Here is a 184215-nt window from a genome sequence, read left to right as displayed (position 1 = left end):
CGGAGCGCCGGGCGCGGATCGAGGCAGTCGGAAACCAGCTCGTAGCTGCTGGCGGGTCGATCTACCGCCGCGTCGACGACGACGAAGGGTTCTGGCTGATCATGCAGGACCCGGAAGGCAACGAGTTCTGCGTCAACTGATCGACCCGCTGCACCCCTTCACACCGGGCCCACAAGCGGCGTGGACCACAGCCTGGCCGCATTGGGACGCCCCACCCGATCGACGTGGCCGAGGTCGCCGGGACACCTCGCCGGCGACCCAGCTCTGAGCCCAGGCGTCGAGGCACCCAGACTCCCGCCGGTCACCGAGCCGACGCCATCCAGGCCGACACCCGCCACCGTCCACCCCGACCCACAGCCGCACAGCGTCGGGTGGGTCACAGTGATGTGTGGGTTGCATTGGTGTGTGGCGCACAGTATCGTGTGATGCATGCTCGACGATGAACTGCTTTCGACGCACCTCCAGGAGCTGCGTCGCGGCACCGTGGTGCTTGCCTGCCTGCTCATCCTGCGCAAGCCCAACTACGGCTACGCCCTGCTCGACCTGCTCGAGCGGAGCGGCTTCGCCGTCGACGCCAACACGCTGTATCCGCTGCTGCGCCGGCTGGAGAAGCAGGGCCTGCTCACCAGCGACTGGAACACCGACGAGTCCCGGCCGCGCAAGTTCTACCGCACCAGTGACCTGGGCGGGGAGCTCGCGGACACGTTGAGCCACGACTGGGACGAGCTGCACGCCGCGTTCCGCACCCTGAAGGGCGAGTCATGACGACCACCACGACCACGACGCTGACCGACCGCTACATCGACGCGATCCTCCGCCGCGTGCCGAGCCGGCAGCGGCCCGACATCGAGCGCGAGCTGCGTACCTCGATCGCCGACGCCATGGACGACCGGCTCGAAGCCGGCGCCGAGCCGGCGGAGGCAGAGGTGGCGGTGCTCACCGACCTGGGCGACCCGGCCCGGCTGGCCGCCGGCTACGCGGACCGCCCGCTCCACCTGATCGGCCCCGCGCACTTCCTCGACTACACCCGCCTGCTGGGCGTGCTGCTCATTACCGTGGTGCCCACGGTGGCGGCGGTGGTGGGGCTGCTGCGGGCGGTCGACGGTGACAGCGCCTCCGCGATCGCCGGTGACGCGGTCGGCTCGGCGCTCACCGCCGGCTTCCACGTCGCCTTCTGGACCACGCTCGTCTTCGCGGCCTTCGAGCGCGTCCCCGCACTCAAGCCGCTGCCGATTCCGAAGTGGACACCGGCGGCGCTGCCCGAGCCGGTCAGCCGCCGCTCGCGATACGCGGAGATGATCGCCGGCACGGTGGCGATGGTGTTGTTCACCTCGCTGATCCTGATCTCGCCGGCGCTCCGGATCAAGACGGACGCCGCCGGCGAACCGATCGGGGCGCTCGACCCCTGGCTGTGGGACACCGGTCTGATCTACGTCTTCGTGGGCCTGCTCGTCATCGCCCTGGGCTTCAACTTCGCCACGTACTACTACGCGCGGCCCAGCGTGCCGATCGCGGTCGGCCGGGCGGTCGCCGACATCGCCACCGGGCTGACGCTCATCTGGTTCGCGGCGAACGACCACATCCTCAACCCCGCCTTCGTCGAGGCGGCCGGCTGGTCGTCCGACGTGGCCAAGTGGACCAACGGGGCCATCGTCGCCACCTGCGTCGCCTCGCTGCTCAGCACCGTCATCACCGCCGTCCGCGAATACCGCCAGCGTTGAGGGAGAAGAGAGACATGAAGGCCATCGTCTACGACCGGTACGGCCCGCCCGAGGTGCTGCGCTACGCGGACGTGGAGCGGCCGAGCCCGAAAGCCGGTGAGGTGCTCGTCCGGGTACGCACCGCCTCGCTCAACTTCGGCGACCGGGCCGCCATGCGCGGCGAGCCCCACGCGATCCGGCTGGTCATGGGCCTGCGCCGGCCCCGGGCAAACGTCCTGGGCCGGGCGGTCGCCGGCACCGTCGAGGCGGTCGGGCCCGGTGTGACCGGCTTCAAGCCCGGCGAAGACGTCTTCGGCGAGGTCAACCAGCGGGGCTTCGCGGAGTACACGGTGGCGAAGGAGAAGCACCTCGCGGCCAAGCCGGTCGAGGTGTCGTTCGCGCAGGCGGCCACGCTGCCGGTCGCGGCCAACACCGCGCTTCAGGGCATCCGCCTCGGCGGGGTGGGTGCGGGCACGCGGCTGCTGGTCAACGGCGCGTCCGGCGGGGTCGGCACGTTCGCGGTGCAGATCGCCAAGGCGCTCGGCGCGCACGTCACCGCCACGTGCGGCGCCCGCAACGCCGAGCTCGTGCGCTCGATCGGCGCGGACGCCGTGGTCGACTACACCACCAGGCTCAGCGATCTCTTCGACGTCGTGTTCGACCTGCGGGGCGACAAGCCGCTGGCCGCGATGCGCCAGGTGCTCGCGCCCAAGGGCATGTACATCTCGTCCTTCGGCGGCGGCGGAAACCTCCTCGGCCCGATGCCGCGCCTGATCGGCATGATGGTGAAGGCGCCGTTCGTGTCGCAGCGGCTGCGCCCGCTCGTCGCCACGCCCAAGGGCGACGAGCTGGCCGAGCTCGGCGCGATGGTCGCCGCCGGCACGCTCAGCCCGGTCATCGAAGAGGAACGCCCGCTGAGCGAGGCCGCCGCCGCCATCCGCCACATCGAGCAGCATCACGCGATCGGCAAGTTCGTCCTCAGCGTCGGTAAATAGTGATCGAGTGCCCCACTGAGTCGATCGGCTCGCTCGTGCGGATCAGCTCCGCGAGCGGGCCGGTGGCCTTGGCGATCGAGCTGTCCGACACGACGAGCAGCCCGCGCACCTCCCCCGCCGGCACGGCCAGCGGATCGGACGCCGTTATGCCGTACCACGACGGCACGCCGCTTCCTTTGTAGACAAGCCAGATCCGCTCCCCCGCGTAGCGGGCGCGGAGCCGGTCGGCCAGCCGCCCCAGGTCCTGCCCCCAGTCCACATTGGAGTCGTGCAGGTGCTCGTGGGTTCGGGCCGGGCCGCCGAAGGCCTCGTTCGAGTACGGCAGGTAGTACGGGAACGCGCGCAGCGAGCTGACCGCCACGAAGAGCACCAGCAGCCCGGCGCCGACCCGGGCCCACCGCCACCGCACGACCAGCACGGCGGCCGCGGCGACGGCGAGGAAGACCGGCACCACCAGCGCGTACCGGGTGCCGAAGCTGCGCGTGCCGGTCATCGCGACGGCGAGCAGCACGCCGGTCGGCACCAGCAGGTACGGGGCGGCCGGTCGCAGCCGAGGCACCGCGAGCAGCGTCACGGAGCCGGCGAACCACAGCGCCATCGCGCCGAGCGGAGACTTCACGAGCAGCGCGGCGGGCAGGTAGTACCAGCGGCCGCCGGTGAACACCTCACCGAAGAGGTAGCCGCTCCACCGCCCGTCCTCGAACCCGAACTGGATGCGCATCCCGTCCCGGTACGCCTCCGGGAGCGGCAGCAGGCCGGCGACGAGCCCGCGCAGGCCGCCGCTGGCCGGCACGTCGGGCGGCGGCACCCAGCCCAGCCGCGGGTCGACGGCCAGGTAGCTCACCCACACCACGGCCACCGCGATCACCGCCGCGCCGGCCGCCGCCCCGACACCCCACGCCGCGGCACGCCAGCTCCGCCCGCCCGCGGACCACACCGACAGGACCACAAGCAAAAGCAGCACGGGTACGAGGGGAAGAGCACTCATCTTGGTCGCCAGTCCCGCCCCGAGAGCGAGAGCGGCGAGTGGCACGTAGAGCCAGGGGCGCTGCCGCGCCCGCCAGACAAGCCACACCGAGGTCAGCAGGAACCCGACCGTGGGCATGTCCAGCGTCGCCAGCGAACCGTGCGCGATGACGTCCGGCGAGAAGGCATACAGGGCGAGCGCGACGAGCCCGCCCAGCGGCCCGGCGACGTCGCGGGCGAAGGCCAGCACCACAAGCCCGAAGAGCAGCGTCAGCACGATCACCGGCAGGCGGGCGAGCAACATCAGCCGCCACGCGTCGTAACCGGACTCGTACAGCAGGTGGCGACCGAGGGCGGTCTGGTCGCCCTGGAAGCCGGGATCGATCTCGGCTCCGGAAAACGCCAGCCCAGCGCCGATCAGCAGCTTGCCGAGCGGCGGGTGCTCCGGGTTGTACCGGAGGCTGTGCTCCTGGACCTGCCAGACGGCCGTCGCGACGTAGACCGGCTCGTCGATCGTCGGGGTCTGCTGGACGGCCGCGGTCACCATCGCGACCGCCATCTGCCCGAGGATCAGGGCCACCACCAGCGGATACAGCCATCGCCGTATCCGCACCGGCACCGTCAGCCGACTCCCGTCGGGTCCGGCTGCCGGCGTGGGCGGTGCCGTCGCCGTCGTCATCGTCACACTCTAGATACGGCCGGGCTGGCAGCATGTGTTCAACGAAACGGGGAGGCAACAGTGAGGCTGGAGGCGCTGGCGGAGGAGTTCTGGGCGTGGCGGCTGTCCGCCCAGCCGGACTCGTCCGACGACATCACCCGGGTGGAGCGGCCGGCGGGCTGGGTCGCCGACTGGTCCGCGGCGGCCATCGCCGAGCGCCGGGAGGCCGCCCGGGAGTTCGCCGACCGGCACGCGGCGATCGACCTCGCCGGGGCACCCCTCGCCGAGCAGGTCGACGGCCGCCTCCTCGGCTCGGCGATCGCGCGGGCGCACTGGGAGCTCGAGCTGCTCCGCGGCTGGGAGCGCAACCCGTGCTTCTACCTCGACCAGGCGCTCGTGCCGGTCTTCAACCTGCTGCTGGTGCCGCCACCGGTCGACACGGCCACGCTCGCCGCCATGCTGCGGCGGGTGCCCGTCCTGCTCGGCCAGGCCCGCGACAACCTCGGCGAGCGCGCGGCAGCCCCGCTCGCCGCGTACGCGCTGCGCCTGCTCGCGGACGCCCCGGACGGGCTGCGCGCGGCGATGGACGCGCTGCCCGGCGGGCCGGACCTAGTCGAGGCGACCGGCGAGGCGGCCGAGGCGCTCGGCGGGTTTCGCGAGTGGCTCACCGGCGAGCTGCCCGGGTTCACCGGCCCGGCGGCGGTGGGTCCGGAGGCGTTCGCGTACTTCCTGCACCGGGTGGCCCTGCTGCCCTACCCGGCGGCGCGGCTGCGCGAGATGGGCCGGCAGGAGTGGGACCGCGCGGTGGCGCTGGAGGCGATCCTGCGCCGCCGCCACCGCGGCGCGCCGGTTGCCGCCGTGGCCGCCGACCCGGCCGCGCTGGTCGAGCGGCAGCGCGACGGCGAGGCGGAGGTGCGCCGCTTCTACGCGGAGCGCGGCCTGCTCAGCCAGCCGGAGGAGCTGCGCCACTACCGGTTCGCGCCGATCCCCGACTACCTCGCCCGGCTGGAGTGGCTGGGCGTGGCGCACTACGCCGGCTCGGCGAGCCGGTGGAACGACGACGCGGTGCGGTACGTCCCGCCGCCCCGCGACGACCTGCCGTACTTCGCACTCGCGGCGGCCCGCGATCCGCGCACGGCCATCGCGCACGAGGGCGTGCACGCGCAGCAGCTCGCGCTCTCCTGGACGCATCCCGCCCCGGCCCGCCGCCGCTATTACGACTCGACGCCCAACGAGGGCATCGCCTTCTACAACGAGGAGCTGATGCTCCACTCAGGACTCTTCGACGGCGCGCCGGCCAGCGCCGAGTTCGTGGCCAACGCGATGCGGCTGCGGGCGCTGCGGGTCGAGGTGGACGTCGCGCTGGCGCTGGGCGAGCTGACCCTCGACGAGGTCGCCGACCGCCTGGCCGCGCTGGTGCCGATGGACCGCCAGACCGCGTGGGAGGAGGCGGCCTTCTTCACCGGCAACCCGGGCCAGGCGCTCAGCTACCAGATCGGCAAGCTTCAGATCCACGACCTGCTCGCCGTGGCCCAGCGCCGGGACGGCGACGCGTTCGACCTCATGGCCTTCCACGACCGGCTGTGGCGTGAGGGAAACGTGCCGCTCGCGCTCCAGCGGTGGGAGCTGCTCGGCGACCGCGCGCACCTCGACGAAGCCGATGCCCTGGCGGACGGAACCGATCGGGGGTCCGGCGCGACCAGCTAGCGTGACGACGTCGGCAGTGGAGCCCGAGACGGGCCGAAACGCGTTGGACGACTTCGACGCGGCTTACCAGACGCACTACGACGGCATGATCCGTCTGGCGTACGTGATCACCGACAGCATGGCGGCCGCCGAAGACATCGTGCAGGAGGCGTTCGTCGAGCTGTACCGGCGCTGGCCGGAGGTCCGTGACCCGCGGGGCTGGCTGCACACCGTGGTGGTCAACCGGTCGCGGTCGTGGTGGCGGCGGCTGATCGTGGCCCGCCGGCACGTGGCACGCGGCTCCCCCGTGGAGTCGACACCGTCGGCGGAGGACGGCACCGCCGTACGCCAGGCGCTGCTCGCGCTCAACCGCCGCCAGCGGGCCGCCGTCTTCCTCCGCTTCTACCTGGACCTGCCCGAGCAGGCGATCGCCGACGCGCTCGGCTGCCGCCCTGGCACGGTCAAGTCCCTCCTCCACCGCGCGCTCGCGACCCTGAGGGAGCACCTCGATGACGACTGAGCCACTGCGCGACCGGAACGAGCGGGTGCGGGCCGCCGTCCGGAGCCACATCGCCACCCTGCCGGTACCCCCGCCAAACCTGGCCCGGATCGTGGCGCGAGCGGAAGGCGGCGGGCGACCCCGGCGGCGCTCGGGTTGGGTCGTCCAGGCCGTCGCGGCCGCGGTGGCCGTGGTGGTCTGCGGCACGGTGACCGCGGCGGTGACGCTGGCCAGGCCGGAGACCCGCCACGGCGTCGCGCCGCTGTACTCGTTCTCGCCCGACAAGGTCCCCGACTTCGCGAAGCTGCCGGGGCCGGAGGCGGTCTGGCCGGGCGCGGTCCGCCAGCTGCCCGAGAGGCTGCCCGACGGGTCGGACTACACCGTCGCGGACACGACGGAGGGCGACGACGTGCTGGTCGTCCCGCTGGGCCGGGCGGCCGGACCGCTGCTCTTCAACCCGGACAGCGGCGCCATCCGCGGCGTGGCGACCGCCTCCGTGACGGACGGCCTCAACCAGCCTCGGGTCACCTCGGCCCGGGTGGCCGGCGACCGGGTGGTCTGGTTTCTGGAGGGGCGGCGAAACGGCCGGATCGCGCGGGAGGCGTGGCTGGCGCCGGTGGCCGGCGGCGAGGCGACGAAGCTCGCCAACCTCCCGGCCGTCAGCGGGACCGCGGTGCTGGCCGGCGACGCGATGATCTGGGAGGAGTACGGGCCGGGCCAGGGCAAGGACGACGTGAAGATCCGCCGGCTGCCGCTGGACGGCGGGCCGGTCGCCGACGTGCCGGGATCGCGCGGGTACTGGCTCTCCACCATCCCGGGTTGGATCACCACGCAGTACCCGGGCACGCCGTTCGGGGAGCCGGAACGCACCGGCGAGCTGATCGACGTCGCCACCGGAAAGCGGTACCGGTGGAAGGCGAACGAGGAGATGGTGGCGACCGTCGCATGTGGATCCACCTGGTGCGCCGGCGGGACCGTCGGCGAAGAGGCCGCGATCCAGAACCTCGACGGCAGCGGCTTCGTCGCGCTGAAGTCGCGCGGCGGTTTCGAGCCCGGGTACGAAGGGCGGCTCGCGATCGGCCCGATCGGCGAGCGGTGGGTGGTCTGGGACCGGGTCACCGGCCGGGCCGCGGTGATCGAGCGGAAGCGCTTTGACGACCCGTTCGCCCGGCAGTCGGAGCTCCTGATGGAGGGCATGCGGTCGCGCTCGACGGTGCAGGTCTGGCAGGCCCCCGACGGCACGTACAAGATGCTGGACCTGAAACGGCTGTGGTGACGGAGAACGGCCCCGCCCGGGGACCTCGGGCGGGGCCGTCTCGGCGGCGGGTCAGCGGCGGGCGGCCGGGTTGGCCACCTCCAGCTCGTTGATCTGCTCGCCGGTGAGCACGTCGAAGGCGCGCAGGACCGTGCGGTCCGGGTACACGGCCACGGTCAGCACGCCCGGCGACTCGGGCCGGTCGGTGGCGGAGTCCTCGTCCCACGGGTCGTCCGGGCTGGGCGCGAACTCCATCGCCAGCGCGCCGGTGTTGACCGCGGTGTAGCCGTCCGGGTGCCCGCCCTGCGTGACCACCTGGGCGGCCCAGTCCCGCCGGTACGGCGACCAGTGGGTATGGCCGCTCAGGAAGATCACGTTCGGGTACTTCCCGACGATCGCCTCGATCTCGAAGTCGCGCGGGCCGTTCTCGTAGAAGTTGCCGTACGTGCCCGAGACCGTCCACTCGAACGGGTAGTGGCGCATCACCAGCACCTGCTTGCCCTTGGCCGACCAGTACGCGAGCCGCTGGGCGAGGAACGCCATCTGCGCGTCGCTGACGTCCTGCTTCTCGTCCTCCGCTACGCCGCCCTCCTCGCCGATCACGACGAGTGGCACGCCGCCGACGACCTTCTCGTAGTACGGCTTGTCGATCTTCGCGCCCCACTGGTTGGCCCAGGTCAGGAAGTTGTCGACCTGCTGCTCCTTGGTCAACACCCGGCTGCGCACGTCGTGGTTGCCGATCGCCGGGTACACCGGGGGCAGCTTGTGGCCGGCGAACGCGGCGCTCACGTCCGCGTACTCCTGGACCTGCTGCTCCTGGGTCTGCTCGCGCGGCCCGCTGATGATGTCGCCGACGACGATCAGCCCCTTCGCGGCCGGCGCCTCGCGGCGCAGCAGGTCGAGCGCGCCGCCGGTGTACGGCAGCCCCTCCACCTGGATGTCGCTGAGCACCTGGAACGTGACCGGCTTGGCGTGGCGGGCCAGCGCCGGCAGCGGCGTGCGGACCACCACGTCGTCCACCGCCCAGAACATCTGCGGGCGGTTGTTGCTGTACCCGAAGCGGATCACCGCGCTGCGTGCCCGGCTCGGCACCTCGACCCGGATCACCTCCTGGCCGGAGATGACGTCGCCGCCGCCGTTCGCGCTGATCCGGGCCGCCGAGTAGCGCAGGATCTCCTTCTCCGCGCCGCCGTCGAAGGCCACCGTCACCCGACCGACGGCCTTGTGCGCCTGCCGCCAGTGCGAGGAGAAGACGAGCTCGACCGCGCGCTTGCCGCTGACCGGGACACCGGGGCTGGTCAGCGTGCTGTTGACCGGGTGGTCGCCGTCGACCGCGGCGCCCTTGGCCACGGCGACGCCGTTGTCGGCGACCGCGAGCACGCCCCGGGAACGGGAGAACTGCTGGCGCCCGTCGAGGAAGCAGCGCTGGTCCAGCGGCCGGTCCTGCTCCGGGTCGCAGCCCACGCCGGCCGGCGCGGCGGCGGCGAACCAGTCGTCCCGTTGCGCGAACGTCCAGCCGCGCCATCCGGCGGGCGTGCCGTCGGTCTGCACCGACCAGGCGCCGCGGGCGCCGTCGAAGTCGCCGCGCCAGAGCGTCTGCCGCACCGGCTGGCCGTGCCCGTTGCCGCCCGCTTCCGCGGCCGTGGGCAGGAGAACGAGCGCCGCGGCGGCCGCGGCGAGCAAATGTCTCGGGTGTGCCATGGACACACCCTGGCCAAGTTGATCAAATATCCGGTGAACGCCACGCTCTGGCCGGATGAGGGCACGATGGTGGGGTGGAACTAGAGGATTTTCTCGCCGCGGCCGAAGAGCTGCTCACCGTACCGTCAACCGCCGACCGGCCGGAGGAGCTCAAGCGGGCGGTCGAGTTCGTCGTCGACTTCGTCGGGCTCGGATTCGAAGTGGAGTGGTTCGAGTCGAGCGGCGTACCCTCGGCGCTGCTCCACCACGGACCAGCGCGGCGCGACTTCCGGGTGGTGCTCAACGCGCACCTCGACGTCGTCCCGGCCACGCCCACCCAGTTCACGCCGCGGCGCGAGGGCGACCGGCTGTACGCGCGCGGCGCGCAGGACATGAAGATCACCGCGCTGGCGCAGGCACTCGCGTTCCGGGAGACCGCCGCCACCCTGCCGTACCCGCTGGCGCTCCAGCTCGTCTCGGACGAGGAGGTGGGCGGGCGCGACGGCACCGGACATCAGCTGGAGCAGGGCGTCACCGGCGAGTTCGTGGTGATCGGCGAGCACAGCCGGCTCGACATCGTGGCCGACTCCAAGGGCCTGGCCCACGCCCGCCTGCACGCGACCGGCCACAGTGGTCACGGCGCGTACCCGTGGCTCGGCGACAACGCCCTGCTCAAGCTCGTACGTACGGTCACCCGCCTGACCGAGCGCTATCCGGTGCCGGCGGCGGAGGCGTGGCAGACGACGATCAACGTGGCCCGGATCGAGACGCCCAACCGGGCGTTCAACCAGATCCCCGCCGAGGCCGAGGCGTGGCTGGACATCCGCTTCCCCACGGAGGACACCGACCTGGCCGGCGCGGACGCCGGCGCGATCACCGCGCACCTCGCCGCCTTCTGCGAGCCGGGCGTGACCGTGGCGGTCGACCACGTGGACGCGCCGCACCACGCCGACCACGACCGGCCCGAGATCGCCCACCTGCGGGACGCCGCGCGCGAGCAGGGCTACGGCGGCGCGTTCCTCTACAAGCACGGCGCGGGCGACGGCCGGTTCTACTCCGCACGCGGCATCCCGGCGGTGGCGTTCGGCGTGGGCGGGCACGGCCAGCACGGCCCGGACGAGTACGCGGAGATCTCCACGATCGCGCCCTACCACGCGGCGCTCGTGTCGTTCCTGCGCCGCCTCGCGACCTAGAGGGGTTTCGGGGTCAGGGCCGCCGCCCGCCGTGGCGTTTCTTCGAGGCGTATTTGCCCACGTCCGCGTCAGCGCGGACCGTATGCTCCCGCGGGCACCGCTCCCGGCCGGCGGCTCGCAGCGCTCGCCGAAACCCCCGGCCCTCCACTGCCAGGCCCGCGAGACAAGCCCCGAAGGGCGGGCTTTCGCGGCCCCTGCGCCATCCCGACGCAGCGTCACCAACCCACCAGGGGCGAGACTTCGAGATCGCTCACACCGCCGCAGCGGTCACTCGCGGCGACGAAACCCCCGTCGCTTTCCCGGATCGGCGGATCCGAGAACAGACATTGTGGACAAACATCGACCACCGCCAGGCGCGAGCTCGATCCACCCCCCGCCGGTTGCGCACCGGGGTGCGCGACCAACGGCGGACGGGTGAGGCCGCGGGAGCAACGGTCTGGACCACGACGCACGTCGCGGTAGCTCAAAATCTCTGTCTAAATAGGGCGGTCGAACCCCGACTCCGATAGGTCTCTAGATCATTAGCTCGATGCCCAACGGTGTGTCAGGGCAGGTCGGCGGCGCGCAGTGTGAGGGAGCGGCCCTCGGGGCGGGTCAGGGTGAGCGTGTCGCCGTCGACCACGGCGGTCAGCTCGCCGTCGTCGAGGACCCACTGCATCCGCATCTCCAGCCACTCCGGGTAGTTGGAGCAGCCGCGCTTGGTCGTGCCCATCTCGGTGAGCGCGACCGTGCCGTCGCCGACGGCGGCGTAGCCGCTGATCCAGTTGCAGCCGGTGAAGCCGGTGATCTCGCCGCCGGTCATCTCCACGTACGCCTCAGGCGTGGCGGGGATGGGCGTGGTGCCGGCGCTGTCGGTGACCGACTCGATGACCCAGTGGGTGTCTTCGACGGGCGGGGCGGTGGCTCCGCTCATCGCCAGCACCATGCCCACAGTGATGCTCGTCAATATAGCCATGTCCCCCATGATGACAGACCGCTGTCCGTTCGAGGGGATGCCCATTCGTCGTGTTGGTATGACCTCCTCCAACGCTATGCGGGCCCGCTGGGCGATCACCGCGGTCTTCGGCGGCAACGGCCTGCTCATCGCGAGCCTCGTGGCGCGCACGCCGCAGCTCAAGCTCGACCTCGACCTCTCCCCCGCCCAGCTCGGGCTGACCAGCGCCGCGTTCGGCGTCGCGGCCGTGGTCGCCATGCAGGGCGCCGGCGCCCTCGCCGCCCGGGTCGGCAGCGGCTGGGTGGTACGGCTGGCGGTCCTCGTGCTGCCGGTCGCGCTGATCGGCATCGGCGGCGCGCCGAGCCTGGTCTCGCTGATGCTCCTGCTGCTCGGGTTCGGGGCGGTACACGGCCTGCTCGACGTGACCATGAACGCGCACGCCGTCGCCGTCGAACGCGTGCTCGGCCGCCCGATCATGAATGGCTGCCACGCCGCGTGGAGCATCGGCGCCGTCGTGGGCTCGCTGGTCGGGTCGGCGGCGGCCCACGCGGGCACGTCACGGTCACTGCACTACGCGGTACTCGCGGCGGCCCTGCTGCCGGCCGCGCTCGCGTGCGGCCGCCTGCTGCTGCCCGGGTACGCGGACCGGCGCGGCGTCCGGGCCCGCCGGTCGAGCCCGCGGGATGGCTGGAGCCGGCGGATCGTCGTGTTCGGCGCGATGGGTGCCACCGTGCTCACCGTCGAGGCGGCGGTCGCCAACTGGAGCGGCGTCTACCTGCACGAAAACCTCGGCGCGCCGCTCGGCGCCGCGTCGCTGGGCTACCTGGCGTTCACCGCGTGCCAGACCGCCGGCCGCCTCGTCGGGGACCGGCTCCAGGCCGGCCGTGACGCGGCAAAGCTCGTGGTGGCCGGCACGCTCGTCGCGGTGGCGGGACTCGCCGCGGTGGTGCTGAGCCCGTCGCCGGCGGTCGCCGTGGTGGGGTTCGCGGTGGTCGGCGTGGGGCTGGCGACCCCGCTGCCGGTGCTCTTCGGCGTGGTCGGCCACCATGGCGCGGCCGGCGCGGGGGCGGCCGTGGCCGTCGCCCGGTTCAGCACGATGACCTACACGGGGATCCTTGTCGCGCCCGCCGTGATCGGCTGGGTGGCCGAGCTGATCGGTCTCACGTGGACACTCGCCGGCCTGATCCCGTTGCTGGCACTCGTCGCGCGCGCAGCCGCCCCGGCGATCCACCGGGCGCCGCGGCTCACAGCCACTGGATGAGCTCCACCGCGTTGCCGTCCGGGTCGCGGACGAGGGCCGCCCGGACGCCGACGACGTCGAGGTCGGTCGGCGGGAAGAACGCCGGCACCCCGCCGGCGGCCAGCGCCGCGACGGCGGCGTCCACGTCGTCGACCTCCAGCGCGAAGTGGCGGTATCCGGTGATCTGGTACTCCTGCCCCGGATCGGCGGCGACCGCGTGGTGGCCGGCCTTCTCGCCGTCGCCGATGATCTCCATGTAGAACGAGCCCTTGCGCAGGTAGCACATCCGGGCGCCGGGCAGCATGTCCGGCGCGCTCCACTCCTGCGCCACGCTGAAGCCGAAGTGCCGGCAGTACCAGCTCACTGTCTCGTCGTAGCTCTTCGCGATGATCGCCAGGTGGTGGAAGCGGTAGTCCTGCGCCATCCGAACATCTCAGCACAGCACTGCAACATTCCTGCACATCGATTCGCTTGACGTATGGGAAAGGGCTTTCCTAGCGTTGTCCCATGACCCGGAAAGCGCTCCTCGCCGCGGCGGTGGTCGCCGCGCTCGTGTTCGCCGGCGTGCACGCGGCACACGCCGCCACCCTCTTCAGCGCCGACTTCACCGGCGGCGCGAGCGGCTGGACCCGCTCCGGCGGGAGCTGGTCGGTCGTCACCGACGGCTCGGCCGTCTACCGCCAGTCGGGCACCGGCAGCGACGCCCGCGCGCTCGCCGGATCCAGCTCGTGGAGCGACTACACGGTCGAGGCGCGGGTCAAGCCGACCGGCTTCAACGGCACCGCCCGCCACGCCGGGATCATCGCCCGCGCGCAGAGCACAAGCGGTTACTACTACCTCGCGCTCACCAACGCGGGCGAGGTGCGCCTCGGCCGCCGCGGCTCCGGCGGTCACACCACGCTGGCCGCGGCGCCCGCGACGGCCGCGCTCGACACGTGGCACCGGCTGCGTCTCGAAGCGACCGGCACGACGCTGCGCGGATTCCTCAATGGACAGCTGGTCGCGACCGCCACCGACAGCGCGTACGCGTCCGGCTCGGTCGGCCTGGCCACCTACTACGCCAGCGCCTCGTTCGACGACGTGCTGGTGACCGACGCGGCCGGCCCGACACCGACGACGCCCACGCCCGGTGTCACCACCTCGCCACCGCCGCAGCCGCTGCCCGGCCAGCCGGACGGCCACGCCACCGGGACCACCGGCGGCGCGGGCGGCCCCACCGTCACCGTCACCACGGCGGCCGAGCTGGCACAGTACGCGGGCGCCAACACCCCGTACGTCATCCGGGTCGCCGGGCGCATCGCGGTCGACGACATGGTCACGGTGGTCGCCAACAAGAGCATCATCGGCGTCGGCTCCACCGCCGAGATCACCGGCGGCGGTCTCCAGCTGGGCACGACCACGCGCCCCGGTGACAACGTCATCATCCGCAACATCACCTTCCGCGACGCCTCGGACGACTCGATCAGCGTCCACAATGGATCGCACCACGTCTGGATCGACCACAACGACTTCTACCCCGGTTTCGACGGGTCGGTCGACGTCAAACGCCGGTCGACGAACGTGACCGTGTCCTGGAACAGGTTCCACGCCACCGACAAGAGCATGCTGCTCGGGCACTCCGACACGTTCCCCGACGACATCGGCTATCTGAAGGTCACGTACCACCACAACTACTTCGACGGCTCAAACCAGCGACACCCGCGCGTGCGCTTCGGCGAACCGGTCCACGTGTACAACAACTACTACCGCGGCATCGGCCTCTACGGCGTCGCCTCCACGGAAAACGCCGGCGTACTCGTCGAGGCCAACTACTTCGAGGACGTCGCCTTCCCGTGCCACTCGGTCAGCGGCTACGCCGACTCCGCCCCCGGCCGCCTGGCCGAACGCGGCAACGTCTTCGTCCGCTCCGGCCCCTGCGAGAGCGGCGGCGCAGTGGCCGACCCGCGCGCCTACTACGCGTACACGCCGGACAGTGCCAGCGCCGTCCCCGCACTGGTAACCGCCGGCGCGGGGGCGGGCCGCATCTCCTGACGCCGAGAGGGCTCGCCGAGATCCCGACCTCGCCCGTCGTGGTAGCTCGAGGATTTCGCCATGGACGCCGGACGGGGTGCTGGCACAATCGTCGGGTGGGTGAGCGGGACACGGTGTTGGCCGAGTTGGCGCGGGTGGTGCTCGCGGTGGGACGGCCGCACCCGGTGCGGGTGGCGATCGACGGGTGCTCGGCGGCGGGGAAGACGACGATGGCCGACGAGTTGGCGGGGGTGTTGCGGGCGCGCACCGAGCGTGCGGTCATCCGCGCGGGCATCGACTACTTCAAGCGGGCCGTCGCGCTGCGCACCACGTACCCGAAAGGGTCGCCGGAGGGCTACTACCTGGAGTATTGGGATCACGCCGCGATCCGCGACCAGCTGCTTGTCCCGCTGGGGCCGGGTGGCAGCCGGCGATACCGCACCGCAGTGATGGACCTGCCCGCGCTCAACGCCGTCGACGCGCCGGTCGAGGTCGCGCCGGACGACGCCGTGCTGGTGGCCGACGGCGCGTTTCTCCAGCGGCCGGAGCTCGACGCGCTGTGGGATCTGCGGATCTACGTCGACGTGAGCTTCGACGAGGTGCTGCGCCGGGGCATCGCCCGCGACCAGCAGTGGATGGATTCGGCGGAGCAGGCGGAGCACCGCTACCGCACGATGTACATCCCCGGTGAGCGGCGCTACGTCGACGAGGTGCGGCCGCGCGAGCGCGCCGACGTCGTGGTGGGCAACGAGGATCCCGCCGCACCGAGCCTTGTCGTGCGGGTCTGACGGGCCTCGGGCTCGGGCAGCCAGGCGCCGTCGGGTGGGCGTAGCCAGCCAAGCGCGGCCGACAGCCGGTCGACGGCGTCGTGCAACGCGCGCAGGCCGGGATGGTCCAGGTCCGCGCGCCAGACCATCGCCCACGGGTACACCACCGCCGGGCGCACCAGTGGGCGGAGCGCCGCGCCGTCGACGGGCGGCTGGGTGCTCAGGGTCAGGATCGGCGCGTCGCGCAGGTGGAGGTGGTGGGCGAGCTCGTCAGCGCCGTGTACCGGCGGGTGCGCCAGCGCCGGGTCCATCCCCAGCGGACCGAGCAGCTGGCGCATCGCGTCGTCCCAGTCGTGGGTGACGTGGTCGCCGGCGCGGAAGCACACGCCGCTGCCCTCCAGGTCGGCCAGCGGGATCTCGGCGCGGGCCGAGAACGGGTGTCCCGCCGGCAGCAGCACCATGACGGGTTCCAGGCGGACGGGGCGGTGGCGTAGGCCGGCGGAGCGCGCGCCGGGTGCCGTCCAGCGACCGAAGGCCACGTCGATCCGCCCGGCGCGGCCGCTCAGCGTGGCGACCGCGCCGTCGAGCCCCTGGCGTTCGCGGGCGAAGAACTCGACCTCCCGGACCCGGCCGCGGGCCTCGGCCAACACGAGCGACGGCGTCAGGCCGGGGCCGACGACGTCGACCAGCAGCTGTTCGGCCTCGCCGCGCAGGGCGTGCAGGGCCTTGTCGTGGAGGGCGAGCAGCCGCCGCGCGTACCCGAGCAGCTCCTCGCCCGCCGGTGTGAGCGTGACCTGGCGCGTGGTCCGGGTGAAGAGCGGGCGGCCGACCCGGTCTTCCAGGCGCTGGATCTCGCGGCTCAGCGCCTGCTGCGCCACGAAGAGCCGCTGCGCCGCGCGGCTGAAGTGGAGCTCCTCCGCCACCACGACGAACGAGCGCAGCATGCGGATCTCCAGGTCACGGCTCACCGCTTCTTTGTAGCCGATTCATCCCCCAAGCTTCACGACCAGCTCGCCGCCCTGTGCTCCACCGGTACCTCCTCGGACTCGCCGACCGGGCCGGGCTCGCACCCCGCGCCGAACGGCCGGCCGCCCAGCGCCTCCCGCCCGTGCGGCGTGAGCCAGCCGGACAGGTCGGGGCCCACGGGCACGATGCCGGTCGGGTTGATGTCGCGGTGGACCTCGTAGTAGTGCCGCTTGATGTGGTCGAAGTCGACGGTGTCCCCGAAGCCGGGCGTCTGGAAGAGGTCGCGCGCGTACGCCCAGAGCACCGGCAGCTCGGTCAGCTTGTGCCGGTTGCACTTGAAGTGCCCGTGGTACACGGCGTCGAAGCGGACCAGCGTCGTGAAGAGCCGCACGTCCGCCTCGGTGATCGTGTCGCCGACGAGGTAGCGCTGGTCGGCCAGGCGGTCGGAGAGCCAGTCGAGCCGGGCGAAGAGGCGCCGGTACGCCTCCTCGTACGCCTCCTGGTCGCCGGCGAAGCCGCACTGGTACACGCCGTCGTTGACGTCGCTGAAGACCACCCGGTTGACCTGGTCGATTTCGGCGCGCAACTCTTCCGGGTACAGGTCGGGCGCGCCCGGCCGGTGGTACGCCCGCCACTCCGACGACATGTCCAGGGTGATCTGCGCGTAGTCGTTGGTCACCACCTGCCCGGTGCGCACGTCCACGATGGCCGGCACGGTGATCCCGCGTTCGTAGCCGGGAAAGCGCGCGAAGTACGCCTCTTGGAGCCGCTCGATGCCCAGCACCGGGTCGCGGCCGCCCGGGTCGAGGTCGAACGTCCAGCTCCGCGCGTCGTGGGTCGGCCCGGCGATGGCCATCGACAGCACCGACTCGAGGCCGAGCAGCCGGCGGACGATCACGGCCCGGCCGGCCCAGGGGCAGGCGCGGCTGACCACGAGGCGGTAGCGGCCGGGCTCCACCGGGTACCCGTCGCTCCCGTCCGCGGTGATGCGGGTGGCGATGTAGCGCTGGTCGCGGGTGAACTCACCCGTCGTGCTGACATAGGTCATACGTCAATCGTTCCCGACGCGGAGAAGAAGGTCACCCCGCGGGCGAGAGGCCGGCCGAACGGAGCGCGCGGTGGCAGGCCCGGCGGTCCACGTCCGTGTACGCCTGGAACAGCACCGTCTCGATCCGCGTGGCGGCGGTGGTGCGGAGGTAGTTGGCCGCGGTGTGGATGAGGGTGTCGGCGGTCGCGACGACGTCCGCGCCGCCGTTGCCGGTGCCCAGCAGGGGGATGAGGATCGTGACCCGCTCGCCGTCGGGCATCTCGAGGGTCTCCGCGGCCAGCAGCGCGTTGTCGACGCAGCGGGCGAGGTCTCGCGCCGGCCGGTAGCCGCGCCCCGGCTCGCCCTGCACGGTCGCCACGTGCACGATGTGGCGCACGCCGTTGCGCCCGAACAGCTCGCCGGCGCCGGTGACGATCGCCGTGCCGGGCGCCACCGGACGGCGTCCGGCGACCTTGGCCTCCAGCTCGTCGGCGATGATGTCGTCGACCACCCGCGCGCCGCTGTCGTGCCGGGCACCCTCGTAGCGGATCACGGCCGAGATCGAGAACTCTTCGAACCGGGCCATCCGCATCTCGGTGTTCTCGGAGTTGACCCACACGTTCGCGGACCGGATCTGCCGGAGCGACCCGGTGATCACGCCGATGGCCCGGGGTGGCCCCGCGCCGGGCACCGGGTAGAGGCTGATCTCCTGGACGGTGAGCGGCCGGGCGGTTACGGGCGGCTCTGGCTCCGGCGGCGGGGTCGCCCGCTCCGAGCGGCGCCACAGCTCGGCCAGGAAATGGTGGTCGCCGGCCCAGTCCCACCCCGACGTCACCGGAGACAGTGCGCGCTTCTGCTGTGCCGCGAACGCCTTGCACCGCTGCACGAAGGCCTGGACGAAGTCGAAGGTGGGCGGTGCGTTGATCTCGCCGGCGAGCGTGGCGTAGATCTGGGTCCGCCGCAGCGGCACGTCCTGGTCCCAGTGCAGCACGTCGACGGTGGGCCCACCGGCCTCCTTGTGCAACCGTTGGAGCGCGGCGCAGAACTCCGCCAGCGCCTCCGCCGGGTCGACAGGCGGCCGCGCGGGCCTCACGCCGTGCCCCGTCCGGCGGCGGACGCCGGACATCCGACCCCGGCCTGGGCGGACGCCCCGCACCGTCCGGTGCGGTCCGGTCTTCCTTGCGCGGCGCCGATCCCGCGTCGAATCATGACCTCGATCGTCGGCCCGTCCCTCACGTCAACCCCCTCGCATTGATCACCTTCTCCCCCCTGCGTCGCGTGGCAGCTTAGCCACGCCCTTCGGGGATCGGGTCACCCGTCCGTTGGAGGGATTCCATGAGCATCACGACCGCTCCGGCCCCGGTCACGCCGCCCCCGGCGCCGCAACCGGAACGCACCGTCGACGAGACCCTCTGCGCCGCCGTCTATCTCCAGCGTGGACTGGCCGAGTACGTGCTGGGAATGGTCCATCATGGACAGCCAGCGGCCTGGGCACCGTCGACCAGCCTCGATGTGCGGGCGCTGGTGCGGCACTCCACTGTCGTATTCCGGACCCGCCGCCTCCGCGACATCCTGCTGTGCCTGCTGGTCGCGGTCGCCGTCGCGGTGCCGGCGGTGCAGGCCGGCGGGTTCCTCGGCCCGGTGGCGGGGCTCGTCGTGGCCGCCGCGCTGGCGCTCTTCTGGGGCTACCGGGCGTACACGCAGGGGCGTGAGCGGCCGGAGACCCGCATCCCGAACGTCCGCTGGGTCATCGGGCTGCTCGTCCTCGCCGCGGCTGGGGTGCTCGTGCTCGTCCGGGAGCCGCGCCTCTGGATCACCGTGGGCACGGTGCTCGGCGCGATCGTCGCGGCCTGGTCAATGGCTGTCGGCGAGCTGCTGTGGGCGCAACACCGGGCCCGCGCGATCCTCACCCACGCCGGGCCGCCCGGCGACCTCGCGCCGCCGCTCGACGACGCCGTCGAGGAACGCATCGCGCGGCTCAAGACGGCGAACGTCGTCCCGTACAACGCGGCGCGCGCGAAGTTTCCGTTCGTGGGCAACGGCTTCCGGGTCCGGCCGTGGAGCGTCGACGTCGACGTCCTGCGCGGCGCCACCGGCGACGACGGCAAGGAGAAGGTGCCGGAGCCGGTCGACATCGTGGAGATGCACGAGTTTCTCAGCGCGCGGTTCGGCGGCGAGATCCCGTCCGCCGCGAACGGCGCCCGCCGGGTCGGCACGGGGCACCGCCTCTACGTGGACGGCACTCGGATTCCGTGGGGCTCCGATCTGCTCGCCGGTGACCCGCCGCTGCCTCGCGAGCGGATGGAGTGGCCCGAGCTCGCCGAGCGGCTCCAGCATCCCGAGCACACCGACTTCCAGCGGGTCTACTTCTGGGTCGAGGAGGTCGGTCGGCACGGCGAGATCGCGGTCGCGCTGTTCGTCCGGCCACACCTGAACGGCGCGCACCTGTCCGTCGAGATGGTCCCGCACGTCGTGCCGCCACTCAAGAAGGACATCGAGGAGGTGGTGGCCGGCCTGCCCACGCACTCCCTCGACCGCCTGACCCTCGCCGTGCGGGCCGGCACCCGGCTCGCCCCGGAGCTCGCCGTCCGCGGCCCGATCGAGTGCGCCCGCGAGGTCTGGCGGGTCATCCGGCTGCGCCACTGGCGGCGGCTGTGGCGGCGGGCCGCCCGCCGGCGCCGCCCCTACGACTTCGGGGCGGTCAACTCGCTCCGCGAAGGCGTCTCGGTGACGAGCCCGAAACGGCTGAGCCACTTCGTGACGTCCGACCTGGCCCGGATCAACACCTACCTGCAAAGCCGCGTGCTGGGCTGCGTCAAGGAGTACCTGGACGGCCTCGGCGTCGACACCGAACCGCTGGACGACTCCATGAAGAAGACCGTCAACAACATCCAGAACTGGAACATCGGCGACGTGCGCGGCGACATGGTCGGCTTCGGCAACGGCCACACGTTCGGACCCAGCCCCAAGGACGACTCCGGAAAGGACGACGAGTGAGCACCTCCCAGACGTGGCAGTTCGGCGACGTGTACGCGGAGAACGTCGGCATCGGAAACCACCACACCTTCGGCGGCGGGTCGCCGGCGGAGGCCCGGAAGGGGCCGCGGCCGGAGTTCGGGATCGTGACCGCGCTGCCCGAGGAGTTCGCGGCGACGCGGGCCTTGCTCGACGACGCCGCGGCGCCGCGGGGTGTCCGCGACGACCGCGCCGACTACGTGCTCGGCACGCTTCCCAGCCGGGACCCGAAGCGGCCGCACCGGGTCGTGCTGACGATGCTCGGCGAGACCGGCAACAACGCCGCGGCCGAGTCGTGCGCCAACCTCGCCCGCAGCTTCGGCTCGGTCAGCACCGTCGTCATGTCCGGCATCGCGTGCGGGGTGCCCCAGCGGGTGAGCCTGGGCGACATCGTCGTGTCGACCTGGGGGCTCGTCGAGTACGACCACGTCGAGGAGACAGTGGACGGACCCGTCCCCAGGCGCCCGTTCCCCCGCCCGTCCTCGCTTCTCACCCACCGCGCCAAATACCTCCAGGCCAACGAGATCGGCGGCGAACGCCCCTGGGAACACTGGCTCGACGTGGCGGAGCGGCGGATCCCGGCGTACGCCCGCCCGACCCAGGGCCAGCCGGCCGTCCGCTACGGCTACATCGGCAGCGCCAACCGCTCCCTGCGCGACGCCCGGGTCCGCGACCGGATCGCCGAGGCACACGACCTGCTCGCCATCGAGATGGAGGGCTCGGGCATCGGCAGCGCCGGCTTCGCCAACGGCCTGGAGTGGTTCGTGGTGCGGGGCATCAGCGACTACGGCGAACACGGCACGGACGGCCGCTGGCGTGGCTACGCGTCGATCGCCGCGGCGGCGTACGTGCGGGCGCTGCTCGCCGAATGCCCGCCGGTCGACCCGCGCGGCGGACACACCCGGGACGCGCACCGCCGCGAGGGCCCGCGCTGAGCCACCTGGACGGCATAGGGTGGGACGCGGCCGGACACCGCGACGAAAGAGATGCCCACGATGGATGCGACCGAATACGACCTCATCGTCCTGGGCGCCGGCGCGGTCGGGGAAAACGTCGCCGACCGCGCCGTCCAGGGTGGCCTGACCGCCGTGCTCGTGGAGCACGAGCTCGTCGGCGGCGAGTGCTCGTATTGGGCGTGCATGCCGTCTAAGGCGCTGCTTCGCCCGGCGCAGGCGCTGCGCGCGGCCCGCCAGGTCAGGGGCGCCAAGGAGGCGGTCACCGGCAGCCTCGACGTGGCCGCCGCGCTCGCCCGGCGCGACGAGACCGTCCACGACTGGAAGGACGACGGCCAGGTCAGCTGGGTGGATGGCGCGGGCATCGCGCTCGTCCGCGGCCACGGCCGCCTCACCGGCCCCAAAGAGGTCACGGTCACCTCCGCGGACGGGAGCGAGGTGGTGCTGCGGGCGCGGCACGCGGTGACCATCTCCACCGGCTCCGACGCACTCGTCCCGGACATCGACGGGCTTCGCGACGCCGACCCGTGGACCAGCCGCGACGCGACGAGCGCGAAGGTTACACCGGAGAGCCTCGCCATCATCGGCGGCGGCGTGGTCGCGACCGAGATGGCCACGGCGTACGCGAGCTTCGGCACCGAGGTCACGCTGATCTCGCGCGGCGGGCTGCTGTCCGGCATGGAGCCGTTCGCCGGCGAGATGGTCGCCGAGGCGCTCCGCGACCAGGGCGTCAAGGTGCTGCTGCACACCCAGACCACCCGCGTCCACCGCACCGAGGAGGGCGTCACCGTGCACACCGGCGACGGCGCGGCGGTGACCGCGCAGGAGGTGCTCGTCGCGACCGGCCGCACGCCGCGTACCCGAGACATCGGCCTCGACGCGATCGGCCTGACGCCGGGCGACTGGCTGGAGACCGACGACACGATGCGGGTCAAGGGTTTCGACTGGCTGTACGCGACCGGCGACGTCACCCGCCGCGCGCTCCTCACCCACCAGGGCAAGTACCAGGCGCGGGCGGCGGGCGACGTGATCGCCGCGCGGGCCAAGGGCAAGCCGGTGCAGGACGCCCCCTGGGGCACCCACGTGGCGACCGCCGACCACGAGGCGGTGCCGCAGGTGACGTTCACCGATCCGGAGGTCGCGTCGGTCGGCCTCACGCTCAAGGCGGCCACCGACAAGGGATACCGCGTGCGGTCGGTCGACTACGAGATCGGCTGGGTCGCGGGCGCGAGCGTGTACGCGGACGGCTACAAGGGCACCGCCCGCATGGTCGTCGACGAAGACCGCAAGGTGGTGCTCGGCGTCACGTTCGTCGGCCCGGACGTGAGCGAGCTGCTCCAGGCCGCGACCATCGCGGTGGTCGCCCAGGTGCCGCTCGACCGCCTCTGGCACGCGGTGCCGGCGTACCCGACGATCAACGAGGTCTGGCTGCGGCTGCTGGAGACGTACGGCCGCCCCTAGCCTCCGCCCCAGGAAGCCAAGTTCCTTTCATTTTGAGCTACCGCGATGTTCGTCGTGGTCCGTGCCGTTGCTCCCGCGGCCTCACCCGTCCGCTGTAGGTTGCGGTTACCCCTCTCAAGCCTCCGGGCCATCAGGATGGGGGCGATCTAGGAGACCTTTCGGAGTCGGGGTGGCTCGCCCTTCGTGAGATGGCTGGAGGCATATTTGCCCACGTCCGCGTCACCTGTAGGCCGTTTGCTCCCGCGGGCAACGCTCCCGGCCGGCGGCTCGTAGACCGAGCCGAACCCCCCGGCCGTCCGCTGCCGGCTCCGCGCTGCAAGCCTGCGGGCAAGACCATGATCGGCAACGGCTTCCGCCGGGCCCGCCAGATCTTGGTACGGATTGGCCCCTCTGGGGGACGCATGCGTACCAAGATCTGGCCGTTCGTGACCGGCGGCGGCGGGAGCAGCGGTCTGGACCACGGCGGACGTCGTGGTAGCCCGAATCTCCTTATCGCACCAACGCTTTCGAGATCACGGCGACGGATCGCGATTCCGTTTGCGTGAAGGATCTGGGTCGCCATGACGACCCGGATCCTTCACGATCCTGGCTCAGCCCGGACGGGCTGGTCCGGCGGACCTGGCAGCGGAGGTCAGGGATCTCGGCGAGCACCGCGTGACCAGCGGCGGACGGGTGAGGCCGCGGGAGCAGCGGTCCGGACCACGACGGACGTCGCGGTAGCTCACATCTTCTGTCTCTTGCGGCGGGGCGTTCAGCTCTCGGCGATGGCGCCGCGCGGGAGTACGGCGTGCGCGCCGACCACCTGGTTGACGATCTGCGTGACGCGCAGGTCGACCACGACGCTGGCGAGCGCGATCGCGTCCCGGCGGGAGACGTCGTGTAGCCGCTCCAGGAGGGCGAACATGCCTTCCAGCGCCGCGTACGCCGCGTCGTCGAGCGTGTCGCCGAGGCCGAGTGTGAGCCAGTCGCCGGCCGGGGTGCGCGCGGCCGGCGCGGTCAGCTCCCAGTCGTCGCGCAGCCCGAACGTCAGCGCGACGCGCTCCATCGGGCACTCGATGGCGGTGCCGCTGACCTCGCCGTCACCCTGTGCGGCGTGCCCGTCGCCGGCGGAGAAGAGCCCGCCCGCCACCGGTATCGGCAGGTAGAGCGTGCTGCCCGCGACCAGCTCCTTGCAGTCGAGGTTGCCGCCGTGGGAGCGGGGCGGCGTGGTGGAGTGCTCACCCGGCTCGGCCGGTGGCATGCCCATCACGCCGAGGAAGGGGCGCAGCGCCACCGTGTGGCCGTACTGGTTGCGGCCGGTCATCGCCGCCGGGTCGAGCTCCCAGGACTGGAGCGTCCGCCCCTCGACCTCGCCGTAGCGCTCGTTGAAGACGCTCGGCCAGCCGCCCGCCACAGTCGTGCCCCAGTCCCCCGGCACCATCTCGTCCACGCGTACCTCGAGCACCATGCCCGGCTCGGCACCACGCACCGCGATCGGGCCGACCAGCGCGTGGCCGTAGCCCTGACGGTGGTGCTCGCTGCGCGGCCGGTCGTCCAGGCTGCCGCCGGTGTACGGGCCGGCGAACCAGAACGCGTCGAGGGTCGAGAAGCGCACCGAGTCACCCGGATCGACGGTGAGGACGGGTGCGTAGTCGCGGGAGAAGTAGCCGTGGAGGGTCGAGCCGCCGGTTTCGATGGTGTGCGATGTCCCCATGGCCCGCACTATCACGTACCCGTGCCCGAGTCGCCAAGTCATATGCAGTGGTTGACCGCGCTCGCTCGTCTGAGAGGGGGCAGGAGCGACGGAGGGTCGGAGCGGGATGCGGGAGTCGGAGCGGGAACAGTTCAGGCAGTTCGTCGCCGCGAGCGGTGGCCGGCTGATCCGGGTGGCGACGGCGCTGACCGGTGACCACCACGCGGCGGAGGACCTCCTACAGGGCGCGCTCGTCCGCACCGCCGCACGCTGGGGAAAGATCGAGGGTGATCCCGAGGCCTACGTGCGGCGCGCGATGTACCACGCGCAGGTCACCGTGTGGCGGCGGCGCCAGCGCCTGCGCGAGACGCCGACCGACCACGTGCCCGAGCGGCCCGACCACCGCGACGAGATCGGGGCGACCGACCGCCGGCTGGCGCTGCGACACGCGCTGATGCGGCTGGGCCCACGCCAGCGGGCCGTGCTCGTCGCCCGCTACTTCGAGGACCTGTCCGAGGAGCAGACCGCCGCCCTGCTGGGTTGCTCGCCGGGGACCGTGCGGAGCCAGCTGCACCGGGCCCTCGCCCGCCTCCGGCAGATCGCCCCCGAGCTGAACGAGACCGAGCTGAACGAGGAGAGCATCCGATGAACGCACTGCCCGAACTCGTCCGGGAGAGCCTGACCGACATCGCCGACACCGCGGTGGTACCCGAGGGGATCGCCGAACGGGCGCTGGCCGCGGGTGGCGCGCGGCGCCGGCGGCGCACGGTGCTCGTGGCGGCCGCCGCCGTGGTCGCGGCCGCGGCGGTGGCCACGCCCTATGCCGTCCTCCGCACCGACCAGGCGGCGCCGCCCGGTGTGCCCGGCGCCCGCAACGCGGTGTTCGCCATGCACCGCGGCGGCATACCGACCCAGGCGGGCGACCCGATGACGGTCGACAAGAACTGGCAGGTGCTCGACCCGGCGACCGGCGACTACCGGGCGGTGGAGGCCACCCACGTGTCGGCGCCCACCACCGACATGCGGTACGCGGCCGTGCTCAGGCGGGTCCCCGACCCGGGACCGACCAAGCTCGGCCGGTACGACACGGCCACCGGCGAGATCCGCTGGTACGACGGCCCCAAGCCGGCCCACGGAGCCCCGCAGATCTCGCCCGACGGACGCCACGCCGCCTACTGGTCCATGCGGGAGGACGGCACGGACCTCGTGGTCGTCGACCTTGCCTCCGGACAGACCACCGTGATCGCGGACGCCGGGCCTCCACCGATAAAGGCCGCCCTGCCCACCACGCCGCCGCCCAGCCCGCCCGACCCGGCGCACCTCGCCACATACACGCTGGGCGCGGGGTCCGCCTGGCTGCTGGACAACGACCGGGTCACGGTCGCTGACACGATCTACGACCTCGCCGGACGCGAAATCGGCACGTTGCCGGTGCCGGAGGGCACCCACGCGATCGCGGTACGACCCGGCGGCGACGGGCTGGTGGTCCAAGCGAACGACCAGGCCAACGTCTTCGCCCTGACCGACCGCCGCGGCGCCGTCGTCCGCCGGGTCACCACGCCACGCTGCCCGGCCGCCCAGTCGACCTGCGGGAATCGGTGGCCCCAGGTCGTCGGCTGGCGCGGCACGGACGAGCTCCTCCTCTGGTCCGGGATGGGGCCGTCGCGACAGCCGCGGACGACCGTCGAGTCCGTCGACCTGCGCACCGGCGAGCTGCGCACGGTGCACGCGCTGACCGGCACGCCCTCGGTCGACAACCTGGTCACGATGCAGGCCACCCGCCTCCCGCGCGAGGTGCGGGAGCGGATCGCCTTCTGAGTGGCGGATCGCGCCGGGTCGCCCTACGCGGCCCGGCGCTCCGGCGCGAGCGTGGCCAGCACGCCGGCCACGTCGAGGACGCGGGCGACGGGGCCGCGTGGGTTTTCCAGCTGGTATGTCAGGCCGGCCGTCGCCGCCTGGCGGAAGCCGCCGACCAGGGCACCGATGCCGGTCGAGTCGAGAAACGTGACCCGATCGAGGTCGACGACCACGCCGTGGAGCCGCCGGGACGCCGCGCTGGCGAGCGCCTCACCCTGGGCCCGCAGGAGCACGTCGACGCTGGACAGGTCGATCTCGCCGGCCAGCGCGAGCCGTAGGCGGCCGAGGTCGACACTGACGGTGGTCGTCAAGCGAGTCATGACAGGACCTCCAACCCCGAGCCTCCCACACGTGACGCGGCCAGGCATCCCCCCGCGGGGCTAGGATCTGCGTGACTGTAGCCCCGCTGGCTACCTCTCGGGACATGGGTGACGATGCGATGGAAGCGGCGCGACTGGCGCAGGTCGGGCTCGGCGACCACGCGTGCCTGACGTTCACCGACGCCGAAGAGCGGCTCGATCTGCTGGCGGCGTTCGTCCGCCAGGGGCTGCGGGCCGGGCAGCGGGTGCTGTGCTGGACCGACCAGCTGCCGCCGGCGGCGCTCGCCGCCGAGTTCAACGCCCGACAGGTGCGCGGCAGCGCGGCGACCCGCCGGGGGCAGCTCACCATCGCCTCCGTGGAGGCGGCGCTGCTGGGCGGGAGTGTGTCCGCCAGCGCGATGGTCGCGGCGGTCGCCGCCGAGGTCGACGCGGCGTCCCGGCAGGGTTACACCGGGCTACGGCTGACCGCCGACATGTCCTGGGCGGCGCGGCCGGCCGGTGCCGAGCGGCTGCACGGCTTCGAGACGCAGATGGCCGACCTCTTCAGCGACGGTCGGCTCTCGGTGATCTGCCAGTACGACCGGGAGCGGTTCGACGCGGTCACACTCGCCTTCGCCGCGACCGCGCACACCAAGACGGTGGCCGCGCGGGTCTACCACGACGGCCCGCTGCTGCGGATCTGCCGGCAGTACAGCCCGGCCGGCGTGCGGGTGGCCGGCGAGATCGACTACCGCCAGCAGCAGGTGCTGGAGCAGGCGCTGGCCGAGTCCCGCCGGCTCGACCGGCACATGACCGTCAACCTCACCGCGTTGTCGTACATCGACGCCGCCTGCGCGGCCGCGATCGTGCAGGCGGCGGCCCGGCTGCCGGGCTCGCGCCGGATGACCGTGATGTGTCAAGGGTTGCCCGCGACGGTGCTGGATCTTGTCGGCGGGCGTGACACGCCTCAGCTTCGGGTAAGACCGGGCGATGACCAGCGCTGACCCGCCCGCTCGGGACCGGGCGGGTCCGGCGCCGACGATGGTTCCCGAGGCGGTCGCCGTGGACCACCAGTTCGACGCGGACGGGTTGTACGCGTTGCGCGCCGCGCTGGCCGCCCACGCCGACGACCTGGGCGCCGCGCCGGAGCAGGTCGAACGGCTGCTGATCATCGGCGGCGAGCTGGCCACCAACGCGATCCGGCACGGCGGCGGCTCGGGCCGGCTGCGGCTGTGGCTGGACGGCCACCTGCTGCGCTGCCAGATCACCGACCACGGCCCGGGCATCGCGGACCTCACCGCCGGCACCCGCCAGCCCGAGCCGACCGCGCTCGGCGGGCGTGGCCTCTGGATCGTGCGGCACCTCTGCGAAGACCTGGTCATCGAGACCGGCCCGAAGGGCACGACGATCACCGCCGCCGTCGCCGCCTTCAGCCCTGACGGCAGGCACTCCGGGTAAGCGTGTCGAGCACCGCGTCGACGCCGGGTGACGCCTCGATGTCGGCCCGCACCGCCCGCGCGGCCACGGCGAACCGCGGCTCGTCGAGCAGCCGCCGCACCGCCTCGCGTACCGCTTCCGGAGCCACCGTCCCCGGCATGAGCGTGATCGCGGCGCCGGCCGCCTCCGCCACGGCCGCGTTGAGAAACTGGTCGGCGGCCTGCGGGATGATCAGCTGGGGCAGGCCGTGCGCGAACGCGCCGAGCACCGTGCCGGCCCCGCCGTGCGAGATCACCACGCGGCAGCGCGGCAGCAGCAGCGCCTGCGGCACGTAGCGCTCGACCACCACCGAGGGCGGCTGCGGCCCGAACCGGTCCGGGTCGCCGTCGTGACCGACGGTGACGACCACGTCGAGGGGCAGGCCGCGCAGCCCCGCCAGGCACGCCTCGAAGACGCCGGGCGCGGTGTGGAAGATCGTCCCGAGGGTCAGGTACGCGACGTCCGCGGTGGGCAGGGCCGCGACGGCGTCCGGCAGCCGGTCGGTGGGGAGGACCTCGCCGGGGTACGTCCGAAGCGGCACCGGGTCGGTGAAGGCCAGCCCGCCTTCGGGCCGCAGCGCGGGCGGCCAGATGTCGAGGTAGGGATCGGCGAAGACGGTGTCGGCGAGGTCTGGCGCGTGCCATCGGGCGTAGACCTCCGCCATCGCGGAGCCGAGCGCGTCCCGCATCGACGCGGGCGGCGGCACACCGAGCCCGTGCGTCACGTGGGCGGCGCCGGTGCGGTGCGCGGCGATCGGCGCGGCGAACTCGATCATCTCGTGGATCACCAGGTCGGGCCGCCACTCCTCGGCGCGCGGCACGAGGTCGACCGCGCGCTTGACGGCCGAGGCGCCGAAGAGCACCCCGATGTCGAGCGTGAGGTGCCGGTCGGGCGGCACCGTTTCGAGGTCGGGCAGTGCGGCGTTGCGCTCGTCCCAGGACTCGGCGAACGTCGGCCCCACCGCCCACGTCTGGTATCCGCGCCCGGCCAGGTGGGCGGCAAGCTCCGGCCCGGTGGCTATCGCGACGTCGTGACCGGCGCGCGTGGCGGCTCGGGCGAGCGGAAGCATGGGGTACAGGTGCCCGTATCCGGGGCAGCCGCTGAACAGGATCCTCATGCCATCTCCCCCACGCTCCGGCCGACCCACCCCCAGTTTCGTCCGCTCGGGCCGTGTGCGAATGAGCCGCTCGGACGGCCCGTTCCGTGTCACTTTCGGTTGACTTGGACTTTATCGAATAGAGGATAAGGTAGCCCAATGACGCTGCCGCCGGTGAGCCGCCGCCGCTACGACGCCTCCGGCCGCCGGGCACAGGCCCGAGTCAACCGCGAGCGGATCCTGCGCGTGGCGACCCGTCTCTTCCGCGCGCACGGATACACCGCCACCTCGATCGCGCAGGTCGCGGCCGAGGCGGGCGTGTCGACACCGACCGTGTTCGCCGCCTTCAAGTCGAAGGTCAACCTGCTGAAGGAGGCGGTCGACGCCGCCATCGGCGGCGACACGGAGGAGGGCGACCGGCGGGTGCACGAGGCGCCGACCGCCGCCGAGGCGCTCCGGCGCTACGCGGACGCGGTCGCGGACGTCGCGCACCGGGCATACCCGATCTACGCCGTCGCGGTGGCCGCGGCCGACGCCGACCCGCAGATCGCCGCGCTCGTCGCCGACCTGGACCGCCACCGGCTCACCGGCGCCGGCTACATCGCCACGACCGTGGCCGCCAAGCGGGGCGACGCCGACTTGTCCCGGGTCGGTTACCTGCGCGACACGATCTGGGCGCTCAACTCGCCGCTGCTCTACGGCCTCCTCGTGCACCAGCGCGGCTGGCCGGTCGAGGCCTACCGGGACTGGGTCGCCACCGCGCTCACCGCGCTCGCGGCACCGGTGCCGTCAGCCCGTCACTGACGCGTCGTCGCTCTCCACAGGCCGCCCGTCCGGGGTGATCGGAAACGGCCGTCCCGGGCAGGTATGGGCCCGCGCCCCAGGGGTACCCGACCCGGAAGGCCATCGACACGGAGGACGAACCGTGACAGACACCTTGGACCGCGTGGTGGGTGACTGGCCGGCGGAGGCCAGCGCGGCCGCGCGGCGCACCGCGGCGCGGTACGGGCCACCCGACGAGGCGATGCCCAGCCGCCTGGTGTGGAACCATCCACTGCCCTGGAAACGGCTGGTCGTCAACCGGGACCCGGTCGAGCACCGGTTTCCCCAGCCGCATCAGGATCGGATCGAGGGCTGGGTCGACCTCGAGGTGCCCCGGGAGAGCACCGCCGACCTGACCGCGTTCAACGGCAGCATCCGGGTCGAGCGGACCCGCGGCGAGCTGGCGGCCACCTGCGACGTCGAAGCGATCAACTTCCTCGCCGTCAACCTCGCGCACGACCTGGTCGAGGGCCGGATCGACGTGGCGGAGGCGCGGCGCGAGTACACCGAAATGGTGGCCGGCCACCTGATGGGCCGCGCCCAGCCGTACACGAGCGGTTTCGCCTTCGCCGCGGTGACCGCCGGCGCGGGCACCGCGGACGAGGACGAGCCGGTCGCGCCGGTGCCGGCGCGCGGAGGCGGGAGCCGGGCATGAAGCAACAGCTGACCGAGGGCTGGCCCACCAGCGCGCAGGCCGCGGCCGACGCGACGGCGGACAAGTACGGCCCGCCGGACGAGGCGAGCCCCAGCACGCTCATCTGGCACGACCGGGCGCCGTGGAAGCGGGTCGTGGTGTCGCGGGCGATGGTCCCGCACCAGTTCCCGCACCAGCACCTGGACGTGGTGCGGCACGTCGTGGACCACCCCGTGCCGCTGGACCGGGTCGGCGACCTGGCCCGCTTCAGCGGCAGCGTGGTGTACCACTGAGCGTCGCCGCCGACGGCGACTACGGCGACAAACTCGACCCCGACGCGGTCGACGTCCACGGGTACGGCTACCGCTGGATCCGCCTCGACCGCTGGCCCTGACGGGACGCTTGCGATCCGTGAGCGACCAGCGCCGGACGGGTGAGGCCGCGGCGACGCTGACACCGAAACTCTCTAGTAGGAGCCGGTCTCCTCGGAGTGGGCCCAGGCGCCGCAGGGGTCGTCGTAGCGGCCCTTGATGTAGCCCAGGCCCCACTTGATCTGGGTGGCGGGGTTGGTCTGCCAGTCGGCGCCGGCGGACTTCATCTTGGTGCCCGGGTACGCCTGCGGGATGCCGTAGGCGCCGGACGAGGGGTTGCGGGCCTTGTGGTTCCAGCCACTCTCCTTGGTCCACAGCTTGTCCAGGCAGGGCATCTGGTCGAGCCCGAAGCCGCTGCTCAGCAGCAGCGCGCAGCCGGTCTTGCGGTTGCCGCTGTAGGCGTTGCACGAGGCCGGGATCGGCCCGGTGAAGGGTGGCGGCGCCGCGTTTCGCTCCTTCTCCTCGCGCTTCTTGCGGTTGGCGGCGTCGGTGGCCTTGCGGGCCCGATCGGCCTCCGTACGCGCGGCGGCCGCGGCCTTCTCGGCGGCGATCCGCTGGGCCTCGCGCTGTTGCGCGGTCGCGGCCGTGTACTCGCGGTGACGCTCCTTGAGGAACTCGATCTCCTCCTGCCCGGCGTCGGCGGCCAGTTGGGCGCTGATCCCCCGCTCCTGGGCGTCGCGGCCTTGACCGAGGTGGTAGCCACCGCCGGCACCCACCAGGAGCAGCGCGACCGCGAGTGCCCGGATGCCGAACCGGCTCCACAGCCGACTCATCAAGCGGTCCCTTCGTCGGGGGGCGGAGGTGGCGCCAGCGATGGAGCATAGCGGACTGCCGGAGAGGGTGATTGCCAAGCGACGGTGCTCGATCGATACTGCAATCGGTTCAGAGCCGGACATGGTCGTGGGCAGGGCAACCCTTCGACCGCTTACTGCCGATGCGTCATGTCCCCGGAGCGTCTGACCGATGAGACACCACACCATTCGCCGCGCGGCGTCCGCCGCGGCTCTCCTCCTCGCCGGCGGCGTGCTCGCCGGCATCAGCCAGCCGGCCGCGCAGGCCGCCGACATCCCGACCACCGTCACCGTCAACGCGCGGGCCGGCCTCGCCACGATGCCCGACACCGGACTGGGTATCAACGACGCCATCTGGGACCCGCAGCTCGGCACCAACGCCGTAGCCGACCTGCTCAAGTCCGCCGGCGTGACGATGCGCCGCTACCCGGGCGGCTCGTACGCGGACATCTACCACTGGGCCGACCACACCGCGCCCGGCGGCTACGTCGCGCCGAACACGGACTTCGACACGTTCATGGCCGGCGTGCGGCGCACCGGCGCCACTCCGATGATCATCGCGAACTACGGCACCGGCACCGCCGCCGAGGCCGCCGGCTGGGTGCGCCAGGCCAACGTCGTCAAGGGGTACGGCGTGAAGTACTGGACGGTCGGCAACGAGAACTACGGCAACGGCCACTATGGCGCGGCCTGGGAGGCGGACAACCACGCCGACAAGAGCCCACGGCAGTACGCCACCGAGGTGGTTGCCTACGCCGACGCGATGAAGGCGGTCGACCCGACCATCAAGGTGGGCGCGGTGCTCACGATCCCGGCCGGGTGGCCGGACGCGGTCGTGGCCGAGGGCGACGCGGGCAGCTGGAACCAGGTGGTCCTCTCCATCGCCGGCTCGAAGATCGACTTTGTCGACGTGCACTGGTATCCGGGCGGGAGCAACGCGGCCGAGGCCATGGGCAAGACGGAGCACCTCACCGACGCGCTCTACATCCTGCGGCAGCAGATCGCCAAGTACGCCGGGCCGAACGCCGGTCGGATCGGCATCAGCCTCACCGAGTTGAACGTCGGCGTCGGCCAGAACACCCAGCCGGGCGCCATCTTCCTCGCCGACACGTACGCCTCGCTGCTCGCGAACGGCGTATTCACCGTGCAGTGGTGGAACGTCCACAATGGCATCGGCACGGTGTCCACAGTGGCCGGGCAGACCGACTACGGCGACTTCGGCATGTTCTCCAGCGGCGGCTGCACCTCCGACGGCACCACCTGCCAGCCGGCGCTCAACACGCCGTTCGCGCCCTACTACGGGCTTTCGCTGATGAACAAGCTCGCCCGCCCCGGCGACCAGTTCGTCCGGGCCGCCACCGGCGACCCGCTCGTCACCGCGCACGCCGTGCGGCGGTCCAATGGGGACGTCAACGTGCTGCTGCTCAACCGCGACCCGGACAACGCGCGCGACGTCACGATCGACTACGCCGGCTTCGCTCCGGCCGCCGGCGCGGTGACCGTCCACACGTACACGAACGGTGCCTCCTCCATCGCCACCGCCCAGGCCGGCACGGCGACCAGCCAGACGCTCCCGCCGTACTCGCTGACCGTCGTGCAGGCGCGCAACTCGCGGACCGTGGCCGGCCTGCCCGGCACGCCCGACCAGCCGAGTGCGAGCGCCGTCACCGACCGCACCGCGACGGTCAGCTGGCCGGCCGCCCGCGCCGGCGCGCACCCGATCGCCAAGTACGAGGTGTACCGCCAGAACGGCGCGGTCAGCGAGCAGCTCGGCGAGACGCCCGGCACCTCATTGACCGTGCACAACCTGCGACCCGGCAGCCGGTACACGGTGAACGTGCTGGCCCGCGACACGGCCGGCAACGTCTCCTGGGCCTCGCCCCCGCTCACCTTCACCACCGGCACGCCGGCGCCGAGCGCGTGCACGGTCAAGTGGACGTACACGGCGGACTGGTCCAGCGGCTTCGTGGCCACATTGGACATCACGAACACCGGCACCCGCGCGTTCTCCAGCTGGACGCTCACCTACGACTGGCCGACCGCGTGGCAGCAGATGAACGGCGGCTGGAACGCCAGCTGGACCGCCACCGGCCGCACCGTCAAGGTGACCAACACGGCCGGCAGCGGGCTCGACGTAGGTGCCACGGTGAGCATCGGCTTCGTCGGCGGCTACAGCGGGCCGAACGTGACGCCCGCGGTCTTCGACCTCAACGGGTCTGTGTGTACGACGCTATGAGGGTCACCGGCCCTGCCCGCGCGGCCAGCGCGGGCGGGGCCGGCCCTAGCTAGGCCGCCACCGTACGGACCGCGACGCCGCGCGGGGGCAGCACCTCACCGCCCAGCAGCGGCTCCCCCGGCAGGCCGGCCAGCTCGACCGGCTCGTCGGTGCGGTTGACCAGAAACCAGTGCGGGCCCCGGACCGCCAGCTCCACCCGGCCGCGCAGCGGTTCGGGCAGCTCGCTGTGTACGCCCGCCGCGTCCGCGAGCTGGCCCAGCATCGGGCTAAGCCCGGCCGGGCCGAGCCGGGTCGAGACGTAGCTCGCCGAACCCGTGCCCACCGCGCGGCGGGTGACCGCGGGACGGCCGGCGTACTCGCCGGTCTTGTATGTCGCGAGCACCTCCACCGCCGGGTCGGTGACGTCGATCCGGTCGGTCCAGAGGGTGCCGGTCGCGCCGGTGTCGAGCACCACGCTGTCTCCGTCGAGCAGCGGGCCGAACTCTTCGATCCGGATGCCCAGCAGGTCGCGCAGCGCGCCCGGGTAGCCGCCCAGCCACACGTGGTCGTTCTCGTCGACGATCCCGGAGAAGTACGTCGTGACGAGGTGACCGCCACCGGCGACGTAATCTCCCAGCCGCGAAGCGAGCGCCGCCGGCACCACGTGCAGGATCGGTGCGACCACGAGGTCGTAGCCGTCGAGCGGGGCGGCGACCGGCCGCACGTCGACCCGGATGCCGAGGGACAGGAACGCCGAGTACCAGTCGAGCGCCTCCTGCCGGTAGCGCAGCCGCGACGTCGGGTGCGAGTCGAGCTCGCTGGCCCACCACGACTCCCAGTCGAAGAGGATCGCCGCCCGCGCCGGTCGCCGCGGCACGCCGGCGACCGGGGCGAGCCCGGTCAGCGTCCGCCCCAACTCGGACGCTGACCGGAAGACCTCGCTCTCCTCACCGGCGTGCGGCACCATCGCCGAGTGGTACTTCTCCGCGCCGGCCGCGGACTGCCGCCACTGGAAGAAGCAGACCGCGTCGGCGCCGTGTGCCACGTGCGTCAGGGAGTCGCGGGCCAGCTCGCCGTCGCGCTTGGCGAGGTTAACCGGCTGCCAGTTGACCGCGCTGGTCGAGTGTTCCATCAGGTACCAGGGGTGCCCGCCGGCGAGGTTGCCGGTGAGGTTGGCGGAGAACGACAGCTCGTCCTGACCCTGCGGCCCGGGCAGCAGGTAGTGGTCGTTCGACACGAAGTCCACTTCGGACACCCAGGTGGCGAAGTTCATCCCGGCGGTGTCGCCCATCACCATGAAGTTGCTGGTGAGCGGCACGTCCGGCGTGGCCGCGCGGAGGATCTCAGCCTCGGCGCGCAGGTAGTCGCGCAGCGCGTCGGAGGAGAACCGCTTGAAGTCGAGCTGCTGCGTCGGGTTCGGGTACGAGGCGGCCTGCCGGGGCGGTAACACCTGGTCGAATTCGCTGTACCGCTGCGCCCAGAACGCGGTGCCCCACGCGGCGTTGAGCCCGTCGACCGTCTCGTACCGGGCGCGCAGCCAGTCACGGAACGCGCGCGCGGCGTCGTCCGAGTAGTCGTACACGTTGTGGCAGCCGAGCTCGTTGTTGACGTGCCAGGCGGCGAGCGCCGGGTGGTCCGCGTACCGCTCGGCCATCGCCCGCACCAGGCGCAGCGCGTGCTCGCGGAAGACCGGCGAGGTCGGTCGCCAGTGCTGCCGCCCGCCCGGCCAGAGCGTGGCGCCGGTGCGGTCGACGGGCAGAATCTCCGGGTGCTTGGTGCTCAGCCACGGCGGCGGCGAGGCGGTGGCCGTCGCCAGGTCGACCGCGATCCCGTTGCGGTGCAACAGGTCCATCACGTCGTCGAGCCAGGCGAAGTCGTACTCTCCCTCGGTGGGCTCGATCCGGGCCCAGGAGAAGATGGCCAGCGAGACGATGTTGACCCCCGCGGCCCGCATCGCCCGCACGTCGTCGTCCCACACGTGCCGCGGCCACTGCTCGGGGTTGTAGTCCGCCCCGTACGCGAGCCGCGGTGGACCACCGCCGGGCCAACGCAACCAACGGCCCGGCGCCTCGTGAGCGCCGGGCCGCGATGGTTCACTTGACACTGAATCCCTGTTCCGTTCCGTACTTGGCGCTTGCCTGCTGCCAGCTGTTCAGTCCATCTTGGAGCGTCGTGGAGGACACATACGCCTTGCCCACGGTGTCGTTGAAGATGCTGTTGGCGTAGACCTGGAAGGGCAGGTACGACCAGCCGCTGACCACGTCCTGCGCCGACTCGGCGAAGATCTCGTTGGCCTTCTGGCCGCCGAAGTAGGGGAACTCGGTGGCGAGGAACTTCTCCGACTTGAGGTCCGCCGACGTCGCCGGGAAGGCGCCGCCGTCCAGCCGGATCTGCACGCCCTCGTCCACGTTGGCGTACTTCATGAAGCCGTACGCCAGCTCCTTGTTGCCGCCCTTGACCGGCATGGCGAGCGAGCTGCCGCCGTTTTCCGCGCTGGCGTTGCCACCGGCCTGCCACTGCGGCATCGGCGCGACCCGCCACTTGCCGGACGCCTTCGGCACACCGGTGACGAAGTTGGCCGGCATCCAGGCGCCGGTGGCGAGCGTCGCGATGGTGCCGTCGCCCAGCCCCTGGTACCACTGGTCGCTCCACCCGTTGATCGGCGCGAGCAGCTTCTCACTGATCAGCTGCTGCCAGGTGGAGACGAACTCCTTCGAACCGGCGTCGGAGAAGTCGATGGTGACGTTGGTGCCGTCCACCTTGAACGGCTTGCCACCGGCCTGCCAGATGAGGCTGGTGGTGAAGCCGGCGTCGCCCATGTCGCTGGTGATGTACGCCTTCGGGTCGGCCTTGTGCAGCTTGCGCGCCGCGTCGAGGTACTCGGCCCACGTGGTCGGCACCTTGATGCTGTGCTTGTCGAAGACCTCTTTGTTGTAGAAGAGGGCCATCGGGCCGGAGTCCATCGGGATCCCGTACGTGCCACCGGCCGTGTTGACCGACGCCCACGGCCCTGGGGTGAACGTGCTGTTGAGGCTCTCCGCGCCGTACTTCTTCAGGTCGTCGACGGACTTGGCTAGCGCGAACTGCGGCAGCGCGTAGTACTCGATCTGCGCCACGTCCGGCACGCCCTTGCCGGCCGCGATCGCGTTCTGGAGCGCGGTGTACTGGTCGTTGCCGGTGCCGGCGTTGACCAGGTTGACCTTCACGTTCGGGTACTTGGCCTGGAACTTGGTGACGACCTCCTTGAGGGTCGGCTCCCAGGCCCAGACGGTGAGGTTGCCGCCCTTCTCCAGGGCGGCCTGGATGGTGGCGTCGGAGACGGTGGAGCCACCGCTCCCGGCGCCGTCGCCCGAGTCGTCGTCACCGGAGCCGCACGCCGCGAGGGCGAGGAGCGCCGCCGTGGCGAGAGCGGCCATCCGTAAGGGTGTTCTTCTCATGTGGGGTCCCTTCAGGAGTGTCATTGCTTGACGCTGCCGGCGGCCAGGCCCGACTGCCAGTAGCGCTGGAGCAGCAGGAACGCGGCCAGGAGCGGGAGGATCGTGAGCAGCGATCCGGTGATGATGAGGTTGAAGACGGGCTCGCCGCCGGCGGTCTGTGCCTGCTGGTTCCACGAGTTGAGGCCGACCGTGAGCGGATACCAGTCCGGGTTCTTCAGCATGATCAGTGGCAGGAAGTAGTTGTTCCACGTGGCGACCATGCTGAAGAGCAGTACCGTGACGATGCCGGGAGCGAGCAGCGGCAGGCAGATCCGGAAGAACGTGCCGAACTCGCTCGCCCCGTCGACGCGGGCCGCCTCGATCAGCTCGTCGGGGATCGCCTCCGCCGCGAACGTCCACATCAGATAGAGGCCGAACGGCGTGACGAGCGACGGGATGATGACCGCCCACGGCGTGTTGGTCAGCCCCATCTTGCTGAACATGAGGAACGTCGGCACGGCCAGCGCGGTGCCCGGCACGGCCACCGCACCGATGACGACCGCGAAGACCGCCCGCTTGCCCGGGAAGTCGAACTTGGCCAGCCCGTAGCCGCCGAGCACCGCCAGGAACGTCGCCCCGCCGGCGCCGACCAGCACGTAGAGCAGAGTGTTGCCGAGCCAGCGCAGGAAGATGCCGTTGTCGTAGGTGAACGTGTCGGCGATGTTGCTGAACAGCGCGAAGTCGCCGTGGAACCACAGGCCGAACGAGTCGAGGAGGTTGGCCTGCGTCTTGGTCGAGTTGACGAGCAGCCAGACGAGCGGGATCAGGCTGTACACCAGGATGATACCGGTCAGCACGGTGAGGGTGACGCTGCGACGGGGGCCGCGCCGCGCTTTGGCTCGCACCGGCGTCAGCGCCGAGCGGGACCGGGCAAGCGGAGGCCGCACTGAGACGGACATTTTCAACGGGACCTTCCGCGAATGGATAGGAGCCGCGGCCGACCACGACGGCGCTCGACCCGAATTCCGGTTTGGCCTTCCCTCCGCATGCCGCGCAGCTGCACGACGTACGCGATCACCATCGTGATCACGGCCATCACGATCGCCACGGCGGCCGAGTAGTTGTACTGCTGGCCGGAGAAGGACAGCGAGTACGCGTAGAGGTTGGGTGTGAAGTAGGTGGTGATCGCGTTGGGCGCGATGTTTTGCAGGATGGCCGGCTCGTTGAAGAGCTGGAAGCTGCCGATCACCGAGAAGATCGTGGCGATCACCAGCGCGCCGCGGATGGCCGGCAGCTTGATCGCCCGGATGATGCGCAACTGGCTGGCCCCGTCGATCTCGGCCGCCTCGTAGAGCGAGGCCGGCACGACCCGCAGGGCCGAATAGAAGATCAACATGTTGTACCCGACGAACTCCCAGGTCACGATGTTGCCGATCGAGGCGAGCACCAGATCCGGGGAGAGCGGGTCGGGCAGCGTGACGCCGAACGCGTCGTTGATGTTGCCGATGAGGCCGAAGTTCGTGCCGTACATGAAGCCCCACATCAGCGTGGCCACGACGGCCGGCACCGCGTACGGCATGAAGATCGTGATCCGGAAGAAGCTCTTCCCGTACAGCCGGCCGCTGTCGATGGCGAGCGCGACCAGCAGGGCGAGAAACAGCATGATCGGCACTTGGACGGCGAGGAAGAGCGCCACCCGGCCGAGCGCGGACCAGAACTGAGAATCCTGGAGCGCCTGCGTGTAGTTGTCGATCCCGACGAAGGAGTTGCCCCCGATGAGGCGGTTGCGGAAGAGGCTGAGGTAGATCGCGTACCCGATCGGGGCGAGGAAGACGAGCGCGAAGACCGCCAGGAACGGGCCGATGAAACCCCAGCCCACCAGCGATCTCCGCCGCGCGACCCCGCGCCCGGTAGCGACCCTCGCCACTGCCATGTGAACCCCATATGTCAGGCCTGGATGTTTACGCAAACACCCAGCTCACAGTCTTAGCCCGCTAATGATGTTTACGCAAACATTACGCGGTGATAGTGTCACCGCCGTCAAGCGATCGTCAACCCCGACTCTCGGAAGGCTCCGCCGGTGACGGAACAGAAGCCGCCACCGCGCCAGCGACCCAGGCGCGGTGTGTCGATGGCGGACGTCGCGCGGCTGGCCGGCGTCTCCGCACAGACCGTTTCGCGGGTCTCCACCGGCCACCCCGGCGTGGTCGGCTCGACCCGCGAGCAGGTGCTCGCCGCGATGAAGCAGCTCGGCTACCGGCCCAACAGCGCGGCCCGGGCACTCAAGCGGGGCGAGTTCCGCACCATCGGGGTCATCCTCTTCACGCTGGCCACCACCGGCAACAGCCGCACGGTCGAGGCGATCGCCAACCACGCCGCCGACGAGGGGTACGCGATCACGCTGATCCCGGTCGCCTCCCCCACCCAGGACGGACTGCTCGGCGCTTTCACCCGGCTCGGCGAGCTCGCCGTCGACGGCGTCATCGTGATCATGGAGGTGCACCTCCTCGACGCCGCGACGGTCATCCTGCCGCCCGGCGCCCAGGTCGTGGTGGTCGACTCCGACGCCGGCGACCGCTACACGGTGGTCGACACCGACCAGGCCGACGGGGCCCGGCAGGCCGTGCGCCACCTGCTCGACCTCGGCCACCACACGGTCTGGCACCTGACCGGGCCGGCCGGGTCGTTCGCCAGCCAACGCCGGGCGGACGCGTGGCGCGCGATCCTCACCGAGGCGGGCCGGCCCATCCCCGAGGTGCGGCACGGCGACTGGTCCGCCGAGTCCGGCTACCGCGCCGGCATGGAGCTGGCCGCCGAGCCGGAGTGCACCGCGGTCTTCGCCGCCAACGACCAGATGGCACTCGGCCTGCTCCGCGCCTTCCACGAGAAGGGCCGCCGCGTCCCCGACGACGTCAGCGTGGTCGGCTTCGACGACATCCCGGACGCGAGCTCGTTCATCCCGCCGCTGACCACCGTGCACCAGGACTTCGCGGCGGTGGGCCGGCTGTGCGTGCAGGCGGTGCTCCGGCAGATCCGCCACGAGATCACCGAGCCGGGCACGGCGCTCGTGCCCACGCGACTGGTGGTCCGGGCGAGCACCTCGCCACCACCCCGCGCCTGACACCCGCCCCCTCCGGATCCTGTTAGGACGGAGATTCGAGCTACCGCGATGTCCGTCGTGGTCCATGCCGTTGCTCCCGCGGCCTCGCCCGTCCGCCGCTGGTCACGCCCACCCCTCCGGGAGTGAGGGCTTGTCCACAATGTCCGCACCGAATCGACGGCGAGGTCAAACAGCGGGGCTTCGCCGCCATCGGCAACAGCCGCGAGGCACGCTCGCCGCCGACCCGCGCGCTCTCCGGCGGGAGCGGCGGTCCGCGGCTGACACGGACCCGGGCAAGCTCCAACTCGAGGCCGAAAGATCTCTAGAGAGCTTCGGAGTCAGGGTCGCCGCGGTCTCGGAAGCTCGATGCCGTCGTTGTCCTTGCCGCCGCGGGCGCGGCCATCGGAGTCCTGCCGCGCACGGTTCGTTTGTCCACAATGTCCCTTGCCGGGGCGACGAGCACCGGACCGGACAGAGGCAATGTCACCACGAGTAACCGCCCCAGCGGGTGTGGACCGCGCCCGATGCCAGATCTTGGAGGGTTAGGGCGCTATTTCAACCCCAACTCTCCAAGATCTCAAAGCCCGGCTCCCGACGCTCGTGACGCTGCGTCAGGATGTCGTAGGTAAGGGCTTGTCCCGCGGAGCTGGCAGTGGACGGCCGGGGATTTCGGCTCGCCCCGCGAGCCGCCGGCCGGGAACGGTGCCCGCGGGAGCAAGCGGTCCGCAGCTGACGCGGAGGCGGGCAACTATCTCTGTACGGTGTACAATATTGAGCATGAAGATCACCTCCTCGGCCGTCTCGCTCAATGTCGACGACGTCAGCGCGTCCAGTAGCTTCCTGGTCGAGCACTTCGGGTTTCGGGAGGCGATGGCCGCGGACGGGTTCGCCTCACTCACCCGTGACGACGCGGGGATGAACGTCGTCTTCCTGCGCCGCGGCCTCGAGACCCTCCCCGCCGACCAGCGGGACGACCACGCGCGCGGGCTGATCCTCGCGTTCGTGGTCGACGACCTGGAGGGTGAGCTGGCCCGACTCCAGGCCGAGGGCGTCACGATCACCATGCCGCTCACCGCCGAAGAGTGGGGCGAGCGGGCCTTCCAGGTGCGCGACCCCAACGGGGTGATCGTGCAGCTCGTCGACTGGAATGGGCCGGTCTGATCGATCACACCCGGCGGCGGGCATCCCGCGCCGCCGCCGGGTGGTTGCACCGGGTATGAAGATCGGAATTATCGGCTCCGGCAACGTCGGCGGCTCGCTCACCCGCCGCCTCCAGTCCCTCGGCCACGAGGTCACGGTCGGCAACTCGCGCGGTCCCGAGACGATCGCCCCACTCGCCGCGGAGACCGGCGCCACCGCCGGCACCGCGCGGGAGGCGGCCGAGTCCGGCGACCTCGTGGTGATCGCGACCCCGGTGCGCGCGGTCCCGGACCTGCCCGCCGAAGCCCTGCGCGGCAAGGTCGTCATCGACGCCGACAACTACTACCCGCAGCGCGACGGCCCTATCGGCCCGCTCGACGACCGGTCGGCGACGTCCAGCCGGTGGACCGCCGAGCATCTGCCCGGCGCGACGGTGGTCAAGGCCTTCAACACGATCCAGGCCGGACACCTGCTGACGGACGGCCGTCCCGCCGGCGACCCGGCCCGCATCGCGCTCCCGGTCGCCGCCGACGACGTGGACGCCAAGCGCAGGGTGATGGGGCTTGTCGAGGAGCTCGGCTTCGACCCGATCGACGCGGGCGGTCTCGACGACAGCTGGCGGCAGCAGCCGGGCACACCCGTGTACACCACCGACCTCGACGCGGCCGGCGTGCGCGACGGCCTCGCGGCTGCCCGCCGGTAGGCCGCCGGCGTGACCGGCTTGCTTGTATCCTCCTCGCGTGATCCGCACGTCCCGCCTGCTCGCGGTCGCCGCGTTGACAGTTGCGCTCTGCGCCTGCTCGGGCGGCGACCCCGAGTCTGAGTTGACCCGGTCGACGGCCGGCCCGCCGGCGACGACCGAGCCACCCTCTCGCCTCACCCTGTTGCAGCGACCGGCCGGCGAGGCGCCGAAGATCCGGATCCTCGACGTCGAACCCGCCGGCGCGTGGTCCTGCGACAACTGCGCCGGCGACGGGCAGACCAGCAACGGCCGGCTCTCCACCGCGCAAAACGACGAGCTCCGTCGCTTGCTGGACGGTGCGGCGTTTCGCGAGGAGGCCGAGCAGGCACGGCGTTACCGCCTCACGTGCACCGACGCCCTCGTCTACACCTTGCGGCTTGGGATGAGCGCCATCACGACGGCCGATTGTCCGGGCGAGCAGCGCCCGCCGGTGACCGGCGCCATCCTCCGCCTCCTGGCCGACGCGACACCGGTCGAGGTCGCGCCCTAGAAATGGGTCGGCGTTCCCGAGCGCGGCGGTGCTACCGTACCGCTGCTTGAGAGGAGTGATCGTGCCCAGGCTCAACCAGATAATCGCGGTCGAAAAGGGCGTCAAGAGCAAGTCGTTCGCCGATCTGACCGAGGCTCACCACGCCGTGCAGAAGACCGCGCCGCTGGCGGGCATCTCGCGCACCTACCAGCCGAAGGACGAAGAGGGCGAGCAGCTGCCGGCCGAGTCGACCCGCGTGCAGATCAAGACGGAAGAAATCCTTCGCCAGGTCGCGACCACGCTCACCCGCCTCTTCGACGTTACGGCCACAAAGGACTGGACCAACTGCGTCGCCCGGGCCGATGTCGTGGTCGACGGCCAGACCATCGCCACCGGCGTCCCGGTGTCGTACCTGCTGTTCCTGGAGAAGCAGCTCGTCGACCTGCACACGTTCGTCAAGAAGCTGCCGGTCCTCGACGCGGCCGAGACGTGGGTGCGCGACGACTCGACCGACAGCTGGCGCACCGAGCCGGTGCGCACCATCCGCACCAAGAAGGTGCCGCGCAACCACGTCAAGGCCGAGGCCACCGACAAGCACCCGGCCCAGGTCGAGGTCTACTACGAAGACGTGGCCGTCGGATACTGGACGACCGTCAAGTTCTCCGGAGCGCTGCCGGCCAAGCGGGTCAACGAGATCCTCGAACGCGTCGCGGCGCTACAGACCGCGGTCAAGTTCGCCCGTGAAGAGGCCAACAACGCGGAGGCCGTCGACCAGCGGGTCGGTGCGGCGGTATTCGGCTACCTCTTCGGGTAGCCGTCATGGATGCCCCTGTGGGAGCGCAGGGGTGCGCCGAAGGGCGTGAAGCTGAAGGTGAAGCCGAAGCTGACGACGTGGTCCAGTGCAGGTTCGATCCCTGTCCCCGGCACTCGCGCCGGGGTAGCCCAATTGGCAGAGGCAGCCACGGTAAATCTCAGACTCTCGCTCCAGCCTCAGCATTCGCCACCGAACGCCAGGTCGAACGGACGCCCGCGGTGACCGTCGGATGCTGGTTCAACTCCAGCTCGCCCCTCCAACGTGGGGCGATAGTTTAAAGGCAAAACCCGATGTCGTAACGGATGACGAGCGTCCTTTAAACGTGCTGGCGCGCGCAAGTCGGTGGCACACTGAGGCCCGGGGATTGGATATATCCCCGGGCCTCGCCACGCGAGCCGCCCGTCGAGTCAGCCGACGAGCTTGATCAGAGCGAGCGTGGGCCGGAGCACCGCGTCGCGGGCCGCCGGGTCTGCCCCGAGGTCGCGGTAGGCCACGGCCGCCACCCCCAGCAGGTGGGCGACCGCCGCCCACTCCTCGCCCGCGACGCCGTGCCGCTCGGCGCGCCGCAGTCGCCGCTCCAGGTCGGCGGCGGTGCGGGCCGGGATGCGACCGGCGGCGGCGTACTCCCCCACCAGCTCCCGGACGTCCGTGTACCAGGCGGGATCGCGGGTGACGTCACGCGGCACGTAGCCGGCCCGCACCGCGGCGCGGGTGGCGGCGACCGACTTGTCCACATAGGAGCGCAGGTTCGGGTACAGGATGGCGAGCTGGGCGTCGGTCAGCGGCAGCGAGCTGCCGTCGAGGAAGCAGAAGCCGGGGCCGGTGTTGACGCCGCTGTTGACCCGCAGTGCCGCCTCGTGCTGCGCCAGCCGGATGCCGCCGAGGGCGAGGCCCAGGCCGTCCCGCGCGATACCCGCCGCGGTCGTCTGGATCTTCGGGGCGGTCGGCGGCTGCTCGCCGTACGCGACCCAGTCGACCGTGTGGTCGTACACCGCGCCCTGCACCATGTGCTGCGGCACCCGCGACAGCGACGGGAGCGTGCAGTTCTGCGGCTCACCGGGGTAGCCGCCGGGGTACGTGCCGATGTCCCGCTTGCGCAGCGGCCCGTAGTCGGTGATGAGCTTCCAGTCGCCGTGCGACGCGCCGGCCACCTCCCAGGCCCGCAACACCGGCGAGTCGGCCTGCGCCCGGGCCGCCGCGGAGAGGATGCCGGTGGCGACGTCGCCCTCCGAGTTGATGCGAAAGACCGGCGCCGCGAGGTCGGTGCGGAGCACCCCACCGCCGCCGTGCAGGACGACCGCGTCGACGACGTTCGCCAGCGGCTGGATCCCGTTGTAGTAGTTGGCCAGGCGGCCGGCCGACTGCGAGTGCCCGGTCGCGATGACGTAGCTCGGCTTCGGCAGCGAGCCGAGCGGGTCGACGCCGGCCGGCCGGCGCACCGCCTTCACGGCCTGGCTGAAGACGTCGTAGGACAGGGTGTCGTCCAGGATCGTGCCCCCGGCGGTGAGGTCGAGCGAGCCGTAGCGGGCCGGGCTCCACGCCTTCAGGCCGGTGGCCGAGTGCAGCCCGGCGCGCTGGGCCGAGATGCCCACCCAGGCGTACCCCTCCTGGATGAGATGCTCGTGCGTCTGGAACCAGTCGACCTCCTGGTCCCACTGGTTGCTCACGTTGTACCACTCCGCGATCACCACGCCGTTGAACTTCTTCGCCGAGGCCGGCCGCCGCACGACGATGCGCGTGCTGTACGCGTGCCCCGTGCTGGTCACGGCCGCGGTGGACGTGCCACTGGTGGCGTACCGGGTCGCGGTGCCGGAAATGAGGTACTCGCGCTCGACGTAGCCCGCCGCGGCCAGGTCGACGTCGGTGGCGAGGAAGGGGTAGCCGTGGGCGGGATCGCCGACGGGCGAGGTGTTGGCGACCGGCCCGCTGACCGCCGGGTCGGCGACGCTCGCACCGGTCGCGGTGGAGGGGCGGGGCCGGTGCGGGCCGGCACTCGCGGGTGTGGCGAGGCCAATGGGGACGGTCAGGGCGCCGGTCACGGCGAGCGCGACCAGACGTCGGCGGTACGTAGGCAGGACAGACACGACTCACCTCAGGTGAAGGTCATGTCCCAGCGCCGCCGACACCGGGCCGGTGTACACAGTGGCAGGCGCGCGGACGGGTGCCACCTCGTGTCACGCCTGCGGCCCGAGGCTACCAACGACGGCGCCGCCCTGGCTAGATCAGATCTCCGCCCGGCCGGCGCCGTGTCTAGAGACCTTTTGGAGTCGGGGTTCGCGAGCCTGGCCACAACCGGCCGTCCACTGCCAGCTCCGCGGGACAAGCCCCTACCTACAACATCCTGACGCAGCGTCACCAGCTGCGGGGTCGGGCTTTGAGATCTAGAACGGTAGGGTTGAAATAGCGCCCTAACTCTCCAAGATCTCGCACCGGACACCGTTCACGCCACCGCGGCGGTTACTCGCGGTGACGGCGCATCTGTCCGGTCTGTTGCCCGCCGCTTCGGCACGGGGCATTGGGGACAAACGAACCACGCGCGGGGTGAGCGTGACCAGCGGCGGACGGGTGAGGCCGCGGGAGCAGCGGTCTGGACCACGACGGACATCGCGGTAGCTCAAATCTGCCTTTGAATCGAGCCCGAGACCGCGGCGACCCTAACTCCGAAGGTCTCTAGATCGCGGCGGCCTTGGCGACCTTCCACTCACCGTCGACCGGCACCATCGTGAGCACGACCCTGTTCTGGTCCACCTTCTCGCCGGCCGTGTTCACGTTGCGCCGGTACTGGTTGAGGTAGAGCAGCAGCTCGACCTCGTCGCCGCCGGCCTCCACCACGCCGGTCGAGGAGACCTCGGCCACCACGACCGCCTGCTCCTTGACCGCGGTGTCCTTGAGTGCCGCCGTCGTCTGCGCGTACTCGTCGGCGAAGCCGCCGGTGACGAAAAGCCTCCCGTTGGCGACGCTCGCGTCGAAGGTGCGGTAGTCGTACGAGAAGATCGCCTTCGCGGCCGGCGCGGCGGCGGCGAGTGACTGCTTGACGGCGGTCTCCCGCTGGTTCGCGCGGTGGTGGCTCCACCAGGTGGCCCCGGCCGCACCCGCGGCGAGCGCGGCCGCGACTGCGAGCGCGGGCACGAGCTTGAGTCTCATGTGGACCCTCCTCATCCGACGAACTGGAGTCGGGAGACAAGCCAGGCATCGCCGTCACGGGTCACGTCCACCTGGATCCGGTAGTGCGACGGCCGTCCCTCGGGCGCCTTGACGTTCTTCACGGTCGCGTCGACCGCGACGAGCACCACCGCGGAGCGGCGGTCGCCGGAGACCAGCCCGGCGCGGAGCACGGTGCCGGTCGACTCCACCTTGTTTTCCACGATGGCGGAGCGCACCTGGGCCTGGCCGCGCACGAACTCGTCCTTGAACTCGCCCGTCGCGCCGGCCACGATCCGCTGGAGGTCACGGTCCACACTGGACGCGCTGACCGAGACGAAGTTGACGGCCGTCTGGCGGGCGGCGGCGAGGGCGGCCTCGTGCGCCTGGTCCAGCGCGCGGTCGCCGTACCAGCGGTAGCCTCCGAGGATGGCGGCGGCCAGGGTGGCCGCCAACACCACGCAGGCCACTATTGGCGCGCGATGGGAGCCGCGGCCGCGCACGGCGGAGCTGGACCCGGATTCCGATTTGGATCTCCATGGTGGACGCCGGCGGACGACGGGATTTTCCAGGACCGGCTCCTCGTCCAGGCGGCCGAGCAGCTCTACCGGATCCTCCTCCACGCGGGGGATCCGGCGCACGACCGCCCGGCGGCGGGTCGCGGTGCCGCCGGTACCCTTCACCAGCTTGAGCGTGCGCTCTTCGCGCGTGGGCATGGGATGCCTCCCTGACGAGAAGTGGCTACGGAGCCAGGCCAGCAAGGAGCAACTGCTTCCAGGACTGGTCACCGGCGAGCGCGCCCTGGCCGCCGGTCGCGCCGAAGCGCAGCGGGCTGCCGTCCGGCGCGGTGACCAGCCCCGTGCCGGGGTCGTAACCCGCGACGGGATCGGGACCGCCGGGCCGGGGCGCGTTACCGGTGCTGCGCACGCCCGAGCCCCGCGCCCGATCGGCGGCGGTGCATTTCGCGGACGTGCCGTACTTGCAGGACGGCGGGTCGTCGATGTTGACGACCAGCCCGAGGTGTGCGGTGCCGTCGCCCGGCGTCACGGTGAAGCCGCCGCTCACCGCCAGCGGGTACACGACGAGGATCTGCTCGATGCCGGGCAGCCGGCGCGCGGCGACGCCGCCCGTCGACACGAGGTTGCCGAGCAGCGTGCCGATCGTCGGCTCGAGGTCGCGCAGCAGGGTGACGAGCTCGGCCGCGGCCGGCGGTGTGACGGTGAGCAGCCGGCGCAGGTCAGCGTCGGATTCGCGGAGCGTGGCCGACAGCTTGGCGAGCCCGTCGGCCCACTCGCGGATGGCGCCGGCCGACTCCGCCTGCGTGGTGAGCACCGTGCGGCCGTCACGGATGAGGGCGACGGTCTCCGGCAGGCTCGCCGCCGCGTCGGTCAGCAGCGCGTCGCTGGCGTCGAGGATCGTGCGCAGCGCGGTCTCGTTGCCCTCGAACGCGGTGCCGAGCTCGTCGATGACCACCGCGAGGTCGTCCGGGTCGACCGAGTGGACGAGCGCGTCGAGGTTGGCCAGCAGCGTCTCGGCGGCGATCGGGGTGCCGGTGCGGTCCCGCGGGATGACCGAGCCGTCAGTCAGGTACGGGCCGGTGTCCCGCTCCGGGCGCAGGTCGAGGTACTGCTCGCCGACCGCCGAGCGCTGCGTCACGACGGCGCGGAGCGCGTCCGGCACCCGCACGTCGCGCCCGAGCCGCAGGTCGACTCGCACGCCGTCGCCGTGCAGCCGCACCGCCGTCACCCGGCCGGCGGGCGAGCCGCGGTAGGTGACCGGTGCGTTCGGGAAGATGCCGCCGGCCTCCGCGAAGTCGGCGTGCACGATGTAGCCGCGGCCGAGCAGCCGGTCGCCGAGGCCCACGTACCGCACGGCGACGTAGGCGATGCCGACCACGCTCACGACGAGGAACGCGAGCACCTGGAGCTTCGTACTCGTCTTGATCATGGCTAGCCTCCCCCGCCGAGCAGGTCGCCGACCCCGCCGACGATGCCCTCGACGGCGCCGGTGACCGGGGAGAGCAGGCACTGCACGGTGAGGATCGTGCCGGCGGCGAGCTTGGTGCCGGCCGGAAAGACCGTCCCTTGTGGCAGCAGCCCGTTCTTCGGCACGACGAGGGCGCCGAGCGGCACCGGCGAGCCGGGCGCGAGCAGCGTGCACCCCTCGGGCAGCTCGCACTCCTTCGGCGGCACCCATCCCGGTGGGATGATCCCGTCGAGCGGGAGGCAGAGCGGCGGCAGCTGGCCCGGCAATGTCGGCGTCGTCTTCGAGCCCGGCTTCGGGCGCGCCTTGGACGAGCCGCCGCCCGACGGGGCGGACGGACTCCGCGCGCTCGACGAGGCGGGCGTGGGCGCGGCCACGACCAGGTTGGACAGGATCGTCGCGGCGTCCAGGTCGGCGGTGATGGAGAGGTTGACGAAGTCACCGACGATCGCGCCGGTGACGTTCGGCGGAAACGGGTAGGAGAGCATGAAGTCCAGCGACTTCGGCAGCGCGTCGCCGGCCTCGGCGAGCTTGTCGAGGATCGGCTGGAGCGCGCGCAGGCTGGCGACCGTGTCGTCCTTGCTGGCCTTGACGACCCGCGCGCCGACCGTGCCGAGCTCGCCCAGCGCGTTGAGCGCGGCGGTGAGCTGCTCGCGCTGCTGGGCGAGCACGGTGATGCCCGGACCGAGCGCGTCGAGCGCGTCGCCGATGACCGCCTTCTGCTTGTCGAGGCGGCCGGTCAGCCGGTCCAGTGCCTCGATGGCGCGCACCAGGTCGGCCTTCTGCTTGTCGAGGCCGCCGACGAACGCGTCGAGCTGCCGGAGCGCGGCCTTCGCCTCGGCCTCACGGCCGTCGAGCGCGGTGCCCAGCTCCTGGTTGATGGTCTTGAGCTGGGCCAGGCCGCCGCCGTTGAGCAGCAGGCCGAGCGCGGCGAGCACCTCCTCCACCTCGGCGCCGCGCTTGGTGCGCACCAAGGGGATCGTGGCGCCGTCGGCAAGCGTGCCCCGGGCCGCCTCGGTGGTGGGCGCGGAGACGGCGACGAACTTCTCCCCCAGCAGGCTTGTCTGGCGGACGGCGGCCGTGGCGTTCGCGGGCAGCTTCACGTCGCGGTCGATGCGCAGCCGCACCTTGGCGGTCCAGCCGTCGAGCGAGATGTCCTCGACGCTGCCGACGGTCACGTCGTCGACCTTCACCGCGGCCTGCTTGACGAGATCGAGCACGTCGGCGAACTCCGCAGTGACGCGGTAGCTCGGCCCGGACGGCGCGCCGCCGGGCAGCGGCACGTCGGCGAGGCTGGGCAGGCCGCACCCGCCGGCCAGCATGGCCAGCGCGAGCACTCCGGGCGTCAGGATCCTCATCGCAGTATCCCGCCGAGTGTGCGGTCCACAGTGGATGGCGGTTCCGCCGGTGCCGGCTGCGGCTGGGGCGCGGCGGGCTTGGCCGCGGGTGGCAGCTTGAGGAGCTTGCGGAGCTGGTCGGTCATGGGCAGCTTCTTCGCCTGGAGGGTCTGCGCGAGCTTGAAGCACTTGTCCGACACCTTCGCGGCGGGCAGCAGGTCGACCATCAGCGAGCAGACGAAGCTCGCGGGGTCGTACGGGCCGAGTACGTTGTCGCGGGTGTCCAGGGTGCCGGACCGCGGGTTGTACGCGAGGTTGAGATTGGACAGTGCGAGCGGCGCCACGTCGAGGATCTCGATGAGCGACCGCTGCTGCCGCACGAGGATGCCGGTCACGTCGGCGAGCGCGTCCACGTTGGACTTCAGCGCTTCCCGATTTTGGTTGACGAACGTGGTGACGTCGGCCAGCGCGGTCGCCAGGTTGCGCAGCGCCGCGGCCAGCTCGTCGCGCTCACCGGCCAGCTGCTGCGCGACGCCGGCCAGCTGCGCGTTGAACGAGCGCACCTGCTGGTCGCTGCGGGCCAGCGCGGTGGTGAACTGCTGGAGGTTGCCGACCGTGCCGAAGAGGTCCTGCCGCCCGTCGGAGAGCGTTTCGAGCGCGCGGGAGAGGCCGTCGAGCGTCTCGCCGAGTGCGGCGCCGTTGCCCTCCAGGTTGGCGCGGCCTACGGCGAGCAGGTCGCTCAGCGCGCCGTCCTTGTTGGCGCCCCGCGGCCCGAGCGCCCGGTTGAACTCGTCGAGCGCCTGGTAGATCTCGTCGATCTCCATCGGCGCGGCGGTGCGCTCGACCGGCAGCTCGGCGCCGTCGGCCAGCGCCTGCCCGCCGTTGTACGCGGGGGTGAGCTGCACGTACCGGTCGCTGACCACGCTGGGCGGGACGATGACCGCCTGCGCGCCCGCCGGCACCCGCCACTCGCGGTCGTAGCGCATCTCCACGCGCACCGTGCGCCCCTCGGGCCGCACCGCGACCACGTGTCCGATGCGGACACCGAGGACGCGCACGTCCGAGCCGGGGTTGACGCCGACCACGCGGGCGAAGTGGGCCACGAGGCTCCGCTCCGGCTCGTCCTGGACGACCGCGCAGGCCGCGACGGCGACCACTGTGGACACCGCGAGCGCGCCGACCGCACGCCACCGCATCAGCCACCCCCGACCGTCGGCTGGTAGGGCTGGAGCAGGCCGCGGACGTACGAGTCGAACCAGCGGCCGTTGCCGACCACGTTCGCGAAGGCGTTGACGAACGGCGCCATCCCCTCGATGGTCTTGGTGAGGTCGTCGCGGTTGCGCTGGAGGATGCCCACGACGCCGCGCAGCTGGTCGAGCGCCGGCTTCAGCCGCTCCCGGTTGTCGGCGACCAGGCCGGAAAGCTCCTTGGCCAGCTGGTTGGTGCCGACCAGCAGCTCGTGGATGGCGTCCCGGCGGCGGCTGACCTCGCGCAGCAGCGCGTCTCCGTCCGCGACGAGCTTGCGAAACTCCTCGTCCCGCTCGGCGAGTACGGCCGTGACGGTGCGCGCTCGGGCGAGCAGCGCGCGCAGCTCGGCGTCGCGGCTGGCGATGGTCCGCGAGAGCCGGGAAAGCCCGGAGAGCGAGGTCTCCACACTGGACGGCGTGTCCGCGAAGGTGCGGGCGAGCGTGGTGAACGCCTCGCCGAGCTGGGCGGAGTCGATCTCGTCGACGGTCTCGGCGAGCCCGGTGACCGCCTGGATCACGTCGAACGGCGACGCCGTGCGGTCGAGCGGGATCTCCGCGTCTTCGGGCAGCAGCCCTTGGCCGGAGGGTGCGAGCGCGAGGTACTTCTGGCCGAGCACGGTCTTGATGCGGATCGTCGCGCCGGTCCGCTCACCCAGGCGCACGCTTCCGTCGTCGAGGCGGAAGCGCACCCGCACGTACGGGCCGGCCGGGCCGCGCGCCAGACCGACGTCGGTCACCTTGCCCACGCGCACGCCGGCCACGCGTACCTCGTTGCCCGGTGCCAGCCCGCTCGCGTCCCGGAACGCCGCCCGGTAGGCGGGGTCGCCGATCGACGTGATGCCGTCAAGCTGGAACGCGGCCGCCACGAGCAGTGCGAGCACGGCGAGGCTAACCGCGCCGGTGATGCGGGGATGCCGCTTCATCGGGCACCTCCCGACGTGTCGCAGCGGGCCGCGGGCGAGTTCAGGGCGGCCGGCGTGACCGAGCCCGCGCCCGGCAGCGTGACCCGGCCGTCGAAGTCGCAGAGGAAGAAGTTGAACCACGAGCCGTACGACGCGACCCGGGTGAGCGACTCGTACCTGCCCGGCAACGAGCCGAGCGTGCGGTCGATGACGTCCTCGTTGCGGTTGAGCGTGCCGGCGACCTGCTCCAGCGCGGCGACGTCGCCCTTGATGGCCGGGCGGGCGTCGGTCAGCAGGTCGGCTGTCGCGCCGGTCAGCTCGCCGAGGTTGGCGACCGCCTGCCCGATCGCCTCGCGGTCGCCGGACAGCCCACTCACGAAGCTCTGGAGCTGGGTGATGGTGGTGTCGAGGCTCTCGTCGCGATCGGCCAGTGTGGACAGTACCCCGTTGAGGTTGGTGACCACCCGGCCGATCACCTCGTCGCGGTCGGCGAGCGTGTTGGTCAGCGAGGCGGTGCGCCGCAGCAGGCTGGTCACCGTCGGCCCCTCGCCCTGTAGCACCTGGATGATCTCGTACGCCAGCTTGTTGACGTCTTCCGGTGTGAGCGCGGTGAAGAGCGGCCGGAAGCCGTTGAACAGCGTGGTGAGGTCGAGCGCGGGCGTGGTCCGGGCCAGCGGGATCAGGCCACCGGCGGGCAGCGGTCGCCCGTCGCCGGGGCCCTCGGCGAGCGCGATGTACCGCTGGCCGACGAGGTTTCGGTAGCGGATCTTCGCCCGGACGCCGTCGGCGAGGGGGATGTCCTCGTCGACGGTGAACTCCACCTCGGCCACCGTGTTGTCCGCGACCCGGATGCCCTCCACCTGGCCCACCCGGACGCCGGCGATGCGCACGTCGTCGCCCTCCAGGAGCCCGGTGACGTCGGTGAACCGGGCCTTGTACGCGGTGCCGCCACCGGAGAGCGAGCCGAGCGTCTGCGCCAGCATCGCGGTCAGCAGCATCGTCACCGCGGCGAACGCGACAAGCTTGACCAGCGGAGCCCGCCAACTCATGGCCGTCCTCGCTTCGCTGCGGGCGGCCACGAGCCTCTCAGCACACTCTGCCTGATGATTCGCTCGCTTCGCTCGCTCATGGTGCGTTCACCACCGCTCCGCGCAGCAGCGGGCCCCACAGGAGCACCGCGATGTCGGGCACCTCGACCGGCAGGAGGCCGGTGACCGCGCTGACGATCGGCTTGATGAGGTCGCGCTCCTCGGCGGTGCCGGCCGAGCCCATCTCCGGCGCGTCCGGCGGGCGGGTGCCGGCGGCCGCCTGGGTCGTCGAGGGCAGGCCGATCGGCAGCTTGGGCGACGTGCGGTCGCCGCCGTAGTCGTACCCGTCGTTGATCGGGTGCTCAGGCGCCGGCACGCGCGGGTTGGGCAGGCCGTAGCACTGTGGACCGTTGCCCGCGCCGTACACGGGCTCGTCGCGGCCCCGCTCGTACTTGCCGCCGTCCTTGGTGATCTCCAGTGTGATGTGGAACTTCCCGCCTTCGAACGTCTCCTCCACGCGCGGCTGGAGCGCCACGAGGCCGCGCATCAGGCACGGGTACTCCGGCGCGTAGGTGGCCAGCAGCTCCAGCACCGGCCGGCTCACGTCGCCGAGCCGGATCAGCTGGTCGTCGTGGCGGTCGAGGAAGAGCCGGGTGGTGTCGGCGGCCGCGGTGGCGCTGGCGAGAAAGGCGGCCAGCTCCGCCTTCTGGTCGACCACCGTGTTCGCGGTGACCGTGACGTCGCGCAGGATCGAGAGCAGGTCGGGCAGCGCCGCGTCGTACGCGTCGACCACTGTGGACAGCTTGCGCACGTCGTCGGCGATGACCGGCATCTCCTTGTTGAGCTCGCCGAGGTAGTCACCGGTGCGCACGAGGGTCTGGCCGAGCCGCTCGCCCCGCCCGTCGAGCGCGGCGGCGAGCGCGCCGAGCACCGCGGCGAGCCGGTCGGGGCGGATCGACTGGAGCAGCGGCAGCGCCTCGTCGAGCACCCGCTCCAGCTCGACGCCGTTCCGGCTGCGGTCCTGGGTGATGACGGCGCCGTCCCGGATCGGCGGGCCGGTGCCGCCGAGCAGCGCGACGTAGCGCTCGCCGAAGAGCGTCTTCGGGAGGAGCCGCGCGGTCACGTCGGCCGGCACCTGCCGGGCCAGCGCCGGGTCGAGCGCGAGGCGCAGCCGCGCTCCCCGGCCGTCGCTGTCGACGGAACGCACGTCGCCGACGACCACGCCGCGCAGCTTGACGTCGGCGCCGGGGCTGAGCTGCATGCCGGCCCGCTCGGCGTCGAGCGTCACCCAGGTGACCGGGGTGAACACCTTGCGGTACTGGAGTACCGAAGCGGTGAGCGCCGCCACGAGGAGCAGCACGAACGCGATGCCGAGAATACGATGTCTCATCCCGCTATCCGAACCGTCGTCGTGGCGCCCCAGATGGCGAGCGAGAGGAAGAAGTCCACGATGTTGACCGCGACGATGGAGAGCCGCACCGCCCGGCCGACCGCCACGCCCACGCCGGCCGGCCCGCCGGTGGCCGTGTAGCCGTAGTAGCAGTGCACCAGCACGATGATGACCGCGAAGACGAGCACCTTGAAGAACGACCACAGCACGTCGACCGGCGGCAGGAACAGGTCGAAGTAGTAGTCGTAGGTGCCCGCCGACTGTCCGAAGTAGAAGACCGCGATCGTGCGGGTGGCGAGGTAGCTGGAGAGCAGGCCGATCACGTACAGCGGGACGACGGCGACGAACGCGGCGATCATCCGGGTGGTGACGAGGAACGGCAGCGACGGCACGGCCATCACCTCCAGCGCGTCCACCTCCTCGGAGATGCGCATCGCGCCGAGCTGCGCGGTGAATCCACACCCGACCGTCGCGGAGAGCGCGAGCGCGGCCACCAGCGGGGCGATCTCGCGGGTGTTGAAGTACGCCGACACGAAGCCGGTGAACGCGCTGCTGCCGATCTGGTTGAGCGCCTGGTAGCCCTGGAGCCCCACCTCGGTACCCGTGAAGAAGGTCAGGAAGCAGATGACGCCGACGGTGCCGCCGGCGACGGCGACGGCGCCCTTGCCGAAGCTCACCTCGGCCAGCAGGCGCACGACCTCACGCTTGTAGCGGCGGACGGTGCGCGGCGTCCAGGCGAAGGCCCGGAGGTAGAAGGCGAGCTGCGCGCCGAGCGTGTCCAGCACGTCACGCCCCCTTCTGCGGGACGACCTGGAAGTAGATCGCCGTGATCACGAAGTTGAGCGCGAAGAGCAGCATGAACGTGATCACCACGCTCTGGTTGACCGCCTCGCCCACGCCCTTGGGACCGCCTTTGGCCGTCATCCCCTTGTACGAGGCGACGAGCGCCGCCACCGCGCCGAAGACGAGCGCCTTGATCTCCCCGACGACCAGGTCGGGTAGCTGGCCGAGGGCCTGGAAGCTGGCCAGGTACGCGCCCGGCGTGCCGCCCTGGAGCACGATGTTGAAGAAGTAGCCGCCGCCCACGCCGACGACGTTGACGAGGCCGTTGAGCAGCACCGCGACGAGCATCGAGGCGAGCACGCGGGGCACGACGAGGCGCTGGATCGGGTCGATGCCGAGCACCCGCATCGCGTCAAGCTCTTCGCGGATCTTCCGCGCGCCCAGGTCGGCGCAGATCGCGGAGCCGCCCGCGCCGGCGATGATGAGCGCGGTCACGATCGGGCCGGCCTCCCGCACCACGGCCAGCACCGAGGCGGCACCGGTGAACGACTGGGCGCCCAGCTGGCGTACCAGAGAGCCGAGCTGGAGCGCGATGACCGCGCCGAACGGGATGGAGACCAGCGCGGCCGGCAGGATGGAGACCGAGCTGATGAACCAGGCCTGCTGGACGAACTCGCGCACCTGGAACGGCCGGCGCGGCAGCCCGCGCAGGGTGTCGAGGCTGAACGCGACGAAGTTGCCGGTAGCGGTGATCATCGGACACCTGCCGCTTGGAACGACCCGGCCGGCGGCTCCACACCGTTCGCGATGCACCAGGCTCCCGGCGGGTGCTCGGCCGCGCGCGGCAGGCCGTTGGAGGGGCGCAGCTGAAACGGGATCGGCGGAAGCGGCGGAAGCTCCACACCGGCCTCCGCCTCGGCCCGCAGCTCGTCGGCGTCCTTCTCCTCGGCCATCCCGATCGGGCCGACCCGCTGCGCGTTGAGGAACTGCCGCACGACCGGCTCGGTGCTGGAGAGCAGCATCTCCCGCGGCCCGAACATCGCCAGATGCCCGTGGTAGATCAGGCCGATGTTGTCCGGCACCGTACGCGCGGTGTTGATGTCGTGCGTGACGATCAGGAACGTCGCCTCGGTCTGCTGGTTGAGGTCGATGATGAGCTGGTTGAGGTAGGCCGTGCGGACCGGGTCGAGGCCGGAGTCCGGCTCGTCGAAGAGCACGATCTCCGGGTCGAGCACGAGGGCCCGGGCCAGGCCGGCGCGCTTGCGCATGCCGCCGGAGATCTCGCCGGGCAGCTTCTCCTCGGCGCCGACGAGCCCGACCATCTCGAGCTTCTCCCGCACCACGTCCCTGATCTGCGACTCGGTGCGGCGGGTGTGCTCGCGCAGCGGGAAGGCCACGTTGTCGTAGATGTTCATCGAGCCGAAGAGCGCGCCGTCCTGGAAGAGCACGCCGAAGAGGCGGCGCACCTCGTAGAGCTTGCGCTCGGAGAGCCGGGTCAGGTCGTGTTCCGCGATCCAGATGGACCCGCGATCCGGCCGCAGCAGGCCGACGAGCGTCTTCAGGAAGACCGATTTGCCGGTGCCGGACGGGCCGAGGAGCACCGAGATCTCGCCCGCGGGCAGGGTCAGGCTCACGTCCGACCAGACCGGCTGGCGGCCGAACGACTTGGTCAGCCCCTCGACCCGCACCTCGACTCCCACGTCTGTTGCATCGCGGCGGCGCCGGCGGGCGTAACAACCAATTTCTTCCGGTGGCCATTCGGGCTGCTCACCGGTACGGTGCTGGAGTTAACCCCCGGGTAACGAAGGTGCTCTCCCCACGTCATGACGGCAACGATCGATCCGGAGCTCGTCGCTCGCGCCGCCAAGCGCGACTCCGCGGCGACGTCCGCCCTGCTCGCGGCGCTGCGCCCCGGCCTGGTCCGGTACTGCCGGGCGCGGCTGGGCCGCATCGGCGGCGCGTACACGACGGCCGACGACGTCGCGCAGGAGGTCTGCCTCGGCGTGCTGCGCGCGCTCCCGCGTTACCGGGAGGAGGGCCGGCCGTTCTCCGCTTTCGTGTACGCCATCGCCGCCAACAAGGTCGCCGACGCCCAGCGCGCCGCGATCCGCGACTCGTCCGCTATGTCCACCTCCGCGGAGGTGCTCGACCGCCCGGACGCCGCGCCCGGCCCCGAGCAGCAGGCCGTCTCCACCGACCTCGCCCGGCGCCTCTCCGCGCTGCTCGACCGCCTCCCGCAGGCACAGCGCGAGATCATCCTGCTACGCGTCGCGGTCGGGCTCCCCGCCGAGGAGGTCGGCGAGGTCATGGGCATGTCGGCGGCGGCGGTCCGGGTCGCGCAGTCCCGCGGGCTGGCCCGGCTGCGTACGCTGGCCGGGAGTGCGCTCGACGAGGTGAGTGCGGCATGACCGACCGAGGCAAGGCCGAGCAGCCGGTATCGGTGGCGCAGATCGCCGCCGACGACCGGCTGCTGGACGCGCTCGGCCGCGGCGAGCCGGTCGACGACGACCTGGCCACCGACCCCGCGGCGGCGATGCTGGCCGCCTGGCGCGCCGACCTCGACGCCGACGAGGTCTTCCTGGACGAGCCGGTGTCCGCTCCCCCGCTGCCCGCCGGCGACCCGCGGCGCAAGCGCCGGCTGGTCCAGGCGATCCTGGGCGCCGCGGCGGCCGCGGTGTTCGCGGTCGGGCTCGCGATCACCGCGCATCAGGCCCAGCCGGGCAGCGTGCTGTGGCCGGTGTCCAAAGTGGTCTATCCGCAGCGCGCCGAGGTCAAGGCCGCGGAGAAGGCGATCGCGGACGCCCGCGAGGCGCTGGCCGAGGGCCGTCCGGCGGACGCGCGGTCACTGCTGGCCACGGCCGCCGAGCACATCGCCCGCATCGACGACCGCGACACGGCCGCGCGCTTGCGGGCGGAGGTGGACGCCCTCCTCAGCACGCTGAACGCCGCCACCGCGCCCCCGCCGGCGGCCACCACCCCGGCACCCGGCACGTCCACGCCGCCACCCTCACCGCGCACCAGCCCGCCGGGCTCGTCCGGGGGCACAAAGCCCGCACCCCCGCCGGAGGGCGGCGATCCCGCCCCGGAGCCGTCGACGTCGTCGGGCGGGCTGCTCCCGGACCTGCCCCTGCCGACCCCGCTGCTCCCGCTCCCGCCGCTGCCACTCCCGACACTGCCCCCGATCCTCCCCGGCGGCGACTGACCCGGGCGTCAGCGGTGGCCGAGCATCGGCGCGACCGCCCACCGACGCGCCGCGACGGCGCCCGCGGCCAACGCGCTGGCGACGATCGTGGCCTCGATCATGAGCACCGGCGTGGCGGTGTTGTAGTCGACCAGCGACGCGAACCCCATCGTCACCGGCACCACCAGCGCGCCGGCCACCGGCACCGCCACCGCGGTGGCGGTTACCGTGCGCTCGCGCACCGGGTCGCCGCGCATCCCCCGATCGATGGCGATGAGGACACCGGCCACGAACACCACCGCGCAGAGGCTGTAGCGGGTGACCAGATCGAGCTCCAGCGGCACCAACCACCACCGCCAGGCGAGAAACCAGGCCACGACCACGCCCGGTGCCGCGCCGACGAGCCCGGCGAGGAGCAGTCGGCGGTACTCGAACGACACAAGGCGGACGCCCGCGCTGGTGGCCAGGTCGCGCGCGAACGTGGTCAGCTCGTCGGGATCGATCAGCCGGTCGGGAGGCACGCCGTCGGCGGCGGACGCGACCAGCTCCATCCGGAGGTCGTCGCGGAGCGCGGCCCGGTCTTCCGCCAGCACCCGCATCCGGCGCCACTCCCGGTCGGCGCGGCCGAGGACGCGCTCGATCGCCGCCTCGTCCCGGTCACCTCTTGGCTGCTCCATGACCCCTCCCGGCCAGCGTGGCGTCGACCATCCCCGCGAAGTCGGACCACTGGCGGGCCCAGCTGTCGAGGGCCGCCCGGCCACTGTCGGTCAGCTCGTACACCTTTCGCGGTGGGCCGGTGGGGCTCGTCCGCACCTCGTCGGCGACCAGGCCGAGCCGGCGCATGCGGGTCAGCAACGGGTAGACCGTGCCGTAACCGACGCCCTCGACGCCGGCCTCCTCCAGCCGGCGGACCACCTCGTAGCCGTGCGCCGGCGCCTTGGCCAGCAGGGCGAGCAGGCACATGTCGAGCACGCCGCGGAGCAGCTGGGTGCGCCGCTCGGCCGACTCCTCGGCACCGTTCGCAGCTACCATGCCACGCATAATACCGGCGGTACTAGGCGCCGCCTAGTAGGAACTCGAAGTGGGCGGCTAGCGCTTGGGCCACTGCCAGGCGGGCTGGTCGAAGCGCCCCTGCCCGGCCACACGGGTCTCACCCAGGTCCTTGACCAGCTCGATCCGCACCAGGTCCGGCTCGTCGTGGGTCAGCGCGTCGATCAGCGGGCGGCTGTGGCTGACCACCACCACCTGGGTACGCGCCGCGCCGCCCGCGATCAGCGCGGCCAGGGGCCGGATCAGCTCGGGGTGCAGGCTCGTCTCCGGCTCGTTGAGCACCAGCAGCGCGGGCGGGCGCGGGGTCAGCAGGGCGGCCGTCCACAGTAGATAGCGCAGGGTGCCGTCGGAGAGCTCGGCGGCGCCGAGCCCGCGCAGCAGGCCGGGCTGGCGCAGCCGCACCTCGAAGCGCCCGCCCTCCACCTCGATCTCCAGCCGGCTGCCGGGAAACGCCGCGTCGATCGCGGCGTCCAGCGCCTTGCCCTCCCCGATCTCCCGGATCGTCTGGAGCGCGGCGGCCAGGTCGCCGCCGTCGTGGCCGAGCACCGGCGTCCGCGTACCTACCCGCGCCTCGCGCGCGGGCGCGCCGGCGTCGGTGCGCAGCTGGTCGTAGAAGCGCCACGACCGCACCCGCTCGCGGAGGGTCAGCAGCTCGGGCGCGCGCTGCGGGTCGGTGTACTCGCTGAGCATGCTGTCGAACGGCCCGACCGCGTCCGGAAACGCCGACCAGGCGCGGCCCTCGCGGATCCGCAGCGCGGTGCCGGCCCGGTCGACGAGCTGCGTCGCCGACCGCAGGATCGGCCCGGCCCAGACCACCTCCCGCTTGACCTGGGGGTCCAGCCGGAAGGCGGACTCACGCGCCTCGTTGGGCAGGCCGAAGTCGATCGCGTATCCGAGGTCCTCGCCGCCGAAGCCCAACTTGAGGCTGATCGGGCCGCGTCGCACGGTGCCCTCCACGGGGTACTCGCCGGCCCGCACCGCCTTGCCGATCGTCGCCGGGCCGGCCCACAGCGTGGAGGGAAGCCCGCCCTCGCGGGCCAGCGCGGCCACGGCGCCGTTGCGGGCGGAGTCGGCGAGCAGCCGCAGCGCCCGGTACAAGCTGGACTTGCCGGTGCCGTTGGCCCCGGTCACCACGGTGAGCTGGCCGAGCTCCACGACCAGGTCGCGCAGCGAGCGGTAGTTTTCCACGGCCAGGGTGCCGATCACCCCGGCCACGCTACCGAACGGCGGGCGGGCCCACGTACCGCCAGGTGACCCCGTCCTCGGAGAGCCAGGCGCCCTTCGAGAAGGGGTGGCCGCTCTGCGCGTACCCGCCGGGGACCTGGACCGCCGCGCCACCGGGACCGGCGGGCAGCGCCCGGACCGTCGTACCGCCGTCCACGCTCTCCAGGAGCAGCGCCGGCTGGCCGCCCTCGGGCCCGGCCTGGATCAGCAGGCGGCCGCCCGCGCCCATCGCCGCCGTGATCGACCGCCCGCCCACGTCGTACCGCGCGGGCATCGCCGTCCACGTCCGTCCGCCGTCCACCGTGCGGTGGATCCGCAGCGTGCCGCCGACCCGGCCGACCGCGTACACGGTGCGGCCGTCTTCGGTGGCGACCGCGACCGAGCCGAACCCGCTCTCGGAGGAGACCAGCGGCTCCGTGAACGCGTGCCGCTCCCACCCGCGCCCACCGTCGCGGCTCCACTCCACGACGCTCCCGACACCGGTCAGGTGACCGTCGGCCGCCGTGTCGGTGCCCGTGTACCCGCTGACCCACAGGCCCGCGGACGGCGGCAGGCCGCCCGCCACCCGCGGCTGGGAGAGCCCTCGCTGCGGTACCGACACCACGTCGCCGGTCGCCGGGTCGGCCGCGACGATGCGCTCGATGAAGGGAAGCTCGTCCAGTACCACCCAGCCGTCCGGTATCGCGGCCACCTCGCGCGGCTCGATCTCGCGCCAGGTCACGCCGCCGTCGGCGCTCGCGTGCCAGGTCTGCGCCGGCGGGAAGCCCGCGGCCTTGTCCGCCTGCGACCTCGCCACCAGCGTGTGCGGCCCCACCGCCCGCAGGTCGATCAGCGCGCCTCCCCCCGCGACGGGCAGCGAGGTGCTCCGCCACGTCGCACCGCCGTCCGCGGTGGCGGCCACGAAGTTGGGGCAGTTGACGCCGCGGCACTCGTTCCAGCGGATGTACATGTGGTCGAGGTCGCCCACGACCATCGCGCCGTACCGGAGCCCGCCGGCGGCCGGATCCGGCGTGAACGGCGTGGAGGGGCCGAACGGCGGCGTCGTGGCGACCCCGCCCCCCGGCCCGGGTGCGGGCGCCCCGTCGCCGGCCAGACCGACCGCGGCGCCACCCACCCCCACGGCCGTGACGACGAGGGCCGCGCCGGCCACCCGCACCCGCCGCTGGCGTCGCGCGTGCCGCCGGACCACGTCGGCGAAGTGCGGCTTGAACGCGGTCTCGGCGGCCCGCCCCAGCCCGTCGAAGTCGATGTCAGGCATGGTCGTTCTCCAATCGGTCCACTCAGGAGGGTGCTTGGCGGCTGGGCGCCGGCTCGTCGTCGAGGTGACCGGCGAGCGCCCGCCGCCCGCGCACGAGGCGGGTCTTCACCGCCTCGACCGAACACGCCAGCGCACGGGCGACCTCGGCCACCGGCAGATCGGCGATATGGTGCAGCACGACCGTCGCACGCACGTCGCGCGGCAGCCGCTGGAGCGCGGTCACCAGCGCCACGTGGTCGGGCGACAGCCCGTCGACCTGCCCCGGCGGCCGCTCCACCCGCCCGCTGCGCACCAGCCGGTCGAAGAGCACCCGCCGCCGGTGGCGGGAGCGGGCGAGGTTCATCGCCACGGTCCGCAGCCACGCCTCAGGGTTGTCCACCTGCCGCAACGCCCGCGGCCGCGCCAGCGCCCGGACGAACGCCTCCTGCACCAGGTCCTGCGCCTCGGCGAAGTCACCGGTCAGCGCGAACATCTGCGCCACCAACCGCCCGGCCGAGACCGCGTACACCTCCCGGACGTGCTCCCGATCGTCCACCCTCACCCCCGTCACGGCTGCGTCATTGGTACGACTCCCGAGCCACCCGCCAGGTGACACGCGGCTTCTTCCTGGGGGCGTCCTCGGCCTTTCGCGGCCCCTCCTCGGTCGTTCGTCGACCTTCCCCGGACAGATTTGCCCCGGTCCGCGTCACCTGCGGACCGCATGCTCCCGCGGGCACCGCTCCGGCCGGCGGCTCGCTAGCGCTCCCCGAGACCCCCGGCCTCCGCTGCCGGGCCCGCGCCGCAAGCCCACCACGCGCGGCGCCCGCGCCTGGCTTGAAGCGCCCGGGCGACCAGGACCGGCGATGATGCGGGCATCGGGCCGCGCGACCGCACCCGCCGCCTTGCGGCCTGCCCGGCCCCTTTTGGGTGAGTGTGGCCGGTGGGGGCGCCCGGTTATCGCGGAACTGACAGAAAGCAGGCGGACTACGTGGTCGAGCCGACGTGGCGCCTTCAGTCGCGGCACCAATCGTAAAGTCGGCCAGCCGGTGAATTGGTGGTAGCCGGCGCGAGAAGCACTGCGGCCCGGTCCTGAGACAAAGGGCGGCTTTGCCTGCTGTGGGCGATGGTGGGCGAAGCAGCGATCTCACCGGCATGGGTTTGTCCGGTGTGGACGCCGGCCCTCGAGACGGCTCGGCGTGGTCGCGGCTGTCGCCGTGCCCGGGGTGGGCGGGCTGGCCAGGGTGGGCGGCCTGTTGGCTGGTCGAGGTGTTTGCGCTCGGCGTCGCGTGTCTCTGCTGCTCGGGCGGGGTGGATGTCGGGGCTGCGGGCGACTGTCGAGTCGGGTCCGGTGGTCGGGTTTCGGACGGGCTCACCGCCCGTGCGGCAAAAGCGCTGTCGCGTAGGTGGCGCCGGCGGTGGCCGTGGCGCTGGATCAGACCCCAGGCGCGATGGCGCTCATGCTCGCGACGGAACTCGTCACGCTCGGGAGAATAGTTACGCGACGCGGTCCGATCCCGCATCTCGGCGAGCGCGGTCGAGGTGAACAACTGCAACTGCCGCATGGTCAATTGTCTCGCAGTGGTCGGGAAATTGCTGCCCCCAAACCGATGGTCGATCATGCCGGAAACCTTTTGCGCGACCGATCGGTGCGGCTGCCGATATGCCTAGAGTTTGGATATGCACGATAGCGGTGTTTCGCGAAAGGTCAAATGATGAATTGTCGAATCGCTCGGCGACGATCCGCCGATTACGGCCAGCGGCCACCGCGCTTCGGACCAGCCGAAAGAGCTCCACCCCAGGTGGTGGACATCGCCGCGGTCCGATCGGCGTCCCACACCGCCTGAGACATCCCACCCCCACGAGCCATCTAGCATGATCCCGAAGGGAAAAGGGGAATTCAGCGACGAAGCCACCTTGACTCCACAAGGCTCAAATGTCATGACGGGCTTGTAGTGCGGTGCGGTGCCAGCACGGCTTCCAGGTGCTCGCGCATCCAGTTGGCGAGGGTGTTTTCGCGGTGGATCGCCCAGCCGATCATCGAGCCGTGGTAGGTGGTCTCCACCAGCTTCGCGAGTTTCGCCACGTCGGTGCCGGGGCGCAGCTCGCCGGCGGCAAGAGCCGCGTCCAGGTCGCGCGCGACGCGGGCGCGGACGGTGCGCGCGCCGCGGAGGGTCTCGGCGTGAAAGGCGGGATCGGAGAGGTCGAGTTGGAGCATCGCGACCGAGTTGGTCATCTGCTCGGGCGTGGTGACCGGCTCGACGGCGTGCACCAGCCCGTCGACGATGCGCGTGAGCGGCGAGGTGGCCGTCGAGCGGTCCAGGGCGTCGACCCAGAGGTCAATCCCTCGTTTGTCGGCCGCGAGCAGGAGCTCGCGTTTGGTCCCGAAGCGCTGGACGAGCGTGGCGGCCGACAGGCCGACCTCCGCGGCGGCCGCGGCGAACGTCACGCGTGCCGGGCCGACGCGGTGGGCCAGGGCGAGGACGGCGTCCAGGACCGCCTCGTCGCTGATCGTGCGTGGACGCGGCATCAGGCGGACGCCGGCATCCCGCTGGTCAGCATCTCCTGGCGGGCTTCGAGGTCGACGGCGCCCCAGTCCGGTCGGGCGCCGTCGATGTCGACCAGGTCGTAGGCGCGCATGAGGTCCCACGAGCCGAGGCACTGACCGGCGAACCTGTCCCGGTCGGGGTCGGAGGCGAGCGCGGCAATCCCGCGACCGAGCAGGTGTGGCGTCTCGGAGTGGCTGAAGTAGGGCACCCGCTCGGCCGCCTCGCGCCAGGTCTGCTCCGTGACGCCGAAGTGGTCGAGCATCGCCTCCGACCGCAGGTATCCGGGTGTAACAGCCAAGGCCGTGACGCCGTGCGGCCGCAGCTCGTGCGCGAGCGCATGCCCCATGCGGGCGACGGCGGTCTTCACGAGGTCGTAAGCCATGTTTCCCCGGTAGGGCACGTCATACTTGCCGTCACCGACCTCGACGACAAGGCCACCCGCGCCCTCGAGCATGAGCGGGATCGCGAAGTGGCTCGTGATCAGGTGTGTCTCGACGCCGTTGCGCAGGACGTCGAGTGTCGCGTCGAGCGGATGCTGCCACAACGGCTTGTCCTGCACGAACGGGTCGCCGCCCCAGACGTCGTCGACGAGAATGTCGAGCCGGCCGTGGTCGCCGCGGATCCGCTCCACGAGCGCGCGGACGTCGTCCGCGTCGGTGTGGTCGCAGCGCACGGCGATCCCTTCACCGCCCGCCGCGGTGACGAGCTCGGCCGTGTCTTCGATCGTCTCCGGGCGGTTCATCGGTGAGCGCCCGGCCCGCGTGGAGCGCCCACTGCCGTAGACGGTGGCGCCGAGCGCGCCGAGCTCGATCGCGATCGCGCGGCCGCAGCCGCGGGTGGCGCCGGTGACCAGGGCTACCCGGCCAGCGAGAGAGTTAGGCATTCCACGACTATAAACGAACGTACGTTTACTAACAACCTAGGGCCGCATCACGCCCCCCGGCGATCCGCCCTGTGCCAGTGCCAGGTAGCCGTCCTCGAGCGTCGGCTCGAGGGGTTCGGCACCGGGCGCGGGTGGTGCCGCGGCGACCACCCGGTACCGCAACCCGCCCTCGGCCGGCAGCGCGGACACGACAGTCCCGGCGGTCGGCGCAGGCCCGGCCGTGACGACCGACCACACTCGACGGTCGGCGCGGCGGGTGAGGTCGTCGACCGTGCCGCGGAAGACCAGGCGCCCCTTCGCCAGCACTGCCAGCTCCCGGGAGGTCTGCGCGATGTCGTCGACGATGTGGGTGCTGAGCAGCACCGTGCGCTCGCCCGCGAGCTGGGACAGCAGCGTGCGAAACCTGATCCGCTCCTCCGGGTCGAGCCCGGCGGTCGGCTCGTCGACGATCAGCAGGCGCGGGTCGGCGAGCAGGGCCTGGGCGATGCCGACGCGGCGGCGCATCCCGCCCGAGTAGCCGCGCAGCCGGCGGTCGGCGTCGGCGGTGAGCGCCACCACCTCGAGCAGCTCACCCACGCGGCGCCGGCGGGTGGTGCGGTCGTCGATGCCCTTGAGCAGGCCCACGTAGTCGAGGAACTCGCGGGCGCTCAGGTCGGGGTAGACGCCGAGGTCCTGCGGCAGGTAGCCGAGCACCCGCTGCACCGACTGCCGGCCGGCGCGCGTCGTCACGTCGTACCCGCCGATCCGCACCTCTCCCGACGTGGGCCGCAACAGGCCGGCGAGGATCCGCATCAGCGTGGTCTTGCCGGCGCCGTTGGCGCCGAGTAGGCCGAACATGCCGGTCGGCACGAGCAGGTCCAGGCCGTCGAGGGCCGGCCCTTTGCCCTTGTACGTCTTCGTGAGGCCGGAAATCTCGATCCGCAAGGGACTCTCTCCTTATCGAGTGGTGCGGGCGCGCAGCGCGGGCGCGGCGGTGAGGACGAGGGTGGCGAGCGCGAGCAGCACGCCGATGGACAGCCAGGCGGTGGCGGCGGTGGCCTCGGGGCGCAGGAAGTTGAACATGGCGCCCGGCACCGGCCCGGCTATCTTCAGCCCGTCTTCCGGACTGGGGTAGCCGAACAGCGCCTGCGTCGGATAGCTGCCGATCGGCGTTATCACGGTCGACGAGAGCGTCGGGATCACGCCAGGGCTGACCGCGTTGCCCCAGAACCAGTACCCGACGAACAGCACACGGAACAGCGGCGCGGGAACGAGCAGCGGCACCACGAGCGCGAACGCGCCGACGAACAGCACCGCCGGCAGGATGACCAGCGCGAAGAGGCCGGCCGCCCAGGCGAGCGCGGCGGGCCGGCCGGACGTGGCGGCGTAGAGCGCCGCGAATCCAAAGTAGACGATCGCGGGCGGGATGGCCGCCGCCGCGCAGGCGCCGAGGTGCTTGCCGGCCAGCCGTCCCCCGGCGGAGGCGGGCGTGGCGTCGAGGATCGACGCGACACCGAGCCGGTCGTCGCGCACCAGGCGGTCGGCGAGGAAGCAGCCGTAGATGACCGGCAGGATCACGTTGACGAGCACGGCGGCGGAGGCCACCGTCTCCTTCACGTCCGGGTCGTGCAGCAGGTCGCCGAGGGTGCGGGCGCTGAGCAGGCCGATCAGTGCCACGACGACGCCGTTCGCGATCCACATCGACCGCTTGCGCACCTGCATCAGAAACTCGTACCGGAACGCCGCGGTCATTCCGCCTCCCCGCGCAGCAGCCGCTCGGAACGCCCGAGCAGCACCCAGCCGAGCACGCCGAGGGCGAGCGCGGTCGTGACGAGCGTGACGCGGTTGGCGGTCCAGTCCTCCGGCACCGCGCCGCGGGTGGTCGCGAAGAGGTACACCAGCCGGAACCAGTAGTGCTCCTGCAACCCGGCGAAGACCTGGTCGACGATCCAGACGGTGGCGACGAGACCGCCGGCCGCGGCCGGGCTGCGGAAGGCCGCGCCGCCCAGGAACCCCAGCCCGGCCAGCCACAGGGTGGGTGCGAGCCAGATGAGCTGGCCGCTGAGCACCCCGCGACTCTCCGGCCACCAGCCGGTCGCGAGGAGGCCGGCCACCAGGAGTACCGCGAGCAGGGCCGCCCAGCCGAAGGTGACCGCGAGCCGGCGCAGCAGCGTCGAGCGGTACGCGGTCGGCACGGTCAGCTGGAGCTCGACGGCCGGGTCGCGGCCGACCAGCGAGGCGGCGCCGACACCGGCGGCCAGCGGCAGGGCCATCTCCAGGGCGGCCACGAGGTTGCGGTCGGTGTCCGCGCCGCCGTCGAGCAGCGCGATGAGCACGAGGGCGGCGGTGGCAACGGGCGGGGTCAACAGCGCGGTCCAGCCCGCGCGCCGCACCTCGTACCGCCAGAGGTCGATTGGTCTCACACCGGGTGGGTAGCGCGGTGGCGCCGGATCGGTTCACCGCGGCCGGCGAGAAACACGGCGAGCGCGGTGAGCGCGGCGGCGGTCAGCACGGTGCCGGCGTTCGTCGCCCACACGAGGCGTACCGCGTCGAGCCCCCAGTCGGCGTCGTCGAGGAAGCCGCCGGCCAGCACCCGCAGCGACCACAGCACGACCGCCACGCCGGCCGCGACGTCGGCGCCGAGCCACACGGCCAGCACGAGACTCAGCGCGGACAGCAGCGCCATCGGCCCGAGCCACGCGTCGACGAGCGCGAACACGCCACCCGGATCGCCGCCCAGCACGGCGAGCACCCCCGAGGCGGCGAGCGCGAGCACCAGGTCGTACCCGAAGACCAGCGCGATCCGGCTGAGCAGGATGAGCGCGGGGGCGGTGGGCGTGGCGGCGACAACCTCGAACGCCGGATCGCGGCGCGGCCCGTACAGACCGGCGATGCCGAGCGCGGCCACGACCGGCGCGACGAGGGCGAACACCTGCCCGGTCAGGCCCGGCGGGGACGCCGCGGCCAGCGCCACGCCGAGCGCCATCACCAGCGCGGAGGCGATCGGGACCGCCGGCCGCACCAGCCGCGCCTCGGCCCGCAGCAAAGCGAGGGAAAACCAGGCCGGTCGCCGGGTGGCCGGCGGCGGCCCATCCAGGGCGCTGCGCAGCAACACGCGGTGGACAAGCTCCGGGCCGGGCGGGTCCTCCCCGGTCCCCGCCAGGGCACGCCAGGCCGCCACGTCCGCGCGGCAGGTGGCGCACTCGGCGAGGTGGGCCTCGTGTGCCGCGCGTTCCGCCGGAGGTAGCGCGCCGGTGACGTACTCGAGGTTCATTTCGGCACCTCCTGGGTGGCGAGCGTGCGGGCCAGCGCGGCCCGGGCGTGGTGCAGCCGGCTCTTGACCGTGCCGACCGGCACGCCGAGGACGGCGGCCGCCTCGGCCAGCGGCAGGCCGGCGACGAAGACCAGCGCGACGACGTCCCGCTGGTGGTCCGGCAGGTCGCCGACCGCGCCCGCGAGCGGGCTGCCGCCGGCGGCCGCGATCGCCAGATCCTCCGGCCCGGGCGCCGGATCCGGCCGGTCGACCGCCTCGAACGGCGCCGGCGGCGGCTGGCCGCGCAGGCGGTAGTACGCCTGCCGGCGGGCGATGCCGAAGAGCCAGGTCGAGACGGCCGACGCACCCGCGTACCCGCCCGCCGCGCGCCATACCGCCAGCATCGTGTCCTGAAGGATCTCCTCCGCGACCATCCGGTCACCGGCCAGGCGCAGCAGGTAGCCGAAGAGGCGGCCGGCATACGCCTGGTACAGCCGCGCCAGAGCGCCGCCGTCACCCCGCGCCACCAGCGCCAGCAGCGCCGCGTCGTCGTCCATCACTGGTTGGTAGCACCCGGCGGGCGGAAAGGTTCACGCGTTCAAAGCGACCTCTCAGCTATCCGGTGAAGCCGGACTGAAGCAGCGCCGTGCTTGGATGCCGACCATGACGAAGCCTGCCAGGCTGACCGGCCGCTGGCCGACGGCGCTGGCGATCGTCACGGTGGCGTTCGCGATCGGTCTGATGGCGATGGTCGACAACGAGGCCGAGCTATTTGGCCCGAGCGTCGCGCTGATGGCCGGCATCTACATGCTGGCGTACGCGATCGGCCGCCCGTGGACCGGCTGGCTGGCGTTTCCGATCCTCAGCACCGTGATGTCGGTGCTGCACGTGCTCAACGACCTGGACGTGTCGTGGGCCAACCCGTTCGTCGGCATCGTGGTGGTCGTGGCGGTGCTCTGGCTGCTGGCGGTCGCGCGCCGCCGGTTCACCGACGTCGACACGTTCTCGCTGCAAACCGCCGGCATGCTCGCCTTCGGGATCATCACGCTGATCTGCGCCGCGGTCGCACCCCGCCTCGGCGCGGCGGTGGCCGGCCTCGGCTTCCTCGCGCACGGCCTGTGGGACGCCTACCACTTCAAGGTGAACAAGGTCGTACACCGCTCCTGGTCGGAGTACTGCGCCGTAATCGACATCCCGACAGGGATAGCGCTGATCGTCGTCGCACTGCTCTAGCAGGCACCGTTTTCCCAAGAGGCAGATTTGCCCACGTCCGCGCCAGCTGAAGACCGTATGCTCCCGCGGGCCGCCGGCTCCGCGGTTCCAGAGCAAACCCTTTGCCTCCGGCGGGAGCGCTCCGGGCCCATCGGGATGGCAGGGGTGCGCACGGCCTCTTTCCGCACGGCGTCGGATTGTCCACAATGTCACTTGCCGGGTCGGCCATGAGGCGCCTCAGCGGGTCGTTGCCCTCGTGAGAGCCGGGCGGGGCAGGGGTGAGGCGGGACCAGCGGCGGACGGGTGAGGCCGCGGGAGCAACGGCATGGACCACGGCGCACATCGCGGTAGCTCAAATCTTTATCTAAATGAGGGATCAGAGGTCGAAAGCGCGACAAAACGTTCATAGCGGGTTGATCTACCCAGAACGCGATGCTGACTCCGAAGGTGGGTGGCTACTCGCGGGCGGCGACCAGGCGGATTGGCGGTGTGCGGGTGGCGGAGAGTGTGGTGAGCACGCTCGCCGCGGCCACGATGACGGTGGCGCCGAGGGCGACCAGGCCGAGGAGTGCCCACGGTGGGCTGGCCGCGCTGATCCCGATCATGTCCTTGATCGCGTAGGCGATGCCGATCACCGTGCCGGCCGCGGCCAGCGTGCCGAGCAGCAGGCCGATGGCTACGACGCCCAGTGCTTCGGCCAGGGCGGCGCGTACCACCTGCGCGCGGGTGAGGCCGGTGACGCGGGCCGCCGCGAACTCGCCGCGGCGGTCGGAGGCGGAGATCACGACCGCGTTGACCATCGCGATGACCGTGTAGAGCATCGCCATGCCGAGTAGGGCGACCATGACGTCGATGCTCTGGCGCTGCTGCTCGTCGGCGTACGTCTCGATCCACTGCCCGGCGGTGCTCACCTGGCCGAGACCGGCGAGCCGCGTGGCGACGGTCTGCGGGTCGGCCGCCCGCACGGTGTACCGCCGGGGGCCGCCGTCCGGCATCAGGTCGGGCGGGAGCAGGAAGAACGGCCCGGCGAGCGTGTCCGGCAGCAGCGCGACGATCCGCAGCTTGTCGGGCCCGCCGTCGATCCGCACCGGGATCGTGTCGCCGACCCGGTAGTGCGTCTCGGGCGAATAGCTGGGGCTGACCGCGATCGTGGCGCCGCGCAGGTCGGTGAGGCTGCCCGCGGTCGGCACCAGGCGGTGGGTGCGGGCGTACGCGGCCGGGTCGACGGCGACCGCGTCGACGCCCTCGTAGGTGACCTCGCCGTCCCCGTAGTCGAAGCCCATGTCGAAGAGCAGCGGCGCCTCCTCGGAGACCGCGTCGACGCCTGGCACGGCGGCTACCTGGTCGCGGACCGGGCGGTCGGCGTCGACTACCAGATCGGCACGGAGGTCTCGGGCGACCTCCTGGCGGCTGGCTTCGGTGATCGTGGACATCGTGCCGGCCATGCCCACCACGAACGCGACGAGCACCATGATCGGGGCGGCCGTCGAGGCGCTGCGCCGTACGCCGGCGCGCAGGTTGGCGTGTGCGAGCACCCCGAGCCGGCCCCGGAAGAGCAGCCCGAACGGCCAGCTCACCAGCGGCACGACCAGCGGGGCGAACGCGGTGAAGGCGATCACCAGCGTGAAGCTCACGAAGATGGACAGCGGCAGCGCCGCCTCGCCGCCCAGCGTGGGCACCAGGATGAGCAGCGCGATGCTGCCGGTGAGGAAGAACGTGCCGAAGACCCACCGGGACGCCGTCATCACCCGGGCCGCGCCGCCGACGTCGCGGAGCGCCTCCAACGGCCGCACCTTGGCCGCCCGCCGGGACGCCGCCAGCACGCCGAGCACGGCGATGCCGATGCCGGTGCCCGCGGAAACGTAGACGATCCAGGACCGCCACTCCCCCGCGAAGCCCGCGGGCACGAAGCCGAAGCTGTTGAGCATCGAGGCGTGCAGCCGCATCACCGGCAGGCCGACGAGCACGCCGAGGGCGGAGCCGAGCGTGCCGAGCAGCAGTGCCTCGCCGACCAGCAGCGTGCGCACCTGCCGCCGGCCGGCACCGGTCAGCCGCAGCAGCGCCAGGTCGCGGCGGCGCTGCGCGACGGTGAAGGCGAACGTCGAGCTGACGATGAAGATCGCGACGAACGCGGCGAGCCCCATCGTCATGCCGAGCAGCGCGACCGCCCCGTCGTAGCCGTCGGCCAGCTCGCGGGCCTCGGCGGCGCTGAGGCCGGGCGGGATCTTCGCGGTGGCCGCCGAGACGAGGGTCAGCAGCGACGACTGGACGAGTGCGACGCCGAGGCAGACCGTGACGATCGCGCCGACGAAGACCTGCCAGCGGTCGCGAAACGTGCTCCACGACATGCGCAGCATGACCTACTCCTCCCACCGGGCGAGCAGGTCGGCGACCTGGCGGGTGGTGGGCCGCTCCAGCCGGTCGACCACCCGCCCGTCGCCGAGGAAGACCACCCGGTCGGCGCTCGCCGCGGCGGCCGGGTCGTGGGTGACCATGACGATCGTCTGGCCGCCGTTGTCGACCATCGCCCGCAGCAGGCCCAGCACCGTGCGCGCCGACTTGGTGTCGAGCGCACCGGTGGGCTCGTCGGCGAAGAGCACCGCCGGGCGGGTCACCATCGCCCGCGCGATCGCCACGCGCTGCTGCTGGCCGCCGGAAAGCTCACCGGGGCGGTGCCGCGCGCGGTCGGCCAGGCCCACCGACGCCAGCACGTCGCGCACGACCCGCCGGGGCGGCCGCTGGCCGGCCAGGCGCAGCGGCATCGCCACGTTTTGCTCGGCGGTGAGCGAGCCGATCAGGTTGAAGCTCTGGAAGACGAAGCCCATCACGGTGCGGCGCAGCCGGGTGAGCTCGGCGTCGGAGGCGTCGGTGATGTCGCGCCCGGCGACCCGCACCCGCCCGGACGTGACCTTCTCCAGACCGGCGGCGCAGTGCAGCAGCGTCGACTTGCCGGAGCCGGACGGCCCCATCACCGCGGTCCACGAGCCGGCCGGGAAGGCGATGTCTACATTGTCCAGTGCGCGCACGGCGGCGCTCCGCGTCCCGTACACCCGGGACACGCCGCTGAGCTCGACCGCCTCGGCCACGAGCTGTTGCGTGATATGGGTTTCCACGTACACCATTGCAGCCGGCATCGAGCGGCGGCACAGTAACGCCAACGGGCCTCTTGAAGGTAGGGCTAGCTAGACCTTCGCCACATCGCGGGCGCGGGCGTGGGCTGCCCGCCGGCCGGGGTCGGCGTCGGCGACCGCCAGGTTGGGGCGGAAGTAGATCTCCTCGATGTCGGTGATGCCGGCCCAGCGCAGCCAGCCACCGAAGAACGGGACCTGGAAGTCGGCGCCGAACGAGGGCGGGCGCCCGTCGCCGTACACCGCGCTGGTGTAGACCACCGTGGCCTTCTTCCCCACCAGCAGCCCGGTGTAGCCGTGCTCCGGGTGGAACGAGAACACCATCCCGGGCTGGCTCACCACGTCGATGAACTGCTTGAGGATGTAGGGCACGCCCGAGTTCCACATCGGGACGCTGAAGAGGTAGCGGTCGGCGGCGGCGAAGCGGGCGAACGTCTCCTTGGCCAGCCGCCACGCGACGGCCTGGTCGCCCTCCGGGTCGGCGCCGGCGAAGACCGCCATCTTCGCCGCGGCCGCGTCCGGACCGAACGGCGGCAGGGCACCCTCGTCCCACAGGTTCCAGGTCTCGACCGCGTCGCCCGGGTGGCTTTCCCGGTAAACCTCCAGGAAGGTCTCCGCGATGGCGAGCGACTCGGACGCGGCGCCGCGGGGCGACGCGGAGATGTGCAAAAGGCTGGTCATGGCGCATCCTCCACGGAATTGGACTACAGTCCGGTTATGGCTCCAGACGCTACCGGACCACGGTCCGCTTCCACCAGCGGTGCCGACGAGCTGCTCGTGTTGCGCTCGTCACCGCCCCGCGAGCGCGCGGACGCCGCCCGCAACCGGGTCGCCGTGCTCGACGCGGCCGCCGCGCTCTTCCGCGAGCACGGCGTGGCGGCGGTGTCGATGGACGCGATCGCCGCGGCCGCCGGCGTGGGCAAGGGCACGCTCTTCCGGCGGTTCGGCGACAAGGCCGGGCTCGCCGTGGCCCTGCTGGACGCGCGCGAGCGGGAGCTCCAGGACGCGATCCTGTTCGGCGCGGCCCCACTCGGTCCCGCGGAGCCCACTTCCGGCAAGCGGCTCGTCGCGTTCGTCGACGCCTACGTCACGTACGCCCTCGACCACCTCGACCTGCTCCGCGTGTCGGAGACCGGGTCGCCCGGCGCGCGCTACCGGATCGGGGCCTACCGCTTCTGGCACCGCCACGTCGCGCTGCTGCTCGCCCACCGCGCCGACCCGGACGCCGACGCCCACACCCTGCTCGCCCCGCTCGCCGCCGAACACCTCCGCGCCGTCGTGGCCGACCTCGGCGCTGATCGGGTACGTGGCACGATGCGCTCTCTCGTTCGCGACCTGGTTTGACTAGAATCGATGTCCATGCGGCCACTGTGGACGCGGCGCGCGGTGCTGCGGTCGAGTGGGGTAATCGGCGCCGGGCTGCCACTGTCCGGCGGCGGGCCGTCCGTGCCGGGCGAGGCGACGATGTTCGGCTGGATCCGCACGATCTACGAGCGCGGCATCCGCCGCCCCGGCTACCCCGCCGACATCTGGGTGGAGCGGTGGATCGCCGGCCAGTTCCGGCGGTTCGGCCTGGAGCGCGTGCGCCTCGAGCCGGTGACCGCCCAACGCTGGCGCCCACACCGCTGGTCGCTGCGCGCCACCCCGCCGGACGGGCCGGCCCGAGAGCTCGACTGCTACCCGGTGCCGTACGCGGCGCCGGCCGCCGGGCTCGACCTGGAGCTGGCGCCCTTCGGCGCCGCCGTGGCGGGCAAGGCGTCCCTCTACGACGTGCGCCTCCTCCGCCTCCCCGCCGACCTCGGGTTGGGCGCGGTCCAGCCGCAGCGGGTCGTCGACCCCGAGGGCACGCTCGCCGGCGCGGAGCACGTGCTGCCGTTCGGGCCCGAGCTGCTCTCGGTGATGGAGCCGTCGATCGCGGCCGGCGCGGCGGCGTTCATCGGCGCGCTGCCCGGCTACCCGGGCGACTCCCACCACTACTTCGTGCCGTACGACGCGGTGGCGCGGCCGATCCCCGGCGTGTGGATCAGCGGCAGCGACGGGCAGTGGCTGCGCGACCGGCTCGCGACCGGGCCGGTGCGGGTGCGGCTGACCACGGTCACGACCGTCGACCCGGTCACCACCCACAACGTGGTCGGCGAGCTGCCCGGGGCCGACGACGACCTCGTGATCGTCGGCTCGCACCACGACGGTCCCTGGTCGTCGGCCGTCGAAGACGCCAGCGGCATCGCGCTCGTGCTGGCCCAGGCCCGCCACTGGGCGTCCCGGCCGCGACGGGAGCGGCCCCACCGCCTGGTGTTCCTGCTGCACGCCGCGCACGTGGCGGGCTTCACGGGCCAGCTCGGCTTCATCGCCGCCCACCGCGCCGAGCTCGACCGCACGGTGCTGGAGCTGCACCTGGAGCACGCGGCCCGCGAGTTCGCCGAGCGCCACGGCGCCGTGGTGCCGACCGGGCTGCCGGTGCCGCGGTGGTTCTTCACCAGCGCGGTGCCGGCGCTGGAGGCCGAGGTGCGCGCCGCGCTCGTCGCCGAGGGCGTGCACCGGTCGCTGATCCTGCCGCCGACGGCGCTGGGCGAGCGCCCGCCCACCGACGCCGCCTTCTACTACTCGGCGGGTGTGCCGATCGTCAACTTCCTGGCCGCGCCGTGGTATCTGCTCGACAAGGCGGACACGCTCGACAAGGTCGACCGTGCCGGGCTGGTGCCGCTCACCCGCGCGGCCGCCCGCATCGTGGCGGCCACCCGGGGCGTCTCCCCCGCCGACTGGCGCGGCATCATCGGTAGATGAGCGGCCGATCTCTCTTCCTGCACGCGCCCCATCGCCGGATGCCCCACGCGGTGCTGCGCCGCATGCTCGACCATGTCGACCCCGACACCCCGCCCGACGGCGAGCGCGGCCCGGTGGCCCAGCTGGAGCGGCGCCTGGCCGACCTGCTCGGCAAGGAGGCGGCGCTCTTCTTCCCCAGCGGCACGATGGCCCAGCAGACCGTGCTGCGCGTCCACGCCGAGCGGCGCGGGCGCTGGTCGTTCGCCGCGCACCCGCAGTGCCACCTCGACGTGTGGGAGGAGCGCGGCTACGCCGTGGTGCACGGGCTGCGCATGCACGCGGCTGGCGACCGCCACCGGCTGATGACCGGCGCCGACCTGGCGGCCATCGGCGCACCACTCGCCGCGGTCGTCTGGGAGCTGCCGCAGCGCGACATCGGCGGCCTGCTGCCGGAGTGGGACGACCTCACCGCGCAGGTCGCCGCGGTACGCGAACGCGGTGCCGCGGCCCACCTCGACGGCGCCCGGATCTGGGAGGCGCAGACGTACTACAAGCGCCCGCTGGACGAGATCGCCGCACCCTTCGACTCCGTCTACGTGTCCCTCTACAAAGGACTCCAAGGGGTCCGCGGCGCGGTGCTCGCCGCCGACGCGGAGACGCTCGCCGAGGCGGCCGTCTGGCGGCAGCGGCTGGGCGGCGGCATCCGCGACGCCTGGCCGCTGGCCCTGGCCGCGCTCGTGGGGCTCGACGAGCTGCCGGACCGGATGCCCGCCTTCCGCGACCACGCGATCGCGATCGCCCGCGCCATCAACGCGGACGGCGCCGCGCTCGCGCTGCCGGACCCGCCGCAGACCCCGATCTTCCACGTGCACCTGCCCGCGTCGCAGGCGGACGTCGACCGGGCCGGGGCGGAGATGGTGGCCGAACGCGGCATGTACGTCTTCGGCCGCACCCGCTCCTCGCCCGACCCCACCCGGTGCGGTTTCGAGGTCAGCGTCGGCGACAACGCCATGGACTTCACGCCGGACGAGGTGGTGGCGCTCATCCACGAGCTTCTGGAGCGCGCGGCGCGACCCTAGTTCGCTGGAGCGCGCGGCACGATCCTGAGTGAGCGGTCAGCCAGCCCGATCCGCAGGCGCTGGCCCCAGGCGAGCACCAGATGGTCGGTCTCCAGCCCGTCGGCGAAGACGACGAGCCGCTCCGACTCGCTGGTCAGCTCCAGCCGCTCCGGGCCGGACAGGTTGCCCTGGGTGAGGGTGGTCCCGGTCGCGCGTGAGGGCCAGGCCTCGCGGACGAACCAGCAGAGCTCCGTTTCCGTCGGCTCGGGCAGGTCGGGCACGTACGCCAGCGGCCGGGCGATCGAGGCGCACCACCCGGTCGCGCCGGTGCCCGTGCCGACCACGACGCCGGAGGAGGACTGGCGCTCGACCGCGCCGTCAGCCGTGCCGAGCACGTAGCGGGCCGACTGGTGGCTCGGGTGTCCGATGTAGACCTCGTTCAGCCCGTACAGCCGCTGGCCGTCGTCGAGCTCGGCGACCACCATCGTCCGCCGCTCGGTGTGCAGCTCGCGCCGCAGCAGCGCGGCCACGGCGGCCGGGGCGTGCTGCACCAGCACGCCGGGGTTGCGCTCCGGCTCCGGGTCGACGCCGACGACCGGCTGCCCGTCGAGGTACTTGGCGACGTTGGCGACCAGCCCGTCCTGGCCGACCGCGAGCACGATGTCTTCCGGCCCGAAGATGAACCGCGGCAGGTCGTCGCGGTCGACGTGCCCCCGACGCCAGTCGGCCGGGACGGCCGCGCCGACCGTGGTCAGCGCGGCCGCCTGCGCGTCGTGCCGCCGCCGCACCTCGGCGAGGTCGCGGCCGCGCTGCCGGAGGAAGTAGCCGGCGGCGCCGAGCGTGCCGTGGCGGGCCAGCAGCTCGTCGAGCTCACTGCGCCGGGTCACGGTCACGACCCGGGGTGGCAGGGTCATCACGCGGCTCCGTTGGACAGCCTGCCGACGAGCTTGGTCACCACGTCGGGCGTGATGGTCAGCTCGCCGATCTGCGGCAGCTGGCCGGCCAGCTTTTCCAGCGCGAGCGCGTAGAGCACCGACTCGGGGACATCGCGGTAGGCGGCCAGCCGGGCGGTCTCCGCCTCCGCCGAGGCGAGCCCGACCGCGCGCACACCGTCGGCCCGCGCCTGCTCGCGCGCCCGCTCGGACTCGGCGGCAAGCCGGGCCCGGTCGGTCTGCCCCTGGCTGGTGACGAGCTTCGCCGCGGACTCCAGCTCGGCCGCCCGGCGGTCGTTGGCGCCGCGCTGCTCGACGAGTTGCTGCTCGCGGCGAGCAAGCTCGATCTTGTTTTGCAGCTCGTTTTCCGCGATGGCCCGCTCCTGCTCGACCGCGACCGCGCGGCGGGCGTAGGTGGCCCGGTCGGCCTCCTGCTGCACCGCCTCCCGGGTCGGGGTCTGCAACGCCCGCTCGACCTCCGGCTCCGGCCGGATCGCCACCACCCGCGACGAGACCACGCTCGCACCGATCTCGGTGAGCCGCTGGTCACCGGCGAGGGCCGTGGCCACCGCCTCGCGGACCGTCGCGATGCCGGCCAGCGCCTCGGTGAGCGGCACCCGCGCCAGCAGGTCGAGGGCCGGCTGCTGGGCCAGCTCGGCCAGCAGCGTGGCCACCTGGTCGAGCGGCTGACCGCGCCACCCGCCCCGGAGCGGGTCGATGGAGAAGTCGAGCCGGCTCGCGGCGAGGGCCGGATCGCTCATCCGGTAGGTCACCGTGGCCTGCACGGTCACGTCGGCGAAGTCGGCCGTGCGGGCGTGGAAGAGCAGCGGCAGCTCGCGGTCGTCCACCGGCACCTCGGAGAGCACCGCGTGCAGCGGCCGGTACCAGAACGAGGTGCCCACGCCCTCGTGCCGCACCCGCCCGCGGACGACATGCCGCACATAAGCTGTCGGCGCCCCGCGCAGGTGCCGCAGGAACAGTCTCCTCGTGATGTCGGCCATCCCGACTCCTCCCTCATTTTCGTCGCCATGACGATAACGACTCGAAGGTCTTTTCGTCAAGGCGGCGATAAGGCGCTGGCCGGGTCCCTCCCCGGGGGGGGTGGGGAGGAACCCGGCCAGCTGTCTTCGGGGGAGTTAGCTCCAGTAGGCGGCGACGGTCTTGGCCGCCATCGACTCCCACTGCGCGTACGCGAACGGGAACGCCGACACCTGCACCGCCTGCGCGGCGTCGGTCAGCGGCATGTTCCGCCACCCGTCCACGTTCTTCAGACCGGACAGGAACGCCGCGGTCGAGTACGCCGGATCGGTGACCTGCTCAGGCGTACCCCAACCGACCGACGGACGCTGCTGGAACAGTCCCAGCGAGTCGTGGTCGTTCAGGTCACCCAGATGACCCAGGTTCTCCAACTTGGACTCCTGCAACGCTGTGGCGATCGCCACAACCGCCGCACGCTCGTCCATTCCGGCCTTCTTCGTCGCCGCGATGATCGCCTTCGCGTTACCGACCTGCTCATCGCTGAGCACCAGGTACGACTGCCGACCCTGCACGCCGTGCGGAGTCAGCGACTCCACCGTCGGCTTACCCGACGTCGTGTACGCCACCGACGTCATCTCCGGCGCGGCCGGTGCGGCCATCGCCGCCGCGGACGGACCGAGCAGGGCACCACCGGCGAAGGCGAAACCCGCGAACGCGGTCACCGTCTTACGCAGCATCGTGTTCACGCTCTTCTCCAATCCAGGGGGGAACGCGCGCACCATTGCGGTGGCACGAAAAAGGGGGAAACTCTGGCGCCGGTTGGTCAACGACCCGACCCGGCCCGCCATTCCAACAAATCCGGCCCGTTTCGAGCCCCGCCATCGGGGTCATTCGTGAGCCGCCTGTTCAACGACACCCGGGTGCCGGCCATTCCGGCCGAGCCACCGGACATCGGGCGCACCGCGCACACAAGCGGCGATGCGTGACGTGACTCCGGTCAGCCACGCAAGGTGAGGCGGAAGACGGCTCCGTCGCCGGCTGGGCCGGGTGAGGTCACTGTGACGGCGCCGCCGTGTGCCTGGGCGATCTGGCTGGCGATCGGGAGCCCGAGGCCGGTGCCCGCCTCGCCGCCGCCCGCCTCGCCGGTGCCCGCCTCGCCGCCGCGCCAGAAGCGCTCGAATATGTGCTCCAGCTGCCCGGCGGGGATACCGGGGCCGTGGTCGACGACGGTCACCGACACCAGCCGATCCGGCGCGCGTCCTACGTGGACGTCCACTGTCGAGCCCGAGGGCGCGTGGCGGATCGCGTTGTCGAGAAGGTTGGAGACGGCGCGCCGTACCGTCGGCTCGTCCACCTGGCACACGACGGAAGGCGGGCCGCCGACGGCGATGTCCACGCCCCGGGCCGTCGCCAGCACGCCGGCCTCCTCGACGAGAGCGCGCACGACGGCCGCGAGGTCGACCGCCCGCCGGTCGAGCGTGCGGGCCCGGCCGCGCGCGTCGACCAGCAGTTCCTCGATTGTCCGCTGTAGACGGTCGGCGGCCGCCTTGGCGCGTTCCAGGCCCTGGCGATAGACCTCGACGGTGGGCGTGGGGTGGGCGAGCAGCACCTCGGCGTTCGTCATCAGCACGGCGAGCGGCACGCGCAGTTCGTGGCTGGTCTCCTCGACGAGGCGGCGCTGGGTCTCGGCGGCCGCCTCCAGGCGGTCGAGCATCGCGTCGAAGCTCGCGGCGAGCGCGGTGACCTCGACCGGCCCGCGTTCCAGGCCGATGCGGCGGCTCAGGTCGGTGGCCTCGATGTCCTCGGCGACCGCGCGCACCCGGTGCAGCGGCCGCACCGCGCGGCCAGCCCACCACCAGGCGAGCAGGGCGGCGACCGGGCCGAGCGCGAGCAACGTGGCGAGCGGCCAGCCGGAGAGGTGGCGGGTCGACGTCACCGGCTCGCCGGTGTCCACTGTGACCTCGGTGTCGGTCGCCAGGATCACGCCGAAGAGCAGCAGCGCCGGCAGGTAGATGGCGAGGAAGCCGAGAGTCGCCAGGCGCACCCGCAGCGACCGCCACCCCCGCCTCACGGCTCGGCCCTCAGCTGGTAGCCGGCGCCGGGGAGGGTGACGATCAGCGCCGGCTCGCCGAGCTTGCGGCGCAGGCGGCTGAGGATCACGCGGACCGAGGCGGTGAACGGGTTGGCGTGCGCGTCCCACACGTGTTCCAGCAACTCCTCCGCGGAGAGTACGCGTCCGGGATGGTGCATGAAGTAGCGCAGGAGGGAGTACTCGCGCGCGGTCAGCACCAGCGGGACGCCGGCCCGCCACGCGCGGTGCGTGGCGAGGTCGAGGAGCAGGTCGCCGACCTGGAGTGTGGTGCCGTGCTCGTCGGCGCGGCGGGCCAGCGCGCGGAGGCGGGCGGTGAGCTCGCTGAAGTGGAAGGGCTTGACGAGGTAGTCGTCCGCGCCCGCGTCGAGCCCGGCGACCCGGTCGGCGACGCCGTCCCGCGCGGTGAGCACGAGCAGCCGCCGCGGGCGGTGCAGGTCGGGGTCGCGGCCGAGGCGGCGCACCAGGTCGAGCCCGTCCCCGTCGGGCAGGCCGAGGTCGACGCAGGCGACGTCGTACGCGGTCGTCCGGAGGTGTTCCTCCGCGCCGCCGCTGGTGCCGGCGACGTCGACCGCGTACGACTCGTTGCGCAGCCCGAGGGCGACGACCTCGGCGAGGTCCGGGTCGTCTTCCACGAGGAGTACGCGCACGCTCAGCCGGTCCGCTCGGCGGTCACCGCTCCGGCCGGACCGGTGAGGGTCATGCGACGGCCGGCGAACGCGATCGTCACGGGCACCGGCCGGTCCGGCCGGTAGCTGCCGCCGCCGGACGGGACCAGGTCCAGTGACGGCGCGTCCGTGGGCAGCTCGGCCGCCCCGACGCCGCCCGCCTCGTCCAGCGCGTACCAGCCGAGGATCGGCCGGCCGCCGGTCGTGATCGTCACGTACGTACGCAGCTCGCCGTCGGCGACGACCGTGCCGGCGACCGAGACGGAGTCCAGCGGCCCGATGTCGGACTCCAAGGCCTCCACCTCCTTGCGCCCCTCCTTCGTCTTCCCGGCCAGCAGCTCGCGCACCTGGTTCTCGTGGTGGCGGAGGTCCTCTGTGGACACGTCCGCGGGTGGCGGGAAGAGCGCGGCCACCGCGTCGGTCCCGGTCGGGGTCGCGGTCAGGTGGTCGGCACGGACGGCGACCTGGAACGACCCGCCGGTACCCAGCTTGTACGTGCCGGCGGCACTCGCCAGGTCGCCGCCGCCGGCCCGCGCGCTCGGGGTGGGCAACGGCTCGCCCTTGGCCAGCGCCGGGCCGATCGTCTCGAGGAGCCGCTCGGCGGAGAGCTTCGGCTTGTTCGAGGCCATCGCGATCGTGCGCCGCTGGCCGGGGAGCCACACGACGACCGCGTTGTGCCCGATGTCGCCGCCACCGCCGGCGGTGGCGAGGAACGGCACGCCGAAACGCGACGCGTCGAACGCCACCCAGCCGGGCGCCTCGCCCCGCCCCTCGCCCAGATCGCGCCCCGGCTTGGCGATCGCCGCGGCCGAACCGGCGGACACCACCTTGCCGGTGAAGAGCGCGTGTGTCCAGGTGGCGAGGTCCTTCATCGTCATCGCGAGGCCGCCGTTGCCCTCGAACGCCCAGTACGGGCCGGCGAAGTCGCCGCGCGCACCGGTGCCGCCGCCCTCCATGTAACCGACCGCGCGCGGCCCCGGCGCCGCCGGTTGCCCGCTCCAGAAGCCACCCGCGCGGCCGCCGCCGGGCAGCGGAAGGATGTGCGACACCATGTAGTCCCGATAGTTGGTACCTGACACCTTGTCGATGATCAGGGCCAACAGAGTGTAACCAGCGTTGGAGTACAGGTAGCGCTCGCCGGGCTTGCCGGCCAGGTCCAGCTCGTCGATTCTCGCGATGGCGGCCTCCCGGCTCAGCGGCTCGGAGTCGTTGGCGTGGGTGCCGTGCAGTCCGCTGGTGTGCAGCAGCAGCTGCCGCACGGTGGCCTCCCGCACCGGGCCGCGCAGATCCGGCAGGAGCGCGCCGGCGCGGTCGTCCAGCGCCAGCCGGCGGTCGTCGAGGAGGTGGTAGACGGCCGCGGCCGTGAACGCCTTGGTGACCGAGCCGATGTCGAAGACCGTCTCCGGTTTGTTGGACGTCGCGGTCGCGTCGTCCGCCGAGCCGTACGCGGCAAGGCAGTCGAACCGCTCCCCCGTCGCGACCGCGACCGAACCGCTGAAGCCGGCACCCGCCCACGCGCCGAGCGCCGCGTCCAGCTCGCGCGGGCAGGCACTCGCGGACCGCGGCGGGGGCCCGTTGTCGTCTTCCGTGCACGCGGCCGGCACGAGGAGCGCCGCCGCGGTCAGGATCGTCACGTACCTCTTCATGCCGGCGAAGCTAGGAGCGGCGTCGTGAACCTGTTGTAAACGCGGCTCCGACCAGCGCGAGCACCGCGCCGAGGATCAGCACGGCGTCGGCGCGATATGCGGAGAAGCCGCCGCTCTGCCCACACCGCCTCCTCCGGCCGGTCCTCTTCTGATCGCGGGCGCGGGCTCACGCCGCCCTGGGGTGGAAGGCGCCCAGCTCGTCCGCGCCCTTCTGGACGACCAGGTAGCTGGACTCGGGCACCGGCTGCCAGGCGCCGTCGAGCTCGGCGATCGGCTCGGAGACGACGACCCGCGTCTCGTCGGACACCCGCTGGAAGACTTCGTTGTCCGGGTAGAGCTGGCGCAGCGCGGAGATCTCGGTGCTGAACGAGAGCGACCTGCTGTTGCGCTCGCTGGAGTACCGGAAGGACCACAGCCGGTCGCCGTCGGTCGCCGCCACCGTCATCTGCATCGGCGCGGCGACGCCGTGCGTCCGGCCCACCGACTCGACGAAGCCCACCATCCGCTCCACCGCGGGGACCGGCTCGTCCCGCAGGCCGAAGGTGAGCGCGAGGTAGAACATCACCTCCGAGTCCGTCGAACCGGCGATGTTGGGGTACAGGGCGGGGTCGACCGCGAACACGAGGTCGCGCTTGAGCTTCGCGAAGTCGCGGATCACTCCATTGTGGAGCCACATCCAGCGCCCCTCGCGGAAGGGGTGGCAGTTGGTCTGCTGCACCGGCGTCCCCGTGCTCGCCCGGATGTGTGCCAGGAAGAGCGGCGAGGAGATCGCGTGGGCCAGCTCGCGCAGGTTGGGGTCGCCCCAGGCCGGGCCGGTGCCGCGGAAGAGCGCCGGCGTGGGCGGACCGTCCACTCCGTACCATCCGACGCCGAACCCGTCGCCGTTGGTCGTCTCCACCCCGAACCGGGCGTGCAGGCTCTGGTCGATGAGCGAGTGCCGCGGCCTGTACAGCAGCTCTTCGAGCAGGATCGGTGTTCCCGAGTAGGCCAGCCAGCGACACATCGTCGCTCTCCTTCCCTCAAACCCCGGTGACGACCGGGACGCGGCCCGCGCCGGCGGCCTCGGCGAGAGCGGCGTGGTCGCGCTCGCTCTGGTCGGCGTACCGCTCGCCGAACTCCAGCAGGGCCCGGTCGAACGTCTCGCCGTCGCCGAGGTAGGCCGCGATCGCCATCCGGTCGCCGGTACGCGCGTGGGCGCGGGCCAGCACCCACCCGCACAGGTCGCCGTACGACCGCATGGTGTCCGGATCCATGCCTTCGATGACGGCCGTCTGCTTCCAGTCGCGCAGCTGGCGCACGTAGAAGTCGCGCACCTGGCCGTCGACGCCCTCGGCGGTCTGCCAGCCGAGGAAGATGTCGCTGACCGCCTGCATGAGCCGCTGCCCGGCGACCACCCGCTCACCGCAGTGCCGCACGCAGGGCAACGCGCCACTGTCCATGATGTACGGCGCGACCACGGAGGGCTGCGCCTCCTTCACCTGGAGCAGCAGCGGGTCGCCGTCGTCGCGGCCGCGCAGCAGCACGATCCAGCAGCGGGTGCCGACGCTGCCCACGCCGACGACCTTGCGGGCCATGTCGACGAACTCGAACGCGTCGAGCAGGTGCCGCCGGGCGGCCGGCAGGCTCCGCCGGTATCCGCGCAGAAGGCCACGAATCTGCTCCTCCAGGAGCTTGCGCTCGATGTCCGGCAGCAGGTCCTGCATGGGCACGACCAGCGGCGGGTCGGCGAGGATCCGCCGCTGGCCGCCCACGAGGCCGGTGAGCTTGCGCAGGGCCTGCATGCTGTCGCGGGTGCGTGCCCGCGCCTCGGCCCGCTCGAACTTCCGGCGGGTGGCCTTGGTCATCCCCGCGGCGTTGACCCGCCGCACCCGGTCGGCGTCGGCCCGCGCGTACCAGACGGCCAGCTCACCCATCTCCGCGAAGGCGGTCATCGCCCGCCGGTAGCCGGCCACGGTGGCGAGGACGGTCGCGGCCCGCTGCTTGCGGCCGAACCCGTTGTCGCGGCCGGCGATGACAAAGCTCGCGGCGAGCCGCTTGACGTCCCACTCCCACGGCCCGGGAAACGTCTCGTCGAAGTCGTTGATGTCGAAGACGAGGTTGCGCTCCGGCGACGCGTACGCCCCGAAGTTGGACAGATGGGCGTCACCGCACAGCTGGGTGACGAAGCCGGACACCGGGGTCGAAGCCAGGTCACCCGCCATCACAGCGGCCGCGCCCCGGTAGAACGTGAACGGCGAGACGAGCATCCGCCCGTACCGGATCGGCACGAGCTCCGGCAGGCGGGTGGTGTCCTGTGCCGCGAGCACGGCGAGCGGGTCGAGGCGATCGGGGCCCGGCCGCCACTCGGCGTGGCTGGCGAGCGGCACCCGCTTTCGGGCGGCACGGCCCATCTTGGCCCGCGCTTTCGGATCGCGCCGACCCTCGCCGCCCGCCCATCCGAGCGGCAGGAGATCCACGGTGCTGGCTGTCACGGTTGACCCCCGCTTCGACACCGATCATGTGATCGTATAGCGGCCGGTCTCCCGCGGAAACACGAACGGGCGAAGGGCTGGCCACGCCGAGGGCCAGCCCTTCACCACCTACCTCCCCTATCCTCCGGCGGTGTACAGCTGCGCCACCTCGGCCGCGGAGAGCGCGCGGTCGTAGACCCGCACCTGGTCGACCGCGCCGCGCCAGAAGTCGACGGGATTGCCGTTGTACTTGCCGCGGCCGATGACCGTGTTGCCGCTCGACGAGGCACCCAGGCAGGAGTTGGCGGTGCCGGCCTTCTGCCCGTCGACGTAGAGCGTCAGCGAACCGGTGCCCATGTCGCGCACGCCCGCGAGGTGGTACCACCGGCCGGTCTCCGGCGCGGTGGGCGCGAGCGCCCGGACGCCCGCGAAGCTGAACGCGAAGCGGTTGTCGGCCCCCGAGTACTGGAGGAAGAACGCGCTGTGCGGGTCGCCGTCCTGGCTCACCGCGGTGGCGAAGCCGCCGAGGCTGTCGAGCTTGACCCACGCCGAGGTCGTGTAGTTGCCGGTCGTCTGGAGGATCGGGGCGCCGGTGTCCACGTACTGGTTGGCGCCGTTGAACTGGAGCGCGCTCCCGCTCCTACCCGGTGTCCACGTTGGACCGTTCACGAGCGTGCCGTCGTGGTCGCCGGCCGCGTCCGCCGTCACCGTGCCGCTGCCCTCGTCCATCGGCCAGTAGCCGACGCCGGTGAGGCCGGGCGTGCCGGGTGGTGGCGCCGGCACGTTCGCGCCGGTGCCGTCGACCGACCGGATGATCGCCTGGTTGACGTCGTGTACCCGCCCGAAGTCCATCTTCGCGACCCGGCGGTCGTACGTGTAGAAGCCGTTGACCTCGTGTTCCACGTCGGTGATCTGGGTGTAGACGCCACCGGAGAGGCCACACCGGTTGGCGATCGTGAGCAGGTTGCGCTGGTTCTGGACGTAGGCCGCGGTGAGCGCGGCGCTGTCCGGGAGGAGCGCACCGTACCCGTGGCCCTCGCCGAACCACATGTGCCCGTCGACCTCCATGCCGAAGCCGCCGTGCTCGCCGTCGACGGCCACCCGGTCGCCGCTCGGCACCGGGGACGCGGGGCCGTGGTACTCGTGGAAGTCGACGATGTCGCCGCGACCGGAGTCGCCGTGCGAGTTGCAGCAGTTGACTCCACTGTGGGCGTTGACCAGGCGGCTCGGGTCCTGCGCGCCGACCTCGTCGGCGATGCGCCCGGTAGCGACCCGGTCCCACTCGCCCCAGCCCTCGTTGAACGGCACCCACACGGTGATGGACGTCCAGCTGCGGTGCTCTTCGACCATCTCGTGCAGCTGCCGCTCGAACTCCTGGCGCGCGTCCTCGGGCGGTGTCCCGCCGGTGCGCATGGACGGCATGTCCTGCCACACCATCAGCCCGAGCTTGTCGGCCCAGTAGTACCAGCGGTCGGGCTCCACCTTGATGTGCTTGCGCACCGTGTTGAAGCCGAGTCGCTTGTGCTCGGCCAGGTCGAAGCGGAGCGCCTCGTCGGTGGGCGCGGTGTGTATGCCGTCCGGCCAGAACCCCTGGTCCAGTGTGGACATGTTGAAGAGGATCTCGCCGTTCAGCGTCATGTACGGCTTGCCGTCGGCGCCCTTCTTCGTGCCGACCTCGCGCATGCCGAAGTACGAGGTGACGAGGTCGACCCGCTGGTTGCCGTCGAAGAGCTTGACGGTGAGGTCGTAGAGGAACGGCGAGTCGGGCGACCACAGCTTGGGGTTGCGCACCGGCAGGCGCAGCTCGGCGCCGGCGGGCCCGCTGACCCGGCCAAAGACCTTGCCGCCGGAGGAGGCGACCGCCTCGACGGTGAGGCCGTCGCCACCCTCGGCCAGCGCGGTGAGCCTGAGGCTGCCGTCGCCGACGTCGGGGGTCATCCGCAGCCGCTCGATGTGGCCGGCCGCCACCGGCTCCATCCACACGCTCTGCCAGATGCCCGAGGAGGAGGTGTAGAAGATCCCCCGGTCCGGCACATTGCGCTGCTTGCCGACCGGCTGCCAGGTCTGGTCGGTCAGGTCGGTGACGCCGACGACGAGCTCCTGCTGGCCGGTGGGGCGCAGGGCGTCGGTGACGTCGACGCTGAACGCGTCGTAGCCGCCGCGGTGGGTGGCGACCCGCGTGCCGTTGACCCACACCGTGGCGTCGTAGTCGACGGCGCCGAAGTTGAGCCGCAGCCGCTGCTCGCCACCGACCTGCCAGCGGGTCGGCACGCGGAAGGTCCGCTTGTACCACATCCGGTCTTCGCGTCGCTGGATGCCGGAGAGCGCGGACTCGATCGGGTAGGGCACGAGAACGCGCTCACTGAGCTCCTCGCCGAACGGCGGCGCCTCACCCTCGGCCGCGCCGGCGAACTGCCACACCCCGTTGAGGCTCTGCCAGCGGCTGCGGACGAGCTGGGGGCGCGGGTACTCGGGAAGTGCGTTGTCCGGGCCGACCTCGGCGGTCCACGGCGTGCTTATCGGGGGTGTGCCCGGCTGCCACTCGGCGGGTGCGGCGCCGGCGTTGGCCACACCGGGCGCGCTGGCGGCCGCGGCGACCAGGCTCGTCAGAGCGGTCAATGCGACGGTGCGTCTCATGGGACCCAACCAAGCACTCAGCCCGATCAAAGTCAATATCAACCGGTCACATTCGGTCTCCGATCCGATCAAAACCGGTCTCGGCGGCGCTCACCCGCCGCAGCCCGGCGGCGGAGTCCGATCAGATCCGTTCATTGACAAACGTCCACGCGAATAGTAAAGGTTCCTCTCAGAGAGCGCTCTCGCTCCTGGGGAGGTATCCGATGGTCCGTCACCTCTGTGTCCTCGTGTCCGCCGCCGCGCTCACCCTCGGCGCGGCCGTCCCGCCAGCCGCCGCAGCACCCGACCCGGCCGCGCCCGCGGCCACCGCCCAGCCCGCCGGCCTGCCGGCGGGTCAGCTCGCCGCCCTCCGCCGCGACCTCGGCCTGAGCGACGCGCAGATCCACGACCGCCTCGTCGTCGAGGCGGCCGCCCCGTTCGTCGAGCGCCGGCTCCGCGCCGACCTCGGCGAAACCTACGGCGGCGCCTGGGTCGCCCAGGACGGAAAGTCACTCGTCGTCGGCGTCACCGACCGGACAAAAGCTTCCCTGGTACGGGCTGCGGGTGCCCAGCCGCGGTACGTGACCCGAGGCGCGGCCGACCTCGACCGCACCAAGGCCGCACTGGACCGCCGCACCGCCGGCGCGGCCGTCCACTCCTGGTACGTCGACCCGACCACGAACAGCGTGGTGGTGGAGGCCTCCACTGTGGACGCCGCCAGGCGCTTCGCCGCCGGCGTCACGGGCGTCCGCACGGTCGTCAAGGCCACCCCCTACCGCCCGGTGTACGACGTGCGCGGTGGCGACGAGTACGTCATCGACAACCGCGTCCTCTGCTCGGTCGGCTTCGCGGTCGCCGGCGGCTTCGTCACCGCCGGCCACTGTGGAGGCACCGGCAGCACCACGAGCGGCAGCGGTGTCGCGCAGGGCACGTTCCGCGGCTCGTCCTTCCCGGACAACGACTACGCCTGGGTCCAGGTCAACTCCAACTGGGTCTCCCGCCCGGTCGTCAACACGTGGAACGGCGGCACGACGAACGTGGCCGGCTCGCAGGAAGCCGCCGTCGGCAGCTCGGTGTGCCGCTCCGGCCGCACCACCGGCTGGCGCTGCGGCACGATCACCGCCAAGAACGTGACCGTCAACTACTCGGGCTCCCTTGTGTACGGTCTGGTGTCCAGCAGCGCCTGCGCCCAGCCCGGCGACTCCGGCGGCTCGTTCATCTCCGGCAACCAGGCCCAGGGCGTCACCTCCGGCGCCGGCGGCAACTGCTCCAGCGGCGGCACCACCGTCTACCAACCGGTGAACGAGATCCTCGGCGTGTACGGCCTTTCCCTGACCACGACCGGCGGCGGTAGCACCAGCCGCATCATCGGGTACGCCAGCAAGTGCGTCGACGTGCCGGGTTCCAACGGGGTCGACGGCCAGTACCTCCAGCTCTATACCTGCAACGGCACCGCGGCCCAGAACTGGACCTTCCCCGGCGACGGCACGATCCGCGCCTTCGGCCTCTGCATGGACGTGGCCTGGGGCTCGACCGCCAACGGCGCGGTGATCCAGCTCGCGAACTGTAGCGGCAACCCGGCACAGCAGTTCGTGCTCACGGCCGCCGGCGACCTGGTCAACCCGCAGGCCAACAAGTGCGTGGACGTCGCCGACTGGAACACGGCCGACGGCGCCCGCCTCATCACCTGGGACTGCCACGGCGGCGCCAACCAGAAGTGGCACCGCGGCTGACGGTCGTCTACCCCCACGCACGCTCGGGCGGCACCGCCCCACGGTGCCGCCCGAGATCCCCCCGGAGATGTGGCTACGGTCGCGCTTCGTACACGATGTTGAAGGGGGTCTCCGCCACCCGGCGGAAGCGGGTGAACCCCGCGTCGACGGCCAGGTGGCGCACCGGCTCCTCGCCGGCCTGCGCGCCAAGTGAGTAGCCGCCCTCCTGGGAGAGCGCGTTCGGCACGCAGAGGAACGCGGAGAACGAGTAGTAGACCCGGCCGACCGGGTTGAGGTTGTCGCTCACCGTCGCACCGGCCGCCGGTTCGACGATCATCCAGGTGCCGTCGTCGGCCAACTGGCCGCGGATGTGCCGGGCGGCGCCGAGCGGGTCGCCCATGTCGTGCAGGGCGTCGAACGTGGTCACCAGGTCGTAGGGCCCGCCGCCGAACGACTGCGCGCTGGCCGCCTCGAACCGCACGCGCCCGTCGACACCGGCGTTCGCCGCCTGCTTGCGGGCCGCCGCCACCGACTCCCCGTGGTAGTCGGAGCCGGTGAACGTGGACGCGGGGTACTCCTGGGCCATCAGGATCGTCGACGAGCCGTGGCCGCAGCCGACGTCCGCGACCCGGATGCCGTCGCGCAGCCGCGCCTCGACGCCGTCCAGCGCGGGGAGCCAGGAGGCGACGAGGTTGGCGCTGTAGCCGGGCCGGAAGAAGCGCTCGCAGCCGGTGAACACCTCCGCGTCGTGCTCGTGCCAGCCGACCCCCTCGCCGGTGCGGAACGCCTTGGTGATCTCACCCTCCGCCTTCAGCGCGCCGAGGGCGAGCTGGAACGCGCCAGGTACGAAGATCGGCCCCTCCGGATCGGTGAGCGCGAACGCCTGCTCCTCCGTCATCGCGTACTCGCCGGTCGCCGCGTCGTACTGGATGTAGCCGCCGGCGGCCTGCCCACGCAGCCACTCCTCGACGTACCGGGGTGCGGTGCCGGTGCGCTCGGCCAGCTCCTGCGGGCGCGCCGGGCGCTCGGCGAGGGCCCGGTAGAGGCCCAGCCGGTCGCCGACGACGATGCTCCCGGCCGCCATCGTGGCGCCGAGGTCACCGACGAAGCGGTGCACGAACTCCATAAGACGATCTTCGTTGACTGCCATGGTTACCCTCCTGGCTCGCGTCGTATTGCCTGTTTGTACGGCGCGCGCTGGGTGCGGCGGATCCGTGGCGACTACCGAGGTCCGAGCCTGGCGTTACGTACATCGGGTTGCGCCGGATTGCCGACACCGTAGGTAGAGATCGCGTGCGATGATCCGAGAAATGGGCCGATCGATCCTGGAACGCGAGCGTGAGCTCGCCGAACTCGGCGCCGCCGCCCGCGAGGCGAAAAGCGGGGACGGCTCGATCGTGCTCGTCATGGGCGAGCCCGGCATCGGCAAGTCGAGCCTCGTCGACGCGGTGCGCGGGGTGCTGCCCGCCGAAGGGCGGCTGCTGGTCGGCTACTGCGACGACCTCGCCACGCCACGCGTGCTCGGCCCGCTGCGCGACCTGATCGGCAGCGTCGGCAAGCGGCTCACCCAGGCGCTCGAGTCCGGCGACCGGAGCACCGTGATCGACGCCCTCCGCGCGGAGCTGGACTGGCCCGACCACCCCACCGTGCTCGTGGTGGAAGACGTCCACTGGGCCGACGAGGCGACGCTCGACGTCCTGCGGTTCCTGGTGCGGCGGATCGCGCGGCTGCCCGCGGTGCTGGTGCTGACCTACCGGGACGAGGAGCTGACCCGCGACCACCCGATGCACCAGCTGCTGGGCCTGGCGTCCGGTGCCCGGCGGCTGCGCCTGGCCCGCCTGTCCCCGGACGCGGTGCGCCGCCTCGGCGCGCACACCGGGATGGACCCGGAGCACGTGTTCGCGGTGACCTCCGGCAACCCGTTCTACGTCGCCGAGGTGTACGCCTCCGGCGACGCCGACAAGGTGCCACCGACCATCGCCGAGGCGGTGACGGCGCGCATGAAGGACCTCGACAGCCGCTCCTGGGACGCGGTGGAGCAGCTGGCCGTCGTGCCGTCCGGCGTCGAGCGGTGGCTCGTCGACGCGGTGGTGCCCGGCGGCCTCCCGGCGCTCGCCGCCGCGGAGCGGCGCGGGGTGCTGACCGCCTCGGCGAAGCGGATCGGCTTCCGCCACGAGCTGATGCGCCGCGCCATCGTCGACTCGATGCCGGCCGTCCGCCGCGTGGCGTGCAACCAGGCGGTGCTCGCCGCGCTGCTCGACCGGCTGGACACCGTCGACCTCTCCCGGGTCATGCACCACGCCGCCGAGGCCGGCAACGACGCCGCCGTGATCCGCCATGGCCCGGCCGCCGCACGCGAGGCGGTCGCGGCCGGATCGCACCGCGAGGCCGCCGCGCACTACCGTCTGGTGCTGACCCACCGCGCCCACTTCACCGTGGCGGAGCAGGCCGACCTGCTCGAGGAGTACGCCATCGAGTGCTACACGATCGGCCTCGGCGCCGAGTCGGTGCGCGCCCAGCGGGACGCGGTCGAGGTACGCCGCGGGCTCGGCGACCCGCGTGCGCTCGGGCTGAGCCTGCGCTGGCTGTCCCGGATGCAATGGTGGGCGGGCGTCCGCGCGGACGCCGAGGTCAGCGGCGCCGAGGCGATCGAGATCCTGGAGGGTGCCGGCGACCCGCGGGCGCTGGCGCTGGCCCTGAGCAACCGTGCGCAGCTCTGCGCCATGGCCGGCCACAACGACGAGGCGGTCGAGGTGGGGCGGCGGGCCGCGGCCATGGCGCGGGAGATCGGCGACGCCGGCATCCTGTCGCACGCGCTCAACAACGTCGGCACCGCGTCCTGGCACCACGGCGACTCCGACGCCGAGGCGCTGCTGAAGGAGAGCCTCGCGGTCGCGCTTGAGGCCGGCGAGGTCGAGCATGCCTGCCGCGCGTCCACCAACATGTCCTGGCAGTACCTCGACGACCTGCGCCTGGACGAGGCCGAGCGGCTCCTCGAAGACGCGATCGAGCTGGCCGACGAGGCCGAGTTCCTGGGGTTCCTGCGCTACCTCCACCTCACCAACGGCATGCTCCTCCTGCTGCGCGGCGCCTGGGACGAGGCGGAGCGCGAGGCCGAGTGGGCCATGCACGAGGGCCCCACCCAACGTTGCCCTGCGATGGTGGTGACCGGCCGCGCCCGTGTCCGCCGCGGCCAGGAGGGTGGCGACGAGATCATCGCCGAGGCCTGGGAGCTGGCCAAGGGCCTGGGCGAGGCGCAGCGCCTGGCGCCCGCCGCGAGCGCGCTGATCGAGGCCGCATGGCTACGCGGCGACGCGTCCGCCGCCGCGGCCGCGGTGGCGCCCTACTACGAAGAGGTCCGCCGGTACGGCGCGCACGCCTTCGCCGCCGAACTCGGCTACTGGATGCGCCTGGCCGGCGCGGACGTGCCCGTGGCGGACGACGCGCACCCCTACGCGCTCCAGGCCGCCGGCCGGTGGCGCGAGGCCGCCGAGCTGTGGCAGGCCGCCGGCTGCCCGTACCACTGGGCGAGCGCGCTGGCGCAGGGCGACAACCCCGACGACCTGCTGACGGCGCTGTCTACCCTGGACGCACTCAACGCGGAGCCGCTCGCCCGCCGCGTCCGCCAACGCCTGAAGGACCTCGGCGTCGCCCGCGTGCCGCGCGGCCCCACACCGTCCACACGCGACAACCCGGCCGGCCTCACCGAGCGGCAGGTCGAGGTGGTCCGGCTGCTCGCGCAGGGCTTGAGCAACGCCGAGATCGCCGTCCAGCTGGTGCTGTCGGTCCGCACCGTCGACACGCACGTCGCGGCCGTCCTCGACAAGCTCGACGCCCGCACCCGCCGCGACGCCGCCAGCCGCGCTCGGGCGCTCGGCCTCGTTTCCTAGAGACCCTTCGGAGTCGAGGTGCCGGGCGCTGAGTTCCTTTTAGGACAAAGATTTGAGCTACCGCGATGTCCGTCGTGGTCCAGACCGCCGCTCCCGCGGCCTCACCCGTCCGCCGCTGGCCGCGCTCACCCCCTCGGGCCGCGCGACGGTCGCTGTTTGTCCACAATGCCTGCTCCCGGATCGGCGCTCTGGGAAAGCTGCGGGTTTTCGTCGCCGCCGGTAACCGCCGCGGCGGTGTGAGCGGCGCGAGATTCCAGATCTCGGAGAGTTAAGGGCGCTATTTCAACCCCAACTCTCCGAGATCTCGAAGTCCCGACCCATGAGCTGGTGACGCCGCGTCAGGATGGCGGAGATAGGCCCCGCGAAGAACCCCTTCGGGGCTTGTCCCGCGGACCCGGCAGTGGACGGCCGGGGATCTCGGCTCGCCCCGCGAGCCGCCGGCCGGGAACGGTCCCCGCGGAAGCATACGGTCTCCAACTGACACGGACGGGGGCAAAACCTGCCGGCCCGGCGCTCCAGCGGCTCCACCTTGGCGCGCGTGCCGTCGCGGCGCTGTCGGATCGCTTTCACTCTGGCGGCCGGGTGACGCCCACGATGACGCCACGATGATGCCGGGATGGGACGGTCCCCCAGTCCCTCGACAAGGTGTCGGGGAGGACCGGAGGGGGAACCAACCATGCGTGCACGACTCATGATCGCGTCGGCGGCGGCCACTCTGCTGGCGTCGGCGGTGCTGGCGGCCGTAGCGGCGCCGGCTCAGGCGAGCATCCCGGACGACTGCGACGAGCCGGGCATAGTCGTCTTCCTGGGACCTGGGGACGACACCTACGTGGGCACCGCCGGAGCCGATCTGATCTTCGGCGGGGAGGGCAACGACGAGATCCACGGTGGCGGCGGGCGCGACGTGCTCATCGGCGGCCCGGGCCACGACCTTCTTCTCGGCGACGCGTGCGACGACCTGCTGTACGGCAACCAGGGCAGCGACAGGCTGGGCGGCGGCGGCAACAACGACGTGATGGACGGCGGTCTTGGCGACGACTGGTGCTCCGGCGACCAGTGGCCGGACATCATCTACTTCCAGAACTTCCTGCCCTGCTGACACGCGGCCACCAAAGGTGCCCGGCCCAGGGGCCGGGCACCAGCGCCGTCGTCAGCCCACCGCGGCGGCCGGCGCCGCCGACGGAAACAGGCTGTCGAAGACCACACCGCGGTCGAACAACATGGCGCGGTCGCGTGCCCGCCGCGCCAGGTCGCGTTTCTCGGCCTCCGGCATGTCGAGTACCACCCGGTCCACCGTCTCGGCGAGGGCGGCGATGTCGCCGGGCTCGGTGAGGACCGCCGTGTCGCCGACCGCCTCGCCGGTGCCGCCGGTCAGCGTGGTGACGATCGGCCCGCCGCCGGCGAGCATCTTCTCCGCGAGCGCGATGCCGAACGTCTCGACGAAGTCGGGCTCGGGCTTAGTGGGCAGCACGTACGCGGCACAGCCGGCCATGAGCAGCGGCTTCTCCCGGTCGTCCACATCGGTCAGGAACGTGATCCGGTCGTCCTCTTTGGACATGGCCCGCACGTGTTCCAGCGCCGGGCCGGTGCCCGCCACGATCAGCCGGACGCTGTCGCGGCACCGCATCTGGCCGTACGCGATCACCAGGTCGTAGATCCCCTTGGCCCGCGCGACCCGGGACAGGAAGAGGATGTAGCCGCCGCGCTCCAGCCCGCGGCGCGCGAGCGCGGCGTCGACCGCGGCCGGATCCGGGTCGAGGTAGGCGGAGGCGTCGATCGGCGGGTAGCTGACGGTCACCCGGCGCCGGCACTCGTCGGCGAACCGCGTGCCGCAGTGCGCGTCGACCTGCTCGGCCGAGAGCACGATCTCGTCCCGGGTGTACTCGGACACCGCCACCACCTCGTCACTGGCCAGGAACGTGGTGAACAGGACGGTCGCCGCCCCGAACCGCCCGTCCCGCAGGCACGACTTGATGACGTTGGTGACGTCGGAGCCGACCGCCTTGGCGACGGTGCGCACGTCCGGGGCGTAGCCGGCCGCCCGCGCCGCCGCGACCGCGTCGTTGACGACCGTCGTGTGTGGAACGAGGTACATGGACAGGCACGTGGTCGGCACCCGCTCGGCGAGCAGCTCGACGAGGCGGCCGGTGAGGCCGGCGATGTGCCGCCCGTCCGGCACCCGGTAGTCGCCGACCGCCTCCGGCCGCTCGACGGTGATCCCGGGGCTGTACGGCAGCAGCCGGTCGAGCGGCTTGAGCGGCAGGCCGGCCGCCTGGAGCGCCGGTATCGGCCAGGTCAGCAGCCGGACGTCGTCGTACCCGCGGGTGAGCGCGACCTCGGCGAGGTTGCGCGCCTCGCCGGAGTGGCCGCAGATGACCGGGTCGGCTCTTACCACGATGACGAGACGGCGAGAGGGCAGGATCATGGGGCTTCCTCAGGGGCTGGCGCTGCGCGCGGGGTGGGACGGTGGCCGGATGTCGCATCCCCAGGACGACGGCTGCGGGCCCAGCCGCAGGTGCAGGCGCCCGCCGGCGTGCAGGTCGGCGGCGCGCAGGTGGGTGGCGTGCAGTGGCTTGCCGTTGAGCGTGGCGGACTGGACGTACTGCGGCTTGGGCTCCGCGTCGATGCCGTCCACGCCGATCGGCGTCTCGCGGTGGCCGCTGGTCTCCACGACGAACTCCTCGTCGCCGACCCGGATCGCCGCCCGCTCGAACGCGGGCGCGTTGACCAGAAACAGGCTCTGCCCGGCCACCGGAAACAGCCCCAGCGACGCCCACACGTACCACGAGCTGAGCGCGCCGGAGTCGTCGTTACCCGGCAGCCCGCCCGGCCCGGTGCCGAACTGCCAGGTCAGCGCCGAGTGCACCACCTGCGCGGTGCGGTCGGGCCGGCCCGCGTAGTGGTAGGCCCACGGCACCTCCATGTCGGGCTCGTTGTTGAGCCCCTCGAAGCGGTGCAGCGCGAAGCCGGCGGTCATCTCGGCCGGTGTCGGGTGCCGGCCGGGCTGGGTGACCGGCGGGGCGCCGAAGCCGAAGAAGTGGTCGAGCTTGCCGACGAACGCCGCGTCGCCGCCGGCCAGCGCGATCCGCGCGGCCATGTCGTGAAGCAGCCGGAACGAGTAGTTCCACTTGCCGCCCTCGTAGAACTCGGAGTCGCGCAGCAGCCCGGTCGCCGGGTCGAACGCGTTGGACCACTGCTGGCCGCGCCGCTCCAGGTCGTCGGCGAGGCGCCGGTCGTTGAGCGCGCGGGCCACCTGCGCGGTGCAGTGGTGCGCGTACGCGAGGTCGAGCGTGTGCGTGATCGGGTGCACCAGGCCGTGCTCGAAGAAGTCCTCGCCGTACAGGCGGCGCAGGTCGTCGACCATGTGCACGAGCGCCCAGCTCCAGTCGAGGGCGGGCCGGCCGAGCGCGTGCGCGTCGGCAAGCGCGGTGTGCGCGAGCGCGCTGGCCTGGCGGAAGAACCGGTCGGCGCCGCGCGCCATCCGGTACCCGTTGGGGAAGTTGCCCTCCTCCTCGGCCACCCGGATGAGCGACTCCAGCAGGTCGGCGGAGCGGTCCGGCACGATGGCGGCCAGCAGCGGCAGCTGCGTCTTGTAGATGTCCCACATCGTGCAGATGTCGAACGCGTACGGCCCCGACGACGGCCAGAACGGGCTCTCGTCGTCGGCGAAGCACGGCTTGATCAGCGAGTGGTACAGCGCGGTCGCCATCACCCGGCGCCGGGCGGGCGTGCCACCGTCGACCTGTACCCGGTCGATGTGGTCGGCCCACCGGGCCCGGGTCGCGGCGCGCACGGTGTCGAACGCCGGCTGCGCCGGCCAGCACTCGCGCTCGAGATTCTGCCGCGCCTGCTCGCACCCGCGCAGCGAGAATCCGAGCCGCACCTCGATCGTCTGGCCCGCCTTGACCTGGCCCATGAAGAGCATGCCGAACGGGCGCAGCGTGGTGTGCCGGATGCTCTCGAAGTCGAGGCGGCTGCCGCCGTCGATGAGCCGCCGGTCGTACCAGAGCATCTGCCGCCAGCCCGGACTGTCGACCTCCAGGTAGACCGACAGCGGCACGCCTTCCATCACGACCGTGCCCTGCGCGCGGCCGTGCCCGATGCTCTCCACCTGCGCCCGCAGCGGCACGGTGCGGCCGAGCTCGACGTCGAGGCCGCCGCAGGACATGTCGATCACGACGCGTGCGCTGTGGTGCTCCGGGAACGTGTACCGGTGCACCGCCACCTTCGCGCCGACGGTGATCTCGCAGCGCACCCCGGTGTCGACGGTCGCCGCGTAGTAGCCGGCCTCCGCGATCTCGTCGTGCAGCGGCCAGGCCTGCCCGAGCACGTCGAGCGGCTCGACCATCGGGGTCACCCGGACGTAGTTGTAGTACTTGCGGATCGCCCCGGTGCCGGACTGCTGGAAGTGCGTGAACCCGGACGCCTGCACCCGGTCGAACATCTCCTCGGGCCGGCCCTCGGTGCTCTTCGTGTAGCGCCCGTACCCGGTCGGGTAGGCGCCCGAGTAGGCGCACGCGGACACCATGCCCAGCGGTGACGTGGCGCCCGGATGCGTGTTGCCCACCTGCGGTTTCGGCCACCACCAACTGGCCGCAAGACCAGCTGCCCGGGGCAGGTCGGTCGCGGCCGTACCGATGAAAGGATCAACGTCGTCGAGGATGGTCGGACATTACCCAGAACGCGCACATCCTGGGTTTCGGCCAGATGAAGTCGGCGATACCGCCTTACCGGTAGTCGGCGAAGATCCGGCGCTCGGCGCCGTCGACGGTGATCGTGCCGCCGTGCGGCAGGATCCACTGCGGCCTGGTGTGCCCGAACGGGACGCCGACGCACACCACGGCCTCCGCGTTGTACCGGGCGACCACCTCCACGACCGCGTCCCGCTGCTCGTCACGCAGCCGGGCCCGCTCGTCGGCCGGCGGGCGGCGGGTGAAGTCGGAGACCGGCGGGCGGGCCAACAGGACCGCGTCCACCGCGCCGACCAACCCCCGCTCGCCGAGCGAACGGACGATCCGCGCGACGTTGACCGCCGGGAGCAGCTCCTCGGACGTCTCGATGAGCAGCACCCCGCCCTGAAGGACGTCCGGCGCGAACGGGAACCGCCCCGCGGTCAGGATCCACTCGATCACCTCGACGCATCCTCCCCAGGCCGGACCGCTCACCGATCGGGCCGGCCCGTACCAGCTCCACGGCCCGGTCGGCTCCCGCTCGCCGAAGGACTCCAGGGCACGCGGGTCGGCCCAGTCGACGCCGATGTCCTCGGACTCGCCCGGCTCGGTGATCTCGAGCCGCTCACCGGTCAGGAGGGCCGCCCGCAACGACCGGGCGTGGATCTCGTCGACGCCCGGCCCCGGGCCGAGGTGCACCTGCGAGGAGCCGCCGTAGAAGCTCGCGACGCCGTTTTCCCACAGCCAGTGGTGCAGATTGGTGTTGTCACTGGTGCCGAGGAACGGCTTGGGATCCGCCCGCGCGAGGTCGGCGTCGAGGTGCGGGATCACGGTGATCTGGTCGTCGCCACCGACGACGGCCAGGATCCCGCGGATCTCCGGGTCGGCGAAGGCCGCGTTGACGTCCGCCGCGCGGGCCTCGGCGGTCGCGCCGACCTGACGCGTCGTCGGGTACTCCACCGGAATCAGGCCCGTCACCTCGGTGAGCCGGCGCATGGCCTGCTCGTGCAGCTCGGGGAAGGCGCCGGCCGCCGCGAACGAGGGCGAGAGGACCGCGATGCGATCTCCTGGACGGGCCTTCGGCGGGTGCACGAGCTCATGCGTCATGCCGCGATCCAAACAGATCCGCCTTCGGGCGTCAGTCGCTTTCCACCTCGCGCATCGACCTCGGCGCCGGTACCGCCTCGAAGTGGACGTTGCCGGCGGGCACCATCCAAGTCATCACCTGCACGGCGAGCCGCCCGGCCCGGACCGCCGGGTCCGCCGCGCATAGCCCGCGGGCGGTCGCCGGGTCGACCGACATCACGGAGATCCCGCGCAGGCGCTCGTCGTCCTGGTCGATCAGCGGGCCGCCACCGAGCAGGTAGCCCTGGTCGCGCAGGTCGGCACGGAAAGCGAGGTGGGCGTCCTGGAGCGCGTCGGCCTCCTCGGGCGTCAGCTCCGGCGCGTCCGGCGGCCGCACCAGCAGGACGAGAGTGTGCTGGTCAAACTTCATGGCGAGAGCATAGGAGAACGCCCGGCTCCGGCGTCACGGCCGAACAGCGCGTGCTCACCGAGGCAGCCGCTGGCCGCTCACCCGTGCCGGCTCGACCCAGATCCCAGGAGGGGTGAACACGGCGCCGGAGCGCACGGCGGCGAGGATCCCGGGCGCCTCACGGGGCAGGTTGAGCAGCACCGCCCCGGCGGCCCGGCCGTCCGAGAGCACCAGCCAGCCGTGCGCGTACCGGGCGGGGTCCTCGTGGATAAGCACCCGGTCCCCGGGCGCCGGGCGGACCCGGCCGACCGAGACCAGGTCGATGCCGATGCCCTTGAGGAGCATCGGCGTCTCGGTGGCGGGCGCGGTGCGGTGCTCGCCGAGCGCGTTCGCCGCCGCGACGGTCGCCTGCTCCACCGCCGCCGGCCACAGCCCGGTCACCTGGCCGCGCAGCTCGGCGCAGTCGCCGGCCGCGTAGACGCCCGGGTCGCTGGTACGCAGCTCGTCGTCGACGACGATGCCGTGCCGGGCGGCGATGCCGGCCGACCGGGCGAGCCCCGATTCGGGCGTGGCGCCCACGGCGAGCAGCACCAGGTCGGTCGGCACCTGGCGGCCGTCGGTGAGGGTCGCCGCCCGCACCCGGTCGGTGCCGTGCACCCCGGCCACGGCCGCGCCGCTCACCAGCGCGATCCCCCGCGCCGCCAGGTATCCGGTCAGCAGCTCCGCCGAGCGCGGGTCGAGGTACCGCCGCAGGACAGCCGGACCGCGCACCACAATGGACACTTCGAGGCCCAGCTCGTGCAGGGCGTACGCGCCCTCGACGGCGAGCGGGCCGGCACCGACCACCACGGCGCGGGCGGCACGGTGCTCCTGCACGTACGCCCGGATGCGCACCGCGTCGTCGGCGTCGCGGAGCGCGAAGCAGCCCGGCGTGGCCACGCCCGCGATCGGTGGCACGTCGGCGCGCGCCCCGGTGGCCAGGATGAGCCGGTCGAAGGCCAACCGCTCGCCGGTGCCGAGCGCTACCGTGCGCGCGGCCAGGTCGAGGCCGGCCGCGCGGGTGTTGAGCCAGCAGGTGATGTCGCGGCGCTCGTACCAGTCTTCGGCGAGCAGGAACAGCCCGGCCATCGCCGAACGCCCGTATACCACGCGGGAGATGCCCATCCGGTTGTACAAGGGATGCGGCTCGCGGCCGACGACGTGCACCTCGCAGTCGGGTTCCAGGCGGCGGATCTCCTGCGCGGCGGTGACCCCCGCGATGCCGTTGCCGACGACGACGATGCGGCGCGTGGGTGTCCCGCGGCGCCGCGCGGGTGCGGGTGGCGCGGGGGCGCTGCGCGGGTCGAGCGAGACGGTGACCGGTCCATTGACCCTGGCGCAGCACGCCATCCGGACGTCCGGGCCGAGGTCGAGGCGGCGCAGCGTCGCCCGCTCGTCGTCGGCCGGCGGTGACAGCTGGTCGGCGCCGGCCAGGATCGCGACCGGGTCGGCGCCGCAGACGCCCATCCGGCACCCGGCTTCGATCGGCAGCCCGTCCTTCTCCGCCAGGTCGAGCAGGCTTTCCCCGGCGGTGGCGACCACCTGCCGCCCCTGTGGCTCGAACGTCACCTCGCACCCGGAGTCGCCCGCCAGCCGGGCCGCGCCGTCGGGTGGGAGGCGCACCGGCTGGCTCTCCACCGACCACCGCAGGAACAGCCGCCGGACACCGAAGGTCCGCAGAACCCAGACGCCCGCGAGCCCGAACACCGCCACGCGCACCGGCCAGGAGACCGCCGCCGCCGGTACCCCGGTGAAGTGGTGGACGGTCTCGCCGAGCACCGGCGCGGCGAACCAGTAGAAAGTGGACAGCGCGACCGCGCCGTACACCGCCGCGAGCGCGCTGGCCGGCAGCCGCAGCAGCGCGTCGAGGGCGAAGAACGAGCCGGCGCTCGCCAGCACCACGGCGAAGAAGACGAGGTAGAAGAGCGCCGCCGGCACATCCGGTACGACGAAGAAGCCCACCACCACGCCCGGGAAGCAGCCGGCGAAGAACGAGCGCGGCGCCGTCCACCGAGGATCGTTGTCGTGCATGTCCGCCTGGTAGGCCACGCGCGGGTTGAAGTCGTAGCAGTGCTTCGCGCAGCCGACGCACGGCCGGCAGTGGCTGTTCGGCACGGTGACGAACGGCGTCTGCCCGTACAGCCGCTGCACCGGCAGCAGCGGGCACACGCTTGAGCACCAGCCGCTCTTGCCCCGAAACAGCAGGCCGCCGGCGAGCGCGCCAGCCATCACACCGACCAGCAGGAGAGCCGTCGCCGGTCCACTGTGGTCGAAGAGCACGCGGCGGGTCGGCACGAGCACGAGGAACAACCCGACCGCCACCACGAACCCGCCGTTGCGCAGCCAGGCCGGCGGTGGCTTCGCCCGGCCGAAGCCGGCCCGGCGGGGCAGCTGGTTGGTGGCCGCGAGCGGGCAGCTGTTGCGCCAGAGGCCGGGCGCGACCACCCACAGCAGGGGCAGCAGTGGCACGGCCAGCCCCCACAGCAGTTGGAGGCCGGTCGCCGGTCGCGCCAGGAGCAGGACACACAGCCCGGCGACCGCGGCCACGGCGACGGCCTGCGGCCCGACCCAGAAACCGGCCGGCAGGCGGCGCCGCAGCTGGAGGTAGGTGGGAAACGGATGGGTCGCGGCGGCCGGCGCGGGTGGCTTGACGGCTTCGTGCGACGCTCGCCCGCCGACCACGGCGATGTCGACCGCGGCGAGCGAGGCGGTGTCGCCGAGCGCCAACCGCGTGGTGCCGCTGATCCGGTCGCCGTTGACCCGCGTGCCGTTCATGCTGCCGAGGTCTGTCACGGTCAGCTCGCCGCCGATCACCTGGAACCGCGCGTGGCGGCGGGAGACGCTCGGATGCCGCACCGCGAGCATGTCCGGCGCCCGGTCGGCGCGCCGCCGGCCCACCTCGACCAGATCCGTGACCACCACCCGCCGCGCCGACCGGTCCGGCTCGCGGATCTCCACGATGTACTCGCGGCGCACGCCGGCACGCAGATCCACTGTGGACAGCAGCGAACCGTGCGCGCTCATCAGCCCCCCACCAGCCTCCGGAGCCGGTGCAACCGGACGGCGAGCACCTGCGCGAGGTCGAAGAGCAGGTGCCGCGCGAGGGTCGGGTCCTTGCCGGCCAGCACCTCGAAGCCGGCCAGGCTGAGCCGCAGCACAGTGGCCTCGGTGGCCGCGTGCACCGTCGACCGCGCCGGCTCGCCGGTGAGGAACGTCAGCTCGCCGAACACCCCGCCGGGCCCGAGCTCGTCGACGACGTGCCGCCCGGACGCGACGGTCACCCGCCCCGCCGCCACGATCCACAGGCACCGCTCGGCGTCGTTGGCCGCGAAGATCCGCTCACCCGGCTCGTAACGCCGAGGCTGGGCGTGCTCACCGATCAGCGCCCAGTCGGCCGCGGTGGCCTCGCGGAGCAGCACGCCGGTGTCGGCGGCCGGCTCACGGCCGGCCGCCGCACTCCCCCCGTCCTCATCGCCCGGATAGTCGAACAGACCGGAGACCATCGTCAGTCCTCGATTCGATGGGGACTCCCGCAGTCTACGAACCCCAGGCAAGTCCAGATCTTGGTACGGATGGGCCCTCAGAGGGGCCAATCCGTACCAAGATCTCGGGTTATCCACAGCCTCTCCCAACGCGGCGACGGCTTGGTCAGGATTTGCTCGTGTGGTCTGGGGATCTCGACGTTCTGTTGTTTCGTCAAGACGGTGTGATCAGCCGGCGTCAGGCGTTGCGGCACATGTCGGCGAAGGCGATCCGGCACAGTGTCACGTCCGGGCGCTGGCAGGCCGTTCACCGGGGTATCTATCTCACGCACAGCGGGACGGTGACCGTGCAGCAGCGTCGGTGGATCGCGGCACTGGCGGTCGGCGACGGGCGCATCGCCATGTTGGGCGGCCGGTCGGCGTTGGCCGTGCTGGGCATGCGAGGCGTGGACACCCCACAGATCCACGTGGTCATCCCCGCCGCCCGGCAGCACCGGCGACCGCCGCCGGGCGTCGTCGTACACCGCGCCTACCGCGTGCCGATCGAGGACCAGCACCGGATGGGGCGGCCACCGTGCACGATGCCAGCACGGTCGCTGGTCGACGCGGCTCAGTGGGCTGCCTCGGACCGGGACGCCGCCGCGATCATCGCCGCCGGGTTTCAGCAGCGCCTCGTCGCCGCCGTCGACATGACACCCGTGCTGGAGCGGATGCCCCGCATCAAGCGACGGCGGCTGATCGTCGAGGCGGTGGCGGATGCGGCCGGCGGCGCCGAGTCGATCGCCGAGATGGACTTCGCCCGCCTGTGCCGGCGCCACCAGCTGCCGGAGCCGTCGCGGCAGGTCGCACGGGTCGACTCGGCGGGGCGGCGCCGCTACCGCGACGTCTACTTCGACCGGTGGCGCGTCCACGTGGAGATCGACGGCGCCCAGCACCTGCGGGTCGCCTCGTGGTACGCCGATATGCGGCACCACAACGAGATCGCCATCGCCGGCGACACCCTGTTGCGCTTCCCCGCATGGCTGGTCCGCCACAAACCCGACGAAGTGGCGACCCAACTCCGCGCGGCACTGCGAGCTGCCGGCTGGACCAGCTGACCTTGGCACGGATGGGCCCTAATAGGGGCCGATCCATACCAAGATCTGCGTTAGCGCCTAGTCGACGAGGGCTTCGGCGCGGCCTTCCTCGCGGGCCTTGGCGAGGAGGGTGGCAAGGCGGCGCCGGCGGCGTCGGATCAGGATGCTTAGGGCGAAGAAGGCGCCGATCAGGATGGCCGCGAGGATCAGCTGGGGCCAGGGCAGCGTCCAGACCGTCACGGTGGCGGTGGTGGGGCGGATCTCGGCGCCGCTCGTGTCGCCGGCGAAGACGGCGGGGGTCAGCTCGACGGTCGTGCGGAGGCGGCCCAGCGCCCACACGCCGGGCACGCGGAGGTCGACCTCGCGGGTGCCGCCGGGCAGCGTCTCCTGGACGTCGGCCTGGGCGCTGTGCTTGGTCACGCCGAACAGCTCCGCCGTCGTCACCCGGCCGCGGCCGGTCACGCCGACGCTGCCGTCGTTCCTCGTGGTGTACCTGACCCGGATCGTGCCGGCCGAGAAGGGGTTCCACGAGTGCCGGTAGGTGGTGGTGAGGTCGTCGACGGCGAGTGACGCGGTGATCGTGCCGCTGACCCGCATCATCACGCGGAAGCCGACCCGGCTCTCGACCGCGACCGTGCCCCCGGTGGCGGTGACCGTGGCCGCGATGCCGGCGGGGTGGTCGCCCGCCCGCGCGTCCGGCGGGACGGTGATGGTGAAGGGCACGACCACCGTGGCCTTGGGGCCGACGGTCACCTTGTCCCGCACTTTGATCCAGGTGCCGCCGTCCACCGACTTCTGGTTGGACGGGAGCATGTTGAAGCGGCCCTTGTCGGTCAGGTAGCCGTCGGCGGCCTTGAGGGAGAAAACCGTGTTGCGGTCGCTGAAGTTGCGTACGGCCAGGCGTTCGGTCACCACCTGACCCGGGTCGAGTGTGCGCTCGACCCAGCGGCGCCCGTCCGGGCCCTGCTGGTTGGCCGGCTGCACCGCCCACGTGAGCGTCGGCGGGGTCGGCTCCGCCATGGCACCAGCCGGCGCGATCGGCACGGCGACAGCGACCGCGGCCAGCACGGCGAGCAGCCGGGGCAGGGTTCGGATCATGGCGACGTCCTTCGGCCCGGGTGTGGTGGGGGGCCGCTGCCGCGCGGCCCCCCACCGGTGCGTCATTCGAAGAGGGACAGGGTCAGCGTCGACGTGTACGCGCCGGCGGCGACGTCCGCCGGGGCACGCAGGTACAGGTTGGCGTTGACGGAGTACGCGTCGCCGGTGACCGCCTCGGAGTCGAACGTCGACACCAGCAGCTCCTGGTCGACGAGACCCACATTGTTACCGGGCTGGGTCGGCTCGTCGAGGACGGTCACGACCTCCTCACCTTCGGTGACCAGGCCCTCCTCGTCGCCGTCGATCAGGTTTGGCTTCCAGCCGAGGTGGCCGGCGCTGATCGGGGCCTGGCCGGCACTACCGACGAAGTCGGTCGCGCTGCCCAGCACGGCCCAGGCGGCGCCGTCGGGCACCTCCTCCGGAGTACGGGTGTCGGTGACCGTCACCGTCGGCAGGGTGCCGACGAACTGGCGGACCAGCAGGGTCGAGCCGTTTTCGGCCAGCGCGACCGCGTCGCCGGCGATCGACATGGCGAGGACGCCCGGCTCCTGGATCTCCTCGATGTCGACGGTCACCCGGACGTCGTCGCTGTCACCGGGCGCGGCCAGGGCCGGCGCCGGTAGTGCCATCGCCCCGCCCAGGGCCGCCGTGGCGGCGGCCGCCGCGGCCAGCCGTCTGCGATTGGTTCTGCTCATGCTCATTTGCCTTTCGGGATCGCGAGTAAGTTGATCATGCCGTGCAGGTGACGCCGGCGTAGTCGGCGGTGTAGACAGTCGTCACCTCGCCTCCCACGAAGCCTGTCGGAATGGGACCAGGCAAGCGTTCTCTGCCGTCCACGGTCCCGGTGGCCCGGACGGTCACCGAGCCCGCCGCGGCCGAGGCGGCCCGCGTGGCGAACGACTGGTAGGCGTTGGCACCCGGCGCGACGTTCGGGAAGGACCGCTCGCCGAACGCGGTCACCACCCCGATCGCCACCGGGGCGTCGTGGTCGTTGCGCACCTGCACGGCGAGGTACGCCTTGCCGGCGATGCACCTCGGCTGCACGGTGACCGTGACGGGCACCGTGGCCGGCCCGGTGCCGGGGTCGTCGGCGAAGACCCGCCACTCCGTGACCGCCACCGCGGACCACGTGTCGCCGTTGCCGTTGGCCCGGATCGTCGCCCGCACGCGCGGCGTGGTCACCGGGTCGAAGGTGACGTTGTTGAACGCGGTCGTGCTCGTGCCGTATCCGGACGCGTTGGGTACGTCCCGCCAGGCCGCCGCGGCCTCGTCCCAGTACTGGAGCACCCAGCCGTCCGGCTCGGCGACGCCCTCGCCACTGCCCTGGTCGGAGTCCCGCCAGAACTTCAGCTCCGTCGCGTTGATCCGCACCGGGCGGGCCCAGTCGTACTGGATCCACTGGGTCTCCGGCCGGTTGCCGGACCAGGTGCCCCAGATCTGCGCCTGGCTCGGGTTGGCCGGGTCGGCGTTGTCGTTGAGCGCGGTGACGCTGTTCCAGCCCGCCGTGTACGAGGCGGTCGGCGTCCCGATCGGCCCGATGTTGCCGGTCAGCGGCCCGGAGATGTCCGCCGGGATGGTGACCGTCTTGGCCGTCTCCAGGTTTCCGGCCACGTCGAGCGCGCGGAACGACACTGTGTGCTTGCTGGCGTCGGGCGCCGTGACCGCACCGGTGTACGCGGTCCACGCGCCGGTGTCGATCGCGTACTCGATCCGGGCGACCCCGGACGTCGCGTCGGTCGACGTCACCGTGACCGCCCGGTCGGCGCCCACGGTGCCCGCGCTGACCGGTGCCGCGGCGTCGATCCGCACGGCGAGGTCGGCCGGCGCCGAGCGGTTGCCCGCCCGGTCGGTCGCGGTCGCCGTGACGGCGTGCTGGCCGTCCCCGGTGACGTCGACGTCGGCGTAGCGTACCTCCGTGGCGACGACCGGTTGCCCACCGTCCACCTTGGACTCGATGGTCATCCGGCCGCCCCGGTCGTCGACGCCGGCGACCCGCACCCGCACCGCGGACCGGAACCAGCCCGCGCTGCCCGCGCTGCCGCTCGGCGTGAGCGTCAGGGTCGGCGCGGTCACGTCACCCTCGGTGTCACCCGGCGAGATGACCCGCACCTGCGCCGAGACCCGGCCGGCGGCGTAGCCGAGCACGGTGCCCCGCACCGTGAACGTGCCGGGCGCGGCGACCTGCTCCGCGGTCACCGCGTCCCAGAAGACCGGCACCTGGAGCGTCTGGTCGCCGAACGCCACGCCGACGGTGCCGGGCAGCTCCCGCTCCCCCACCTCGACCGTCATGTCCGGTGCGGTGACCGACGTGGGCTGCGCGGCGAGGATCTTCCACTCCTCGACCGCCACCGCCGAGTACGTGCTGCCGTTGGTGGACGCGTCGAACGTCGCGCGCACCTGCGTCGTGGTGACCGGGTCGAACGTGGTGTTCTGGAAGCCCTGGGTCGCCGTCGGGTAGCCGCTCGGGTTCGGCACGTCGACCCACTGTCCACTGTCGAGGTTCCAGTACTGGATCCGCCAGCGGGCCGGAGCCGCGACGCCCACGCCGGTGCCCTGCGGCTGGTCGTTCCAGAACTCGATCTGCGAGCTGGCGATCCGCATCGGCTGGTCCCACGTGTACTGCACCCACTGCTGAGGCGGGTTGTTGCCGGTCCAGGTGCCCCACATGTCCGGCGGCAGCGGGTTGGCGCGCACGATCTCGTCGTTGAGCGCCTTCACCCAGTACTGCGTGGGCACCGGCTCGTTGGAGACGGTGACCTTCGCCTCCTGCGCGATGTTCGGCCGGGGCGTGAGGTCGCGGCCCTTGACCGGCGTCGGCGTGACGAGCTTCATCCGCGGCGGAGTCTGGGTGTCGTCCCACTCCACCTTGTCGATCGCCACCGAGCGGCGGAAGTGGCCGCCACCGACGGCGTCGGCGGTGTGGTACGCGATGTACCACTGGCCGTTGAACTCCAGGATGCCCGGGTGGCTGGTCGTCGAGGAGACCGGCCGGAGCATGGTGCCCCGGTAGGTCCACGGCCCCTCGGGCGCCGTTGCCGTGGCGTACGCGATGCAGGCGTGGTAGTTGGCCGGCGTGCACGGCGAGGTCGGGCCGGCGTTGTTGCCGGCGTACGCCATGTAGTAGGTGCTGCCCCGCTTGAAGAGCCAGGCCGCCTCGAAGAAGCCGGTCAGGCCGGTGATGGTGCGCTGGGTGCCGACCGGTGTCTTCATGTCCGGCTGGAACTCCAGCATCCGCAGGTTGCTGAACGATCCCCAGTAGACGAACACCCGGTTGCCCTCGACGAGGACCGTCGGGTCGATGTTGTGGATGTTGTTGGCCGTGGGCACCCGCTGGGAGATGATCGGGCCGCCCGCGTGGTCGGTCCACGGGCCGGTCGGGCTGTCCGAGACGGCCACGCCGATCGCGAACTTGTCGGCTGCCGGGCTGTCCCGCTCGTTGATGGGTACGTACCAGTAGTAGCGGCCGTCGACACCGCGGACCACCTGGCCGGCGTACGCGCGCCCCGGCGTGGCCCAGGCGAAGACCTGCTCCGGCCGCATCAGCGACGGGTAGTGGGTCCACTGTCCAGCTTGGACGTCCGTGGTGCGGAACGCTCCCCACTCGTTCATGATGAAGTCGTTGGTGGACGGTCCAGCCTCGTCGTGTCCGGTGTAGATGTACAGCTCGTCGCGCCCGCTCTCGTTGCCGGGCGCGCCCGCCGGCACCACGAGCGGCGCCGGGTCGGCGGAGTAGTAGCTGCCGTCGCCGAGGATCGGGTTGGTGGTGTTGGTGAAGGTGTACGAGTCGGCGGCCTGAGCCGGCGCGGCGATCGCGACCAGCCCACCGGCGAAGAGTCCGGTGGCCGCCAAGAGTCTGACGAAGAATCTCACGATGTCCCCACTCTTGGGCTGGGAGGGTGGCGGCGCCGTGCCGCGCCGCCACCCTCGATGGGAGCTAGCCGCAGGTAATCGCGCCGTACGGCGCGGGGAACTCCGCGGTCACCGGCTGGCCGTTGACCGTCCCGGTGACCTTCACCGTCGCGGTGCCGGCCGCCACCGTCCTGGCGCGCGAGTTGAACGCCTGGTAGGCGGACTTCCCGGGAGCCACATTGGACACCGTGCGGGAGCCGTACGGCGTGGTCAGCTCGATGGTGAGCGGCACGTCGTCGGTGTTCTTCGCGTTGACCGTGACGTAGGCGTTGGTGCCGATGCACTGCGTGCGCGCCTGCACCTCGACCTCCCACGCCAGGCCGCCGTCGCCGACGGTCAGGGTCAGCGTGGTCTGCGTGGTGCCGGACGCGCTGACGTAGGGAGGCAGGATCAGGTCGCCGACGATGGTGTACCGGCCGGGAGTGTCGACGATGCTCTCGTCGAAGTCCCAGTCGACGCCGATGGCCTGGTTGTCCCGGGATCCGTCGTTGTAGGAGACCTCCACCTTGTCCGGCAGCCAGGGCAGCTCGCCCACGTCGACGGTCTGCTGGAACGACTCGGCACCCTGGATCGAGATGCCGCCCGGCGCGGTCTCCGGCCGCACGTAGATGCGGGCCTCGGCGATCAGGCCGTAGGCGTCGTTCGTGCCGTAGACCACGAACGGGTCGACGTTGGTCTCGGCCACCATCTCCGGCGTGATCTGCTGCCACTTGAACGCGATCTTCCCGCGGGCACCGCTGGCGTACACGCCGTCGAGCTCGCTCGGAAGCGTGGGCACCACGCCCACCGTCGTGCGCATGAGCACCGGCGAACGCACCGAGTCGACGGTCTCACCGTTGGCCCGCCACCTCAGCACGCCCGTGCCCGCGCCGCCGGTCTGCACGCCCCAGATGCGGATGCGCAGGTAGCTCGTCGAGATCGCTTCGAAGTTGAAGCGGTTGTAGGCGTTGGTGGCCAGGCCGTCGGCGTACGTCGAGCCGCCGGTGAGGGTCACCGGGGTCCACGTGGTGCCGTCAGTCGACGACTCGATCGCGTACGTCGTGGCCGTCGGCCGCCGCGTGCCGCCGTTGTCGTCGTACCAGTAGATGTCCGTAGAGGACAGTCGCACCGGCGCGTTCCACTTGTACTGGATCCACGCGGCCGTCTGCTCGCTGGTGCCGTTCTGCGTCTGGCCCCAGCTGCCCCAGCCGTTGCCGGCGCCCGGGTTGGAGCTCGCCGGCGTGGTGGCCTCGTTGACCCGCAACGGGTTCTCCCACGACGCGCTGCCGCTCGTGGTGATCGCCGCCGAGGAGCCGAACTCCGCCGTGACCTGGCGTGGGGCGAGCGTCACCGATACGGTCCGCTCGGTCCGCTTCTCACCGTCGTCGGCGAAGAACCGGAACACGTAGTCGCCGGCGACCGTGCCCGTCACGCGGGTGGCGAGCGCCTTCGCGTCGGCGAAGATGACCCCCGCACCGTCCGGCTTGGACACCGTCTCCCACCCGAGTGTGAGCTCGCTGTCGTAGGGCACGCCGTCGTCGGTGGCCGTGCCGACGAGCCGGGTGGACAGGTTGCCGTCCGCCGTGGCGTCGCGGGCGGCGGTGACGACCGGCGCCTGGTTGCTGACCGGTGGCACGTCGCGACCCGAGTTGTACACCTGGATCTCGGCGATCGCCGTGAAGAAGGTCGGGTTGTTGGTGAACGCGATCCGCACCTTGTTCGACGTGACGGTCTGGAAGAGCGCCTCGTTGAACTTCGCCGAGGTGACGGTCGGGTTCTTGAACTGCCCCGGTATCTCCTTCCAGCCGCCGTTCCCGTCGGGCACCTGGACCCACCAGCGCGCCGGCTCGCGGTAGCCGCCGGCCTGGCGGTCGCTGACGAAGGTCACCTTCACGTTGTCGAACGACTTCGCCGAACCCAGGTCGAGCTCGATGTAGCCGTTCTTGTCGGCGGTGCCGTAGTTGCCCCAGTAGGGCTCGTTGGCCGTGACGCCGTCGGTCACGGCAGCCAGCGACACGGGTCGCTCGGTCTCCTTTATCGCGCCCGGCGTGTAGTTCATCGTGCCGCTGCTCCAGCCCGGCGTGTGGAACTGCCGCCACGGCGTCGGCCGCGGGCCCTGCTGGGTGTACGACGACGCGAGAGTGGCGCCCTTGGCCAGGTTCGGCGCGTCCTCGGTGAGGTCGATGCCGGCCGTCTTCAGGTAGTCGACGACCCGGTCGTCCTGGATCGGGGTGTCCACGGCGCTCGGGAAGTCGCCGCCCGAAGCCGCCTTGAAGGTGACGGTCACGCCGTCCTCGACCTGCACCTGGTTGGTCTTCGGGTCGTAGGTGAGCTTGCCGAGCTTGTCGGTGCTGACCTTCTTCTCACCGTTGACGAACAGGCTGTAGCCGGAGCCCAGGCCGTACTTCGTGCCGTCCGGGTCCCAGACGATCGTGACGTCCTGCCCGTGGTAGCGCAGGTTGTTCGCCATGAAGTGGTCGTAGCCGAACTTGATCGGCCACAGCTCGATCTTGTCGTCGGACCGCGGCTGGAGGCCGGCCATGTCCTCGACGAAGATGTAGTTCATGTTGCCCAACATGATGTGGTTGGGGTTGTTGCGGTTGTAGGTCTTCGTGGTCGGGTTCCAGCCGGAGTAGTACTCGGCCTGGTTGGGGGCCCGCAGGTCCGCGTTCGGATAGATGCTCCACGCCATCCAGTCGAGCAGCCGCTTGGCGTAGGCCGGGTTGACGTACTTCTGCTCCGGGTCGTAGTGGCGCAGCGCCGAGCGAACACCCCGGTACTGCACGGTGAAGTTGATGTTCGAGAAGTTGTTCGAGCCGCCGATCCCGTACGCGGCCCGGTCGTACTGGTTCGCGGTGTAGAAGGGGAAGATCGGGAAGTTGTCGCCGTAGGTCAGGAACCGGAAGCCGTCGACGTACTTCTGCCACTGGTCGAAGGGGATCAGGTTCTGGGCGTAGACGTCGTAGAGGTTCGACTCCTTCGCCGGGATGAGCGTGCGGGCCGACTCGGGCAGCGGGTTGGGCTTGCCGTTGGAGCTGGGCGCGCTCGTCGCCCCGTGTGACGTGCCGGCGAGGAACATCCGCGTGTCCGGGCTCCACAGCCGGTTGAGCACCGCGTCGCGGACGCCGTTGGCACCGGCCGCCATCTCGTCGATCTTGGCCTGGTCGGCGCCGGAGATCTGGTACAGCTGCCGGGCGGCGTCGAACGCGCCCCACACGTACGCCGACTCGGGACGCTCGATCGTCGACGCGCCGGGCGCGCCGGCGTTGACCTTCGGGTAGCCGAAGGTGATGGCGTCGGCGTCGTTGCCCGGCATGAAGTTGCTGTTGTAGGCGATGAGCTTGTCGCCGTTGCCGTCGTAGTGCTCGAGCTGGCCGACACCGTCGCCCTCGAAGTAGTGCGCGAACTTGCCGGCGATCTCCTTGCCACCGCCGTGCACGTTGTACGCCTCGAGGCCGGCCGTGCCGAGGTACTGCGAGTAGTGGTTGTTCCAGCTCGTGTGGCCAGGGCTGTCCAGGAACGCCGAGGAGCCGGAGAGCTCGCCGATGTTGAGGATCTGGCCGTACGGCAGGTATGGCGTGCGCAGCCACTTGGTGTCCTGGAGGTGCATCGGCTGGGTCAGCGCGACGGAGTTCTGGTAGAGGTTCACCCCCTCGATCGTCGTGGGGTACTGGTAGACGTGGCCGGTCGCGTTGGCGTCGAGGCTGTTGTAGCGCTCGCCCCACCAGCGGTAGACGATGGCCTTCTCCAGCGCGGGATCGGGCACGTCGATGTACGGGACGTCCTGCGCCCACTGGCGGTTGAAGGCGGTGATGCCGGTGCGCACCGCCTCGGCCGGCGCCAGGCCGGCGTACTGCTTGTAGCTCTCGACGGTCTTCGGCAACGTGGCGGAGGAGACCGCGCCGACGACGGAGAGGGAGACGCTGCCACCGGCGGGCACGGTGACCTCGCGGTCGAGGTTGGCGCCCGAGCGGGTGAACCCGCCACCGGTGAGGCTCACCCGGACGGTGTCCCAGGGGGTGTCGATGGTGCCGTTGTTGGAGCCGCTGGTGATGACGCGGGTGCCGGTGACCTCGGCCGCGCCCTCACCGGGCTGGGTGGCCAGTGGCGAGGCGGCCCGGACCGTGAAGGTCGCCGGCGAGCCGCCGGGGTTGGTGAAGGTGATCGCGGAGACCGCGACGTTGTCGTAGGTGACGAACTTCGTCTGGTCGGCGGTCACCCCGGTGGTGCCGATCGTGTACCGGGTCTTGGCGTGGCTCGGCGCGTTGAACCGGTTCGCGTTCACCTCGGTGACCGTCTGCCCAGGAACGGTCACCGTATACAGGTTGCCGAGGTTGTTCGGTCCACCCACGTACGCGCTGCCGGCGAAGCCCATGACGGTGAAGTTGTTGTTGCTCACGCCGCGCATGTAGAGGGAGCGGCCGCGGGTCATCAGCACGGCCGACCCGAGCGTGCCGGGGACGCCGAGAACGCGGTCGAGGTAGTAGTCGGTGCCGCCGGCGGCGAGATCCTTCTCGAAGATCGACTGGTGCATGTTGCCGGCGGTGAACGGCACGCCGGGGTTGAGCTGGTTGGCGACGTCGCCGGTGTTGCCGTAGGTCGGGTCGCCGATTTCCATGACGTGGTGGAGACCGTCGGTGTAGACGCCGACGTCACCTTCGTTGCCGGGCAGGATCGGGCTGTCGGCGTAGGCCGGAGACGGCATGACGACGGCTCCTCCCACCATGAGCGTGGCTAGGGCGGCCCATACGGGCGCTCTTCGCACGCGTCTGCGGATCATTTGCACTTCCTCCTTGTTACGCGGGGCCGCTCACCGCCCGGTGTGAGCGCTAACACAGGAAACGTCTATTGGGGAAGCCACACGCGCATCGTCGACGGGCCACGGTTGGCCCACGCGTGGTACTCCACCAGCGGTACCTCGACCGGGTCCTCGTCCACGACGGGAGCCGGAGCGGTCAGGTAGGGCCAGTCGTGCTCGGCCGGGCGCACCCGCCGGAAGCGCACCGTGACCCGCCCGTCGACGAGGGCGGGCGGCCGGCTGGTGTCGACGCGCAGCTCGTCGACGGTGTCGAGGCCGGGGACGTCCACGGACTCCACGGCGAGCACGACCGGACCGCGCTCCACGGCCACGCAGCCCCGTACCGCGTCGATGCGGGTGTCCGGGTAGGTGAAGCGCGGCGCCAGCGGCAGCGACAGGCAGACCTCGTCGCCGCGCCGCCACGTCCGCTGTGCGGTGAAGTAGCCCGGCGCGACCGGCCGGGTCTCGCCGCCGACGGTCACGGTCGCGCCCTCGGCCGCCCATCCGGGCACCCGCAGCGACAGCGTCCAGGGGTGCTCGTCGTCGCTGTCTACGCGCACCCGGATCTCCCCGTCGTGCGGGTACTCCGTCGCGACGGTCACGCTCAGGACCCGCCCGTCCGGGCGGCGGTGCGCGACGGTCCCCGGCACGTACTGGTGCAGCTGGAGGCCCTCGTCGTCCGACGTCGCGACGTACGCGGTCAGGCTGGCCAGCGTGCGGGCCACGTTCGTCGGGCAGCAGGAGACCTCGAACCAGGGCGCCCGCAGCGAGGCCGCCGCGCGGATGCTGGGCCGGTCGGCGTCGGGCTCGGTGCCGAGCTCGCGGCGGTGCAGGGTGTTGGTGTAGAAGAAGCTCCGCCCATCGGCCGCCGGCGAGGTCGACACCACGTTGAAGAGGGTCCGCTCGATGAGGTCGGCGTAGCGGGAGTCGCCGTCGGCGAGCAGCAGCCGCCACGCGAGCATCACCGAGCCGATGCCGGCGCAGGTCTCGGAGTAGGCGCGGTCGGGCGGCAGCACCCAGTCTCCGCCGAACGCCTCGTCCTGGTGGCGCGAGCCCTGGCCGCCGGTGATGTACGTGCGCCGCGTCACCGTATTCGTCCACTGTGTACGCACCGCGTCCAGCAGGCTGGCGTCCTTCAGCTCGACCGCGACGTCGGCGGCACCGGCGGCCAGGTAGTTGGCGCGCACGGCGTGTCCACGAAGGACAGTCGCCTGCCGCACCGGAAGCTCGTCCTGGAAGTACTCCCGGCCGTACTCCACGTCGCTGAGCCGGCCGTGCCCCCGGCGGTCGACGAAGAGCGCGGCCTGGCCGAGGTAGCGCTCGTCCTCGGTGACCCGGGCGAACTCGACGAGCGCCGTCTCGATGCCCGCGTGGCCGCAGACGCCGTCGATGCCGTCCGGCCCGAACGTCTCGCACACGTTGTCGGCTGCCCGGCGGGCGACCTCCAGCAGGCCGTCGTCGGCACCCGGCCGGGTGCGGGCGCGGGCCACGGCGGCCTGGAGGAGGTGGCCGACGCAGTAGAGCTCGTGTCCCCATTCGAGGTCGGACCACCGCGGCTGCTGCCCCGGCCGGCCGAACTTCGTGTTGAGGTAGCCGTCGCGCTCCTGCGCCGCGGCCACCCGCCACACCACGGCGCGAAACCTCGACTCCAGCCCCGCGTCACCGGTCCGGCCGATCTCCCACGCCATCGCCTCGAGAAACTTGTACACCTCGGAGTCGGAGAACTCGCGCCCGCGGCGCTCGCCCGCGATGTCTCCCCCAGCGGCCAGGTCGAAGTTTCGGATCCAGCCCTCACGCTCGAGCCAGTGCTCGATGTGCGCGAGGCTCGCCCCGGCGTTGACCGACTGGCGCTCGGCCCAGAAGCCGCCCGTGATACGGACGTCTCCGAGCCCGAGTGGCCGGAACCGGCCCCGGATGGGCAGGACAGGCGCGGCCGTAGGTGCGGTGCCTTTCATGCTCAGCCTTTCAGCGCGCCGGACATGAAGCCGCGCACGTAGTGTCGTTGAAGCAGGAGGAACAGGACCATGCACGGTAGGGCGAGCACGACGACTCCCGCTTCGGTCGCCCCGTAGTCGACGACACCCTGCACCTGGCCGCGCAGGTTGGACACGGCCAGCGGGAGCGTCATTTTCTCGGTGTCGTTGATGAGGATCAGCGGCGCGAAGAAGTCGTTCCACGCGGTGAGGAACGCGAACAACCCGACCGTGACGAGGCCCGGCTTGACCGCCGGCAGCAGCACCCGCCACAGCGCGCCGAACGAGGAGCACCCGTCGACCGTCGCGGCCTCGTCGAGCTCGCGGGGCACCGCCTCGAACGAGATCCGCATCAGGAAGGTCGAGAACGGCAGCTGGAACATCGTCAGCACGAGTGCGACGCCGACCAGCGAGTTTTCCAGCCCCACCTCGTTGAGCAGCACGTAGAGCGGGATCAGCAGCGTCGCGTACGGGACCATGAGGATCGCGAGCGTCAGCAGGAACAAGACGTTCTTGCCCGGAAAGCGGAACCGCGCGAACGCGTAGCCGCCGAAAAACGAGATGGTCAGCGTGAGGGCGACCGTCAGCAGCGAGACGAACGCCGAGTTGAAGAGGTAGCGCCAGATGCCGGCCTGGTACTCGGCGAGCGTCCGGTAGTTGCCGAAGCCCCAGCCGTCCACCTGGTTGGTGCCCGCCTGCGGGGAGAACGAGGCGACCGCGGTCCAGACGAGCGGGGCCAGGAAGATCAGCGCCAGCGCGCCGGTGAACACCCAGTAGGGCGTGCGCAGCGCGATACCGCCGATGCTGACGCGGCGCACGTCGCGCCGGCGGTACGGGGGCGCGCTCGACGGCGGCGCTCCCCCGGCGGCGGCGGTCGAGGTGGAACGGGAATCGACAGCCATCGGTCAGCTCTCCTCGGACCGGAAGGCGCGCAGCTGAAGCGCGTTGATGACGACCAGCGCGACCAGCACGATGACCGAGATGGCCGCGGCGACCCCGAGGTCGTTCTGCCCCTGGAACGCCACGCTGTAGATCAGCTGGACGATGGTGATGGTGCTGTTGTCCGGGCCGCCCTTGGTGAGGATGTAGAACTGCTCGAAGGCGAGCAGGGAGCCGGTCACGCAGAGCACGGTCGTCAGGGCGAGCGTCGGGCGCAGCAGCGGCAGCGTGACCCGCCAGAAGGTCTGCCAGCGGGTGGCGCCGTCGGAGCGGGCCGCTTCGAAGACGTCCGCCGGGATGCCCTGGAGGCCGACGAGCATCAGCACCATGTAGAAGCCGGCGTAGCGCCACACGATCAGGAACGTCGTGGAGAAGAGCGCGGCGTTGGGTGAGCCGAGGAACGTGAAGCCCCAGCTGTCCATCAGGGGCTTGAGCGGGCTCGCGAACGGCGAGTAGAACACGTAGAAGAGCAGCGACGCCGACGCCAGCCCGAGCGCGCTCGGGATCAGAAACGAGGCGCGGAGCAGGTTGTTCCACCGGCTGGACTCCTGCACCAGCAGGGCCAACCCCAACCCCAGGACCAGCAGGAGAACCGTCGCGAGCACCGTGTACTTGATGGTGAAGACCACGGAGTCGGTGAAGAAGCGGTGGTTGACCGCCTTCTCGAAGTTGTCAGGGGCGTTGATGCCCTGGTCGCCGGTCAGCAGCGGCCACCTCGACAGCGACATCTTGACGACCAGCAGCAGCGGGATGGCGAACAGCGCCAGCACGAAGACCGCCGTCGGTGTCGCGTAGAGCCAGCCGAGCAGGGCCTGGCGGCCGCGCAGTCGCCCGGAGCTGCGCACGCTCATGGGGCCTCTCTCCGTTCATTCGGCGCGTGGGCGTGTGCCGGATACCGGTCGGCACACGCCCACGTCGGATATCTACTGCCCGAGTACGGAGGTGATCTCGCCGTTGTCCTTCTGTAGATCACCCTTGCCGTTGAGCACCTGGTTGCGTACCAGGGTCAGCCACGGGCTGTTCGGCGCGTTGAAGGCCTGCTGGAAGTTCATCGCGACCGGGGTGTCGCCCTTGCCCGCCACCTCGTTGATGGTGACCAGACGCGGGTCCGCCGCCGCGTACTTGTTGTTGGCCAGGTCGGCGCGGGACACCACGTCCTTGTTCTTCGCCAGCACCTCGACCTGGGCGTCCTCGGACATCATCCAGCTCAGGAAGTTCCAGGCCTGTGCCGCCTTCTTCGAGTCCTTCGAGACGCCGATGCCGTCACCGCCGACGAAGGTCGAGGCACCGCCGGAGGGGCCGGGGATGCCGGCGACACCGGCCTCGAACGGGGTCGAGGAGAGCAGCGTGGCCGGGTAGAACATGAGGCCCACCTTGCCCTCGGTGAACCCGGCGGTCCACGTCGGACCGGTCTCGCCCGCCGAGGAGGGCAGCACCGCGCCGGACTTCCACAGGTCGGCCCAGGTGCTGTAGACCTGCTTGGCGGTGTCGCTGCCGAGCTCGGACGACTTGCCGTCCGCGCTGAGCACCTCGCCGCCGCTGGCCCAGATCGAGGGGAACCAGGTGAAGACGAGGCAGCCGCCGCAGTTGAGGCCGGTCGCCGTGCCGTAGACGCCGGGCTTCTTCAGCGCCTGGATCTTCTTGGCGGCGTCGGCGTACTCCTGGAGCGTGGCGGGCGCCTTCTCCGGGTCGAGGCCGGCGTCCTTGAACAGCTGCTTGTTCCAGAACAGCATCGACAGGTCGAGCACGAACGGCAGCACGTACTGCTTGCCGTCGAGCGTGCCGGCCGAGAGGTGGCCCTTGTTGATCTGGTCCTTGAACTGAAGGCCGTTGATGTTGGAGCTCATGTCCTGGAACAGGCCCTGGTTGACCCAGTTCGGCACGTAGACGATGTCCGCGGCGAACAGGTCCGGGAGGCCGCCCGAGCCGGCCGCCGCGCCCACCTTCGCGACGTAGTCGTCGTTGGGTACGACAGTCAGCTTGACCTTGTTCTGGTGGCTGGCGTTGTAGGCCTCGACGAGAAGGTTGGCCTGCTTCTCCAGCGGTGCACGGGTCCAAAGGGTGAGCTCGCTGCCGTCGTCGACGCCGTTGGGCCCGGCGCTGACGGTGCCGCCGGCCGGTTCGTCGTCGCCGCCGCAGGCCGCCATGCCGAGGGTCAGCGTCGCCGCAAGGACGCCGGCCAGTGAACGCATGGCGGTACGTCTGCCCACGATTCCTCTCATTGACTGTCCTCCTAGGGGTTTTATTCGGATTTCGGGTTCGTTTACAGCCGCTGCGCGAGGCGGTAATAGGCGTTGTTCCAGCGGAGGTGGTTGGCGAACGACTGGTGGTCGGTCGCCGTGTCGATCATGGCTAGCTCGACGCCCGCCATCTCGGCGAAGTCGACGAGCGCCCCACGACCGACCGCGGTGCTGAGCACCGTGTGGTGCGGCCCGCCGGCCAGCAGCCAGCACTCGGCCGACGTGGCGAGGTCGGGGCGGGGCTTCCAGACCGCGCGGGCGACGGGCAGCCGCGGCAGCGGCTTGTCCGGCTCGACGAGGTCGATCTCGTTGGCGGTGAGGCGGAGGCGGCCGCCCAGGTCGGCCAGGCCCACCACGAAACCCGGTCCGGTCGCGGCGGTGAAGACGAGGCGCACCGGGTCTTCGCGGTCGCCGATCGACAGCGGGTGGATCTGGAGGCTCGGCCGGCCCTCGGCGATGCTCGGGCAGACCTCGAGCATGTGCGCGCCGAGGATCTTCGGCTCGCCCGGCCCGAAGTGGTAGGTGTAGTCCTCCATGAACGACGTGCCGCCCGGCCGGTCGCCGGCCACCACCTTCAGGATGCGCAGCAGTGCCGCGGTCTTCCAGTCGCCCTCGCCGCCGAAGCCGTAGCCGTCGGCCATCAGGTTTTGCACGGCCAGGCCGGGCAGCTGCTTGAGCCCGCCAAGGTCCTCGAAGTTGGTGGTGAAGGCACCGAAGCCGCCGTCTTCCAGAAACTGGCGGAGGCCGATCTCGATCCGGGCGCCGTAGCGGAGGGACTCGTGCCGCTCGCCGCCGCGGCGCAGCTCCGGCGCGACGTCGTAGCGCTCCTCGTACTCCGCGACGAGCTTGTTCACGTTAACGTCGTCTACTTCGTCGACGCTCGCGACCAGTGAGTTCACCCCGTAGGCGTTGACCGAGACGCCCAGCGCCGCCTGCGCGCCGACCTTGTCGCCCTCGGTCACGGCGACGTCGCGCATGTTGTCGCCGAAGCGGGCCAGCCGCAGCGATCGGGCCGCCCGCCAGCCGGTCGCCGCGCGGGCCCAGTCGTCGATCCGCTCCCGCACGGCCGGGTCGGCGGCGAAGCCCACGACGGTCTTGCGGGCCACGCCCAGGCGCGACTGCACGTAGCCGAACTCGCGGTCGCCGTGCGCGGCCTGGTTGAGGTTCATGAAGTCCATGTCGAGCTCGGCCCAGGGCAGCGACCGGTTGGCCTGCGTGTGCAGGTGCAGCAGCGGCTTGCCGAGGGCGGAGAGGCCGGCGATCCACGCCTTCGCCGGCGAGAACGTGTGCATCCACGCGATCACGCCGACCACCGAGTCGTCCGCGGTGGCGTCGAGCAGGGTCCGGCGGATCGCGTCGGCGGTGGTGAGCACCGGCTTCCACACCACACGCGGACCCGCCCGGAGACCGGCGGCGACCGCCTGGCACACGTCACGGGACTGCTCCGCGACCTGTTCGAGCACCCTTTCGCCGTAGAGCGACTGGCTTCCCGTCAGGAACCAGATCTCCGCCGGCTCTTCCGTCATGCCCACGAGCGCCCACCTCCCCTCCGGTTCCGAAAACCTTTTCGGGGATTCTGGCCGCCCATTACAGCCGTGTCAACAGTTGATTTCGGTAACGACCCGCGAGTCATCGACCCGCGTGCGCGGCGCGTCCGGCGTCGAAAAGTTTTCGGCAGGCAGGGTCAGCTTGCGGGCGCCGTGGAGTCGCGCATGACGACCCGCCCCGGAAACTGCTCCGACGTGGGCGGAGCGCCGCCGTCGATGGCCGCGAAGAGGCGCCGGCTGGCGGCCGCGCCGAGGCGTTCCAGGTTCATGTCGATGCTGGTCAGCCGCGGCCGGGAGTGCGCGGCGATTGCCTCCCAGTTGTCGAAGCCGATGACCGAGATGGCGCCCGGCACGTCGCGTCCCAGGTCGCGCAGCGTCTCCAGGACGCCGCGGGCGATCTGGTCGCTGCCGCAGAAGACCGCGTCGACCTCGGGGTGCTGCTCGACCACGATGTGCGCCGCGGCCCGCCCCCACGTCTCGTCCCAGGATCCGTAGTACGGCCGGCCGCCGAGCATGGCCAGGCCCGCGTCGGCGAGCGCTGCCTCCGCACCCTCGGCGCGGTCGCGGGCCGCCTGGAAGCTCGCCTCGCCGGTGATGTGCGCGATGTTGCGCCGGCCGCAGGCCAGGAGGTGCTCGATGGCGAGCCGCCCGCCGCCGACGTTGTCGACCGTGAGCGAGATGTCGCCGGGGTCCGCCGAGGGAGCGTAAACATAGACGACAGGCACTGGGATCGGTCCGGCCAGCGGCGGCCGCGCGTCGGTACGCGAACCCACCACGATCAGGCCGTCGACGCGCCGGGAGAGCAGCGCGCGCACGTGGTACACCTCGCGGATCGCGTCGCCGCGCGCGTCGCACAGGAAGACCGACACCTGCCCCGCCCCGGACGCGTCTTCCGCGCCCATGAGGATGGGGATGGAGAAGCGGCCCTCCAGGTCGCTGGTCAGCAGGCCGACGGTGCCGGTGCGACCCCTGAGCAGCCCGCGGGCGAGCGCGTTCGGCGCGAAGGAGAGCATCTCGGCGGCCTTGAGCACGCGCTCGCGAGTGGCCGCCTTGACCTCGTCGCGGCCGTTGATGGCCTTGGACGCCGTGGCCACCGACACCCCGGCGAGCTTGGCGACATCGGTCAGCGTGGGCGCCCGGTTGGCCGGGACCTCCTGCTCAGTGCTCATGCGGCGCTCCCTCTCGGCGACCGGCGCGTGCCACGCCCGCGAAGCGCCTGGATCGACCACTCCTTACGACAGTACAGACCCTGAAACCCTTTTCGGCAACGTTTCAGTACAGTCACGGCCCTCTCGACCCCCATGCTGGCACTGAAGGCTACACCAACGGGTCAGGCCCGAGAGAGGGCGAGACCGCTCACCCGAAAACGACTCCGAAAACGATCTACGCTGGCGCCGGCATCGCGCCCGCGCACCCACCTCCACGTCGACCTGTGTCGATCCGTCGGATTGTGCGGGTCACCGGGACGCGTCGTAAGGACCGGCCTCCCGCGCGACGCGCTCCAGCCGGTCGCGGTAGCCCTCCCACCAGCCCGCGTCGCGCCCCGGCAGGTTGTCGGCGCCGGGCCGCCAGCCGGCCGCGCCGTCGACGAGCTCACGCACGATGTCGGCGTGGCCCGCGTGCCGGTGGGTCTCGGCGACCATGTGCAGCAGGATCCTGTGCAGGGTCACCTCGTCGTGCCCCGGCGACCACCACGGCACCCGGCCGGGCGCGTCCAGCGGCAGCGCGTCGATCGTCGCGTCGGAGTGCGCCCACACCCGCCGGTACAGGCCGACGATCTCCTCGCGGGTCTCCTCCGCGGTCGCCCACATGTCGGCGTTCGGCTCGGCGCCCTCGTCCAGCCAGGGCAGCCGCTCCCCGAATGGCCGGCCGAACGTCTCGCCGAGGTACCCGGATTCGACGCTGGCCACGTGCTTGACGAGCCCGAGCAGGTTCGTGCCGGTCGGCACCAGTGGCCGGCGGGCGTCGTACTCCGAGAGCCCGTCCAGCTTCCACAGCAACGCGTCACGGCCGCGCTGGAGGTAGTGCCGAAGGTCGGCCTTGGGATCCGTTCCAGTCATGTAGCCGAGGATCCCAGAGAGCCATGGGGCTACCGCGGCGTGCCGGTCGCCGGCACGTCGTAGCGAACGCCGGTCAGCTCCTCGGACAGCTGCCACAGGCGGCGCGCGGTCTCCGGGTCCTCGGCCGCCGGATCCGGCTGGACCACGGTGGGATACCCGCGCAGCTCTCGCCAGCCGCCCGGCCCGAAGAACTGTCCACTCTCGACGTCGGGCGCGGTCGCCGCGTACAGCGGGGGCAGCGCGCCCATCTCGATGTCCTGCGCGATGAGCCTGTTGCCGAGGCCGGCGAGCTGCGCTCCCGACCCGCCGGCGAGCCGCCCGCGGTGGCACTGCGGCACGCCCTGTCGCCGTTCGTCCAGACCAGCGTCGACCATCCGGCCAAGACCCTGCACGTGAGCCGGCTGATCCTCGACACGCCCGCGCTGCACACCACGCTGCGCCGCTGGACCGACAGCGACGGCCGGGAAAGCCTGGCCGACCTCGTCGACCAGGCATTCAGCTACCTCGCGCCAGCACTCGACCTCACGGCCACGGGTGGCGGCCGGCGGCTTGACGCAACCAAATGATTGCTATACGTTAGGTGGCAACCGAAACGTTGCTACAAGGAGATGGACATGGCATTCCCCGACCGGATCGAGCGCACGCTCCAGCTGGCCCACCCACCGGAGCGGGTGTGGGCGGCGCTGACCACCGCCGAGGGCCTGGGCACCTGGTTTGGCAACAGCGCCGAGGTCGACCTGCGCGTCGGCGGCCAGGCCACCCTCACCTGGGACAGCGGCGACACCGCCACGCTCAACATCGAGCGCCTTGAGCCGCCGCGCGTCTTCGGTTACACGTGGTCGATCTACGGCCTTCCCGAAGGCGACCCGCGACGCACCTATGTGGAGTTCACGCTCGAGCCCTCGAGCGGCGGCACCACCCTGACGATGGTCGAGAGCGGGTTCGCGCAGCTGCCGGACACCGAGCACAAGGCGGCCTTCTCGGGCAACACGTCGGGCTGGACCAGCGAGCTGGGCGAGCTCGTCACGTACCTCGATGGAAAAGCCTGACCTGGAGGCGGTGGCCCAGGAGGTCTTCGCCGCACTGGCCGACCCGAGCCGGCGGGGCATCCTCGCCGCGCTCGCGGCCCGCGGCCCGGCCACCGCCACCGACCTGGCCGGCCAGCTGCCGATCACCCGGCAGGCCATCGCCAAGCACCTCGCCCTGCTCGCCGAGGCGGGGTTGGTGGTGGCCGAGCCGGGCGAGCGGCGCCGGGTGCGCTACCGGCTCGACTCCGCGCCGATGAAGGTGGCGCAGCAGTTCCTCGCCGCGCTCGCCCGCGACTGGGACGGCCCGCTCGCCGCCCTCCAAGAGCGGTTGAGGTAGCTACTCGACGTAGAGGTTGACCGCGGCGCTGACCGGTATCGCCACCATCACGAGGAGAAACGCGAGCAGCGCCGCGGCACCCTTCTGCTGCCGCTCGTGGATGGTCTTCAGCGTGCAGTCTCCGGTGAGGACGAACCAGTCGATGACGTAGCGCGCGACGTACAGGCCGACGTAGGAGATGCCGAGCGCCACGCCGAAGCCGCGCAGGCTGTCCGACCACGTGGTGAAGTCGCCGGCCATCGCGCCGTACAGGATCAGGCCCACCGAGCCGAGCACCGCGGCGCTCTCCAGACCTTCGGTGACGCCGCCGGCCCCGACCGCGGTGCGCAGGTGGCCTCGCGTCACCGCGCTGTGCAGGTAGAAGGCGACGACGAGGGCGGCGATCCCGGCCACCGTGAAGACGAGCGTGGCGAGCAGTCCGGTGCGCAAGGTCGGTGCCTCGCCGACGAACGTGGCGCGCACGACCATCCCGAGTCCGATGTAGAACCCCAGCCGGACCAGCCCGACCGAGAGCGGCACCTTGTCGAGCGTGGCCAGCCGGGTGCGGGTGCGGGTGCGCAGGATCATCCAGTCGGTCAGCGGCAGGCCGACTGCGGCGAGCACCGTGGCCCAGGCGAGGGCGCCGGCCACCCAGCCCAGCGACGACCAATCCGAGGTGTCCTGGCCGACGAGGCTGGACACCCCGACCACCTGGACGAACACGAACCCCACCCGCTGGGCCAGATAGGCCCAGTTGTTGGCCAGCCACAGCTCGGCGTGGTCGTCGAACGCCGTCAGCCTGTTGAGCAGCCACCAGCCGGCACCGACGCCCACCACGACGATGAGCACCTGGAGTACCGCTATCAGTGGCGCCGGATCATCCATGTCGTCAGCGCTCCTCAGCCGATGTAGTCGATGGTGTGCGGTACGAAGTGACTCAGGTTGTCGGTGACCGGGCCGGCGCTCTCCCGGATGCCGAGCCCGGCCGGCTCGCCGTCGATCATCCAGACACCCAGCACGGGATGCCAGCGCGCGCCCTGCTCGTCGGGGAAGGTGGGCAGCGGCGCGTACGCCTGGCAGACGTACGGACCGCCGTACGGGCCCTGGTTGCTGAGCACCGTCTCGCCGTCGACGACGATGCTCACGTTGGCGCCCTCGCGGCCGAGCAGCGGTTTGCGCACGTACGAGGTGAGCCAGGCCGGCCGCTCGTCCTCGAAGTACGCCGGGAGCAGCAGGTCGCGGCGCGCCGGGTCGTCACCGAACAGCTGCCAGAGCACGGGCAGCAGGCCCTTGTTGCTCCACATCATCTTGTACGGCGGCTCGATCCACACCGTGCTGTCGCGCAACGGGTCGCCCATGTCGCGGAAGCAGCGCCGCGCGAAGCGGTCGTCGTTCATCCACTCCCACGGGTACAGCTTGAAAATGACGTGGATGCGCTCGAGGTCGGCGTCGTAGAAATGGTCGTCGGTGGCCGGGTCGCCGGCGCCGATCTCGCTCATCCACAGAAACTTCACCCGGTACCCCAGCGGCTCCAGCGCCTGGCGCGCGGTCTCCATCAGGTACTCGGTGTTGAACAGGTCTTCGCCGGTGTCGTCGGCCCCGTCGCAGGCGAAGTGGATGGTCAGCGGGGTGGGCAGGTGTGGCCGGGCCTGGCGCAGGCGACCGATGTTGCGCTGCCAGGCGTCGACGAGCCGCTCGTGCACCGCGTTCCACTGGTCCTTGCCCTGCGCGGTCTCCTGGTGCCAGTACCACTGGATCACCGCGGACTCGGGTAGCGCGGTCGGTGTGTCCGCGTTGAACTCCAGCAGCTGCGGCCTTCCGCCGTCGTACCGCACGTCGAAGCGGCCGTACACGCTGGGCGAGAAGTCGCCGCGCGAGCGCCCGCCCGGGCCGGTGTCGTCGTCGTACCAGGTGCGGGCCACCTGCTCCCACGTGAACTCGGGGATGCCGAGCCGGCCGAGCAGCCCGTTTTCCAGGATGTGGTCGCCCGCGGCCACGCACATCTCGAAGAGCGCCTCGGCGTCGGTGTGCAGGGACTCGACCTCGGCGGCGGTGAAGTCGTAGAACGGACCTTCCCGCCAATACAGCACGGGCTCGCCGTCGGGTCCGGGCGTCTCGTTGTACACGAGTCCCTGGGCGGCGATGAGCTCGCGCCAGCCCGGCCGGACAGCGCCGGCGGCGATGCGGCGCACCTCAGCCCCCTCCGCTGCCGCGGCCGGAGTCGCTGCCGAAGCCGCCCGCCACCACGGTGCCATTGGCAATCTTGCCGGTGGGTGGCAGGCCGTACCGCTCGCGGGCGGCCGCGTCGCCGAACGGGATCTTCGTGCCGCCGGTGAGCTTGTGGCCGGGCCGGAGGCCGCGCCCGTACGCCGCGGTCCACAGGAAGTAGCGCCCGTTCGGCTCGTCACACCGGTCTTCCTCGACGATCACGCCCTGGTCGTCGCCGCAGTAGACCTGCCGCTCGGGCGCGCTCTGCGTGCTCTGGCACGCCGCCGTCAGCCCGGCCGTCGTGGCCAGGGCCGCCAATGTGAGGTAGCTCCGCCCCAGCGGTACGGCATTGGATCGCCTCATGAGCCGCTCCCTTGGATACGCCGCTATGGACGGTAGTTGACCATTGCAACGGCATTCCACCCCGCCGGGCAGGCCAACGATAGCGATCTATCGAAACCCCGTCTATGATCAGCCTGCCCGCGCTGAGGCAAGCGCTTTCCTCGCTGATTGGGGTCCGATGACGAAGCTCTTTGCCGCGGTCGCCGCGGCGGCTCTGTTGTGGGCGGCGCCCGCGCAGGCCCACCCTGGGCAGATCGCGCCGGGCACATCCGCGCGGCCGATCCTCTCCCCCGCCGAGGCCGCGCCCTACACGCCGGGCAACTACCTGGGCTGGTCCGGGCCGTACACGGCGCCGGTCCGCGACCCCTGGCTCCCCGGCCCGATCCTCGCCACCGGCCGTCCGGACTTCGTCGTCGGCGCGCCGGCCGGCAGCCACCCCACCGTGCAGGCGGCGGTCAACGCGGCGTTCGCCGCCGGCGGGACCGGCCGCCGGTACATCAAGGTGCTGCCCGGCACGTACACCGGGACGGTCTTCATCCCCGCCGGCACGCCACCGCTGACGCTCTACGGCGCCGGACGGCGCCCCGACGACGTGCGGTTGGAGTTCACAGTGGACGCGACGGTCACCCCGGCCCAATGGGCGGCCCGGGTGAACCCGTCCGGGCAGTACCGCGAGGGCGACCCGGCGTGGGACATGTACCAGTCGTGCGCGACAAGGACCAGCGCGACGGCCGGGCTGTGCGCCACCGTGGTCTGGTCGCAGAGCACCGACCTGCGACTGCGCGGGCTGACCATCACCAACACCCTGCTGGACACCGTGGACAGTGGCACGCACCAGGCGCTCGCGCTGCGCACGGACGCCGACCGCACGCAGATCGAGCAGGTCCGGCTGGTCAGCCGCCAGGACACGTTCTACGCGAACGCGAACGACCCGGACCGCATCGCCCGCGTGCTGGTCCGCGACAGCTACATCGAAGGCGACACCGACTTCGTCTTCGGGCGGGCCAGCGCGCTCTTCGAGCGCACAAGGTTTCACCTCGTGTCGACCCGCAAGCCGTCCGGCGGCGTCATCTTCGCGCCGAGCACCGCACCGGCCTATCCGTACGGCTTCCTGGTCCGGCACTGCCTGATCACCGCCGACGAGGGCTACGCGGCCGCACCCACCGGGCACCTGGGGCGGGCGTGGGACCAGGGCGCGGGCGCCACGGGATACGTGCCCGGCGTCAGTCCCAACGGGCAGCTCGTCATCCGCGACAGCTACCTCGGCGCGGGCTTCGATGCGGTGGCACCGTGGGCCCCGGCGGCCACCACGGCGCGCCCCTTCGCCGCTCGCACCGACGCCGGGCGCGACCTCGACGATCCCGCGTACAACCGGCTCTTCGAGTACCGCAACACCGGCGGTCGGTGAGGCGTGGACGTACGGTGTGGCGTCAGTCGAGGCCGGCCTCCTTGCGGAGCAGGGCGGGCAGCTCGTCCGGTGCGACTGTCCCGCCGGTCAGGTCGTGCCCGGTGAACCACTTCCCCACGTTGAGCGCGTCCCGCTCCAGGAAGTGGGCGCCGCGCGGGTTGGCCACCACGTCGACCACCTGCGGCAGGTCGATCATGACGACCCGTCCACGGTGGACCAGCAGGTTGTACGCGGACAGGTCGCCGTGCGCCAACCCGAAGCGGGCCAGCGTCACGAGCATCTCCACGACCTGGTCCCAGAGCGGAACGAGCTCGGCACCCCGCGTGCGGGTCTCGGCGAGCCGCGGCGCCGCCGTGCCGTCGTCGTCGCCGATGAACTCCAGCAGCACCTCGGTGCCGAGGATCTGCACCGGATACGGCACCGGCGCACCCGCCTCGTAGAGCCGGCACAGCGCGCCGAACTCGGCGTCCGCCCACTGCCCGGCGACCATCTGCCGCCCGAACGCGGTGCGGTTGGCCATGGCCCGGTTGGTGCGGGACTCCTTGACCCGCCGGCCCTCCAGGTATCCGGCGTCGCGGTGGAAGAGCCGGTGCTCGGCGCCGCGGTAGCGTTTCGCCGCGAGCAGGCAGGACTCGCCGGTGTCCGGCACACCCCGCCGCAGCAGGAAGACGTCGGCCTCTTTGCCGGTCTTCAGCACACCCAGCTCGGTGTCGACCGCGGCGAGCGCGGTGACGAGCCAGTCAGGATGCGGTCGCGGCCCGCGCTGCCCGGCCGTGGATTGGTCCCATGTGGACCAGCGGTCACCCTCCGGCAGCCCGTCGACGGCATCGAGGGCGTCTTCGCTGGGCAGCTGGGCGCGGCCGGGGTGGCGCTTGTCGTAGCTTGGTTCGTCGTCGTCAAAACGCCGTTTGCCACGGCGTCGCGAAGTGAAGTCGCGCAAGGGAGGAGCTCCTCGGGAAGAAAGCGGTCAAGGCAGGCGTCATCGCGCCCGCGACGGGCTTCAACACAGGACTCGCCTCCCTCCGCTCACCGGCTCAAAGACCGGCTCCCGATCGACCCGCACAGCCTGCCGCCGAGGCAGGCCCCACGCAACCCATTTCCGCGCCGCCGGTCTCGTCGCGGCTACTCCAGCCCTCGGTCTCGCTGGGATCGCGCGACATCGGCCCATCGGTACCCGCAACGCCGCGGCCACACATCCGGGGCCCGTTTTTAAAGCCCTGCTTGTCTAGTTAACACCCGAGCCTGTTATATTCCACGTTAAGTCGGAGGAGGGAGCGCCGATCGCCCATGGTTCACTCGTCAGCGACCAATGGCGATCCGCTGTGGGCCGGGGTCGACGTCGGCACGCAGAGCCTCCGGGTCGCCGTCGTGGACGCCGGCGGCTCGGTGGTCGGGCAGGCGGCGCGTGCCCTCGCCAGCCAGCGGGCGCCCGGCCGCATCCACGAGCAGGACCCGGCGACCTGGTGGCGGGCGCTCGGCGAGGCCAGCCGCGCCGCCCTCGGCGGCATCGCGCCCGAGCGGGTGCGCGGCATCGCGCTGTGCAGCACCTCCGGCACCGTCCTGCTCACCGACCGCGAGGGTGCCGCGCTCGGCCCCGCGCTCATGTACGACGACGCCCGCGCGGCCGCCGAGGAGCAGCGCGCGGCCGAGGCCGGTGGCGCGCTGTGGGTGTCGCTCGGCTACCCGATGCAGCGCTCCTGGGCCCTGCCGAAGGCACTGTGGCTGCTCGGCCGGGCGGACGCGGACACCCGGCGGGCGGCACAGCGCGGCGGAGTGCGACTCGCCCACTCCGCGGACTACCTCGCCGGCCGGCTCGTGGGCGCTCCGGTCGCGACCGACTTCAGCCACGCGCTCAAGACGGGGTACGACCTGGCCGCGCACCGCTGGCCGACCGAGGTGCTCGACGAGCTCGGCATGCCCCTCGCCATGCTGCCCGACGTGGTGCGGCCGGGCACCCGCCTCGGCACGGTCGGCGCGGAGGCCGCGACGCACACCGGGCTGCGGGCCGGCACACCGGTGCTCGCCGGCATGACCGACGGCTGCGCCGCCCAGATCGCGGCCGGCGCCCTCGCCCCCGGCGAGTGGAACTCCGTGCTCGGCACCACGCTCGTCCTCAAGGGCGTCACCGCCGGGCGGCTCGCCGACCCCGGTGGTGCCGTCTACTCGCACCGGCACCCGGACGGCGGATGGCTGCCCGGCGGAGCGTCCAATGTGGGCGCCGGCTCGATACCGCCGGAGTTCCGCGCCGACCTGGCGGGCTTCGACGCCGCGGCCGCCGACCGCGAGCCGGCCGGCGCGGTGGCCTACCCGCTCGCGTCGCGGGGCGAGCGGTTCCCGTTCGTACGGCCGGACGCCGAGGGGTTCCTGCTCGGCACCCCACGCTCGGACACCGACCGGTACGCGGCGGTCCTCCAAGGCGTCGCGTACGTCGAGCGGCTCTGCTACGCGTACCTGGAGACGCTGGGCGCCCGCGTCGACGGCCGCACGATGGTGACCGGCGGGGGCAGCCGCAGCGACTACTGGACCCAGCTGCGCGCCGACGTGCTCGGCCGGCCGCTGCACCTGCCGGCACAGGCCGAGCCGGCGTTCGGCATGGCGGTGCTCGCGGCGGCCGGAAACGGCTCGCTGTCGGTCACCGCCCGGCGGATGGTCCGCCTGGTCGGCGCCGTCGAGCCGCGGCCGGGGGCGGCGGAGCGGTTCGCCGAGCCGTTCGGGCTGTTCGTCGACGAGCTGCTCCGGCGCGGATACATCGACGCGGCCCTGGCCAAGCACGCGCGGGGAGGCCTGGCGTGACTCTCATCCACCTCGCCCGGCACGGGCAGACGCCGTGGCACCGGCCCAACCGGTACACCGGCAGCTCCGACATCGACCTCGACGAGGTCGGCGTCGGCCAGGCGGAGGCCCTGGCGCGGTGGGCCGAGGGGGCCGGCCTGACGGCGCTGGCCTGCTCCGACCTGCGCCGGGCGGTCCGCACCGCGGAGCCGGCGGCGGCGCGTACCGGGCTGACCCCGCTCGTCGACAAGCGCCTCCGCGAGCTGGACTTCGGGCGGGCCGAGGGGCGCACCCTCGCCGAGATGCGGGCCGAGGACCCGGCCGCGGTCGAGCGGTTCGTCGCCGACCCGGACACGCACCACATGCCCGGCGGCGAGGCGCCCAAAGACGCGGTGGCCCGCGCGACGGCCGCCCTGGCCGACCTGGCGGCGACGCACCCCGACGGCACCCTGCTGGTGGTCGCGCACAGCACGCTCATCCGGCTCGTGGTGTGCGCGGCGCTGGGCGTGCCGCTCCGGGAGTACCGCCGCAAGCTCCCCCGCCTGGCCCCCGCCTCCCGCACGGAGCTGGAAGTGCGGGGCGGCGCGGTCGCGTTGCTGGCCTACAACGTGCCTCTGGACGCAGGATGTGCGGCATGACCGCCACCCCCTCCGCCGAGCGCAGCCGGCCCGCGCAGCGCCAGGCCGAGATAGCCGAGTACGTCGTCAGCCGCGGCTCCGTCTCCGCCACAGACCTGGCCGAGGCGTTCGGCGTGAGTCTCATGACGATCCACCGCGACCTCGACGAGCTGGAACGCCAGGGCGTCGTGCGCAAGTACCGCGGCGGCGTCAGTGCCCAGCCGTCGAGCGTCTTCGAGAGCAACGTGTCCTACCGGATGCAGGCCGCGCTGGCCGAAAAGCAGGCGCTCGCCCGGCACGCCCGCACGCTCATCGAGCCCGGCATGGCCGTGATGCTCGACGACTCCACGTCCACATTGGAGCTGGCCCGCCTGCTGGAGGGCATCACCCCGCTGACCGTGGTGACGAACTTCCTCGAGACGGTCAAGCTGCTCGCCGGCCGGCCGGGCCTGCGGCTGCTGGCGCTCGGCGGTGAGTACCACGGCACCCACGACTCGTTCCTCGGCGTGCCCTGCATCGAGGCGATCGAGGCGCTGCGCGTCGACCTGCTCTTCGCGTCGACGTCCGCGATCGGCGGCGGCTACGCCTACCACCAGGAGCAGGAGATCGTGCTGGTGAAGCGGGCGATGATGCGGGCCGCCCAGCGCTCGGTGCTGATGGTCGACCACACCAAGCTCGGCCGGGTGGCGCTGCACCGGCTGGCCCCACTGCGCGACTTCGAGCTGGTGCTGACTGACGGGTCAGCCAGCCGCGAGTCGCTGGCGGAGATGCGCGAACACGGCGTGCGGTACGAGGTGATTACATGATCATTGGGCTCGACCTGGGCACCACGCTCATCAAGGCGGTCGCGTTCGCCGACGACGGCACGCCGCTGGCCCGCGCGGCCGAGCGCACGCGGCTCGACCGACCCGGCCCCGGCCGGTACGAGCAGGACGTGCGCGAGGTCTTCGCCGCGGCGGAGTCGGTGCTCAGCCAGCTGGCCGGCCACGGCCCAGTCGACGCGATCGGCATCACCGGGCAGGGCGACGGGGTGTGGCTGGCCGGCGCCGACGGCGAGCCGGTCCGCCCGGCCGTCTCCTGGCTCGACGCCCGTGCCGGCGAGATCCTGTCCCGGTGGCAGGCCGACGGGACGCTCGAGGCGCTGTTCCGGCGCACCGGGTCGCTGCTCTTCCTCGGGGCCGCCGCGCCGATCCTCGCCGCCCTCGCCGCGGAGGAGCCCGCGACGCTGGAGGCGGCCGCGACCGCCGGCTACTGCAAAGACCTGGTGCTGGAGCGGCTGACCGGCCTGCGCGCCACCGACCCGTCCGACGCCTCGGTGCCGTTTCTCGACCCGCACACCGGCGACTACGCCGACGACCTGCTCAAGCTCTGCGGCCTCGACCGCTATCGCCGGCTGCTTGCACCCGTGCTGCGCCGGCCGCGGGCACCGCTCTCCGCCGCGGCCGCCGCCCGCACCGGCCTGCCCGCCGGCATCCCGGTCGTCGCCGCGCCGTACGACCTGCCCGCCTGCGCCTGGGGCGGCGGGGTCACGGAGGTCGGCGACGGGCTGCTCATCCTCGGCACCACGCTCGCCTGCCAGGTGCTGACCGACACCGTCGACACGTCCGGCGAGCCGTGCGGCTTGACCCTGGCCACCTGGGCCGAGGGCCGCTGGCTGCGCGCGATGCCCGCGATGGTCGGCGCCGCCGCGCTCGACTGGGTCCTCGACATCGTCGGCGCCACCGTGGCCGAGCTTCCCGACCTGCTGGCCGCCAGTCCGCCCGGCGCCAACGGCGTGACCGTGCTGCCGTTCTTCGCCGAGGCCGGCGAACGGGCGCCGTTCGTCGAGCCCCGCGCCCGCGCCCGCATCGACGGCCTGCACGTCGGCACCGGCCGCGCCGACATCGTGCGGGCCGCCGCCGAGGCCATCGCGTACGCCGCGCGGCACTGCTTCGCCGCCGCCGGCCTCACCGGCGACCTCGTCGTCTGCGGCGGCGGCGCGGCCAGCCTCCCGTGGCTGCGGATCTTCGCCGACGTGCTCGACCGCCCGCTGCGCGCACTCGCCGGCGACGAGGTGGGCGCGCGCGGCGCCGCGCTGGCCGCCGGCGCGACGGGCTGGCCCGCCCCGGCCGGCACGCTCGTCGAGCCGGGCCCGGCCGCGGCGATCTACGCCGACGGTTACGCCCGCTACCTGCGGGCGGTCGGCCACGCACGAGACTGGTGGAGGGCACAGCCGTGAAGATCCTGGTCGCCGGAGACCACTTCGTGACGCCGGCGCTCGTGGCATCCTCGCTGCCGTCCGGTGTGGACGTCAGTTCGCTGCTTCTGCCGTGGCCCTACGAGCCCTTCGGCCCGATCGCCGACGTCGACGAGGCCAGCGGCGACGAATCCGAGCTGATCGCGGCGCTGGACGGCGTCGAGGTCGCGATCACGCAAATGGCGCCGTTCACGTCACGCGTCATCGAGGCCGCCGACGCGCTGCGCCTCATCGTCTGCACGAGAGGCGGCCCCGTCAACGTCAACCTCGCGGCCGCCACCAAACGCGGCATCGCCGTCTGCGCCACACCCGGCCGCAACGCGCCCGCCGCGGCCGAACACACCATCGCGCTCATCCTCGCCGCCCTGCGCCACATCCCCGACGTACACGGCACCGTCCGCGCCGGCGAATGGCGCAGCGACCTCTACGCGCTGAACGCCGCCGGCCGCGAGCTCTCCGGCACCACGGCCGGCCTCGTCGGCTACGGCGCGATCGGCGCCCGTGTGGCCCGCATCCTGCGTGCCTTCGACGCTTCCGTGCTCGTCTACGACCCGTACGCCGAGCCGAGCGAGGGCTTCGTATCCACTCTGGACGAACTGCTCGGCCGCTCGTCGATCGTGAGCCTGCACGCCCGCCTGACCGCCGAGACCCGGCACATGATGGACGCGGCCGCCCTGTCCCGCATGCCGCGCGGTGGCCTGCTCGTCAACACCGCCCGTGGCGGCCTTGTCGACTATGACGCGGTCGTGGACGCGCTGGAGTCCGGACACCTCGGCGCCGCCGCCTTCGACGTCTACGACCCGGAGCCGATCCCCGCCGGCGCGCGGCTCCTCACCGCGCCCAACGTGGTGCTCACGCCCCACCTGGCCGGCGCCACGGTCCAGACCGCCGAACGCGCCGCCCGCCTCGCCGCCGAGGTCGTCACCGCCTACGCCGCCGGCACTCCCCTACCCGGCCAAGTAAACCCCTAGAGACATTTGGGGTCAGGGTCAGGCACTCCCCGGCCGTCCACTGCCGGCTCCGCGGAACAAGCCCCGACGGGTCTTCGCGGCCCTACCTCCACGATCTGACGCAGCGTGACCAGGCCGGGGTCGGGACGCCGCTCACACCGCCGCGGCGGCTACTCGCGGCGACGAAACCCCTGTTGCTTTCCCGGATCGGCGATCCGGGAGCGGGCATTGTGGACAAACGTCGACCATCGCCTGGTGCCAGCTCAATCCACCGGCCCCCTTCTCCCCCGGGCGGGCTGCGCGCAGGGTGAGCGCGACCAGCGGCGGACGGGTGAGGCCGCGGGAGCAACGGTATGGACCACGACGCACATCGCGGTAGCTCAAATCTCGGTCCAAATCACCAGCGGAGGGTCACCGGGCCGAAGAGGCCGGCGGTGCGTTGGCCTTTGAAGACGAAGTGGGTGGGGCTGACCGCGTCAAGGTACGGGGCCAGCGTGCCGTAGACCGCCACCTCGATGTCGTTGTCGCCGTCGCGGAGTGCGCCGGCGGCGTCGAAGACGTAGGGCGAACAGACGCGGGCGCCGAGCGGCTGGCCGTTGAGGGTGACCTCGGCGGTGCCGCGCACGCGGCCCAGGTCCACAGTGGCCGGACCGGCGCCGGCGGCGGTGAAGCGGGTGAGGTAGCGGACGCCGCCGCTGTACTCGGGCAGGCCCACGTCTTCCCAGTCGCCGAGCGCGATGGTCCCGCTCCCGACCTCGAAGGTGATCGGGCCGGCCAGGATCGCGCCGTGCGAGTAGCCGGGTCGGGTGACGACGCGCAGCACGCATTCGCGCGAGTCGGGCAGGTCGACGGTCAGCGTCACCGGGTCACCGGCGCCCTTCGCCAGCGTGACGCCGTCTACGAGTACGGCGACCTCGCCGTACGCCGACAGGCGCAGCGCCGTGGCACCGGGTGGCACCACGAACGACAGCCACTGCACCGGCGGCTGGTCGGGCGCGGCGAGCACCACGGGAAGTACCGTGCCGTCGGCCGGTGTGTCTTCCAGCCAGGCGGTCTCCGGCAGCGGGTGTGGCCGGCGCGGCAGGTGCAGGGCCGCCGGGTCGCCGTACTGGCGGCGGCGTACCAGCGTGTCCACCGGCACGCCGTCGCGGGTGGCCGACCAGTGCCGGCCGGAGAGGGCGGCGCCGTCGACGAGGACGGCGGCCGCGGCCGTGCCTTCGGTGAGCTCGACCGACAGCTCGTTTTCACCTGGCCGCAGGTGCGGGGTGAGGTCGTAGCGGCGCACGCGCGGCGTCTCCTGTTCGGCGTACGGCTCGAAGCCGCCCTGCCGGCCGACCTCGACGCCGTTGACGCGCAGGACGCAGCGCTCCCGTGCGGCCACTTGCACGGCACCGGACGGCGCGCCGACCGCCGTCCGCAGTACCACGTGGCCGCCCGGAGCGCCGGCGGCGACCATCCACTCCGGACGTTCGAAGCGGGCGGGGTCGCCGACGACCGCGATGTACGCGCGCAGGTCGAGGTCTTCGTCCGGGGTCAGTGCCAGCTCCAGCGGGTGGCGCCCGGGCGCGAGCCGCACCTCGGTGAGCGCCAGGTAGCCGCGGTCGTCGAGAGGCAGTGGCGTACCGTCCAATGTGGCGGCCTTCGCCGCGGGCGCGCCGACCGCGAGCCAGCCGGTGACGTCGGCGGCCACCACCAGCTCGGTGCACACCCGCACGGGGGCCCCGGCGGTGGCCGGCCCGAGGGCGAGGAACTCTTCCGGCACGTGGGCCTTCGGGCCGAGCGTCTCGCGGTGGATCGGGTCTTTGCGGATGCCCCGCGAGGTGGAGTACACCAGCGGGCCGCCGGCGACCGCGTGCGGGCCGAACGTCGCGTAGGCCGGCGTCCAGGTCTCGCCGTCGAGGGAGTGCCGCACCTCCCAGCGCTGCACCGGGACCATGCCGCCGGAGGGCCGGGCGAAGTCGCCCCACGTGTTGTCCATGGTGGACACCAGCTCCGCCGTCCACTCGTCGCCGAGGTCGAGGGCGTGCGTCGGGGCGGGCGCCGGCGAAGGGGTCGCCGCCGACGGCGCGGAGGGGAAGACGAGCAGGGCCGCCGGGCCGCCGTCGAACGGCACGCGTACGTCGACCGCGTCGCCGGACGGTGTGCAGTCGAGCGGCCGCGCCCGCCCGGTGAACGGGTCGATGAGCAGCGCGTTGGGCGCGACGCCGCGTACCCGCACGGGGATGCTGTCGTGGTAGCGGCCGGGGTCGAAGTCGTACTCGGCGTCCAGCCAGCCCAGCGAGATCCCCCGCGCCTCGGGATTGCCCACGGCCACCTCGCTCGCCCGTGGGGCCGCGGCGGGCAGAAAGACCACCCGGGTGCCGTCGACGTCGCGGACCAGCGACGGCACCGGCGCGTCCACCGGCGGCGGCACGGCGGCCAGCAACGCGCCGAGGTCGTCGACGTCACGCACGAAATGCGCCCTGCCGGCCTCGAAATGGGCGAGCAGCGCGCCGTGTGACGGCAGCGCCCCGACCGCCACCAACAGGCCGCCGCCGGCCACGAAGGCGTCGAGGCGCTCCGCCACCCGATCGTCCACGAACGTCATCGCGGGCAGGACGACGACGCGGTACTCCTCGCCGGCGACCCGCACCCGGCCGCCGGTGACGTCGGCGCGGGCCAGCGAGTCGTCGTCGATCACGTCCGCCTCGCGGCGCAGCCGGTCGAGCACGCCGGGCACGGTGTTGAACCAGGTCATGTCGCCGACCAGGTCGAGGTAGGTGCGGTGGGCCAGGCGGGCGGCCGCGTCGGTCGCCACCTCGGTGGTCGCGGCACCCGGTACGCCGGTGCCGGCCTGCACGGTGGTGGTCGGCAGCAGCACCGCGACGTCGCAGACGTGCCGGCCGAGCGAGAGCGCCGCGCACAGGCGGGCCACCGCGCCGGCGAAGACGGGATAGTGCCGCCAGTACGGCTGCCGCCAGTCGGTCGACGGCGGCGCCCACTCCCACCAGCCGCCACGGGTCGAGTAGTAGGTGGCGTGCGGGTCGTAGAGCGTGGCGCCGGCCCGCAGCCAGGGCAGGAGCCAGTCGAACGTCTCCTCCAGCGTGCCACCCCAGCCGCTGGAGTGGAACGCCTCCAGCCAGGCGCGCGGATGCCCGTACAGGTGGGCGAGCGAGGAGTGCAGCCGGGCGTCGCCGTGGTGGTCGGAACCGGGCGCGCTGAACCACCGGTGGGTGCGGGCGTAATCCGCGTACAGCTGCACGCCCTCGATGGGATGGCCGGCGCGGGCCGGGTCCTGCTGGTCGCAGGCGGAGAGCAGCCCGTGCCGCTCGTGCCACTCGGCGTGCGGGCGGAAGAACGCCTCCTCGGCCAGCTCGGCCCGGGTCAGGTGGTAGTCGCGGCGGATCGCGCGACCGGCGGGATCGTCCACATCCCACAGTGCCGGCAGCACCGGCGCCAGCTCGTATCCGCGCCGCCGCGCGAACTCCGCGGCGAACGTGGGCGACCAGGTCGGCATCGCCGGCAGCTCGTCCTGGAACGAGCCCACGACGACCGTGCCGAGCCGGTGGCCGAGCCGCCGCTCGAACTCGCCGTGCACCCGGTCGAGCAGCGCCGCGCAGGCCTCCGGCGAGAGGTAGTCGAAGCCGCCCGTTTCGACGCTCCCGTCCGGCAGCAGCCACTGCCCCGCGTACCCGGGGTGCTCCTCCACGAGCCGGGCCGGGATGTCGGCCCCGGAGAAGCCGATCTGGTCGTAGAACCACAGCGACACGCCCAGCTCGGCCGCGTCGTCGCAGACCTCGTCGAGCAGCGCCCACCACTCGTCGGAGAAGAACGCCGGCCGGTCCGGGTCGCTGCCGAACAGCGGCCCGGTGGCGGCGAGGTTGGTGATGACGAGGTTGTGGATGCCACCGGCCGCGTACCGCTCCAGCTGCCAGCGCATCCGCCGCCGGTCGAGCGGGTCGCCGCTCCACCACCAGATGGCCGTCGGCGAGAACGCGCGCGGCGGCTCGGCCAGCACCGCGGCCAGCGAGGGGGGCAGCGTCATCCCTTGAGCCCGCTCGCGAAGCCCTTGATGACGTACCGCTGAAGCACCAGGAACACCACCAGGATCGGGATCGCGCCGAGCACCAGGCCGGCGAAGACGAGGCCGTAGTCGGAGACGTACTGCCCGACGAACGCGAAGATGCGCACCGGCACCGTCTCCTTGTCCGATCCGGCCAGGTAGAGCAGCGGCGTGAAGAAGTCGTTCCAGATGAAGACCGCGTTGAGGATCAGCACCGTGCCGGTGATCGGTCGCAGGAGCGGGAAGACGATCCGGGTGTACGCCTGCACGTGCGAGGCGCCGTCGACCAGCGCGGCGGCGGCGTACTCCTGCGGCAGCGCGCGGATGAAGCCGGTGTAGAGGAAGACCGTGAAGGGCAGCTGGATCCCCGTGTAGAACAGGATGATCGCCTGGTAGCTGCCGATGAGGTCGAGCCGGGAGAAGAGGTTGTAGAGCGGGATCATCCCGAGCTGGAAGGGCAGCACGATGCCGAGCAGGAAGAGGATGTAGAGCCCGTACCCGAGCCGGGTGCCGGTGCGGGCGATCCAATAGGCAGCACACGAGCCGACCACGATCAACAACACCAGACTCACCACGGTAATCAACGTGCTGCTCAGCAGCGCGCCACCCAGCGAGGCCGACGACCACGCCGACGAGTAGTTGTCCAATGTGGGTGGAGTGGGCAGCGACAGTGGGTGAGCGGCGATCTGCCCCGGGTCCTTTAGAGATAGCGTGATCAACGCATATACCGGAAAGACGAACACGACGGCCGCCACGACCATGACCAGCTCGAGCAGGAACGTACGAGGGCGGTACCGGTTCACGCGGAATCCTCCCGGGCACGCAGGTAGCGGATCTGCACCAGCGAAACGGCGGCGACGAAGAGGGCCAGCACGAGCGCCACCGCGGTGCTGTAGCCGTACCGGCCGAAGACGAACGCCTGCTTGTAGAGCACAGTGGACAGTGTCTCGGTCGCGTATCCCGGTCCGCCGCCGGTCGCCGCGAACACCTGGTCGAAGAGCTTGAGCCCGCCGATGGTGGAGAGCATCACGTTGATGGTGGTGGAGGGCGCGAGCAGCGGCCAGGTGACGTACCGGAAGCGGGCGACCGGGCCGGCGCCGTCGATGGTGGCCGCCTCCCGCACGTCCTTGCCGATGCCCTCCAGCCCGGCCAGGAAGATCACCATCGAGTAGCCGGCGTTCTGCCACACGACCATCGCGGCCACCGACCAAAGCGCCAGCGACGGGTCGCCGAGCCAGTCCTGCCGCAGCGAACCCAGGCCGACCGCGCCCAGCAGCCCGTTGAGGCCTTCGTCGGGCGCGGGGTTGTACACGTACTTCCACAGGAACGCGACCATCACCGGGCTCACCACGACCGGCGCGAAGAAGATGGCCCGCAGCAGCATCCGGCTCTTGATGCGGGCGTGCACGCCGAGCGCCAGCAGCAGGCCGACTCCATTTTGGACGACCACGATCGCGACGGTCAGCAGCAGCGTGTTCTTCAGTGCGCCGAGCGTCTGGTCGTCGTGCAGCAGGGTGTCGAAGTTGCGGAACCCCACGAACGACCAGTCGCCCAGCCCGGTCCAGTCGGTGAACGCGTAGACGACGCCGGCGATGCTCGGGTAGAGCACGATCGCGGCGTAGCACAGCAGCGCGGGCACCACGAAGAGCCAGGGCGGGCCCAGCTTGTTGCGCGGCCGCCGCCGCGCCGGTCGCGTCGGGGGTGCTGCTGGGCTCGACTCCGGTGCTGCGGTGGCCACGCTGCTCGCTCTCGTCACGGTCACTGAGCCTTCTTGTAGGCCTCGTCCATCTTCTTCAGCGCGTCGTCGACGGTGATCTTCTTGGCCAGCAGGTCCTGGATCACCGAGAAGTGCGTCGGCTGCACCTCGGCGTTGGGCCAGCGCGAACCGACCGCCGCGACGCGCCCGCCGTCGAGCAACGGCAGGAACGACTGGAGCGCCGGGTCCACCTTGGACGTCGCGTCCCGCTTGATCGGGATGGCGGCGACGACCTCGCACCACTTGTTGATGTTCTCCTGCTTGCCGAGGTACTCCACGAACGCGAGCGCGGCGTCCTTGTTCTTGCTCTTGGCGTGCACGCCCAGGCCGACGTTCGCGGCGCCCCAGGTGTAGACCTGGTCGGCCGTGTCCGCGTTCGGGAACGGGAACATGTCGATGTCGTCCTTGTTGGTGGCCGCGTCGCGGAACGCCGGCAGCAGCGGCGCCACCTGCACGGCCATCGCGGCCTGGCCGGTGCCGACCATCGCGGTCTGCTGCTCCAGCGTGGTGCCGTTGGGGTTGTCGTTGAAGAAGCCCTGGTCGCGCAGGCTCATGTAGAGCTCCATCGACTTCTTCCACCCGGAGTCGAGGAACGTCGCCTTACCGGCCAGCATCTGGTCGTCGAAGTCCGGGGTGTCGCGGTAGACGTAGCCGGCCACCAGCGCGTACGTGATGAGCTGGGTGACCCACTGGGTCTGCGCGCCGAGCGCGATCGGCACCTTGCCGGCCGCCTTGAGCTTCTGGCAGGCGCTGATCAGCTCCGGCCAGGTCTTGGGGATCTCGACCCCGGCACCGGAGAAGACGCTCTTGTTGTAGATGGCGCCGATGACGGTGAGTCCGGAGGAGAAGAGGTAGGTCTTGCCGTCGTAGGTGAAGGACGACTTGAGGTTTTCCGGGATCATCGAGACCCACGACTGGCCGCTCAGGTCGGCGAGCAGGCCCGCCTTGCCCAGCTCGGTGGTGGACATCGAGTTGCCCGCGCCGGGGTAGAGCACGTGCAGGTCGGGCGCGTTGCCGCCGCCGAGCTGGGTGCGCACCGAGGTGGTCACCTGGTCGGTCGGCGCGTACGAGGTCTTGAACGTCACGCCGGCGCCGCTGTCCGTGTACTGCTTGGTCAGCACGTCGAGCGGGCCCTTCTCGTCGGCGACGCCGACCAGGCTGAGCGTCTTGGACCCGCCGCCGCCCGACGAGTCGTCGCCGCACGCGGCGAGCAGGCCGGAGGCACCCACGCCGGCCGCCAGCCCGCCGATCATCCGCAGAAACTGAGCCCGGTTGAGACGGTTATCTGTCGCTGTCATGCGTTCCTCTCCCATGACTGTGAGAGCGAGTGTTAAAACTAGCAGAAATCTTGTTACGAGGAGCGTATGGCTGTGTCATCGGCGTGTCAAGGCAGACGTTTCGCCAGGTCAGAGCACATACGGAAGCGTGACGAAGCGACGTGATAACCCCGTGCAATCCTGTTACGTCACTGGAGGTTGACGAACAGGCCGCCGTCCACGAGCAGGCTCGCGCCGGTCACGTACCGGGCGGCGTCGGAGGCGAGGAAGACGGCGGGGCCGGCGAGGTCGTTCGGCTCGCCGAAGCGGCCCAGCGGGATCCGCTGGTCGAGGTAGGCCCGCTTGGCCGGATCGCTCCAGTCGTCCTTGTTGATGTCGGTGGCGATCGCGCCGGGCAGGATCGAGTTGCAGGTGATGCCGTGCGGGCCGAGCGAGATGGCAAGCGACTGCATGAGCGAGTGGATGCCCGCCTTGGTCGGCGTGTAGTGGGCCTGAAGCGCGCCACCGACCAGCGCGCTGATCGAGCTGACCGAGATGATGCGGCCGCCGCGCCCCTGCTCCACCATCACCCGCGCGGCCGCCTGCGAGCACAGGAACGCGCCCTTGAGGTTGACCCCCTGCACCCGGTCCCACAGCTCCTCGGGCATCGTGAGGAAGTCGTGGAACGGGCAGATGCCGGCGCTGTTGACCAGGATGTCCAGCCCACCGAGCGCACCGGCGGCCGCCGTCACCATCGCGGTCACCGCGGCGGAGTCGGAGACGTCCGCCTCGACCGCCACCGCCCGCCGGCCCAGCGCCTCGGCCTCGCGGACCACCGCGGCGGCGTCACCGGCGTTGTCGTGGCCGAACTCCGCGGTGCCGGGCACGTGGTAGTTGACCGCGACGTCGGCGCCGGCGGCGGCCAGGCCGAGCGCGATAGCCCGCCCGATGCCGCGGGACGCGCCGGTGACCAGCGCCGCCTTGCCTTCCAGCGTCATGGTGGTCCCTCCCGCGGGTACGGCCGGGTGAGCGTGACGTCCGGGTTGAGCCGCACGCCGAAGCCGGGCCGGTCGGGCACCCGGATCCGGCCGCCGACCGGCACCGGCTCGTCGAGCAGGAGCGGGCGCATCATCGGCACGACCTCGCTCCCGTCCGGGTGCATCATCAGAAACTCGGTGAACGGGCTGTTGGGCCGGCTCACCACGAAGTGGTACGAGTACACGCTGGACGCGTGCGGCACCACCGCCTTGCCGTGGCTGTCGGCCAGCGCGGCGATCCGCAGCAGCTCGGTGATGCCGCCGCACCAGCCCATGTCCGGCTGCACGATGTCGACGGCGCCGAGCTCCAGCAGCAGGCGGAAGCCCCAGCGGGTGGCCTCGTGCTCGCCCGCTGTCAGCAGCATGCGCGCGGGCATGCGGCGGCGCAGCTCACCGTGGCCCCAGTAGTCGTCCGGGAGCAGCGGCTCCTCGATCCAGCGCAGCCCCAGCGCGTCGGCGGCGTGCGCGAGGCGGGTGGCGTAGTCGACGTCGAGCGACATCCAGCAGTCCCACATCAGCCAGAAGTCGTCGCCGACCCGGTCGCGCATCTCGGCCAGCGCGGCCAGGTTGGCGCGCAGCCCTTCCTCGCCCTCGGCCGGGCCGTGCCGCAGCGGCAGCTTGCCGCCGATGAACCCCATCTCGCGGGCGAGGTCGGGGCGCGGCCCGGTGGCATAGCAGACGAGCTCGTCGCGCACCGCGCCGCCGAGCAGCTGGTGCACGGGCTCCTGACGGACGTGGCCGAGCACGTCCCACAGGGCCAGGTCGACGCCGCTGATCGCGTTGAGCACCACGCCCTTACGTCCATAGTAGAGCGTGGCGCGGTACATCTGGTCCCACGCCTTCTCGATGTCGCTGACCCGCAGGCCCTCGACGAGCCGGGCCAGGTGGTGCTCGACGATCCACGCGCCCACCTCGCCGCCGACGGTGACGCCGAAGCCGACGCTCCCGTCGTCGGCTTCCACCTCCACCACCAGCGTGCCGAGCACGTTGATGCCGAACGACTGCCGGCTCCCCCGGTACTCCGGGTAGCGGGCCATCGGCGTCGCGATGTGGTCGTCGATCCAGTGGCCGGTGTCCTGGTCGTGGTAGTCGCCGCCACCGCCGCGCACCGTGTACGCGCGCACCTGGCGGACGATCGGCATGCCCATGCTCACGCCTCACCGCAGAAGACGAGCACCTTGCTGGCGTCCAGCGAGCCGGCGGCCAGCGCGGCGAACGCGTCCGGCGCGCCGCCCAGCCCGGCCCGCCCCTCCACGAGGTGTTCCAGGCCTGGCGGCCGGGTGGCGACCCAGGCGGCCGTCTCGCGGAACTCCGCCGAGGGGTAGCAGAAGCTGCCCAGGATGGTGCGCTCGTAGGTGCTCACCGCGTACGCGGCGAGGGTCACCTGGGGCGCGTTCATGCCGACGAGCACGACGCGGGCGCCCAATGTGGATCTGTCGAGCGCGGCGGCGAGGCTGGCGCTGCTGCCGACCGCGTCGAGCACCACGGTCGCGGCACCGTCGACATCGGACGGATGGGTGGCGTCGAAGCCCAGCCGGGACAGCAGCGCCCGGCGGCCCGGGTGTGGCTCGCTCACCACCACCGCGGCGGCACCGAGGCGGCGGGCCGCGAGCGCGCAGGCCTGCCCGATGGGCCCGCCGCCGATCACCAGCGCCCGGTCGTCCGGGCCTACGCCGCCCCGCTTGGCCGCGTGGTAACCGACAGCCAGCGGCTCGACAAGTGCTCCGTACTCGATGGGAATGTCGGCTGGCAGGACGACCACGTTGCGCTCCGGCACGGTCATGAGCTCCGCGAAGGCCGACCGGTAGGTGGGGTCGACGCCGATGACCCGGCGGCGCGCGCACAGCTGCTCGGTGCCGGCGGCACACTGTGGACAGTCGCCGCAGCCGATGACCGGGTTGACCGTCACCAGCGTGCCCTCGCCCTCGACCCGGCCGACCGTCTCGTGCCCCATCACCTGGCCGGGGTGGCGCCGGCCGTTCTCCCCGGTGTAGCCGTGCAGGTCGGAGCCGCAGATGCCGGTGGCGGCGACCCGGATCAGCACCTCGCCGCCGGCGGGCACCGGGTCGGGGACCTGCTCCACCCGCAGGTCACCGGGTCCGTGGAAGACGAGCGCGCGCATCGGTCACTCCCCCGCCACGACGCCGTCCGGGTACCGGTCGAAGACCTTGGGGTCGTAGAGCGGCACGATGTGGTCGGCGACCTGGCGGGTGCGCTCGTAGCAGGCGAGCCCCTCGTACATGTTCTCGTTGATGCCGAGCATGCGGCCATCCTCGACGTTCTCGTAGTAGAAGAAGGCGTCCGACGCGACGACGGTGCCGGCGGTGGAGTCGACCTCGACGGCGACCGAGGCGCGGTGGTGCGTGCCCGCCCACCACGTGCGCAGGCCGGGCACCACCTCGTCTTCGTCCTCCAGCAGCCGCACCCGGTCCCACGCGTCGGTGACGAGGTGCACGAGCACCTCGCGGGAGAGCGAGGTCCACCGGTTGTCGTGCGGGTGGTCGTGCGTGGTGTGGAAGTGGATCCAGCCCCGCTTCGACAGGCACACCCGCGCGTTGCGGAAGAGCGGGATGCCCGCGGTCGTGTAGAGCTGGAACGGCGTGGCGAAGACATGGGTGACCTCGTCGGGGCGCACACCAACGCGGCCCAGCTGGGCTTCGAGGGTCTCGCCCTCGTCCCGCTGGTACAGCGCGCGCGGCCCCAGGATCGAGGTCCAGATCTCGTTGAGCGGCGCGAGGTCGGCGGGCGCACCGGTGTTGACGAGCGCGGTCACGCCCTCGCCCCGGACCAGCAGCACGTTGAACGAGAGCGGAAACCAGCGGTCCCACTCCCCCATCCAGAAGAGCTCCGGCCCGGGGATCTCCGTCCGCCCGACCGGGAGCGCCCGCACCGCGAACGTCATGATCCGCACTTTAGCCCCGCCATCGCGGCGGATGTCAAGGATGGAGACGCTTGTTCGCATACGTGAACTGGCGCTACCGTGCGTGGCGTGGAGACGGTCAAGTCGGCGCAGCGCGTGCTCGCGATCCTGGAGCTGTTGACGGGGCGCGAGACCCCGCTGACGTTCACCGACATCGCCGGCGCGCTTGGCTATCCGCGGTCCAGCCTGCACAGCCTGCTCGCCACGCTCGTGCGATCCGGCTGGGCCGAGCTCGACCCTGTCACCCGGCGCTACACGCTGGGCATCCGCGCGTGGCAGGCCGGCAACACCTACCTGCGCGCGGTCGACCTGGCCGACCGCGCGCGGCCACACATGGAGCGCGTCCGCGACGCCCTCGGCGAGACCGTCCAGCTCGCCGTCCTCGACGGGCGGCACAACGTCTACGTCGCGAAGGTCGACGGCACGCAGATGCTCGTGCTCGCCTCAGCCGTCGGCCGGCGGCTCGCGGCACACGCCACCGGCGTCGGCAAGGTGCTGCTCGCCGACCTGCCCGACGCCGAGCGCCGGTCTCTGCTGTCCGGCCAGCCGCTGGAGCGCTTCACCGAGCACACGCTGACCGACCTCGGCCGGCTGGAGGAGGAGCTCGCGCGGATCCGCGAGCGCGGCCACAGCACGGACAACGAGGAGTACACCCGCGGCGTCCGCTGCGTCGCCGTGCCGGTGCGCGACCACACCGGCCGCACGGTCGCCGCGATGAGCGTCTCCGTGCCCACGATCCGCTTCGACCAGGCCCGCGCCGACGACGCCCTCGCCCGGCTGGCCGCCGCCGCCACCGCCCTCTCCGCGTCACTCGGCTGGTCCCCCGACGTGACGTTTTCCTGAGCGGTCCCAGGTCTCCGGCGCGACGGCCTGGACGGCTGGACGCCCGCAGATTGTAGTATCGTCCTACAAGACGGGAGGTGCGCGGATGGGCCTTGCGGCGGCGCTGCCGGACGGGTTCGACCGGCTGCTGCGCGGTGCCGTCGACGTGCACGTCCACGGTCAGCCCGACCTGTCGGCCGGCTTGGCCAACCGGGGCGACGACGTCGAGGTGGCGCGGTTGGCGCACGCGTACGGCATGTCGGGCTGGGTCCTCAAGTCACACCTGTGGGCCACTATGGACAGAGCCGCACGCGTCGAGCGGGCCATGGCGGAGACCGGATTCAGGGTCTACGGCAGCATCACGCTCAACCCGCCGGTCGGCGGCCTGGAGCCCGCGGTCGTCGAGCTCGCCGCCGCGCATGGCGCGCGGGTGGTGTTTCTGCCGACGTGGGGTGCGGCCGCCGACACGGCGCGCGACGGATACATCTCGACGCTGCTGCGACGCCTCTCGCCATCCTTCGGCGAATACAACGCCCGCACGGCCGTCGCGCTGCTCGACCCCACCGGTGCCCTGTCCGGGCGGGCGCGCGCGGTGGTCGACGCCTGCCACGCGCTCGGCCTCGCGCTCGCCACCGGCCACGCCTCCGTCGAGGAGAGCCGCGCGGTCGCCGGGTACTGCGCGGCGGTCGGGCAGCGGCTGCTCGTCACCCATCCGCTGCACTACACGAAGGATCCGGCGCGGCTGCGTGAGTTCGTCGACATGGGCGCCTACGTCGAGTTCTGCAACGCGCCACTGGTGCATCCGGACGGGCATCTGACCGTCCGCGACGTGCACGAGGCACTGACCGCGGTCGGGCCGGAGCGGGCGATCCTCACCACGGACGTGTTCTCCCGCTGGGTGCCGCCCGAGCCGGAGTGCCTGCGGATGTTCGTCGAGCAGCTCGCCTACCTCGGCTGGACCGCCGAGCAGATCGCCACGATGGTGGTCGCCAACCCCCGAGCGTTTCTGGAGATGCGGCATGAGAGTTGACGCGATCGATCCCGCGGACATGACCGACGAGCAGCGACCGCTGTACGAGCGGTACACGACCGGCCCGCGCGCGGCGCCGGACAGCCCCTTCCTGCTCGTCGGCCCGGACGGCCGGCTCCAGGGGCCGCCCGCGGTCTGGATCCTCAGCCCCACGTTCGGCCAGGCGCTCGTACACATCGGCGGAGCGGTGCGGTTCGGCTCGCGGCTGCCGGCCCGGGCGTGCGAGATCGCGATCCTGCTCGTCGGCCACCGCCATCGCAGCGCTTTCGAGCTGTACGCACACCGGCGCGCGGGGGCGGCCGCCGGTCTGACCGAGGCGGACATCGCCGGGCTGGCCGACGCGCGGGAGCCCGCGGGGATGTCCGATGTGGAGTCTTGCGTCTTCCGCACGACGCGGCGGATCCTCGACCGGGGCACGCTCGACGACGGCGAGTTTCGCGACGCCGCCGGTGTGCTCGGCGAGGCCGGCCTCTTCGAGCTGGTCACCATCATCGGCTACTACACGATGGTGGCCATGCAGCTCGCCGTCTTCGACGTCCAGCCGCCGGAGGCGCCGTGAGCTACTCCATCTGGATCCTCGAGTACGGCTTCGTCGACCGCTTCCCGGCGAGCAACATCTTCGCGGCGCAGCCCAACGAGGGACACCGGCCGATGCCGTACTGCTTCGGGCTGGTGCGGTCGGCGGAACGCTGCGTGCTGGTGGACACCGGCTTCGTCGACCAGGCGGTCTACGACCGGCTCACCGCGAAGTACGGGCACACCGCGTGGCGCGCGCCGGTCGACGTGCTCGCCGGCGTGGGTGTCGAGGCCGAGCAGGTCGACACGATCCTGTTGACGCACAACCACTTCGACCACGCCGGCTGCGTCGACGCGTTTCCCGCCGCGCACGTCTACATCCAGCGGCGGGAGATCGAGCAGTACCTTGCCGCCGCCGCCCGGCCGGGCCGGTTCGAGTTCCTCACCCGCTTCTGCCAGCCAGACCTGCCGCGGCGGCTGGCCGCCCGGCGGGCGACGCTCGTCGACGGGGTGGCCCAGGTGGCGCCGGGCATCGAGCTGCGGCCGGCGTACGACACCCACACCGCCGGCTCACAGGTCGTCGCGGTAACCAACGAGGCGGACGGCACATGGGTGTTCGCCGGCGACAACATGTACAGCTACGAGAATATCGAGGGCCTGCGCGGCGACGGTGTCTTCGTGCCCATCGCGATGAGCACCGGCAGCGCCACCACGTGGCTCGACCTCGCCGACGAGATGCTGACCAGCGTCGGCGGCGACAGCCGGCGGATCCTGCCGTTTCACGACGCCGCCGTGTGGGACCGGTTTCCGACCGCCACAGTGGACGGTGGCCTGCACGTGGCGGAGGTGTCCCTGGCCGGCGGGCATCCTAGCGTCGTGCCCGCAGGCCCCACCGCGCGATGAGCCGGGTGGCGAGGGCGTAGGCGAGGTGACCTCCCGGCCACTGCGTCACGTTGTGGCCGGCCGGGTCGTGGTAGTAGTTGTGGCAGCCGGACTCCATCGCGGAGGCGCGGGTGGCCAGCCGGCGGTCGACCCACGCGACGAAGCGCCGCGCCGCCGCGGGTGACGTGTCGATGCTCCGCGCGCGGCCGCGGGCCAGCCGCCGCACGGCCGCCACGACGACCTCGGCCTGCCGCTCCAGCTGGGCGATGATGGACACGCCGCCGTTGGTGTTGGGTCCATAGAGGATGAAGAAGTTGGGAAAGCCGGGCACGGTGATGCCCATGTAGGCACTGGCCCGCTCGCGCCAGGCGTCGTGGATGCTGCGCCCGTCGCGACCCTTGACGTCGATGCTGGCCAGAAACCTCGTCGGCTGGAAGCCGGTGCTGAGCACCAGCACGTCGACCTCGCGGGCGGTGCCGGTCGCGTCGACCACCCCGGTCGGGGTCACCCGGCTCACCGCGTGCGGCACCAGCTCCACGTTGTCGCGGTTGAGCGTGGGATAGAACGTCGAGGAGATGACCGGTCGCTTGCATCCCCACGGGTAGTCCGGTGTCACCGCCGCCCGCGTCACCGGATCGTCGATGCTCTCGGCGATGAACCTGTGGCACACCTCGCGCATCCGCCGCTGGCGGCTGGAGCCGGCGTCGTACCCCTTGAACCGCCGGTTGCCCTGGTGGAAGATGCGGGCCCGGCTCAACCGCTGGGCCAGCGGCACGTTGCGATACCACCACCGCTCGCGCGGGCTGAAGTCTCGCTCGTGCTTGGGCTCGATCCAGCCGGGCTGCCGCTGGAAGACGTAGACCTGGCCGGCGACCGGCGCGATGGCCGGGACGATCTGCACGGCGGTCGACCCGGTGCCGACGACCGCGACCGACTTTCCGGTGAGGTCGTGGTCTTCCCACCGCGAGGTGTGGAAACACGGCCCGGCGAAGGTGTCGAGCCCCGGCCACTCGGGATAGCGCGGCACGTTGAGCAGGCCGAGCGCGGAGATGACGACGTCGAACTCCGTGCTCTCACCGTGCTCTGTGGACAGCACGTAGCAGCCGCTCGACTCTTCCCAGACGAGGTCGGTGACCCGCGTGTTCAGGCGCAGGTGCGGGGTGAGCCCGAAGCGCTCGACCACGTGCTCGGCGTAGGCGAGCAGCTCCGGCTGGGTCGCGTGGGTGCGCGGCCAGTCGTACTTGAGGAACGAGAACGAGTACGCGTGCGAGTGCACGTCGACCTCGCAGCCGGGGTATCTGTTGTCGAACCAGGTGCCACCGACGCCGGCGGACTGCTCGAAGATGACGAACCTGACCGAGCCCAGCCGGCGGAGCTTGACCGCGGCCGCGATGCCGCCCAGCCCGGCACCGATGATGGCCACCCGGACCGGAGTGTGGTCGCGCCTCATCGGCTGGGCGGTGCCGGATAGTCGTCGGCGTTGAACACCCAGCCCTCCATGGCCGAGAAGTCGAAGCGCGGTGGCGAGAAGACGTCGACGAGGTGGTTTTCGCCCGCACCGATCGCCTCGCTCGTGTGCAGTGAGGGCGGCGGGATCACCGTGACGGACGGCGCGTGGCACAGCTCGTGCTCGTCGTCTCGCCAGTGGGCCCGGTTTGTCGTCCACGGCCAGCGGATGTGGTGCACGTACTCCCCCGCCAGCACGATGGAGCACTGCTCGAAGTCGTCGTGCTTGTGCGGCGACAGCTTCGCCGGGTCACGCGGGCCCTGCTTCGGGTCGATGAAGTTGACCATGAAGGTGGTGCAGCGGTACAGGCGGAACGGCGGGCTCGACAGCGGTGGCACGGTCAGGTCGTAGCTGCGCACGCGATAGCCGCCGACGGGCTCGGGCCACGGCTGGAACGGCGGGATGTTTTCGTGCGGCTCGGCGTAGGACTCGGCGTTGGCGGCGAGCGCGGCGACGTCGGCTGAGCGCGTGGTCAGCAACCGCAGCACGCGCCCCTGCCCGGTGACAGTCACCGTGCTGTCGCCGGGCGGCAGGACGAGCATCGTGCGGCCGGTCACCGAGACCTCCTCGCCCGGCGCCTCCACGCGGGCGGCGAGAGCGTCGTCGGCCAGCAGCACCACGTACTCGTCGGGCTGCCCACGGCGCGTGAACTCGGCAGTGCCGTCCACTTCGGAGTATCCGACGACGAAGTTCTGCCCGCGGGCGTACCAGGTCGCGACGCCGTCGGTCTTCTCCACCGGGGCCAGGTCGCGAAACTTCACGTGCTCCGACCCGGAGAACCGCTCCGGCACGGCGGAGGCCGCCGCGCTCGCCGGCAGGGTCGAGCGCAGATCGCTGGCGTCATACGCCATGGGGTTTCCCTCCGGAGAGTCGGCTGCGGACGTCGGCGACGGCGGACGCCGCGGCGCTCCTCAGCAAGCTGGTGTCGTTGCCGACCATGACGTACCGGTAGCCGCGGTCGGCGGCGGCCTGTGCCTGCGCGGCGCTCCGCACCGCGGTGCCGGCGGGCACACCACGCGCCTGGGCGGCGGCCAGCAGCCGGTCGACGAGCTTCTGGATCGACGGGTCTGCCTCCGGCAGCCCGGAGGACAGCTGTAGGTCGCCCATGCCGAGAAAGACGCCGTTGAGCCCGGGGACGGCGAGGATGTCGTCGACCGCCTCGATCGCGGCGCGCTCCTCCAACTGGACCGCGCGCATGACTTCCTCGTCGCCGAAGCGCAGGTACTCCGCGCGCGGGGTGGCACCCCAGCGCCCGGCCCGCGAGGTGATGCCGATGCCGCGCTCGCCGCCCGGTGAGAAGAGCATCTGCCGGACCGCCGCACTCGCCTCGGCGACGGAGGTCACCCGCGGCACCAGGATGCCGTCGACGCCGGCGTCGAGCAGCCGCTGGAGGTAGCCGCCGCTGCGGTCGGGAACGCGGACGAGGACCGACATGCCGGCGCCCTGCGCCACGACCGTTGCCTGGTAGGCGAACTCGAACGTCAGCGGCGCGTGCTCCTGGTCGACGACGACGAAGTCGAACCCGGCGTCGGCGAGGATCTCCACCGGCTCGAGCGCCGGAATCTTCACCCACGTGCCCACCAGACACCGATCGCTGGAAGCCAGTCGGCGGGCGAAACCCAACCGCACGATAACGCTCCTCACGTGGGATTTCAGTCCGCAAGATTGTAGCATCGTCATACGATCTGGAACAACGGCGGAGGCGCCGGTGCGCGCTGGGTACGATGTGCGGGCACACCTGGTACAAGGAGGACGGCGGTGACCCGAGCCAATACGTTGCGGGTTGAGCGGTCGCCGGCTCTGATCCGCTCGCAGGTGGTGGAAAACCTGCGGCAGGCGATCCTCGACCGCCGGCTCGCGCCCGGGCAGCGACTGATCGAGCGCGAGCTCGTGGAGCTCACCGGCGTCTCGCGCACGAGTGTCCGCGAGGCGTTGCGCGAGCTGGCCGCGGAGGGTCTGGTCACCGCGATCCCCAACAAGGGGATGATCGTCACCAGCGTCAGCGCCGAGGAAGCGCGCCAGCTCTACCAGGTGCGCGCGGTGCTGGAGGCGCTCGCCGGCCGCCTCTTCGTGGAGCACGCCGGCGCGGCACAGCGCAAGGCACTCGTCCGCGCGCTGGAGCGGATCGAGCGGCTGGCCGCGAAGGGCTCCCCGGTCCTGGCCGCCAAGGACGCCTTCTACGACGTGCTTTTCGAAGGCGGCGGCAACGACGCGCTGCGGTCGGTCGCGGGCAGCCTGCACGCGCGAGTGAGCGTGCTGCGCTCGCTGTCGCTGTCGGTGCCCGGCCGGGTCGAGCACAGCACCAAGGAGCTGCGCGCGATCGTCGACGCCGTGCTGGCGGGCGACGCCGAAGCCGCCGCCGCGGCCTGCGCGCGCCACGTCGAGGAGGCCGGCCGGGCGGGGCTGACCGCCCTCTCCGAGCAGGACGGCGCGTAGCGCGCCCTTCCCCGGCGCCGACCAGATTGTATGATGGTCGGACATTCGGAGGGAGCGGTCCATGGGTGACGACGAGAGCCGGTTCGAGCGCGGCATGCGGGTCCGGCGTGAGGTGCTCGGCGATTCGCATGTGGACCGGTCGATGGCGCGGGCCACCGACTTCACCCGGGTCGTGCAGGAGTACGTGACGGCGACCTGCTGGGGCGACGTCTGGTCCCGGCCCGGGCTCGACCGCCGCACCCGCAGCCTGCTCAACCTCGCGATGCTGACCGCGCTCAACCGCCCGCACGAGTTCTCCGTGCACGTGCGCGGCGCGCTCCGCAACGGCTGCACGCTGGACGAGATCCAGGAGGTCCTGCTACAGACCGCGGCATACTGTGGCGCGCCCGCCGCGCTGGAGTCGTTTCGCCTTGCCCAGCAGGTCATCGAGCAGGAGGCGGCCATCAGCTAGCGCCGCGGGCCAGCTCTTCGGCGAGGATGGGTACGGCTGTGGTCGCCGCGTGGATGCCGATGACGCTGGCGATCTCGAGCACCTCGACGATCTCCTCGGTGGTGGCGCCGAGGCGGAGCGCGTTGCGCATGTGGAGCTTGAGCCCGGGGGCGTAGAGGTGCGTGGCCGCCGCGTCGAAGGCGATGTAGACGAACTCCTTGACCTTCGGTGGCAGTACGCCGGTCCGCCACGGCACCGAGGAGAACTCCACATAGGCCTCGAACAGCTCGGGGTCAAGCTCCAGCAGGCCGTCCCAGAATTCGTGCCAGTAGCCGCGGTTGGCGGTGAACTCGGCCTTGAGCTTCTCCCGCCGCTCGTCGAGCGGTGCCGGTCCGGTGCGCCTGCCCTCCTCCTCCAGCACCTCGATGAGCAGCGGGATACCGATGTTGCAGGCGTGGATGCCCAGCGTGCTGGTCAGCTCCAGCACCTCCATCAGCTCGTCCGCTGTCGCGCCGAAGGCGATCGCGGCGCGGATGTGCTGGCGGATGCCCGGGGTGTAGAGATGGGTGGCCGCCGCGTCGACCGCGATGTAGATGAACTCCTTGACCTTCGGCTCCAGGTGGTTCTTGCGCCAGGGCACCGCCGACCAGTTCAGGTAGGCGCGCAGGAACGCGGGATCGAGTTCGAGTATCCGTTCCCACGTGTCGCTCCAGGTGGAGCGGACCGCGATGAACTCGTCCTTGATCTGCTGCTGTTCGGCGGTCAACACGGGCCACTCCCTCGTTCGTCGGTTTTCATGCGCGCCGCCAGCCAGGCGGCGACCTCGGTGTGGTCCGCGTCCGGCGGGAGCGCCTCGGCGGCCGCCGCCCAGGCCGCCAGCGCCGCCGCCGACACCGCGGACGGGGTGCCGGTCGCCTCCTGCAAGCCGAGCGCGATGCCCATGTCCTTGAGCATCAGGCGCAGGCCGAAGCCGGAGTCGTACGTGCCGGGGAGCACGAACCTTGGCCACTTGGTCTCGGTCGACCCGCTGCGGCCACTGGAGGCGTTGACGATGTCGAGCATCACGCGCGGGTCGAGGCCGAACGCCTGCCCGGCGAGCAGCGCCTCGGAGGCCACCATCAGGTGCGCGGCGGACATCAAATTGTTGAGCGCCTTGACGGCGTGGCCGGCGCCGACCACCTCGCCGGCGTGCACCACGCGCGAGCCGAGCGCGTCGAAGATCGGGCGGAGCTCGGCGAGCGCGGCGCCCGGGCCGCCGACCATGATGGTCAGGGTGCCGTCCCGGGCGGCGGCGACGCCGCCGGAGACGGGCGCGTCGACGAGCGTGACGCCGCGTTCCCCGGCGACACGGGCCAGCGAACGGGTGCGGCCGGGGTCGGAGGAGCTCATGTCGACCAGCAGCGTGCCGGGACGGAGCCGGTCGAGGAGGCCGTCGCCCAGCAGGACCCGCTCGACGACCGCCGAGTCCGGCAGCATGAGGAGCACCGTGTCCGCTGTGGACACACCGGTCACCGTGGCGGCGAGCGCGGCGCTGCCGGCGAAGCGTTCGCGGGCGGCCGGCACCACGTCGTACACGCACAGGTCGTGCCCGGCCGCGACAAGGCGCGCGGCCATCGGTCCGCCCATGTTGCCCAGCCCGACGAAGCCGATCACGTCCGGGCCAGGTAGTCGTCGTCGGCGACCGGATCGCGCCAGGCCGTCTGGCCGAGCGAGACGGCCAGGTGCACGAGGTACGTGTCCGGTGCGCCGCCGTGCCAGTGCGCCTCACCGGGCGGCACCCACACCGTGTCGCCGGGGCGGAGCGCCTGTGGGTCCCCGCCCGCCGAGCAGACGAGCCCGGCGCCGGCCGTGACGAGCAGGATCTGGCCCTTTTCGTGGGTGTGCCAGTGGGTCCGGGCGCCGGGTGCGAAGAAGACGCTCGCCACCGTGACGTCCGGCCCGGACCGCAGCGGGTCGGCGAACACCGTGCCGGTGAACATGGCCGTGCGCCGCTCCGACGGCAGCCGGTCGGCGTGTGCCCGGACGATCTCCATCAGTGCTCCTCCGGTGTGTGCAGGCGCGTCCCGCCGGCGAGGTCGCCGATCGCGTCGACGACCCGGTTGCTTATCTGGTCGGCGTAACCGAGGTTGTTGGCGAGCCCGAACGCGGCCAGTGGGCCGGCCGCCGACAGCGACGGCACGCCGAGCTGGGCGAGGCAGTCCACGTAGAGCGTGACGTCCTTCGTCATCAGCGCGTTGGTGAGACCGCCTTCGAGGTAGTCGCCCTTGACGATGTGCGGAAACCGGTTGAGCGTGGCGAAGTTGACGCCGCTGCTGGCGTTGAGCACGTCGAGCACCTGGTCGAGGTCGAGGCCGGCCCGCTTCGCCGCCACCATCACCTCGGCGGTGGCGGCGAGGCTGATCGCGTTGAGGAAGTTGTTGAGCACCTTCGTCGTGTGGCCGGCGCCGGGCTGTCCCATGTGGATGACGGCGCGGGCGAAAGCGGCGAACACCGGCTCCATCGTGGACAGCGCGTCCGGCGAGCCGCCGACCATGACGGTGAGCGTCCCGCGCTCCGCCGCGGCCGCGCCACCGGAGATGCCCGCGTCGAGGTACTCGACACCGATGGCGGCCAGCGCCGCGTGCACGCGGACGGTCGAGGCGGGTGCGGCGGTGCTGAGGTCGACGACGATCTGGCCGGCGCGGCCGGACTCCAGGACGCCGCCGGGGCCGAGCACGACCGCCTCGACGACCGTGCTGTCGGGCAGGGAGAGCAGGACGGCGTCGCTGGCCTCCACCACGGCTCGCACGTCGCCGGCCGCCTCGGCGCCCGCGGCCGCGGCCCGCGAAGGCTCGGTGTCGAAGCCCAGCACCGGCGTGCCGGCGTCGACGAGCCGGCGCGTCATGCGTCCGCCCATGTTGCCCAGGCCGATGAAACCCACCTTCACGGAGTGCTCCTCCCGTAGAGGGCGCGGTCGTACGCGGCGAAGTCCCAGGCGCCGGCGCCGCCCGAGGGCCGTACCGTGCTCACGATGTTCGCCCCGCCGTCGACCGAGACCACCTCGCCGGTCATGTACGCGGCCTCGTCGCTGAGCAGGAAGGCCACCACGCTCGCCACGTCGTCGCCGGTGCCGGCCCGGCGCAGCGGGGTGCTGCCGGCCCGGCGCACCATGTCGTCCTTGCCGCCGACCGCGCCGGGCGCGCCGGCGAACAGGTCGGTGGGCACGATGCCGGGCGCGACCGCGTTGACCCGGACGCCCAGCGGGCCGCCGTACATCGCGGCGCCGTGCAAGACGCCCAGCACCGCGTGCTTGGACGTCTGGTAGGCCAGGAGGTCCGCGCTGCCGCGCAGGCTGCCGATCGAGCCGGTGATCACGATGCTGCCGGTGCCGCCCTGCGCGGCGTACTGGCGGAAGGCCGCCCGCACGCCCAGGAAGACCCCGCGCACGTTCACCGCCATCACCCGGTCGAACTCCTCCACCGTCAGCTCGGGCAGCCTCGCGAACGAACCGGAGATGCCCGCGTTGAGGTGGTGCAGGTCGACCCGGCCGAACCTGTCGACGGCGGCCGCCATGTACGCGGCGACACCGTCTTCTGTGGACACGTCGGCGCGAACCCAGGCACCGTCGGCGTTGTCCACCGCGACGACGTGCGCTCCCGCCTCGGCCAGCCGCCGCGCCGTGGCCGCCCCGATGCCGCCGGCCGCACCGGTCACCACCGCGACCTTGCCCGCGAGCCCGCGCACGCCTACCTCCCGCCCAGCGCGATGGTCGCGGCGAGGCCGTCGCCGACGACCGGAAACCGCCGCATCACGTCCGGGTCGTGGCCGGCCACGAGGCGGTGCGTGTCGGCGAGCTCGCGCAGCAGCTGGAACGCCCCGTACATCGCCGGCAGGTCGGCGACATGCGCGAACGGACGGTCACGATCGAGCTCCTCGTAGTAGTGCAGCGCGTCGGAGGCGATGACGACGTCGCCCACCAGGACGATGAGCTGACCGGGAGTGTGCCCGCCCACCTCCACCAGCTCGATGCCGCCGGCCAGGGTGGTGCGGCCGTCGACGAGGTCGAGCCGGCCCGCCGCGTGCGCCACGCGCAGGGCCGCGACGTCTTCGTCCTCGACGGAGCCCGCGAAGAGCGGCTTGCGGGCCATCGGGCCGGTCCAGAAGTCGTACTCGCGGCGGGACATCACCAGCCGGGCGTCCGGAAAGACGCGCAGGTTGCCGATGTGGTCGTAGTGGCCGTGGGTCAGCACGACCGTCGTCACCTCGCCCGGGTCGACGCCGAGCCGGACGAGGGCCCGCTCCGGTGGGCAGAGCATGGTGCGGTGGCGGCGCCCACCACTCGCGTCGTTGAATCCACAGTCGACGAGCGTGGTCCGGCCGTCGAGCCGCACGACCCAGAAGTAGTAGTCCATGACGACACCGGCGTCGGGCTCGCCGTACGTGTCGTAGTGCAGGAAGACCTCGCTCCTGCGGGTCGTCCGCGTGCCGTACCGGACCGCGAGCACCTCGTGCTGCGCCTTCCACGCTCCGTCGCTCGGCGCTCGTTCGCCGTCGTGGTCGAGACCCGTAGCCTCCCGACTCCCGCTCATGGCAACAGCAGCTGCGCCGCGTTGGTGCCCACCATCTGCCGGGCGTCCGCCGCGGAGACGCCGGCGTCCAGCATGCCCCGCACGGCGCGGCGGTAGAGCGTCACCGGCAGCGGGTTGTCCTTCTGCCCCGAGTCCGAGGACATGATGGTCTGCCCGGCACCGACCGCCTCGACGAACGAGAGAAGCTCCCCGAGGTCCCGGCGGCGCTCCGGGCGGCCGAAGTACATGACGGCGCAGTGTTCGATGTAGACGCCCTGCCGTGCCCAGGCCGCCGCCTGCTCCACCGAGGCACCGACGACGAAGCACGGGTGGTTGACGACGATGCGCCGCACACCCGCCTCCAGCGCGGCGTCGATCAGCCGCTGTGACTCGGTGACGCCGAGGTGGCCGCAGGTCAGCACCGCGTCTTCGGACGCGACAACCGACAGGATGTCCCGGACCACCGGGAGTACCGCGCCGCTCTCGTCGAGGATCGAGATGACCTCCTGCGGACGCAGCTTCACCACCGAGGTGGGGAAGCCCGTGTCGTGCTCCTCGTGGTGGCGCACGTGCGCGGCCGAGGTGAGCGTGGGAAACCACACCACCCTGCCGCCCATCCGCAGCGCCAGCTCGACGGCGTACGGGTTGAGGCCGCCGACGGTCCGGTTGAGCGCGATGCCGCCGAAGACCTCGATCGGGAGGTCGGCCAGCCCCGCCGAGCGCAGCGCCAGGATGTCGCTCACCATGCTGTGGTGATGTGACTTGGCCACGATCGCGCGAAAGCCGGCTCCGGCCGCGTCGCGCGCCGCGTCGAGGATGCTCATCCGCCGCGGGAAAGGACTCGGTCCGGGGTGTTGATGCAGGTCGACCGCGCCGACCAGAAGGCTGTCCACCTCCTCGTCGGGCAGCCTCCGGTCCGCGTCGAGCTCCGGGTCCCAAAGGGAGACCTCCGCGATCATCCCGCCTCCTCGCGTCTTCACTCGGTCACCAGGACCTGGTCTTCGGGCCGCCAGTGGGCGACCACGGTGGCGCCCGGTTGGACGGCCGCCGGTGTGCCGACGGGCAGCGCGGCACAGCCGACCGAGCCGTCGCCGTAGGTCAGCTCGAGCCGGTAGTACGTGCCGTAGAACGAGACGTCGGTGACCACCGCCTCGGCGGCGTTGGCGCCTGGCGGCACCGACGCCTCGTCGAGAGCGACGCCGGTGCGCTCGGGCCGCACGATGAGCACGCTGCCGCGGTCCGGGTCGCCGACCGTCCACTTGCGATCGCGCCATTCGTACACGCCACCGCCGCGGTGCTGGCCCGCGAAGACGTTGGACTCGCCCAGAAACCGCGCCGCGAACTGGGTCGTGGGCCGGTGGTAGAGGTCGGTGGGTGTGCCGACGGAGTCGATCCGGCCGCGGTCGAAGATCGCGATCCGGTCGGACAGCGTCATGGCCTCGTCCTGGTCGTGTGTGACGAAGACGAACGTGAGCTTCAGCTCGCGGTGGAGCCGCTTCACCTCACGCTGGAGCGACTGCCGGAGCTTACGGTCGAGCGCGCTCAGCGGCTCGTCGAGCAGCAGCACACTGGGCGAGAACACCACGGCGCGGGCCAGCGCCACCCGCTGCTGCTGGCCACCGGAGAGCTCGTGCGGGCGGCGCTTTTCCATCCCGCCCAGGTCGACGAGCTCCAGCGCCTCGCCCACCCGCCGTTCGATTTCTACTTTGGACACCTTGCGCTCGCCCAGCGGGAAGGCCACGTTCTGGGCCACGGTGAGGTGCGGGAAGAGCGCGTAGTTCTGGAATACCATGCCGAACTCGCGCTTGTGCGGCGGGAGCCGGGAGATGTCCCGCCCGTTGAGGCGGATGCCACCCGACGTCGGCGTCGTGAAGCCGACGATCATGTTGAGCGTGGTCGTCTTGCCCGAGCCGCTGGGGCCCAGCAGCGTGACGAACTCGCCTGGCTCGATGTCGAGGCTGACGTGGTCGACCGCGGGCGTCTCGCTGGACCCGTATCGCTTGCACAGGTCCACCAACTCGATGCGCCCGCCACCGGCCGTCCGGATACTCACCGGCTACCTTCCCTTTCCGCGCCGCGCGCTGACGACTTGGGCGAGCAGGATGGGCACGCTCACCAGGACGACGATCAGGCTCGACGCGGCGGAGATCGTCGGGTCGATCTGGACGGTGACGCTGTTGAACATCTGGACCGGCAGCGTGACCGCACCGGGCCCTTGGAGGAACAGGGCGATGACGACCTCGTCCAGCGACGTCACGAACGCCAGCACGGCGCCGGACATGATGCCGGGCAGCAGCAGGGGAAACGTCACCTTGCGGAACGCGGCGAACGGGCTGGCGCCGAGGCTCGCCGCGACGCCGGGCAGCCGGCCGTCCATCCCCTGCAACCGCGCGGTCACCGCGATCACCACGAAGGGCAGGGCCATCGCGGTGTGCGCCAGGATGATGCCGATGAGCGTGCCGTTGAGGCCCACCTGGAGGAACGCGGCGAAGACCACCAGCGCGACGAGGATGTGCGGCACGATGAGCGGCGAGAGCAAAAACCCGGTGAGGGCGCCGCGCCAGCGCGGGGAGAGCCGCATCAGGCCGAGGGCCGCCGTCGTGCCGAGCACCGTCGCGAGTAGCGCGGTGATGAGCCCCGCCTGGATCGAGTTGAATATCGCGGCCGTCCACTCCGGCGAGGTGAAGAGCCGCTCGTACCACTGGAGCGACCAGCCGTTCGGCGGAAACTGGAAGGTCCTTCCCGAGGAGAAGCTCATCGGGATGACCACGAGGGTCGGCGCGACGAGGAGGACCGCGACGAGCCCCGTGTGCACCTTGAGCCAGGGCCGCATCTCCGTCGGCTGGTCTTCCCGGCCGCGCGAGCGGGCCGGCTGGTATCCGGGTGCGACGGACGAGACGCGCTGCCCGGCCAGGCGGCGGCTGACGCCGAGCACGACGAGGGTGACGACGAGCAGGAAGACGCCCATCGCGCCGGCGCCCCCGAAGTCGAGCAGCTCCTTGGTGCGCACGTTGATCACCTGCGCGATCATCGCGTTTCGCGTCGACCCGAGCAGGGCCGGCGTGACGTAGAAGCCCAGCGCCAGCACGAAGACGAGCGAGACCCCCGCGACGACGCCCGGCATGGAGAGCGGCAGGTAGATCCTGCGGAACGCGCGCCCGCGCGGCGCGCCGAGGCTCTGCCCGGCCGCCAGCAGCCGCCGGTCGATCTGGTCCATCGCGCTGTACATCGGGAGCACCAGGAACGGCAGCAGCACCTGGGTCATCGATATCGCGACGGCCGTCGTGGAGCCCAGCAGCGTGACGTCGCCGAGCCCGAACGGCGAGAGCATCCGCTGCACCATGCCGTCGTCCTGCATCAGGACCATCCACGCGAAGTTGCGCGCCAGCATGCTCGTCCAAAATGGAACGAGTACGACGGTCACCAGCACGGCGCGCATGGTCGGGCCGACCAGCGTCATCGCGTACGCGTACGGGTAGGCGAGCACCACGCCCACGGCCGAGACCACCAGCGCGACGAGCAGCGTCCGGCCCAGCACCCGCAGCGTGTAACCGTCGGTGAAGAGCGAGGCGTAGTTTCCGAGGCCGATGTCCGGCTCGGTGACGCTGTCCACGACGACGTTCGCGAGCGGCAGTACGAAGAAGACAGCCAGGGCGACGAGCGACGGCAGCAGGAGCAGCCATCCGGCGCCCTGCTTCCGGTCGGCGCGGGCCCGCCCGAGGCGCCCCGTGGGGGGCGCCTCGGCCGTGGCTGTTGGCGCGGCCATTCGCGTCAGCCGACCTTCCACGCGGTCCAGCGCTTGACGACCGCGTCGGTGTTGGCGATCCACCACTGCTTGTCCTGCTCGACGAGCCGGCCACGGTCGGGCAGGAACGCGTTGAACGCCTTCTGCTGCTCGGTGTACCCGATGGATGTGACGTCGACGTCGGTCCGGGCCGGCGCCGTGCCGGTCAGCTTGGCGTACGCGGTGGCCTGGGCCGGTTCGGTGACGAACGCGAGCATCTCCTGGGCGAGTTGCTTGTTGGGGCTGCCCTTCGGGATGACGAGGGCGCCGATGTCGGTGGTGTTGAAGTCCCAGACCGGGACGAGCTTGGCGCCGCTCTGCGAGGTGACGATCGACCGCGCCGTCACGGTGAGCACCATGCTGGCCTGCTTGTCGACGAGCTGTTGCTGGATCGCGCCGTAGCTGGGCGCGAAGACGACCGAGCTCTTGATCGTGTCGATCTTCCGGAGAGCCCGCTCGAGGTCGAGCGGGTAGACCTTCTCGGGCGGCACGCCGTCGGCGACGAGCGCGGCCTCGAGGAGACCGGCCTTCGGGTAGTCGTAGACGATCCGCTTACCCGGGAAGCGTTTGACGTCGAAGAAATCTTCGATCCTGGTCGGCTTCTCGCCGGGGAAGAGGTCCGCGTTGTAGCTGAAGATGTTGGCGTACCGGTAGGTCGGTACGAAGCACTCCCCCGTCGTACCCTCGGGAAACTTGCTGCGGTCGAGGGCGGGATCGTCGAGCTTCTCGTACAGCTCGCCGCAGTAGGCGCCGGCGTAGATCCAGCTCATGTTGGCCAGGTCCCAGATCGTCTTGCCCGCCTTGACCATGGTGCGGACCTGGGCGATCTCGGCCGGGCTGACGTTGGCGAACTGGGTGCCCGTCTTTGTGGTGAAAGGCTCCTGGAGGGCCTTCTTCTCGTCTTCCTGAAACTGTCCGCCGGTGCTCGCCCAGGTCAGCTTCTGCTCGCCGCCCGTGCCGCCGGACTCTCCACCCGCGCCACAGGCCGTCAGCATCAGGGAACCGATCGCGGCCACGGTTAAGAACCGAAATGTCCTCATTTTTCGCCTTTTTTTCGACGATCGATTGGGAGCTATCGCGTCCGGTACGTCAGTCCGACCCGCCTTCGAGCGGGCTGACCATCCGGCGACTGATCGTTTCCGCGCCCGCCAGCAGAGCGCGCGCCACCGGGCTGTCGCTCTCCATGGGCACGAACTGGGATATGCCGACAACGGCCAGCGTGGCGACGACCCGACCGGCTGGATCCCGGACCGGAGTCGCGACCGCGCTCACGCCCTCGTTGCGGCTCGCCCGGACCGCGATCCCGGTCCGGCGAACCTCCGCCAGCTCTTCCTCGGTCGCGTCCGCCGCCCCCGCGCCGAACCTGTAGAACGACTGGCCGCGGAAGGCCCAGAAGACCACGGCCTGCGCCGTGCTCGGGCCGAGCCGGCTGCCGACCGCGATCGACACGTGCGCGGTGCGGCTGCTGTCCTCGTGCACCCGCGCCACGGTGGGACCTTGACCGTTCCACACGCTGAGCACGACCGTGTGGCGGACGCGCACGCTGATCTCTTCCATCACCGGACCGGCGAGGTCGGTGACCCCGAGCCGAGAGAGCGCCATCGTGCCCAACTCGGCGAGGAGGACCCCGAACTCGTACCGGTTTCGGTCTCGGCGTTGTAGCAGGCTGTGGTTTTCCATCGACGCGAGGTAGCGGTGGGCCGTGGACTTACCCACGCCCAGCTCCTCGGCGGCCGACACCAGGTCGATGGTCTCGTTGGCCGCCAGCAGCCGGAGCAGCTGGACGACGCGCGCCACCACCTGGATGTCGCCGCTGGCGATCTCGAGCCCGTCGGCGGCGGGACGCGAACCCCGGGACGGGTTTGTCATGGGTGTCCTCCTCGCCACCTCGGGCGCCGTCCCGCATTGCGGGGCGACCATCCAGCTATCCGGTACGGCGAATGTAGGTGATCACGCCCGAGCCCTGTCAAGCCCTCGACGAAGATTTCAACCGGATTGCCGAGGAGTTAGATCTTGCCCCTTGACGGGATCAGACAGGAGAGCCCATCCTGCATTGCAGGATACTTACCCCGGTAGACGGGATATCGCATGGATCTGACCGCCGTCGTGACCGGCGCGGCCCGCGGCATCGGCCGCAGCGTCGTGACCCGGCTGCGTGCCGAGGGCTACCGGGTCGTCGCGGTCGACGTCTCGCCCGCGGTCGCCGATCTGGCCGAAGACGGCCGGGTGGTGCCGCTGCCCGCCGACGTGACGGCGGCCGCGACACCGGACGCCGCGGTCGCGCGCGCCATCGCCGCCTTCGGCCGGCTCGACCTGCTGGTCAACAACGCCGGCCGGTTTCTGCGCCGGCCCATCCTCGACACCACCGACGACGAGTTCGACGCCCTCTTCGCGGTCAACGTCCGGCCGGCGTTCCGGTTCGCGCGGGCCGCTCTGCCCCACCTGACCGACGCCGGCGGCTGCATCGTCAACGTCGCGTCGATCTCGGGCCTGATCGGCGTGCCCAACCAGAGCGTGTACGCGATGACCAAGGGCGCGGTCGTCCAGCTGACCCGCCAGCTCGCGATCGAGTGCGCGGGCCGCGGCGTGCGGGTGAACGCGGTGGCACCGGGCGCGGTCGACACCGAGTTCATGGCCGAGGCGCGGGCGGCCGACCCCGACCCGGCGGCGAGCCTCGCGGTCACCTTGAGCAACCATCCGATCGGGCGCATGTCCACCCCGGACGAGGTCGCCCGCGCGATCGTCTTCCTCGCCTCGCCGGAGTCCGCCGGCATCACCGGGACCATCCTCAGCGTCGACGGCGGCTACGTCGCCCGCTGACGCCGCACCGATCGGCCCAGCTCACGCGGCGGGCGCTGGCTATGCTCAACCAGATGCTGCTCCGTGAGGGGCGGGGGCCCGATTTGTCATCGAGAATCACCGTCGGCGTGCTAACGCCGCTGCTGTCCGGACACTATTTCGGAGGGCTGCTGCGGGGTGTCGCGCGCGCCGCCGCCGCGGCGGGCGGCCGCGTGGTCGCGGTGCAGACGTTCGACCCCGGTGTCGACGAGATCGCTTACCTGGACCTTTCGAACTTCCGGCGGCCCGTCGCCTGGCGCCACGTGGCGGGCTTCGTCGTGGTCCTCAACTCGGCCGACCGGCCGTACCTGGACGCGCTGCGCGACGCCGGCAAGCCGGTCGTGATGGTGAGCCAGGAGGTGCCCGGCTTCGACTGCCCGGTGGTCCTGCCCGACAACCGCGGCGGCACCCGGCTGGCCGTCGAGCACCTGATCGCACACGGACACCGCCGGATCGGGTTCGTGGGCTGGATGGCGCAGGAGGACATCCGGCAGCGGCACGAGGCGTACCGGGAGACGCTCGCCGCACACGGCCTGCCGTACGAGGAGGGCATGCTCTTCCCCGCCGGCGACAACGTGACGACCGGCGGCGAGGTGGCCGCCGAGCTGATGGTCCGCGCGGGCATGCCGGTCACCGCAGCCTTCTGCGCCAACGACTACAACGCGGTGGGCCTGATCCGCGGGCTCACCGCCGCGGGCCGCACGCTGCCGCGCGATCTGGCCATAGTCGGGTTCGACGACGTGACCGCCGCGCAGCACGTCGTCCCAAATCTGTCCACTGTGGAGGGGGCCTTCGACGAGGTGGGGCAGGAGGCGGGCGAGACGCTGCTGGCGATGCTGGAAGGCGGTGACGTGCCGGCGGGAAAGCGGTTCGCCCGCGAGGGCCGGTCCCGCCTCGTGGTGCGCCAGTCGTGTGGTTGCCGCCCGCGCCAGCCCGGGCCCGACGCGGCGAGCGCGCCGCTGCGGCTCGCGGCCGAAAACCAATATCTGGAACAGGCGCTGAGCAGCCAGTACGGCATCTCCATGGAGCTGCTGCGCAGCGAGGGCAACCCGGCGGACCTGGGGTGGCTCGAGCGTTCCCGGGCCACCGCCGGGTGCCTGGGCCTGTGGCTGCCCGACCGGACCGCCGATCCGCTGCTGGATATCGCCGGCACGTACCACCGCGACCCGACCCGCCAGCTCAAGCCGGAGAGCCCGGTCACGGTCGACGCGTTCCCGCCGGCCGAGCTGATCGACGAGTCAGATCCCGGCGCCGGACAGATCGCGTTCGTGGTGCCGGTGCGCCTGCGCGACAGCGACCGCGGGATGCTCGCCCACGTCGGCCCGATCGACACGCAGAAGTCTTCGATCGTCGAGACCGTCAACCAGTGGGCGGCGTTGCTCTGCGGCATGCTCGACCACCGGGAAGTGGTGACGTCCCTGCGGCGGCAGGAAGAGCAGCTCCGCCACGCCGCCCTCTACGACCAGCTGACCGGCCTGCCCAACCGCACGCTCTTCCTGGAACGGATCGGCGGCGCGCTCGGTCGGGCCGGTGGCGGTTCGGGCTACCGCTTCGGCGTGCTCTTCCTCGACCTCGACGGCCTCAAGGTGATCAACGACAGCCTCGGGCACCTGGCCGGTGATCGCCTGCTGTGCCAGGTGGCGGAGCGGATCAGGGCGGAGGTGCGGCCGGTGGACACGCCGGCACGCTTCGCGGGCGACGAGTTCGCCATCCTCGTCGACGGCATCGGCGACCCCGCCGCGCTCGCCGCCGTCGCCGAGCGTCTGCGCGAGGCCGTCGGCCGACCGCAGATGGTGGCCGGCCAGGAGGTGGTCGTGAGCGTCAGCATCGGCATCGCCGAGGGGACCAGCGACTACCAGAGCGCCGAAGACCTGCTGCGCAACGCCGACATCGCGATGTACCGGGCGAAGACGCGCAAGAAGGGTTCACACGCGGTCTTCGACGTGTCGATGCGCGCCGAGGCGGTCGACCGGCTGCGTATCGAGACCGAGCTGCGCCAGGCCCTCGCCGACAGCCGGCTGGAGCTGCACTACCAGCCGATCGTCGACCTCGCCGCGGGCACGACGGTGGCGCTGGAGGCGCTGCTGCGGTGGCGCCATCCGACGCAGGGCCTGCTGCCGCCCGCGCGGTTCCTCCCGGTGGCCGAGGAGGCCGGGCTCATGGTGCCGATCGGCCAGTGGGTGATCGGCGAGGCGTGCCGGCGGCTGGCCGGCTGGCGCCGGGCCGGCACCGTCCCCGACGACCTATGGGTCAGCATCAACCTGTCGGACCGGCAGTTCTGGTACGGAGACGCCGCCGCGACCGTCGCCGCGGCGCTGCGCCAGGAAGAGCTGCCCGCCCACTGCGTCGCGCTGGAGATCACCGAGAGCGTGGTGGTGCACGACGTCGGCGCCGCCCGGCGCATGCTGCACGACCTGCACGGCCAAGGGCTGAAGCTCTACGTGGACGACTTCGGCACCGGCTACTCGTCGCTGAGCCTGCTGCGCGAGCTGCCCATCGACGCGCTGAAGATAGACAAGTCCTTTGTGAACGACGTCGCCTCCAGCGCCAGGGCACGCGAGCTGATCCGCACCATCATCCTGATGGGACACAACCTGGGCATGGGCGTGATCGCCGAGGGCATCGAAGACCGCGAGCAGCACGCCGTGCTCCGCGAGCTGGGCTGCGAGCTCGGCCAGGGCCACCTCTTCTCCCGCCCGGTCCACGAGACGGCCTTCGGACCCCGGGGTCACCGTGGTCGACGACCGCGGTGACCCCGAAATCCGGTTACTTGCCGAGGAAGGCGAGCAGGGCTTCGTTGACCTCGTCGGCGTGCGTCCACAGTAGACCGTGCGGCGCACCGTCGACCTCGACGTAGTCGGCGGCCGGCAGCAGCCGGTGGAACGGGCGGGCGGTGGCGTCGATGGGCAGGATGTTGTCGGCGGTGCCGTGCAGGATCAGGGTGGGCACGTCGACCTTCGGGATGTCGCCCCGAAAGTCGGTGACCCAGGTCGGCACCGCGGCGCTGGAGGCAAACCAGGACGCGCCGGCGGCGACGTTCCAGCTGTTGCGCAGCGCCTCCTCGGAGAGCCGGGTGCCGAGGTTTTCGTCGGTGTTGTAGAAGTCGCGGTAGAAGGCGGTGAAGTAGGCGTACCGGTCGCGGGTCACGGCGTCGAGGATCCCGTCGAAGACCTCCTGCGGCACCCCGGTGGGGTTGTCGTCGGTCTTGAGCAGGAAGGGCTCCAGCGAGGCGAGGAAGGCGGCCTTGGCCACCCGGGCCGATCCGTACCTGCCGAGGTAGCGGGCGACCTCACCGGTGCCCATCGAGAAGCCGACCAGGACGACGTCGGTGAGGTCCAGCGTGTCCAGCAGGACCTTCAGGTCCGCGGCGAACGTGTCGTAGTCGTAGCCGGTGGTCGGCTGGCTGGAACGCCCGAAGCCCCGGCGGTCGTACGTGATGACGCGGTAGCCGGCCTGGAGCAGCACCGCGCTCTGCTTCTCCCACGAGTGCCCGTCCAGCGGGTAGCCGTGGATGAGGACGACCGGCTGACCGGAGCCGTGGTCCTCGTAGTAGAGGTCGATGCTGGTGTCGTTTTCCGAGCCGACGGTGACGAATGGCATCTCTGCCTCCTGCGATCTGGGGAGAACGATCGTTCTCACCGCTGCGATGTAGTCTAGAGAACGAGCGTTCTCACGACACCGTGAGAGGTGTCACCGCACGTGGTGGGACGGAGGGGAATATGGACGACGAGACGGCGCGAGCCCAGGTGCTGGCGGCGGCCGACCGGCTCTACTACCGGCTCGGCATCCAGGCCGTGGGCATGGACGCCCTGCGGGCCGAGTCGGGTGTGCCGCTCAAGCGGCTCTACCGGCTGTTCTCCTCCAAGGAGGCCATCGTCGAGCAGGTCCTGCTCGGCCGGCGCCAGATGTGGCACACGCTGGTCGACGAGGCGATGAGCACCGGCGACTCCCGCGAACGGCTGCTCGCCCTCTACGACGCGCTGGCCCGCTGGTTCGACCAGGACGACTTCCGCGGCTGCGTGTTCATCAACTCCTTCGGCGAGCTGGGCACGACGGCACCCCGGATCGCCGAGATCGTGCGATCGCACAAGGCGGAGTTTCAGGCCCGGCTGACCGCGCTCGTCGCCGAGGCCGGCGGGCCGCCGTCGCTCGCCGCCCAGCTGGCGATCCTCGCCGAGGGGGCGCAGACAACGGCGGCCATCGCCGGCACGAGCGACGCGGCGCGGCAGGCCCGGCAGGCGGCCGAGATCCTGATCGACGCCACGATCGGCAGCGCCGCTTCGAAGACGGAAGGTCTTAGCGGGCGCTGATGCTCATGGGTAGGCCGCCGCGGACGCGGAGGGAGAGCATCGGCTCGGGGACGACGGCGTAGCCGGGGACCTTGGTGAGGCGTAGTTCGCGGGCGACCATCGCCACCACGAATGTGGCCTCCAGCATCCCCAGGTTGTTGCCGACGCAGAACCGCGGGCCGGCGCCGAACGGGATGTACGCGTACCGCGGCCGGTCCACGGCGCGGGCGTGGTCGAAGCGCTCCGGGTCGAAGCGCTCGGGCTGGTCCCAGAAGGCCGGGTGCCGGTGCAGGGTGTACGGGCAGATCAGCACGTCGGAGCCGGCCGGGATGTCGTAGCCGCCGACGACGTCGGGTTCCTGGGCGAGGCGGGAGAGCATCCAGACGGGCGGGTAGAGGCGGATGACCTCCTCGACGACCATCGCGGTGTACCGCAACCGGTGCAGGTCTTCGTAGGTGGGCAGGCGGTCGCCGAGCACCTCGGTGGCTTCGGCGTGCAGCCGCTCCCACACCTCCGGGTGGCGGTCGGCCAGGTAGAAGGTCCAGCTCAGCGTGCTCGCCGTGGTCTCGTGGCCGGCCAGCAGCAGGGTGATCATTTCGTCGCGCATGCGTTGCCGGCCCACCTTCGGGTCGCCCTCGCGCGAGGTGGAGTCGATCAGTCGGGACAGGGCGTCGTCGGCGGCCGGGCGGTCACCGCGCCGCCGTACCAGCTCGTCGACGATCCGCTGGAGCTCGCGGCGGGCGCGGCGGAAGCGGAGCTGGTGCGGCAGCGGCACCCACATCGGCACCATGCTCATCGAGACCATCTCGAACATCGCCTGGTCCTGCATCGCCTCGAAGGACGGCCCGATCTCCCGGAAGCCGCCCAGGTCGGCGTCGAGCAGGGTGCGGCCGAGCACGCCGAGGGTGAGGCCGGTCATCTCGCGTACGACGTCGACCGGCTCACCGCCCGCGTGGGCCCGCAGGCGGGCGACGAGGCCGGCCGCCTCCTCCGCCACGATGCCCGCCTGCTGCGCTATCCGCTTGGCCTGGAACACCGGCTGGATCACCTTGCGCTGCTTGCGCCACAGGTCGCCCTCGCTGGTGAGCAGGCCGTCGCCGAGCGCCCGCTTGGCCTGGGCCAGCCCGACGCCCTTGTGGTAGTTGGTGGGGTTGTCCGCCAGCACGTACTTGGCGTGGTCGGGGTGGTTGAAGAAGTAGAGGACCTTGGGGCCGATGGCGATCCGCACCGCGTCGCCGTAGGCGGCGGCCGACGACATCAGCCCGAGCCGGTCCCGTACCAGCTTCCAGAGCAGGCCGGGTGCCTTCCGGGCCGGTGGCCCGGGCGGCACGCGTCGAGTGGGGGCAAGGGTCATGTCGTCACCTCCGCTGACACGGCGGCCGCGCGGAACCGGCCGTTGATGAAGACCAGCACGTCGTCGTCGGAGCGCCGGTCCAATGAGACCACCTTGCCGAGGAAGATGGTGTGGTCGCCGCCGCCGTAGGCGCGCCACAGCTCGCATTCGAAGTGGGTGACGGCACCGCCGATCAGCGGTGCGCCGGTGAGCCCGCCGGGTTGCCAGGACACGGGTTCGAACTGCGCGATCCCCAGTGGACGCCAGCGGTTGGCGAAGTGCCGTGCCACGTCCTCCTGGTCGGCGGCCAGGACGGACACGCCGAAGCAGCCGGCCGCGGTCAGGTTCGTGTGCATGATCGCGTCCCGGTCGACGCAGACCAGCGCCAGCGGCGGGTCGAGCGACACCGACGTGAAGGAGTTGGCCGTCATCCCGTGCGCGACGCTGCCGCCCACGGTGACGACCGTGACACCGGTCGCGAACGTGCCGAACGCGCGCCGCAGCAACTTCGCGTCGGTGACCCCGCCGGCCGTCGTGGATCCGTTCACGCTCGCCTCCCCCATCGCTACACCCGGGCGGGTGCGTACGGCTCGAGCGCGCTGGCCAGCGCCTCCGGCACCCTTGTCGGCACGGTGGCGGTGTTCGGCCCGCGCATGCAGGCCACCCGCTGCCGGCCCCGGGCGACGAGGGTCTCGCCGCCCGGTTCGAGCCGCACGTAGTCGAAGCTGAACTCGATCTGCGTCTGTGCCAGGTCGACCAGCCGCATCCGGATGGAGAGCTCGTCGAAGGCGGTGATCTCGGCGTAGAACTCGCAGTCCACCTTGAGCGTGAACAGCTTGAGGTCGCCCTGGAGGTCGGCGAGGACCGCCGGCGCCCGCTCCTTGAGGAACATCTCCCGGCAGCGCCCCTGCCAACGCAGGTAGTTGACGTAGTAGACGTTGCCGACGATGTTGGTTTCCTCGAAGCCGACCGTGTGCGCGTACTCGAAGTACTTGTCCATCTGCTACTTCCATCCGTCGGTGAGGATCGCGATCGCGACCGGTTCCGCGGTGTCACGCAGGCTCGTGACAAGCGTGGCGATCCGGAGGGTGCCGGAGGCGAGGACCAGCCAGGCCTCGTGCCGCTGCGGCGTGACGGTGAGCGGGGCGTGCGCGGGCAGGCCCGCCTTCTGAAGGCACTCCATGGCCGCCCACACCCGCGTGGCGGCCGTGTCCGCCGACTCGCCCAGCTCGGTGCGGACCAGGTCGGCCAGGCCGGCGTGGCCGCCCAGCAGCGTCCGCCAGTCCGCCGGATCCCGGTCGGCGACCGGTTCCACGTCGCAGGCGACGGTGCCGGTGGCCGCGACGACCAGCGTCACGCCCGCGCCGTGCGAGGCCGAGATGGCCCGGTCGCCGTCGACCTCCGGTCGCCCGTCCGGGCGGTACCGGACCTGGGTGGGTCCGCCGAGCGCGCGGCTGGCGGCGAGCGCCGTCTGGTCGCGGTGGTACGCCTCGCGCTCCCGCGGGTAGGGCTCGACGGCCACCGCGGCCCGCAGGCCGAGCAGGTCTTCCAGCGCACGCTCCAGGTAGGGCCCGAGCAGCGGGGCGACCCACGGCCCGCGGCCGTCCTTCTTGCGCACGGCCTGGAGACGCAGGCCCTCCCACCGTTCGACGACCTCGCCATCCTTGGTACGCACGGCGATGTCGTAGACGTAGGTGTCGCCGTCGCGGCTGCGTTCGGTGGCGCAGAAGCGCACCTCGCCCGCGGTGGAGAGCTTGTCTCCGGCGGGGTGCACCCGCTCGATGCCGGCCGGCAGCAGGGTCGCGTGCGGTACGCAGACCTGGTTGCCGTGCATGAGCGCGTCGCGCATGCCCGGGTCGCCGAGCAGCAGCTCGCCGGGAAGGTAACCGGCGAACCAGTTTCCCGCCTCGACCGCGGCGACGTCGACGTCGACCTGCCGCGCGGCCGCCCGGTGGTAGCGCAGCAGCCGGTGGAAACGTCCACCTTGGAACAACGTGTCCCCGTACAGGTCGCGGGCCGGATCCAGGGCCACCGCGGGCAGCCCTTCGGCGACCTCGTCCGGCGGCCCGTCCGGTACGCCCGCACCGGTGAAGCGCAGCCGGGCGTGGAAGTGGTCGGCCGCGAACCCGGTCTCCGAGCTGCGGATGGCAACGTCCACTGTGTCGTCGTCGGTGACGACGGCGGCGATGCGGATCGTCGTGGTCCCGTCCGGCGGCACCACGATCGGCCGCTCGAACTCGATCCGTTCCAGCACCGGCACCGTGCCCCGCCCGGTGACCGCGGTGGCCACCTGGGACATCGCCTCCATGCCGAACACCGCCGGGAAGAGCAGGTTGCCGTCGAGGCGGTGGTCGGCGAGGTAGAGGTCGGTGCCCGCGTTCAGGTCCACTTCGGAGACCAGCTCGACTCCGTGGTAGCGGACCAGCGGCTTCTCGACGAAGCGCAGCAGCGGCAGCTCGGGCAGCTCGCGCCGGACCGTGTCGATGCCCTCGGTCCGCCCGCTGACCACCACCACGCCGGGGGTGTCGGGGTCGGCGAGCAGCCGCCGCATGATCTCGACGCCCTGGTCCGGCGAGATCGGCGTGATGCCCTCGCGGTAGAGCCCCTCGACGACGGAGAGCCGCTCGCCCATGCCCACGCCGGACCAGACCGACCACTCCATGCAGAGCGCGCGGCAGTGCGGGTGTGCCTCGGCGTACCCGGTGGTGAGGTCGGCGAGCCACTCGTTCGCGGTGGCGTAGTGCGCCTCGCCGCGCAGCCCGGCCCGGCCGATGATGCTGCCGAACGTGACGAGCAGGCGCAGCCGGTCGCCGTCGACCGCGTCGAGCACCGCGCGCAGCCCGTCGATCTTCGGGGCGAACGTGCGGCGGAACGCGTCCTTGTCGAGGCTCGTCAGCGCGGCCGGCTCGTTCCGGCCGGCGCCGTGCAGCACGGCCGTGACCGGGCCCAGCTCCGCTGTCACGCCGGCGACCGCCTCCCGTACCCGCTCGGGGTCGGTGACGTCGGCCCGCGCGTAGTGCACGCGCACACCGGCGTCCGCCATGCGGCGCAGGTTGGCCGCCAGCTCCGGGTCCGCGTCCGGGTCCGAGCGGCCGAGTACGGCCAGCGCGGCACCGGTGTCGGTCGCCACCGCGAGCGCGCACTCGGCGGTGATCCCCTTGCCGCCGCCGGTCACGAGCAGCACGTCGGAGCCGTCCAGCGGTGGACTCGTACGGGCCGGGCGCACCGGCATCGGACGCAGCGTGGGCACCCGCCGCACACCGGCCGCGTCGTAGTACGCCTCGCTGAAGCCGGTCGTCGCGGCCACCTCGGCCAGCACCCGGTCCGCCGCCTCGGGCGTCGGCGGCAGGTGCACGATCGTGGTGCGCACGTGCGGCGCCTCCAGCCGGAGCGTCTTGGCCAGGCCCGCCGCGCCGCGGCCGTGCTGTACGAGCACGAACCGGTTGCCGGTGGCACCGGTCGCGACCGCGTTGGCGCCCCAGAGGGCCAGCTCCAGGTGCTCCTCGGTGCAGTCTTCGGGCAGGCAGACGAGCACCCCGCCGCCGACGTTGCCGCGTTCGAGCGCGCGGCGCAGCGGCTCGGCTAGCAGGCTGTCCCCGGCCGCGTACACCCGCCAGGCGCCGTTGCGCTCGGGTGCGACGCGGGCCGGGAGCGGCGACTCGTCGAGGTCGAGCGTGAACGCTCGGGCCCACGCCGCGGCACCCGCCACGACCGCCGGCCCGGCCGCGTCTCCCGCCTGGGTGGTCTCGGCCAGCTCGGCGAGCGCCTGGGCCAGCTCGGCCACGGTGGCGGTCGCGAAGTTGGTCGGCGCCTGGGCCGGCGACAGCCCGAAGTGCTGCGCGGCCTGGTTCATCACCTGACCGACCGTGATGGAGCTGAGGTGCAGGTCGTCCAGGAGCCGGCTGTCCTCGCGGACCATATCCACCGGCAGCTCGGCCCGCTCGGCCGCCAGCCGGCGCAGCACGTCCACACTGGACTCTGCCGGGTCGACCACGGTCGCCGCGCCCGGTGCCGCGGCCGCCGGTGCGGCACCGACGCCGCCGCGCACGTCCACCACGGGGGCCGCCTCGCACGGGTTGGCGAAGAACTTGAACTCGGTGCCGACCTGGAGCGGCCGGGTGAGCCGGCCGTGGAAGAGCGTGTCGTGCACGCCCGCGGCGCCGACCACGTAGGCCGCCGCCACCACGCGCAGCAGCCCGGCCAGCGACTCGTCGTCGGTGTCGAGGGCGACCGCCGGCACGTCCGTCGTGGCGCCGGCGAGCCCGCTGAGCACCCGTCCGGGCCCGACCTCGACGAGCAGGTCGATGTCCTTGGCGGCGAGCGCCACCGCCTGCGCGAAGAGCACCGGGTCGGTGATCTGCCGGCGCAGCAGGGCGGGCACGTCGGTCTCCTGCGCCAGCGCCTCACCGGTCACAGTGGACACGATCCGCCGCCCGACCCGGCCGAAACGCTCGCCGGCCAGCCGGTCGCCGAACGCGTCGGCGGCCGGCGCCACCAGCGGCGAGTGGAACGCGTGCGACACCGACAGCCGGGTGCATTGCAGGCCCGCGTCAGCCGCCTTGCGCGCGGCCGCCTCGATCGCCTCCACGGTGCCGGCGACGACCGTCTGGGTTGGACCGTTGTAGCCGGCGATCACGACCGGCAGGCCGGCCACGAGCGCGCCCACGGTCTCCGCCGACGCGCTGATGCCGGCCATCGTGCCGGATGCGCTGTGCTCGGTCATCGTGCGGCCGCGGACCGCGGCGACCCGCAGCAGGGTCTCCTCGTCCATCGCGCCGGCCCAGTGCAGCGCCGAGATCTCGCCGAGGCTGTGTCCCACCGCGACGGTGGCTTCCAACCCGAGCGTTTCGAGCGCGCGCAGGCCGGCCATCGAGCCGGTGACGATGCGCGGCTGGGCGACCGCCGTCGCGACCATGTCGCCTCCGGTCGGCAGGGCCGCCTTGCTGTACACCTCGTCGACCTCGGCGAACCGGCGGCGCAGCGCACCGCCGCTGGTCCCGCGCCCCGAGCCCTGGCCCGGGAAGAGGTATCCGATCCGGCCCGGCCCGCTCGTGTGACCGAGGAAGCTGCGCCCGTCGGCCGCGAAGAGCGTCGTCTCACCGGCGTCGAGCGCGTCGCACACGCGCCGCAGCCGCTGCTCGGCGTCTTCCGGCGAGGAGACCACGACCGCCGCCCTGTAGGGCAGGTCGCGCAGCTCCCGGTGCAGCGTGGCGGCCAGGTCGGCGAGTTGGGCGTACGCCAACCCGGGCACGAACTCGACGAGCCGCTCCAGCCGCTCGCGCAGTTCCTGCGTCGTGCCCCCGTCGACCACCAGCAGCTCGACGTCCTGTCCCGACGAGGCCAGGGCGCGGGTGCGGCTGTCGAACGAGATCCGCCGCGGCGGGTCCGACTTGTCCAGCACGACGTGCGTGTTGATGCCGCCGAACCCCATGGCCGTGATACCGGCGCGCACCGGCATCCCGGCCGGCCACGCCTCCGCCTTGCGCAGCACGCGCAGCGCCGCCGAATCCTCGGTCAGCACCGGGTGCGGGTCGACGCAGCCGAGCGTCGGCGGCAGGACCTCCTGGTGTACCGCCATCGCGGCCTTGATCAGCCCGGCGACGCCGGCCGCGGCCTTGGTGTGGCCGATCATCGCCTTGATCGAGCCGATCGCGGCGGGCGCCGCTTCCGGGGCGGCGTCGCGGCGGGCCTGCGACAGCGCCTTGAGCTCGGTCGTGTCGCCGACCGCGGTGCCGGTGCCGTGGCCCTCGAAGAGGCTCACCGTGCCGATGCCGAAGCCGGCCCGCTCGTACGCCCGGCGCAGGGCGAGCTGGTATCCGCTCACCTCGGGCCGGGTGATGCCGCCCTTGCCGTCGGAGGAGATGCCCCAGCCGGCGATCGTGGCGTAGATGCGGTGTCCGGCGGCGATCGCCTCCTTCTCCCGCATCAGCACGACCATGCCGCAGCCCTCGCCGGGCCAGAAGCCGTTGGAGCCGCGGTCGTACACCTTCATCTCGCCCCGGGCGAGCGCGCCGGTCTTGGCGAAACCGATGATCTCGAACGGGTCGATCGAGAGGTCGACGCCGCCGGCGACCGCGACGTCCACCTCGCCGTCGATGAGGTTCTTGCTCGCGGTCGCGACCGACAGCAGCGAGGAGGAGCAGGCGCCGTCGACCGTGAAGCCGCCGCCCTTGAGGTCGAAGTGGTTGCAGATCCGGCCGGCGATCGTATTGGACAGGCCACCGGCCAGGGTGTCCTCGTCGACCGCCGGGAACGGGCTCTTGAACGTCGCTTCGAAACCGTCCAAAAAGGACGTCAGCTGGTCGTCGTCCCAGTCCTGCTCCTTGAGCGCGGCGGCGACCATGCGGCGCACGTACGGCCACCGCAGCCGCAGCTGGTTGGCGCGGGAGAACTCGCCGGTGAGCGTGTTGCCCACGATCACGGCGGTGCGCTCGCGGGGCAGCCCCTCGGCCATCGGGAAGCCCGCGTCGGCCAGGGCGAGCGCCGCGGTGTCGAGCGCGAGCCAGTGGGTCAGGTCGGTCGAGCGGTACGTGCTGCCGGCGACCTTGTAGGCGATCCGGTCGAACTCGTACCCCTCGATGACCGCGGCGTTGCGGGCGTAGAAGCGGTCCGGCGTGGCCGGGTCCGGGTCCCAGTAGTCCGCGAGCCGCATCCGCACGTCCGGCAGCCGGCGGAAGGCGCGGCGCCCGGCGAGTGCGTTCTCCCACAGCTGTCGGGGTGAGGTGGCGTCCGGGTAATGGCAGGCCATACCGACGATGGCGATCCGGGTCATGCGTTCACGACCTCTTTCTCGCTGTGGTCCTTGCCGTTGGGCGATACCGCCGCTGCCGGCTCGGGCGTCGCGACCGCGAGCGCCGCGGCACGCTCGGCCCGCTCGCGCTCCTCACGGGCCTTGTTCATGAAGTGGACGGACCAGTGGAAGCCGCCCCGGATCAGGCAGACGATCGCGGTGGCGAAGAAGATTCCGTACGCGATGCCGGCACCGGTGAGGAACCCGTAGACGACCGCGACGCCGGCACCGAAGGCCAACTGTGCGGCGGGCTTGGACGGGCTGGTGCCCGGGTCGGTGACCATGTAGTTGGTGAAGAGCACGAACGCGACGCCGGTCATCATGATCAGAGCGGCCGGGATCGACGTGTCCAGCACGACGCCCCGGAAGATGGCCTGGATGGCGAACATGCCCAGCCAGCCGACGATCAGCCACATGCGGCCGGTCAACATTCCGTTGATCATGGTGCCGCCGAAGATGATGACGGCGGGGATGATCCAGTCGACCGGACCGCCGACGTGCTCGGTGAAGTGGTACGGCGGCGCGACGCTGGCCCACGGGAAGACGAGCAGGATCACCGTGATGCCGAAGTTCGACGGGTTCATGTAGTGGCGCAGCCGGCCGCGCACCGGGGCCCGCAGTACCCACTTGGCCCCGATCGCGACCGCGACCCCGAACATCATCGGCAGCAGCCGGTCGTTGACGTAGATCAGCATGTTCAGCGCGAGGCTGGTGATGTGCGCCGGGTAGAGGAACTCCACCATCCCGCGCACGCCGTTGCCCATGAACCGCGGCGAACGTCCCTCGGCGCGGGCCCCGATGATCTCCAGCGCGATCTCGATCGTGTAACCGGTCAGGATGGCGATGATCGGCCAGGTCCACGGCTGCTCGAACCCGAAGAGCGAGTACCCGAGGATGTTGAACACGGTGATCGAGATCGCGAAGTTGCGAAGCGCCTTGATCACCTTAGGGTCGTGGCGTGGTGCGTTGGTCTGGGTCGCGGCCATGTCCGTCACCTCTCCAGGGCCAGGGCGCCGAGCTCGAGCGAGTGCCAGCCCGGGGTCAGTCGAAGGTCTTGCTGGTGCACCTCTCCGGCACGGTCCCGCCACCGCAGGTGCACCTGCACCGGCCCGTTGACGTTCTCGCCGAGGCCGATGTGCACCTCGTGGCTGCGCTTGCCGGAGTGGCCGCTGCCGCCGTCGACCCGGCCGAGCAGCGTGCGCCCGTCCTCGGTCGTGACGGTCACCTGCGCGCCGACGACCGGGGAGCCGGGGACGTCGGCGGCGGGCTGGTCCGTGGCGGTGCCGGGCTGGTCCGTGGTGGTGCCGGGCTGGTCCGTATTGGTGCCGGGCTGGTCCCCCGCGGACGGGCCGTCGGCCGGCGCGGGCGCGTGGGTCAGCCGCAGCCCTAGGAAGGCGCCCGGGGACGGGCTCTCGTTGTGGTAGTAGACCGGCGCGTCCCACTGCCGGGCGACCGCGAAGTCGAGCCGGCCGTCGCCGTCCGCGTCACCGGTCGCGATGCCCCGCGTGGGCACCGGCACGTCCAGGCCCAGCTGCTTGGACAGGTCGCAGTACCGGCCGTTCTCGTCCTTGACGAAGAAGTGCAGTCGCTGGCTGCCGCCGATGTCGTCGCCGGCCACCACGTGCGGCCACCAGTACGGGTTGGTCACCACGCCGTCGTTCGCCATCGCCAGCTCCTGAAGCTGAGGCCAGCGGTTGACCTCGCCCTTGACGAAGCCGGTCGTCTGCGCGACGGCCAGGTTGCCGCTGTTGTTGAAGTCGGCCAGCTTCACGTCCCAGCCCCAGCCGGACCAGGCCAGGCCCAGCGGGGCGCTGCGGTCCTCGAACGGCGCGGTGCCGTCGCCCAGCTTGGCCCGCAGGTCGTCCACGTCCTTGGCCGTGCTCATGTACGCGAAGTGGCTCTCCTCCAGGCCGAACGTCGTCGTGATGTTGCTGACGTACATGTCGTAGAGGCCGTCGCCGTCGAGGTCGCCGAAGTCGACGCCCATGCCCTTGAACGAGTCCGCGCCGACCCGCTTCGACTTGGGCACGAACGGCTCGCGAACCGCCTTGACCGGCGAGAACTTGAACCGGCCCGGCGTCGACTGGTTGTAGAGCAGGCGGTCCGGGCCGAAGTCGTGCGCCAGGTAAAGCTCCGGCAGCTGGTCGCCGTCGAAGTCGTTCGCGCCCGACGCGAGCACCCAGCCCTTGGAGACGTCGCGCGGCAGCGCGTCCGCGACCATCTCGAACGTGGCCGCCGGCCGCGTGCCGGCGGTGGCGCCGGTGAACCGGAAGAGGTAGTCCTCACCGCCGTTGAAGGCGTTGGACATGGAGTGGTTCATCGACACGCCCGTGCTCTTCGTGTCGTCCAGCACCGGGCCGTGCGGGAAGTAGTTGCCGATGTAGATGTCGACGTGGCCGTCACCGTCGAAGTCGTCCGCCGCAGCGGAGTTGGAGTTCCACAGTGGACCGGTATAGCCCGGACCCTTGCCGCCCGGCACCAGCTCGGTGGGCTGGAAGGAGGCCGCGCTCAACGCCGTCTCGCCCTGGGTTTCGCGCGCCAGGTAGAGGATCGGCGTGCGGCCCCACAGGTAGACGAGCGCGTCCATCCGCCCGTCCTCGTTGAAGTCACCGGGGAGGCAGCCCATCGGCGCCATCGCCACGCCCATCGGCAGCCCGGCGGGATCCAGCGCGAACGGCGCGTACCGGCCCTCCCGGGCGCCGGGCACCGGCGTCACCACGACCTTGTCGATGCGGGGATCGGTGATGCACAGGTCGTTCGACAGACCGTCGCCGTCGAGGTCGTTCATCGCCACACCGGCACCGACCGACGAGATCCACGCGTCGATGTTCCGGTAGTCCTTGTTGACCTTGCGGATCGTCTGTTGCGGGTACCCGCCGGGCATCGCGATCGACATCGACTCGAACCCGTACCTGCTCGCCATGCTCTCCAGCTCGGCGGCTGACGCGCTGGGCAGCCGGGAGACCTGGAACAGCGTCGCGACGAGCGCCAGGGCGACGATTCCGGGCAGCTGCCTACGCAGCCAACCAACTCTCTGGGCCATGTGCTAGCACCTTCCGATCGACACGAACTCGTTGGCGATGCGCTGGCGCCACACCTCGTACGCGGGGTACTCGCCGCGGACCGGCCCGTCCGGGCGCACGCGGTCGCTCACCTCCGCCGCCTCGGTGGCCGCCATTCCGCAGAACACCTGGGTCGCGACCTCGTTGTGCGGCACCACCAGGCCGGCCCGGAGGCGGGCCGACGCCGCGAAGGAGGAACCCTGCGCGACCTGTGGGCGGCAGTCGCCGGCCCGATCCCAGAACGACCGCAGCTCGGCTTCGCTGGCGCCACCGGCGTAGGTGGCGGCCAGCCCGGCGCCGGCGTACAGGTCGGCCCGCCGGTGTTCGGCGAACTTTTCGATCATCGTGGCGACGAGGTCCGCGTCGGTCCCGCCGACGAACCACATCGCCCGGCCGATGCCCTGGTCGATGACGCGGTCGGCGTACCACCGCGGTCCGTCCGCCGGCCACGGGAACCGCTCCTCGCGGTACTGCTCGTGCACATACCGCTGGGTGCGGAAGTAGGCCTGGTGGAAGCCGTACCCGTCGAGCGCGAGCCAGCGCAGCAGCGGATCGGTCGGCGCGATCCGCGACCAGAGCATCCGGGGCAGCCGGGCCATCGCCCAGCCGACCCCGACGTACACCATGTAGATGTGCGCCTCGGCGCGGCCGGCGATGAATCGCGCGACCCTGTTTCCGCGGCCGAAGGGCATGGCGTCGCGAATTGCGAAACCCATTGCCGCGCCCTCGTACGCAAAACCGCGAAAACGTGTCGGGACGCTTTCCAGGCGCTCTTCCGCGTCGGTTGTCATGCGCGCCTCGGCGGCATATCCATAACCGAGAAGAAACGTCCGGCCGACGGTCTCCAACAAATCTCGCGATTCCGCGTCCTTGACGTGGAAGCCGCGCACGTCGAGCCTCGTGTTCGAGACGTCAGGTGTCAAAATACGGCGCCTCAGCGCTCGCCATGCACTGGTCAACTCTCCCCCAAACGGTCGACTTTTGCCCATCGCGGAGAGTGGGCTCCGTAGAAGCCTCGCAGGGACCGTTACCAATGTCTTCTTCGCGCTTGCTGCGGACTTCTTCCAACGTGCGACAGAAGCGCAATAATGCGGTTGTGGCGATTGCCACTATCGCTTAGCTGCGCAGATGTGCAATGTCCACTGTGGACTTTAGTGGAATCAGGACGCGCAGCCGACCAGGTGCCAGCTGCCCACGCGGCGGGCGGCGGCGTAGCTCGCCCACGCGACGGCCTCCACCAGCGCCCCGTCGTCCGGCTGCCCGATCCGGAACTCCCGGATGGTGTCCTCGTCGACCTGGTACGAGGCGAATGCCACCAGCAACGCCAGCCGGCCGGCGGCCTGGTCGGCCTCGGGCAGCTGGGTGACCAGGCGCTCGCACCACTCCCGGCTCAGGCCGGGCTCCTCGCCACGCCACGTCTCCAGCCGGCGCCGCACGAGCTCGCGTACGGCCGGCGACAGCGACCGCTCGCCGGCCGCCTCGAGCGCGGCGTAGGACCGGGCGACCGCGGACGCGACCGCTGGATTTCCTGCCGCCCACCCGGCGTCGGCCGGCAGCGGCGCGTCGGGCAGCAGCGGCAGCGAGCGCCCGGGCGGGCGAATCTCCCGCAGTGACGCGCTGAGCACGCGGCTGATGCCCTGCTTGAGGCGGCGGCGGGCGCGCGGGCCGAGACGGGGCGGCACCAGGAAGCTGGACAGGAAGACGTTGACCATCCGGCTGAGGTAGTGGAAGCTCACCGCGACGCCGACCAGCTCGGCGCGGCCGGCCTCGGCGAACGGGGGCCGCTGCACCGCCGGCGCGTCCGGCTGGTGCGCCACCCGGGCCCACGCCGCCAGGTCACGCACGCGGGCGTCGGCTACCTCCTCGACCCGGTCGGCGACGATCGCCTCGGCGTCGTGCTCGGTGGAGAGGTCGTACATGCCCATGCTGTGCATGTCGACGCAGTAGGGGCAGATGTTGGCCACCGAAACGGCGGCGGCCACCGCCTCCTTGGCCAGCCGGTCGACGGCTCCCCCGGTCATCAGCGGCTCGCGCATCAGCATCCAGTACGCGGCCAGCACCGGCGGCGCCGGCGAGTGCAGCAGGACCGGCGGCACGACGAGCCGCATCTCCTCGGCCACCTGCTGGTACACGGCGTCAACGAGGCCTTCCGCGGCGGATGGCGGTACCGTCCGCACGTACTTGACCTGACGTTGCACCACCGACGACACGACCCGACCCGCGACCATGGCTACCTCCCCGTCCCACTCCACCGAGCTTGGCGCGCGGGTCCGGACCGGCCTACTTCGAGCGTGCGCCGCTGTCCGGCCGGCCGGTGGCGGGCCGCGGCTCGGCCGGCAGCCCGACCGCGAGCCAGGTGCCCACCTGCCGCGCCGCCGCCAGGGCGGCCCAGGAGGTCAGCTCCACGAGTGCCTGGTCGGCGGGGTGGCCACGCCGGAAGTCCTCGACGTCGTCCGGCCCCACCTGGTACGAGGCGAAGGCGGCCAGCAGAGCCAGCCGGCCGGCGGCCCGATCGGCGGTGGCCAGGCCCGCTACGGCGTCGTCGACCCAGGCCCGGCTCAGGCCCGCCGGGCGCCCGTCCCACGTGGCGAGCCGCGCGGTGACGAGCTCGCGGACCGGCGCGGCCACCGACCGCTCGCCCGCCGCGGTGATCGCGGCGGCCGAACGCGCGAACGCCTGCGCGATGGCCGAGCTGCCGGCCGCCCACGACATGTCCCGCGGCAGCGGGGCGGCCGGCAGCAGATCGAGCGAGTCGCCCGGCTCCGGCACCCGCCGGGCCAGGGGGCGCAGCATCCGGCCGAAGACGCGCTTGACCACACCGCGCGCCACGGCGGGCAGCCCCGGCGGGAACGGCGACTCGCTGAGGAAGATGTTGACCATGCGGTTGATGTACTGGAAGACGACCGCCACGCCGATCAGCTCGGGCCCGAGCGCGGCCGCGAACGGCACCGGCCGGGTGGCGGTCTCCCGGGTGCCGGAGGCCCGTGCCCAGTCGGCGACCTCGCGCACGCGGGGGTCGGCGATCGTCTCGATCTGGTCGGCGGCGATCGCGGCCGCGTCGTCGCCCCAGGACAGCCCGTGCAGCGTGGCGCCGTGCACGTCCACGCAGTACGGGCAGGAGTTGCCGAGGGAGACCGCCGTCGCCACGACCTCCTTCACCGCCCGGTCGGCCACGCCGCCGGCGAGCAGCGTCTCGCGCAGCATCGACCAGCAGGCGGCGAGCGGTCCCGGTGCGGGCGAGTGCAGGCTGACCGGCGGGGCCAGCATGCCGAAGTCGCGCTCGACCTGCTCGTACACGCGGGCCACGAGGCCCTGCGCGGCCCGTAGCCGGATCGGGGTGAGGTATCGCACCTGCTCCACACCCGCCCGGCGGGTGCCGTGGATCATGATCGCACCCATCGTCGTCCCTCCCACGCCGCCGCTGATCAGGACCAGGGGGCGGTCGGGTACCAGGGGATGATCTCCCGCCGGGCCAGTAGCCGCACATCCCAGTACAGGAACGTGAACACGCCCGCCACGATGAGCGCCACCGCCGTGACCACCGCGACGCGC

General features: G+C 71.9%; 162 protein-coding genes and 1 tRNA gene (1 of these 163 cut by a window edge). 56 read left to right on the top strand and 107 right to left on the bottom strand.

Translation table 11 applies throughout. The features are described from left to right. The first annotated feature begins 17 nt into the window (after positions 1-17). The 4 genes from AC5L36_RS24060 to AC5L36_RS24045 all read left to right on the top strand — a co-directional run bounded on the left by AC5L36_RS24060 (position 18) and on the right by AC5L36_RS24045 (position 2695). On the top strand, positions 18-140 hold the full coding sequence (locus tag AC5L36_RS24060; RefSeq protein ID WP_441219735.1) for a VOC family protein: 123 nt from the start codon (positions 18-20) through the stop codon (positions 138-140). 289 nt (positions 141-429) lie between these two features. Continuing rightward, the gene (locus AC5L36_RS24055) at positions 430-765 is read left to right on the top strand and encodes a PadR family transcriptional regulator (protein ID WP_441219728.1); all 336 of its coding nucleotides are present in this window, start codon (positions 430-432) and stop codon (positions 763-765) included. Next, positions 762-1721 carry a permease prefix domain 1-containing protein gene (locus tag AC5L36_RS24050; protein ID WP_441219727.1) on the top strand — a complete coding sequence of 320 codons (960 nt, stop codon included), beginning with the start codon at positions 762-764 and terminating at the stop codon, positions 1719-1721. Before AC5L36_RS24055 ends, AC5L36_RS24050 begins: the two co-directional genes overlap by 4 nt. 14 nt (positions 1722-1735) lie before the next feature. Beyond that, positions 1736-2695, top strand: a complete 960-nt coding sequence (locus AC5L36_RS24045) for an NAD(P)-dependent alcohol dehydrogenase (protein WP_441219726.1) — start codon at positions 1736-1738, stop codon at positions 2693-2695. On the opposite strand, the gene AC5L36_RS24040 is transcribed toward AC5L36_RS24045, so the two are convergent. Further along, positions 2679-4340, bottom strand: a complete 1662-nt coding sequence (locus tag AC5L36_RS24040; protein WP_441219725.1) for an ArnT family glycosyltransferase — start codon at positions 4338-4340, stop codon at positions 2679-2681. The two genes, AC5L36_RS24045 and AC5L36_RS24040, sit on opposite strands and share 17 nt — an antisense overlap. 60 nt (positions 4341-4400) lie before the next feature. On the opposite strand from AC5L36_RS24040, the gene AC5L36_RS24035 reads away from it, so the two are divergent. From AC5L36_RS24035 to AC5L36_RS24025, 3 genes are read left to right on the top strand one after another with little or no spacing between them, the layout of a single operon-like run. Next, positions 4401-6026, top strand: coding sequence for a DUF885 family protein (locus tag AC5L36_RS24035; RefSeq protein ID WP_441219724.1), 1626 nt, complete (start codon positions 4401-4403; stop codon positions 6024-6026). 1 nt (position 6027) lies between these two features. Next, on the top strand, positions 6028-6525 hold the full coding sequence (locus AC5L36_RS24030) for a SigE family RNA polymerase sigma factor (RefSeq protein WP_441219723.1): 498 nt from the start codon (positions 6028-6030) through the stop codon (positions 6523-6525). Next, positions 6515-7780: a hypothetical protein gene (locus AC5L36_RS24025; RefSeq protein WP_441219722.1), complete on the top strand. Its 1266-nt coding sequence runs from the start codon at positions 6515-6517 to the stop codon at positions 7778-7780. The genes AC5L36_RS24030 and AC5L36_RS24025 overlap by 11 nt, the downstream gene beginning before the upstream one ends. A 51-nt stretch (positions 7781-7831) precedes the next feature. On the opposite strand, the gene AC5L36_RS24020 is transcribed toward AC5L36_RS24025, so the two are convergent. Then, positions 7832-9460 (bottom strand): metallophosphoesterase family protein, encoded by a 1629-nt coding sequence (locus AC5L36_RS24020; protein WP_441219721.1) that lies wholly within the window; start codon positions 9458-9460, stop codon positions 7832-7834. Positions 9461-9534: 74 nt separating this feature from the next. Between AC5L36_RS24020 and AC5L36_RS24015 the strand changes: the two genes are divergently transcribed. Next, positions 9535-10632: a M20 family metallopeptidase gene (locus AC5L36_RS24015; RefSeq protein ID WP_441219720.1), complete on the top strand. Its 1098-nt coding sequence runs from the start codon at positions 9535-9537 to the stop codon at positions 10630-10632. 544 nt (positions 10633-11176) lie between these two features. Here AC5L36_RS24015 and AC5L36_RS24010 read toward each other — a convergent pair. Then, on the bottom strand, positions 11177-11587 hold the full coding sequence (locus AC5L36_RS24010) for an META domain-containing protein (protein WP_441219719.1): 411 nt from the start codon (positions 11585-11587) through the stop codon (positions 11177-11179). Positions 11588-11645: 58 nt separating this feature from the next. Here AC5L36_RS24010 and AC5L36_RS24005 point away from each other — a divergent pair, with 58 nt between their 5' ends. After that, a complete protein-coding gene (locus tag AC5L36_RS24005) occupies positions 11646-12827 on the top strand; it encodes an MFS transporter (protein ID WP_441219718.1) in 1182 nt (393 codons plus the stop codon). On the opposite strand, the gene AC5L36_RS24000 is transcribed toward AC5L36_RS24005, so the two are convergent. Beyond that, positions 12811-13230 carry a VOC family protein gene (locus tag AC5L36_RS24000; RefSeq protein WP_441219717.1) on the bottom strand — a complete coding sequence of 140 codons (420 nt, stop codon included), beginning with the start codon at positions 13228-13230 and terminating at the stop codon, positions 12811-12813. The two genes, AC5L36_RS24005 and AC5L36_RS24000, sit on opposite strands and share 17 nt — an antisense overlap. Positions 13231-13313: 83 nt before the next feature. Between AC5L36_RS24000 and AC5L36_RS23995 the strand changes: the two genes are divergently transcribed. Beyond that, positions 13314-14837, top strand: coding sequence for a pectate lyase family protein (locus tag AC5L36_RS23995; RefSeq protein WP_441219716.1), 1524 nt, complete (start codon positions 13314-13316; stop codon positions 14835-14837). Positions 14838-14932: 95 nt separating this feature from the next. After that, positions 14933-15604: a nucleoside/nucleotide kinase family protein gene (locus AC5L36_RS23990; protein ID WP_441219715.1), complete on the top strand. Its 672-nt coding sequence runs from the start codon at positions 14933-14935 to the stop codon at positions 15602-15604. Here the strand turns inward: AC5L36_RS23990 and AC5L36_RS23985 are convergent. Genes AC5L36_RS23985 through AC5L36_RS23975 form a run of 3 tightly spaced genes read right to left on the bottom strand, consistent with a single transcriptional unit; the run spans position 15514 to position 18669 of the window. Continuing rightward, positions 15514-16551, bottom strand: coding sequence for a LysR family transcriptional regulator (locus tag AC5L36_RS23985; RefSeq protein WP_441219714.1), 1038 nt, complete (start codon positions 16549-16551; stop codon positions 15514-15516). The two genes, AC5L36_RS23990 and AC5L36_RS23985, sit on opposite strands and share 91 nt — an antisense overlap. Before the next feature lie 32 nt (positions 16552-16583). Then, positions 16584-17597: a glutathione S-transferase family protein gene (locus tag AC5L36_RS23980; RefSeq protein ID WP_441219713.1), complete on the bottom strand. Its 1014-nt coding sequence runs from the start codon at positions 17595-17597 to the stop codon at positions 16584-16586. A 31-nt stretch (positions 17598-17628) separates the two neighbouring features. Further along, positions 17629-18669, bottom strand: coding sequence for a macro domain-containing protein (locus AC5L36_RS23975; RefSeq protein WP_441219712.1), 1041 nt, complete (start codon positions 18667-18669; stop codon positions 17629-17631). Between the two features lie 242 nt (positions 18670-18911). Between AC5L36_RS23975 and AC5L36_RS23970 the strand changes: the two genes are divergently transcribed. From AC5L36_RS23970 to AC5L36_RS23960, 3 genes are read left to right on the top strand one after another with little or no spacing between them, the layout of a single operon-like run. Next, positions 18912-20573, top strand: coding sequence for an AbeC-like domain-containing protein (locus AC5L36_RS23970; protein WP_441219711.1), 1662 nt, complete (start codon positions 18912-18914; stop codon positions 20571-20573). Continuing rightward, a complete protein-coding gene (locus AC5L36_RS23965) occupies positions 20570-21526 on the top strand; it encodes a 5'-methylthioadenosine/S-adenosylhomocysteine nucleosidase family protein (RefSeq protein ID WP_441219710.1) in 957 nt (318 codons plus the stop codon). The genes AC5L36_RS23970 and AC5L36_RS23965 overlap by 4 nt, the downstream gene beginning before the upstream one ends. Positions 21527-21586: 60 nt before the next feature. Continuing rightward, on the top strand, positions 21587-23005 hold the full coding sequence (locus tag AC5L36_RS23960; RefSeq protein WP_441219709.1) for a dihydrolipoyl dehydrogenase family protein: 1419 nt from the start codon (positions 21587-21589) through the stop codon (positions 23003-23005). 751 nt (positions 23006-23756) lie between these two features. Here AC5L36_RS23960 and AC5L36_RS23955 read toward each other — a convergent pair. Continuing rightward, positions 23757-24698, bottom strand: coding sequence for an acetamidase/formamidase family protein (locus AC5L36_RS23955; protein ID WP_441219708.1), 942 nt, complete (start codon positions 24696-24698; stop codon positions 23757-23759). Between the two features lie 106 nt (positions 24699-24804). Between AC5L36_RS23955 and AC5L36_RS23950 the strand changes: the two genes are divergently transcribed. Next, entirely contained in the window at positions 24805-25326 is a 522-nt protein-coding gene (locus AC5L36_RS23950) for a SigE family RNA polymerase sigma factor (protein WP_441219707.1), read from the top strand. After that, a complete protein-coding gene (locus AC5L36_RS23945) occupies positions 25323-26495 on the top strand; it encodes a hypothetical protein (protein ID WP_441219706.1) in 1173 nt (390 codons plus the stop codon). Before AC5L36_RS23950 ends, AC5L36_RS23945 begins: the two co-directional genes overlap by 4 nt. A 23-nt stretch (positions 26496-26518) precedes the next feature. On the opposite strand, the gene AC5L36_RS23940 is transcribed toward AC5L36_RS23945, so the two are convergent. Next, a complete protein-coding gene (locus tag AC5L36_RS23940) occupies positions 26519-26854 on the bottom strand; it encodes an STAS domain-containing protein (protein WP_441219705.1) in 336 nt (111 codons plus the stop codon). 104 nt (positions 26855-26958) lie between these two features. Here AC5L36_RS23940 and AC5L36_RS23935 point away from each other — a divergent pair, with 104 nt between their 5' ends. Both AC5L36_RS23935 and AC5L36_RS23930 read left to right on the top strand, forming a co-directional pair. Continuing rightward, positions 26959-27837 carry an MEDS domain-containing protein gene (locus AC5L36_RS23935; protein WP_441219704.1) on the top strand — a complete coding sequence of 293 codons (879 nt, stop codon included), beginning with the start codon at positions 26959-26961 and terminating at the stop codon, positions 27835-27837. Beyond that, the gene (locus AC5L36_RS23930) at positions 27824-28291 is read left to right on the top strand and encodes an ATP-binding protein (protein WP_441219703.1); all 468 of its coding nucleotides are present in this window, start codon (positions 27824-27826) and stop codon (positions 28289-28291) included. Before AC5L36_RS23935 ends, AC5L36_RS23930 begins: the two co-directional genes overlap by 14 nt. Here AC5L36_RS23930 and AC5L36_RS23925 read toward each other — a convergent pair. Next, positions 28263-29426, bottom strand: a complete 1164-nt coding sequence (locus AC5L36_RS23925) for a glycosyltransferase (protein ID WP_441219702.1) — start codon at positions 29424-29426, stop codon at positions 28263-28265. The two genes, AC5L36_RS23930 and AC5L36_RS23925, sit on opposite strands and share 29 nt — an antisense overlap. A gap of 138 nt (positions 29427-29564) precedes the next feature. On the opposite strand from AC5L36_RS23925, the gene AC5L36_RS23920 reads away from it, so the two are divergent. From AC5L36_RS23920 to AC5L36_RS23910, 3 genes are all read left to right on the top strand, one after another. Continuing rightward, the gene (locus AC5L36_RS23920) at positions 29565-30209 is read left to right on the top strand and encodes a TetR/AcrR family transcriptional regulator (protein WP_441219701.1); all 645 of its coding nucleotides are present in this window, start codon (positions 29565-29567) and stop codon (positions 30207-30209) included. Positions 30210-30330: 121 nt separating this feature from the next. Then, complete coding sequence (locus tag AC5L36_RS23915) at positions 30331-30882, top strand: hypothetical protein (protein ID WP_441219700.1); 552 nt, start codon at positions 30331-30333, stop codon at positions 30880-30882. Then, positions 30879-31154 (top strand): hypothetical protein, encoded by a 276-nt coding sequence (locus AC5L36_RS23910; RefSeq protein ID WP_441219699.1) that lies wholly within the window; start codon positions 30879-30881, stop codon positions 31152-31154. Before AC5L36_RS23915 ends, AC5L36_RS23910 begins: the two co-directional genes overlap by 4 nt. A gap of 173 nt (positions 31155-31327) precedes the next feature. Here the strand turns inward: AC5L36_RS23910 and AC5L36_RS23905 are convergent, their stop codons facing one another. Further along, positions 31328-32005 (bottom strand): aggregation-promoting factor C-terminal-like domain-containing protein, encoded by a 678-nt coding sequence (locus AC5L36_RS23905; protein ID WP_441219698.1) that lies wholly within the window; start codon positions 32003-32005, stop codon positions 31328-31330. A gap of 190 nt (positions 32006-32195) precedes the next feature. Here AC5L36_RS23905 and AC5L36_RS23900 point away from each other — a divergent pair, with 190 nt between their 5' ends. Then, positions 32196-34259, top strand: coding sequence for a cellulose binding domain-containing protein (locus tag AC5L36_RS23900; protein ID WP_441219697.1), 2064 nt, complete (start codon positions 32196-32198; stop codon positions 34257-34259). 49 nt (positions 34260-34308) lie between these two features. Here AC5L36_RS23900 and AC5L36_RS23895 read toward each other — a convergent pair whose 3' ends face one another. The 4 genes from AC5L36_RS23895 to AC5L36_RS23880 all read right to left on the bottom strand — a co-directional run bounded on the left by AC5L36_RS23895 (position 34309) and on the right by AC5L36_RS23880 (position 39587). Next, the gene (locus AC5L36_RS23895; protein ID WP_441219696.1) at positions 34309-36291 is read right to left on the bottom strand and encodes a beta-galactosidase; all 1983 of its coding nucleotides are present in this window, start codon (positions 36289-36291) and stop codon (positions 34309-34311) included. Positions 36292-36331: 40 nt separating this feature from the next. Next, complete coding sequence (locus AC5L36_RS23890; protein ID WP_441219695.1) at positions 36332-37675, bottom strand: ABC transporter substrate-binding protein; 1344 nt, start codon at positions 37673-37675, stop codon at positions 36332-36334. A 20-nt stretch (positions 37676-37695) separates the two neighbouring features. Continuing rightward, a complete protein-coding gene (locus tag AC5L36_RS23885; protein ID WP_441219693.1) occupies positions 37696-38511 on the bottom strand; it encodes a carbohydrate ABC transporter permease in 816 nt (271 codons plus the stop codon). 104 nt (positions 38512-38615) lie between these two features. Next, on the bottom strand, positions 38616-39587 hold the full coding sequence (locus AC5L36_RS23880; protein WP_441219691.1) for a carbohydrate ABC transporter permease: 972 nt from the start codon (positions 39585-39587) through the stop codon (positions 38616-38618). A gap of 198 nt (positions 39588-39785) precedes the next feature. On the opposite strand from AC5L36_RS23880, the gene AC5L36_RS23875 reads away from it, so the two are divergent. The 6 genes from AC5L36_RS23875 (at position 39786) to AC5L36_RS23850 (ending at position 44178) form a co-directional block, all read left to right on the top strand. Beyond that, positions 39786-40775, top strand: a complete 990-nt coding sequence (locus AC5L36_RS23875; RefSeq protein ID WP_441219689.1) for a LacI family DNA-binding transcriptional regulator — start codon at positions 39786-39788, stop codon at positions 40773-40775. Positions 40776-41531: 756 nt separating this feature from the next. Then, a complete protein-coding gene (locus AC5L36_RS23870) occupies positions 41532-41915 on the top strand; it encodes a VOC family protein (RefSeq protein ID WP_441219687.1) in 384 nt (127 codons plus the stop codon). Between the two features lie 55 nt (positions 41916-41970). Next, a complete protein-coding gene (locus tag AC5L36_RS23865) occupies positions 41971-42597 on the top strand; it encodes an NADPH-dependent F420 reductase (RefSeq protein ID WP_441219685.1) in 627 nt (208 codons plus the stop codon). Positions 42598-42634: 37 nt separating this feature from the next. Then, positions 42635-43126 carry a hypothetical protein gene (locus tag AC5L36_RS23860; RefSeq protein WP_441219683.1) on the top strand — a complete coding sequence of 164 codons (492 nt, stop codon included), beginning with the start codon at positions 42635-42637 and terminating at the stop codon, positions 43124-43126. 61 nt (positions 43127-43187) lie between these two features. Beyond that, complete coding sequence (locus AC5L36_RS23855) at positions 43188-43919, top strand: DUF7873 family protein (protein WP_441219681.1); 732 nt, start codon at positions 43188-43190, stop codon at positions 43917-43919. Positions 43920-44039: 120 nt separating this feature from the next. Then, positions 44040-44178 (top strand) — tRNA-OTHER (locus AC5L36_RS23850). A 148-nt stretch (positions 44179-44326) separates the two neighbouring features. Here the strand turns inward: AC5L36_RS23850 and AC5L36_RS23845 are convergent. The 12 genes from AC5L36_RS23845 to AC5L36_RS23790 all read right to left on the bottom strand — a co-directional run bounded on the left by AC5L36_RS23845 (position 44327) and on the right by AC5L36_RS23790 (position 57430). Continuing rightward, positions 44327-46003 carry an alpha/beta hydrolase domain-containing protein gene (locus tag AC5L36_RS23845; RefSeq protein ID WP_441219679.1) on the bottom strand — a complete coding sequence of 559 codons (1677 nt, stop codon included), beginning with the start codon at positions 46001-46003 and terminating at the stop codon, positions 44327-44329. Positions 46004-46589: 586 nt separating this feature from the next. After that, positions 46590-47063 carry a hypothetical protein gene (locus AC5L36_RS23840; RefSeq protein ID WP_441219677.1) on the bottom strand — a complete coding sequence of 158 codons (474 nt, stop codon included), beginning with the start codon at positions 47061-47063 and terminating at the stop codon, positions 46590-46592. A gap of 11 nt (positions 47064-47074) precedes the next feature. Next, positions 47075-47776 (bottom strand): Rv1363c family protein, encoded by a 702-nt coding sequence (locus AC5L36_RS23835; protein WP_441219675.1) that lies wholly within the window; start codon positions 47774-47776, stop codon positions 47075-47077. A 25-nt stretch (positions 47777-47801) separates the two neighbouring features. Continuing rightward, positions 47802-49007, bottom strand: coding sequence for an MCE family protein (locus tag AC5L36_RS23830; RefSeq protein WP_441219673.1), 1206 nt, complete (start codon positions 49005-49007; stop codon positions 47802-47804). 2 nt (positions 49008-49009) lie between these two features. Beyond that, the gene (locus AC5L36_RS23825) at positions 49010-50401 is read right to left on the bottom strand and encodes an MCE family protein (RefSeq protein WP_441219671.1); all 1392 of its coding nucleotides are present in this window, start codon (positions 50399-50401) and stop codon (positions 49010-49012) included. After that, on the bottom strand, positions 50398-51576 hold the full coding sequence (locus AC5L36_RS23820) for an MCE family protein (protein ID WP_441219669.1): 1179 nt from the start codon (positions 51574-51576) through the stop codon (positions 50398-50400). The genes AC5L36_RS23825 and AC5L36_RS23820 overlap by 4 nt, the downstream gene beginning before the upstream one ends. Continuing rightward, positions 51576-52550, bottom strand: a complete 975-nt coding sequence (locus AC5L36_RS23815) for an MCE family protein (protein ID WP_441219667.1) — start codon at positions 52548-52550, stop codon at positions 51576-51578. Before AC5L36_RS23815 ends, AC5L36_RS23820 begins: the two co-directional genes overlap by 1 nt. Next, positions 52547-53578, bottom strand: a complete 1032-nt coding sequence (locus AC5L36_RS23810; RefSeq protein ID WP_441219665.1) for an MCE family protein — start codon at positions 53576-53578, stop codon at positions 52547-52549. Before AC5L36_RS23810 ends, AC5L36_RS23815 begins: the two co-directional genes overlap by 4 nt. A 76-nt stretch (positions 53579-53654) precedes the next feature. Then, entirely contained in the window at positions 53655-54947 is a 1293-nt protein-coding gene (locus AC5L36_RS23805; RefSeq protein WP_441219663.1) for an MCE family protein, read from the bottom strand. Next, the gene (locus AC5L36_RS23800) at positions 54944-55732 is read right to left on the bottom strand and encodes an MlaE family ABC transporter permease (RefSeq protein ID WP_441219661.1); all 789 of its coding nucleotides are present in this window, start codon (positions 55730-55732) and stop codon (positions 54944-54946) included. Before AC5L36_RS23800 ends, AC5L36_RS23805 begins: the two co-directional genes overlap by 4 nt. A 1-nt stretch (position 55733) precedes the next feature. Then, complete coding sequence (locus AC5L36_RS23795; RefSeq protein ID WP_441219659.1) at positions 55734-56486, bottom strand: MlaE family ABC transporter permease; 753 nt, start codon at positions 56484-56486, stop codon at positions 55734-55736. Further along, positions 56483-57430, bottom strand: a complete 948-nt coding sequence (locus AC5L36_RS23790; RefSeq protein WP_441219657.1) for an ABC transporter ATP-binding protein — start codon at positions 57428-57430, stop codon at positions 56483-56485. The genes AC5L36_RS23795 and AC5L36_RS23790 overlap by 4 nt, the downstream gene beginning before the upstream one ends. A gap of 123 nt (positions 57431-57553) precedes the next feature. On the opposite strand from AC5L36_RS23790, the gene shbA reads away from it, so the two are divergent. Both shbA and AC5L36_RS23780 read left to right on the top strand, forming a co-directional pair. Then, entirely contained in the window at positions 57554-58138 is a 585-nt protein-coding gene (gene shbA, locus AC5L36_RS23785) for an RNA polymerase sigma factor ShbA (RefSeq protein WP_441219655.1), read from the top strand. Next, positions 58135-58932 carry an anti-sigma-D factor RsdA gene (locus AC5L36_RS23780; protein ID WP_441219653.1) on the top strand — a complete coding sequence of 266 codons (798 nt, stop codon included), beginning with the start codon at positions 58135-58137 and terminating at the stop codon, positions 58930-58932. The genes shbA and AC5L36_RS23780 overlap by 4 nt, the downstream gene beginning before the upstream one ends. An 8-nt stretch (positions 58933-58940) precedes the next feature. On the opposite strand, the gene AC5L36_RS23775 is transcribed toward AC5L36_RS23780, so the two are convergent. The 12 genes from AC5L36_RS23775 to AC5L36_RS23720 form a co-directional block, all read right to left on the bottom strand. Then, complete coding sequence (locus AC5L36_RS23775; RefSeq protein WP_441219651.1) at positions 58941-59588, bottom strand: hypothetical protein; 648 nt, start codon at positions 59586-59588, stop codon at positions 58941-58943. Next, positions 59569-59943: a PadR family transcriptional regulator gene (locus tag AC5L36_RS23770; protein WP_441219649.1), complete on the bottom strand. Its 375-nt coding sequence runs from the start codon at positions 59941-59943 to the stop codon at positions 59569-59571. The genes AC5L36_RS23775 and AC5L36_RS23770 overlap by 20 nt, the downstream gene beginning before the upstream one ends. A 57-nt stretch (positions 59944-60000) precedes the next feature. Next, a complete protein-coding gene (locus AC5L36_RS23765) occupies positions 60001-61167 on the bottom strand; it encodes an AAA family ATPase (RefSeq protein ID WP_441219647.1) in 1167 nt (388 codons plus the stop codon). Between the two features lie 10 nt (positions 61168-61177). Then, positions 61178-62443: a WD40/YVTN/BNR-like repeat-containing protein gene (locus AC5L36_RS23760; protein ID WP_441219645.1), complete on the bottom strand. Its 1266-nt coding sequence runs from the start codon at positions 62441-62443 to the stop codon at positions 61178-61180. A 22-nt stretch (positions 62444-62465) separates the two neighbouring features. Beyond that, a complete protein-coding gene (locus AC5L36_RS23755) occupies positions 62466-62978 on the bottom strand; it encodes a sigma-70 family RNA polymerase sigma factor (RefSeq protein WP_441219643.1) in 513 nt (170 codons plus the stop codon). A gap of 1380 nt (positions 62979-64358) precedes the next feature. Further along, entirely contained in the window at positions 64359-64949 is a 591-nt protein-coding gene (locus AC5L36_RS23750; RefSeq protein ID WP_441219641.1) for a TetR/AcrR family transcriptional regulator, read from the bottom strand. Continuing rightward, positions 64949-65851 (bottom strand): SDR family oxidoreductase, encoded by a 903-nt coding sequence (locus AC5L36_RS23745; RefSeq protein WP_441219639.1) that lies wholly within the window; start codon positions 65849-65851, stop codon positions 64949-64951. Before AC5L36_RS23745 ends, AC5L36_RS23750 begins: the two co-directional genes overlap by 1 nt. Positions 65852-65887: 36 nt before the next feature. Beyond that, positions 65888-66775, bottom strand: coding sequence for an ATP-binding cassette domain-containing protein (locus AC5L36_RS23740; protein ID WP_441219637.1), 888 nt, complete (start codon positions 66773-66775; stop codon positions 65888-65890). Positions 66776-66787: 12 nt separating this feature from the next. Then, positions 66788-67582: a hypothetical protein gene (locus AC5L36_RS23735; RefSeq protein ID WP_441219635.1), complete on the bottom strand. Its 795-nt coding sequence runs from the start codon at positions 67580-67582 to the stop codon at positions 66788-66790. Continuing rightward, positions 67579-68253 carry a hypothetical protein gene (locus AC5L36_RS23730; RefSeq protein ID WP_441219633.1) on the bottom strand — a complete coding sequence of 225 codons (675 nt, stop codon included), beginning with the start codon at positions 68251-68253 and terminating at the stop codon, positions 67579-67581. Before AC5L36_RS23730 ends, AC5L36_RS23735 begins: the two co-directional genes overlap by 4 nt. After that, a complete protein-coding gene (locus AC5L36_RS23725; protein ID WP_441219631.1) occupies positions 68250-69104 on the bottom strand; it encodes a hypothetical protein in 855 nt (284 codons plus the stop codon). Before AC5L36_RS23725 ends, AC5L36_RS23730 begins: the two co-directional genes overlap by 4 nt. After that, positions 69101-69640, bottom strand: coding sequence for an RNA polymerase sigma factor (locus AC5L36_RS23720; protein WP_441219629.1), 540 nt, complete (start codon positions 69638-69640; stop codon positions 69101-69103). Before AC5L36_RS23720 ends, AC5L36_RS23725 begins: the two co-directional genes overlap by 4 nt. A gap of 106 nt (positions 69641-69746) precedes the next feature. On the opposite strand from AC5L36_RS23720, the gene AC5L36_RS23715 reads away from it, so the two are divergent. Further along, positions 69747-70316 carry a hypothetical protein gene (locus tag AC5L36_RS23715; RefSeq protein WP_441219627.1) on the top strand — a complete coding sequence of 190 codons (570 nt, stop codon included), beginning with the start codon at positions 69747-69749 and terminating at the stop codon, positions 70314-70316. Positions 70317-70750: 434 nt separating this feature from the next. Here AC5L36_RS23715 and AC5L36_RS23710 read toward each other — a convergent pair whose 3' ends face one another. Genes AC5L36_RS23710 through AC5L36_RS23700 form a run of 3 tightly spaced genes read right to left on the bottom strand, consistent with a single transcriptional unit; the run spans position 70751 to position 74104 of the window. Then, positions 70751-72652, bottom strand: a complete 1902-nt coding sequence (locus tag AC5L36_RS23710; protein ID WP_441219625.1) for an FtsX-like permease family protein — start codon at positions 72650-72652, stop codon at positions 70751-70753. A 3-nt stretch (positions 72653-72655) separates the two neighbouring features. After that, complete coding sequence (locus tag AC5L36_RS23705) at positions 72656-73417, bottom strand: ABC transporter ATP-binding protein (protein WP_441219623.1); 762 nt, start codon at positions 73415-73417, stop codon at positions 72656-72658. A 60-nt stretch (positions 73418-73477) separates the two neighbouring features. Next, a complete protein-coding gene (locus AC5L36_RS23700) occupies positions 73478-74104 on the bottom strand; it encodes an FMN-dependent NADH-azoreductase (RefSeq protein WP_441219621.1) in 627 nt (208 codons plus the stop codon). 36 nt (positions 74105-74140) lie between these two features. On the opposite strand from AC5L36_RS23700, the gene AC5L36_RS23695 reads away from it, so the two are divergent. The 3 genes from AC5L36_RS23695 to AC5L36_RS23685 are packed head-to-tail and all read left to right on the top strand — an operon-like array spanning position 74141 to position 77265. Next, positions 74141-74767, top strand: a complete 627-nt coding sequence (locus tag AC5L36_RS23695) for a TetR/AcrR family transcriptional regulator (protein ID WP_441219619.1) — start codon at positions 74141-74143, stop codon at positions 74765-74767. A 15-nt stretch (positions 74768-74782) separates the two neighbouring features. Next, positions 74783-76207, top strand: coding sequence for a M28 family peptidase (locus AC5L36_RS23690; protein WP_441219617.1), 1425 nt, complete (start codon positions 74783-74785; stop codon positions 76205-76207). After that, entirely contained in the window at positions 76204-77265 is a 1062-nt protein-coding gene (locus AC5L36_RS23685) for a threonine aldolase family protein (RefSeq protein WP_441219615.1), read from the top strand. Before AC5L36_RS23690 ends, AC5L36_RS23685 begins: the two co-directional genes overlap by 4 nt. Here AC5L36_RS23685 and AC5L36_RS23680 read toward each other — a convergent pair. The 9 genes from AC5L36_RS23680 to AC5L36_RS23640 all read right to left on the bottom strand — a co-directional run bounded on the left by AC5L36_RS23680 (position 77262) and on the right by AC5L36_RS23640 (position 88644). Then, on the bottom strand, positions 77262-78158 hold the full coding sequence (locus AC5L36_RS23680) for a hypothetical protein (protein WP_441219614.1): 897 nt from the start codon (positions 78156-78158) through the stop codon (positions 77262-77264). The two genes, AC5L36_RS23685 and AC5L36_RS23680, sit on opposite strands and share 4 nt — an antisense overlap. After that, positions 78158-79177, bottom strand: coding sequence for an SPFH domain-containing protein (locus tag AC5L36_RS23675; protein WP_441219612.1), 1020 nt, complete (start codon positions 79175-79177; stop codon positions 78158-78160). The genes AC5L36_RS23680 and AC5L36_RS23675 overlap by 1 nt, the downstream gene beginning before the upstream one ends. A 135-nt stretch (positions 79178-79312) precedes the next feature. Next, entirely contained in the window at positions 79313-79900 is a 588-nt protein-coding gene (locus tag AC5L36_RS23670; RefSeq protein ID WP_441219611.1) for a hypothetical protein, read from the bottom strand. Positions 79901-80151: 251 nt separating this feature from the next. After that, entirely contained in the window at positions 80152-81225 is a 1074-nt protein-coding gene (locus tag AC5L36_RS23665) for a HAMP domain-containing sensor histidine kinase (RefSeq protein ID WP_441219609.1), read from the bottom strand. Further along, positions 81222-81893, bottom strand: a complete 672-nt coding sequence (locus AC5L36_RS23660) for a response regulator transcription factor (protein ID WP_441219607.1) — start codon at positions 81891-81893, stop codon at positions 81222-81224. The genes AC5L36_RS23665 and AC5L36_RS23660 overlap by 4 nt, the downstream gene beginning before the upstream one ends. Before the next feature lie 2 nt (positions 81894-81895). Next, positions 81896-83557: a serine hydrolase domain-containing protein gene (locus AC5L36_RS23655; protein ID WP_441219605.1), complete on the bottom strand. Its 1662-nt coding sequence runs from the start codon at positions 83555-83557 to the stop codon at positions 81896-81898. 166 nt (positions 83558-83723) lie between these two features. After that, positions 83724-84560, bottom strand: a complete 837-nt coding sequence (locus AC5L36_RS23650) for a class II glutamine amidotransferase (protein ID WP_441219604.1) — start codon at positions 84558-84560, stop codon at positions 83724-83726. A 16-nt stretch (positions 84561-84576) separates the two neighbouring features. Next, positions 84577-86028, bottom strand: coding sequence for a DUF2252 domain-containing protein (locus AC5L36_RS23645; protein WP_441219602.1), 1452 nt, complete (start codon positions 86026-86028; stop codon positions 84577-84579). A 117-nt stretch (positions 86029-86145) separates the two neighbouring features. Beyond that, positions 86146-88644 carry a LamG-like jellyroll fold domain-containing protein gene (locus AC5L36_RS23640; RefSeq protein ID WP_441219600.1) on the bottom strand — a complete coding sequence of 833 codons (2499 nt, stop codon included), beginning with the start codon at positions 88642-88644 and terminating at the stop codon, positions 86146-86148. A gap of 203 nt (positions 88645-88847) precedes the next feature. On the opposite strand from AC5L36_RS23640, the gene AC5L36_RS23635 reads away from it, so the two are divergent. After that, entirely contained in the window at positions 88848-90356 is a 1509-nt protein-coding gene (locus AC5L36_RS23635; RefSeq protein ID WP_441219598.1) for a ricin-type beta-trefoil lectin domain protein, read from the top strand. 73 nt (positions 90357-90429) lie between these two features. On the opposite strand, the gene AC5L36_RS23630 is transcribed toward AC5L36_RS23635, so the two are convergent. Next, positions 90430-91485 carry a class I SAM-dependent methyltransferase gene (locus tag AC5L36_RS23630; protein ID WP_441219596.1) on the bottom strand — a complete coding sequence of 352 codons (1056 nt, stop codon included), beginning with the start codon at positions 91483-91485 and terminating at the stop codon, positions 90430-90432. A 160-nt stretch (positions 91486-91645) separates the two neighbouring features. Here AC5L36_RS23630 and AC5L36_RS23625 point away from each other — a divergent pair, with 160 nt between their 5' ends. Further along, positions 91646-94225 carry an ATP-binding protein gene (locus AC5L36_RS23625; protein ID WP_441219595.1) on the top strand — a complete coding sequence of 860 codons (2580 nt, stop codon included), beginning with the start codon at positions 91646-91648 and terminating at the stop codon, positions 94223-94225. A gap of 676 nt (positions 94226-94901) precedes the next feature. Continuing rightward, positions 94902-95324: a calcium-binding protein gene (locus tag AC5L36_RS23620; RefSeq protein WP_441219593.1), complete on the top strand. Its 423-nt coding sequence runs from the start codon at positions 94902-94904 to the stop codon at positions 95322-95324. Between the two features lie 51 nt (positions 95325-95375). On the opposite strand, the gene AC5L36_RS23615 is transcribed toward AC5L36_RS23620, so the two are convergent. From AC5L36_RS23615 to AC5L36_RS23590, 6 genes are all read right to left on the bottom strand, one after another. Next, positions 95376-96650: a glycosyltransferase gene (locus tag AC5L36_RS23615; protein ID WP_441219591.1), complete on the bottom strand. Its 1275-nt coding sequence runs from the start codon at positions 96648-96650 to the stop codon at positions 95376-95378. A 9-nt stretch (positions 96651-96659) separates the two neighbouring features. Beyond that, entirely contained in the window at positions 96660-98888 is a 2229-nt protein-coding gene (locus AC5L36_RS23610) for a glycoside hydrolase domain-containing protein (RefSeq protein ID WP_441219734.1), read from the bottom strand. A 64-nt stretch (positions 98889-98952) separates the two neighbouring features. Continuing rightward, the gene (locus AC5L36_RS23605) at positions 98953-100002 is read right to left on the bottom strand and encodes a S66 family peptidase (RefSeq protein ID WP_441219589.1); all 1050 of its coding nucleotides are present in this window, start codon (positions 100000-100002) and stop codon (positions 98953-98955) included. 31 nt (positions 100003-100033) lie between these two features. Next, positions 100034-100390, bottom strand: coding sequence for a YciI family protein (locus AC5L36_RS23600; protein ID WP_441219587.1), 357 nt, complete (start codon positions 100388-100390; stop codon positions 100034-100036). Between the two features lie 54 nt (positions 100391-100444). Continuing rightward, the gene (locus AC5L36_RS23595) at positions 100445-103432 is read right to left on the bottom strand and encodes an FAD-dependent oxidoreductase (protein ID WP_441219585.1); all 2988 of its coding nucleotides are present in this window, start codon (positions 103430-103432) and stop codon (positions 100445-100447) included. Next, complete coding sequence (locus AC5L36_RS23590) at positions 103432-103911, bottom strand: Crp/Fnr family transcriptional regulator (protein ID WP_441219583.1); 480 nt, start codon at positions 103909-103911, stop codon at positions 103432-103434. The genes AC5L36_RS23595 and AC5L36_RS23590 overlap by 1 nt, the downstream gene beginning before the upstream one ends. Before the next feature lie 203 nt (positions 103912-104114). Here AC5L36_RS23590 and AC5L36_RS23585 point away from each other — a divergent pair, with 203 nt between their 5' ends. Then, a complete protein-coding gene (locus AC5L36_RS23585; protein ID WP_441219581.1) occupies positions 104115-104987 on the top strand; it encodes a DUF559 domain-containing protein in 873 nt (290 codons plus the stop codon). Between the two features lie 57 nt (positions 104988-105044). Here AC5L36_RS23585 and AC5L36_RS23580 read toward each other — a convergent pair whose 3' ends face one another. From AC5L36_RS23580 to AC5L36_RS23525, 12 genes are all read right to left on the bottom strand, one after another. Further along, entirely contained in the window at positions 105045-106064 is a 1020-nt protein-coding gene (locus tag AC5L36_RS23580; protein WP_441219579.1) for a hypothetical protein, read from the bottom strand. A 62-nt stretch (positions 106065-106126) separates the two neighbouring features. Next, entirely contained in the window at positions 106127-106759 is a 633-nt protein-coding gene (locus AC5L36_RS23575) for a hypothetical protein (RefSeq protein WP_441219577.1), read from the bottom strand. Between the two features lie 34 nt (positions 106760-106793). Continuing rightward, positions 106794-109934, bottom strand: coding sequence for an OmpL47-type beta-barrel domain-containing protein (locus AC5L36_RS23570; RefSeq protein ID WP_441219576.1), 3141 nt, complete (start codon positions 109932-109934; stop codon positions 106794-106796). Between the two features lie 64 nt (positions 109935-109998). Further along, positions 109999-114657 carry a discoidin domain-containing protein gene (locus AC5L36_RS23565; RefSeq protein ID WP_441219574.1) on the bottom strand — a complete coding sequence of 1553 codons (4659 nt, stop codon included), beginning with the start codon at positions 114655-114657 and terminating at the stop codon, positions 109999-110001. 140 nt (positions 114658-114797) lie between these two features. After that, the gene (locus AC5L36_RS23560) at positions 114798-116705 is read right to left on the bottom strand and encodes a glycoside hydrolase family 127 protein (protein WP_441219572.1); all 1908 of its coding nucleotides are present in this window, start codon (positions 116703-116705) and stop codon (positions 114798-114800) included. A gap of 2 nt (positions 116706-116707) precedes the next feature. After that, the gene (locus tag AC5L36_RS23555; protein WP_441219570.1) at positions 116708-117625 is read right to left on the bottom strand and encodes a carbohydrate ABC transporter permease; all 918 of its coding nucleotides are present in this window, start codon (positions 117623-117625) and stop codon (positions 116708-116710) included. A gap of 3 nt (positions 117626-117628) precedes the next feature. Continuing rightward, a complete protein-coding gene (locus AC5L36_RS23550; protein WP_441219568.1) occupies positions 117629-118513 on the bottom strand; it encodes a carbohydrate ABC transporter permease in 885 nt (294 codons plus the stop codon). A 72-nt stretch (positions 118514-118585) separates the two neighbouring features. Beyond that, the gene (locus AC5L36_RS23545; RefSeq protein ID WP_441219566.1) at positions 118586-119872 is read right to left on the bottom strand and encodes an ABC transporter substrate-binding protein; all 1287 of its coding nucleotides are present in this window, start codon (positions 119870-119872) and stop codon (positions 118586-118588) included. Between the two features lie 53 nt (positions 119873-119925). Beyond that, positions 119926-121428, bottom strand: a complete 1503-nt coding sequence (gene araA / locus AC5L36_RS23540) for an L-arabinose isomerase (protein ID WP_441219733.1) — start codon at positions 121426-121428, stop codon at positions 119926-119928. 158 nt (positions 121429-121586) lie between these two features. Further along, a complete protein-coding gene (locus AC5L36_RS23535; protein ID WP_441219564.1) occupies positions 121587-122618 on the bottom strand; it encodes a LacI family DNA-binding transcriptional regulator in 1032 nt (343 codons plus the stop codon). A gap of 288 nt (positions 122619-122906) precedes the next feature. Then, a complete protein-coding gene (locus tag AC5L36_RS23530; protein WP_441219562.1) occupies positions 122907-123509 on the bottom strand; it encodes a DinB family protein in 603 nt (200 codons plus the stop codon). Between the two features lie 29 nt (positions 123510-123538). Then, the gene (locus AC5L36_RS23525; protein WP_441219560.1) at positions 123539-123847 is read right to left on the bottom strand and encodes an SDR family NAD(P)-dependent oxidoreductase; all 309 of its coding nucleotides are present in this window, start codon (positions 123845-123847) and stop codon (positions 123539-123541) included. Between AC5L36_RS23525 and AC5L36_RS23520 the strand changes: the two genes are divergently transcribed. Genes AC5L36_RS23520 through AC5L36_RS23510 form a run of 3 tightly spaced genes read left to right on the top strand, consistent with a single transcriptional unit; the run spans position 123833 to position 124874 of the window. Beyond that, complete coding sequence (locus AC5L36_RS23520; RefSeq protein ID WP_441219558.1) at positions 123833-124075, top strand: hypothetical protein; 243 nt, start codon at positions 123833-123835, stop codon at positions 124073-124075. The two genes, AC5L36_RS23525 and AC5L36_RS23520, sit on opposite strands and share 15 nt — an antisense overlap. Positions 124076-124123: 48 nt before the next feature. Beyond that, positions 124124-124558, top strand: coding sequence for an SRPBCC family protein (locus AC5L36_RS23515; protein WP_441219556.1), 435 nt, complete (start codon positions 124124-124126; stop codon positions 124556-124558). Next, complete coding sequence (locus AC5L36_RS23510) at positions 124545-124874, top strand: ArsR/SmtB family transcription factor (RefSeq protein ID WP_441219554.1); 330 nt, start codon at positions 124545-124547, stop codon at positions 124872-124874. The genes AC5L36_RS23515 and AC5L36_RS23510 overlap by 14 nt, the downstream gene beginning before the upstream one ends. Here the strand turns inward: AC5L36_RS23510 and AC5L36_RS23505 are convergent, their stop codons facing one another. The 3 genes from AC5L36_RS23505 to AC5L36_RS23495 are packed head-to-tail and all read right to left on the bottom strand — an operon-like array spanning position 124875 to position 127424. Continuing rightward, a complete protein-coding gene (locus tag AC5L36_RS23505; protein WP_441219552.1) occupies positions 124875-125738 on the bottom strand; it encodes a DUF350 domain-containing protein in 864 nt (287 codons plus the stop codon). It lies immediately after the preceding gene. 14 nt (positions 125739-125752) lie between these two features. Further along, positions 125753-127045 carry a glutathionylspermidine synthase family protein gene (locus tag AC5L36_RS23500; RefSeq protein ID WP_441219550.1) on the bottom strand — a complete coding sequence of 431 codons (1293 nt, stop codon included), beginning with the start codon at positions 127043-127045 and terminating at the stop codon, positions 125753-125755. 1 nt (position 127046) lies between these two features. After that, positions 127047-127424, bottom strand: a complete 378-nt coding sequence (locus tag AC5L36_RS23495; RefSeq protein WP_441219548.1) for a hypothetical protein — start codon at positions 127422-127424, stop codon at positions 127047-127049. Positions 127425-127581: 157 nt separating this feature from the next. Here AC5L36_RS23495 and AC5L36_RS23490 point away from each other — a divergent pair, with 157 nt between their 5' ends. Continuing rightward, a complete protein-coding gene (locus tag AC5L36_RS23490) occupies positions 127582-128811 on the top strand; it encodes a putative acyl-CoA thioester hydrolase (protein WP_441219546.1) in 1230 nt (409 codons plus the stop codon). Between the two features lie 22 nt (positions 128812-128833). Here the strand turns inward: AC5L36_RS23490 and AC5L36_RS23485 are convergent, their stop codons facing one another. Next, positions 128834-129751 (bottom strand): serine protein kinase RIO, encoded by a 918-nt coding sequence (locus AC5L36_RS23485; RefSeq protein ID WP_441219544.1) that lies wholly within the window; start codon positions 129749-129751, stop codon positions 128834-128836. A 347-nt stretch (positions 129752-130098) separates the two neighbouring features. Between AC5L36_RS23485 and AC5L36_RS23480 the strand changes: the two genes are divergently transcribed. The 5 genes from AC5L36_RS23480 to AC5L36_RS23460 are packed head-to-tail and all read left to right on the top strand — an operon-like array spanning position 130099 to position 135407. Then, entirely contained in the window at positions 130099-131604 is a 1506-nt protein-coding gene (locus tag AC5L36_RS23480) for an FGGY-family carbohydrate kinase (RefSeq protein WP_441219542.1), read from the top strand. Continuing rightward, positions 131601-132221 (top strand): histidine phosphatase family protein, encoded by a 621-nt coding sequence (locus tag AC5L36_RS23475; protein ID WP_441219540.1) that lies wholly within the window; start codon positions 131601-131603, stop codon positions 132219-132221. Before AC5L36_RS23480 ends, AC5L36_RS23475 begins: the two co-directional genes overlap by 4 nt. After that, positions 132218-133006 carry a DeoR/GlpR family DNA-binding transcription regulator gene (locus AC5L36_RS23470; RefSeq protein WP_441219538.1) on the top strand — a complete coding sequence of 263 codons (789 nt, stop codon included), beginning with the start codon at positions 132218-132220 and terminating at the stop codon, positions 133004-133006. Before AC5L36_RS23475 ends, AC5L36_RS23470 begins: the two co-directional genes overlap by 4 nt. Next, positions 133003-134418 (top strand): FGGY family carbohydrate kinase, encoded by a 1416-nt coding sequence (locus AC5L36_RS23465; protein WP_441219536.1) that lies wholly within the window; start codon positions 133003-133005, stop codon positions 134416-134418. Before AC5L36_RS23470 ends, AC5L36_RS23465 begins: the two co-directional genes overlap by 4 nt. Next, positions 134415-135407 carry a 2-hydroxyacid dehydrogenase gene (locus AC5L36_RS23460; RefSeq protein ID WP_441219534.1) on the top strand — a complete coding sequence of 331 codons (993 nt, stop codon included), beginning with the start codon at positions 134415-134417 and terminating at the stop codon, positions 135405-135407. The genes AC5L36_RS23465 and AC5L36_RS23460 overlap by 4 nt, the downstream gene beginning before the upstream one ends. Positions 135408-135783: 376 nt before the next feature. Here AC5L36_RS23460 and AC5L36_RS23455 read toward each other — a convergent pair whose 3' ends face one another. The 8 genes from AC5L36_RS23455 to AC5L36_RS23420 form a co-directional block, all read right to left on the bottom strand. After that, complete coding sequence (locus AC5L36_RS23455; protein ID WP_441219532.1) at positions 135784-139410, bottom strand: glycosyl hydrolase; 3627 nt, start codon at positions 139408-139410, stop codon at positions 135784-135786. Further along, positions 139407-140231 (bottom strand): carbohydrate ABC transporter permease, encoded by an 825-nt coding sequence (locus AC5L36_RS23450; RefSeq protein WP_441219530.1) that lies wholly within the window; start codon positions 140229-140231, stop codon positions 139407-139409. Before AC5L36_RS23450 ends, AC5L36_RS23455 begins: the two co-directional genes overlap by 4 nt. Then, positions 140228-141190 carry a carbohydrate ABC transporter permease gene (locus tag AC5L36_RS23445; RefSeq protein ID WP_441219528.1) on the bottom strand — a complete coding sequence of 321 codons (963 nt, stop codon included), beginning with the start codon at positions 141188-141190 and terminating at the stop codon, positions 140228-140230. The genes AC5L36_RS23450 and AC5L36_RS23445 overlap by 4 nt, the downstream gene beginning before the upstream one ends. Next, on the bottom strand, positions 141187-142482 hold the full coding sequence (locus tag AC5L36_RS23440) for an ABC transporter substrate-binding protein (RefSeq protein ID WP_441219526.1): 1296 nt from the start codon (positions 142480-142482) through the stop codon (positions 141187-141189). The genes AC5L36_RS23445 and AC5L36_RS23440 overlap by 4 nt, the downstream gene beginning before the upstream one ends. Positions 142483-142649: 167 nt before the next feature. Then, a complete protein-coding gene (lra1, locus tag AC5L36_RS23435; protein ID WP_441219524.1) occupies positions 142650-143438 on the bottom strand; it encodes an L-rhamnose 1-dehydrogenase Lra1 in 789 nt (262 codons plus the stop codon). Further along, positions 143435-144625: an L-rhamnonate dehydratase gene (rhmD, locus tag AC5L36_RS23430; RefSeq protein ID WP_441219522.1), complete on the bottom strand. Its 1191-nt coding sequence runs from the start codon at positions 144623-144625 to the stop codon at positions 143435-143437. Before rhmD ends, lra1 begins: the two co-directional genes overlap by 4 nt. 2 nt (positions 144626-144627) lie before the next feature. Next, entirely contained in the window at positions 144628-145599 is a 972-nt protein-coding gene (locus AC5L36_RS23425) for a zinc-dependent alcohol dehydrogenase (RefSeq protein ID WP_441219520.1), read from the bottom strand. 3 nt (positions 145600-145602) lie between these two features. Beyond that, complete coding sequence (locus AC5L36_RS23420) at positions 145603-146379, bottom strand: MBL fold metallo-hydrolase (RefSeq protein ID WP_441219518.1); 777 nt, start codon at positions 146377-146379, stop codon at positions 145603-145605. Positions 146380-146466: 87 nt separating this feature from the next. Here AC5L36_RS23420 and AC5L36_RS23415 point away from each other — a divergent pair, with 87 nt between their 5' ends. The 4 genes from AC5L36_RS23415 to AC5L36_RS23400 all read left to right on the top strand — a co-directional run bounded on the left by AC5L36_RS23415 (position 146467) and on the right by AC5L36_RS23400 (position 149668). Next, a complete protein-coding gene (locus AC5L36_RS23415; RefSeq protein ID WP_441219516.1) occupies positions 146467-147240 on the top strand; it encodes an IclR family transcriptional regulator in 774 nt (257 codons plus the stop codon). Positions 147241-147325: 85 nt separating this feature from the next. Continuing rightward, entirely contained in the window at positions 147326-148249 is a 924-nt protein-coding gene (locus tag AC5L36_RS23410) for a DUF6282 family protein (RefSeq protein WP_441219515.1), read from the top strand. Continuing rightward, entirely contained in the window at positions 148239-148808 is a 570-nt protein-coding gene (locus AC5L36_RS23405; protein ID WP_441219514.1) for a carboxymuconolactone decarboxylase family protein, read from the top strand. Before AC5L36_RS23410 ends, AC5L36_RS23405 begins: the two co-directional genes overlap by 11 nt. Then, entirely contained in the window at positions 148805-149668 is an 864-nt protein-coding gene (locus tag AC5L36_RS23400) for an N-acyl homoserine lactonase family protein (protein ID WP_441219513.1), read from the top strand. The genes AC5L36_RS23405 and AC5L36_RS23400 overlap by 4 nt, the downstream gene beginning before the upstream one ends. Here AC5L36_RS23400 and AC5L36_RS23395 read toward each other — a convergent pair. The 3 genes from AC5L36_RS23395 to AC5L36_RS23385 are packed head-to-tail and all read right to left on the bottom strand — an operon-like array spanning position 149634 to position 152723. Then, complete coding sequence (locus AC5L36_RS23395) at positions 149634-151097, bottom strand: flavin-containing monooxygenase (protein ID WP_441219512.1); 1464 nt, start codon at positions 151095-151097, stop codon at positions 149634-149636. The two genes, AC5L36_RS23400 and AC5L36_RS23395, sit on opposite strands and share 35 nt — an antisense overlap. Then, positions 151094-152005 (bottom strand): cupin domain-containing protein, encoded by a 912-nt coding sequence (locus AC5L36_RS23390; protein ID WP_441219510.1) that lies wholly within the window; start codon positions 152003-152005, stop codon positions 151094-151096. The genes AC5L36_RS23395 and AC5L36_RS23390 overlap by 4 nt, the downstream gene beginning before the upstream one ends. Further along, positions 151995-152723 carry an HpcH/HpaI aldolase family protein gene (locus AC5L36_RS23385; RefSeq protein WP_441219508.1) on the bottom strand — a complete coding sequence of 243 codons (729 nt, stop codon included), beginning with the start codon at positions 152721-152723 and terminating at the stop codon, positions 151995-151997. The genes AC5L36_RS23390 and AC5L36_RS23385 overlap by 11 nt, the downstream gene beginning before the upstream one ends. 189 nt (positions 152724-152912) lie before the next feature. Between AC5L36_RS23385 and AC5L36_RS23380 the strand changes: the two genes are divergently transcribed. Continuing rightward, positions 152913-153590 (top strand): GntR family transcriptional regulator, encoded by a 678-nt coding sequence (locus tag AC5L36_RS23380; RefSeq protein ID WP_441219506.1) that lies wholly within the window; start codon positions 152913-152915, stop codon positions 153588-153590. 61 nt (positions 153591-153651) lie between these two features. Further along, complete coding sequence (locus AC5L36_RS23375) at positions 153652-154041, top strand: carboxymuconolactone decarboxylase family protein (RefSeq protein ID WP_441219504.1); 390 nt, start codon at positions 153652-153654, stop codon at positions 154039-154041. On the opposite strand, the gene AC5L36_RS23370 is transcribed toward AC5L36_RS23375, so the two are convergent. The 11 genes from AC5L36_RS23370 to AC5L36_RS23320 all read right to left on the bottom strand — a co-directional run bounded on the left by AC5L36_RS23370 (position 154034) and on the right by AC5L36_RS23320 (position 164220). Beyond that, positions 154034-154789 (bottom strand): carboxymuconolactone decarboxylase family protein, encoded by a 756-nt coding sequence (locus AC5L36_RS23370; RefSeq protein ID WP_441219502.1) that lies wholly within the window; start codon positions 154787-154789, stop codon positions 154034-154036. The genes AC5L36_RS23375 and AC5L36_RS23370 overlap by 8 nt on opposite strands. After that, a complete protein-coding gene (locus tag AC5L36_RS23365) occupies positions 154783-155673 on the bottom strand; it encodes an NAD(P)-dependent oxidoreductase (RefSeq protein ID WP_441219500.1) in 891 nt (296 codons plus the stop codon). The genes AC5L36_RS23370 and AC5L36_RS23365 overlap by 7 nt, the downstream gene beginning before the upstream one ends. Then, complete coding sequence (locus AC5L36_RS23360) at positions 155670-156053, bottom strand: cupin domain-containing protein (protein ID WP_441219498.1); 384 nt, start codon at positions 156051-156053, stop codon at positions 155670-155672. Before AC5L36_RS23360 ends, AC5L36_RS23365 begins: the two co-directional genes overlap by 4 nt. Further along, positions 156053-156946, bottom strand: coding sequence for an NAD(P)-dependent oxidoreductase (locus AC5L36_RS23355; protein ID WP_441219496.1), 894 nt, complete (start codon positions 156944-156946; stop codon positions 156053-156055). The genes AC5L36_RS23360 and AC5L36_RS23355 overlap by 1 nt, the downstream gene beginning before the upstream one ends. Then, positions 156943-157743, bottom strand: coding sequence for an SDR family NAD(P)-dependent oxidoreductase (locus AC5L36_RS23350; protein WP_441219494.1), 801 nt, complete (start codon positions 157741-157743; stop codon positions 156943-156945). The genes AC5L36_RS23355 and AC5L36_RS23350 overlap by 4 nt, the downstream gene beginning before the upstream one ends. Positions 157744-157745: 2 nt before the next feature. Continuing rightward, positions 157746-158588, bottom strand: coding sequence for an N-acyl homoserine lactonase family protein (locus tag AC5L36_RS23345; RefSeq protein ID WP_441219492.1), 843 nt, complete (start codon positions 158586-158588; stop codon positions 157746-157748). Further along, on the bottom strand, positions 158585-159526 hold the full coding sequence (locus AC5L36_RS23340) for a DUF6282 family protein (protein ID WP_441219490.1): 942 nt from the start codon (positions 159524-159526) through the stop codon (positions 158585-158587). Before AC5L36_RS23340 ends, AC5L36_RS23345 begins: the two co-directional genes overlap by 4 nt. A gap of 17 nt (positions 159527-159543) precedes the next feature. Continuing rightward, entirely contained in the window at positions 159544-160620 is a 1077-nt protein-coding gene (locus AC5L36_RS23335; RefSeq protein WP_441219489.1) for an ABC transporter ATP-binding protein, read from the bottom strand. A 3-nt stretch (positions 160621-160623) separates the two neighbouring features. Continuing rightward, complete coding sequence (locus AC5L36_RS23330; protein WP_441219487.1) at positions 160624-162333, bottom strand: ABC transporter permease subunit; 1710 nt, start codon at positions 162331-162333, stop codon at positions 160624-160626. Positions 162334-162338: 5 nt separating this feature from the next. Further along, the gene (locus AC5L36_RS23325) at positions 162339-163346 is read right to left on the bottom strand and encodes an extracellular solute-binding protein (RefSeq protein ID WP_441219485.1); all 1008 of its coding nucleotides are present in this window, start codon (positions 163344-163346) and stop codon (positions 162339-162341) included. Between the two features lie 94 nt (positions 163347-163440). Continuing rightward, the gene (locus AC5L36_RS23320) at positions 163441-164220 is read right to left on the bottom strand and encodes an IclR family transcriptional regulator (RefSeq protein ID WP_441219483.1); all 780 of its coding nucleotides are present in this window, start codon (positions 164218-164220) and stop codon (positions 163441-163443) included. A gap of 219 nt (positions 164221-164439) precedes the next feature. On the opposite strand from AC5L36_RS23320, the gene AC5L36_RS23315 reads away from it, so the two are divergent. After that, positions 164440-165171 (top strand): SDR family NAD(P)-dependent oxidoreductase, encoded by a 732-nt coding sequence (locus AC5L36_RS23315; RefSeq protein ID WP_441219481.1) that lies wholly within the window; start codon positions 164440-164442, stop codon positions 165169-165171. A gap of 53 nt (positions 165172-165224) precedes the next feature. Then, on the top strand, positions 165225-167942 hold the full coding sequence (locus AC5L36_RS23310; protein WP_441219479.1) for an EAL domain-containing protein: 2718 nt from the start codon (positions 165225-165227) through the stop codon (positions 167940-167942). A gap of 13 nt (positions 167943-167955) precedes the next feature. On the opposite strand, the gene AC5L36_RS23305 is transcribed toward AC5L36_RS23310, so the two are convergent. Continuing rightward, positions 167956-168789 (bottom strand): alpha/beta fold hydrolase, encoded by an 834-nt coding sequence (locus tag AC5L36_RS23305; RefSeq protein ID WP_441219477.1) that lies wholly within the window; start codon positions 168787-168789, stop codon positions 167956-167958. A 119-nt stretch (positions 168790-168908) separates the two neighbouring features. On the opposite strand from AC5L36_RS23305, the gene AC5L36_RS23300 reads away from it, so the two are divergent. Further along, a complete protein-coding gene (locus tag AC5L36_RS23300) occupies positions 168909-169499 on the top strand; it encodes a TetR/AcrR family transcriptional regulator (RefSeq protein WP_441219475.1) in 591 nt (196 codons plus the stop codon). On the opposite strand, the gene AC5L36_RS23295 is transcribed toward AC5L36_RS23300, so the two are convergent. From AC5L36_RS23295 to AC5L36_RS23250, 10 genes are all read right to left on the bottom strand, one after another. After that, positions 169486-170832: a cytochrome P450 gene (locus AC5L36_RS23295; RefSeq protein WP_441219473.1), complete on the bottom strand. Its 1347-nt coding sequence runs from the start codon at positions 170830-170832 to the stop codon at positions 169486-169488. The two genes, AC5L36_RS23300 and AC5L36_RS23295, sit on opposite strands and share 14 nt — an antisense overlap. Further along, entirely contained in the window at positions 170829-171359 is a 531-nt protein-coding gene (locus AC5L36_RS23290) for a flavin reductase family protein (RefSeq protein ID WP_441219471.1), read from the bottom strand. The genes AC5L36_RS23295 and AC5L36_RS23290 overlap by 4 nt, the downstream gene beginning before the upstream one ends. A 17-nt stretch (positions 171360-171376) precedes the next feature. Next, the gene (locus tag AC5L36_RS23285) at positions 171377-171811 is read right to left on the bottom strand and encodes an acyl-CoA thioesterase (RefSeq protein WP_441219469.1); all 435 of its coding nucleotides are present in this window, start codon (positions 171809-171811) and stop codon (positions 171377-171379) included. 3 nt (positions 171812-171814) lie between these two features. After that, positions 171815-177583: a type I polyketide synthase gene (locus AC5L36_RS23280; RefSeq protein WP_441219467.1), complete on the bottom strand. Its 5769-nt coding sequence runs from the start codon at positions 177581-177583 to the stop codon at positions 171815-171817. Continuing rightward, a complete protein-coding gene (locus AC5L36_RS23275) occupies positions 177580-178587 on the bottom strand; it encodes an enediyne biosynthesis protein (protein WP_441219465.1) in 1008 nt (335 codons plus the stop codon). Before AC5L36_RS23275 ends, AC5L36_RS23280 begins: the two co-directional genes overlap by 4 nt. A 5-nt stretch (positions 178588-178592) precedes the next feature. Further along, a complete protein-coding gene (locus tag AC5L36_RS23270) occupies positions 178593-180644 on the bottom strand; it encodes a CRTAC1 family protein (RefSeq protein WP_441219463.1) in 2052 nt (683 codons plus the stop codon). 3 nt (positions 180645-180647) lie between these two features. Then, positions 180648-181652 carry a DUF1702 family protein gene (locus AC5L36_RS23265; RefSeq protein ID WP_441219461.1) on the bottom strand — a complete coding sequence of 335 codons (1005 nt, stop codon included), beginning with the start codon at positions 181650-181652 and terminating at the stop codon, positions 180648-180650. A 171-nt stretch (positions 181653-181823) separates the two neighbouring features. Further along, positions 181824-182891: a carboxymuconolactone decarboxylase family protein gene (locus AC5L36_RS23260; protein WP_441219460.1), complete on the bottom strand. Its 1068-nt coding sequence runs from the start codon at positions 182889-182891 to the stop codon at positions 181824-181826. Between the two features lie 52 nt (positions 182892-182943). Continuing rightward, positions 182944-184062 carry a carboxymuconolactone decarboxylase family protein gene (locus tag AC5L36_RS23255; protein WP_441219459.1) on the bottom strand — a complete coding sequence of 373 codons (1119 nt, stop codon included), beginning with the start codon at positions 184060-184062 and terminating at the stop codon, positions 182944-182946. Between the two features lie 26 nt (positions 184063-184088). Then, positions 184089-184215 carry the 3' end of a hypothetical protein gene (locus AC5L36_RS23250; RefSeq protein WP_441219457.1) on the bottom strand. 866 nt of this gene lie beyond the right edge of the window, so 127 of the gene's 993 nt are visible here — the last part of the coding sequence; its start codon lies off the right edge, out of view; its stop codon occupies positions 184089-184091.

It is taken from the genome of Phytohabitans sp. LZ39, from assembly GCF_059359075.1.
This window is presented reverse-complemented; position numbering and strand designations above follow the sequence as displayed.

Excerpts from the sequence above, each read along its gene's own strand:
- AC5L36_RS24055 (WP_441219728.1), top strand. The coding sequence starts at position 430 with ATGCTCGACGATGAACTGCTTTCGACGCACCTCCAGGAGCTGCGTCGC.
- AC5L36_RS24050 (WP_441219727.1), top strand. The coding sequence starts at position 762 with ATGACGACCACCACGACCACGACGCTGACCGACCGCTACATCGACGCG.
- AC5L36_RS24045 (WP_441219726.1), top strand. The coding sequence starts at position 1,736 with ATGAAGGCCATCGTCTACGACCGGTACGGCCCGCCCGAGGTGCTGCGC.
- AC5L36_RS24040 (WP_441219725.1), bottom strand. The coding sequence starts at position 4,340 with ATGACGACGGCGACGGCACCGCCCACGCCGGCAGCCGGACCCGACGGG.
- AC5L36_RS24025 (WP_441219722.1), top strand. The coding sequence starts at position 6,515 with ATGACGACTGAGCCACTGCGCGACCGGAACGAGCGGGTGCGGGCCGCC.
- AC5L36_RS24020 (WP_441219721.1), bottom strand. The coding sequence starts at position 9,460 with ATGGCACACCCGAGACATTTGCTCGCCGCGGCCGCCGCGGCGCTCGTT.
- AC5L36_RS24010 (WP_441219719.1), bottom strand. The coding sequence starts at position 11,587 with ATGGCTATATTGACGAGCATCACTGTGGGCATGGTGCTGGCGATGAGC.
- AC5L36_RS24005 (WP_441219718.1), top strand. The coding sequence starts at position 11,646 with ATGACCTCCTCCAACGCTATGCGGGCCCGCTGGGCGATCACCGCGGTC.
- AC5L36_RS24000 (WP_441219717.1), bottom strand. The coding sequence starts at position 13,230 with ATGGCGCAGGACTACCGCTTCCACCACCTGGCGATCATCGCGAAGAGC.
- AC5L36_RS23995 (WP_441219716.1), top strand. The coding sequence starts at position 13,314 with ATGACCCGGAAAGCGCTCCTCGCCGCGGCGGTGGTCGCCGCGCTCGTG.
- AC5L36_RS23980 (WP_441219713.1), bottom strand. The coding sequence starts at position 17,597 with ATGACCTATGTCAGCACGACGGGTGAGTTCACCCGCGACCAGCGCTAC.
- AC5L36_RS23970 (WP_441219711.1), top strand. The coding sequence starts at position 18,912 with ATGAGCATCACGACCGCTCCGGCCCCGGTCACGCCGCCCCCGGCGCCG.
- AC5L36_RS23960 (WP_441219709.1), top strand. The coding sequence starts at position 21,587 with ATGGATGCGACCGAATACGACCTCATCGTCCTGGGCGCCGGCGCGGTC.
- AC5L36_RS23955 (WP_441219708.1), bottom strand. The coding sequence starts at position 24,698 with ATGGGGACATCGCACACCATCGAAACCGGCGGCTCGACCCTCCACGGC.
- AC5L36_RS23950 (WP_441219707.1), top strand. The coding sequence starts at position 24,805 with ATGCGGGAGTCGGAGCGGGAACAGTTCAGGCAGTTCGTCGCCGCGAGC.
- AC5L36_RS23945 (WP_441219706.1), top strand. The coding sequence starts at position 25,323 with ATGAACGCACTGCCCGAACTCGTCCGGGAGAGCCTGACCGACATCGCC.
- AC5L36_RS23940 (WP_441219705.1), bottom strand. The coding sequence starts at position 26,854 with ATGACTCGCTTGACGACCACCGTCAGTGTCGACCTCGGCCGCCTACGG.
- AC5L36_RS23935 (WP_441219704.1), top strand. The coding sequence starts at position 26,959 with ATGGGTGACGATGCGATGGAAGCGGCGCGACTGGCGCAGGTCGGGCTC.
- AC5L36_RS23930 (WP_441219703.1), top strand. The coding sequence starts at position 27,824 with ATGACCAGCGCTGACCCGCCCGCTCGGGACCGGGCGGGTCCGGCGCCG.
- AC5L36_RS23925 (WP_441219702.1), bottom strand. The coding sequence starts at position 29,426 with ATGAGGATCCTGTTCAGCGGCTGCCCCGGATACGGGCACCTGTACCCC.
- AC5L36_RS23920 (WP_441219701.1), top strand. The coding sequence starts at position 29,565 with ATGACGCTGCCGCCGGTGAGCCGCCGCCGCTACGACGCCTCCGGCCGC.
- AC5L36_RS23910 (WP_441219699.1), top strand. The coding sequence starts at position 30,879 with ATGAAGCAACAGCTGACCGAGGGCTGGCCCACCAGCGCGCAGGCCGCG.
- AC5L36_RS23905 (WP_441219698.1), bottom strand. The coding sequence starts at position 32,005 with ATGAGTCGGCTGTGGAGCCGGTTCGGCATCCGGGCACTCGCGGTCGCG.
- AC5L36_RS23900 (WP_441219697.1), top strand. The coding sequence starts at position 32,196 with ATGAGACACCACACCATTCGCCGCGCGGCGTCCGCCGCGGCTCTCCTC.
- AC5L36_RS23890 (WP_441219695.1), bottom strand. The coding sequence starts at position 37,675 with ATGAGAAGAACACCCTTACGGATGGCCGCTCTCGCCACGGCGGCGCTC.
- AC5L36_RS23880 (WP_441219691.1), bottom strand. The coding sequence starts at position 39,587 with ATGGCAGTGGCGAGGGTCGCTACCGGGCGCGGGGTCGCGCGGCGGAGA.
- AC5L36_RS23875 (WP_441219689.1), top strand. The coding sequence starts at position 39,786 with ATGGCGGACGTCGCGCGGCTGGCCGGCGTCTCCGCACAGACCGTTTCG.
- AC5L36_RS23870 (WP_441219687.1), top strand. The coding sequence starts at position 41,532 with ATGAAGATCACCTCCTCGGCCGTCTCGCTCAATGTCGACGACGTCAGC.
- AC5L36_RS23865 (WP_441219685.1), top strand. The coding sequence starts at position 41,971 with ATGAAGATCGGAATTATCGGCTCCGGCAACGTCGGCGGCTCGCTCACC.
- AC5L36_RS23840 (WP_441219677.1), bottom strand. The coding sequence starts at position 47,063 with ATGAGACTCAAGCTCGTGCCCGCGCTCGCAGTCGCGGCCGCGCTCGCC.
- AC5L36_RS23835 (WP_441219675.1), bottom strand. The coding sequence starts at position 47,776 with ATGCCCACGCGCGAAGAGCGCACGCTCAAGCTGGTGAAGGGTACCGGC.
- AC5L36_RS23830 (WP_441219673.1), bottom strand. The coding sequence starts at position 49,007 with ATGATCAAGACGAGTACGAAGCTCCAGGTGCTCGCGTTCCTCGTCGTG.
- AC5L36_RS23825 (WP_441219671.1), bottom strand. The coding sequence starts at position 50,401 with ATGAGGATCCTGACGCCCGGAGTGCTCGCGCTGGCCATGCTGGCCGGC.
- AC5L36_RS23820 (WP_441219669.1), bottom strand. The coding sequence starts at position 51,576 with ATGCGGTGGCGTGCGGTCGGCGCGCTCGCGGTGTCCACAGTGGTCGCC.
- AC5L36_RS23815 (WP_441219667.1), bottom strand. The coding sequence starts at position 52,550 with ATGAAGCGGCATCCCCGCATCACCGGCGCGGTTAGCCTCGCCGTGCTC.
- AC5L36_RS23810 (WP_441219665.1), bottom strand. The coding sequence starts at position 53,578 with ATGAGTTGGCGGGCTCCGCTGGTCAAGCTTGTCGCGTTCGCCGCGGTG.
- AC5L36_RS23805 (WP_441219663.1), bottom strand. The coding sequence starts at position 54,947 with ATGAGACATCGTATTCTCGGCATCGCGTTCGTGCTGCTCCTCGTGGCG.
- AC5L36_RS23795 (WP_441219659.1), bottom strand. The coding sequence starts at position 56,486 with ATGATCACCGCTACCGGCAACTTCGTCGCGTTCAGCCTCGACACCCTG.
- shbA (WP_441219655.1), top strand. The coding sequence starts at position 57,554 with ATGACGGCAACGATCGATCCGGAGCTCGTCGCTCGCGCCGCCAAGCGC.
- AC5L36_RS23780 (WP_441219653.1), top strand. The coding sequence starts at position 58,135 with ATGACCGACCGAGGCAAGGCCGAGCAGCCGGTATCGGTGGCGCAGATC.
- AC5L36_RS23775 (WP_441219651.1), bottom strand. The coding sequence starts at position 59,588 with ATGGAGCAGCCAAGAGGTGACCGGGACGAGGCGGCGATCGAGCGCGTC.
- AC5L36_RS23770 (WP_441219649.1), bottom strand. The coding sequence starts at position 59,943 with ATGGTAGCTGCGAACGGTGCCGAGGAGTCGGCCGAGCGGCGCACCCAG.
- AC5L36_RS23760 (WP_441219645.1), bottom strand. The coding sequence starts at position 62,443 with ATGCCTGACATCGACTTCGACGGGCTGGGGCGGGCCGCCGAGACCGCG.
- AC5L36_RS23750 (WP_441219641.1), bottom strand. The coding sequence starts at position 64,949 with ATGCCGCGTCCACGCACGATCAGCGACGAGGCGGTCCTGGACGCCGTC.
- AC5L36_RS23745 (WP_441219639.1), bottom strand. The coding sequence starts at position 65,851 with ATGCCTAACTCTCTCGCTGGCCGGGTAGCCCTGGTCACCGGCGCCACC.
- AC5L36_RS23735 (WP_441219635.1), bottom strand. The coding sequence starts at position 67,582 with ATGACCGCGGCGTTCCGGTACGAGTTTCTGATGCAGGTGCGCAAGCGG.
- AC5L36_RS23725 (WP_441219631.1), bottom strand. The coding sequence starts at position 69,104 with ATGAACCTCGAGTACGTCACCGGCGCGCTACCTCCGGCGGAACGCGCG.
- AC5L36_RS23720 (WP_441219629.1), bottom strand. The coding sequence starts at position 69,640 with ATGGACGACGACGCGGCGCTGCTGGCGCTGGTGGCGCGGGGTGACGGC.
- AC5L36_RS23715 (WP_441219627.1), top strand. The coding sequence starts at position 69,747 with ATGACGAAGCCTGCCAGGCTGACCGGCCGCTGGCCGACGGCGCTGGCG.
- AC5L36_RS23710 (WP_441219625.1), bottom strand. The coding sequence starts at position 72,652 with ATGCTGCGCATGTCGTGGAGCACGTTTCGCGACCGCTGGCAGGTCTTC.
- AC5L36_RS23705 (WP_441219623.1), bottom strand. The coding sequence starts at position 73,417 with ATGGTGTACGTGGAAACCCATATCACGCAACAGCTCGTGGCCGAGGCG.
- AC5L36_RS23700 (WP_441219621.1), bottom strand. The coding sequence starts at position 74,104 with ATGACCAGCCTTTTGCACATCTCCGCGTCGCCCCGCGGCGCCGCGTCC.
- AC5L36_RS23695 (WP_441219619.1), top strand. The coding sequence starts at position 74,141 with ATGGCTCCAGACGCTACCGGACCACGGTCCGCTTCCACCAGCGGTGCC.
- AC5L36_RS23690 (WP_441219617.1), top strand. The coding sequence starts at position 74,783 with ATGCGGCCACTGTGGACGCGGCGCGCGGTGCTGCGGTCGAGTGGGGTA.
- AC5L36_RS23685 (WP_441219615.1), top strand. The coding sequence starts at position 76,204 with ATGAGCGGCCGATCTCTCTTCCTGCACGCGCCCCATCGCCGGATGCCC.
- AC5L36_RS23680 (WP_441219614.1), bottom strand. The coding sequence starts at position 78,158 with ATGACCCTGCCACCCCGGGTCGTGACCGTGACCCGGCGCAGTGAGCTC.
- AC5L36_RS23675 (WP_441219612.1), bottom strand. The coding sequence starts at position 79,177 with ATGGCCGACATCACGAGGAGACTGTTCCTGCGGCACCTGCGCGGGGCG.
- AC5L36_RS23655 (WP_441219605.1), bottom strand. The coding sequence starts at position 83,557 with ATGAAGAGGTACGTGACGATCCTGACCGCGGCGGCGCTCCTCGTGCCG.
- AC5L36_RS23650 (WP_441219604.1), bottom strand. The coding sequence starts at position 84,560 with ATGTGTCGCTGGCTGGCCTACTCGGGAACACCGATCCTGCTCGAAGAG.
- AC5L36_RS23640 (WP_441219600.1), bottom strand. The coding sequence starts at position 88,644 with ATGAGACGCACCGTCGCATTGACCGCTCTGACGAGCCTGGTCGCCGCG.
- AC5L36_RS23635 (WP_441219598.1), top strand. The coding sequence starts at position 88,848 with ATGGTCCGTCACCTCTGTGTCCTCGTGTCCGCCGCCGCGCTCACCCTC.
- AC5L36_RS23630 (WP_441219596.1), bottom strand. The coding sequence starts at position 91,485 with ATGGCAGTCAACGAAGATCGTCTTATGGAGTTCGTGCACCGCTTCGTC.
- AC5L36_RS23625 (WP_441219595.1), top strand. The coding sequence starts at position 91,646 with ATGGGCCGATCGATCCTGGAACGCGAGCGTGAGCTCGCCGAACTCGGC.
- AC5L36_RS23620 (WP_441219593.1), top strand. The coding sequence starts at position 94,902 with ATGCGTGCACGACTCATGATCGCGTCGGCGGCGGCCACTCTGCTGGCG.
- AC5L36_RS23615 (WP_441219591.1), bottom strand. The coding sequence starts at position 96,650 with ATGATCCTGCCCTCTCGCCGTCTCGTCATCGTGGTAAGAGCCGACCCG.
- AC5L36_RS23605 (WP_441219589.1), bottom strand. The coding sequence starts at position 100,002 with ATGACGCATGAGCTCGTGCACCCGCCGAAGGCCCGTCCAGGAGATCGC.
- AC5L36_RS23600 (WP_441219587.1), bottom strand. The coding sequence starts at position 100,390 with ATGAAGTTTGACCAGCACACTCTCGTCCTGCTGGTGCGGCCGCCGGAC.
- AC5L36_RS23595 (WP_441219585.1), bottom strand. The coding sequence starts at position 103,432 with ATGAGCGCGCACGGTTCGCTGCTGTCCACAGTGGATCTGCGTGCCGGC.
- AC5L36_RS23590 (WP_441219583.1), bottom strand. The coding sequence starts at position 103,911 with ATGGTCTCCGGTCTGTTCGACTATCCGGGCGATGAGGACGGGGGGAGT.
- AC5L36_RS23580 (WP_441219579.1), bottom strand. The coding sequence starts at position 106,064 with ATGATCCGAACCCTGCCCCGGCTGCTCGCCGTGCTGGCCGCGGTCGCT.
- AC5L36_RS23575 (WP_441219577.1), bottom strand. The coding sequence starts at position 106,759 with ATGAGCAGAACCAATCGCAGACGGCTGGCCGCGGCGGCCGCCGCCACG.
- AC5L36_RS23565 (WP_441219574.1), bottom strand. The coding sequence starts at position 114,657 with ATGCCGTCTCCGGCCTACGCCGACAGCCCGATCCTGCCCGGCAACGAA.
- AC5L36_RS23560 (WP_441219572.1), bottom strand. The coding sequence starts at position 116,705 with ATGAAAGGCACCGCACCTACGGCCGCGCCTGTCCTGCCCATCCGGGGC.
- AC5L36_RS23555 (WP_441219570.1), bottom strand. The coding sequence starts at position 117,625 with ATGGCTGTCGATTCCCGTTCCACCTCGACCGCCGCCGCCGGGGGAGCG.
- AC5L36_RS23550 (WP_441219568.1), bottom strand. The coding sequence starts at position 118,513 with ATGAGCGTGCGCAGCTCCGGGCGACTGCGCGGCCGCCAGGCCCTGCTC.
- araA (WP_441219733.1), bottom strand. The coding sequence starts at position 121,428 with ATGACGGAAGAGCCGGCGGAGATCTGGTTCCTGACGGGAAGCCAGTCG.
- AC5L36_RS23535 (WP_441219564.1), bottom strand. The coding sequence starts at position 122,618 with ATGAGCACTGAGCAGGAGGTCCCGGCCAACCGGGCGCCCACGCTGACC.
- AC5L36_RS23530 (WP_441219562.1), bottom strand. The coding sequence starts at position 123,509 with ATGACTGGAACGGATCCCAAGGCCGACCTTCGGCACTACCTCCAGCGC.
- AC5L36_RS23515 (WP_441219556.1), top strand. The coding sequence starts at position 124,124 with ATGGCATTCCCCGACCGGATCGAGCGCACGCTCCAGCTGGCCCACCCA.
- AC5L36_RS23510 (WP_441219554.1), top strand. The coding sequence starts at position 124,545 with ATGGAAAAGCCTGACCTGGAGGCGGTGGCCCAGGAGGTCTTCGCCGCA.
- AC5L36_RS23505 (WP_441219552.1), bottom strand. The coding sequence starts at position 125,738 with ATGGATGATCCGGCGCCACTGATAGCGGTACTCCAGGTGCTCATCGTC.
- AC5L36_RS23495 (WP_441219548.1), bottom strand. The coding sequence starts at position 127,424 with ATGAGGCGATCCAATGCCGTACCGCTGGGGCGGAGCTACCTCACATTG.
- AC5L36_RS23490 (WP_441219546.1), top strand. The coding sequence starts at position 127,582 with ATGACGAAGCTCTTTGCCGCGGTCGCCGCGGCGGCTCTGTTGTGGGCG.
- AC5L36_RS23480 (WP_441219542.1), top strand. The coding sequence starts at position 130,099 with ATGGTTCACTCGTCAGCGACCAATGGCGATCCGCTGTGGGCCGGGGTC.
- AC5L36_RS23470 (WP_441219538.1), top strand. The coding sequence starts at position 132,218 with ATGACCGCCACCCCCTCCGCCGAGCGCAGCCGGCCCGCGCAGCGCCAG.
- AC5L36_RS23465 (WP_441219536.1), top strand. The coding sequence starts at position 133,003 with ATGATCATTGGGCTCGACCTGGGCACCACGCTCATCAAGGCGGTCGCG.
- AC5L36_RS23455 (WP_441219532.1), bottom strand. The coding sequence starts at position 139,410 with ATGACGCTGCCCCCCTCGCTGGCCGCGGTGCTGGCCGAGCCGCCGCGC.
- AC5L36_RS23440 (WP_441219526.1), bottom strand. The coding sequence starts at position 142,482 with ATGACAGCGACAGATAACCGTCTCAACCGGGCTCAGTTTCTGCGGATG.
- lra1 (WP_441219524.1), bottom strand. The coding sequence starts at position 143,438 with ATGACGCTGGAAGGCAAGGCGGCGCTGGTCACCGGCGCGTCCCGCGGC.
- rhmD (WP_441219522.1), bottom strand. The coding sequence starts at position 144,625 with ATGGGCATGCCGATCGTCCGCCAGGTGCGCGCGTACACGGTGCGCGGC.
- AC5L36_RS23425 (WP_441219520.1), bottom strand. The coding sequence starts at position 145,599 with ATGCGCGCGCTCGTCTTCCACGGACCCGGTGACCTGCGGGTGGAGCAG.
- AC5L36_RS23420 (WP_441219518.1), bottom strand. The coding sequence starts at position 146,379 with ATGACGTTCGCGGTGCGGGCGCTCCCGGTCGGGCGGACGGAGATCCCC.
- AC5L36_RS23410 (WP_441219515.1), top strand. The coding sequence starts at position 147,326 with ATGGGCCTTGCGGCGGCGCTGCCGGACGGGTTCGACCGGCTGCTGCGC.
- AC5L36_RS23405 (WP_441219514.1), top strand. The coding sequence starts at position 148,239 with ATGAGAGTTGACGCGATCGATCCCGCGGACATGACCGACGAGCAGCGA.
- AC5L36_RS23395 (WP_441219512.1), bottom strand. The coding sequence starts at position 151,097 with ATGAGGCGCGACCACACTCCGGTCCGGGTGGCCATCATCGGTGCCGGG.
- AC5L36_RS23390 (WP_441219510.1), bottom strand. The coding sequence starts at position 152,005 with ATGGCGTATGACGCCAGCGATCTGCGCTCGACCCTGCCGGCGAGCGCG.
- AC5L36_RS23375 (WP_441219504.1), top strand. The coding sequence starts at position 153,652 with ATGGGTGACGACGAGAGCCGGTTCGAGCGCGGCATGCGGGTCCGGCGT.
- AC5L36_RS23360 (WP_441219498.1), bottom strand. The coding sequence starts at position 156,053 with ATGGAGATCGTCCGGGCACACGCCGACCGGCTGCCGTCGGAGCGGCGC.
- AC5L36_RS23345 (WP_441219492.1), bottom strand. The coding sequence starts at position 158,588 with ATGAGCGGGAGTCGGGAGGCTACGGGTCTCGACCACGACGGCGAACGA.
- AC5L36_RS23340 (WP_441219490.1), bottom strand. The coding sequence starts at position 159,526 with ATGATCGCGGAGGTCTCCCTTTGGGACCCGGAGCTCGACGCGGACCGG.
- AC5L36_RS23330 (WP_441219487.1), bottom strand. The coding sequence starts at position 162,333 with ATGGCCGCGCCAACAGCCACGGCCGAGGCGCCCCCCACGGGGCGCCTC.
- AC5L36_RS23325 (WP_441219485.1), bottom strand. The coding sequence starts at position 163,346 with ATGCTGACGGCCTGTGGCGCGGGTGGAGAGTCCGGCGGCACGGGCGGC.
- AC5L36_RS23320 (WP_441219483.1), bottom strand. The coding sequence starts at position 164,220 with ATGACAAACCCGTCCCGGGGTTCGCGTCCCGCCGCCGACGGGCTCGAG.
- AC5L36_RS23315 (WP_441219481.1), top strand. The coding sequence starts at position 164,440 with ATGGATCTGACCGCCGTCGTGACCGGCGCGGCCCGCGGCATCGGCCGC.
- AC5L36_RS23310 (WP_441219479.1), top strand. The coding sequence starts at position 165,225 with ATGCTGCTCCGTGAGGGGCGGGGGCCCGATTTGTCATCGAGAATCACC.
- AC5L36_RS23305 (WP_441219477.1), bottom strand. The coding sequence starts at position 168,789 with ATGCCATTCGTCACCGTCGGCTCGGAAAACGACACCAGCATCGACCTC.
- AC5L36_RS23300 (WP_441219475.1), top strand. The coding sequence starts at position 168,909 with ATGGACGACGAGACGGCGCGAGCCCAGGTGCTGGCGGCGGCCGACCGG.
- AC5L36_RS23295 (WP_441219473.1), bottom strand. The coding sequence starts at position 170,832 with ATGACCCTTGCCCCCACTCGACGCGTGCCGCCCGGGCCACCGGCCCGG.
- AC5L36_RS23285 (WP_441219469.1), bottom strand. The coding sequence starts at position 171,811 with ATGGACAAGTACTTCGAGTACGCGCACACGGTCGGCTTCGAGGAAACC.
- AC5L36_RS23280 (WP_441219467.1), bottom strand. The coding sequence starts at position 177,583 with ATGACCCGGATCGCCATCGTCGGTATGGCCTGCCATTACCCGGACGCC.
- AC5L36_RS23275 (WP_441219465.1), bottom strand. The coding sequence starts at position 178,587 with ATGGCCGCGACCCAGACCAACGCACCACGCCACGACCCTAAGGTGATC.
- AC5L36_RS23270 (WP_441219463.1), bottom strand. The coding sequence starts at position 180,644 with ATGGCCCAGAGAGTTGGTTGGCTGCGTAGGCAGCTGCCCGGAATCGTC.
- AC5L36_RS23265 (WP_441219461.1), bottom strand. The coding sequence starts at position 181,652 with ATGGGCAAAAGTCGACCGTTTGGGGGAGAGTTGACCAGTGCATGGCGA.
- AC5L36_RS23260 (WP_441219460.1), bottom strand. The coding sequence starts at position 182,891 with ATGGTCGCGGGTCGGGTCGTGTCGTCGGTGGTGCAACGTCAGGTCAAG.
- AC5L36_RS23255 (WP_441219459.1), bottom strand. The coding sequence starts at position 184,062 with ATGGGTGCGATCATGATCCACGGCACCCGCCGGGCGGGTGTGGAGCAG.